Annotated in this window: 223 protein-coding genes, 4 tRNA genes, 17 pseudogenes and 4 other annotated features (2 of these 248 cut by a window edge); of the genes and pseudogenes, 128 read left to right on the top strand and 116 right to left on the bottom strand. The window is 48.1% G+C overall.

The annotated features are described in order from the left end of the window. Positions 1-722: the 5' portion of an IS5 family transposase gene (locus IPG31_12420; protein MBK6619115.1), read on the bottom strand. It extends 259 nt beyond the left edge of the window; 722 of the gene's 981 nt are visible here — the first part of the coding sequence; its start codon is at positions 720-722; its stop codon lies beyond the left edge, outside the window. Between the two features lie 90 nt (positions 723-812). On the opposite strand from IPG31_12420, the gene IPG31_12415 reads away from it, so the two are divergent. From IPG31_12415 to uvrC, 6 genes are all read left to right on the top strand, one after another. Beyond that, positions 813-1,046 carry a type II toxin-antitoxin system ParD family antitoxin gene (locus IPG31_12415; protein ID MBK6619114.1) on the top strand — a complete coding sequence of 78 codons (234 nt, stop codon included), beginning with the start codon at positions 813-815 and terminating at the stop codon, positions 1,044-1,046. Further along, positions 1,030-1,329 carry a type II toxin-antitoxin system RelE/ParE family toxin gene (locus tag IPG31_12410; protein ID MBK6619113.1) on the top strand — a complete coding sequence of 100 codons (300 nt, stop codon included), beginning with the start codon at positions 1,030-1,032 and terminating at the stop codon, positions 1,327-1,329. The genes IPG31_12415 and IPG31_12410 overlap by 17 nt, the downstream gene beginning before the upstream one ends. Positions 1,330-1,825: 496 nt before the next feature. Further along, the gene (locus IPG31_12405; GenBank protein ID MBK6619112.1) at positions 1,826-2,080 is read left to right on the top strand and encodes a type II toxin-antitoxin system ParD family antitoxin; all 255 of its coding nucleotides are present in this window, start codon (positions 1,826-1,828) and stop codon (positions 2,078-2,080) included. Further along, positions 2,064-2,363 carry a type II toxin-antitoxin system RelE/ParE family toxin gene (locus IPG31_12400; GenBank protein ID MBK6619111.1) on the top strand — a complete coding sequence of 100 codons (300 nt, stop codon included), beginning with the start codon at positions 2,064-2,066 and terminating at the stop codon, positions 2,361-2,363. Before IPG31_12405 ends, IPG31_12400 begins: the two co-directional genes overlap by 17 nt. A gap of 490 nt (positions 2,364-2,853) precedes the next feature. Beyond that, a complete protein-coding gene (locus IPG31_12395) occupies positions 2,854-3,042 on the top strand; it encodes a 4-oxalocrotonate tautomerase family protein (protein ID MBK6619110.1) in 189 nt (62 codons plus the stop codon). A gap of 15 nt (positions 3,043-3,057) precedes the next feature. Then, positions 3,058-4,872, top strand: coding sequence for an excinuclease ABC subunit UvrC (gene uvrC / locus IPG31_12390; GenBank protein MBK6619109.1), 1,815 nt, complete (start codon positions 3,058-3,060; stop codon positions 4,870-4,872). A gap of 87 nt (positions 4,873-4,959) precedes the next feature. Here the strand turns inward: uvrC and IPG31_12385 are convergent, their stop codons facing one another. The 6 genes and pseudogenes from IPG31_12385 to IPG31_12360 form a co-directional block, all read right to left on the bottom strand. Next, a complete protein-coding gene (locus tag IPG31_12385; GenBank protein MBK6619108.1) occupies positions 4,960-5,556 on the bottom strand; it encodes a hypothetical protein in 597 nt (198 codons plus the stop codon). Positions 5,557-5,838: 282 nt separating this feature from the next. After that, positions 5,839-5,967, bottom strand: a pseudogene (locus IPG31_12380) (IS3 family transposase). Positions 5,968-6,184: 217 nt separating this feature from the next. Beyond that, positions 6,185-7,384, bottom strand: a complete 1,200-nt coding sequence (locus tag IPG31_12375; protein MBK6619107.1) for a tyrosine-type recombinase/integrase — start codon at positions 7,382-7,384, stop codon at positions 6,185-6,187. Between the two features lie 165 nt (positions 7,385-7,549). Further along, positions 7,550-7,641: transfer RNA gene (locus tag IPG31_12370), tRNA-Ser, on the bottom strand. A 68-nt stretch (positions 7,642-7,709) separates the two neighbouring features. After that, positions 7,710-8,939, bottom strand: a complete 1,230-nt coding sequence (locus IPG31_12365; protein MBK6619106.1) for an aspartate kinase — start codon at positions 8,937-8,939, stop codon at positions 7,710-7,712. 74 nt (positions 8,940-9,013) lie between these two features. Then, positions 9,014-9,640 (bottom strand): peptidoglycan-binding protein, encoded by a 627-nt coding sequence (locus IPG31_12360; protein ID MBK6619105.1) that lies wholly within the window; start codon positions 9,638-9,640, stop codon positions 9,014-9,016. Between the two features lie 261 nt (positions 9,641-9,901). Between IPG31_12360 and IPG31_12355 the strand changes: the two genes are divergently transcribed. The 24 genes from IPG31_12355 (at position 9,902) to IPG31_12240 (ending at position 35,940) form a co-directional block, all read left to right on the top strand. After that, positions 9,902-10,414, top strand: a complete 513-nt coding sequence (locus IPG31_12355; protein ID MBK6619104.1) for a Na+/H+ antiporter subunit E — start codon at positions 9,902-9,904, stop codon at positions 10,412-10,414. After that, positions 10,411-10,695, top strand: coding sequence for a pH regulation protein F (locus IPG31_12350; GenBank protein MBK6619103.1), 285 nt, complete (start codon positions 10,411-10,413; stop codon positions 10,693-10,695). The genes IPG31_12355 and IPG31_12350 overlap by 4 nt, the downstream gene beginning before the upstream one ends. Next, on the top strand, positions 10,679-10,981 hold the full coding sequence (locus tag IPG31_12345) for a monovalent cation/H(+) antiporter subunit G (protein MBK6619102.1): 303 nt from the start codon (positions 10,679-10,681) through the stop codon (positions 10,979-10,981). The genes IPG31_12350 and IPG31_12345 overlap by 17 nt, the downstream gene beginning before the upstream one ends. Next, positions 10,966-11,244 (top strand): DUF4040 domain-containing protein, encoded by a 279-nt coding sequence (locus IPG31_12340; GenBank protein ID MBK6619101.1) that lies wholly within the window; start codon positions 10,966-10,968, stop codon positions 11,242-11,244. The genes IPG31_12345 and IPG31_12340 overlap by 16 nt, the downstream gene beginning before the upstream one ends. Beyond that, positions 11,226-11,930 carry a sodium:proton antiporter gene (locus tag IPG31_12335; protein MBK6619100.1) on the top strand — a complete coding sequence of 235 codons (705 nt, stop codon included), beginning with the start codon at positions 11,226-11,228 and terminating at the stop codon, positions 11,928-11,930. Before IPG31_12340 ends, IPG31_12335 begins: the two co-directional genes overlap by 19 nt. Further along, on the top strand, positions 11,927-12,244 hold the full coding sequence (locus IPG31_12330) for an NADH-quinone oxidoreductase subunit K (GenBank protein MBK6619099.1): 318 nt from the start codon (positions 11,927-11,929) through the stop codon (positions 12,242-12,244). The genes IPG31_12335 and IPG31_12330 overlap by 4 nt, the downstream gene beginning before the upstream one ends. Positions 12,245-12,250: 6 nt before the next feature. After that, positions 12,251-13,738, top strand: a complete 1,488-nt coding sequence (locus tag IPG31_12325) for an oxidoreductase (protein MBK6619098.1) — start codon at positions 12,251-12,253, stop codon at positions 13,736-13,738. After that, positions 13,735-15,219 carry a monovalent cation/H+ antiporter subunit D family protein gene (locus IPG31_12320; protein ID MBK6619097.1) on the top strand — a complete coding sequence of 495 codons (1,485 nt, stop codon included), beginning with the start codon at positions 13,735-13,737 and terminating at the stop codon, positions 15,217-15,219. The genes IPG31_12325 and IPG31_12320 overlap by 4 nt, the downstream gene beginning before the upstream one ends. Next, the gene (locus IPG31_12315) at positions 15,216-16,955 is read left to right on the top strand and encodes an NADH-ubiquinone oxidoreductase (protein MBK6619096.1); all 1,740 of its coding nucleotides are present in this window, start codon (positions 15,216-15,218) and stop codon (positions 16,953-16,955) included. Before IPG31_12320 ends, IPG31_12315 begins: the two co-directional genes overlap by 4 nt. Before the next feature lie 249 nt (positions 16,956-17,204). Then, a complete protein-coding gene (locus IPG31_12310) occupies positions 17,205-18,359 on the top strand; it encodes an FAD-dependent oxidoreductase (protein ID MBK6619095.1) in 1,155 nt (384 codons plus the stop codon). 47 nt (positions 18,360-18,406) lie between these two features. Then, on the top strand, positions 18,407-18,904 hold the full coding sequence (locus IPG31_12305) for an SRPBCC family protein (protein ID MBK6619094.1): 498 nt from the start codon (positions 18,407-18,409) through the stop codon (positions 18,902-18,904). A gap of 56 nt (positions 18,905-18,960) precedes the next feature. Continuing rightward, positions 18,961-19,422, top strand: coding sequence for a PAS domain-containing protein (locus IPG31_12300; protein ID MBK6619093.1), 462 nt, complete (start codon positions 18,961-18,963; stop codon positions 19,420-19,422). Positions 19,423-19,449: 27 nt separating this feature from the next. Beyond that, positions 19,450-19,956: a DUF1499 domain-containing protein gene (locus tag IPG31_12295; GenBank protein ID MBK6619092.1), complete on the top strand. Its 507-nt coding sequence runs from the start codon at positions 19,450-19,452 to the stop codon at positions 19,954-19,956. 23 nt (positions 19,957-19,979) lie between these two features. Continuing rightward, positions 19,980-22,343 carry a penicillin acylase family protein gene (locus IPG31_12290; protein ID MBK6619091.1) on the top strand — a complete coding sequence of 788 codons (2,364 nt, stop codon included), beginning with the start codon at positions 19,980-19,982 and terminating at the stop codon, positions 22,341-22,343. Positions 22,344-22,358: 15 nt separating this feature from the next. Then, positions 22,359-22,844 (top strand): hypothetical protein, encoded by a 486-nt coding sequence (locus IPG31_12285; GenBank protein MBK6619090.1) that lies wholly within the window; start codon positions 22,359-22,361, stop codon positions 22,842-22,844. A 107-nt stretch (positions 22,845-22,951) separates the two neighbouring features. After that, complete coding sequence (gene prsR / locus IPG31_12280; GenBank protein ID MBK6619089.1) at positions 22,952-24,334, top strand: PEP-CTERM-box response regulator transcription factor; 1,383 nt, start codon at positions 22,952-22,954, stop codon at positions 24,332-24,334. A gap of 95 nt (positions 24,335-24,429) precedes the next feature. Next, complete coding sequence (locus IPG31_12275; GenBank protein MBK6619088.1) at positions 24,430-26,019, top strand: acyl-CoA ligase (AMP-forming), exosortase A system-associated; 1,590 nt, start codon at positions 24,430-24,432, stop codon at positions 26,017-26,019. Then, a complete protein-coding gene (locus IPG31_12270; protein ID MBK6619087.1) occupies positions 26,016-27,254 on the top strand; it encodes a pyridoxal-dependent decarboxylase, exosortase A system-associated in 1,239 nt (412 codons plus the stop codon). The genes IPG31_12275 and IPG31_12270 overlap by 4 nt, the downstream gene beginning before the upstream one ends. Before the next feature lie 109 nt (positions 27,255-27,363). Next, positions 27,364-29,220, top strand: coding sequence for an asparagine synthase (locus IPG31_12265; GenBank protein MBK6619086.1), 1,857 nt, complete (start codon positions 27,364-27,366; stop codon positions 29,218-29,220). 366 nt (positions 29,221-29,586) lie between these two features. After that, positions 29,587-30,390: a PEP-CTERM/exosortase system-associated acyltransferase gene (locus tag IPG31_12260; protein MBK6619085.1), complete on the top strand. Its 804-nt coding sequence runs from the start codon at positions 29,587-29,589 to the stop codon at positions 30,388-30,390. Between the two features lie 87 nt (positions 30,391-30,477). Beyond that, positions 30,478-30,861: a hypothetical protein gene (locus IPG31_12255; GenBank protein MBK6619084.1), complete on the top strand. Its 384-nt coding sequence runs from the start codon at positions 30,478-30,480 to the stop codon at positions 30,859-30,861. Between the two features lie 58 nt (positions 30,862-30,919). Beyond that, positions 30,920-32,086: a hypothetical protein gene (locus IPG31_12250; protein ID MBK6619083.1), complete on the top strand. Its 1,167-nt coding sequence runs from the start codon at positions 30,920-30,922 to the stop codon at positions 32,084-32,086. Between the two features lie 11 nt (positions 32,087-32,097). After that, positions 32,098-35,034: an EAL domain-containing protein gene (locus IPG31_12245; protein MBK6619082.1), complete on the top strand. Its 2,937-nt coding sequence runs from the start codon at positions 32,098-32,100 to the stop codon at positions 35,032-35,034. Positions 35,035-35,055: 21 nt separating this feature from the next. After that, positions 35,056-35,940 (top strand): phosphoribosylaminoimidazolesuccinocarboxamide synthase, encoded by an 885-nt coding sequence (locus tag IPG31_12240; GenBank protein MBK6619081.1) that lies wholly within the window; start codon positions 35,056-35,058, stop codon positions 35,938-35,940. A gap of 43 nt (positions 35,941-35,983) precedes the next feature. On the opposite strand, the gene IPG31_12235 is transcribed toward IPG31_12240, so the two are convergent. Both IPG31_12235 and IPG31_12230 read right to left on the bottom strand, forming a co-directional pair. Next, a complete protein-coding gene (locus tag IPG31_12235) occupies positions 35,984-37,495 on the bottom strand; it encodes an EAL domain-containing protein (protein MBK6619080.1) in 1,512 nt (503 codons plus the stop codon). A gap of 49 nt (positions 37,496-37,544) precedes the next feature. After that, positions 37,545-38,576, bottom strand: a complete 1,032-nt coding sequence (locus IPG31_12230; GenBank protein ID MBK6619079.1) for a hypothetical protein — start codon at positions 38,574-38,576, stop codon at positions 37,545-37,547. A 232-nt stretch (positions 38,577-38,808) separates the two neighbouring features. Between IPG31_12230 and IPG31_12225 the strand changes: the two genes are divergently transcribed. The 3 genes from IPG31_12225 to IPG31_12215 all read left to right on the top strand — a co-directional run bounded on the left by IPG31_12225 (position 38,809) and on the right by IPG31_12215 (position 40,645). Then, complete coding sequence (locus IPG31_12225; protein ID MBK6619078.1) at positions 38,809-39,006, top strand: (2Fe-2S)-binding protein; 198 nt, start codon at positions 38,809-38,811, stop codon at positions 39,004-39,006. Positions 39,007-39,060: 54 nt separating this feature from the next. Continuing rightward, the gene (gene bfr, locus IPG31_12220) at positions 39,061-39,525 is read left to right on the top strand and encodes a bacterioferritin (protein MBK6619077.1); all 465 of its coding nucleotides are present in this window, start codon (positions 39,061-39,063) and stop codon (positions 39,523-39,525) included. Between the two features lie 340 nt (positions 39,526-39,865). Then, positions 39,866-40,645 (top strand): SEL1-like repeat protein, encoded by a 780-nt coding sequence (locus IPG31_12215; protein ID MBK6619076.1) that lies wholly within the window; start codon positions 39,866-39,868, stop codon positions 40,643-40,645. 69 nt (positions 40,646-40,714) lie between these two features. Here the strand turns inward: IPG31_12215 and IPG31_12210 are convergent, their stop codons facing one another. Next, positions 40,715-41,617: an E3 ubiquitin--protein ligase gene (locus IPG31_12210; protein MBK6619075.1), complete on the bottom strand. Its 903-nt coding sequence runs from the start codon at positions 41,615-41,617 to the stop codon at positions 40,715-40,717. 29 nt (positions 41,618-41,646) lie between these two features. Further along, positions 41,647-42,225 carry a LemA family protein gene (locus IPG31_12205; protein MBK6619074.1) on the bottom strand — a complete coding sequence of 193 codons (579 nt, stop codon included), beginning with the start codon at positions 42,223-42,225 and terminating at the stop codon, positions 41,647-41,649. A gap of 537 nt (positions 42,226-42,762) precedes the next feature. On the opposite strand from IPG31_12205, the gene IPG31_12200 reads away from it, so the two are divergent. Continuing rightward, positions 42,763-43,044: a ComEA family DNA-binding protein gene (locus IPG31_12200; protein ID MBK6619073.1), complete on the top strand. Its 282-nt coding sequence runs from the start codon at positions 42,763-42,765 to the stop codon at positions 43,042-43,044. Positions 43,045-43,198: 154 nt separating this feature from the next. Then, a complete protein-coding gene (locus IPG31_12195; protein MBK6619072.1) occupies positions 43,199-44,344 on the top strand; it encodes a TIGR03088 family PEP-CTERM/XrtA system glycosyltransferase in 1,146 nt (381 codons plus the stop codon). An 8-nt stretch (positions 44,345-44,352) separates the two neighbouring features. Here the strand turns inward: IPG31_12195 and IPG31_12190 are convergent, their stop codons facing one another. Next, positions 44,353-45,042, bottom strand: a complete 690-nt coding sequence (locus IPG31_12190; protein ID MBK6619071.1) for an arginine N-succinyltransferase — start codon at positions 45,040-45,042, stop codon at positions 44,353-44,355. 119 nt (positions 45,043-45,161) lie between these two features. Further along, positions 45,162-45,905, bottom strand: a complete 744-nt coding sequence (locus IPG31_12185; GenBank protein ID MBK6619070.1) for a CADD family putative folate metabolism protein — start codon at positions 45,903-45,905, stop codon at positions 45,162-45,164. Between the two features lie 263 nt (positions 45,906-46,168). Between IPG31_12185 and IPG31_12180 the strand changes: the two genes are divergently transcribed. The 7 genes from IPG31_12180 to dnaB all read left to right on the top strand — a co-directional run bounded on the left by IPG31_12180 (position 46,169) and on the right by dnaB (position 51,240). After that, positions 46,169-47,419 carry a serine hydroxymethyltransferase gene (locus IPG31_12180; GenBank protein ID MBK6619069.1) on the top strand — a complete coding sequence of 417 codons (1,251 nt, stop codon included), beginning with the start codon at positions 46,169-46,171 and terminating at the stop codon, positions 47,417-47,419. Positions 47,420-47,468: 49 nt separating this feature from the next. Next, positions 47,469-47,933, top strand: a complete 465-nt coding sequence (nrdR, locus tag IPG31_12175) for a transcriptional repressor NrdR (GenBank protein MBK6619068.1) — start codon at positions 47,469-47,471, stop codon at positions 47,931-47,933. A 272-nt stretch (positions 47,934-48,205) separates the two neighbouring features. Beyond that, entirely contained in the window at positions 48,206-48,652 is a 447-nt protein-coding gene (gene rpsF / locus IPG31_12170) for a 30S ribosomal protein S6 (GenBank protein ID MBK6619067.1), read from the top strand. 6 nt (positions 48,653-48,658) lie between these two features. Further along, on the top strand, positions 48,659-48,982 hold the full coding sequence (priB, locus tag IPG31_12165; GenBank protein ID MBK6619066.1) for a primosomal replication protein N: 324 nt from the start codon (positions 48,659-48,661) through the stop codon (positions 48,980-48,982). Positions 48,983-49,014: 32 nt separating this feature from the next. Continuing rightward, positions 49,015-49,293, top strand: coding sequence for a 30S ribosomal protein S18 (locus tag IPG31_12160; protein MBK6619065.1), 279 nt, complete (start codon positions 49,015-49,017; stop codon positions 49,291-49,293). 17 nt (positions 49,294-49,310) lie between these two features. Continuing rightward, positions 49,311-49,766 (top strand): 50S ribosomal protein L9, encoded by a 456-nt coding sequence (locus tag IPG31_12155; GenBank protein MBK6619064.1) that lies wholly within the window; start codon positions 49,311-49,313, stop codon positions 49,764-49,766. Between the two features lie 91 nt (positions 49,767-49,857). Then, positions 49,858-51,240 carry a replicative DNA helicase gene (gene dnaB / locus IPG31_12150; GenBank protein MBK6619063.1) on the top strand — a complete coding sequence of 461 codons (1,383 nt, stop codon included), beginning with the start codon at positions 49,858-49,860 and terminating at the stop codon, positions 51,238-51,240. A gap of 44 nt (positions 51,241-51,284) precedes the next feature. Here the strand turns inward: dnaB and IPG31_12145 are convergent, their stop codons facing one another. Genes IPG31_12145 through IPG31_12120 form a run of 6 tightly spaced genes read right to left on the bottom strand, consistent with a single transcriptional unit; the run spans position 51,285 to position 57,265 of the window. After that, a complete protein-coding gene (locus IPG31_12145; GenBank protein ID MBK6619062.1) occupies positions 51,285-52,961 on the bottom strand; it encodes a hypothetical protein in 1,677 nt (558 codons plus the stop codon). A 26-nt stretch (positions 52,962-52,987) separates the two neighbouring features. Then, positions 52,988-53,353 carry a GtrA family protein gene (locus tag IPG31_12140; protein MBK6619061.1) on the bottom strand — a complete coding sequence of 122 codons (366 nt, stop codon included), beginning with the start codon at positions 53,351-53,353 and terminating at the stop codon, positions 52,988-52,990. Positions 53,354-53,391: 38 nt separating this feature from the next. After that, on the bottom strand, positions 53,392-54,309 hold the full coding sequence (locus IPG31_12135) for a glycosyltransferase family 2 protein (protein MBK6619060.1): 918 nt from the start codon (positions 54,307-54,309) through the stop codon (positions 53,392-53,394). Between the two features lie 13 nt (positions 54,310-54,322). Then, entirely contained in the window at positions 54,323-55,216 is an 894-nt protein-coding gene (locus IPG31_12130; GenBank protein MBK6619059.1) for a class I SAM-dependent methyltransferase, read from the bottom strand. Next, positions 55,203-56,042, bottom strand: coding sequence for an SDR family oxidoreductase (locus tag IPG31_12125; protein ID MBK6619058.1), 840 nt, complete (start codon positions 56,040-56,042; stop codon positions 55,203-55,205). Before IPG31_12125 ends, IPG31_12130 begins: the two co-directional genes overlap by 14 nt. Beyond that, the gene (locus IPG31_12120) at positions 56,039-57,265 is read right to left on the bottom strand and encodes an OsmC family protein (protein MBK6619057.1); all 1,227 of its coding nucleotides are present in this window, start codon (positions 57,263-57,265) and stop codon (positions 56,039-56,041) included. Before IPG31_12120 ends, IPG31_12125 begins: the two co-directional genes overlap by 4 nt. Before the next feature lie 92 nt (positions 57,266-57,357). Here IPG31_12120 and IPG31_12115 point away from each other — a divergent pair, with 92 nt between their 5' ends. The 5 genes from IPG31_12115 to IPG31_12095 all read left to right on the top strand — a co-directional run bounded on the left by IPG31_12115 (position 57,358) and on the right by IPG31_12095 (position 65,246). Continuing rightward, complete coding sequence (locus IPG31_12115) at positions 57,358-58,437, top strand: AI-2E family transporter (protein MBK6619056.1); 1,080 nt, start codon at positions 57,358-57,360, stop codon at positions 58,435-58,437. A gap of 207 nt (positions 58,438-58,644) precedes the next feature. Beyond that, complete coding sequence (locus IPG31_12110) at positions 58,645-60,987, top strand: acyl-CoA dehydrogenase (protein MBK6619055.1); 2,343 nt, start codon at positions 58,645-58,647, stop codon at positions 60,985-60,987. Continuing rightward, the gene (locus IPG31_12105) at positions 60,984-62,822 is read left to right on the top strand and encodes a long-chain fatty acid--CoA ligase (GenBank protein MBK6619054.1); all 1,839 of its coding nucleotides are present in this window, start codon (positions 60,984-60,986) and stop codon (positions 62,820-62,822) included. The genes IPG31_12110 and IPG31_12105 overlap by 4 nt, the downstream gene beginning before the upstream one ends. Positions 62,823-63,118: 296 nt before the next feature. After that, entirely contained in the window at positions 63,119-64,588 is a 1,470-nt protein-coding gene (locus IPG31_12100; GenBank protein MBK6619053.1) for a histidine kinase, read from the top strand. 1 nt (position 64,589) lies between these two features. Continuing rightward, a complete protein-coding gene (locus IPG31_12095) occupies positions 64,590-65,246 on the top strand; it encodes a response regulator transcription factor (protein ID MBK6619052.1) in 657 nt (218 codons plus the stop codon). Positions 65,247-65,490: 244 nt separating this feature from the next. On the opposite strand, the gene IPG31_12090 is transcribed toward IPG31_12095, so the two are convergent. After that, positions 65,491-65,676 (bottom strand): hypothetical protein, encoded by a 186-nt coding sequence (locus IPG31_12090; GenBank protein MBK6619051.1) that lies wholly within the window; start codon positions 65,674-65,676, stop codon positions 65,491-65,493. Positions 65,677-65,762: 86 nt separating this feature from the next. Here IPG31_12090 and IPG31_12085 point away from each other — a divergent pair, with 86 nt between their 5' ends. Next, positions 65,763-68,000 carry an IS21 family transposase gene (locus tag IPG31_12085; protein MBK6619050.1) on the top strand — a complete coding sequence of 746 codons (2,238 nt, stop codon included), beginning with the start codon at positions 65,763-65,765 and terminating at the stop codon, positions 67,998-68,000. Here IPG31_12085 and IPG31_12080 read toward each other — a convergent pair. The 12 genes from IPG31_12080 to IPG31_12025 all read right to left on the bottom strand — a co-directional run bounded on the left by IPG31_12080 (position 67,995) and on the right by IPG31_12025 (position 81,090). Continuing rightward, entirely contained in the window at positions 67,995-68,210 is a 216-nt protein-coding gene (locus IPG31_12080; GenBank protein ID MBK6619049.1) for a hypothetical protein, read from the bottom strand. The two genes, IPG31_12085 and IPG31_12080, sit on opposite strands and share 6 nt — an antisense overlap. A gap of 183 nt (positions 68,211-68,393) precedes the next feature. After that, positions 68,394-69,613 (bottom strand): IS3 family transposase gene (locus IPG31_12075; protein MBK6619048.1). Its coding sequence is split into 2 segments (ribosomal slippage): positions 68,394-69,328 and positions 69,328-69,613, totalling 1,221 coding nucleotides; the frame shifts between segments, so codons are not numbered across the junction. Then, positions 69,219-69,335: a sequence feature (AL1L pseudoknot), on the bottom strand. (Overlaps the previous gene by 117 nt.) 109 nt (positions 69,614-69,722) lie before the next feature. After that, entirely contained in the window at positions 69,723-70,727 is a 1,005-nt protein-coding gene (locus tag IPG31_12070; GenBank protein ID MBK6619047.1) for a hypothetical protein, read from the bottom strand. Between the two features lie 46 nt (positions 70,728-70,773). Continuing rightward, complete coding sequence (locus IPG31_12065) at positions 70,774-72,978, bottom strand: TonB-dependent receptor (GenBank protein ID MBK6619046.1); 2,205 nt, start codon at positions 72,976-72,978, stop codon at positions 70,774-70,776. Between the two features lie 8 nt (positions 72,979-72,986). Then, positions 72,987-73,874: a hypothetical protein gene (locus IPG31_12060; GenBank protein ID MBK6619045.1), complete on the bottom strand. Its 888-nt coding sequence runs from the start codon at positions 73,872-73,874 to the stop codon at positions 72,987-72,989. Between the two features lie 128 nt (positions 73,875-74,002). Then, positions 74,003-74,674: a tRNA (guanosine(46)-N7)-methyltransferase TrmB gene (trmB, locus tag IPG31_12055; GenBank protein MBK6619044.1), complete on the bottom strand. Its 672-nt coding sequence runs from the start codon at positions 74,672-74,674 to the stop codon at positions 74,003-74,005. A gap of 29 nt (positions 74,675-74,703) precedes the next feature. Next, entirely contained in the window at positions 74,704-75,237 is a 534-nt protein-coding gene (locus IPG31_12050; GenBank protein ID MBK6619043.1) for a CNP1-like family protein, read from the bottom strand. After that, a complete protein-coding gene (locus IPG31_12045) occupies positions 75,234-77,216 on the bottom strand; it encodes a DUF3501 family protein (protein ID MBK6619042.1) in 1,983 nt (660 codons plus the stop codon). The genes IPG31_12050 and IPG31_12045 overlap by 4 nt, the downstream gene beginning before the upstream one ends. A 127-nt stretch (positions 77,217-77,343) precedes the next feature. Continuing rightward, positions 77,344-77,763, bottom strand: a complete 420-nt coding sequence (locus IPG31_12040; GenBank protein ID MBK6619041.1) for a rubrerythrin — start codon at positions 77,761-77,763, stop codon at positions 77,344-77,346. Positions 77,764-78,054: 291 nt separating this feature from the next. Beyond that, positions 78,055-79,038: a c-type cytochrome gene (locus tag IPG31_12035; GenBank protein ID MBK6619040.1), complete on the bottom strand. Its 984-nt coding sequence runs from the start codon at positions 79,036-79,038 to the stop codon at positions 78,055-78,057. A gap of 347 nt (positions 79,039-79,385) precedes the next feature. After that, entirely contained in the window at positions 79,386-79,976 is a 591-nt protein-coding gene (locus IPG31_12030; protein ID MBK6619039.1) for a Spy/CpxP family protein refolding chaperone, read from the bottom strand. A gap of 226 nt (positions 79,977-80,202) precedes the next feature. Beyond that, the gene (locus IPG31_12025) at positions 80,203-81,090 is read right to left on the bottom strand and encodes a DMT family transporter (GenBank protein MBK6619038.1); all 888 of its coding nucleotides are present in this window, start codon (positions 81,088-81,090) and stop codon (positions 80,203-80,205) included. A gap of 91 nt (positions 81,091-81,181) precedes the next feature. Between IPG31_12025 and IPG31_12020 the strand changes: the two genes are divergently transcribed. From IPG31_12020 to IPG31_12000, 5 genes are all read left to right on the top strand, one after another. Next, positions 81,182-82,372, top strand: coding sequence for a succinyldiaminopimelate transaminase (locus tag IPG31_12020; protein ID MBK6619037.1), 1,191 nt, complete (start codon positions 81,182-81,184; stop codon positions 82,370-82,372). Between the two features lie 31 nt (positions 82,373-82,403). Further along, positions 82,404-83,225, top strand: a complete 822-nt coding sequence (gene dapD, locus IPG31_12015; protein MBK6619036.1) for a 2,3,4,5-tetrahydropyridine-2,6-dicarboxylate N-succinyltransferase — start codon at positions 82,404-82,406, stop codon at positions 83,223-83,225. Between the two features lie 201 nt (positions 83,226-83,426). Beyond that, complete coding sequence (locus tag IPG31_12010; GenBank protein ID MBK6619035.1) at positions 83,427-83,771, top strand: metal-binding protein SmbP; 345 nt, start codon at positions 83,427-83,429, stop codon at positions 83,769-83,771. A 236-nt stretch (positions 83,772-84,007) separates the two neighbouring features. Beyond that, complete coding sequence (locus IPG31_12005) at positions 84,008-84,625, top strand: cytochrome P460 family protein (protein ID MBK6619034.1); 618 nt, start codon at positions 84,008-84,010, stop codon at positions 84,623-84,625. Positions 84,626-84,795: 170 nt separating this feature from the next. Next, positions 84,796-85,359 carry a TlpA family protein disulfide reductase gene (locus IPG31_12000; protein ID MBK6619033.1) on the top strand — a complete coding sequence of 188 codons (564 nt, stop codon included), beginning with the start codon at positions 84,796-84,798 and terminating at the stop codon, positions 85,357-85,359. Here IPG31_12000 and gloB read toward each other — a convergent pair. After that, positions 85,356-86,120, bottom strand: coding sequence for a hydroxyacylglutathione hydrolase (gene gloB, locus IPG31_11995; protein ID MBK6619032.1), 765 nt, complete (start codon positions 86,118-86,120; stop codon positions 85,356-85,358). The genes IPG31_12000 and gloB overlap by 4 nt on opposite strands. A 43-nt stretch (positions 86,121-86,163) precedes the next feature. Between gloB and IPG31_11990 the strand changes: the two genes are divergently transcribed. The 3 genes from IPG31_11990 to dnaQ are packed head-to-tail and all read left to right on the top strand — an operon-like array spanning position 86,164 to position 88,178. Next, the gene (locus IPG31_11990) at positions 86,164-86,937 is read left to right on the top strand and encodes a class I SAM-dependent methyltransferase (GenBank protein ID MBK6619031.1); all 774 of its coding nucleotides are present in this window, start codon (positions 86,164-86,166) and stop codon (positions 86,935-86,937) included. A gap of 35 nt (positions 86,938-86,972) precedes the next feature. Continuing rightward, complete coding sequence (gene rnhA / locus IPG31_11985; GenBank protein ID MBK6619030.1) at positions 86,973-87,464, top strand: ribonuclease HI; 492 nt, start codon at positions 86,973-86,975, stop codon at positions 87,462-87,464. Positions 87,465-87,491: 27 nt separating this feature from the next. Continuing rightward, positions 87,492-88,178, top strand: a complete 687-nt coding sequence (dnaQ, locus tag IPG31_11980) for a DNA polymerase III subunit epsilon (protein MBK6619029.1) — start codon at positions 87,492-87,494, stop codon at positions 88,176-88,178. Between the two features lie 471 nt (positions 88,179-88,649). Here the strand turns inward: dnaQ and IPG31_11975 are convergent, their stop codons facing one another. The 4 genes from IPG31_11975 to IPG31_11960 all read right to left on the bottom strand — a co-directional run bounded on the left by IPG31_11975 (position 88,650) and on the right by IPG31_11960 (position 93,321). Beyond that, positions 88,650-88,991, bottom strand: a complete 342-nt coding sequence (locus tag IPG31_11975; protein ID MBK6619028.1) for a hypothetical protein — start codon at positions 88,989-88,991, stop codon at positions 88,650-88,652. Positions 88,992-89,448: 457 nt separating this feature from the next. Beyond that, positions 89,449-90,111 (bottom strand): hypothetical protein, encoded by a 663-nt coding sequence (locus IPG31_11970; GenBank protein ID MBK6619027.1) that lies wholly within the window; start codon positions 90,109-90,111, stop codon positions 89,449-89,451. A 267-nt stretch (positions 90,112-90,378) separates the two neighbouring features. Continuing rightward, the gene (locus tag IPG31_11965; protein ID MBK6619026.1) at positions 90,379-91,071 is read right to left on the bottom strand and encodes a hypothetical protein; all 693 of its coding nucleotides are present in this window, start codon (positions 91,069-91,071) and stop codon (positions 90,379-90,381) included. A gap of 21 nt (positions 91,072-91,092) precedes the next feature. Then, entirely contained in the window at positions 91,093-93,321 is a 2,229-nt protein-coding gene (locus IPG31_11960; GenBank protein ID MBK6619025.1) for a S8 family serine peptidase, read from the bottom strand. A gap of 128 nt (positions 93,322-93,449) precedes the next feature. On the opposite strand from IPG31_11960, the gene IPG31_11955 reads away from it, so the two are divergent. The 5 genes and pseudogenes from IPG31_11955 to IPG31_11935 all read left to right on the top strand — a co-directional run bounded on the left by IPG31_11955 (position 93,450) and on the right by IPG31_11935 (position 97,051). Continuing rightward, complete coding sequence (locus IPG31_11955; GenBank protein MBK6619024.1) at positions 93,450-93,746, top strand: IS66 family insertion sequence element accessory protein TnpB; 297 nt, start codon at positions 93,450-93,452, stop codon at positions 93,744-93,746. After that, a complete protein-coding gene (gene tnpB / locus IPG31_11950) occupies positions 93,734-94,084 on the top strand; it encodes an IS66 family insertion sequence element accessory protein TnpB (GenBank protein ID MBK6619023.1) in 351 nt (116 codons plus the stop codon). The genes IPG31_11955 and tnpB (IPG31_11950) overlap by 13 nt, the downstream gene beginning before the upstream one ends. Positions 94,085-94,147: 63 nt before the next feature. Next, on the top strand, positions 94,148-95,749 hold the full coding sequence (locus tag IPG31_11945; protein ID MBK6619022.1) for an IS66 family transposase: 1,602 nt from the start codon (positions 94,148-94,150) through the stop codon (positions 95,747-95,749). Positions 95,750-96,133: 384 nt separating this feature from the next. Further along, a pseudogene (locus IPG31_11940) lies at positions 96,134-96,559 on the top strand (transposase). 162 nt (positions 96,560-96,721) lie between these two features. After that, a pseudogene (locus IPG31_11935) lies at positions 96,722-97,051 on the top strand (transposase). A gap of 17 nt (positions 97,052-97,068) precedes the next feature. Here IPG31_11935 and IPG31_11930 read toward each other — a convergent pair. The 5 genes from IPG31_11930 to IPG31_11910 form a co-directional block, all read right to left on the bottom strand. Continuing rightward, entirely contained in the window at positions 97,069-100,170 is a 3,102-nt protein-coding gene (locus IPG31_11930) for an efflux RND transporter permease subunit (GenBank protein ID MBK6619021.1), read from the bottom strand. Continuing rightward, complete coding sequence (locus tag IPG31_11925; GenBank protein ID MBK6619020.1) at positions 100,167-101,261, bottom strand: efflux RND transporter periplasmic adaptor subunit; 1,095 nt, start codon at positions 101,259-101,261, stop codon at positions 100,167-100,169. Before IPG31_11925 ends, IPG31_11930 begins: the two co-directional genes overlap by 4 nt. A gap of 106 nt (positions 101,262-101,367) precedes the next feature. Further along, complete coding sequence (locus IPG31_11920; GenBank protein MBK6619019.1) at positions 101,368-101,694, bottom strand: cytochrome c; 327 nt, start codon at positions 101,692-101,694, stop codon at positions 101,368-101,370. 24 nt (positions 101,695-101,718) lie between these two features. Beyond that, positions 101,719-102,003, bottom strand: coding sequence for a cytochrome c (locus IPG31_11915; protein MBK6619018.1), 285 nt, complete (start codon positions 102,001-102,003; stop codon positions 101,719-101,721). A 154-nt stretch (positions 102,004-102,157) separates the two neighbouring features. Continuing rightward, positions 102,158-104,092, bottom strand: coding sequence for an ATP-binding cassette domain-containing protein (locus tag IPG31_11910; protein ID MBK6619017.1), 1,935 nt, complete (start codon positions 104,090-104,092; stop codon positions 102,158-102,160). 207 nt (positions 104,093-104,299) lie between these two features. Between IPG31_11910 and IPG31_11905 the strand changes: the two genes are divergently transcribed. After that, positions 104,300-105,547, top strand: coding sequence for a 50S ribosome-binding GTPase (locus IPG31_11905; GenBank protein ID MBK6619016.1), 1,248 nt, complete (start codon positions 104,300-104,302; stop codon positions 105,545-105,547). Then, positions 105,544-107,109 (top strand): GTPase domain-containing protein, encoded by a 1,566-nt coding sequence (locus IPG31_11900; GenBank protein ID MBK6619015.1) that lies wholly within the window; start codon positions 105,544-105,546, stop codon positions 107,107-107,109. The genes IPG31_11905 and IPG31_11900 overlap by 4 nt, the downstream gene beginning before the upstream one ends. Before the next feature lie 47 nt (positions 107,110-107,156). Here IPG31_11900 and IPG31_11895 read toward each other — a convergent pair whose 3' ends face one another. The 5 genes from IPG31_11895 to IPG31_11875 form a co-directional block, all read right to left on the bottom strand. Further along, entirely contained in the window at positions 107,157-107,621 is a 465-nt protein-coding gene (locus IPG31_11895; GenBank protein ID MBK6619014.1) for a VCBS repeat-containing protein, read from the bottom strand. A 214-nt stretch (positions 107,622-107,835) separates the two neighbouring features. Continuing rightward, positions 107,836-108,762 carry a glycosyltransferase family 2 protein gene (locus IPG31_11890; GenBank protein MBK6619013.1) on the bottom strand — a complete coding sequence of 309 codons (927 nt, stop codon included), beginning with the start codon at positions 108,760-108,762 and terminating at the stop codon, positions 107,836-107,838. Positions 108,763-108,973: 211 nt separating this feature from the next. Beyond that, positions 108,974-109,648, bottom strand: coding sequence for an STAS domain-containing protein (locus tag IPG31_11885; GenBank protein MBK6619012.1), 675 nt, complete (start codon positions 109,646-109,648; stop codon positions 108,974-108,976). Between the two features lie 24 nt (positions 109,649-109,672). Next, positions 109,673-111,814 carry a bifunctional (p)ppGpp synthetase/guanosine-3',5'-bis(diphosphate) 3'-pyrophosphohydrolase gene (locus tag IPG31_11880; GenBank protein ID MBK6619011.1) on the bottom strand — a complete coding sequence of 714 codons (2,142 nt, stop codon included), beginning with the start codon at positions 111,812-111,814 and terminating at the stop codon, positions 109,673-109,675. A 121-nt stretch (positions 111,815-111,935) separates the two neighbouring features. Then, on the bottom strand, positions 111,936-113,612 hold the full coding sequence (locus IPG31_11875) for a glutamine--tRNA ligase/YqeY domain fusion protein (GenBank protein MBK6619010.1): 1,677 nt from the start codon (positions 113,610-113,612) through the stop codon (positions 111,936-111,938). Between the two features lie 138 nt (positions 113,613-113,750). Here IPG31_11875 and lysS point away from each other — a divergent pair, with 138 nt between their 5' ends. Continuing rightward, complete coding sequence (gene lysS / locus IPG31_11870) at positions 113,751-115,265, top strand: lysine--tRNA ligase (GenBank protein MBK6619009.1); 1,515 nt, start codon at positions 113,751-113,753, stop codon at positions 115,263-115,265. A 63-nt stretch (positions 115,266-115,328) separates the two neighbouring features. On the opposite strand, the gene mpl is transcribed toward lysS, so the two are convergent. After that, entirely contained in the window at positions 115,329-116,711 is a 1,383-nt protein-coding gene (gene mpl / locus IPG31_11865) for a UDP-N-acetylmuramate:L-alanyl-gamma-D-glutamyl-meso-diaminopimelate ligase (GenBank protein ID MBK6619008.1), read from the bottom strand. Positions 116,712-116,879: 168 nt separating this feature from the next. Here mpl and gpmA point away from each other — a divergent pair, with 168 nt between their 5' ends. The 10 genes and pseudogenes from gpmA (at position 116,880) to IPG31_11815 (ending at position 126,328) form a co-directional block, all read left to right on the top strand. Then, a complete protein-coding gene (gene gpmA / locus IPG31_11860) occupies positions 116,880-117,623 on the top strand; it encodes a 2,3-diphosphoglycerate-dependent phosphoglycerate mutase (GenBank protein ID MBK6619007.1) in 744 nt (247 codons plus the stop codon). 60 nt (positions 117,624-117,683) lie between these two features. Beyond that, positions 117,684-118,913, top strand: a complete 1,230-nt coding sequence (locus tag IPG31_11855) for a peptidoglycan DD-metalloendopeptidase family protein (GenBank protein MBK6619006.1) — start codon at positions 117,684-117,686, stop codon at positions 118,911-118,913. A 59-nt stretch (positions 118,914-118,972) separates the two neighbouring features. After that, the gene (locus IPG31_11850) at positions 118,973-120,391 is read left to right on the top strand and encodes a S41 family peptidase (GenBank protein MBK6619005.1); all 1,419 of its coding nucleotides are present in this window, start codon (positions 118,973-118,975) and stop codon (positions 120,389-120,391) included. Positions 120,392-120,425: 34 nt separating this feature from the next. Continuing rightward, positions 120,426-121,184, top strand: a complete 759-nt coding sequence (locus tag IPG31_11845) for a HesA/MoeB/ThiF family protein (GenBank protein ID MBK6619004.1) — start codon at positions 120,426-120,428, stop codon at positions 121,182-121,184. 329 nt (positions 121,185-121,513) lie between these two features. Continuing rightward, positions 121,514-122,857, top strand: a pseudogene (locus tag IPG31_11840) (IS21 family transposase). Between the two features lie 88 nt (positions 122,858-122,945). Further along, complete coding sequence (locus tag IPG31_11835) at positions 122,946-123,926, top strand: IS5 family transposase (GenBank protein MBK6619003.1); 981 nt, start codon at positions 122,946-122,948, stop codon at positions 123,924-123,926. A gap of 107 nt (positions 123,927-124,033) precedes the next feature. Then, entirely contained in the window at positions 124,034-124,207 is a 174-nt protein-coding gene (locus IPG31_11830; protein MBK6619002.1) for a hypothetical protein, read from the top strand. After that, positions 124,200-124,430, top strand: coding sequence for a hypothetical protein (locus IPG31_11825; GenBank protein ID MBK6619001.1), 231 nt, complete (start codon positions 124,200-124,202; stop codon positions 124,428-124,430). Before IPG31_11830 ends, IPG31_11825 begins: the two co-directional genes overlap by 8 nt. 47 nt (positions 124,431-124,477) lie before the next feature. Next, positions 124,478-125,706 (top strand): annotated as a pseudogene (locus IPG31_11820) (IS3 family transposase). After that, positions 124,756-124,872 (top strand) — a sequence feature (AL1L pseudoknot). (Overlaps the previous pseudogene by 117 nt.) 31 nt (positions 125,707-125,737) lie before the next feature. After that, positions 125,738-126,328: pseudogene (locus tag IPG31_11815) on the top strand (ATP-binding protein). A 153-nt stretch (positions 126,329-126,481) separates the two neighbouring features. Here IPG31_11815 and IPG31_11810 read toward each other — a convergent pair. Next, positions 126,482-127,060: pseudogene (locus IPG31_11810) on the bottom strand (DEAD/DEAH box helicase family protein). Positions 127,061-127,141: 81 nt separating this feature from the next. Then, positions 127,142-127,342, bottom strand: a complete 201-nt coding sequence (locus tag IPG31_11805; protein ID MBK6619000.1) for a helix-turn-helix domain-containing protein — start codon at positions 127,340-127,342, stop codon at positions 127,142-127,144. A gap of 105 nt (positions 127,343-127,447) precedes the next feature. On the opposite strand from IPG31_11805, the pseudogene IPG31_11800 reads away from it, so the two are divergent. Then, positions 127,448-128,445, top strand: a pseudogene (locus IPG31_11800) (IS5 family transposase). Positions 128,446-128,667: 222 nt separating this feature from the next. Further along, a pseudogene (locus tag IPG31_11795) lies at positions 128,668-129,198 on the top strand (IS5 family transposase). 131 nt (positions 129,199-129,329) lie between these two features. Here IPG31_11795 and IPG31_11790 read toward each other — a convergent pair. Next, positions 129,330-130,328 carry an IS5 family transposase gene (locus IPG31_11790; protein ID MBK6618999.1) on the bottom strand — a complete coding sequence of 333 codons (999 nt, stop codon included), beginning with the start codon at positions 130,326-130,328 and terminating at the stop codon, positions 129,330-129,332. An 89-nt stretch (positions 130,329-130,417) separates the two neighbouring features. On the opposite strand from IPG31_11790, the pseudogene IPG31_11785 reads away from it, so the two are divergent. Next, positions 130,418-130,615: pseudogene (locus tag IPG31_11785) on the top strand (transposase). A 524-nt stretch (positions 130,616-131,139) separates the two neighbouring features. On the opposite strand, the gene IPG31_11780 reads toward IPG31_11785, so the two are convergent. The 5 genes from IPG31_11780 to IPG31_11760 form a co-directional block, all read right to left on the bottom strand. Next, complete coding sequence (locus IPG31_11780) at positions 131,140-132,516, bottom strand: GHKL domain-containing protein (protein MBK6618998.1); 1,377 nt, start codon at positions 132,514-132,516, stop codon at positions 131,140-131,142. Positions 132,517-132,549: 33 nt separating this feature from the next. Next, positions 132,550-133,230, bottom strand: a complete 681-nt coding sequence (locus IPG31_11775; protein ID MBK6618997.1) for a response regulator transcription factor — start codon at positions 133,228-133,230, stop codon at positions 132,550-132,552. Between the two features lie 47 nt (positions 133,231-133,277). Further along, entirely contained in the window at positions 133,278-133,481 is a 204-nt protein-coding gene (locus IPG31_11770) for a hypothetical protein (protein MBK6618996.1), read from the bottom strand. A 182-nt stretch (positions 133,482-133,663) separates the two neighbouring features. Next, positions 133,664-134,020 (bottom strand): hypothetical protein, encoded by a 357-nt coding sequence (locus IPG31_11765; GenBank protein MBK6618995.1) that lies wholly within the window; start codon positions 134,018-134,020, stop codon positions 133,664-133,666. 15 nt (positions 134,021-134,035) lie between these two features. Continuing rightward, positions 134,036-134,257 carry a hypothetical protein gene (locus IPG31_11760; protein ID MBK6618994.1) on the bottom strand — a complete coding sequence of 74 codons (222 nt, stop codon included), beginning with the start codon at positions 134,255-134,257 and terminating at the stop codon, positions 134,036-134,038. Between IPG31_11760 and IPG31_11755 the strand changes: the two genes are divergently transcribed. Then, entirely contained in the window at positions 134,204-134,422 is a 219-nt protein-coding gene (locus IPG31_11755; protein MBK6618993.1) for an IS3 family transposase, read from the top strand. The genes IPG31_11760 and IPG31_11755 overlap by 54 nt on opposite strands. A 55-nt stretch (positions 134,423-134,477) precedes the next feature. Here the strand turns inward: IPG31_11755 and IPG31_11750 are convergent, their stop codons facing one another. Further along, positions 134,478-135,749 carry a hypothetical protein gene (locus IPG31_11750; GenBank protein MBK6618992.1) on the bottom strand — a complete coding sequence of 424 codons (1,272 nt, stop codon included), beginning with the start codon at positions 135,747-135,749 and terminating at the stop codon, positions 134,478-134,480. 488 nt (positions 135,750-136,237) lie between these two features. Here IPG31_11750 and IPG31_11745 point away from each other — a divergent pair, with 488 nt between their 5' ends. The 3 genes from IPG31_11745 to IPG31_11735 all read left to right on the top strand — a co-directional run bounded on the left by IPG31_11745 (position 136,238) and on the right by IPG31_11735 (position 137,519). Beyond that, entirely contained in the window at positions 136,238-136,474 is a 237-nt protein-coding gene (locus IPG31_11745; protein ID MBK6618991.1) for an antitoxin, read from the top strand. Position 136,475: 1 nt separating this feature from the next. Beyond that, entirely contained in the window at positions 136,476-136,889 is a 414-nt protein-coding gene (locus IPG31_11740; protein ID MBK6618990.1) for a type II toxin-antitoxin system VapC family toxin, read from the top strand. 417 nt (positions 136,890-137,306) lie between these two features. Continuing rightward, positions 137,307-137,519: a type II toxin-antitoxin system HicB family antitoxin gene (locus IPG31_11735; protein MBK6618989.1), complete on the top strand. Its 213-nt coding sequence runs from the start codon at positions 137,307-137,309 to the stop codon at positions 137,517-137,519. A gap of 147 nt (positions 137,520-137,666) precedes the next feature. Here IPG31_11735 and IPG31_11730 read toward each other — a convergent pair whose 3' ends face one another. Together IPG31_11730 and IPG31_11725 are read right to left on the bottom strand one after the other, a co-directional pair. After that, on the bottom strand, positions 137,667-137,930 hold the full coding sequence (locus IPG31_11730) for a type II toxin-antitoxin system RelE/ParE family toxin (protein ID MBK6618988.1): 264 nt from the start codon (positions 137,928-137,930) through the stop codon (positions 137,667-137,669). Beyond that, the gene (locus IPG31_11725) at positions 137,917-138,150 is read right to left on the bottom strand and encodes a CopG family transcriptional regulator (GenBank protein ID MBK6618987.1); all 234 of its coding nucleotides are present in this window, start codon (positions 138,148-138,150) and stop codon (positions 137,917-137,919) included. The genes IPG31_11730 and IPG31_11725 overlap by 14 nt, the downstream gene beginning before the upstream one ends. A gap of 531 nt (positions 138,151-138,681) precedes the next feature. On the opposite strand from IPG31_11725, the gene IPG31_11720 reads away from it, so the two are divergent. Beyond that, on the top strand, positions 138,682-139,590 hold the full coding sequence (locus IPG31_11720; GenBank protein MBK6618986.1) for a PEP-CTERM sorting domain-containing protein: 909 nt from the start codon (positions 138,682-138,684) through the stop codon (positions 139,588-139,590). Positions 139,591-139,664: 74 nt separating this feature from the next. Here IPG31_11720 and IPG31_11715 read toward each other — a convergent pair whose 3' ends face one another. Beyond that, the gene (locus IPG31_11715; GenBank protein MBK6618985.1) at positions 139,665-141,359 is read right to left on the bottom strand and encodes an FAD-binding oxidoreductase; all 1,695 of its coding nucleotides are present in this window, start codon (positions 141,357-141,359) and stop codon (positions 139,665-139,667) included. A 54-nt stretch (positions 141,360-141,413) separates the two neighbouring features. On the opposite strand from IPG31_11715, the gene IPG31_11710 reads away from it, so the two are divergent. The 7 genes from IPG31_11710 (at position 141,414) to IPG31_11680 (ending at position 145,896) form a co-directional block, all read left to right on the top strand. Then, the gene (locus tag IPG31_11710; protein ID MBK6618984.1) at positions 141,414-141,611 is read left to right on the top strand and encodes a hypothetical protein; all 198 of its coding nucleotides are present in this window, start codon (positions 141,414-141,416) and stop codon (positions 141,609-141,611) included. Positions 141,612-142,041: 430 nt separating this feature from the next. After that, on the top strand, positions 142,042-142,290 hold the full coding sequence (locus tag IPG31_11705; GenBank protein ID MBK6618983.1) for an AbrB/MazE/SpoVT family DNA-binding domain-containing protein: 249 nt from the start codon (positions 142,042-142,044) through the stop codon (positions 142,288-142,290). Continuing rightward, positions 142,287-142,694 carry a PIN domain-containing protein gene (locus tag IPG31_11700; GenBank protein MBK6618982.1) on the top strand — a complete coding sequence of 136 codons (408 nt, stop codon included), beginning with the start codon at positions 142,287-142,289 and terminating at the stop codon, positions 142,692-142,694. The genes IPG31_11705 and IPG31_11700 overlap by 4 nt, the downstream gene beginning before the upstream one ends. Positions 142,695-142,852: 158 nt before the next feature. Further along, positions 142,853-143,437, top strand: a complete 585-nt coding sequence (locus IPG31_11695; protein ID MBK6618981.1) for a hypothetical protein — start codon at positions 142,853-142,855, stop codon at positions 143,435-143,437. Between the two features lie 168 nt (positions 143,438-143,605). Then, positions 143,606-144,124, top strand: coding sequence for a hypothetical protein (locus tag IPG31_11690; GenBank protein ID MBK6618980.1), 519 nt, complete (start codon positions 143,606-143,608; stop codon positions 144,122-144,124). A gap of 169 nt (positions 144,125-144,293) precedes the next feature. Next, a complete protein-coding gene (locus IPG31_11685) occupies positions 144,294-144,758 on the top strand; it encodes a hypothetical protein (GenBank protein ID MBK6618979.1) in 465 nt (154 codons plus the stop codon). 481 nt (positions 144,759-145,239) lie between these two features. Continuing rightward, positions 145,240-145,896, top strand: a complete 657-nt coding sequence (locus tag IPG31_11680; protein MBK6618978.1) for a hypothetical protein — start codon at positions 145,240-145,242, stop codon at positions 145,894-145,896. A 102-nt stretch (positions 145,897-145,998) separates the two neighbouring features. On the opposite strand, the gene IPG31_11675 is transcribed toward IPG31_11680, so the two are convergent. Continuing rightward, on the bottom strand, positions 145,999-146,979 hold the full coding sequence (locus IPG31_11675; protein ID MBK6618977.1) for an IS5 family transposase: 981 nt from the start codon (positions 146,977-146,979) through the stop codon (positions 145,999-146,001). Between the two features lie 102 nt (positions 146,980-147,081). Between IPG31_11675 and IPG31_11670 the strand changes: the two genes are divergently transcribed. The 10 genes from IPG31_11670 to der all read left to right on the top strand — a co-directional run bounded on the left by IPG31_11670 (position 147,082) and on the right by der (position 157,141). Beyond that, positions 147,082-147,252: a PEP-CTERM sorting domain-containing protein gene (locus tag IPG31_11670; GenBank protein ID MBK6618976.1), complete on the top strand. Its 171-nt coding sequence runs from the start codon at positions 147,082-147,084 to the stop codon at positions 147,250-147,252. 416 nt (positions 147,253-147,668) lie between these two features. Beyond that, the gene (gene ndk, locus IPG31_11665) at positions 147,669-148,094 is read left to right on the top strand and encodes a nucleoside-diphosphate kinase (protein ID MBK6618975.1); all 426 of its coding nucleotides are present in this window, start codon (positions 147,669-147,671) and stop codon (positions 148,092-148,094) included. Positions 148,095-148,139: 45 nt separating this feature from the next. Beyond that, a complete protein-coding gene (gene rlmN / locus IPG31_11660) occupies positions 148,140-149,225 on the top strand; it encodes a 23S rRNA (adenine(2503)-C(2))-methyltransferase RlmN (protein ID MBK6618974.1) in 1,086 nt (361 codons plus the stop codon). Between the two features lie 34 nt (positions 149,226-149,259). Beyond that, positions 149,260-150,051 (top strand): type IV pilus biogenesis/stability protein PilW, encoded by a 792-nt coding sequence (gene pilW / locus IPG31_11655; GenBank protein MBK6618973.1) that lies wholly within the window; start codon positions 149,260-149,262, stop codon positions 150,049-150,051. Then, a complete protein-coding gene (locus IPG31_11650) occupies positions 150,044-151,156 on the top strand; it encodes a DUF4115 domain-containing protein (GenBank protein ID MBK6618972.1) in 1,113 nt (370 codons plus the stop codon). The genes pilW and IPG31_11650 overlap by 8 nt, the downstream gene beginning before the upstream one ends. Before the next feature lie 58 nt (positions 151,157-151,214). After that, on the top strand, positions 151,215-152,459 hold the full coding sequence (ispG, locus tag IPG31_11645; protein ID MBK6618971.1) for a flavodoxin-dependent (E)-4-hydroxy-3-methylbut-2-enyl-diphosphate synthase: 1,245 nt from the start codon (positions 151,215-151,217) through the stop codon (positions 152,457-152,459). Further along, complete coding sequence (gene hisS, locus IPG31_11640) at positions 152,452-153,714, top strand: histidine--tRNA ligase (protein MBK6618970.1); 1,263 nt, start codon at positions 152,452-152,454, stop codon at positions 153,712-153,714. Before ispG ends, hisS begins: the two co-directional genes overlap by 8 nt. A gap of 35 nt (positions 153,715-153,749) precedes the next feature. After that, positions 153,750-154,385, top strand: a complete 636-nt coding sequence (locus tag IPG31_11635) for a tetratricopeptide repeat protein (GenBank protein ID MBK6618969.1) — start codon at positions 153,750-153,752, stop codon at positions 154,383-154,385. Positions 154,386-154,388: 3 nt separating this feature from the next. Beyond that, positions 154,389-155,612 carry an outer membrane protein assembly factor BamB gene (bamB, locus tag IPG31_11630; GenBank protein MBK6618968.1) on the top strand — a complete coding sequence of 408 codons (1,224 nt, stop codon included), beginning with the start codon at positions 154,389-154,391 and terminating at the stop codon, positions 155,610-155,612. A gap of 131 nt (positions 155,613-155,743) precedes the next feature. Next, positions 155,744-157,141, top strand: coding sequence for a ribosome biogenesis GTPase Der (gene der, locus IPG31_11625; GenBank protein ID MBK6618967.1), 1,398 nt, complete (start codon positions 155,744-155,746; stop codon positions 157,139-157,141). 47 nt (positions 157,142-157,188) lie between these two features. Here der and IPG31_11620 read toward each other — a convergent pair. The 3 genes and pseudogenes from IPG31_11620 to ccsA all read right to left on the bottom strand — a co-directional run bounded on the left by IPG31_11620 (position 157,189) and on the right by ccsA (position 159,034). Next, positions 157,189-157,470 (bottom strand): annotated as a pseudogene (locus IPG31_11620) (transposase domain-containing protein). A gap of 199 nt (positions 157,471-157,669) precedes the next feature. Continuing rightward, positions 157,670-158,191, bottom strand: a complete 522-nt coding sequence (locus IPG31_11615) for a methylated-DNA--[protein]-cysteine S-methyltransferase (GenBank protein ID MBK6618966.1) — start codon at positions 158,189-158,191, stop codon at positions 157,670-157,672. Positions 158,192-158,200: 9 nt separating this feature from the next. Beyond that, complete coding sequence (ccsA, locus tag IPG31_11610; protein ID MBK6618965.1) at positions 158,201-159,034, bottom strand: cytochrome c biogenesis protein CcsA; 834 nt, start codon at positions 159,032-159,034, stop codon at positions 158,201-158,203. A gap of 172 nt (positions 159,035-159,206) precedes the next feature. Between ccsA and ffh the strand changes: the two genes are divergently transcribed. Next, positions 159,207-160,556, top strand: a complete 1,350-nt coding sequence (gene ffh / locus IPG31_11605) for a signal recognition particle protein (GenBank protein ID MBK6618964.1) — start codon at positions 159,207-159,209, stop codon at positions 160,554-160,556. 5 nt (positions 160,557-160,561) lie between these two features. Here the strand turns inward: ffh and IPG31_11600 are convergent, their stop codons facing one another. From IPG31_11600 to coaBC, 3 genes are read right to left on the bottom strand one after another with little or no spacing between them, the layout of a single operon-like run. Further along, positions 160,562-161,017, bottom strand: coding sequence for a DUF192 domain-containing protein (locus IPG31_11600; protein MBK6618963.1), 456 nt, complete (start codon positions 161,015-161,017; stop codon positions 160,562-160,564). After that, on the bottom strand, positions 161,011-161,460 hold the full coding sequence (gene dut, locus IPG31_11595; GenBank protein MBK6618962.1) for a dUTP diphosphatase: 450 nt from the start codon (positions 161,458-161,460) through the stop codon (positions 161,011-161,013). The genes IPG31_11600 and dut overlap by 7 nt, the downstream gene beginning before the upstream one ends. Further along, on the bottom strand, positions 161,447-162,697 hold the full coding sequence (gene coaBC / locus IPG31_11590) for a bifunctional phosphopantothenoylcysteine decarboxylase/phosphopantothenate--cysteine ligase CoaBC (protein ID MBK6618961.1): 1,251 nt from the start codon (positions 162,695-162,697) through the stop codon (positions 161,447-161,449). The genes dut and coaBC overlap by 14 nt, the downstream gene beginning before the upstream one ends. Before the next feature lie 85 nt (positions 162,698-162,782). On the opposite strand from coaBC, the gene radC reads away from it, so the two are divergent. After that, positions 162,783-163,457 carry a DNA repair protein RadC gene (gene radC, locus IPG31_11585; protein ID MBK6618960.1) on the top strand — a complete coding sequence of 225 codons (675 nt, stop codon included), beginning with the start codon at positions 162,783-162,785 and terminating at the stop codon, positions 163,455-163,457. A gap of 85 nt (positions 163,458-163,542) precedes the next feature. On the opposite strand, the gene IPG31_11580 is transcribed toward radC, so the two are convergent. Beyond that, positions 163,543-164,019, bottom strand: a complete 477-nt coding sequence (locus IPG31_11580) for a hypothetical protein (protein ID MBK6618959.1) — start codon at positions 164,017-164,019, stop codon at positions 163,543-163,545. 601 nt (positions 164,020-164,620) lie between these two features. On the opposite strand from IPG31_11580, the gene IPG31_11575 reads away from it, so the two are divergent. The 4 genes from IPG31_11575 to IPG31_11560 all read left to right on the top strand — a co-directional run bounded on the left by IPG31_11575 (position 164,621) and on the right by IPG31_11560 (position 166,384). After that, positions 164,621-164,696: transfer RNA gene (locus IPG31_11575), tRNA-Ala, on the top strand. A gap of 26 nt (positions 164,697-164,722) precedes the next feature. Further along, positions 164,723-164,798: transfer RNA gene (locus IPG31_11570), tRNA-Glu, on the top strand. 526 nt (positions 164,799-165,324) lie between these two features. Continuing rightward, positions 165,325-165,498 carry a hypothetical protein gene (locus IPG31_11565; GenBank protein MBK6618958.1) on the top strand — a complete coding sequence of 58 codons (174 nt, stop codon included), beginning with the start codon at positions 165,325-165,327 and terminating at the stop codon, positions 165,496-165,498. Between the two features lie 79 nt (positions 165,499-165,577). Continuing rightward, positions 165,578-166,384 (top strand): RNA methyltransferase, encoded by an 807-nt coding sequence (locus tag IPG31_11560; protein MBK6618957.1) that lies wholly within the window; start codon positions 165,578-165,580, stop codon positions 166,382-166,384. On the opposite strand, the gene tatC is transcribed toward IPG31_11560, so the two are convergent. From tatC to IPG31_11480, 16 genes are all read right to left on the bottom strand, one after another. Continuing rightward, entirely contained in the window at positions 166,381-167,151 is a 771-nt protein-coding gene (tatC, locus tag IPG31_11555; GenBank protein MBK6618956.1) for a twin-arginine translocase subunit TatC, read from the bottom strand. The two genes, IPG31_11560 and tatC, sit on opposite strands and share 4 nt — an antisense overlap. A gap of 64 nt (positions 167,152-167,215) precedes the next feature. Then, on the bottom strand, positions 167,216-167,635 hold the full coding sequence (tatB, locus tag IPG31_11550; protein MBK6618955.1) for a twin-arginine translocase subunit TatB: 420 nt from the start codon (positions 167,633-167,635) through the stop codon (positions 167,216-167,218). 34 nt (positions 167,636-167,669) lie between these two features. Further along, positions 167,670-167,900, bottom strand: coding sequence for a Sec-independent protein translocase subunit TatA (gene tatA, locus IPG31_11545; GenBank protein ID MBK6618954.1), 231 nt, complete (start codon positions 167,898-167,900; stop codon positions 167,670-167,672). Between the two features lie 22 nt (positions 167,901-167,922). Beyond that, positions 167,923-168,273: a histidine triad nucleotide-binding protein gene (locus tag IPG31_11540; GenBank protein ID MBK6618953.1), complete on the bottom strand. Its 351-nt coding sequence runs from the start codon at positions 168,271-168,273 to the stop codon at positions 167,923-167,925. 28 nt (positions 168,274-168,301) lie between these two features. Continuing rightward, the gene (locus IPG31_11535; GenBank protein ID MBK6618952.1) at positions 168,302-168,631 is read right to left on the bottom strand and encodes a phosphoribosyl-ATP diphosphatase; all 330 of its coding nucleotides are present in this window, start codon (positions 168,629-168,631) and stop codon (positions 168,302-168,304) included. Further along, complete coding sequence (gene hisI / locus IPG31_11530) at positions 168,628-169,017, bottom strand: phosphoribosyl-AMP cyclohydrolase (protein MBK6618951.1); 390 nt, start codon at positions 169,015-169,017, stop codon at positions 168,628-168,630. Before hisI ends, IPG31_11535 begins: the two co-directional genes overlap by 4 nt. Before the next feature lie 52 nt (positions 169,018-169,069). Continuing rightward, positions 169,070-169,846, bottom strand: coding sequence for an imidazole glycerol phosphate synthase subunit HisF (gene hisF, locus IPG31_11525; protein MBK6618950.1), 777 nt, complete (start codon positions 169,844-169,846; stop codon positions 169,070-169,072). Positions 169,847-169,868: 22 nt separating this feature from the next. Continuing rightward, on the bottom strand, positions 169,869-170,636 hold the full coding sequence (hisA, locus tag IPG31_11520) for a 1-(5-phosphoribosyl)-5-[(5-phosphoribosylamino)methylideneamino]imidazole-4-carboxamide isomerase (GenBank protein ID MBK6618949.1): 768 nt from the start codon (positions 170,634-170,636) through the stop codon (positions 169,869-169,871). Positions 170,637-170,719: 83 nt separating this feature from the next. Next, entirely contained in the window at positions 170,720-171,355 is a 636-nt protein-coding gene (gene hisH / locus IPG31_11515; GenBank protein MBK6618948.1) for an imidazole glycerol phosphate synthase subunit HisH, read from the bottom strand. A gap of 19 nt (positions 171,356-171,374) precedes the next feature. After that, positions 171,375-171,962: an imidazoleglycerol-phosphate dehydratase HisB gene (gene hisB, locus IPG31_11510; GenBank protein MBK6618947.1), complete on the bottom strand. Its 588-nt coding sequence runs from the start codon at positions 171,960-171,962 to the stop codon at positions 171,375-171,377. A gap of 42 nt (positions 171,963-172,004) precedes the next feature. Then, positions 172,005-173,081, bottom strand: a complete 1,077-nt coding sequence (locus IPG31_11505; GenBank protein MBK6618946.1) for a histidinol-phosphate transaminase — start codon at positions 173,079-173,081, stop codon at positions 172,005-172,007. A 41-nt stretch (positions 173,082-173,122) separates the two neighbouring features. Beyond that, positions 173,123-173,419, bottom strand: coding sequence for a hypothetical protein (locus tag IPG31_11500; GenBank protein ID MBK6618945.1), 297 nt, complete (start codon positions 173,417-173,419; stop codon positions 173,123-173,125). A 133-nt stretch (positions 173,420-173,552) separates the two neighbouring features. Continuing rightward, a complete protein-coding gene (locus IPG31_11495; GenBank protein MBK6618944.1) occupies positions 173,553-174,335 on the bottom strand; it encodes a hypothetical protein in 783 nt (260 codons plus the stop codon). Positions 174,336-174,467: 132 nt separating this feature from the next. After that, positions 174,468-175,418, bottom strand: coding sequence for a homoserine kinase (locus IPG31_11490; protein MBK6618943.1), 951 nt, complete (start codon positions 175,416-175,418; stop codon positions 174,468-174,470). A 114-nt stretch (positions 175,419-175,532) separates the two neighbouring features. Continuing rightward, complete coding sequence (locus IPG31_11485; GenBank protein ID MBK6618942.1) at positions 175,533-175,907, bottom strand: DUF2782 domain-containing protein; 375 nt, start codon at positions 175,905-175,907, stop codon at positions 175,533-175,535. Between the two features lie 50 nt (positions 175,908-175,957). Continuing rightward, positions 175,958-176,677, bottom strand: a complete 720-nt coding sequence (locus IPG31_11480; protein MBK6618941.1) for a TIGR00730 family Rossman fold protein — start codon at positions 176,675-176,677, stop codon at positions 175,958-175,960. A gap of 14 nt (positions 176,678-176,691) precedes the next feature. On the opposite strand from IPG31_11480, the gene polA reads away from it, so the two are divergent. Further along, positions 176,692-179,418, top strand: a complete 2,727-nt coding sequence (polA, locus tag IPG31_11475; GenBank protein MBK6618940.1) for a DNA polymerase I — start codon at positions 176,692-176,694, stop codon at positions 179,416-179,418. Positions 179,419-179,555: 137 nt separating this feature from the next. Next, positions 179,556-180,734, top strand: coding sequence for a fatty acid desaturase (locus tag IPG31_11470; GenBank protein MBK6618939.1), 1,179 nt, complete (start codon positions 179,556-179,558; stop codon positions 180,732-180,734). An 88-nt stretch (positions 180,735-180,822) separates the two neighbouring features. On the opposite strand, the gene rpmG is transcribed toward IPG31_11470, so the two are convergent. Both rpmG and rpmB read right to left on the bottom strand, forming a co-directional pair. Beyond that, complete coding sequence (gene rpmG / locus IPG31_11465; GenBank protein ID MBK6618938.1) at positions 180,823-180,978, bottom strand: 50S ribosomal protein L33; 156 nt, start codon at positions 180,976-180,978, stop codon at positions 180,823-180,825. 43 nt (positions 180,979-181,021) lie between these two features. Further along, positions 181,022-181,258, bottom strand: coding sequence for a 50S ribosomal protein L28 (rpmB, locus tag IPG31_11460; GenBank protein ID MBK6618937.1), 237 nt, complete (start codon positions 181,256-181,258; stop codon positions 181,022-181,024). Between the two features lie 159 nt (positions 181,259-181,417). Here rpmB and IPG31_11455 point away from each other — a divergent pair. Beyond that, positions 181,418-181,637, top strand: a pseudogene (locus IPG31_11455) (transposase family protein). Between the two features lie 232 nt (positions 181,638-181,869). Here IPG31_11455 and IPG31_11450 read toward each other — a convergent pair. Both IPG31_11450 and miaA read right to left on the bottom strand, forming a co-directional pair. Further along, positions 181,870-182,163: a BON domain-containing protein gene (locus IPG31_11450; protein MBK6618936.1), complete on the bottom strand. Its 294-nt coding sequence runs from the start codon at positions 182,161-182,163 to the stop codon at positions 181,870-181,872. Positions 182,164-182,305: 142 nt separating this feature from the next. Then, positions 182,306-183,238, bottom strand: a complete 933-nt coding sequence (miaA, locus tag IPG31_11445; GenBank protein MBK6618935.1) for a tRNA (adenosine(37)-N6)-dimethylallyltransferase MiaA — start codon at positions 183,236-183,238, stop codon at positions 182,306-182,308. Positions 183,239-183,361: 123 nt separating this feature from the next. On the opposite strand from miaA, the gene IPG31_11440 reads away from it, so the two are divergent. The 7 genes from IPG31_11440 to IPG31_11410 all read left to right on the top strand — a co-directional run bounded on the left by IPG31_11440 (position 183,362) and on the right by IPG31_11410 (position 189,825). Next, positions 183,362-183,553, top strand: coding sequence for a twin transmembrane helix small protein (locus tag IPG31_11440; GenBank protein MBK6618934.1), 192 nt, complete (start codon positions 183,362-183,364; stop codon positions 183,551-183,553). A gap of 131 nt (positions 183,554-183,684) precedes the next feature. Then, a complete protein-coding gene (locus IPG31_11435; GenBank protein ID MBK6618933.1) occupies positions 183,685-185,409 on the top strand; it encodes a cation:proton antiporter in 1,725 nt (574 codons plus the stop codon). Positions 185,410-186,302: 893 nt separating this feature from the next. Beyond that, positions 186,303-186,926, top strand: coding sequence for a hypothetical protein (locus IPG31_11430; protein ID MBK6618932.1), 624 nt, complete (start codon positions 186,303-186,305; stop codon positions 186,924-186,926). Positions 186,927-187,067: 141 nt separating this feature from the next. Next, positions 187,068-187,550: an IS66 family insertion sequence element accessory protein TnpB gene (tnpB, locus tag IPG31_11425; protein ID MBK6618931.1), complete on the top strand. Its 483-nt coding sequence runs from the start codon at positions 187,068-187,070 to the stop codon at positions 187,548-187,550. Then, complete coding sequence (locus tag IPG31_11420; GenBank protein MBK6618930.1) at positions 187,550-187,654, top strand: hypothetical protein; 105 nt, start codon at positions 187,550-187,552, stop codon at positions 187,652-187,654. The genes tnpB (IPG31_11425) and IPG31_11420 overlap by 1 nt, the downstream gene beginning before the upstream one ends. Before the next feature lie 65 nt (positions 187,655-187,719). Further along, positions 187,720-188,724, top strand: a complete 1,005-nt coding sequence (locus IPG31_11415; protein MBK6618929.1) for a DUF4917 family protein — start codon at positions 187,720-187,722, stop codon at positions 188,722-188,724. 636 nt (positions 188,725-189,360) lie between these two features. After that, a complete protein-coding gene (locus IPG31_11410; protein ID MBK6618928.1) occupies positions 189,361-189,825 on the top strand; it encodes a FecR domain-containing protein in 465 nt (154 codons plus the stop codon). A 91-nt stretch (positions 189,826-189,916) separates the two neighbouring features. Here the strand turns inward: IPG31_11410 and IPG31_11405 are convergent, their stop codons facing one another. The 3 genes and pseudogenes from IPG31_11405 to IPG31_11395 all read right to left on the bottom strand — a co-directional run bounded on the left by IPG31_11405 (position 189,917) and on the right by IPG31_11395 (position 191,047). Further along, positions 189,917-190,183 (bottom strand): type II toxin-antitoxin system RelE/ParE family toxin, encoded by a 267-nt coding sequence (locus IPG31_11405; protein ID MBK6618927.1) that lies wholly within the window; start codon positions 190,181-190,183, stop codon positions 189,917-189,919. After that, positions 190,167-190,394, bottom strand: coding sequence for a CopG family transcriptional regulator (locus IPG31_11400; protein MBK6618926.1), 228 nt, complete (start codon positions 190,392-190,394; stop codon positions 190,167-190,169). The genes IPG31_11405 and IPG31_11400 overlap by 17 nt, the downstream gene beginning before the upstream one ends. A 353-nt stretch (positions 190,395-190,747) precedes the next feature. Beyond that, positions 190,748-191,047 (bottom strand): annotated as a pseudogene (locus IPG31_11395) (IS1595 family transposase). 247 nt (positions 191,048-191,294) lie between these two features. On the opposite strand from IPG31_11395, the pseudogene IPG31_11390 reads away from it, so the two are divergent. The 3 genes and pseudogenes from IPG31_11390 to IPG31_11380 all read left to right on the top strand — a co-directional run bounded on the left by IPG31_11390 (position 191,295) and on the right by IPG31_11380 (position 194,030). Next, a pseudogene (locus IPG31_11390) lies at positions 191,295-192,860 on the top strand (alkaline phosphatase D family protein). 277 nt (positions 192,861-193,137) lie between these two features. Then, the gene (locus tag IPG31_11385; GenBank protein ID MBK6618925.1) at positions 193,138-193,665 is read left to right on the top strand and encodes a transposase; all 528 of its coding nucleotides are present in this window, start codon (positions 193,138-193,140) and stop codon (positions 193,663-193,665) included. A gap of 164 nt (positions 193,666-193,829) precedes the next feature. Then, positions 193,830-194,030 (top strand): annotated as a pseudogene (locus IPG31_11380) (transposase). A gap of 234 nt (positions 194,031-194,264) precedes the next feature. Here the strand turns inward: IPG31_11380 and IPG31_11375 are convergent. The 10 genes from IPG31_11375 to map all read right to left on the bottom strand — a co-directional run bounded on the left by IPG31_11375 (position 194,265) and on the right by map (position 205,729). After that, a complete protein-coding gene (locus IPG31_11375) occupies positions 194,265-195,731 on the bottom strand; it encodes an ISNCY family transposase (protein MBK6618924.1) in 1,467 nt (488 codons plus the stop codon). 209 nt (positions 195,732-195,940) lie between these two features. Beyond that, positions 195,941-197,169, bottom strand: a protein-coding gene (locus tag IPG31_11370) for an IS3 family transposase (GenBank protein MBK6618923.1) whose coding sequence is annotated in 2 segments (ribosomal slippage) — positions 195,941-196,881 and positions 196,881-197,169 — 1,230 coding nt in all. Because the reading frame shifts where the segments join, the coding sequence is not laid out codon by codon here. Beyond that, positions 196,775-196,891: a sequence feature (AL1L pseudoknot), on the bottom strand. Its footprint overlaps the gene before it by 117 nt. A 188-nt stretch (positions 197,170-197,357) precedes the next feature. Continuing rightward, complete coding sequence (gene glcF, locus IPG31_11365) at positions 197,358-198,596, bottom strand: glycolate oxidase subunit GlcF (GenBank protein MBK6618922.1); 1,239 nt, start codon at positions 198,594-198,596, stop codon at positions 197,358-197,360. Position 198,597: 1 nt separating this feature from the next. Then, positions 198,598-199,668, bottom strand: a complete 1,071-nt coding sequence (glcE, locus tag IPG31_11360; protein MBK6618921.1) for a glycolate oxidase subunit GlcE — start codon at positions 199,666-199,668, stop codon at positions 198,598-198,600. A 27-nt stretch (positions 199,669-199,695) separates the two neighbouring features. Continuing rightward, positions 199,696-201,150: an FAD-binding protein gene (locus tag IPG31_11355; GenBank protein ID MBK6618920.1), complete on the bottom strand. Its 1,455-nt coding sequence runs from the start codon at positions 201,148-201,150 to the stop codon at positions 199,696-199,698. After that, entirely contained in the window at positions 201,137-202,024 is an 888-nt protein-coding gene (locus tag IPG31_11350; GenBank protein ID MBK6618919.1) for an NAD-binding protein, read from the bottom strand. Before IPG31_11350 ends, IPG31_11355 begins: the two co-directional genes overlap by 14 nt. A 223-nt stretch (positions 202,025-202,247) precedes the next feature. Continuing rightward, on the bottom strand, positions 202,248-203,495 hold the full coding sequence (locus IPG31_11345) for an oxygen-independent coproporphyrinogen III oxidase-like protein (GenBank protein ID MBK6618918.1): 1,248 nt from the start codon (positions 203,493-203,495) through the stop codon (positions 202,248-202,250). A 43-nt stretch (positions 203,496-203,538) separates the two neighbouring features. After that, positions 203,539-204,144 carry an RdgB/HAM1 family non-canonical purine NTP pyrophosphatase gene (rdgB, locus tag IPG31_11340; GenBank protein ID MBK6618917.1) on the bottom strand — a complete coding sequence of 202 codons (606 nt, stop codon included), beginning with the start codon at positions 204,142-204,144 and terminating at the stop codon, positions 203,539-203,541. 14 nt (positions 204,145-204,158) lie between these two features. Next, a complete protein-coding gene (gene rph / locus IPG31_11335; GenBank protein MBK6618916.1) occupies positions 204,159-204,890 on the bottom strand; it encodes a ribonuclease PH in 732 nt (243 codons plus the stop codon). Between the two features lie 29 nt (positions 204,891-204,919). Then, positions 204,920-205,729 carry a type I methionyl aminopeptidase gene (gene map, locus IPG31_11330; GenBank protein MBK6618915.1) on the bottom strand — a complete coding sequence of 270 codons (810 nt, stop codon included), beginning with the start codon at positions 205,727-205,729 and terminating at the stop codon, positions 204,920-204,922. Positions 205,730-206,048: 319 nt separating this feature from the next. Between map and IPG31_11325 the strand changes: the two genes are divergently transcribed. Further along, entirely contained in the window at positions 206,049-206,693 is a 645-nt protein-coding gene (locus IPG31_11325; GenBank protein ID MBK6618914.1) for a cytochrome c4, read from the top strand. Between the two features lie 264 nt (positions 206,694-206,957). On the opposite strand, the gene IPG31_11320 is transcribed toward IPG31_11325, so the two are convergent. From IPG31_11320 to IPG31_11310, 3 genes are all read right to left on the bottom strand, one after another. Beyond that, complete coding sequence (locus IPG31_11320) at positions 206,958-207,626, bottom strand: transposase (protein MBK6618913.1); 669 nt, start codon at positions 207,624-207,626, stop codon at positions 206,958-206,960. Between the two features lie 27 nt (positions 207,627-207,653). After that, on the bottom strand, positions 207,654-207,995 hold the full coding sequence (locus tag IPG31_11315) for a helix-turn-helix domain-containing protein (protein MBK6618912.1): 342 nt from the start codon (positions 207,993-207,995) through the stop codon (positions 207,654-207,656). A 222-nt stretch (positions 207,996-208,217) separates the two neighbouring features. Next, a complete protein-coding gene (locus IPG31_11310) occupies positions 208,218-208,586 on the bottom strand; it encodes a hypothetical protein (protein MBK6618911.1) in 369 nt (122 codons plus the stop codon). On the opposite strand from IPG31_11310, the pseudogene IPG31_11305 reads away from it, so the two are divergent. The 5 genes and pseudogenes from IPG31_11305 (at position 208,585) to IPG31_11285 (ending at position 214,115) form a co-directional block, all read left to right on the top strand. Next, positions 208,585-209,288: pseudogene (locus IPG31_11305) on the top strand (IS3 family transposase). The gene IPG31_11310 and the pseudogene IPG31_11305 sit on opposite strands and share 2 nt — an antisense overlap. After that, positions 208,863-208,979, top strand: a sequence feature (AL1L pseudoknot). It overlaps the preceding pseudogene by 117 nt. Positions 209,289-209,403: 115 nt before the next feature. Further along, positions 209,404-210,900 carry an IS21 family transposase gene (locus IPG31_11300; GenBank protein ID MBK6618910.1) on the top strand — a complete coding sequence of 499 codons (1,497 nt, stop codon included), beginning with the start codon at positions 209,404-209,406 and terminating at the stop codon, positions 210,898-210,900. Then, positions 210,893-211,705: an ATP-binding protein gene (locus tag IPG31_11295; protein ID MBK6618909.1), complete on the top strand. Its 813-nt coding sequence runs from the start codon at positions 210,893-210,895 to the stop codon at positions 211,703-211,705. Before IPG31_11300 ends, IPG31_11295 begins: the two co-directional genes overlap by 8 nt. Positions 211,706-211,854: 149 nt before the next feature. Next, positions 211,855-212,385: pseudogene (locus IPG31_11290) on the top strand (IS3 family transposase). A 356-nt stretch (positions 212,386-212,741) separates the two neighbouring features. Beyond that, positions 212,742-214,115, top strand: a complete 1,374-nt coding sequence (locus IPG31_11285; protein ID MBK6618908.1) for an alkaline phosphatase family protein — start codon at positions 212,742-212,744, stop codon at positions 214,113-214,115. A 26-nt stretch (positions 214,116-214,141) separates the two neighbouring features. Here the strand turns inward: IPG31_11285 and IPG31_11280 are convergent, their stop codons facing one another. The 11 genes from IPG31_11280 to IPG31_11230 all read right to left on the bottom strand — a co-directional run bounded on the left by IPG31_11280 (position 214,142) and on the right by IPG31_11230 (position 226,360). Then, a complete protein-coding gene (locus IPG31_11280) occupies positions 214,142-215,020 on the bottom strand; it encodes a TatD family hydrolase (protein ID MBK6618907.1) in 879 nt (292 codons plus the stop codon). Positions 215,021-215,131: 111 nt separating this feature from the next. Further along, positions 215,132-215,842 carry an EboA domain-containing protein gene (locus tag IPG31_11275; GenBank protein ID MBK6618906.1) on the bottom strand — a complete coding sequence of 237 codons (711 nt, stop codon included), beginning with the start codon at positions 215,840-215,842 and terminating at the stop codon, positions 215,132-215,134. 3 nt (positions 215,843-215,845) lie between these two features. Then, a complete protein-coding gene (locus IPG31_11270; protein MBK6618905.1) occupies positions 215,846-216,709 on the bottom strand; it encodes a UbiA family prenyltransferase in 864 nt (287 codons plus the stop codon). Further along, the gene (gene eboE / locus IPG31_11265; protein ID MBK6618904.1) at positions 216,706-217,911 is read right to left on the bottom strand and encodes a metabolite traffic protein EboE; all 1,206 of its coding nucleotides are present in this window, start codon (positions 217,909-217,911) and stop codon (positions 216,706-216,708) included. Before eboE ends, IPG31_11270 begins: the two co-directional genes overlap by 4 nt. Before the next feature lies 1 nt (position 217,912). After that, on the bottom strand, positions 217,913-219,139 hold the full coding sequence (locus IPG31_11260; protein MBK6618903.1) for a 3-dehydroquinate synthase: 1,227 nt from the start codon (positions 219,137-219,139) through the stop codon (positions 217,913-217,915). 36 nt (positions 219,140-219,175) lie between these two features. Further along, positions 219,176-221,320, bottom strand: a complete 2,145-nt coding sequence (locus tag IPG31_11255; GenBank protein MBK6618902.1) for a PQQ-dependent sugar dehydrogenase — start codon at positions 221,318-221,320, stop codon at positions 219,176-219,178. 372 nt (positions 221,321-221,692) lie between these two features. Beyond that, on the bottom strand, positions 221,693-222,913 hold the full coding sequence (locus IPG31_11250; protein ID MBK6618901.1) for a class II fructose-bisphosphate aldolase: 1,221 nt from the start codon (positions 222,911-222,913) through the stop codon (positions 221,693-221,695). A 38-nt stretch (positions 222,914-222,951) separates the two neighbouring features. Beyond that, positions 222,952-223,296, bottom strand: coding sequence for a hypothetical protein (locus IPG31_11245; GenBank protein MBK6618900.1), 345 nt, complete (start codon positions 223,294-223,296; stop codon positions 222,952-222,954). A gap of 26 nt (positions 223,297-223,322) precedes the next feature. Next, positions 223,323-224,264: a CbbX protein gene (cbbX, locus tag IPG31_11240; protein MBK6618899.1), complete on the bottom strand. Its 942-nt coding sequence runs from the start codon at positions 224,262-224,264 to the stop codon at positions 223,323-223,325. A 162-nt stretch (positions 224,265-224,426) separates the two neighbouring features. After that, the gene (locus IPG31_11235; protein ID MBK6618898.1) at positions 224,427-224,861 is read right to left on the bottom strand and encodes a ribulose bisphosphate carboxylase small subunit; all 435 of its coding nucleotides are present in this window, start codon (positions 224,859-224,861) and stop codon (positions 224,427-224,429) included. 20 nt (positions 224,862-224,881) lie between these two features. Then, positions 224,882-226,360, bottom strand: a complete 1,479-nt coding sequence (locus IPG31_11230) for a ribulose-bisphosphate carboxylase large subunit (GenBank protein ID MBK6618897.1) — start codon at positions 226,358-226,360, stop codon at positions 224,882-224,884. A gap of 175 nt (positions 226,361-226,535) precedes the next feature. On the opposite strand from IPG31_11230, the gene IPG31_11225 reads away from it, so the two are divergent. From IPG31_11225 to IPG31_11215, 3 genes are all read left to right on the top strand, one after another. Beyond that, on the top strand, positions 226,536-227,495 hold the full coding sequence (locus IPG31_11225) for a LysR family transcriptional regulator (GenBank protein MBK6618896.1): 960 nt from the start codon (positions 226,536-226,538) through the stop codon (positions 227,493-227,495). Positions 227,496-227,761: 266 nt separating this feature from the next. Further along, positions 227,762-229,087: an aminopeptidase P N-terminal domain-containing protein gene (locus tag IPG31_11220; protein MBK6618895.1), complete on the top strand. Its 1,326-nt coding sequence runs from the start codon at positions 227,762-227,764 to the stop codon at positions 229,085-229,087. After that, a complete protein-coding gene (locus tag IPG31_11215) occupies positions 229,063-229,395 on the top strand; it encodes a hypothetical protein (protein MBK6618894.1) in 333 nt (110 codons plus the stop codon). Before IPG31_11220 ends, IPG31_11215 begins: the two co-directional genes overlap by 25 nt. Positions 229,396-229,711: 316 nt before the next feature. On the opposite strand, the gene IPG31_11210 is transcribed toward IPG31_11215, so the two are convergent. Then, a tRNA-Leu gene (locus IPG31_11210) sits at positions 229,712-229,796 on the bottom strand. 90 nt (positions 229,797-229,886) lie between these two features. On the opposite strand from IPG31_11210, the gene rnr reads away from it, so the two are divergent. Continuing rightward, positions 229,887-230,686 carry the start of a ribonuclease R gene (gene rnr, locus IPG31_11205; protein ID MBK6618893.1) on the top strand. It continues 1,393 nt past the right edge of the window, so only the first 800 of its 2,193 coding nucleotides appear in the window; the start codon lies at positions 229,887-229,889; its stop codon lies off the right edge, out of view.

Raw genomic sequence — 230,686 nt, 5'->3', positions numbered from 1 at the left:
CGCATCGCGATCACGCAGGCTGGAGGGCTTTCCGCCGGCATCTCCGGGCGTTTATCCAGCCCCTGATATCCGGCATCGCCATGAACAAACTGTTCCTCGCCATGCAGCAGGGCGGCGGCTTCGGCAACGTCGCTGACATGCCCCGAGGTTACTTTGAGCGTATGCACCAACCCGGTTTCATGATCGACGCCGATATGAAACTTGCTGCCGAAAAACCATTGATTGCCCTTTTTGCTGGAATGCATTTCTGGATCACGCGACCGGCTCTTATTTTTGGTTGAAGTCGGCGCGGCAATCAGGCTGGCATCGACGATGGTGCCGGCTTTCAAGAACAACCCACGCTCACCCAGCGTTTGGTTGATGACCTGGAAGATCTGATCCATTAACCCGTGTTTTTCCAGTAAATGCCGAAATTGCAAAATGGTGCTTTCATCCGGCACGGCTTCCAGACGAATGCCGCAAAAACGGCGCAGTGATTCAATCTCATACAGCGCATCTTCCATGCCCGGATCGGAATAGTTGTAGATAATTTGCGCAACATGCGCGCGCAGCATCAATTCCAAGGCAAATGGTTTGCGGCCACGCCCATTGCCTGGCGCATAGTGTGGTTCAATAACATCAATCATAGCCTGCCAAGGCAATAACCCGTCAAGTTGATCGAGAAACTTCTCGCGGCGCGTGACTTTGCCCTTATTGGCGTATTCGGCATCAGCAAAACTCATCTGTTGGTAAGGTTTCATGAATAGCTTCTCGAAAAAGTTTGATGCAGAATTATATTGCTTGCGGGGAATTAATCAGAGGTTCCTAAAACCATCACTGTTACCGACCAGCAGGACAAGTGGATTAAAGCTCAGATTGAGGGTGGCGACTTCACCAATGACAGTGAATATATCCGAGATCTGATTAGGCGTGATCAAGCTCGCAATTCTGAAATCGATACCATTCGTAGCGAGCTAATCAAAGGCGAACAGAGTGGTGAACCACAGCCATTTGACGGCGTTTTGTTTAAAGAAGGAATGACCGCCAAACATGTCAAAGTCAGCTGAATATCGGTTAACACCGGAAGCTGCTCGCGATATGGAAAACATTTGGCTTTACACACTCAAAGAGTGGGGTTTGGAACAGGCCAATCGTTACACAGACGAATTGACAGAAGCGTTTGGTCAATTGGCGGAGAATCCGGAAATGGCAACACCCTGCGATCGTATCCGTAAAGGGTATCGCCGTAGTCAAGTTGGGCGACACGCTATATATTTCCGGCAAACAAATTACGGAATTGTGGTAGTTCGTGTACTGCATGATCGAATGTTATCTACGCTGCATTTGTAGAGTTACAATTATTAATAATAAAACGTGACAAAAATGACGATTGTCGGCGAGTGTTGACGAGCACTTGCGAGTGTAAAATTAATAAAAACAGTTAGTTAAAACACCTTTTAATCCGTTGGTCGCGAGTTCGAATCTCGCACGGCCTACCAGATAGAAAAAGGAGTCGGTTAACCACCTACTCCTTTTTTCTTTTTGAACGTGACAAGTTAACCATGCCCCCACGTCCGCCCTCGATTCTAGCCGCTGCAACCCTCAAATGCTCGGTTGCATACTTGGCATAGCGATCCACCATAATCCTGGATTTCCAGCCAATATATGATTTCAGATAAAGATCGATGGCATTTGTTATAGGGTTGTTAAATTCAGATCCAGGTTTAGCTTAAGTTAGCAATATTATGTTCTAAAAATAAACTAGGTTTTCTGTCTTTTCATGGATGCAAGAACATGCTATTTTACTGCAATAGTATGATCTTTTCACATGCCTTTGGAGGATAAAATGGGAACAACCCGTAAAACCATCACTGTTACCGATCAGCAAGATAAGTGGATTAAGGCTCAGATTGAGGGCGGTGACTTCACCAATGACAGTGAATATATCCGAGATCTGATTAGGCGTGATCAAGCTCGCAATTCTGAAATCGATACTATTCGCGGCGAGTTAATCAAAGGCGAACAAAGTGGTGAACCACAGCCATTTGACGGCGATTTGTTTAAAGAAGGAATGACCGCAAAACATGTCAAAGTCAGCTGAGTATCGGTTAACACCGGAAGCTGCACGCGATATGGAAACCATTTGGCTTTACACACTCAAAGAGTGGGGATTGGAACAGGCCAATCGTTACACAGATGAATTGACAGAAGCGTTTGGTCAGCTGACGGAGAATCCGAAAATAGCAACACCCTGCGATCGTATCCGTAAAGGGTATCGCCGGAGTCAAGTTGGGCGACACGCTATATATTTCCGGCAAACAAATTACGGAATTGTGGTAGTACGTGTACTGCATGATCGAATGTTATCTACGCTGCATTTGTAGAGTTACAGTTATTAATAATAAAGCGTGAAAAAAATGACGATTATCGGCGAGTGCTGACAAGCACTGACAAGTTTAATATTAATAAAAACATCTAGTTAAAGTATATTTTAATCCGTTGGTCGCGAGTTAGAATCTCGCACGGCCTACCAGATAGAACAAGGAGTCGGTTAACCACCTACTCCTTTTTTCTTTTTAAGAAGATAAAAACACAACAAGTAAGCAATATCCCACCGAAACAACATCCCACCACATCAACCCGCTGCACAAACCAATAGACTCCATTTTTGGCAATACACATCTGGTGTTGCAGAGCCCCCCCTAAAAATTCAGCGTATTAAGCAAGACGAGGCACGAACAAAAAATATTGACGCCGCATAGGATTGATAGACAAGGAAATATGGATTCTAGAAATACGCTGGAATCACGGGTTAACAAGCGCGTGGTAATATTCACCAGGTAAAATTCAGCCCAAACCACCAGGAGTAAAACAATGCCGTATGTCAATATTCGTCTGGCAGGCTCGCTCAGCCAGGAACAGAAACGCCAGATTGCCAAAGAATTCACCGACACACTCGAACGTGTCGCGCACAAACCCAAATCTTATACCTACATTACTTTCGACGAATTGCCTCACGAAAATTGGGCCGTTGGCGGAGAGCTGCTGAGCAGCAACAAATAATGCGGTAAGATGGTTCTGGCGGAAGACCCGTTCGACGGGAAAGCATTTGCACTGAAACTGCCAGCTCAGCCTGGCGTGTATCGCATGCTCAACGCCGCGCAGAAAGTTATTTATGTCGGCAAGGCAATCAATTTACGCAAGCGCGTTGTGTCCTACTTTCGCCAGTCTGGCAGTCTGTCTCCCCGCATTCAATTAATGGTGTCACAAGTAGCCGGGATCGAAACTACCGTCACCCGTTCCGAGGCAGAAGCGCTGATTCTGGAAAACAACCTGATCAAAAGCCTGGCGCCCCGTTACAACATCCTGTTTCGTGACGATAAGTCTTATCCTTACCTGAAGCTCACCCGGCATGATTATCCTCGGCTGGTCTATTATCGGGGCGCGCTGGATAACGAAAATCAGTATTTTGGCCCATTCCCCAATGCGGGCGTAGTCAAATCCAGCATTCAACTGCTGCAAAAAGTGTTTCGCCTGCGCACTTGCCAGAATTCGGTATTCAATCATCGCACTCGCCCCTGTCTGCTCTATCAGATCAAACGTTGCAGCGGGCCCTGCGTCGGGCTGGTGACAGAAGAGGACTATCGTGAAGATGTGCGCAACGCAACCCTGTTCCTGCAAGGCAAGCAGCAAGAGGTACTGAAAGTGATCGAAGCAAAAATGCTGACCGCCGCAGATGAGCTCAATTTCGAGCAGGCTGCACTATTCCGCGACCAGATGCAGTCACTACGCAAAATCCAGGAAAAGCAGTTTGTCGATAGCGGCAGGCTGCTGGATGCCGATGTAATCGCTTGCGTAGCCGGAGAAGACGGCAGCGTCGCCGTCAATCTGGTGATGATCCGTGGTGGTCGGCATCTCGGTGACAAAACCTTTTTTCCGCAAAATGCGCAGGAATACGACCTCAATGCGATATTAGAAACTTTTGTAGCCCAGCATTACCTGCAACGCAGCACACCACCCCTGATCATTTTAGGCGAAAAAATCAATGTGACATTATTGCAGGATTTACTGTCCGAGCAGGCCGGGCACAAGATCACGCTGACAACCCATCCTATCGCCGACCGGCGCAAATGGCTGGATATGGCCGCACAAAATGCGCAATTGGCGTTGCAGCAGCGAATCAACCAGCAAGCCGGTCAGGAAAATCGCCTGCAGGCACTGCAAACAGCACTCGATCTGCCGGGCCTCAAACGTATCGAATGTTTCGATATCAGCCACACCATGGGAGAAGCCACCATGGCATCTTGCGTAGTGTATGACGACATGGCGGAGCGGCATAACGAATACCGCCGTTACAACATTACCGGCAACCAGCCCGGAGACGATTACGCCGCGATGCGCGATGTCTTGCAACGACGTTATGCCCGAATTGCTGCCGGAGAAGGAAAACTGCCTGATCTGATTCTGATCGATGGCGGCAAAGGGCAAGTCAACATCGCTTACGAAGTCATGCTGGAGCTGGGGCTGGGCGATATTCCGCTGCTGGGTGTGGCCAAGGGTGAAGCACGCAAACCCGGACTGGAGCAACTCGTTTATCCACTGCAAACGCCTACCGTGCGCCTGCCGAGCGATCATCCCGGTCTGCACCTGATCCAGCAGATCCGCGATGAAGCCCACCGCTTTGCCATTCAGGGACATCGCGCCAAACGCGCCAAAGCTCGCAACGTTTCCGATCTGGAACAGATCACCGGCATCGGCGCAAAACGCCGCCAAAGCCTGCTGACCCGCTTTGGCGGATTAAAAGGGGTAAAAAATGCCAGTATAGATGAGCTGCAACAAACTGAAGGTATCAGCCGCGCACTGGCAGAAAAGATTTATCGAGAAATACGCTGACGATTCAACAAATTGAGACAAACCGCATGCCCCGGATATAATGAAACAACGGCAACTCAATGACCCAACCGGGCACAGGCCACTTCATCAAGGCAAATATTTGATTGCCGCCACAATCAGACCACTAACCGTCAATGTCGTCGCAAACGACCACACCATAAAATGGTCAATGCGGGCAGTCAACAGTTCAAAGCGTTTATCTATCGTCTCGAAACGTTTGTCTATCGTTTCGAAGCGCTTGTCCATCATTTCGAAGCGTTTGTCTATCATTTCGAAGCGCTCGTCTATCACTTCAAAACGCTTATCCATACTGATCTGCATCATTTCGAAACGCTTATCCATGCTGATCTGCATCATTTCGAAACGCTTATCCATGCTGATCTGTAACGCCTCAAAGCGACGGTCGATCGTCTCAAAACGACGGTCGATCGCCTCAAAGCGGCTATCGATTATCTCAAAGCGGTGATCGATCTCCTCAAAACGCTTATCCATCCGCCTGAATCCTTCCAGCAGCAACTCACGCTGGTGTCTCAGCTCCTCTTCCACGCGAACAATCCGCTCCCGCAGCTCCAGCTCATAACGAACGTTGTTATGGCTAAACTCCGGCTGTGCACGCAGAGTTTCTGCGATCAGATTCTGGATCATGTCCTGTATCTGCGCAATATCTTCCTGTGCCAGTGCCATCGCTATTTTCTCAGTGTATTATCCACACACCAAATATACCACGATCCATCACGACATGACTTATCTCCAGGAGAGCAGGTGATCGCCCTACGCAGGTTGATAAATTTCGGATAACAAAAAACTGCCCCCAGCTGCTGGTGTTGGGGTTCGCAAGCTCACCCTGTCTCGCGTCAATTATCTTGGCCGCTTTGACGATAATTATGATGGCCGGTTGAGTTTATTAGCTACTTCATGATTTTTTCTGGTTTTTCCTCCCATAACTTTCACTGTCGATTTCGATGATAGTTTCCCATTACCCTGGAATGTCTGGCTATTATTATCCGCCTCGCTCTCCTTGATCCATCGCCCAAGCATGTTAGCCCTGATTTCCAGACTCCTGGCAGCTTCTGCTATCGTAAATCTCTGATCCATCTGAACGTCCCCCGGCTGACAGGGGAAAACTGCTTGAACTGTGAAAACCGGCTCTTTCCGGTATATGGTAAAACTGCCGGTTCTAGATTTTTCTGTTTCATGCAACCTCCGAATTAGCAACCAACTAATCTGGAGCACTCAAAACACCACCACACGCCAATATATAAGCCCTGAACGGGCATCAATAAAAGTATTGACTAAACATATTGGTAAACCCTCACCGGAAGATCATATACCCACCCCTAGCAGTATCCAGATAATCCGCCCAGTCCTGCATCATCTTCGCACGTGGTTCCAAATGCAGCGCATGGTTATATGCCGCGCTTACGGCGTTCCTTGGGCTATGCGCCAGTTGTAATTCAATATGATCATGGTTGTATCCGCGTTCATGAAGGATGGTCGAAGCCATATCACGGAACCCGTGCCCTGTCATGCGCGAGTGATAGCCCATGCGATACAGGGCGTAAAGAATAGTATTATTGCTCATAAGCTTCCCGTCACGGCGTTCACTGGGAAACAACAAGGCATCATCCACCCTCAGCGATTTAATGTCTTCTATGGCCTCTATGGCCTGCGTGGACAACGGCACAATGTGTTGTGTCTTCATTCTCATGCGGCTTGCGGGTATGCGCCACTGTTTCAAGTCAAGGTTGAATTCCTCCCACCGTGCGCCAATCAGCTCGCTGGTTCTTACGAATGTTAACGCCATTAACTTCAACGCCAGTCTAGTCAATAGCTGTCCGTCGTATGCGTCAATCTTTTGGAGTAATTCAGGAAGGTCTTTTTCATCAAGCCGTGCGTGGTTCTTCTTTTTGGTGGGCTTTAGTGCGTCCTCCGGTTTAATATCTGCCGCCGGGTTGCGTTCTGCCAATCCATTCACTATGGCGTAGCGGAATACCTGCCCGCAAGTGGTTAATGCGCGTTTGGCGATATCCACCGCGCCGCGTGTCTCAATCTTCTTGACCGCAGATAGCAGGGTATGGATAGATATTTCATTGACTGGCTCGCGACCAAGGGCAGGGAAGATGTCCGCTTCCAATCGCCGTATTGTGTAGTTTGCGTGTCGTTCGGTCTTGTTGTGCTTCCAGTGATTCCACCAAAGACGGGCAACTGTTTCAAAGCTGTTCCCTGCCGCTATTGCCGCAATTTGCTTTTGTTCCTGGCGATGCCTTGAGGGATCAATACCCTGCTTGAGTAAATCGCTGGCAGTTACCCGCAGATCCCGTGCTTTTTTGAGGGTAACCCCCGGATACACGCCAAGAGAGATAGACTTTTCCTTACCGTTGAACCGGTAACGATACCGCCACCATTTGGAGCTGTTTGGCTGAACCAGTAATAGAAGCCCGCCACCATCGGATAACTTGTAGGCTTTCTCTTTGGGCTTTGCTGCCTTGATTGTTGTATCTGTGAGCTTCATATGAGGGCAAGTTTTCAGAGGTACTTGAACCTACCCTCAATATTACCCGCATTTTAATCTTGTTACCCACATTTCCCGTTGTTGCCCAGTGTTGCCTTAAATCTATCGAAACTGTTTATCTATAAGGGTATATTTGGCAACTGTGGGCAACTGCTGGTGCATAGTTGGCGGAGAGAGAGGGATTCGAACCCTCGATAAGCTTTTGAGCCTATACTCCCTTAGCAGGGGAGCGCCTTCGACCACTCGGCCATCTCTCCGATTTCAATATTTTTAGCGTTACGCTGACATGCGGGTTGCCATATTAGCATAGTTTGGCACAAACAGATTACCGCTCCTGATCCAAATCGAAAGCCTTGTGCAATATCCGCACTGCCAGTTCCATATATTTTTCATCCACAATCACCGAAATCTTGATTTCTGAAGTAGCGATCATCTGGATATTAATCCCCTCTTCTGCCAGCACACGAAACATGTTACTTGCAACACCTGCATGTGACCGCATACCCACGCCTATCACGGAAACTTTTGCAATTTGATTGCCGCCAATCACATCACGCGCTCCAATATGCGGCAAAATCTGGTCTTTGAGGATACCCATAGTTTTAGCGTATTCATTGCGGTTAACCGTGAATGAAAAATCGGTCGTACCATCGTGCCCGACATTCTGAATAATCATATCTACGTCAACATTGGCATCGGCAACCGGACCCAATATTTGATAGGCAATGCCAGGATGATCCGGCACACCCACAATCGTAATTTTTGATTCGTCCCGATTAAATGCGATACCAGAAATAATGGGCTGCTCCATTTGCTTGTTTTCCTCAAAGGTAATCAATGTTCCTTCGCCCTGCTCCTCAAAACTGGAAAGAACCCTTAGCTTAACCCGGTATTTTCCGGCAAATTCCACCGAACGGATTTGCAACACCTTTGATCCCAGGCTTGCCATTTCAAGCATTTCTTCAAAAGTGATCGTTTTTAATCGCCGCGCTTCCGCCACCACACGCGGATCCGTAGTATAAATACCATCGACATCTGTATATATTTGACACTCATCCGCCTTAAGTGCTGCCGCAAGCGCCACGGCCGTGGTATCGGATCCCCCCCGCCCCAGCGTAGTGATGTTGCCGGCATCATCTCTGCCCTGAAATCCCGCTACGATGACAACATAGCCTGCGGCGAGATCCGCACGTATAAATTTTTCATCGATCTTCAGAATACGTGCTTTGTTATACGCGCTGTCAGTTGTTATACTGGCCTGCGAGCCAGTATAACTTTTAGCCTTCACACCAAGCGCGTGGAGTGCCATCGCCAGCAAGGCAATCGACACCTGCTCACCTGTTGACAGAATAACGTCTAATTCACGTGCGTCAGGCTCAGATTGAATCTCCCTGGCCAGCGAGATGAGACGGTTAGTTTCACCGCTCATAGCAGAAACCACTACGACAAGGGCATGACCCTTTGCCTGAAAATCAGCAACACGTTGAGCAACCTGCTTGATGCGCTCAGTGCTACCTACCGATGTACCACCGTATTTTTGTACAAGAAACGCCACAAATACTCTTTATCAATAGATTGAGAATCTAAAATGTGCCCGACAAGACGCCCACTCCAAGTAACTCTCAAGAACTAAAATGAAACATCCAATGCCCGCAATGTCTCTTTGGTGAATTTTCCAGCTTCCAGTCCGTTCTGTTGTTGGTAGGTTTTTAGCGCAGTAAGGGTGCGTGGACCCAATTTACCGTCAGCAGTACCAGCATCAAATCCTGCATCATTCAAAGCGTTCTGAATCTTACGAATCAGATCTGGAGTAGCCTTAACGATTTCATGCCCATCGTGAACGGCTTCCTGCACGGCTTCAAGGGATTCATCAACAGCTTCTTCTATTGTTGCAACATAGGATTTCGATCCTTCAGCGATATCTTCCGCCATTTCGCCTAATTCGGTTTTAACAGTATCACCATTAAACTCACCAAGCGTTTCCTCAGTTTTTTTAATCACAGCATCGGCTTCTTGAAGAATGGCATCCAATGATTTCTCAATGGATTCGGTGATCTCCGCAGCATCCGCATGGACTGAGGGTTCCGTAGCTCTAATCACCGCTTCATCACTTTGAGTATATTCTGGAACAACAACTGCATCCCTACCAACTTTAGTGGATTCTTCCGGCTCGTCTCCGCAACCTGCCAAGAATCCAATTACCAGAAATATCAACACACTTTTCACCAGAGTATCCAGGTTTTTTCCAGCTTCCATCTCTCACTCTCCTCGTAAAATCAATATGATGAGTTCCGCTCAAGCCCATTCACCCAAGACATATATCCAAAAACAGCGCATAGCGGAACCAACTAAGCCATTCAAAACTCATTGTATGAAGATTTATTACCTTGTCTATTACCATGACATTCTACTACGTGAGCGCAAAGGATCAATTCAAATCTGTTAATTTTGGGAAACTTGGGGTAAATTATTGCTGTGCGTGGCGATAATTACCGTAATCAGTCAACTAATCCATTCATGCAAAACGTTACTCAGACAACATTCAGTATAATTATCCGTGCCAGCCTGTTTTCTGGGATATGGTGGCTGTTGACTGACGGCAACCTGACTGCGTGGTGGTTAGGCGGCCTGTTTGTTCTGACTTCCACCCTATTAAGCCGGCGGTTGCTTCCGCCATCCTCATGGTCGCTGACTGGCTGGCTACGCTTTCTTCCTTATTTCATATTCCACTCTGTCAGCAGCAGCTTCGATGTCGCCTACCGAGCTTTGCGACCAGGCTTGAATCTGGCTCCGGTTTTAATCAGGTACCCCATGCGCCTGCCGGCAGGCACATCCCATATTTTTATGACCAGCATCACCAGCTTGCTCCCAGGCACATTGGCTGCAGACCTGGATGGGTCCTGTCTAATCGTACACGTACTCGACGGCAGAACGCCTTACTGGCAGTCATTGCAACTACTGGAAAGCCATATTGCACGGTTGACCAATCTCGTCCTGCCAACACCAGATAAGCAAAAAATACCCACATGATCCTATTCTACGAAATTATGCTTGCTTTTCTACTGGGTACCCTGGCAGCAGGATTATGGCGAATCTTTCAAGGGCCCACCCCAGCTGACCGAATGCTGACAGCCCAGCTGTTTGGCACCACAACTGTGGCTATGTTGCTCATCCTGTCACAATTATCTGGCAATCACGCTTTTCGTGACGCCGCCCTGGTACTGGCGCTGCTGGCAGCGGTAATGGCAACAGCCTTCGTGCGCCGCAGCTGGCACACAACAATGGAACCTGACGATGAGCATGATAAATAACCTCACGATCCTGCTGCTTGCAATGGGAGGGTTTTTCTTTCTGGCTGGCACTATTGGCCTGTTGCGTTTTCCAGATGTCTTTACGCGCCTGCATGCCCTCACCAAAGCAGACAACCTTGGCTTGGGTCTGATAGTGGCAGCCCTGAGCATCCAAGCCGAGTCGTGGACGGTGGTTGGCAAACTGGTGCTAATCTGGCTGCTTGTGTTGTTCGCCTCCAGCACCACTTGTCATCTGATTGCACGTGCCGCGTTACAAAATAATCTGCCACCATGGAAACCACGCTGACACCCATTCTACTGGATTACCTGCTTGCTTCGCTTTTGACACTGGTAGCAGCCTTATCCCTATTTAGCCACAACCTCTTTCGTGCAATTATTTTGTATATCATCTTTGGTTTATTACTGGGGCTCACCTGGATAAGGCTGGATGCACCCGATATTGCACTTGCTGAAATCGCAATTGGTGCCGGGCTAACAGGTGCACTGCTGCTCTCTGCCTGGGCAGTTCTGGCCCGAAAAGACAAATCACCATGCAAACCAAAAATGTGACGCGATCAGAAAAATTACACAAACTTACCTTAACTATATTCAGCGCAATATTAGTTATCTGTGTCGCTATTGGGTTGATGATTTCCGTCTTTTTCCTGCCAGTCCGCGATGCCGAATTGATTGAGATCGTTTCCGCACAGCTCCCTGCAAGTGGCGTGAGTCATCCGGTAACAGCGGTACTACTCAATTTTCGTGGCTACGATACACTACTGGAAATGGCAGTATTGCTGCTAGCGCTAATAGGCACATGGTCACTTGCGCCACTTGACGTTCAAGCGGATGACACCAGGCACCCGCCAGGTGAAATGCTCGATAGCCTGACACGTTTTTTAACGCCAATCATCGTTCTGGTAGCAGGTTATCTCTTGTGGGCAGGTGCACACGCGCCCGGAGGCGCTTTTCAAGCAGGCGCATTACTGGCCTCGCTGGGCATCATGATTCAACTCACTGGCTGGAAACTTCCAATTGAACTAACCGGCATCTATCTTAGATTTATTCATGTTTGTGGCTTAGTCGTTTTTTTATTGGTAGCCGCATCAGGTTGGTTCAATAGCGCTCCCTTCTTCTCCCTCCCACCAGATCTGGCAGGTATACTGATACTACTGATCGAGACTTTTGCCATGCTATCGATCGGCCTGACACTCGCCACCCTGTTTTTACTGGGCAGACCGCATTCAACGCCATGACCATTGCCATACTGTATGCTTCGACCGGTATCGGCCTTTTTTCGCTGGGTCTTTATGCGTTAATCGTATTAACCCATTTACTGCGCAAGCTGCTAGCGATCAATGTCATGAGTTGTGGCGTTTTTCTGGTTCTCGCCGGCCTGGCGGCACACACGCCGAACGCTATCGTCGATCCCATCCCGCATGCAATGGTTATTACCGGTATCGTCGTCGCCATTGCTGCTACCGCTCTGGGGCTGTCCATTCTGCTTCGTATTCACGCACTGACAGGCAGAGTACATTTACCAGGTGTAGACGAGCAGTTTGATGACTGATTCGGCATGATCACGCCTGATCTCGGCATAACGCTGGTCGTACTGCCACTGACAGGCGCGCTACTGGCATTTCTAATTCGCAAACATGCTCACTGGATCGGGTTAGGTACCGCTTTGGCAGTAAGCCTTATACTAGCATCGTTACTTACCGATCTGGTTACCTCACCAGGAGACTATTACTACACCTTGGGCGGCTGGGGCGCACCACTTGGAATTGAGCTTCACCTGGACGGGTTGAGTGCATTCATGCTCATGGCGAGTGTCGTCACCGGGCTAGGTGTCAGCTTATATGCCTTTTCCTATTTTCGAATACCGCCTCAGGACAACGGCAAATCCGCTGCTTTCTGGTCGCTATGGCTCTTTTTATGGGCGGGGCTTAATGCGCTATTTCTATCAGCGGATCTTTTTAACTTGTACGTCACACTCGAACTGATTGGCCTCTCCGCCGTTGCACTAACCGCACTTGCCGGCAGCAGAGATGCGCTCATCAGCGCCATTCGCTATCTACTGACCAGCCTGCTTGGCTCGCTGTGTTATCTACTGGGTATCGCCCTGCTATATCACACCTATGCAACGGTCGATCTCACCCTGCTTTCCGGGCGCATTACCGCACAACCCTCAACACAAGCCGCGTTAGCGCTGATAACAGCCGGACTGCTGCTTAAGTCAGCGCTATTCCCATTACATTTTTGGTTGCCACCCGCGCACGGTAGTGCAGCTGCCCCGGTCAGCGCGTTACTCTCGGCTCTGGTGGTCAAGGCTTCGTTCTACTTGCTCGCACGCCTGTGGCTGGAACTCTTTCACCCTATCCATAATTTAATGCCAGATCTTCTGGGATGGTTCGGTGCTGCTGCTATTATCTGGGGTTCACTACTAGCGCTACGCCAGATTCGCCTTAAATTACTCATTGCTTATTCTACCGTTGCCCAGCTCGGTTATTTTTTTCTGGTTTTTCCGCTTGCAGATAACCAATCCGACGAGATGCTCGTCGGCGCCTGGCAGGGCGCGTTCTACATGTTGCTCGCACATGCATTTGCGAAAAGCGCCATGTTTCTTGCAGCTGGCAATATTCAACTATTTAGCGGGCATGATCGCATCCTCGAGTTCGATCATATCGCACAGCGACTGCCACTCACTCTTGCCGCTTTTTCCCTGGCAGGAGTGAGCATCATGGGACTGCCACCAAGTGGCGGATTCACCGGAAAATGGCTGTTACTGGAAGCCGCCATTGCGCAGGAACGATGGGGATATGCAATCATCATTCTTATGGGTGGACTTCTGGCAGCAGGTTATGTTTTCAAAGTGATTGGCCACGCCTTCACCCAAGCGCAGACAGAAAGCTTTATTTCTGAGACCCGCACCATCCCTGCCATGATGCAGTGGGTTGCATTAGCACTTGCCCTCGTCTCAATCCTGCTCGGATGCTATCCTGCACCATTACTTGAGTTGCTCACAATCGGAAACCCCTTCAATTTTTTTCATCCTGGCTCATGATTACGCAAAGCTGGCTGCCACTTCTGGTGTTGCTGACCTCGCTGCTATCTGGGCTCATCATTTTTACCCTTCCGGAAAATAACGTACGAACCCGCACCACTCTGAATCTGCTGGCGGCATTCAGCAAGATTGGGCTGGTCAGCTGGATGATCTGGCATATTTACCAAGGCCAACACTATCAGATCCATATTCAATTTCTACCGAATATCGATTTCATATTACAAATGGATCCGCTCGCTGTGATGTTTGTCAGCCTGTCTGCCGTGTTATGGCTGGTTACCACTTTTTACGCCATCGGCTATCTGGAAGGCTCACCTCATCGCAGCCGTTTTTTTGGTTTTTTCAGCCTGTGTGTTGCAGCAACTTCCGGGGTTGCTATGGCAGGCAATCTGCTCACATTCCTCATCTGTTACGAGCTACTCACACTGGCTGCTTATCCCTTGATCGTGCATCGCGGCACTGAAGCAGCCCGCAAGGCCGGACGAACCTATCTCATCTACACAATTGGTGGAGGGGTATCGCTGCTGACCGGCACAGTCTGGCTGTACACCCTGACCGGCACGCTCGATTTCACTCCACAAGGCTTTGTACAGCAGTTATCTCCCGCATTACATCCCCAATTAACTATCATTTTCATGCTGCTGATTATGGGATTAGGCGTTAAAGCCGCATTGGTGCCCTTGCACGGCTGGTTGCCGCAGGCGATGGTCGCTCCGGCGCCAGTCAGCGCACTGCTACATGCTGTTGCGGTCGTCAAGGCAGGCGCATTCGGGATCGTGCGCGTGCTCTACGATGTTTATGGCATTGATTTCTCTGCAACACTTGGCGTTACAGCACCACTGGTGATGCTAGCAGCAGTCACTATCATTTACGGCTCATTGCGCGCACTCACGCAGGACAACCTCAAACGGCGACTCGCCTTCTCCACAGTCAGCCAGGTATCGTATATCACCCTGGGCGTGGCGCTCGCCGGGCCCATCGGTGCAATCGGAGGACTGGTTCATCTGGTACATCAAGGACTGATGAAAATCACACTATTCTTTTGTGCGGGCAATCTTGCTGAAACACTGGGCATCCACAAGATCAGTGAAATGAAGGGAGTAGGTCGACGCATGCCGCTTACCATGACAGCATTCACACTGGCCGCACTGGGCATGATTGGCGTGCCACCGATCGCAGGTTTTATCAGCAAATGGTATCTGGGCATGGGAGCGTTGCAAAGTGGCCTTACCTGGGTAATTGGTGTGCTGCTCATCAGCACGCTACTCAATGCCGCCTATTTTTTACCTATTTTATACACGGCCTGGTTTGACCGGCCAGACACAGAGCCGATCGCTCACCCGAAAACCTCCCGCTTGCTGCTCTGGCCTCCTCTGATAACCGCACTGCTATCACTTGCTGCCGGCCTGTTTGCCGCCCTGCCCTATACACCGCTGGAATGGGCACGCTTCATTGTGGATTTAGAGTTTTTGCAACCATGACCACCATATTGCTCCCATTCAGCGTCATCTGGCCATTGCTGCTTGCGGGTATGCTACAGATTCCCCGGTTGCACACACTTGCCCTTGGATTATCCCCTTGGGCTGCTTTTCCAGCGCTACCTATCGCACTTTTCGCGGCAGACCATACCATTATTGAATTGCCGTGGTTGCTGCTGGGCAGCGAATGGGGACTGGATTTAACCGGACGTGTTTTTCTAGTGCTGACAGGCGTGTTATGGGGGCTCACCTGCTGGCATAGCCGTTACCACCTTCCCTCCACACAACAAGCACGTTTCTTCAGCTGGTTTCATCTCGCGCTTGCCGGCAATATTGGGCTCATTGTATCCCTCGACATGCTTAGTTTTTATCTGTTCTTCACACTAATGAGCTTCGCCTCTTACGGGCTGATAGCACATACACGCAGTGAGCAAGCCTGGTACGCCGGCAAGTGCTATCTAATCCTTGTCATTCTCGGCGAAGCAGCACTTTTTGCCGCGCTGATATTGACTGCATCCACCTGCAATACACTTTTATTCGAAACAGCACGTCCGCTGCTTGCACAATCCGAATGGCTAAATACCATTCTGCTGCTCACCTGGATCGGGTTCGGCATTAAGGTGGGTACAATTGGCCTGCATGTCTGGCTGCCACTCGCCCACCCGGCCGCACCGCCACCTGCCAGCGCAGTACTCTCCGGCATCATGCTCAAGGCAGGATTACTCGGCTGGCTGCGGCTGCTCCCATTAGGAGAAACTACACTGGAAAACTGGGGAGAATGGTGGATGGTATTAGGTCTGCTGGCAACCTTCTACGGCGCTCTCATCGGACTTACGCAACGTGACGCCAAGACACTGCTCGCCTATTCCAGCATCAGCCAAATGGGACTTTTGACCGCAGCTGTCGGCCTTGGCCTGATTGTACCCCATGCCTGGCCTCAAATCCTGACTACAATCCTGATTTACAGCTTGCATCACGGTTTCGCCAAAGGTGCATTATTTATGGGGGCCGGTATGCTGCTGCACGCTCATCCAGCATCGCGGAAATGGCTGCTAACAGGATTATTATTGCCGGCGTTATCCCTGGTCGGTGCGCCACTGACAAGTGGCTGGCTCGCCAAGTCACTCCTAAAAACACAGGCCACACACGCACCAGGCTACTGGGAAGTACTGTGGCAAAACCTGTTGCCAGCTAGTGCAGTGGCAACTGCATTGCTGATGGCAAGGTTCGTACTCCTGACGACTAGAATAAAAAATCAACCGGACAACACCCTATCTGCCCCTGATCACAAATATTTTGCACCATGGATAATTCTGCTGCTACTTATCACTATCATACCAATGGCTGTCAACTGGCTGGATGATTTTGAAATCTCGCATTCACTGATTATCAACAGCCTCTGGCCGCTGATACTCGCTACCCTGCTTTTTCTCTATCTTCACCGACAAACCACTAGAAATTCGCCTCTAGGGCGGCGCATTGCTCATTTAGTCATTCCACCAGGCGATATGCTCGTATTTTATGAGTACGGCATTCGGAGGATTTTGCTCTGGCTCAATTACCTGTCCAATCACGAGCTGCCCTACTGGTTACTAAAAATTCAGCATATATTTCAGCGTGTTCCAGATTTATCCATATGGTCAACCCGCCTGGATCAATCAGAAAAATTTCTTAGCCACTGGCCCATCGCGCTGTGCGGGCTGATTCTGCTCGGGATAATTCTTGCCAAATTCAATTGAAGCTTGCTGGTGTTTGGCAGCTTTATGGCTTCATACAATCGATCTGCAAAGGACAGCTTTAAAACAAAACACGGATTGTAATTCAGTGTACCCGCTGGAAGCAGGTACACAAGCAGCCTTCATCACCCAAAAAGTCAACCTGAGGTGAAAAATTTCATCAGGAACACCGCCATGAATAAGCAAATTGCAGCATTGCACAACACGTTATGCTACGCTTGTTTCTTCAGAAACCACCAGGGAGGGCAGCAAATGGCTTTCCTGCCATTATATATTCCAGGAAGCAAACAGTTAAAGATCGTGATTGTGGGCGGTGGTTATGCCGGCATTGCCGCCATGGTGACACTCTATCGGTATATGCCCGGGGCGGAGATCACGTTGATTGATCCCAAAGCGGAACACCTCAAGATAACGCATGTACATGAGACCTTCCGTTATCCCCTGACCGATTTCCAGGTTCCTCTATCAGTATTGGTGCAGCGATTTGGCTTTCGCCATATCCAGAATACGCTGAATATCACCGCCGATCGCCTGATATATTGGCAAAAAACAAAATGTATTCAAGTCAACGAGCAGACTCTGCCATTTGATTATTTGCTGATTACAACCGGGGGAAACACCAATCGGAACAATTTTGGAGAACAGGTACTGGAGCTGGATGATTTTTCAGGGATGGCAGGATCAGCGCTGCTTAGCTCATATTTGTCTGCATCAAGTGATGCAGACACGTTCATTTCCATTGTGGGTGGCGGGGCAACCGGTATCCAGTTTCTGTTCGAGATCACTGATTTTCTCCGCCGCATGCGCAGCACCTGCAGGCTGCGATTAATCGATAGCGGCGAGCACGTTCTACGCCAGTTTCCGGCTGGTTTCTCTCAATATGTGCAAACCCGCATGCAGGAAGAAAGCATCGAATTCCATCCATCGTCTCATTTTATTGGTCAGCAGGAAAATCAACTGCTGCTTAAGCATAAAATAACGGGGCAACGTGTTGTTCTACCCTCAATGCTATCGCTGGTATTTTCTGGTAAACAGGCAGGAATCCTCAAAACCAATGCATTCGGGCAAGTTACCGTTAGCCAGGATATATTGGCCAATATTTTTGCGGCGGGTGATTGCGCACATTATCAGTCAGTTGGATCCAACGCTATGACAGCACAATCCGCAGTGCGCAAGGGAAAGCTAGCAGCACGCAATCTACTGCGCCACTCTGGTATCATCAAAGTCATGGAGCCTTATCTGCATCGGGATATCGGCTATGTGGTCAGTCTCGGTGCTACTGATGCGGCTGGCTGGCTAGCGATGGAGAGCAACATTGTGACAGGCATGCCGGCATTGCTGATCAAGGAAGTAGTCGAAGCACAGTATGATTTATTGTTAACCGGCGTTGATACCTATCTGATATAGATGTGCCCTGGGTTCACAATCATGTCGCGCCAGCAGGAGACTGTTTCATGTTCAATTTGTTTAACGATACTTCGGTTGCTGGAAAAGCCAGCACAGAAATTCAATGTTCAAGCGAGAAGCTGTTTGATTTCATCGGCAATCATTTACTGAAGAACTACCCAAGATGGTCGCCTGAAGTCCGGGAACTGGAACAGCTCACTCCTGGCGCTATTGCGCAGGGCACTTTGTGTCGCCAAGTCAGGGTGGATCAGGGAAACCAATCGGAATCAACGTTCAAGGTAGTCATTTTCAACCCCGCATCCAGAATCTGCTTTGAAGGAATATCCAACCCTTTTCGCTGCGATTATGTGCTGGAAACGATCGATCAGAACGCAACGCGCATATCATTTACTTTTGAGCTGCTCAGTCTTGAACTGCACATGCGTCCTTTTGAAAAATTGATACGATTTGCGGTTCAGGATGGCACCGAACGCACCGTGCGCAATATCCGCAAGCTAGTAGAAACAGAACACTCGAGTCAGGAAAAACCTCAGCCTAATTTTTAGAGCACACGCTTGAAATTGTCACACGACGGTTACAGGTGAAATTTTGGAGAAACATAATGGATTTTATTGTTGAGAAAGACCCGGGACTCATTCCACAGGTATTGTCAAAAATCCTGGATTCGTGTGTCAACGGCATTACTCTGGCCGACCCCGACCAGAAAGACTTGCCATTGGTATACGCCAACAAAGCCTTCGAAATCATCACGGGTTACTCGCAGACAGAGGTGCTGGGACGTAATTGCCGTTTTTTACAGGGCACTGATCGCGATCAAGCCGAGCGTCTGCATTTGAAAACAGCAATCGAAACCAGACAACCGGTTGAAATCATACTGCGTAATTACCGCAAAAATGGCGAGTTATTTTACAACCATCTGAATATCACTCCCCTGCTCGATGCTGACGGAAGATTGCTTTATTTTCTGGGGGTTCAATACGATGTAACTGGTCAACGTCATGCCGAAACAGAAATTGCGCAACTGAAGGCACAGGTAGCGGCCTTATCCGGATCCTATCCATAAAAAATCAGGATTCCATATCATCATTCCATGCTACTAATCAAATGGTTGGCCATCATTATCTTTGCAACTGCAGTGCTCATGATTGTGGTCGGCCAGCTAGGCTTTTTCAGGGGGAATCCACCTGATGATCTCGGGGTGCGCGAGGGCAGATTAAAGCCGCCGGCACCGACACCTAATAGCGTATCCAGCCAAACTGGACTCTACCCGGAGCACCCCCAACAGGACTATGCTTCTATTGCTCCCCTCGAAGTTGATCTTGACGGAGAAGCCATGCTGGCGAGGATCAAAACTGTTGTCGCAGCCACGCCAGGGGCACAGATTATCGAAAACACATCAGACTATCTCTACGCTCGATTCACCACACCCACCCTGAAATTTGTCGATGATGTCGAATTCTGGTTTGATCCCGGCATGAATGTGATTCACGTCCGCTCTGCATCCCGTTTGGGCAAAAGTGATCTTGGCGTCAATCGTCGACGCATCGAGGCGATCCGATCGGCGCTTCAGCCGCTTTCAGAAAATAATAGTGATTGAAAGATCAACGCTTTTAGCCCAATATGCTGAGAAAATCAGTTGCAATATTACTTTTTCTGATTGTGGTTATCACCGCTGCCGGGTGGATACTGCTGGCAGGCAGTTTGCCACGTTACGAAGGAGAACAGTCTGTAGCCGGACTGCTGCACACCGTAACTGTAGAGCGGGATAGTGTCGGTAGTGTCACGCTGACGGGTGATAACCGACTGGATCTGACGAAAGCGTTAGGTTACGTTCATGCTCAGGAACGATTCTTCGAGATGGATTTATTGCGTCGCAAAGCTGCCGGCGAGCTGGCAGAACTTTTTGGCAGCCCGGCTTTGTCGGCAGACCGAAGTGCACGCAAACATCGTTTTCGCAGCCGCGCACAAGCAATGTTGATCGCATTGCCGGATAATCAGCGTGAGTTGTTAAATGCTTATACAGCGGGGGTTAATCAGGGTCTGGCAGATCTCACGATCTGGCCATTCTCTTATCTACTGATACAGACTGCTCCTCAAAATTGGTGTAGTGAAGACAGTCTGCTCGTCATTATGGCTATGTACCTGACCCTGCAGGAAGCCAGTATTCATCGCGAGCCAAAACTTTCTGTGATGCACTCCATCCTGCCGGAGGCTGCTTACCGTTTTTTAGCTGCCAGCGGCGGTGAATGGGATGCCCCGTTAGAAGGCAAGCTGCTTGAATGGCCACGATTTCCAGAAGAAAATGAGCTGGATTTGCGTACTCTCGATAAAAGCCTGTTGCAGGATATTGAATTTGAAGAAGTATATTCGGCCGGCAGTAACGGATTTGCTGTCATGGGCCATCTGGCAGATGGCAAGGCATTAATTGCCAATGATATGCACCTCGGTTTACGAGTGCCTAATCTCTGGTTTCGCACCCGCCTGGTTTACCCTGACCCTGAAGACTCTGAACATATGACCGATATTACCGGCGTCAGCCTGCCAGGAGCACCCGCAATCGTGGTAGGTACAAATCGTCACATTGCATGGGGATTTACCAATGCTTATGGTGATTTCGCCGACTGGGTACGGGTTACCCTCCATCCAGAGAATCTCTCCCTTTATTACGATCGAGGCGAATGGAAACCATTGGCAATTTATAGTGAAATGATAAATGTCAAGGGTGCCCCCGCTGAAACGCTAGTTATCGCCGAAACCAGCTGGGGGCCTATTCTAGAAAGCGAACACGATAGTACACCGCTTGCACTGGCATGGGTCGCGCACCGCATTGGCGCCGTCAATCTTGATCTCATCCGGCTTGAATCAGCCCAAACCGTTCATGATGCTGTCAGGATTGCTCCAGATATAGGTATTCCGGCACAGAATTTTATTATTGGGGACGACACTGGTGATATTGCATGGACAATCGCTGGCCGCCTACCCGCGCGTCATGGTAACTTTGACTCTCACCTACCCGGGAACTGGGATAAAGGCGACATCGGTTGGCAAGGCTGGATAGCAGCTGAAAACTACCCGCGCATTATCAACCCCCCCGGTGCACGAATCTGGAATGGCAATTCACGCATGATCGACGGCGACATGCTCACCGGACTCGGAGACGGCGGCTATGAATTGGGTGCCCGCAGCCGGCAAATTCGTGATGGCCTGATGGCAACAGATCGATTCTCACCTGTCGATTTGCTGGAGATACAGCTGGATGACCGTGCCATGTTGCTGGAACGCTGGAAACAATTACTCGATAACGTGTTATTGGATCAAACGGCTGACTGGAGCCAGGCCATGCGGATGGGATTACGTGACTGGGATGGGCGCGCTTCTGACCAGTCGGTATCCTACCGATTGGTCAGAAATTTTCGCCATGAAGTCATGCGAAGTGCATTGAGTGGTTTTGCTGCAAAAATAAAAGCCAGCCAGCCAGGCTTCTCGCTGCCAAGGTTGAATCAGATTGAACATGCCGTCTGGCAGTTGCTCGAGCATCAGCCACCACACTTGCTGTCACCAGGTTATCAAAACTGGCAGAATCTACTTGTGTCATGCGCAGAACGTATTGCCAAAATAGCCCAATCACAGTCAGGGGGAATAGCAGCTTATTCCTGGGGAAAAGAAAATACTGCAGAAATCCGGCACCCACTCAGCCAGGCGCTACCCGAATGGCTTGCCAGATGGCTGGATATGCCAGCTGATCCTTTACCTGGTGATCATCATATGCCCCGTGTCCAGGCGCCCAATTTTGGGGCTTCCATACGGTTTGGAGTTGCACCAGGTGATGAAGTCGCTGGATACTTTCACATGCCGGGGGGGCAAAGCGGCCATCCACTTTCTCCCTACTATGGTACTGGCCATGCTGACTGGGTAGCCGGACTTACCAGCCCGTTTCTGCCTGGCACAAGTAACTACACGTTGTTATTAATTCCCACTAATTAACCAAGGAACTCTGATATGAAAAAATTCTCCCTGATACTGATCAGTGCATGGATCGGTTTATTCTCAACCAGCGCCATCTCCAGCGATCCAGATACTCGTCACGTTATTCCACTCAATAAAATGCAGCGCCATCATCTTTTATCCGAGATGCGTGCCTTGCTTGAAGGTATGCAGGTTATTCTGCAGTCGCTGGCTAAGCAGGACATGACTGCAATTGCAAAACACGCACGCAGCCTGGGCACGGAAATGCCCCGTACCGGTGAGCGACATTTACACGAAATTCTGCCCAAACCCTTCGTTGCGATGGGTATGCAAGTTCATCGGGGGTTTGACCAAATTGCAGCAGAAGCAGAAACATCACAACACCCTCAGACTATGCTGCAACAATTAAGTGATATCACCCGTATTTGTGCAGATTGCCATGCAACTTACCAGGTCCGGTTACGCACAGCATCCGACCACAGCGAATCGGACGAACCCCATCACCATCGCCATCACTAGAAGTTTCTGTTAGCCCGCTACAAGTATTGGTTAGATAACCACATCTCAATATATTTGAAATCGTGTCGATATACTTTACACTTTCAATAAATGACACGGTTCAAGTGATGCCAACCAACACACAAAAAAAGCTGCTGGTAGTAGAAGATGATCCAGGGCTGCAAAAACAACTCCGCTGGAGTTTTGATAATTTCACCGTGGTCACTGCCGCCGACCGGGAAAGTGCGCTGGCTCAAATACGGCGGCATACACCCGCAGTTGTTACCATGGACCTTGGCCTACCGCCAGATATAGATGGCGCGACAGAAGGACTTGCCACCTTGCAACAAATTCTGGAGCTAGCTCCTGACACCAAGGTTATCGTATTAACCGGAAACCAGAATCGCGAGAACGCATTAAAAGCTATTAGCCTGGGAGCGTATGATTTCCATCAAAAGCCTTTTGACGCAAGCGTGCTCAACCTGATTGTCAGCCGGGCATTCTATCTGCATCAACTACAATGCGAAAACCGCGAGCTACTTGAATCCTCCGAAAATACGATCATATCCGGATTCATTTCTAATGACCCAAACATGATCAAGCTTTGCCAGCAGGTGCAGCGTATTGCCTCATCCGATATTTCTGTCGCATTACTGGGAGAAAGTGGCACCGGTAAGGAACTGCTGGCCCGCGCGTTACATGAACTAAGTGGCAGGAAGAAACATAATTTTGTTGCAGTTAACTGTGCAGCCATCCCAGAAAACTTGCTGGAATCCGAGTTATTTGGTTATGAAAAGGGCGCATTTACCGGTGCAACAAAACAGACACCCGGTAAAATCGAGTCAGCCCAGGGAGGCACTTTCTTTCTCGACGAGATCGGAGATCTTCCATTTTCACTACAGTCCAAATTACTGCGTTTTTTGCAGGAGCACAAAATCGAGCGAATTGGGGGGCGCGAAGAAATTCAAGTTGATGTCCGAATCGTATGTGCGACTCACCAGAACCTGAAAGACATGATTGCGGCCAGAACCTTCCGGGAGGATTTGTTTTATCGCTTGAGCGAGACCACGATTCAAATACCGCCATTACGTGATCGCATTGGCGATGCGGTATTACTTGCACATTTTTTCAAAAACCGGTTTTGTGCCAAAGATAAACGTCATGGATTGAGTTTTAGTCAGGAAGCGCTGAATGCGATCGATAACTATCAATGGCCAGGTAATGTACGTGAAGTTGAGAATTGCATCAAACGTGCGGTTGTGATGGCGCAAGGTAATCAAATCTCGGTGGAGGATTTAGGTCTGATGCCTGCCAATAAACCAACTGAGCCGGCTACTCTGCGTGAAATAAGGGAAAAAGTAGAATGCGAAACTCTGGTTAAAGCACTCGCCAGGGTAGACGGTAACGTTGCCAAAGCAGCAGAACTACTGGGCGTGACCCGGCCAACCCTCTATGATTTAATGAACCGATATGGTCTTAATAAAGCCAGTACTAAAAACTTGACACATTGAAAGGTATGAAGTGCTTTCATAGGAAGGGTACGCTTGAATCGGATCAAGCCAGTTTTACCTGCACATTTTATAAATTACGTTTCTGATCCACTGACATGCCCACTCTTTACCATGAATTAATTTTCAGATCGGCTGACCGTTCTGCCCATGCCGTCGCATTGATCGATCGCCAGCAAAAAACCGACTATGCCACACTCGCTAATACTACCCGTTCATTTGCGAATGCTTTAAACATTCATGCCCATGCTCGCGGGGAACGTCTGGCTGTTTACCTCGAAAAGCGTACTGAAGCCGTTATCGCCATGTTTGGGGCCTGTGCCGCTAGTGGAGTATTTGTACCAATCAATCCCTTACTTAAAACCGAGCAGGTTGCCTACATCTTGCAGGACTGCAATGTCAGGATACTGGTTACTTCTCTCGAACGTTACAAGCTGCTGCTATCTGCTCTACCATCCTGTCACGATTTACGTATGGTTATTCTTGTTGAGGATGTCATGCCACCATCCGTCCCTCCCGGTCTGGAAGTAATCAGCTGGCAGTCATTCCTGAAGATGACCCCTGATCAGAATTACTGTCCACGCATGATCGATAGCGATATGGCAGCGATTTTGTATACCTCCGGTAGTACCGGAAAACCGAAGGGAGTCGTACTTTCTCACCGCAATCTGGTCACTGGCGCCAAGAGTGTTGCTCAATACCTCGACAATCATCCGCAGGATCGCATCCTATCCGTGCTCCCGTTAAGTTTCGATTACGGGCTGAATCAGTTGAATACCGCCTTTTATGTCGGCGCGACTGCCGTGCTGATGAATTACCTGCTGCCCAGAGATATTCTGCAATTGATCAGGCAAGAAAACATCACCGGACTTGCAGCCGTGCCACCGTTATGGGTGCAGCTTGCGCAGCTGGACTGGCATGGCATTGATTCGTTACGCTATATTACCAATTCCGGCGGCGCGATGCCGCAAGCGACATTGGCGCGGCTACGTAATATTTTGCCTGCCACACAGATTTATCTGATGTACGGTTTGACTGAAGCCTTCCGCTCGACCTTTCTGCCGCCCAATCAGGTGGATAAGCGCCCTGATTCCATGGGCAAAGCCATCCCCAATGTAGAAGTAATGGTACTGCGTGAAGATGGCTCCCACTGTGCGCCAGGAGAACCTGGCGAGCTGGTGCATCGTGGCCCGCTGGTTTCTATGGGTTACTGGAATGATCCCGACAAGACCGCCGCCTGTTTCAGGCCGATTACTCCCCGCCAATCAGGGTTGACCATTCCAGAGCTGGCGGTATGGTCTGGCGATACCGTGCGCATGGATGAGGAAGGATATTTATATTTCATCGGTCGTCGTGATGACATGATCAAGACTTCGGGTTATCGAGTCAGTCCAACTGAAATAGAAGAAGTGGTTTATGCGACTGAAACGGTTGCTGAAACAGCAGCCTTTGGTGTCGCTCATCCCACACTCGGTCAGGCAATTGTCGTGGTGGCGTTACCCGTGGACGGAGCAGATACAGTCAAGGAAAAGATTCTTGCCGCCTGCAAACAGCACTTGCCTGCTTTTATGCAGCCCGCCCTGGTTGAGCTCAGACAAGCCAGTCTACCGCGCAATCCCAATGGTAAGATTGACCGCAAAACTCTGGCTGCAGAGTTTGCACCTTTTTTTGAGACAGAACAATCATGAAAACTGGCCAACCACTTCACAGTGCCTTGCTACAACCCTTCCCAATAGAAAATCACTGTCTCGTCGTTGGCGGTGTGTCGCTTACCCGTTTGATGCAGCGGGTCGGGCGAACTCCGTTCTATGCGTATGACCGGCAATTGATCCGCGAGCGCGTCGGGTTATTGCGGCAATACCTCCCGCATGGCATTCATCTGCACTATGCAATGAAAGCCAACCCCATGCCTGCCGTCGTACAGCATCTGGCGCAATGGGTGGATGGAATTGATGTGGCGTCAGCAGGTGAGATGAAAGTTGCGCTGGATACCGGAATACCACCAGAAAATATCAGTTTTGCCGGACCGGGGAAAAGCCGCCAGGAACTCGCTTGCGCCATTGCTGCCGGCATTGTTCTGAATATTGAATCCGAGCAAGAGCTGACAACCATCACCGAACTCGCTCAACAAATGTCCCTACGTCCCAAAGTGGCCATCCGTGTCAATCCGGATTTTGAACTCAAGTCATCCGGCATGAAAATGGGGGGGGGTGCGAAGCAGTTTGGTATCGATGCGGAGGCCGTTCCGGCGGTACTCGCGCGCATTGCCAAAATCAATATTGATTTTGAAGGCCTGCATATTTTCAGTGGCTCACAGAACCTGAAAGCGGAAGCAATCCAGGAGTCACACGAAAAAACGCTACAACTTGCTGTTCAGCTCACTGCCGCCTCACCAATTGCTGTGCGTACCATCAATATTGGCGGCGGACTCGGCATTCCTTATTTTCCGGGTGAACAGCCACTAGATCTGGCTGTAATTGGCCGAAATCTTGAAAAACTGTTGGTAGAATTTGCACCCGCATTACCCGGCGTACAGTTTGTGATGGAACTGGGCCGTTATCTCGTGGGTGAGGCCGGAATCTACGTCTGCAAGATTCTGGACAAAAAAGTTTCCAGAGGACAAGTTTTTCTAGTAACCGATGGGGGTTTACACCATCATCTGGCCGCCTCAGGGAACTTTGGCCAGGTAATCCGTAAAAACTATCCTGTTGCCATAGGAAATAAAATGGATAAGGCTGATACCGAGATCGTATCAGTAGTCGGTCCGCTGTGTACCCCGCTTGATTTGCTGGCTGACCGGATGATGCTTGCCAGAGCAGAACCTGGTGATCTTGTCGTCGTCTTTCAGTCCGGCGCTTATGGGCTGACCGCCAGCCCCCTGGCTTTCCTTGGTCATCCTGCTCCGGCTGAAGTGCTGGTTTAGGTGACTGAACACGAATATCCTTTATATTTCCGCGTGTCATTATCTGTAATGCTGGCAATTTGAACAGGGCCAGCGAAAGCATTATTTCTACATCAATTCAGGAGGCAGCATGAGTGGCATTTGTGGCTGGTTGGAGACAAATTGCGCCGCAACCGATAGTCGGCAGATAACAGAACGCATGACGAGACCACTGGCTGGTTTCGACAACAGTCCAATACAAACGATTATTAAAAATGATTGTGCGTTAGCCATTGCTGCAGCGCCTCACCTTGCCCATCTGCATGAAGCTGACGATTTACTGGTTGTTATCTACGGTGATGTTCGATTCAGGCAGACCACACCTCAGGAAAACAGTCCATCGAACGCTGTGGCAGTGGCTCTCGCCCATCAATGGCGGCAGCGAGGAAAATCCGTTCTGGCAGAACTTGCCGGAGAGTTTGTATGTTGCGTACTTGACCGGAAAGCAGGTGAGCTGAATCTGGCTATCGATCCGATGGGCACGCGCGCCTTGTATTATCAACCCATAAGAAACGGGCTGGTATTTGCCACTCGCGCCGACTCCATCCTGGCGCACCCGCAAGCTATTTCCGACATCAACCCTCAAGGCATCTTCAATTATTTTTATTTTCATATGATTCCTGCGCCTGATAGCATTTATCAGGCGCAAAAGAAGCTGCTTCCAGGTGAATTGCTGACATTTTCTCATGGGCAGATTCAGTGTAAGCGTTACACGCAAACGCGATTCAATGAAATTAGCAATCGCCCCTTTCCGGAGCTTAAGCAGGAATTTCTGGCTCTGCTGAAATCCAGTGTCCGCGAGGCGACACAAAACCAGCAGGTTGGCACCTTTCTGAGTGGAGGTACGGATAGCTCCACACTGGCAGGTATATTGACCGAGGTGACAGGTAAGCCGGCAAAAACTTATTCCATTGGCTTCGAGGCTGAAGGATATGATGAGATGTCTTACGCACGTATTGCTGCTCGTCATTTTTCAACCGACCATCACGAATACTATGTCACACCCGATGATGTGGTAGCCGCTATTCCCAGGATTGCCTCGATCTTCGATCAGCCGTTCGGCAATGCCTCCGCCATCCCAGCTTACTACTGCGCGCGCATGGCAAAACAGGACGGACTTGACAGATTACTGGGTGGGGATGGTGGCGATGAGCTCTTTGGTGGCAATACGCGCTATGCCAAGCAGCATGTTTTTTCACTATATGACAGGATTCCGGCCTGGTTACGCAATAGCATTATCACTCCATTGGTTTTGTCATTGCCCTCCGAGTCTGGCCCGACATTGACTAAAAAAGCGCGGAGCTATGTCGCACAGGCAACCGTTCCTATGCCGCATCGAATGGAAACTTATAACTTATTGGTGCGCTATGGTGTCAATACAGTTTTTTCCGATGAATTTCTGGCACAGATTCAGCCAGATTACCCTGCTGTCCTGCTTGAACAGACTTATAACGAATCACAGACAAGCAGCCTGATCAACCGCATGCTGGCACACGACTGGAAATTTACACTGGCAGACAATGATCTACCCAAAGTGGTGCAGGCCTGCCAACTGGCAGAGATGGAAGTTGCCTTTCCGTTTCTCAATCATGCAATGGTTGCTTTTTCTGCGCAGCTTTCACCTCAGCTGAAACTCAAAGGTACCCAGTTACGCTATTTCTTCAAGCAGGCACTGCATGATTTTCTACCCGATGAAATCATTGCCAAACAAAAACAGGGTTTTGGTCTGCCATTTGGTGTGTGGCTACAAAACGACAAAGGACTCAAGGAAATTGCAGCGGACAGTCTGCACGACTTGAAATCACGTCACATCATACGTGATGGGTTTATAAACACCCTACTGGACCAGCATTTACATGAGCACGCAGGCTATCATGGCACCATGGTCTGGCTGTTGATGATGATGGAATATTGGCACAAACAACATACCCCCGCCACAACCACATAGTTGTGTTGATTTTTATCATGGAGTTTGGGTTAATTTATGATAAATTGCTAACATTTTTATGTCTCATCATGACGACAGATTTGTTTTAGCCTGGCCGGAGGTAATGGAGGCACGAACACCCTGAGTTAGCAAAACTTTGACTTTCAGTCTGAGTTTAGAGGTGAATCATTAACTTATTCCTTGATTTAATAGCTGAATAGCGTAATAGAATCCAGTCCAGGGCACCTCTAAAAATCCAGAGTTCTCATTCCAAATCAGGCACACAAGCCCAGGAGAGGATGCTCGCAAGTATGGATTTTTAGAAACACCCTGGATTCAGAGTGAATTACAGATCCTATTCAAACCATGCTTTATTAAGAGAATGCCATGAATGATATTGAAGCTGCTTTTAATGAATATTTTGAAATCGTTAGCGCCGATACTCCAGAACTGCTTAAAGAGGTTTTTGATCTACGTTACCGTATATTGTGCGTACACAATACTTTTCCGGACTTCGATGGATCAAAATTCCCGGACGGATTGGAGCATGATGAATACGATGACCACTCTGTACATATTTTATTACGGCACCGTCCATCCGATATTTTTGTAGGAACAACCCGCCTGATTATGCCGGATAGGCAACATACTGAAAGAAAATTTCCAACCGAACTACATACGCGCTTTTTTCCAGGATTTGCACTTGACACCTCATCTCGCCAACAAACTTGTGAAATATCTCGCTTTGCTATTCTCAGTGAATTTTTCAAGCGCAAAAAAGATCAGGCAGCAACCCCGTCTACCAGCATGGCATCTGCTGAAAAGCATAATCGCCGTCGTTTTCCCCACCCTATGCTTGCGTTGGTGGTAGGCATCATCCGCCTGTGTGCCAAGCACAAAATTTATTATCTGCTCTCGTCTATGGACCCAGCCTTAAACAAGCTGTTGGGATTCTATGGTCTACAGCTCAATCCAATTGGGCCAACCGTCGACTATCATGGCATTCGCTGCCCCTACCATGTTTCCGTACTCGACATGCTGGAAAGAATGTATCGATACCATCGAAATATCTGGGAATTGGTTACCGATCACGGCAAGTTCTGGCCGGCCGATCTTTCATCACTACGAAGCTGCCAGCATCGATCAGCGGACACAATCAAGCTTGATGAGTATGCTCGCCTGCTTGGTTAACCTTTACCAGGCCGGAACGTGACAGGAAATTACTTACCTTGCCGTTTCAAGTCTATTTTGCTGGTTGGCCTTGTTTTTTTTAGTACGCTGACAGCAGCGGGAGAGACAGTTAAAACCGTCAGGCCGGTCATCCATCCAGGTATTAATACGGATCATCTCTCCCGTAATTTATTACGCTCTATTTTTGGGATGCGGCTCCGTACTTGGCAGGATGGTCCTCCTATTCGGGTATTCGTTTTGCCAGATGATGCACCTACTCATGGCATATTTACCAAGCAGCAACTGAATGTCTTTCCCTACCAATTACGTGCCGCATGGGATCGACTGACTTTTACCGGCACCGGGCAGGCTCCCATCATTGTGCAATCCGAAGATGAAATGTACGCGCTGATTACCAGCACACCGGGCGCTATTGGTTATTTGAGTGAAGCCAGAATTGATAAACATGTCAGGGTAATTCATGTCGATTAGCCGTGCCTGTCAGACGGTTTTCACTCGTGTGCGCCAGTATGGCATTGTGCTGGTTGCAATATTATTTCTGCCTACTACCAGTCTTGCCGATCAACCTGTACAAAATGAAAGTCTCAACTCTCTACGTATAAATGGTTTTCTGAGTCAGGGTTACGTCAAAACTGATCAGAATAATTTTTTTGGAAAAAGTGACGGCAAAGGCAGTTTGGATTTCCGCGAGTTAGGTTTGGCAGCATCACTCCGTCCTACTGAAAAACTGCAGCTCTCAGGACAACTGCTGTGGCGCAGGGCTGGAGAAGGTAGCCGACGCGGCATCAGTATTGATTTTGGTTTTCTGGATTACAGCTTCGTTACCAGGCCAGCTGGCGAGCTAGGCATTCGCTTAGGCAGAACCAAAAACCCATTGGGGTTTTACAATGATACGCGCGATGTCCCTTTTACCCGCCCCAGTATCATATTGCCTCAATCAATCTATTTTGACCGCACACGTAATCTGGCGCTGGCTTCTGACGGCGCGCAACTCTATGGTGAATCCCGTACTGACTGGGGCAATCTCACCGCACAGTTTGGCACGGTTTTTCCCCAGGTACATGATCGCGATACAGAAGTATCTATTCTTGGCGCAAACCGGCCGGGGGATCTGAAAACCAGACTCTCCTATGTGGGTAGAGTCGTATATGAACTGCCAAATGGACGTTTCCGGTTTGCGGTAAGCGGTGCACAGGTCAATGCGGGTTATGATCCCGGCGCCGATGATCGACTTGCTTCGGGTTCGCTCAAGTTCACCCCCCTGATTCTATCAGCACAATACAACGCGGAACGCTGGAGTATCACCTCCGAATATGCGCTCCGTATGTTCCAGTTACAAAATTTTGGTATTCGTGCTTTTGAGCAAAAATTTACCGGGGAAAGCATTTATCTGCAGGGCACTTACCGCCTCACCCCCAAATGGGAAGCCATGTTACGCTATGATCTGCTATTTACTGATAGAACCGACCGTAACGGAAAAGAATATGCCGCCACGACTGGACGTCCGGCGCATTTCCGCTTTGCCAGGGATGTGACAATTGGGTTACGCTGGAACGTCACACCGTCCATCATGCTAGCAACCGAGTATCATCACATTAACGGTACTGCCTGGCTCTCCAATCTGGACAATCCTGACATTGCTCATGCCAAGCAACATTGGAACCTGTTCTCATTTCAGGCTTCCTACCGTTTCTGATGCCTCTATAAATGAAACCCGTTACTTCCAGGCATAGTAGCGCATCGCAAAATCATAGCACCAGGCTACCCAGGATTTTTGTTGGACTGAACTGGAAGGTTTCCTTACTGAGCAGTCTGATTTTGCTACTGGTCGTCACCACCTTCAGCTGGCTCAATTACAACAGCCTGATCGATACTATCGAACAACAGCGCGAGATGCAGTATCGACGCCATATTCGAGAAGTAGAGAGTTTGATTGGACGCAGCTCACAAAATCTTCATCAGCTTATCAGAATTATTCCCTATCTTGGGGGTATGGAAGATAGTCTGCTATCCAGAAATGCCGATACCTTATTCGAAAATTTCGACCGCTACTGGAATGTATTCCAAATCCAGAACGATATTGAAGATGTGCGTTTTTATGATGCCGAAAATCTACTGCTAGCGAGCTGGAGTAACCTCGACCCCAGCCTGAAGCGTGACAATCTGGTACTTGATCATATTCGTGAAGTCAATCAGCGGGAGCAGCCAGCAATGTCCATGATTTGCGTGGATAATTGCACGCAATACACAATTGAACCCCTGCTGATCGGCGGTACTCGCGTGGGGGTTATTGCCGTTGGCTCATCCCTGATCGATGTATTCTTGAACTTCCGGCGCGCATCCGGAGCGGATATTGGACTCATTATCAAACATGCGAGTGCCATGCCTGATCTGCCACCTGACAGCGACATGCATATTTCCGAATGGAACAGCCATATCACCGCATTGACCAGTAATCAGAAAAACCTTGCACTAATACAACAGGCTGCGGAGCAACACCCCGATCTGCAAGCGATTGCTGATGGTATACAAATTGAATTTAACAAACGGCATTACCGGATAAAATCATTGCCGCTCAAGAATATTAGCTCGGCTGACCAGGCACAACTGATTATCGTCACTGAGATCTCCGGGACGATTCAAGTGATTCAGGAATCGATCTGGCGTATTGTCGTAATTGGTCTGATAGGCTTGATTTTGTCAGAAGTTGTGTTGTTCGGCCTGCTCTCCAGACCCCTATCCCGTCTTACCCATATCGCATCAACTCTGCCACGACTGGCCGGTGGAAATTTCAGCGATTTTCGCAATGTACTTGCTATTTCCAGGCGAAAACGCTACCTCAATGATGAGATCGACCTCCTCTACGATGCTTCGCTAACTCTGTCTCACCGGCTCGAACAGATGGAGGAAAAAATTGCCTATCGCAGAAAAATGCTGGTCGATCAACGTGACGCACTTAATAAAGAAAAGAATTTTGTTGAGCATCTGCTGGATACGGCACAAGTTATCATTCTGACTCAGGATGCAGATGGCAAAATCGTAACAATGAATGCCTTTGGTGAACGATTGACTCATTACAGCGAAAGTGAGTTACAAGGCGAACATTTTCTGGCTTTACTATCGCCTGACAATGAAAATCAGCATATCAACGCTCATTTGTTGAATATTCAGCAAGGTCAGCGCGATCAATTGCGGCATGAAGCTATTGTAATGTGCAAAGATCACTCGAAACGCCATATTGCCTGGCTGCATTCGCGCCTTAACTGGGATATCAATGATGATTCCTCTCAGGTTTTATCAGTCGGGTTAGATATTACCGAATATAAACGTGTTGAAGGACATCTGGCATGGCTGGCAGATCATGATCCCTTGACAAATCTCTATAACAGACGCCGTTTCAGCGAGGAACTTGAACAGATACTCGAGTGGGCAAAACGGTATCAGCATCCTGGCGCACTTTTATTTTTTGATCTTGATCGTTTTAAATATATCAATGATACCAGTGGCCACCAGACAGGCGATGCGCTGCTGCGTATGGTGGCCAATCTTCTATTACAAACCATTCGCCAGGCAGATATTTCCGGCCGATTGGGTGGAGATGAATTTTCCGTAATCTTGCCGGAAATTACTCCCGATGCAGCTATTGAAGTTGCTAAAAAAATTCTTGCTCGTTTAAACGAGGCGCAATTCAAATTTAATGGCCGGACTTATAATATTGCAGCCAGCATCGGCATTGCAATTTTCCCCGATCATGGTGACAATGTTCATGACCTGCTTGCTGCCGCCGACTTGGCCATGTACCAGGCCAAAGAGACCGGGCGCGGCACCTGGCACCTTTTCTCGGATGATGACAAGTCACGCGAGCGTGTCCATACCTTGGTACATTGGCGCGAGAAGGTTGAATATGCTTTTTTACACAATCAGTACGTGCTTTATCTGCAACCCGTTCTGTCATTGAATGATGGTCAAATTCATCACTACGAAGTACTTCTGCGCATCCATGATGAGAATGGAACCACCCATTCACCGGCCCAATTTATCTCCGCAGCGGAACAAACGGGTCTCATTCACAAAATCGATCATATGGTATTACGCAAAGCAGTCGTATTAGCTGCGCGAATCAATCATCAGAATGAGAGACGAATTGGGTTATCAATCAATCTGTCCGCGCACGCTTTTAATGACCCCGGATTATTACCTGTTATCAACAAAGCCATCGCATCTTGTCAGATTGACCCCTCATTGCTGATGTTTGAGATCACCGAAACAGCAGCACTCGACAACTTACCCGGCACCCGTAATCTGCTGCGTGAACTCAAGACGCTTGGTTGCGGTTTTACTCTGGATGATTTTGGGGTTGGCTTCTCCTCGTTTTATTATTTACGCGAACTACCTGTAGATGCCGTTAAAATCGACGGATCCTTCATTCGTAATCTCGACAATAACCCAGACGATCAAATACTCGTTGCCGCTCTTTGTAGTGTGGCCAAGGGTTTTGGAAAAAAAATTACAGCTGAATTTGTAGAGAATCAGTCAATACAGGATATGCTAAAGAGCTTTGAAATTGATTTTGCACAGGGTTATCACATTGGCAGACCTGCACCAGCAGAAAGTCTTTTTCCTGACCAGGACAATCAAATTTAATCGAGGAAACGTGGAATCATCATGATCACCGGACTTTTTGAAACAGATATCTCCAGCTTAAAACTGCTTCATCGTGGCAAAGTGCGCGACATATACGAAATCGATGAAGACAACTTATTGATTATACAAACCGACCGCATTTCTGCATTCGATGCCGTCTTACCAACACCAGTACCAGGAAAAGGAGCAATCCTGACGAGTATTTCTCAATTCTGGTTCAATAAGCTAGCGCACATCATACCCAATCATCTTACTGGCACTGCACCTGAGTCAGCGGTATCTAGCAAAGAAAGGGATCAGGTCACCAATCGTGCTTTTGTAGTTAAAAGATTGAAGCCACTCCCTGTTGAAGCAATTGTACGTGGCTATCTTTCGGGTTCGGGCTGGAAAGACTATAAACGCACCGGCTCAATTTGCGATATTGCGCTACCTGGTGGATTACGGGAAGCTGAAAAAATCCCTGGTGGAGCAATTTTTACTCCTTCCACTAAAGCAGTATCCGGACTGCATGATGAAAATATCTCACAAAAGAAATGTGAAGAAATTTTAGGTATCACACTGGCAAATAAGATTAGCCAGTATGCGATTTCCATTTACGAAGCAGCTGCGGATCATGCCTATTCACGCGGCATCATCATCGCAGATACCAAGTTTGAATTTGGACTCGACAAAACAAACCGGCTTTATCTGATCGATGAGGTACTGACGCCCGATTCTTCACGATTCTGGCCAATGGAGAGATATCAGCCGGGAAATAATCCCCCAAGTTATGACAAACAATTTATTCGCGACTGGCTAGAAAGAATCAACTGGAACAAGCAACCACCGGCACCCTCTATTCCTGCTGACATACTGAAAAAAACTATTCAGAAATATCAACAGGCATACGAGATGCTGACAAGGTAGTCTTGCTGTGGCAACATGTATATGGCATCTGACTTAAATATTTTTAACTTATCGTGCTGAGTGGATGAGGCCGATCAATACCAAACCCTTGCGCATAGTCCACGCCAATTTCAGCCAGTTTTGCCAATATCTCAGGTGTCTCAACCAGCTCACCGATCGTTCTGATTTTATGTGTATGTGCAAAACGATTGATATCTGCAACTTTGCTAAAATCTGCCGTGTTTCTAAGCATATTGCAAATCAGGCTACCGTCAATCTTGATGAAATCTGCCTTAATATTTCTTAGCAGTTGCAATGAGTTCTGGTCGTAGTCAAAGCTGCACAGGGAAACCTGACATCCCAGGCTCCTGACATTTCTGGCAAAAATTGCACAGGCAGGTAGATTGGCAGCAGCATCTACCGTCTCTATTTCAAAACATAATCTACGTGGCTCAATCTTAGTAGCATTCAATCTTTCTTGAATGAATACAACAAACATCTTATCTTCCAGAGTACTTTTAGCTATATTGAGGCAAAGTGCGATATTTGCTTTACCTGCGTTATTCTTTAGCCACTCGATCGATTTTCTGACTACCCAGCGATCCAGTCTGGGTAGCAAATTAAAACTCTCAACCATGGGCAGAAATGCCCCAGGGGGGATCATACTGGACTCTTCCTCTGCCATTCGAATCAGAATTTCATAATAAATTTCACTAGTCTGATACGCCTGTACCGGAGTAATCTTTTGCGCATGCAAATGAAAAGCCTCCCGCTCTATTGCTTGAAGTATCTGCTCAGAAGAATCTAGTGATGATTTCTTCTGCTTATGCGAAACCGGATGAATCGAGGGACTCCGGATACTTTTTTTTTGATCCTCCACTTCAGTTGCGCTTATTGAAGCGATACTTTCGGTAGCAACAACCTGCTCTCCTTCCTTCAGAAGGCGTGGTGTGTAGAGAATATAAAATCCGATCACTTTGCCATTAGCATCAAAATGCGGCACAAATTGTCCGATAATAAGGCAAGTGGATTGATTGGCTAGCTGCTGGGTATGCTGAATTTGGAGCAGTTCGCCAGCAAGAATCTTTTCAAGAAATTGTTTGACACCCAAGTAGAAAATTTCATTCAGGCATTCATGCAGAAACTTGCCATCTATTTGTTCAGGTTTCAGTCCAAACCACTGACGAAAAGCTCGATTGTGGTAGCAACATTGTAATTCCCGATTGAAGTACGCCAGCATAACTGGAAAATTCTCATCAAGAATTTGTAATTTTGTCTTATTTTCTGCAGAGGTTTTCTCTGCCCAAAGCCGGTATTTTATTTCGTTGGCCAGTCGTTCTCTTTGTGAACCGAACTGAACAAGATATCTGGAGAAGTTTTTCTCTGTTCGCGCAATTTGCAGTATTGTCGTGCAGAGAGTGAAGACCAATATTGCCCACAACCCAATTTCAACTTGCGGCTCTACCGTCAGTTTTAAATATTCCATCAGAATCAGCAGCCCCGCTGCAGCCATCGCAATAAATGCCGATAGAAAAGGTTTGATCGTATTTACCCTGGAATCGATGTATGCACTCATTCTGTCACGTCATCAAAAGTTAAATTCAAACTTGCAAAATGCTTTCATATTAATTGTATTTAGCTATTGGGTAATTAACTGCCCACAGCTTCCAGAGACTCCCGGGAGTCAAGCTGAATACCTGAGTTGATCTCTCGCCCAACGTACTTATTGTTAGTTTTGTAATCCGCCTTTTTTTTAGCAAATCCAGCAAAGGTACAAACCAAGTACTTTCAAGCTTTACAAGCTCATCTCGCCATGTAGTGAAATCCCGGTAACAAACAGAGCTCTGAAAATTATCAAACAGAATCAATTGCTTTCTCTCCTGCAGACTGGATAACCAGTCATATGCATTGGAGGGCAGGGATTGGCACTCCATACCAGCAGCATTAGCCAGGCCTTGCGCAAACTCATGATTACTCCACATTTCACAGGGTAATACCTTCAGGTTCTGTGGCATAACACCACCACCCCATATCCATAAACTATTGATAGCTGGCTCTCCATGCATTTCTCGCTGCAGATTGACAGGATGCTCATGCAGCAACATCTGGATTTCGTTAACCCACTTTATCCATTCGATACTGTCGCCACCCACCGGCAACTGGTTATTGATATTCTTGCCTGCAACTTCACCCAGAAGAGTAGTCCGCATGACTGGTGTCTCATCGCTATGTACATACCAACGATGCGGATGGATCGGTAGCAAGGCCAATCTATTCTTTGCGAGCAACTCGTTAATGCTATCGGCGAGATCACCGGCTTCTTTAGGTGAAATATTCAGCATTCGGCTATCCACCAGAAGAATATGGTTATTTTCGATTCGCAAATGAACCGGATCAGCACGTAACCAGTAACCATCAGCAGTTCTGCCAATATTCCCGCTATCCAGTTTTGCCATGATGGGTGCAATCGGCCAATCTTGCTGCTTCTCTATCTTAAAAAACTGACATAGCCAGGCTTCGATCGAAGTTGCTGCAGATTCACTACATTGACTTTTTGCCAATATTTTCTCAAGGGCAGGTAGTCGCAATTGATGATAAATATCTGGCTGACCAGAATCTGGCCAAAATAAATCGGGTATAACTATATCGACATGCATGAGGCCGTACCCTTTAAAAAATATAAACTATAATAATCTTATATATCAAACTGTTAAGATGTAACCGTGAAACTATTATCGCTTATCCAGCACACTTATTTGAACAATCACTTGCAAATTTTCTAAATACATATAGAATCACGAATCATTCTCATTAACATTGCAAAATACTTAATCACTCGTTAATATATTCTGATTTAATTTAAAACTTACTCATTGAGAATTGCTATTCATGTATATTTGTGTGTGCAAGGGAGTAACCGATCGCGATATTCATGAGGCTGCCTTGAACGGTGCCATAAGAATGCGTGATATACGGATTGGTTTGGGCGTATCTGAGCAATGTGGTGTCTGCGCCTGTCATGCCAAAATGGTACTTGATAGGGCACTGCATCTAACCGACACAACAACCGTTCCCTTCAAAGACTAAGGCAATATTTTACTATTGCCAATTATTTTTAGGCTCGTCGTACAAGGAGATATCATGAAAGGCAATACTGACATCATTCGCTGGCTAAATACCCAGCTCAAGCATGAACTTACCGCTGTTAATCAGTATTTTCTGCATGCCCGTATGTATAAAAACTGGGGATTCAATAAACTTGCGGATCATGAATATCATGAATCTATTGAGGAAATGAAACATGCGGATCAATTAATCGAACGTATCCTGCTATTGGAAGGGCTACCTAACCTGCAGGAGCTGGGCAAACTGCTAATCGGAGAAACCGCCCAGGAATGCGTTACCTGTGATCTTGATCTGGAATGCACTTCTCGCGAAACATTGATTAAAGCCATCGCGGCTTGTGAATCCGCTCAAGATTTTGTCTCGCGCGAAATATTCGAGCACATCCTGGAAGATACCGAAAACCATATTGATTGGTTGGAAACGCAAAGAGATATGACACAGAAGGTTGGTATTCAGAACTGGTTACAAAGCCAAATTTAACTTACCAGCCCAAATCAGCCTACCCTGACCAGGAAATTTAAAACTACCGATCGTTACCGAGTCTGGTAACGCCTGTGCAGGGACCCGCAGCCAATTTTCGAAGAAATTGTGATTTATTTTTGCTGTGCTGGCACAGCGTGATGTATCGCCATCATTATTGGCAATCACACTTTGTTATCCTTCTCTCATCCAAAAACCGCATCGGGTGGACAATATAGTCCGAGCACAATCAGCTGGGTTTGAAACGGCAGTATGCGCTTGCAACCCACGCCTGTCTGCATATATCGGCTGCAGAATGTGCCGTATAATGCCCAGATCATTATTTAAGGCAGAACATCCTATGACTATCCATTGCCCAGAGTGCGGTAGTGAACGTGTGCATCAGTCACGGATAAGACCAGGAGAGCGCACTGCAGCCAACCTTTTTCAACTGCCATACCGCTGCCGCGACTGCAAAGCGCGCTTCTGGGGACGCAATGCAAGTGCGTATCTGGTAGCCTTGGCAAGTGGGGGATTCATACTTTTTATGGGCTCAGTACTCTGGTTTGCTTTTATCCACGACGAACCTGGCTCAATCAAATTATCATCTGGCACCGAACCAACTGCCAGGCCAGAAGCACCTTCTTCAAATTCGTTACTTTCTTCTGCTATTGCGCGTGTTGACGAAATTAATACACAAACCATCAATGAGGAAAAAACACTGATACCAGACGCCAATAATCCACTTTACTATACTACCAGTCTGTTTCTTGACAAGGCGGTCAAAGGCAGCGCTGATGCACAGTATCAACTAGGGTTGCTTTACCTGACAGGTAAAGGTACGCTACAGGATTTTTCGGAAGCTGCAAAATGGCTGATTTTAGCCGCAGAACAGAATCATTCCCTTGCTCAATATGAGCTTGGGTTACTCTATCAGGTCGGCCAGGGTGTAGAACTAAATATGGAAAAAAGCTATATCTGGTTCAATATTGCGGCAGCTGCCGGAGTTGAACAGGCGATTCTGGCACGCGACAAGGCTATGCGCGCTTTGAGTACCGCCCAACTGAAAACCGCACAAAAAGATGCACGGGATTGGCTGGAAAACAAGCTGAGATTAAATCAGAAAGCTATCCAGAAATAGTTGCCCCCCCCGCTCTACCGACTGATGCTCTGGCGTGACCTGACTGCACTTGTGTAATTTGATTGGCAACTACTGCCAATATGCGTACAGTTGCCAAATAAAATAGCCAAACGAACCAAGACAACAGATCAGCATCACAATAGCATTACGGCGAAAATCATTAACAATAGTTATTTGCGGCTGAACAGAAATAATGTAGGGCTGCCGCTTGTCTTCTGGCCGAAAAACATGATTGGTTGTGGGTTCAACCTGTTGCATCTGGTGCAGCACCTCTGCTTCTGATCTGGCAGTACGGCGGGCTTCTTCCCATTCGCTCAGATCGATTTCACCATCATGGTTAGAGTCAAAGCGTAACAACAGTTGCTTACTATCCAGCTTCCAGCTATCGAGCAGATCACGCATAACATCGCGCAGTGAACAGTGGGTGGCCGGTGAATGAGTCGATAACTGTCCAAGCACATAGAGTCGCTGACCTGGCAATACCAGGCTTTCGGTGTAGCGGTATTCACTTTTCAGCGACATGGCGAACGGTGCGCTATCCATGATACCCGTTCGAACCGGCCACTCGGTATCTCCATACCAAACAAGCTTTTCATTGCTAATGATTTCAGCTCCGCGCGGATCAACCAGGCAGATTCCAGTTCCATCATCAAGCAGAAAAGAAGATTCACTCGTATTTTGATAAATGACCCGCCAGGTATGACGTGATTTGAAACTCGATTTGCATTCGATCACACTCTGATACCAGATGCAGCGGTGATTGGATAATGGCGCGTAGATGGCGTGATCCTGCGCAAATATGCCTTTGCCTTCAATTTCGACAAAACCCTGATGCGCAGAACGCAGGCGAGATGTTGGGGTATCCTTAATCAAACGCCAGTATTTCCAGGCTCGCAAGAAAAAGTAAGAACTGACTGCAATAGCCGCAACAGTTGCAAACAGAATCGCTCCGCGATCTTCAATCACAACAATCCAAGCTCAGGTAAAGAAGCACAGAAAAATCAGGCAAAGAGCTTTCCGAGATTAGGGTCAGCCTTGTCTTCGATGGAAAACTCCAGCAAATCACGCGCACCAAATCCAAACCACCTGGCAATGATAATTTCTGGAAACTGATCGATCAAAACATTATTGTTTTTGACGGATTCATTATAAAACTCGCGGCGATCGGCGATGCCATTTTCAAGACTGGAAATTCTTGTCTGCAGATACTGGAATTTTTCACTGGCCTTCAGTTCTGGATAAGCCTCCGCAACTGCATACAAATTTCCAAGTCCCATCCTGAGCATACCTTCTGCTGCACCCAAAGAGGAGACATCCGTTGCTTCACGCGCACTGGCGATACGTGCCCGTGCCTGCATGACCATGTTCAGAGTTGCCTGTTCAAACTGCATGTATTGCTTACAGGTTTCGACCAGCTTGGGCAGCTCATCATGGCGCTGCTTGAGCAGAATATCGATGTTCGACCAGGCTTGCGATACGGCATGCTTGGAATTGACTAAATTATTGTAGATTGTGATGGCAATCATCAACAAAAATACTGACACCGCCAGAAAACCGAAGAAATAGGTTGATAAATCCATCGTTATCTCCAGAAAAACTTTCAGAAAATAACTCTTTAACGGCACAGGATAGAAAATGAGGAGTGAAGATTTAACTCATTCATCCTTGTCTCCCCGGACGCGTACTTCATCCTGACGTTCCCAGACCACAGCCCATTCAACTAAACTGCACGCTGTACATAGAAAGCCCGCCCTTCCACTGGAGAGCAAACTTAATGCAACAAGCGAGCAACGCGCCGCAATCGACCTTTTAAGCCGGCACCCACATCCACCTTACACCAGATATTTTGTTCCAATGCGGCTGTAGCTCAACAGCCCCATTTCCCCGGAAAACCGAGAATGCATCACCCTTGAGATTAAAAGCCTTAAGCAACCCTCTCACTATATTTCGCTGGCACATTACCCACGTAATTTTCATGGAGAGCCCAAAATTGCTATAGCTTTAGAAAGAAAAGTCGTTAACTGTTTTTTACTTTTGGGAGAAATTCTTAACCTGCAAGTAAAAAAATCCCTATTGGGAAAATTTTAAATTTTTATGCTATTTTAATGGAGCAAATGATGAAACAATTTTTTCTGCTTTTTCTGGTCATTTTCTGTTTTAGCAACCCTGTATTTTCTGCTGTAGATATTAATACAGCGACACAATCTGAACTGGAAACACTGAAAGGTATTGGTCCAGCTAAAGCCAAAGCTATTGTCGAATATCGCGATCAATTCGGTCAGTTTAAATCGGTGAATGATTTGACTCAAGTCAAAGGTATTGGTACGAGCACCATCCAGAAACTGGGTGATCAAATTGTCGTTTCAGATCCCATCGAACAGGTTAACGTATTAAAATAGCGACTCTGAGAATTGCCAGGATTTCTAAATATCAGAAATATTATGGATAATCCCCTGCAAATCATCTTGCAGGGGATTATTTTAAAATCAACCGGCCAGAATCCTCTCGATAAGCTGTCGCGAGACTCAATATCCATAACCGGACTTCGGATAAATGCCAGTCACAACTCCGTTAATCCTGCATGTCATTCATCATCTTCGCACGGGCGGACTGGAGAACGGCCTGGTCAATCTTATCAACAAGATGCCGGAATCTGTGTATCGCCATGCCATTATATGTGTAGAGGATTTCTCGGATTTTCGCGACCGCATTCAACATCAAAATGTTGAAGTCATTGCCCTTCATCGCTCCAAAATTGGCGTCAGACAAATGCAGCGTGAAATTTACGCATTGTGCCGTCGTTTACGCCCAGCAATCATTCATACCCGCAACCAATCCGGACTGGATGCACTACTTCCAGCATGGCTGGCACGTGTACCTTGCCGGATCCATGGTGAACATGGCTGGGATATTGACAACATCGATGGCAAGAAACTCAAACCTGCGCTGTTGCGTCGGCTACACACCCCTCTGGTTGATGGCTACATCACAGTTTCCAGGCATCTTGCAAATTATCTGGTAAACGAGGTAGGAATTGATACCCGGCGAATCACCCAGATTTACAATGGGGTAGATACAGAAAAATTTTACCCTGTAGAAAATAAGACTTCTGATCTCCTGCCCCACTGCTTTCAGATACCTGATCGGGTAATCATTGGTACCGTTGGTCGCATCCAAGCTGTCAAGGATCAGGCAACTTTAATTAAAACCTTTGCCACACTGCTCGCAAAATATCCGGATCTGCGTTCCAATTTAAGATTAATCATAGTAGGAGACGGGCCATTACTGACAGATCTGCATCAGCTTGCCAGCAATCTGCTGCTGGCGGACTTGATCTGGTTTGCAGGCGCTCAGGAAAATATTCCGGACTGGTTACGATTGATGGATCTATTTGTATTACCCTCCCTAAACGAAGGTATTTCCAATACGCTGCTCGAGGCGATGGCAAGCGGTATTCCGGTTATTGCCACTCACGTCGGAGGTAACCCTGAACTGGTGGAAGCCGGACGAAACGGAGAATTCTTTTCCTGCGGTGATCAGTCCACTTTACTGACCTTACTGAACCGCTATGTGCGGGATCGAGAATTACGCCTGACACATGGAGGGGCATCACGCGAAATCGCGTTGCAACGATTCAGCATGTCAGCAATGGTCAGGGAATATCAACAGGTATACGATCAGTTCCGCCAAGCAAGCTAGCAGAAGTTTTACTCTTTTAGCTTGATATTGATCTGGCCATCCACAACCTGAATACCTTCAACGCCTGCCGCAAAGGACTGCCAAAATCCGGGATCAACACCGAATTCGCTGACCAGATCCAGATTTTTTAACCCACCCAACCAGGCATTTGGGATGGGTATTCCCATGATACTGACTCCTTTCAGGATTATGACGGGTTTCTGGTTTTGATAGGCCATGCCAATACCAGCATTGACACGCAAAGTTTTACCACCCAAGAAAGGAAAATCCTCCTCTAGTGGAATCAATAGCTTGGCGCTTACCATATTATCAGCCAGGTCGATCGCCAGCTTTTGTGCAAGATCGGCATTTTTGTTAAGCATCGCATTTAACTCACGCTCGGTAAAGCTGATCTCGCGCCGAGCATTTTTTTCAGAATATTGCTCTGGTTTCAGAAAACCATCTTTATCAATTTCATGATCACTTCTATCATTGTCCCGGGAAGCAGGAAAATTGAAGTCAAACCCAAGCGTCTGTAGCTTCGCCCCAAGTAATTTTTCTTCTTTTGCGTCAAGTGTCACCGGTTTAAAAGAAGGACTGAAATAATAAGTCTTCAGAAACCAGTAGGTTCCCCCCATAGTAAACATAATCGTAAGCAATACGATCAGCAGCAGCTGCGACCAATGCATAGTAGTTTTTTTATCGAGATTGCTATTCATGGAATCCATTTACCACGAAATTCCGCTTATTAAAATATTACCACCAGAAAACAAACGCCCGATAATCAGACAGGTCATCCATCCAATTACCGGGCGTAGAAAAGAATGCCGGGAAAGAATCAGTGCAGCGTAACAGCAGCCTCTTCCTCACAGACCAAATCGGCACAGTAAGTTTCATGAATGCCGTCCAGAAATTTCCAGAGTGCATCACAAGCCCTGCGCGTGGCAGCCAGAACCTCGGCTTGTTTTTCTGGCGTATCGGCAAATTTTTCAATGATCGCCCACTCTGCCTGAGAATGATAAATGTCGGCTTTTTGATGAACTGAAAAAAATTCATAGTCCTTAGAATCGGTCATTCCATAAAACTTGGCCAGACCATCAATCTTGACAGCAGCAATATCAGGCACCTGGGATTCAAAGGCATGCAATGCAGCAAGACCCGCATAGAAAGGCTGGTTCAGGCAGATATCGCGAAAGGTTGATACCAGATCTCGCGTTTCTGGCAATGCATCAGCTGCCGCCAAACTTTGATCATTGGCTCCCAGGGCGAATGCGAATGTCTTCCAGAGTGCCGGATGATTTTTCTCGCCATGCTCCTCATCAATCAGATTTTTCAGAACTTCCTGACGAACGCTGATATCACCACTATTGTGGGCATTATGGAAATGGGGTGTATTGAAATGAACTGCGCTGAGATAAGTCGGCTCAGCCAGGACATTATAGAAATACTGCTCCGCATAATGCCGCAATTGTTCGCGTGTAAGCTTCCCTTCCGTCCAGGCAATATAGAATGGATGCTGCAGAAGATGGCGTCCTTGTATAACCGAGTCGACTTGATGCTTAAATAAATTTTTTGCAACCATGATTACTCCTATCAGAGTTAACTAACAAAACTTACGCTACTATCATCGCTAATTCATCAGCTGGAGTCAAATTGATCCCCATTTCTGAATAGCAAACCAAGAATTTTGCGTAATTACCAGCAACGAATCAAATGAAATTTTTTTTCATGCCCATGAAAAATATTCATGGGCATGTAGCAGCAAATACGTTCTCTGTGGCTTTTTCTATGCAATGGTAGAATATACCGCAACAGTATAAACATAAACCTCCAAGAGTAAACATCATGTTCTCAAAACAAGAAACTATCGAGCAGATCGACCCGGAATTATGGCTAGCAATCAAAGGCGAAGTGCTGCGCCAGGAGGATCACATTGAGCTGATCGCATCTGAAAACTATGCCAGCCCCGCAGTTCTACAAGCACAAGGCACCGTCCTAACCAACAAGTATGCTGAAGGCTATCCTGGCAAACGCTACTATGGCGGGTGCAAACATGTTGATATCGTCGAGCAGCTTGCGATCGATCGACTCAAATCTCTTTTCAAAGCCGAATACGTCAACGTACAACCTCATTCAGGTTCTCAAGCCAATGCCGCCGTTTATCTGTCGGCCTTGCGACCTGGAGATACGCTCTTGGGAATGTCGCTGGCACACGGTGGGCATCTGACACACGGCGCATCTGTCAATATGAGTGGCAAGATTTTCAATTCAATTGCCTATGGGTTGGATCCGGAAACCGAGGAAATAGACTATGACGCAGTTGAACGGCTTGCGCACGAACATCGGCCTCGGATGATTGTAGCAGGCGCATCTTCCTACGCGCGCGTTATCGACTGGAAACGGTTTCGCACAATTGCAGATCAAGTCGGCGCTTATTTATTTGTCGACATGGCTCACTATGCCGGCCTGATTGCAGCGGGTTTTTATCCCAATCCAGTAGGCATTGCTGATTTTGTAACGAGTACCACGCATAAAACTCTTCGCGGACCTCGCGGAGGAGTCATTATGGCTAAACCAGAATTCGAGAAAGCGCTCAACTCGGCTGTGTTTCCTCAGACTCAAGGAGGGCCGTTGATGCATGTCATCGCCGCCAAGGCAGTAGCTTTCAAGGAAGCGGCCACCCAGGCATTCAGAAATTATCAGGAGCAAGTGATCGAGAACGCCCGTGTTATGGCTAAAGTTCTACAGCAACGAGGCCTGCGTATTGTTTCTGGACATACGGATTGCCACATGTTTCTGGTTGATTTGTGCCCAAAAAACTTGACCGGAAAAGTTGCGGAAGCCGCACTGGAAATAGCACACATTACCGTCAACAAAAACGCCATTCCCAATGACCCTCAAAAACCCTTTGTCACCAGTGGCATCCGTATTGGCACGCCAGCAATCACAACACGCGGTTTCAGGGAGTTAGAAGCCGAAGCACTGGCAAACCTGGTAGCTGATGTTCTGGATGCGCCTGAAGATGAGCAGGTGCTGGCAAAAGTTGCACAACAAGCACAAGCGTTGTGTGCAAAATTTCCGGTTTATGAAAGATAATGGCTATAGGTAGTTGGATGTTCAAGTTTACTGACATGCAGCTCGGATCATGAAATGCCCATTTTGTGGCGCAGAAGATACCGGCGTAATTGATTCGCGTGAAAACGACGAAGGAACCCGTATTCGGCGTCGGCGACGCTGCCTGGTTTGCGAAAAACGCTTTACCACCTATGAAACTGTCGAATTACGTTTTCCACAAGTCATCAAACAGGATGGTAATCGGGTAGAGTTCGATCGAAACAAGTTGCTGACCAGTTTCCTGCGAGCGCTGCACAAAAGGCCTGTCACGGCAGAGCAAGTCGACGCCGCCATGGAGCGTATCATCCAAAACCTGCTTGGCAGCGGCGCACAGGAAGTACAATCCCGCAGCATAGGTGAATGTGTTATGCAGGAACTCTATGCGCTTGATAAGGTTGCTTATATCCGTTTTGCATCAGTCTACAGAAGCTTTGAAGATATCGGTGATTTCCAAGATGCGATCAGAGAGGTTCAAGCTACACCGCCAATCAGTTGATAAGGTGAAGATATTAGTGCCATAACACACCAACCGGCACATCACAAAAATTTGAAATCATCGAAGCTGAAACCCAGAGAGCATCGAGCCAGATAGTTTTCCTGAAAAGTTACCGAATCTTTTGCTGTTTGATCAGTAATTTAGTAAAATAGCGTAACTTAATTATGACTCCACCCCGTTACATTCCCGAGTGTCAGGTTAAGTATCTTTGTACTTTTTAATACCTTGCCTTACTTTATGTTCTGAAAGAAGGCGCCATCCATAAGGAAACCATGAGACACTACGAAATTGTTTTTATTGTTCATCCGGATCAAAGTGAACAAGTACCTGCAATGATCGAGCGCTACAGCAACACAATCACATCAAAATCCGGAAAAATACACAGGACGGAGGACTGGGGTCGCAGGCAGTTGGCCTACATGATTCAGAAGTTACACAAGGCTCATTATGTATTGATGAATATTGAATGTGATCAAACAACCCTTGATGAACTCATCTACAGTTTTAAATTTAATGATGCTGTTTTACGGCACCTCATTGTTCGCATGAACTCTCCCGTTACCGAACCTTCACCGCTGTTAGTGCGCGAAGACGCCAGCAGCCGATCAACTACCAGATCAGAAGGTACAATCGCCAGTCAGGCTTCGGAGGATGGGACAGCTGAATCCGGTGAAGAAACAATAGCTGTTGCTGTTAATTCAGACGACCCCAATGCCTGACCTGGAATCCACGAAACCTGCTCACCTGTGTCTGACTGTAATCTGGTTACAATTTGCGGCGTAATCACCCAGCTTGAAAAACCACGTTTTACTCCTGCGGGTATCATGATTACCGAATTAAAACTTGATCATCAATCCAGCCAGGTAGAAGCCGGGATACAACGGCAAATTATTTGCAAACTGCACGTAGTTGGTATCGCAGATATAGCGAAGAAGTTGATTTCATTGGGTATGGGTACGCATGTCAAACTTACCGGTTTTCTGGCCTCAAAAAATCGCATGAGTGGCCAACTGGTTTTACATGTGAACACAATTGAAGCTATTTCTTAGTTATTTAATTTTTTCAGTTTGATGGAGACAAAATGAGATTCACGAGAAACAAAAAAACCGATAGCCGCTTTAATAACAAATCGACCATTCGACCCTTATTCAAGCGCAAAAAGTTCTGCCGATTTACTGCTGAAGGCATTCAACACGTAGACTATAAAAATGTAGATTTACTAAAAGATTTTATTGCTGAAAACGGAAAAATCATTCCAGCCAGAATTACTGGAACCAAATCGTTTTATCAACGCCAATTAAATGTAGCAATTGAACGCGCCCGATTTCTGGCCTTGTTACCCTATACTGATCGTCACTAATATCGAGGGAAATTACCATGCAAGTTATATTAATGGAAAAAATTGCCAAATTGGGTGAATTGGGCAGTATCGTTAACGTCAAGCGAGGGTTTGCGCGAAATTATCTTATTCCCCAGGGTAAAGCAAAGTGGGCCACCGAAAATGCAATTGCTGAATTTGAATCTCGGCGTGCAGAACTCGAAAAGAAACAGGCAGAAATTTTATCTGCTGCCGGATCCCTGGCAGCCAAACTGGAAGGGCTGGTTATTCAGATTGCGCAAAAAGCCGGCGTGGATGGCAAGCTGTTTGGATCAGTCACTAATCTGAATATTGCCGAAGCATTATGCAAGCAAAATTTTTCAGTTGAAAAATCCATGATTCGCATGCCAGCAGGACAATTCAAGCAAGTGGGAGATTACCCGGTTGTAATCGCTATACATAGCGACATTTCTGCACAAATCACAGTAACGGTTGTCGGCGAAACAGCAGCCTAAACCAGGCTAATTACCAGCAAAAAAGGACTGGCAACAGTCCTTTTTTGTTTAACCGACTGATCACTCTCACATTCATCCATATACATTCGCCATGTCTACACTTGATCACAGGCAGGATAACCCTGAAGATGGATTCAAACTTCCACCTTACTCAATCGAAGCAGAGCAATCTGTGCTGGGTGGATTAATGCTGGATAACCAGGCATGGGACAAGATAGCCGATATCATTACTGACACGGATTTTTATCGACAGGATCACCAGACAATCTATCAACATACCTGTCGCCTGATCGAACAAAATAAACCCGCTGATGTTGTCACGGTTGCCGAATCTCTTGAGAATTCAGCAAAACTAATAAATGTGGGGGGGCTAGCCTACATCAGCGCAATTACGCAAAACACACCATCAGCTGCTAATATCCGTCGTTATGCTGAAATTGTGCGAGAACGCGCAATTATGCGCAAACTAGCCCAAGTCAGTACTCAGATTGCTGACTCAGTCTATTATCCGTCAGGACGTTCTGCAGAAGATTTACTGGACGAGGCCGAAAGCAAAATTTTCGAGATTGCCGAAAAGAATGCGCATGGTAAACAGGGGTTTGTTGATATCCAGCCATTGCTAAAAGAGGTGGTCGAGCGTATCGAAATGCTCTATAACCGCGATAACCCGGATGACATCACGGGCATCGCCTCTGGTTTTCATGATCTGGACCAGAAAACTTCAGGTTTTCAGCCCGGAGACCTCATTATCGTCGCTGGCAGACCTTCCATGGGGAAAACGGCTTTTGCTCTCAATATCGGTGAACATGTTGCCATGGAAGTTAATAAACCTGTGGCGGTATTCAGCATGGAAATGAGTGGTACACAACTGGCCATGCGGATGTTAGGCTCGATCGGAAGGCTAGACCAGCACAAGGTAAGAACAGGTCGCCTCGAAGACGAGGACTGGCCGAGATTGACATATGCGCTTGGAAAGCTGAATGACGCGCTGATCTTCATTGATGAAACCCCGGCATTAAATTCACTCGAACTACGCGCCCGTGCCCGTCGGCTATACCGGCAGCATGGAGGACTGGGTCTGGTTATCGTTGATTATTTGCAATTAATGTCCTCCGCTTCACGCAACGAAAACCGTACTGCTGAAATATCCGAAATTTCCCGCTCATTAAAAGCCTTGGCAAAGGAACTACATGTGCCAGTCATGGCACTTTCTCAATTGAATCGCAGCCTTGAACAACGTCCCAACAAACGCCCAGTCATGTCCGATCTCCGTGAATCCGGCGCTATCGAACAGGATGCAGACGTCATTCTTTTTATTTATCGTGATGAGGTATACAACCCCGATACACCAGATAAAGGCATTGCAGAAATTATTATTGGCAAGCAGCGTAATGGTCCAATCGGAAAAATTGATCTGACTTTTCTTGGCGAGTTTACCCGTTTCGAGAATTGTGCACGAACGGATTACTACTGAATGATTGTCGTGCCACTATAACGCATGGTAAGCATACCCTACCATTATTCTGCCTGCTCCCAGACGACAGTCTGGCCGCTACGAACCTCCAGCAAAGGTGAGGAAGTCACCCACCCTTGCGGCGACTCATACTGGATATGTAATGGCATTACCGCCCCCCCAAATCTGACGGCACCCACTCGGGATACAGGAAACCGGCCAAGCATAGGCGATGCCGCGTAATATTGCCCATTATCGTATGGCCCAAGCTGCCAGTGTATCCATGCATCCTTTAGCGTCACCAGAACGGATAACGGGTGAGAAATATCAATAGCTGTTGTCCTGGCAATCTCTTGCTGGATTCTGTCGGTTATATCTATCATCTTGTTTTTTTCAAAATCATAAACAGACAACCTGGTAAAACCTTCATTTACCGGCAACCCCTTTATCAGAGCAACCGGACAATCTTGCCCTAACCGGATTTTTATATCACACAGACTGGTCACGTACCAGTAGCTATTCAGGATCGTTTGGGAAGGGATAAAGGCCTGTTCATGATTTGCTTCGAAAAAGAATCGCCCCTGCACATCAAATTCCTTGTAATAAGCCTGTCTGGAAATTTGCATATCTTTTGCGTAAGAAACCATCGGGAGCATAACTGCCAGATACAAACCCGCGCCGGCAATTAATTGCCCGGGCTTGCTGGCCGTGATAGCCAGCGCCACATCCCGCATTGAAAGTATCAATCCCATACTAAAGACATACCAGAACAGAAAAAGATAACGATCATTTCCGGAAATTCCTGGAGAGATGGCCAGGGGTATCAGTGGCCCAAAAACACCCATCACCAGAACCAAGGCAAGTGGAATAATAGCGGGTCTCTTGACTAATGTGAAAAGTACGGCAGTACCCAACAGAATCACCGGCGCTTTCCACTCCGGACCCAAAACAGATTCCGGAATCCGGCCAAATTCATTCGCCGTACGCATCACCGTCTGAAAAGTAAAAATGGAATCTGATTGAGCGTACCCTCCCACCATCACTCCAAGCATATATTGTCGCCAGAACACATATAAAACAGCAACAGCAATAAAAGGTAACGCAAGACGCAATCGCCTTGTCCAAACCTCGCCTGACAGTGACATGGCCAGCACAACCAAAACCAACGGCACATAGACTTCCTTGGCGGCTACTGCCAGGGCATACAACAGTGCACCGACAAAAGCCCATAACATACGCTGCTTGCGTAGCGCATGCATAAAAGCCAGCACGGCAAGCAGCGCAAATAACATTCCTTCCAGATAATGCCGTGTCATCAGAGATTCTGTAACAGACGCGGTTGGCACACCCATTAGAAACAGGCAAACAGCCAGGAATGCCCAGATCGGTGGCACCCATTGGCGACACAATACATAAGCTGCTATCAGCACCATAACCAGCGAACTCAGTTGATGAAGGTAGAAGAATTCGGGTGAAAGCCCTGCCAGCCACAAATCGATCTTGAAGGAAAAGGTGATCCAGGGAGTGAAGTTGCTTGGTGATAGCTTTTGCCATTCAGATGGAATATAAAATTCGCTTAAATCTTTTGAATCAAGTGCATGAAACAGAATGGCGGTATCGTCTCCACGCCAGTAACCCGAAGGCAGGGTATGGAAGCCCATCCAAACCAGCGCTAATAAAAGAGTCAGAGACAAACCATCCCGCCAGCCAGTCAGTGCGACTGTCACAAGCACAGAATTCACGATTGGAATTTTGCTGTTCATCATTTTTATGAATCACTCTGCCCATGTGGGTCGGAATGAGCAGCAAATGCCCAATAACGGTTCAGCAAAAAATTACAGACAGGAACGACCAGAATCACACTCAGCTGCGCGACAAAATACCACCAATTAAAAATGACGACTAACGTATACATCATCCCCACATTGAGGATCAAACCAGCCAACGAGACGATAACATAGCGCCAAAAGCTGCTCAAATGGCGGCGAGGCGACTGGAATGTCCAATAATGATTCAGCACGTATGATATGGACAATGCACTGAGAAAGCCGGCAACCGCTCCGGTAATGGCATCGTAACCAAATATTTCAACGAAAATAACCAGAACAGCAAGATGTGCAATCGTACCCAGCATACCAACAATCACATACCGGAAAACCTGCCGGGACAACACTATTCGCTGCGCTCAGCAACGATAAAACGTGGGCGGGCTTTGACCTCTTCATAAATACGCGCAATATAGGTACCGATGATTCCCAATCCCAGCATTACCACAGCGCCGATCACCAGCAACAATAAAATGACTGTTGTAAAACCATCAATAGCGTTTCCCGAGAATTTAAGATAAAGCGTCTGTATACCCAGGATAATGGCAAAAAATGTAAAAGCGATGCCAGTCAATGTCACGAGATGCAAGGGTACGGAAGAAAACGATGTGACTGCGGTAACTGCCAGTCGCACAAGCTGCATTAACGACCAGTTGGATTGACCATCGACCCGTTCCCGGACATCAAACTCAATCTGCACACGCTTGAATCCCAGCCAGGCACACATTCCTCTGAAAAACAGATTACGCTCTCCCATGCTGCGCCAGGCTTCCAGAACACGGTGATCCATCAGCTTAAAGTCTGAAGCATCATGCAAATCAAAACCAGAAAAATAGGAAAAAAGCGTATTAAAAATTTTCGCCCTGATTCTGCTGGACCAGCTTTCCTCTCCGCGAAATCGTTTCACCGCTTCAACAACATCGGCACCTGCTCTCCAGTGCACCATCATTTCAGCAATCAACCCCGGCGGATGCTGCAAATCACCATCCATTAAAATAACGGCCCGACCTTTAGCATGACCCAATCCGGCTGCAATCGCGGCTTCCTTACCAAAATTGCGACTCAACCGGATACCAAAAACAGTCGAATAGCTTTTGCACAGAGAAAGAATAACCTGCCATGTTTCATCTGGTGAACCATCATCCACCAAAATCACCTCATACTCAATTTCAAGGTCATTCAGTACCCGGATAATTTCCTGCAGCGTGTTGCCTAGATGCCGACTCTCACGATACAAGGGTATCACCACAGACAGACTCTGCATCAATGGCTCTGTTTTAGCCATATGCCTTAATTCCCATAACAGCAGTCGTCGTGGCAGGCAGCCATAAATGATAGCGACACAAAAATCCTGGTATTTTCAAACCAACTTTTGATGCGATCAGCGGCAATGGAAACGCATGGGGATAAGATATTACTTTTAGGCTACCCAGTCCGCATTCCTGCAACAATCTACTCAGGGTAATACGATCAAAATAAAGTACATGCTCAGGCAGTTTGTACGATGGCCAGCGTTTCCCCATCAGTTTTCGCCAGAAACTACCCATATCGGGTGCGGCCACCACCAGACAGCCACCCGGACGAAGATGGGTCAGTAATGACTGGATGAATGCATGCGGGTGATAAACATGCTCAATTACATGCGTAGCGATGATGCAATCAAATATCTCATTTTCTGGCAGCGCATCGATTCCACCCTGGTAAACATGATCTGCGTGATTTCTCGCTATATTGACGGCCTCGGTCGAGAAATCCGTCCCCATTCGGTTCTTAAAAAAAGGACGGGCTTCATCCAGTAGATAGCCATAACCACACCCGACTTCAAGTAGCGTTCCGCCTGTGCATCTACTCTGCTCCAGTGAATGCAGCAATCTGCGAAACGTTGCACGTAACGCGGGTTCCTGCGCCGCATAATCCGTGTAGCCAACCGCCTGTCCAGTGAAATATCGGTCTTTGGCATACAACGCCAGCATGACCTCCTCTTTCAAACGAGGAGCCAGGTAATATAAGCCGCAGTCAGTGCAACATTTTATGCCATAGGGTGCAAATGGTTCATCCGCATACAATGTCACCGCATTTTTACTGTTACATAGCGGACAGGATGGCAATTCCAGATCGGTCATGGTTGACAAGAAAAAATTCAGATGGATAACGGCATCACTGATGATCACTTCCCGCCTTGGCCAGTAGCTTATCCAGCATCCACACCGGTAAAATACGTTTCAGCAGACCAAACAAATGCGTAGGAAACGTGACATAGTAACGAGTGGCTGGCTGACTGGCTTCGAGGGCATGAATCACTTTCTGCAAGACGGCTTCCGGCTGCAAGGTGAACGGAACGGCAGCCCCTTTTTTATTCAGTCGGCTCTGTACAGCCAGATACCGATCTCGATGCACACTCTTTTCGATATCAATATAGCGTACCAGTGCTTGCATGGCGTTGGCACGGAAGTGGGTTGCAATAGGCCCGGGTTCGATGAGGCTGACGAAAATCTGTGTACCGCGCAGTTCCAGACGCAAGGTATCGCTCAATCCTTCCAGCGCAAATTTGGAAGCATTGTATGCCCCGCGAAACGGCATGGCAGCAAATCCCAGTACCGAGCTGTTTTGAATGATGCGCCCATAGCCCTGCTGGCGCATCACTGGCAAAACAAGATTGGTCAGTTCAAGCCAGCCAAAGAAATTGGTTTCAAATTGTGCGCGAATCGCCTCTCGGCTCAAATCTTCCACTGCCCCTGGCAATCCATAAGCACCGTTGTTAAACAAGGCATACAGCTTGCCATCGGTGCGCTGCAGTACTTCGGCAACCGCCTGATGAATAGAAACAGAATCATTGAGATCAAGACGAAGGCTTTCCAGTCCTTCAGACCGCAACATCGCAACACTTTCTTCACGGCGTGCAGTCGCAAACACACGATAGCCGCGCGCATGCAGTCCTTGAGCGACGCAATAGCCGATACCGCTGGAACAGCCCGTAATCAACACCGATTCTTTCATGGCAAATCCAATGTACTGATAACGCGCATTTTACCCGTTAATGTCTGATGAACCGGGCAACGGTTGGCGATCTCCAGCATGCGTTGCCGCTGCTTATCATCCAGATCACCGGCAATGCGTATGGTGCGATCCAGCTGATCGACCATTCCTTCTGTGCTGTCGCAATCCTCGCAGTCCTTGGCATGTATACGATGATGCCTGACATGCGCTTCGATTTCCGTCACAGGCAGTGCCTTATGGCGAGCATACAGATTCAGGGTCATCACAGTGCAACTTGCCAGTGCGGCACACAGATGAGCGTAGGGATCAGGCCCCAGATCCTGTCCTTTCATCGTCTCTGGCTCATCCGCAATCCAATGATGCCTGCCTGCACGTACCCGGCAAGTAAAACCATCTGCCAGGCGACCATTGACGATTGCGCCCTCAATCTCTTCAACACCCTCGTCAGGAACATCTGCAGAATCTGTATCATCCAGATAAAGACCCGCCCAACTCACGATCACCTGTCCGGCATATTGCGCATCACGGGTATTACTGAGGAGATGATCCGCCCGATCAAGACTGATGAAGCTTTTGGGATGCCGGGCAGCAGTAAATATGGTTTGTGCATCGTCGATAGAAACCACGTCATCTATTGGGGTATGCATCACCAGTAATGCCGGTTTCATCGAGGCCAGGTGGGGCAAGATTTGCTGATTGCGAATATCTTCGACAAATTCACGCGTGATTCGAAATGATCGTCCACCCAGATTAACCAGCGCAGAGCCATCCCGTTCAATCATCGTCAATTCTTCCTGCATGTGGTGCAATACATGTTTTGCCTCTGCCGGTGCATTGATCGAAACCACCGCACGACAGCTTTCCAGTTGCATAGCAGCAGCCAGCACAGCCGTTCCTCCTAGCGAGTGTCCCACCAATAGCTCCGGTGCACGATAATTTTTGGCCAGCCAGTCCGCTGCAGATAGCAGGTCATCGATATTGGCCGAAAAACCACTATTGGCAAAATCTCCCTCACTTTCTCCCAGCCCGGTGAAATCAAACCGCAAAACGGCGATTCCCTGCGCAACCATGGCGCGGCTGATATAAAACGCCGCTCGGATGTGCCGGGTGCAGGAAAAACAATGTGCGAACAGCGCGAAGGCACGAGGCGACCCGCTTACGGGCAAATCGAGATTGCCCGCCAGTTCCCATCCTTGACGATTAGTAAATTTTATTATGCTCATGACTCATAATCTCAATAGAATAACTGACCAGGCACGGTTCGGTATGACACCCAACTGACAACAACCTTAATGAATTCAGAATTATTATACGCATGGAACTGATTAAAGACTGGTATTACCGCCACTTCTCCGATCCTCAGATTATGACGCTCGCACTGCTGCTGATCTTTGGTTTCGTATTCGTTCTTCTTTCAAGTGAGATTCTGGCCCCCCTTTATGTCGCCATCATTCTGGCCTACCTGCTGGATGGGCTGGTACGAAAATTGCAACAGCTGACCATACCAAGATTGGCTGCAGTGATTACGGTTTTCACCCTCTTCATGCTATTCCTAATCATTACTCTGTTTCTGCTGATTCCCAATCTATCGCGGCAAATAACCTTATTTCTGCAGGAGTTACCCAGAATGATCACTAGAGGAGAAGGCATGCTGACGGCGTTGCCAGGATATTTTCCGGACATGTTTTCTGAAACACAGGTGATGGAATGGCTGGATCGCATCAAACAGGAAATTATGCTGGCTGGGCAGCATTTACTGACCCGCACGGTATCCTCACTGGTCAGCCTCATCACTTTCACCATTTATGTCATCCTGGTACCATTCCTGGTCTTTTTTATGATGAAGGACAAAGAACGCATCGTAGTCTGGGTCAGCCGTCATCTGCCACGCAACCGCGCACTCGCCAGCGTAATCTGGGCTGATGTGGATCGCCAGATTGGTAATTACATTCGCGGTAAGTTTTTTGAAATTCTGATCATTTGGTTTGCCTGCTACATCGTTTTTTCTATTTTCGGTCTCAATTACGCCACATTATTAAGTTTTCTGGTGGGATTATCGGTCATCATCCCGTATGTTGGCGCGGTTATCGTCACAATACCCATTGCAATTATCGCCTATTTTCAGTGGGGTATTGGTTCCGAGTGGTCATACCTGATGCTGACTTATCTGGTCATTCAGGCACTCGATGCAAACGTACTGGTACCATTACTGTTTTCTGAAGTAGTCGGCCTGCATCCGGTTGCGATCATCATTGCAGTTTTGTTCTTCGGCGGTATCTGGGGAGTAAGCGGTGTATTTTTTGCGATTCCACTCGCCACCTTAGTGCAGGCAATATTAAAAGCCTGGCCGACTCAGCAGGAGGTCGAACAACTTACCGAAAACACCCGGAATTAAATATTATTGCTGCGAGGACACAGCTTATCAGGCAGGCAACCGCTCAATAAGAATGCATACAATCAACACGTTGCCAGGCACCCAGGATGCCTCTCCAGAAAGTCAGTCCACGCCAGATGACGTTCATGACTTGACAGCAACCTATTCTGCGGTAGTGTAGTCAACAGAAAATGAAGAACTAACCTGAAAATTCACGGAGTAACGATCATGCTTGAGTTTGCCCTGTTCCTGATATTGCTGGTTGCGGTTGTTGTGGCACTGTTCATGGTGCCTTTTCTGCGCCGCAATATTATTTCTAATCTAACCCTGCGATTATTTCGTAAATTGCTGCCACAAATCTCGCAAACCGAGCAGGAAGCGCTGGATGCCGGCACGGTCTGGTGGGAAGGTGATCTCTTTAGCGGCAAGCCAGACTGGAACAAACTGGCCGCTTTTCCCAAACCCAGCTTGAGTCCGGAAGAGAAGGCATTTCTCAATGGCCCAGTCGATGAGCTCTGCGCCATGCTCGATGAATGGCACATTACTCACGAACGCCATGATCTACCGCCCCATGTCTGGCAGTTCATCAAGGAAAAGGGATTTTTCGGTCTGATCATTCCCAAAGAATATGGAGGTTACGGATTTTCTGCACTGGCACATTCTGAAGTCGTCATGAAAATCGGCTCACGCAGTAATACTGCAGCGGTTACTGTGATGGTTCCCAACTCGCTGGGCCCGGCGGAGTTGCTGCTCCATTATGGCACCGATGCACAGAAAGACTACTATCTGCCACGTTTGGCCAAAGGGCTTGAAGTCCCCTGTTTTGCCCTGACCGGACCGGATGCAGGTTCGGATGCCGGATCGATTCCGGATGTGGGCATGGTCTGCCGCGAAACATTCGATGACAAATCAGACGTGCTCGGATTGCGAGTGACCTGGGAAAAACGCTATATCACCCTTGGTCCGGTTGCGACATTGCTTGGTCTCGCTTTCCGTGTGCGTGACCCACAAGGGCTGCTTGGCGGGAAGGAAGATCTTGGCATTACGCTTGCCCTTATTCCAACCAGCACACCGGGCGTCAATATCGGTCGCCGGCATTTTCCCCTTAATGGCGCCTTCCAGAATGGCCCCAATTCAGGCCAGGATGTTTTCATTCCGATGGACTGGATCATTGGCGGCCAGGATAAAATTGGCCAGGGTTGGCGCATGCTGATGAACAGCTTATCTGTCGGACGGTCGATTTCACTGCCCGCCACCAGCGTCGGTGCCGCCAAGCTCGCCGCATGGACCAGCGGCGCCTATGGCCGAATACGCACCCAGTTCAATCTGCCGATCGGGTATTTCGAAGGCGTAGAAGAAGCGCTCGCACGGATTGCCGGCAACACCTACATGATGGATGCGGCGCGCGTCATGACGGCGGGCGCAGTTGATCTGGGCGAGAAGCCTTCGGTTATTTCCGCCATCGTCAAATATCATCTGACCGAACGCAGCCGCCAGGCGATCAATGATGCCATGGACATTCATGGCGGCAAGGGGATCTGTCTTGGTCCATCGAATTATCTGGGGCGCACCTATCAGCAGGTCCCCGTTGGCATTACGGTGGAAGGTGCGAATATTCTGACGCGCAACATGATCATCTTCGGCCAGGGCGCTATCCGCGCCCATCCCTTTGTATTGCAGGAAATCAATGCAGCCTGGGATCAGGATAAAAAACGCGGTCTGCAAGTGTTTGATCAGGCGCTGGTCGGTCATCTGATCTTTACCTTGCGTAATACCTGGCGCAGCTTCTTTTGGGGAATCGCCTGGCGGTTCAGCAAGGAAACACCCGTTCAGGTTACCATCGACACCGCGAATTATTATCGTCTCCTGGCACGGTTTTCCGCTGCGTTTGCCCTGCTCACCGATATCGCCATGATCAAGCTTGGCGGATCACTCAAGCGTCGTGAACGGTTATCCGCTCGACTGGGTGATATTCTCAGCATGCTGTATCTCTGCTCGGCCACGCTCAAACGTTATGAAGATGATGATCGTCCCGCAATCGATTTGCCGCTGTTGCACTGGTCGCTACAGGATGCGCTTTACCGCATGCAGCAGGTGTTTGACGAGTTTTTACTGAATTTCCCTAGTAATGTATTGATGCGTGCCTGGTTACGGCTGATGGTCTTTCCGCTGGGGAAGCGTCTTTGCCCGCCATCTGATGAACTCTCGCATCAGCTTGCCCGACTGCTGCTCGCGCCTGGCGAGGGACGCGAGCGCCTGACATCCGGCATCTATCTGCCAACGGCGGATCATGAACCGCTGGCTCAGCTCGAGCAGGCGCTTGCATGCGCGATTGCCTGCGAACCAATTGAAGCCAGGCTGCGTAAAGCTGCCAAGGACGGCTTGCTTGATGCGCCTGAATCCGAGCAGATCAGCGCAGCGCTGGCAAAAAATATCCTGACGACAGAAGAAGCATCCCTGCTGGAAAAAATGAAGATTCTACGCCGCAAAGTCATCATGGTAGACGATTTTTCACCTGATTTTGTGACAAACAATCGCCCTGCTACAACATCTGGGAAGATAATGTCATGAACTCGCCCAAAAATTCAGCGCATAAAGATGTCATCACGGTAGAAATTGCGCAGACCCTCGATGGATTGTTTCGAGAACGGGTCAAACGTACACCAGGAAAAATTGCCTACCGCAGTTATGACGTTCTTGAGGAAACATGGCGGGATTTCACTTGGAAGGAGATGGCAGACGCCGTTGCACGTTGGCAGACTGCATTACAACGAGAAAATCTTGCCCCTGGCGATCGAGTAGCAGTCATGCTGCGTAATTGCCAGGAGTGGGTCATGTTCGAGCAGGCCGCCTTGGCGTCCGGGCTGGTGGTTGTGCCACTCTACACGGAAGACCGCGCCGAGAACGCCGCGTGGTGTCTGGAACATGCGGGCGTCAAATTGTTGCTATTGGAAAACCAAACACAGTGGCAGGCATTGAGTGAAGTAAAAAATCCACCGGCACAACTGGCACGTATCATTATTCTGGAAGCAATGACGGACATCATGTATGCATTCAATGATAATCGCGTCCGCACATTGCCTGAATGGTTACCAGCCGAAACAGCGCAGAATCCAGAACCTGTCAGCCCCGATCCCCATGCCCTGGCAACCCTGATTTACACCTCCGGCACGACTGGCCGCCCCAAGGGGGTCATGCTAAGCCATCACAATATGCTATCTAATGCATTCGGCAGCGCTCAGGTTGTCACCGTCACCTGCGAGGATCTGCTGCTGTCGTTTCTGCCACTGTCACACACCTTCGAACGAACCGCTGGCTATTACGTGCCAATGCTATGTGGCGCCACCGTCGCCTATGCACGCTCCATCCGTCTGCTGCAGGAAGATCTGCCGACAATTCAGCCGACAATTTTAGTTTCTGTTCCGCGCGTCTATGAAAAAATCTACGCTGGCATCCAGACCAAATTGGCGCAAGGCTCTGCGCTGGCTAAATTCCTGTTTAATCTGGCCGTAGCTGTCGGCCACAGTCGCTTCGAATATCAGCAGGGGCGCACCGGCTGGCAACTTTCCCATCTGCTATGGCCATTGCTCGAAAAAGTAATTGCCCGCAAGGTCATGGATAAGCTCGGCGGTCGATTGCAGCAGGTCATGAGTGGCGGCGCCGCACTCTCGCCAGAAATTTCGCGGGTGTTCATCAGTCTGGGGCTGCCGATCCTGCAAGGTTATGGATTGACCGAAACCAGCCCGGTCGTCTGCGCCAACCGACTGGACGACAATCTGCCCAGCAGCGTGGGCAAACCCATTCCCGGGGTCGAAGTCAGACTTGGGGAACAAGATGCCCTTATGATACGCGGACCCAATGTGATGCTCGGCTATTGGCAAAACCCACAAGCTACCCAAGCCATCCTGTCGGAAGACGGCTGGCTCAACTCGGGTGACACCGCACACATTGATAAGCAGGGGCACGTCACGATCACCGGACGCCTCAAAGATATTATCGTTACCTCCACTGGCGAGAAAATTCCGCCCGCCGACATGGAAGCTGCAATTCTGCGCGACCCGGTTTTTGAGCAGGTAATCGTTATCGGTGAAGGCCGTTCCTATCTGAGTGTACTGGTGGTGTTGAGTGAGCAAGGCTGGAAAATGATTGCCGCACAATGCAATACAGATAACGACCCCATAAAGCTCGCACGCAATGATTACGCCGAGGAAATCGTATTGGAAAAAATTTCCCGCCAGATCAGTGGATTCCCCGGGTATGCCAAAATCCATCGTGCCGAGCTAATCACGAAACCCTGGACAGTCGAAAATGAAATGCTTACGCCAACGCTCAAGATAAAGCGCGCCAAAATCTTAGATTTTTACAAGGATGAGATCGAGAGACTTTATGCCGGCCGAGTTTCTTGAAATACTCAGAAATCTGATTTAATCTGGATTTTCCATTAGATAAATTCTAATGAAAGCCATTAGGATAAGTTGCTAACCCTACTTTGTCAGACCACTCCAAGCCGGGCTATGTGGGATTGAGTCTTCACAATAAAATTTGCCTGCAATGGACATCTGCGACAAATGTGTAGCCAAGAGGCTATCAACACCACGCAAAGACCCAGGAATCTTGCCATAGCCGTCATCAATACTTATTGAAATACTGTTGTTAAACTGGGTGAAATGCAAACTAATCAAATTTAAATGGGAAGCGCAGCATGTTAAAGAGAAAAGAAGACCCATCTTCCGTTAAGTTAAATCCGAATGAATTCGTATTGTCCGACAGTTTAAAGGAAATTACCTGTCTTTATGAAATTCGGCGCAACATTGGTTTGGAATTATCTATGGTAAATGTTTGCCAACAGATTTTTAAGCATCTATTGCCAGCAATGAAATATCCAGATCATGCTTCTGCCGTAATTGAAATTGATGGAATACGAATCGCTTCAAAGAACCATGATCATAATTTAACGCATGCATTAAAATCGAGAATAAACGTTAATGGAAAAACATGCGGTCAATTGAGTGTATTTTATTCTGGCAATAACCCATTTCTGCAATTGGAAGAACAGAGACTGATTGACGCTATTGCAAGTGACTTAGCGAGATGGCTTGAACGTAAGCAAGTCGATGAAATATTGCGTGAGCGATTGAAAGAAATCACTTGCCTTTATGAAATTCGCCGTGGCATGGGGCTGGAATTAACAATTGAACAAGTGTGCCACCAAATTTTTAAGCATCTATTGCCAGCAATGCAATTTCCAGAAATTGCTACTGCTGAAGTTGAACTCGAAGGCAGGCGGTTTACCTCAAAAAATTTGAATCAATATCTCGCCAGTGAGACCCATGATAAAGTGTGTTTTGAATGTTACAAAAAAAGCGATTCAGTTGGCCATATATTGCAATCTAAGATTAATGTGAATGGAAAGGTGTGCGGACAGCTAAGTGTTTTCTATCCCGAAGACAAGCCTTATTTGGTGTTTGAGGAACAAAAACTCATTATTGCCATTGCGAGCGATCTGGAGAGCTGGCTTGAGCGTAAACGCTTAGAATTAGCATTGGTTTCTGTTGCTGAAGAGCAGTTACATATGATCGGCCAGGAGCTTCATGACAATCTTGGTCAACAAATTGCCGCAATCGGTTACCAGGCAAGGGCGCTGGAGAAAAAAATATCTGTTTCCGGGGATGAGGGCATAGCTGCTGTTGCTAGCTCCATTGCGACGCAGGCGCAAACAGCAGTTATACAAATCAAGCAACTTGCACAGGGATTGCTGCCATTTAAGCTGGAGGCAAATGGCCTGATAGCAGTACTGCAGGCATTGGCATCCAGAATGGCAAAGACTTATGCAATTACTTGTGATTTTCTATGCGAACATGAGATCATCATCAGTGATAATAATCTGTCACTTAATCTATATCGCATTGCCCAGGAAGCTGCCAATAATGCAATACGGCACGGCGGCACTCAACACCTGATAATATCGCTGGCCTCCGTGGAGGGGGAGCTTCGTTTAACGATATGTGACGATGGCTGTGGTTTTGCTACTGTTGGCGAAAAACAAAAGATGACGCAAGGGATGGGCATTAGAATTATGCAATATCGCGCTAACCAGCTTGGTGCGAAGCTGGAAATCCTCTCGCGTGCTGAAGGCGGTACAGAGGTTCGATTAGAAATGCGATTGGTCTAGTATGTCAACTTCGAAAGCAAAAGTAATGATAGTCGATGACCATGCCATGCTGAGACATGGTATGGCCATGCTTATCAATATGGAACCTGATATGGAGATATTCGCCGAGGCTGACGATGGTGGCGAAGCGCTTGCAATACTCAAGAAAAACGGTCAGGTTGATATTGTTCTGTTGGATATAACACTCAAGACAGTTTCAGGCTTAGAGATAATTAAAAATATGCATGCCTATTTTCCTGAACTACCTGTACTTTTTGTATCCATGCATGACGAAGTGATTTATGCCGAGCGTGCCTTACGAGCCGGTGCACGTGGTTATGTAATGAAACAGGAGCCAGGTGAAGTACTAATTAATGCTATTCGCGAGGTGCTTAAAGGCAATGTTTTTCTGAGTAAGAACATGTATGAAAAGCTACTGAATCGAGTTGCAACTAGAGGTGCAGAACCTAAGCAATTATTAAACACCCTAACGCCCAGCGAGTTTGAAGTACTGCATTTGATTGGATCGGGACATAGTAGCCAAGAAATTGCCAAACTTCTTAGCCGCAGCATTAAGACGATTGAAACACATCGCTTTAATATCCGTTCTAAACTGAATCTGAAAGATAGTGCAGATTTGATACGCTATGCTACTCGTTGTATCTCAGAAGAGCACTAAAAAAAGCTATGTCCCCGTTAAATAGGGCGCATGTATGAAAATACCGATTATAAGAATGATTATCTAATAGCTTAAATTCTTCATGAATAATCGGAATGATTGTAACCGTCCAATTACCAATTATGCAATTACGGTGACAGTTTACCAAATACACTAACTATGCCATGCTGGCAATGTTGCATAATTGGCATATTTAGCAAACTGTCACCGTAGCCATATTCGGATGATCAGCAGCATGTGTGGGTCAGACTTCACGCCCGAATAGCCATCCAAGGAGTCGTCTGTCGATATGCTTGTCAAGATAGGCCGCACCAAACCCATCGTAGAGCTCCTTCTTCGTAACCTCCAGTTCCAATTCTTTGGCCGCCAGTATTTTTTGGGTAGAAGGACGCTCGCACATGGCATCGTAAAACGTCTTATTAGACGACAATTAACCTGTCCGGTCAGGCGACAATTATCTTGACCGGTTGAGTGAAAGTATCAGTATGAGTTCTTTTCTATATAAGGAGAAAGAACTTGCCTGGAAAACATATCACTCATCAACAGGAAGCTATTTATATGAAGAATCGTCAGATAGGGCATGGTCAGGAGACAGCGGCTGCGAAAGCGGGGGTAAGTATCCGCAGTGGCCGCAGGATTGAGAAGGGTGTGCGGGTGGAGAAGTCGCAACGGCAGTGGCGCACGCGCCAGGATCCTTTTGAGCTGGTTTGGGAGACCGAATTGGTTCCATTGCTGTACGGGGAACCTGAACTGACCGGGACTACGCTTTGGGAGTACCTGGATGATCGATATCCCGGCCAATACCCGGAGAAATTGCTCAGAAGCTTGCAGCGCCGTGTAAAACACTGGCGGGCAACGCAAGGTCCCGGTAAGGCGGTCATGTTTTGCCAGTCGGTGCCTGCCGGGCACCAGGGGTTGTCCGATTTTACCCGGCCGCGCACGGCAATTACGATTGCAGGCAAACCATTTGATCACCTGCTGTATCAGTTTCGTCTGGCTTATAGTCATTGGCGCGCGGTTCATATCATCCGGGGCGGGGAAAGTTATAGTGCGTTGGCCGATGGTTTGCAGACCGCCTTGCATAAACTGGGCGGCGTGCCCAGGGAACATCGCACCGACAGCCTGAGTGCCGCATACGTCAATGCGAGCCAAAAACAAGAACTCACGCAATCTTATGCGGCGCTGTGTCAACACTATGGCATGAAGCCTACGGTCAATAACCTGGGCGTCAGCCATGAAAACGGCGCCGTAGAAAATGCCCATGGTTCGCTCAAACACCGGATTGAGCAGGCGATCAAACTGCGGGGATCTGCGGATTTCGAAAGTGTGGGCGCCTACCGCCGTTTTCTTGAGCGGATCGTCGATAAGCTCAATCTGCGCTGCAGGGGGCGATTGGCGGAAGAGCAATCGCATCTCCAGCCACTGCCACGCTACCGCTTCATGGACTTCAGTGAACTGACCGTCAAAGTGACCACCAGTAGCACCATAGCGGTCAAACGGGGACTCTACAGTGTGCCATCCAGACTCATTGGCGAGAACATCCGGGTCCATCTCTATCACGATCGTCTGGAATGCTTTGTCGGCCAAACACCGGTCATTACATTACCGCGCGCGTATCCGAAAACGCCGGAAGGACGCGCCCGGCGCATCGATTACCGTCATGTGATTCATGCATTGGCGGCAAAGCCACAAGCCTTTCGCTTTTCCCGGCTGCGGGATGATCTGTTGCCAACGCCACAGTATCACCAGCTGTGGGCGCGGGTACAACAACAATTTGATCCCGGACTCGCTTGCAAATGGATGGTATCGGTGCTGCGTTTTGCCTACGACTATGATTGCGAGAGCCAGTTGGCCGCTGAATTGTTGCAACAACATCCGCTACCTGAACTGCAAACACTGCAAAAGCGATTTCTGCGGCAGCATGCGCCGCAGCCGGACATCCCAATTAAACAACACACTGCGGATACCTACGATCAACTCCTCAGCGGAAACTGGGCAACACAAGGAGGGCAGCTCATGTCTGAATCGCTCCCACTGATGCTCAAGGAACTCAGACTCCCTGCCTTTGGCCAGCATTACCGGCACTTCCAGGATCAAGCCGCAGAACACGCCTGGAGCTACAGCCAATATCTCGCCGCCCTGTGCGAACAGGAAGTCGCCCAGCGCTTCCAAAGCAGAATCAGCAACTGGGCGCATGAAGCCAGACTGCCGCGCGGCAAAAGCTTTGCCACTCTGGCGCTGACCGAACTGCCTCAAGCCGCTCAGAAAAAAATCATCACGCTGCGCGACAATACCTACTGGGCGAGCCAGGCAGACAATGTGTTGCTGATCGGCCCATCCGGTGTCGGCAAATCACATGTGGCGGCAGCATTGGGGTTGCATTTGATTGAACAAGGCATTCGCGTCAAATGGATATCAGCTACCGCACTCGTTCAACTTCTGCAGCAAGCCAGGAAAGAACTGGACTTGATGTCCGCCATGACGCGGCTGGATAAATACCGTGTACTGATCGTTGATGATATCGGCTATGTCAAAAAGACCGATTCGGAAACACAAGTATTGTTTGACTTCATTGCCCATCGCTATGAAAGCGGAAGTCTCATCATTACTTCAAACCAGCCTTTTAGCCAGTGGGATCAAATCTTCCCCGACACCATGATGACTGTTGCCGCCATCGACCGGATCATCCATCACGCAACTATCATCGAAATCGACAGTGAAAGTTATAGGAGGAAAAACCAGAAAAAATCATGAAGTAGCTAATAAACTCAACCGGCCATCATAATTGTCGTCAAAGCGGCCAAGATAATTGACGCGAGATAACGTCTGCAATGCTGGATCGTCTCGAAACAGATGCATCTCGGGTATTTCGAACAATTCAGAAAACATTTGGCTAAGCTCGAGCGTGTAGAACAACTGAAAATCTGGCAGAAAAGGTTCTTTGCCAAGTAGGAACGGCTCCATTCTTGAGCCATTAACTAGTCGGGATAGCCACATTTTGCTCAGCAAGACAGAAAATAGATTATAAATATGCGCTTCTTTTTCAATCTTGAGTTTCCAAGCTTTTGGAAAATATCCGCTGACAACAAACCAGTTGAAAAACGGACCTGAATCGCCCCGGTTTTTCCGGAGACTATTTACCTTGAGTCAAACCGCAACGGCTGACTCTCTTGGTTGGTGATAATAGGCCATTTCAAATTCTGCCGGCGGAATATTTCCAATCGGTTCCAACAATCGGCGATTATTGAACCAATCTACCCATTCCAAGGTTGCAAACTCAACATCGTCGATATTGCGCCAGGGGCCGCGGTGCCGTATGACCTCGGTCTTGTATAATCCGTTAATTGTTTCGGCGAGTGCATTGTCATAAGAATCACCAACACTGCCAACAGAAGCATCAATATTGGCTTGTATCAAGCGTTCCGTATAGCGGATCGACAAGTATTGGCTACCGTGGTCGCTATGATGGACTAATCCCTTAATTTCGTGCCGTGCACACAATGCCTGTTCCAATGCGTCAAGCACCAGATCGGTATGTAATGACCGGCTGACTCGCCAACCAACAATATACCGGGCAAAAACATCGGTAATAAAAGCTACATAAACAAATCCCATCCACGTTGCAACAAAGGTAATATCCGCTAACCACAATTGATTGGGCCGGGTCGCCACAAATTGTCGGTTAACCTTATCTGTTGGGCAGGCAAGTAAGTTATCTGCAATCGTTGTCCGGCACTTTTTACCACGCCTGGTGCCTTGTATCCCAAGTGTCTTCATCAATCGCTCGACGGTGCAACGCGCAGCGCTAATGCCTTCTCGCAACAATTGCCGCCATACTTTACGAACACCGTAAACCCGGAAGTTACTTTCCCAAACCTGCTGTATTTCGAGTGCCAGCTTCGTGTCCCGCTTGACGCGACCGGGCAATCGATCCGGATCTCTCTCCCGCCTTTTGTGCTCATAATAAGTCGACGGGGCAATCTGTATTTGCTTACAGATCGGCTCGACCCCATATTCCACCTTGTTTCTATCAACAAATAACATCATCATTTCGGTCGGCGGTCGAGCTCCGCCTGGGCAAAATAAGCGGATGCCTTCCGTAATATCTCGTTGGCCCGCTTTAATTCACGATTCTCCCGTTCCAATTCCTTGAGCCGCTCACGATCCGATGTCGACAACCCGCCTCGAATTCCTCGATCCGTCTCCGCTCTTCTTACCCATGCCCGCAATGTTTCCGCTGTGCAGCCAATCTTCGATGCGATCGATTTGATCGATGACCATTGCGATTCATGCTCTTTTTGCTGCTCGAATACCAACCTTACTGCTCGCTCCCGGACTTCCGGTGAATAACTAATTTGATTTTTCATATCCTCCTCCTCTCAAATCATTTTATCTCCGGAAAACCCGGGGCGATTCATAGTTTCATGTCATTAACTATCGTTTTCCGGGTCGGATAATCGAGTACAGGGTTGGTATCTACAATCCGACGTCGTCCAGGAGCGTAGTCAGCCCCCCGATTTCAGCGATTCCGTTACCAAACTCTCCACCTGTTGCGAAAATATGGTCATCCTTTATTCCGACACAGATGCCATTATCGTAGCAGCGCGCATAATAGCCCAGTGCGACGAATGATTTACTCGTATGAGGAAAAATATTGGGGTGATTGGTTTCTGCCCAAGTGAACAATCTGTCTGTTCGGGCGGTGTCGATACTTTCTTGCCGCACGCGTGTGGCAATAGCCTGCTGGAACTGATCTTCAGGTAAGTTATGATTAAACATAACATAGAAAAAATCGGAAAGTACGGGGTGCTGCTCGGAGAAAACACGCATTTCTACCATATAGGCTCCTGCTGGTCCACCGGGAAGGCCTTCGGATTCAAGAAACCAGTCCAGATGAGTATGCAGAGAACCATCTGCTTTAGTATCTCCTATGATCAGGGATTCCGCGCCATCCGTACCGTGACGACTGAAAAGGCTTGAGCCGTCGTCAACGACTTTTGGTGGACATATTACCAATCCGCAGGATGTATCCGGTTGAATATCGAGACCACCAAAAAGGCGAATTTTTGTACCCTCCTGCGCGAGGGTCCAGCGATTCAGCGCAGGATCCCAATAGGCAAGGTGTCCTGAAATCTGATAACGCACAGGTTCCGCTGGTAACAAATCACCTGAGGCTGCAAAAAATCCGGGACTATTTATTCCAATTTTGCCTGATAGGCTTAGAAATTGAGTGACATATATGGGTTTACCGGTCAACCTATCATTAGGTAGCTGACCTGGTGGTAATCCAAGAAAGTCAATTCCGATAATGCTGCACATTTCGCTGCGGTTGCAGAAATCCGTGCGCAGCTGCTGTTCATTGATAATGGCGACTTCGATATCCTGGTGAAAAGTCTGTGCCATCGTAGTGAGCGAAAATGCCAGCCCGACAAGCAGGCCAAGGCAATCAGTAGCGACCGTGATAATTTTTTTTGACATCATTTGGTTTCTCCCTTAAAGAAGTATAGTAATCACACAGTAGGCGTTATCAGAAATTTGCCCGGAACCCCGCTACAAGACTCACTCCTGGCTCGGGTGCGAAATTACGTAGAAAAGAGGTTGAATTGCGGATGATCGAGTTAGACATGTTCGATGCTTTCCCGAATAGCAATAATTTGATGCGATTTGAAACAGCCCAGTCATAAGTTACGTCCAGATCAAGGCGATCATAGCCATCGGTGGCCGTATCCAGCAAGCCTGGGTGGTTTTGTGATAGCGCGTGCGTATAGCGAATCGATCCTTTCCATTTCTCGTAGCTTGTCCCCACTTCAAAGCCAAAACGCAGCGGTGGTAATCTTGGCACATCGCCGAGCTCAGATTTACGGAACCATCCTCGCACATAGTCAGAAAAAAGAGTTAGATATGGATTAAAAGCACCGAGTTTAAATGGTAGATTCATTTCTGCCTCATAACCCCAAAAATCAGCCGCATCCCCTTGATAGCCAAATACTGGCAAGCAAGCCCTCAAATCAGCACAAGCAAGCTGGAAACGAGGGGGTTCTGGTCCTGAGTTAAAGAAAAGTCCTTGATTTTGCAAATATATAAAATTATCAATTCTTTTGAAATAGCCGTTAGCGCGGAAGGAAAAGTGTTTCTGAGAAAGGTTCAGACCCAGCTCAAAATGATCTGTCTGCTCTCGTTTTAGATTCGTGCGACCAATCTCATAATTTCGGGTAGCAAACCGAGGGCCAGATGATAAAAGTTCCTGTACATCAGGAGCGCGCTGTGCCCGTTGCCAGCTCAAATAAAGCATCCCTCCAGAAAAAGGCTCGTAATTCAATGCCGTTGCAACAGAGTAGGTATTGTATTTCAGCTGGTCAGGAAGGGGGATAGGTGCCCGAACACCCGCAATTTTTGTTTCATCGGCCTTCGGATCGGTCGTCTGGTGATCGAAACGCCCGCCGAATTCCAGGTTAAGACGCTCGCCGAACATAACGGTTTCGGTGAGGAAAAAACCGATTGAATTGATCTGAGAAGCAGGAGTGAAAGTATGAATGCCACCCGCAGAGAATTCCCGGTTTTGCCATTGCATTCCCGCTACGCCATTGAGATATTTTCCCCAGTCATGATTGGCTTCCAACCGGGATTCCCAGACTTTGTTATTGAAATTCGCAAGTGGAAGCCCCTGATTTAGCTCATCATGCGCATAATCTACGTAACCCAGCTTTGCTTCTATGGTGGACAGCATTTCCCACGGGGTGATCCACAGCCCCTCCAGATCGAAGCGACGCTGCTGCATCGCAATACGAACGGCTTCTTTTCCGAAATCATTATCGACCCGTCCAGGTACGCCCGGTGGAACGCCATAATTTTTCACCAGCTCATGGTAGCTGCCGCCGATATGTCCCGCTTCCCCGATCAGAGAGATCCCGGCGGACCCTCCTTGGCTACTGGAGCTTGTGTTTTCGATCACCTTGTGGCTATTTTCAGATGGTTGAATCTGAAATTGCTGCAGAATCGCTTTTTCATCGAGAGCAAAACCAGGAATGTGACTGTTGCCTGCCGCCCGATGAAAATAATCGAGATGAATTGCCAGCATATCCCTGCCTATATCGAGGGCAACCATACCCGCCTTTTCAGATGGATTATGATCGAAACGGAACTCGGTTTTCCCCGAAAACCACTCTTTCGGAATTTTGTCTGGAATACGCTGGTGTTTGATGTCCACCATGCCGCCAGCCGCATTGGCGCCGTAGCGCAAGGTTGCCGGGCCACGATGAATGGTAATACGGTCTGCCAGCATGGATTCGGTTGCAATGGCATAGTCAGGACTCATTCCTGAGGCATCATGAACCCCCATCCCATTTTGCATTACCCTGACGCGAGAACCGCTCATTCCTCGAATCACGACCTGCCCCACGCCGGGTCCATAAGACAAGCTGCTGACACCCATTTCACGTTCCAGTGTCTTGCCAAGCGTACCTTCCGCACGCAATCGCAGTTCACGCCCGCCCAGATTCCGAGTTGGTTCCGCAGGCAATGCGGTGGTTTCAATCACCATGGTATCGAGAAGAAGAGTGCTGGCACCGGGATTGTCAGTATTATTCATTGCTGCTTTGGGCTGGAGGGGAGCCGCATCTGGCGTTCCTGAAACGGACTCCCTGGCATGAATTTCAGCGGAGAGGGTAATGAGGAATGCAGATAGGATGACGCGCAGGCAGGCAGATGAAACAAGGCATGAAATCTGTTTCATGGAGAAAATTACAATCCCGCTGCCTCAAAAAAAGACTCGAGCGAACCATGATCGGTCAGTCCGCCGAATGGCCCTCCGGTTGTGAATACTTTGCCGCGTCTACTGCCCACACAGATGGTACTGTTATAGCAGCGTGCGTAAATACCAAAAACAAAGCGGCTCTGTGCAGCATGTGGAAAAAATTCACTGAAGTTGGTTTCGGCCCAATCGTACAACTGATCAAGGCGAGAGTAATCACTCAAGGGCGTACCGGGGAACTGATCAAGAGCTTGATTAAAAGCTGTCTGGCCAAAATTGTTGCTGACATTCAAGTGTAATGCCAGGAGAAATGGTTTGGATGGGGGGTGGGTGATGCTTCCATCTTGTTCATCGGTACCAAATAACGTCATGGCAATCATGTAGGCGCCGTCATCCGGTGCGGAACCATCCGCTGTGGTTAGCTCGAAAAGTGGATGGGTACCTTCAAACGATCCTGTGCTACCCAAGGAGGCAATCATCCCATGAGTGTTTTCACCTTCTGAGGCTGAAACTTCACGTGCGGCGAAAGCCAGTCGAATCGACAGGCGCTCATCAAATCCATCGCGCAACCAGCGATTTTCCACAGCAGACCATTTCATCAATGTGCTTTCAATCTGGTACTGGATGATACTGCCCGGATTGAAACCAAAACCGCTGATGCCTGCGTCAGACATTTGATAAGGTTTCAGCGTGCCATCAAACCGGATGGTAAAAGCAGTGTAGCCACCCAGTGTTCTGCCCTCACGCTGGGTATCGACCACAATTTTGCCGTTACTCCAGGCAAAAGCCATATTGGGCAAACCTGTGTGCGCCACGGCTGTTGTTCCCTGGCAAAGTAAGAGCAACAGAAAAACAGGAATTAGTTTCAAACTATGCATCGCCCCCTCCTTATTCTTGAAGCACGCAATGCTACAGCAAACTTTATATGATTAGAATGCGACAAATTGTCGCACCCAGTCAGGTATTGCCTGGATTAATTTCTAGGGAAAGTGGTGGTTTCGGGTGGTTAACGTTTGATGAAGATAATGTCGCGAATGGTGTGCCCCAGCTTCAAGCCACGTTCCTCAAATTTGGTTAGCGATCGATAGGATGGGCGAGGGGCGTAGTTTTCGACGGTGTTGATCAATTGGTCTTCGCAGCCGAGTACCTGCAGGATATGTTCAGCATAATTTTCCCAATCGGTTGCAATATGCAGATAAGCGCCCGGTTTCATGCGGGTGGACAGGCGGGATATAAAATCTGATTGAATCAGGCGGCGTTTGTGATGGCGTGTCTTTGGCCAGGGATCGGGAAAGAAGATATGCACGCCATCGAGTGATTCACTGGGCAGCATATTTTGCAATATGAGGTGCGCGTCATGGGCAATGATTTTGAGATTCATTATGCCCAGCTGCTGAATACGGTTGAGCAGACTCCCAACACCGGGAGCATGAACTTCTACAGCAATAAAATCTTTTTCGGGTTGTTGTTGCGCAATGGCAACGGTTGTTTCGCCCATTCCCGAGCCAATTTCAAATATTTTAGGCGCTGCTCGGCCAAATACTTCCCCTAGATTAATAGGCGCAGCAGAAAAGGGGATTCCGTAACATGGCATTAATGTTTCATAGGCGCGACGCTGTGCGTCCGAGTAATATCCCTGACGAAGCACATAGCTGCGAATAAACGTTGGTGAAGACAAAATAGTTAGAACTTGTGGAGTCAGTTTAATCAGCGCGTGGATTTGCGGTGTATCCCGGACTTCAATGCATTAATGGCTTCACTGGCAGAATTGACTACCAACCCACGTGGACAGAAGTAGTATTTCGCCAGTTCGCGTTGTGCATGCAGCTGTCGAACTTGTTCGAGGGTTTCCCATTCGCTGTTTCGTACAGGCACCCAGGTTTGCGTTGAGGGATCTCCGATTGCATAGCGTTTACGTTCGCGGGTTTCACAGCGTAGGACTTCGAACATAACGTTATCGCCACCTTGCGGAGAGCGAATGATCATACTGTAACGAATCACACGCATCTTCTTGTCAACACTGATTGAATGGGCGTCGATGAAGAAACTCAGGTTGTTTGCAGGGCCGGCATCAAATGCGAGCAGGTTGGTGTTTTCAGGATAGGGTGGCATGCTGGGGGCAATTTCTTCCCAAGTCTTGCCATGATCGAGCGTATCAATAAACTGCTCCCTGCCGGCACAGCCTGTCAGAAATAGCGTAAAGGCAAAAGCAAGCAACAGATGGCGAGCATCATGGCTCATGCCAAATCCCGCATCAGTGCTTTCTGTATATTGTCTGCTATGGGCTGAATTGTTATCTGATACGCGGAATGGTCTATGCCCATGCCCAGAGCTGCACCCTGCTGCAATGCCTGGACAATTTCTGGTGACAATTCAAAGCGTAGAAAATGAACAGCGGAAGTTTTCTCGGCGTTGGTGCGATCGAGGTCTTCATCAGCCATTCCATAGATACGCGGATGCCCAGCAACATTTACCCATACCTGGTTTTCGATGCCGATCAGTTGAGTCAGTTTTTTTGCCCGTTCCACCGGGTCGCCGTACTCGATCAGCATGGTTGCCTTCCAGTTACTCCCATCAGGAACCAATGGATTATAGACATCCAGCTCCTGCTGAATGTCAGCATCCTCAAATATTTTTTCTGCGCGCAGCATTTCCTGGATCTGATAGCGCATCGTGAGTTCATCTTCAAATAGCAGCGTGACATGTTCGCCGAGTGCAACTGAGCGGTTTTTTTTGTGTGCCATGATCTCAGCGCGGAAAGATTCTCTGTTTTTGGCATAAGCTTCGAGCGTCAAAAGACTGTCACGAGTGATCTTGGGCATGATATTTCCTGGTGAATGACTGATTGAACCTGCTGCAGGCACTGATTGTGCTGATAACGGTTGGTTCTGGGTTTCTCCGTAAGCGATGCGCAGCAGGGATAGCGGGTGGTGTTTTACGGTTTGTCTGGGTTTCATTCCTTGCTGGATGTGGCGTGCGGCAATGGCGCAGTCGGAACTAATGTAATCAGGCTCTGCCTCGCCCATCTGCCGGAATACCGGCTGACCGATTTTCATCGAGTCGTCAAAAAATTCCTGCTTGACACCCCAAGTGCCGTCATGTCCAGAGCAGCGTTCCACTGTCGTGACTTCTGTTCCAGGTATCAGTTGCAGCAGGTCACGGGTCTTCCTACCCAAATTTTGTACTCGTAAGTGACAGGGAATATGATAGGCCACCTTGCCAAGCGCATACTGGAAATCGGTTTTCAGCAGCCCCTCCCGATTGAGCAGCATCAGGTATTCAAATGGATCAAACATGGCATCGGCCACCATGGCGACCGCTTCATCTTCAGGAAACAACAGGGGTAACTCCTGTTTGTACATTAATGTACACGAAGGAACGGCAGTCAAAATTGCATAGCCTTCCCTTGCCAGGTTGGACAAATGGGGGATGTTGCGATCCTTGAGCGCGGCTACGCTATCCAGATCACCAAGTTCCAGCTTCGGCATTCCGCAGCAGGCCTCCTGCGCAACCAGTTTTGCCGGAATTTCGTTATGTGCCAGTATCCAGAGGAGATCATGGCCGATACCAGGTTCGTTGTAGTTGATATAACAGGTGGCATAGATGGCTACCTTCCCGGGTACGTTGCAGCTGGGTATCAGCGCAAAGTGTTCGTCCGGATTAGCATGGGTGCGGAATTTTCGTGAGCTGTAGGTCGGCAATTCCCGCTCGGGGTGAATGCCCAATGCCTTGCTGAATATTTTGCGCGTGGCGGGTGTTTGGGTAATGGCATTGGTTGTCTGCACGATTACCGGTATGGTGGCAAGTTTACCCAGGGTATCGGTGCTCGATAGCAGTCTATCGCGCAAACTCGCGCCTTGTTTTTTATATTTGATTGCCTTGGCACGTAACATCAAGTGTGGAAAATCAATATTCCACGGATGCGGTGGCACATAAGGGCATTTAGTCATAAAGCACATGTCGCACAAGTAGCAGCGATCCACAACTTGCCACAGGTCCTGTTTTTCCACTCCATCAGGCTCACCCGTCTTGCCGTCATCAATGAGATCAAACAGACTGGGAAAGGTAGTACAAAGATTAACGCAACGCCTGCAACCGTGACAAATATCAAATACCCGGAACATTTCCTCAAACAATTGCTGTTCATCGTAAAAATCCGGGTTTTGCCAATCTATCGGATTGCGTTTGGGTGCTTCCAGACTGCCTTCGCGGGATGACATAAGAGGGTAATCAGTTAGTTCAACAAATAAAGCAGGCGCTAAATTAGATTTGCCCGGAAATGCTGTAAACGAGCATCAACCGGGCAAGCATATAATCAAACAGTTTTAACTACTACTGTTCAAATCCCTAGTCGTTCAAATTATCCAGCGCACGTTGAAAGCGATTGGCATGAGAGCGCTCCGCTTTGGCAAGTGTCTCGAACCAGTCGGCGATTTCATTGAAACCTTCATCGCGTGCTGCTTTCGCCATGCCAGGATACATATCGGTATATTCATGTGTTTCACCAGCAATTGCCGTTTTGAGATTGTCACGCGACGAGCCAAATGTCAGGCCCGTTGCAGGATCGCCACATGATTCCAGATATTCCAGGTGTCCGTGGGCGTGCCCGGTTTCACCTTCAGCGGTAGAACGAAAGACTGATGCGACATCGTTTTGACCTTCAACATCAGCTTTAGCTGCAAAATAAAGATAACGACGGTTCGCCTGGGATTCACCAGCAAATGCTGCTTTCAAATTAGCTTCAGTTTGAGATCCTTTCAATTGCATAATTTCTCTCCTTTTAGTTTTACATTTATTCCGGTTTCCACAAACTTCAGTGAGGCGCGGAATTTTATATTGGTGTGACTTTTATGACAAACGTCGGCTGTTAATGTAATTCGTATTCTCATTCCGTGCAAGCGATTAAACCGGCACTACCAGAAGCCACAAAAATCAGAGCATAAAATGAGAAACCACAAGTGCCGTTTAGCGTTCAGCGGTAATTGGCCCGTATTACAGACTAATTATTGTCCTGATGAGTCGTTCATAAATAGTTGCACTTGGATCGTACTGATTTCTTCACGGCTCTTTAGCTTTCAGGGATCCCAGGAAAGCTTTCACATCACGGATAAACCCATGACCCACTTCCCGACCAAGCTGATGTTTCGCCATCAGGCGAATGGCCTCTTCCAGCGTGATAACCGAACCATCATGAAAATACGGCGCAGTTTGTGTGATATTTCGCAAGCTAGGAACCTTGAATACGTACTTGTCATTCTCAATTCTGGTTACTTCGTAACGCCCAAAATCAGGGGTTTCGTAAGGCTCAATCAAACCTATCTTCTTGAAGGAGTTTCCACCGATGGCAACACCGTTGTGACAGGTCGCGCAACCGATCCGAATAAACTTGTGTAACCCTCTTTTTTCAACCTTGGATAAGGCCTCATCATCACCATTCAGATAATCGTCAAAACGCGATGGTGTCAGTAAGGTGCGTTCAAAAGCGCCAATTGCCTCGCCGATATTGTTGTAATTAAATGGGTATTTCTGATCGCTGAAAACTTCAGTAAATAATTTTTGATAACTATCAATTTCTTTAAGTTTCTTGACAACGGTACCTTTGTCGGGCATTCCCATTTCAACTGGATTCAGAATCGGGCCTAATGCCTGTTCTTCCACATCACGAGCGCGGCCATCCCAGAATTGCGCTATATGAAGTGCGGCATTCATGGTAGTGGGTGAATTGCGGTTGCCGCGCTTGCCTTCATGACCCGGAGAAGTGGGTTCGTTATCCACACCGAAATTTCCAAGCCCATGACAGGAATTGCAGGAAATTTTGTTATTAACTGAAAGCCGTGGATCCAGATAGAGCATCTTTCCCAGATTAATCAATGCGGCATTTTTTTGTTCATCGATAATCGATTTTGGTAAGGGTTCAAAGTATTGCTTGAGAGTGTTTCTGTCCAAACCATGACCGTGACCGCCGCCATGCATTCCTCCTTTATGCATTTTGCCGCCGTGGCCAGCACCTTCCTGATGACCCGCATGACCGCCACCATGCATTCCTTCGCAACCGTGGTCATGTTGACCGCAGCCCGTATGCGTATGCTCAGCGGCAGTTTCAGTTGCCGTATCTTCAGTATGGCTATCAGCAGCGCTGCTTGAGTCCAGTATGGTAGTTTCTTGACTGTCCTCATTTTCAATCGCCACATCAGTACTTTCATTTTTAATTTGATGTTGATGTGACGAGCTGGTCTGGGTGCCTTTCTCATGTGCGCCATGTTCTTGAGCATAGGCGTGAAAACTTAAAATGAAAGTAAGCAGTAGAATAAGTTTCATTGGATTCTCCATTGATTAATCTAAACAAATAGAGTTACTTTGCGACCCGGCATTTAAATTACGCATCCGTGCTAATGATGATTATGCCCACCTTTATTGTCTGAGCCATGACTGCCATGATGTATTTTCATGGTTTTGAGTTTTTTGAGTTGTTCTTCGCTCAGAATGTTATGCATGGCTTTACGTTGGCTGATGCGTTTTTCAGCCAGCTCAGTGATGGCATCGGCATGATCCTTGGCATGTTTGCGGAGTAAGTCGTCATTCGCATCAGAGCTGACGCTCGCATTACGAAGTGCTTTCATACTTTTATGAGCCTGTTGCATGATTTCGCGATTTTCCCTGGAGCTCTTTAGATGATGGCGCATAATTTTGCCCAGTTGTTCATCAGAGAGATTAAGCGCTTCGGCGTGCGAAGTGATCATGTCAGCATAGTTTGCCTGCATTTTGTCGTGCTGCCCATGCTCCTTGTGATCTGCATGTCCGTCGTCTGCTTTTTTGTCGTGTTTGCCATTGTGATCCGCGTGTTGTTCATGCGCTTGTGCAAGCAACAAATTTCCAGAGGCTGTGGAATGGCTGGCTATGTTTTCTGCTGCAGCCAGCGGTGTCACTGTGAAGGTAATAACGCAAGCAATGGTCATGATCAAGATTTTTGGGTTATGCATAATTTGTTCTCCGTTGGAATAAAGATCGATAAATCGAATAAGTCGGTGAATTTGTTTCATTAGAAGGTACGAAAATACTATACCCAAACCCGCTTTATTAATCTTGTACGAGCAATGTAGGTGTTACTTGTGACGTGGCCATGACAAGCAGTGGTTGCGAACCGACCCCTATCACCATCAATAGCGTATCACTAAAATTCGAATCTAGGAATAAGTTTGGAGCCAGTCAGCTGCGATTGATTTTTGTGGAAAAAACACTGGCTGAGACAACCATTAATCCACCTGTCCAGTCCTTGAGAGTCATCACTTCTTCTGTTAGAAAATGAGCTGCAAGTGCGGCTATTACCAGCTCAAACAGTAGAATAATAATCGCCTGATTTGCCGGGGTGTGGGTAAGTCCAAATTGCAATAACACACTCAGGAAAAAAATTAATATTCCTACCCCCAGCAATAACAGCCAAATACTTCCTTCAATCGGGTGGGCAGGATAAATTGAGACGTCACCTTTCAGCATCAGGACGGTTACTCCGATCAAGGTGGCGCCAGCCCAGACTGCCAGTGATTTGAGCTGGATACTGTGCTGTTGGTCTTTGCGAATAAGAACATTTGCGAGCGCAAACATAAATCCACCAGTCAGACCCATCCAGTCGCCATAGGACGTCGGCATGGGTATTTTGTTTCCTGGCTGCCAAAGCAAGAGGATGGCGCCCATTAACGATAGCAGGATAATGAAGTAGCCATGGACGCTCAGTCGTTCATTGAGTAGCAGACGCGCAAACAGAATGGTCCAAAGTGGTGCCAGATAAAATAACAGCAGTACTCGCATGACTTCCCCGTGAACAATCCCCAAGGTATATGCCATGCTGGCCCAGCCAGCACATAATCCAATCCATACCAAATAGTGGATGGCGGCACTAAAAATGACTTCACGGTAAAGCTGCCTGTGGAATAACACCAGGCCAATCAGCAAGGCAGTGAAGTAAGTCAATGTAGTTGATAGCTCACCTCCGATGCCATGTTGTTCAAGTATTCGGTAGGGATACCAAACTATGCCCCATATGGTTGCGCCAAGAAGCAGGGAGACGATTGGTAACGTTTTTTTTATGGTCAACATTGCTGCCAGCCTTTATAATCCTGCTCTTAGTGGTACATCAAAAAATCTATCCGGCTACAAACACCGTGCTGATCACAGCATTCTGCCAAATATGAATCCTGTATTAGAAAATCTTCAGCCTTACCCATTTCAGAAACTTGCCGGATTACTGAAAGATTTAGAGCCTAATGCTTCGCTCGCACCTATTTGTCTGCATATTGGCGAGCCCAAGCACGCAACGCCTGAATTTATCAAGCAGGAACTGGCAAATAATCTGCAAGGGCTCGCGCATTATCCTACAACGCAAGGTTCGAACTGGTTGCGAACCAGTATTGCTGCCTGGTTGGCGCAGCGCTACCAGCTTGATAATATCAATCCAGAGACACAGGTTATCCCTATTAATGGCAGTCGAGAGGCATTATTTGCATTTGCGCAGACAGTTGTGGATGCGCATACCTCACTGCGACCGGTTGTTGTCTGCCAGAATCCTTTTTATCAGATATATGAGGGCGCGGCATTACTGGCCAACGCCGAGCTTTTTTTTCTTAATTCCTTGCCGGAAGACCAGTTTGCGCCACAATGGACGCAGTTACCAGACCATATCTGGGCGCGTACCCAGTTAGTCTATATTTGCTCGCCGAATAACCCTACCGGTCGGGTGATGACATTGAACGAGTGGCAGAGTCTATTTGCTTTATCCGATCAGTATGGATTTGTTATTGCGGCGGATGAGTGCTACTCAGAAATTTATTTCGATGAGGCGCATCCCCCGCTTGGTGCATTACAGGCGGCAAAAAAATTGGGTCGAAGTGGTTTTCCTCGACTAGTGGTGTTTGGCAGTCTTTCCAAGCGTTCCAATGTGCCGGGACTCCGTTCCGGTTTTGTTGCGGGTGACGCATCCATTTTAAAAAAATTTTTGCTTTACCGCACCTACCACGGCAGCGCCATGAATCCGGCAGTACAAGCAGCCAGTACCATTGCCTGGAGCGATGAGCAGCATGTGATCGAAAATCGGCGGCTATATAAACAGAAGTTTGCAGACGCCATGGAAATACTTGCAACGGCGTTGCCTGTCAGCATGCCGGAAGCTGCATTTTACCTTTGGCTAAAAACCCCGGTCAGCGATACCGCGTTTTGCAGACGGCTTTATCATGAAAAGAATATTGTAGTTCTGCCTGGTAGTTACTTGGCACGTGAAGCCGGTGGCATTAATCCAGGTGAAAATTTCGTGCGGATAGCATTGGTTTCATCTGTTACGGAGTGCAAAGAAGCATTTGAAAGAATCAGGGAAGTTGCATTTTAATAGAATCGTTGAATCATTCATCAGGAGTAGTATGGAAAAATTACAAACCACGATAGAAGATGCTTTTGAAAATCGTGCTGACATTACCCCACGTAATGTTGCATCCAATCTCAAAGAATCTGTTGCGCATGTTGTCAACCTGCTGGATAGTGGAAAATTGCGGGTTGCTGAAAAAATCAACGGTGAATGGATTGTGCATCAATGGATCAAGAAGGCGGTACTGTTGTCCTTTCGTATTGAAGACAACAGCTTTATCAAAGGTGGCTTCTCCAATTATTTTGACAAAATTCCGTCCAAATTTGCTGATTACAGTTCGCGTGATTTTCGAGATGGTGGTTTTCGAGTGGTTCCACCCGCAGCCGTGCGCAAAGGATCGTTTATTGCTGGCAATGTCGTGCTGATGCCGTCTTATGTGAATATCGGCGCCTATGTTGATGAAGGCACCATGGTAGATACCTGGGCAACGGTTGGCTCCTGCGCGCAGATCGGTAAAAATGTCCATTTATCAGGTGGTGTAGGTATTGGCGGTGTTCTGGAGCCCGTGCAGGCAAGTCCAACTATTATCGAGGATAATTGTTTTATTGGCGCGCGCTCTGAAATTGTGGAAGGCGTCGTCGTTGGTGAGAACGCCGTTATTTCAATGGGTGTGTATATTGGTCAAAGTACCAAAATCTATAATCGTGAGACGGGTGAAATCAGCTATGGGCGGATTCCACCCGGTTCGGTTGTGGTATCTGGAAGTCTGCCAGCCGAAAACGGGCGTTACAGTCTGTATTGTGCGGTTATCGTCAAACAGGTGGACGCAAAAACCCGCGCCAAAACGGGTATTAATGAGCTGTTGCGCGGAATCTGACAGCACGGGAGAAGTCATATTCCTGATCATATTTTTGTGGTATAACAATAGCGAGGTTGATTGATTGGTCGCTGGCTGGTTGTTTCGGCGGTGTTTTCGTAATAGTTCTGATATAAATCAATTGACCTGGGTTCCCCGGTTGGGGAGATTTGGTGCCTTGGCATAAACGGGTACCGAGAAAACTTTATGGAGGATAATAAAATGAAAACACTGACAAGCATGATTGCAATGAGCGCATTGGCAATGTTAATGAGTGCTCATGTTTACGCAGGAGATGCCGGACATACCTCCGAAGCAATGGAGCATGCCGGCAAAGCTCAGGCGCATGGTGAGGATGGTCATGCCAAAGAGCTGGCAAAGCATGCCAAGGAAAGTCTGGAACACGCCAGGCATGCACAAAAAGAACATGCTGACGCCCATAAACACATGGATGAAGCGGTTAGCCATCTCGAAGAAGGTATCAAGCACGGTGAGATGGGGCATGCAGATGTCGCAACCAAACATATCGAAGATGCCATCAAGCATATGCGTAAGTCTGGCCATTGATTGACAGAAGAATCATCCTGGCTTTGCACATAGATAAAGCCAGGCACGCAAAGGGGCGAATGTAAGCGCCCCTTTGCGTATCGAAAATCTTGTTTTTGAAATAGATTGCTCTATCTCCTTCCGAGAATTCTAATCTTGACGTATCTCGAAGTGCTGACTAAGATTAACCGTGAAAACGGTTAGGTCGTGAGAAGGCTGTTTTCATAATTTTTGATTAACTATTTAAGGAATTTATTATGTCGCTATCGAAAAAAACATTTCTGGGTGGTTTTGCGCCTTTGCTGGTATCGGGCTTGCTGGTTGGGCAGATGGTAACTGCTGCCGTTGCTGGTGAGCATGACAAACATAAGGGACATGCTGCGCACCACGGTAAATCTTTTGCACACTTTAATAAAGACGGTGAGTTGCTGACACCAAAAGACTATCGTGAGTGGGTGTTTGTTGGTGCACCCGTTACTCCAAAAGATATGAATGATGGTAATCCTGCTTTCCCTGAATTTCATAATGTCTACATTGATCCTGTTAGTTATGCGCACTGGAAAAAAAATGGTGCTTTCCGTGACGGAACAATCATTGTGAAAGAGTTGGCCAGTGTTGGTACAAAAGAATCTTCAAGCGGTAATGGTTATTTCCAGGGTGAATTCCTGGGAATTGCTGCAACCGTTAAAGATTCAAAACGCTATCCCAACAGTCCAAATCATTGGGCATATTTTGGTTTTGAAAGCTATGAGAGTAAGAGTGCTGCTGCGCAAGCTGACGAATCCTGCAATGCCTGCCACAAAGAAACAGCAGCTTTTGACAATGTGTTTATTCAACACTACCCAGTATTGCGTGCCGCAAAACCTGCTAAATAATTTATACAATTTAAAAGGTTGATGTGTGGTCGTGCATAGGTTTTAAGCTGTGCATGGTTTCTCATCAATTTTGGGGTATTTTGTTTCGCACTGTGTAACTTGATAGTGCCGAGCGAAATGCCCCTTTATTTTGACTGACTAAAGTTCAAGTGACTGAATCCAAAGATACGATGCGTAAAATCAAGGCTCCGGAATTACAAACTGTTGGTTGGTTGAATACGGCCGAAACTATTACACTTGCTTCTCTACGCGGCAAGGTAGTTTTGCTGCACGCTTTTCAGATGTTATGCCCAGGTTGTGTGCAGCAGGGTATTCCACAGGCACAAAAGATCTACAACGAAATCGACTCTGACCAGATTGCGGTTATCGGCCTGCATACCGTCTTTGAGCATCATGCTGTTATGACGCGTGAAGCACTGGAGGTATTTTCCTATGAATATCGATTAAAATTTCCAATCGGAATTGATAAGCCAAATGAGCAGATGGCCATTCCGCACACCATGATGGCTTATCAGATGCAAGGCACCCCGACGACAATACTGATTGACAAGGCCGGCCATCTACGTTTGCATCAGTTTGGGCATGTCAGTGACTTTCTGCTGGGCGTATCTATCGGTACATTGCTTGCTGAGCCATATGAAGAGCAGGCCGCTATACTGTCACCCGTGTCGTCATCCGGTGAGAGGGATACCCCCTTGGATGGTGCTTGTGATACGGAAGGTTGCCATCGCTAAAAATTATTCTTCCAATTGCGTAGTGCCGTAAATACGCTTACTGGGTCATTTGATTGCAGCTGCCCATGCTGACTGGCACAGTCGATAACAGGTTGCTGATCGCAGCGTAAAAAAGGATTAACCGTCTTTTCGATAGCTATGCTGGAAGGAAGTGTGGGCAGGTTGTTCACTTGATTTTGTCTGCAATTTTTCTCCAGCTCGAATAACGCCGGGTTGTTTGGATCAACTACTTTGGCAAATTCAATATTGGCTAGCGTATATTCATGTGCGCAATAAACTTGAGTTTCATCAGGCAATCTGGCCAGTTTCTGCAAGGATTCATATAGCTGTTGTGCGCTTCCTTCAAAAATACGTCCACAACCACAGGAAAAAAGGGTGTCGCCACAGAATAGGGCATGATGTCCATAAAATGCAATATGACCCGCTGTATGTCCTGGAACTTCCATAACAGTAAATTCAATCCCCAGTTCCGGGATGACTAAGGTTTCTGCTTCCTTCATCCCGTGTGTGCATAAGGGTATATTCTCGTTCGCGGGGCCATAGACCGGAATGGAAAATTCCTGTACAAGCACTTTGTTTCCGCCGGTATGATCATGATGATGGTGTGTGCAGAAAATGGCAACGGGCTGCAGTTTGTGTTGTCTTACGAACTGCAGCACGGGAGACGCCTCTCCCGGATCAACAATTACCGCTGCCCATTGGTTGTGAATGATCCAGATATAATTATCCTTGAAAGCCTGAACTGCAGAGACAGTAAACATTATCGTTCCTTAATTAAAGAATAATCAAAATTTTCTTGAAAGCATGCTGAATCCTATATTGCATCAAAGCTTACAGCGATGGCTCGGTACAGCCATTGGGCAATATCTATTAGAGCAGGAGCGGGCCTTTTACGACAATACCGTTTCAGATATTTTTGGCTACAATGCAATTCAGATCAGCTTTTCAGAGTTTAATTTCTTACGCAGTAATCGAATGCCTTTTCGGTTCGTGGTCGGACTAGAGCGGGGTTCCAGTGTGTATGCTAATCCCTATATGCTACCTATTGGCAGTAGAAGTATCGATCTGGTTCTGCTGCCGCATACCCTGGAGTTTTTTCCCAATCCGCATCAGATACTGCGTGAAGTCCACCGTATCCTTATTCCTGAAGGCAAAATAGTCATCAGTGGATTCAATCCTTTTAGTGCATGGGGATTGCATCAACGTGTCACTGCCAGCAAGAATGAATTTCCATGGTGCGGCAATTTTATTGCATTACCAAGAATGAGGGACTGGTTAGAGTTGCTGGGTCTGGAAACCAATACCGGAAAATTAGGCTGCTACATTCCGCCCTGTAACAGCGAAAAATGGATTTCACGGTTACGCTTCATGGAAGCAGCGGGTGATCGCTGGTGGCCAATCGGTGGTGGAGTTTATTTCTTGCAAGCGGCAAAACATGAACGTGGCATGCGTATTATCAAACCCTGCTGGGAAAATTCCCCTAAAACAAGAAGTGCACCTGCTAGCACCCAAACTGATAGTCGAATCAACCCGGATGCTGCCAGGAAACGTTCTGAGCGTAGCGTAAAATTTGAATAACACGTGTTATCAACGATTAAGGGTATAGGAGTGTGATGCCGCAAACCAATCGAGCCGGATTGATCGAAATTTTCACAGATGGTGCGTGCAAGGGCAACCCGGGAGTAGGTGGATGGGGTGTCTATTTGCGCGTTAATGGAGAAATTCGGGAATTATTTGGTGGTGAAATGATGACGACCAATAACCGAATGGAACTGCTTGCCGCCATCCGTGCTTTGCAGTACCTGGAAACCATGCCTGTAGTAAAGCCAGAAGACCTGGTGCAGCTTCATACAGACTCACAGTATGTGCAAAAAGGGATCAGTGAGTGGATTCATAGCTGGAAAAAACGCGGCTGGCTGACTGCAGATAAGAAGCCAGTCAAGAATGAGGCATTGTGGAAGCAACTCGATCAATTGTCGCAGCAGTATCAAGTAGAGTGGTTTTGGGTGCGAGGGCACAGTGGCCACGATGGTAACGAGCAAGCGGATCGATTAGCCAATCTCGGAGCAGAATCCGTTCTGATCCAAGTCAACTCCCCATCCTAGTTTGAAATTACTATGACAGGCAACCGAATGCGACAACTGTTTCTGGATACCGAAACTACCGGGCTTGACCCAGCCAGCGGCCATCGCATTGTCGAAATCGCCGTTGTGGAAGTCAGTAATCGGCATGTCACTGACTGCCATTTTCACTTCTATCTCGACCCGGAACGGGACAGCGATGAAGGCGCGCTAAAAGTTCATGGGTTGAGCAGAGAATTTCTTCGCGGCAAACCAAGATTTCGTGAAATTTGTAACGATTTCCTGGAATTTATTACGGATGCCGATGTTTTTATTCATAACGCACCGTTTGATGTGGGTTTTATTAACCGTGAACTTGAATTGATTAATTGCCAACCCTTGCAACATTACTGCAAGAAAATTAGCGACACGCTGGTCATGGCAAAAGAATTGCATCCAGGTAAACGCAATAATCTGGATGCATTGTGCGAACGATATTACATAGATCACACCAGGCGCACTTTACATGGCGCATTGCTCGATGCTGAATTGCTGGCTGAGGTGTATCTAGCCATGACACGCGGTCAGAAAAGTTTGCTGATTGCGCTCGAACCTTCTGCACAACGCATAGAAGATGAAATGACCTCGATAGCTGATCTGGCCCTTCCCGTGCGGCAGGCTGATGGGAATGAACTGGAATTACACAACCAACTAATGCTGCAGATTAACAAGGCAAGTGGTGGAAACGGTTTGTGGTAGACAACGACTTAGTGTCTGCCCAAAATTTGACTGGTTCAAAGAGCAGGATATCGGTACAGATCGCTTCGTTATGATGCCTAAAAGTTCCTTGCAAGACTGAATCGCCCCGGTGGTTACGGTGGTTACGGTGACAGTTTACCAAATAGACCAAAAAACCATTAACAGTAATGACTTGCCGTGAGCCTAAAGTAAAAAAACGCATGCTCAAAAGAAAGGAAAAGGGTTGAGATGGAATATATTTGGTAAACTGTCACCGTAATTGTAAACTGTCACCGTAATTGGTAATTGGCTACTGTGTTGTTATGGTATGAATAATTCTAGTCAATTCGGTTATAGAAAGACAAATCGTATTGGGAAGACCTAAATCGCCAGCAGTAGCGACTTTCGGATTGCCTATTTCCCAAACCAGATTGAATCGTTCACTGTTTATCATTTCATCAAAAGATTCTTGTGAAGTCCTTGTTTCGGAACTTAAGCCATACCCGACCCATAATTCGCCGTCACCAATATACTCGCTGACATCAATCGGATAGTTGGAAACAAATGTTGGCATGACTGGCTGAAGTTGTCCTTCCGGTGGAGTAGTATGTCCACCCGGTAAAAAAAGGGTCTGAGTGAATCAGCATCACTATGCTTCATCCAGTTTTCGCCATCAAATAACCACAATGTATCTGGCTGACTTTTGAGGCGAAAACCAACAAATACAAGTCCTTCTTTAAAATGATCTTCCTCGGAAATAATCAAATGATGGTCCAGCATGATGTTGTTGAATTTATTGGGTTCTGCGCGTAAGGATGTTTGTGGGAAGCACATTCTTCCTGGTTCTGAGAATCTCGTGGTTTCTGTAAAATCTGCTTGAGCCAGTGATATGCAGAATAGGAAAATGCACAATAATACTGAGAGTTTTCTGAAGTATGACATTTTTATCTCCTTAGCTTATAAATTGGGAATACGTACTCTGCGATAAGTTACCGGCTGGCGCTGGTAAGTTGTAGGTAACTGGAATACTTGCAGTGGAAACGATCCGCGCCGTGGCATCTGCGGTTACGGTCGGTTACGGTGACAGTTTACTAAATATACCATGCCGATTATGTAACACTGCCAGCATGGCAAAGTTAGCATATTTGGTAAACTGTCACCGTAATTGAACCCCAACACACACACCGCAACAAACATTGAACATGTTGGGGTTCATTGCTTTCACCCCAACCTACCCGCTGAGATGGAATATATTTGGTGAACTGTCACCGTAATTCGTAATTGGCTGTATTCACGGTTCACTTGCAATTCCGACAGAATCAATATCCAGAATAACTTCGCCTGGCAAATTATGGTCTGCTGTCATAACTGTAGTTCTCATCTCAATTGCCATCAAACAGATCGTGGGCAAATCACCTCGCAATCCTGAAACTGGTGTCGAACCAGTAATTTCCCATATTTTTTCAAATCGTTGATTACTTATCATATCTTCGTATGATTTCTTGCTGGTCTCACCTTCTGTTTTTAGACCGTAACCCACCCATACCTCACCATCGCCAACGTAAGCACTGACATCAATGGGTTCCATGAGAGTGATTGGCATAACAGGCTGGAGCTTGCCATCACCATTTGGTAGCATAACCGGGTAGGCTATGGGTCTACCCTCATTGTTGTCCGCAGCGTTATGCCATGAAACACCATCAGTTAACCATAGCGTATCAGGCTGACTTTTACGCCGGAAACCAATAAAAATATCCCCTGTTTTAAAATAATCCTGCTCATTTACGATTAGATTATGATCGAGAGTGACCTTATCGAATTTTCCAAACTCGCTTTTAACCGATGTTTGTGGGAAACAATATTCTGCGGGTGCAGAGAATTCAACGATTTCTGCCTGTGAGGACAATGCATTTAGTAACAAAACACTCAAAATACTTGCGAGCAGGAATTTCATGGTAATACCTCCAATATTTTTAAATGAAGCACCCTGCCGCAAACAGCAGGGTATTTAGTACGATCGTCAATCGTCAGTTTCCACTAAAACAGTGGCATGGGAACTCGCTTTAGCTGGATCAAGGAACTCTCACGCGACGGAAAACTTGGTTACGGTGACAGTTTACTAAATATACCATGCCGATTATGTAACACTGCCAGCATGGCAGAGTTAGCATATTTGGTAAACTGTCACCGTAATTTTTCACCCCAACCTACTCGCTACCCTCTATTGCGCAGGGACATCCGTGATTGATTCGATATCCGGGCCGGTTTCCTCGGGTATAGGAAACGTTCCCAGTAAATAATCTATTTCTATTATTTTTGTGATAGTCAGGCAAATATTTGAAGGAGGATATGGAAATTCTTCTCCTTCATTCAGTCTCTTGCCCACCTCCCAAATACGTTTGAATCTATTGCTTCCTATCATTTCAAAAAAAGTTTCGGTCGTACCTGTTGATGAGCTTATTCCATAACCTATCCAGATTTCACCGTCATCCACATAAGCACTGGGGTCAATTGGAGCCACTGAAATCGTTGTTGGCATAATTGGCTGCAGTTGCCCAGTCGGTATGGTTTGTACTTTTGGAATAAAAGGCACAGGGGAGGAATCAATCAGGTCATTTTGATATTTCTCCCAGGTTGTCCCACTAAATAACCATAACTCATCAGGTCTGCTTTTACGCCTGAATCCCACAAAAACTAGCCCTTCTTTAAAATGATGCTCCTTTGAAATAACGACATAATGATCCAGGATGACGTTATCATATCTGTCGGGTTCGGAACGTAGAGAAGTCTGTGTAAAACAAAGCGTTCCAGGAGAGGTCAAAACCGTTTCTGTTTCACCTGCCAGAGCTAATATTGATGTGGCATACAGCAAATAGCTTCCGATCAGCATAATAGAATTTTTTATATACGTCATTTTAGACTCCTTATCAATATACTATGGGACACGAACTCGGCGATAGCTTTGGGTGTTTACTGGGGGTGGCAAAGCATAAGTTGCCGGAATACTACCTCTGGTAACCACCCAAGCCGTCACATCTGCAACAGAAACTCCACTAGGATTGGCTGCTTTAATCGCAGCGTACATACCTGCTACATGAGGCGAGGCCTGAGATGTACCCTTCATTAATTTGGTGGCTGTTATCGATGAGCGGTCTGCAGAGCGGACTGAGGTTGTACTACTGCCACCAGGAGCCAATAAAATTGGGCCCACAAAACTACTGGGATTGCCAATATTTGCGAAACCTGCTAGAGCTGTTCCGCTTGCATCATTTGCAACTGAACTGACCTTGATAACTTGAGAGACACAGGCTGGAAACGATATACCGTTGCGACTGCCACTGTTTCCAGTAGCAGCTATAACTGGTACACCACGAGAAGTTAAATTTGAAATCGCTGTAGTAATAGCTGGGCTAAAGGTATTACAATTTGGAGCTGGTCCTGCAGTTTGAGAGAACACCTGACCGCCAATACTCATATTGACGGTGAAAGGATTATTTATTCCCACAGCTGTATTTGCATGAACAGTTTCAAGTGCTTTCTGAACATCAAGACTAAATGCAGTAGCTCTTGGAGCGCTATCATTGTATGAAAAGACTTGTGCTGAAATGATAGAGGCATCAGGTCCGACACCCTGCAAGTTTGAGGGTGTAATACTTGCACTTTGGCGACCGGCAGCAATTCCGGCAACATGCGTGCCATGGGCACAATCATGGGAATTTGTCGGTAGCGTAGCCAGCGTGCCACAAACTGATAGATTGGAATATGGCTCTCCTGAACCAGGATGATTTAAAGGACTGTCTCCCAAACCGTCAGGATTTGGGCAAATGGATGAATAGACAGTCCCGTCGCTGCCGGGACCATTGGTGCCAAAGCATGCTTCAAAAGTCACCCTGGGTGTTAAAAATGCATGGTTCTTACGCACACCGGAATCCACGATAATGATATTTTGTCCCGCTGCACGAAAACCCGCATTCCAGGCGGATGCTGCGTTGAGCAATACAGTGCTGTTAGTCAGTGTTGTCCAGGCAACGGGTTTGTTCAGCTCGACGCTCAGGATTCTCGCATCGACATCGTCGTATAATTTCGCCAATGCTTCAAAGGGAAGTTTTATGTGCAATACGCTAAGTTCGGAGCTGGTTGACATATCCGTGGCAAGCACTGATGCACCGATTCCGGAGAGAATGTCATTAAAAGCACGTTGACTGGCGTTGGCTTGGGCGTTGATTGCGGTTGGTGACATGTAACCTGTTTTTGCGGAAAAGAAATCACCGCCGCGTAATGTGATCATGATTTCTGCTTCGCCATGTTCTTTGGCGGCTTCCAATACTTCTTCCGGCCATTGCGCTTTTCTGGGATCGGTATAACCGACTGGACGAATGGCTCTTATATCATCTCTTTCAATGAGGGCATAGAACGCATCTCTATCAATCTTTGCCCGGATGACGGGACGATTCTCGTCTATCTCCGTGAGGTTGATCCCTTTTGCGAAATGTTCATTGTTTATATTGGCCAGTATATTCTGCGCTTGTTCTGACATCGCTGGCGAGGGTTTAAATACGGTATTGCCAAGATCGTCTAACGCATAATCAACAGCGTCTGCGTTCAGAAATATGTCAACATTGGCGCTGCCATTGTTCTGGATCGCGGTTTCAATTGCTTCAAGGCTGCCATCATCGTCCACTGCTTTAATACGATATGCGTGTGTCACATCACGTGTAAATGAGATCGCCTTATTACTGCCAGCCAGGACGCGAAGACCAATTTCGTTCACATAGGCACCCATTTGGCCGATGCCGTTGTTCCAGTAGCCCGATTTCAGTGCATGTTGATCCAGTTCGGCGAGAACGCTTTGGGCTTTGTTTTTCATGACGGTTCTTAACGAAGCACGCTTACTGGTCATATCTTCGATTGTTACCGTGTCGTCCAGGGTAATTAATACCCGAGCAAAGCCTTTCGAATGGGCTTCATCAAGGAGACTCTCGTAATCGCTGGCATCATATTGCGCTGCCAGTGACAGAGAAGTTGATACTGCAAATAGAAAAAATACCGAGAAAAGATTCCGTATTATCCTATGCTTGCTTGCTTGCTTGCTTGCTTGCTTGCTTGCTTGAAAACAGGTTATCCATGTTAGCTCCTTATTTTTGGAGAATGAAATATCGCTCAACCTTGCAGATCAACTCATTCTGCATGTCGGCATCAGTAAGCTAACAGGTAACCGTCCAACGCTCCCATCTACGCAATCACAATTTTCTGGATTATTCTCCTCTGCATTACCTTACAGGAGGATAAGCCATGGCATTACAGGATGATAAGCAAAAGCATATCAGCAACTGGCAAACGAGCGGTTTGTCGCAGGCAGCCTATTGCCGGGCGCTCGGGTTGAATGCGAAGACGTTTGGGAATTGGTTGCGCGCTCACCGGCGTGGGCGCGATGATATCAAGCTGCCAGCCTTGATTCCGGTTACGATCAAGCCGACAGCGGCGTCAGTGGAAGTATTGCAGCTTCGCTGTCGCGGTACGCATGTGCTGGAATTACCACTGAGCGTTTCCCCGCGATGGCTGGGAGAATTGCTGTCATGTCTGGGTTGATTGCGCACGCGGGTAAGATCTGGCTGGCGGTCGATCCGGTGGATATGCGTCGCGGCATGGATGGCTTATCGATGATTGTGCAGCAGGTATTGGGTCACCCGCCCTGCGCGGGTTCGGCGTTCATATTCTGCAATCGCGCGGGCAATCGCATCAAGGTCTTGCTGTGGGATGGCACGGGGGTGTGGTTATGTCAGCGCCGCCTGCATCAGGGGCGGTTTGTCTGGCCGAGGCAGGATGCGGCGTGTGTCGAGTTAGCGCTATCGCAGTGGGAATGGTTGATTGCCGGCGTAGACTGGCGGCGTTTATCGGCGCGGCCACAATGGCATTTTCAGGTGTAGAAAATATGTAATAGTTGTTTATTAACAGGCGGTTGATTGCGATTTCGTGGTATAATTCATCTCATGAATTCACTGGCGCAACTGGATCAACTCAACCTCGATACGGCCACCAAACAACAGGTGGTCAATCTGGTTCAGGCATTTCAGCTTGATCTGACCCAGCAAACACAGCAGACAGTTTATGCGCTGGAACTCAAGATTCAGGCGCTCACCCTGGAATTGGCGCATCTGCGCCGTATCCGATTTGGCAGGAAAAATGAAGCGTTGTCTGCCTTGTCACCCAGGCAGCTTTCTTTGTTTGAAGAATCGGCGCTGACCGATATCACGGCCATTGAGGCTGAAATCGAACAGATCAACAGCACACCAACCCCCAATGCCACCAAAGTGCCGCGTACCCGCGCCGGTCGTCAGCCGCTGCCAGATCACCTGCCGCGCATCGAACACCGGCATGAACCCGCATCCTGCCAATGTGACCGATGCGGTTGCGATCTGACTAATATCAGAGAAGACATCACCGAGCAGCTTGACGTGGAACCCGCCAGATTCTTCGTTCATCGCCACATTCGCCCACAGTACGCCTGCAAATCCTGTGAAACCATCACGGCAGAACCCGTGCCACCGGCAGTCATCGATGGCGGCATGGCCGCCCCGGGCCTGCTTGCCTGGGTGATGACAAACAAATACCTGAATCACCTGCCACTTTATCGCCTGGAGCAGATTGCTGCCCGTGACCAGGTCACGCTGCCCCGTTCCACCCTGGCCGAATGGGTAGGCCGTACCGGCGTAGCCCTGCAACCATTGGTCGATCGCCTAACCTGGCATCTACTGCAGGGCAACACGCTGCATGCCGATGAAACACCAGTTGCACAATTGGAACCCGGTCGCGGCAAAACCCGTAAAGCCTACCTGTGGGCCTACCGCAGCAATGATCTTGAACCCGGGCCGCGTATCATCGTCTTCGACTATCAAGCTGGCCGTAGCGGTCAGCATGCGCGGCACTTTCTGCAAAATTGGCAAGGACACCTGATGGTCGATGACTATGCTGGGTATAAAGCACTTTTTTCCACAGCCACATCGCCTTGCGTCGAATTGGCGTGCTGGGCGCATGCGCGACGCAAATTCTTTGACCTGTACCAGGCCAATGCCAGCACGATGGCATTGGCAGCGATACAGCGCATCAGCGTCTTATACGCAATCGAAGCAGAAGGCAAAGACCTGAGCATCGAAGATCGTCTGCAACTGCGGGCAGACAGAAGCCTGCCCGCACTGCATGCATTGCATGACTGGCTGATGCAAACCCGTAGCCAGACCGCAAATGGCGGCGGCTCCGCCAAAGCACTCGACTATACCCTCAGACGCTGGCCAGGTCTCATCCGCTACGCACAAACCGGCTCTCTTCCGATCGACAACAACCCGGTGGAGAACACCATCCGCCCGATCGCAATCGGCAAAAAGAATTGGCTATTCACCGGATCGGAACGTGCCGGTCAACGCGCCGCTGCCATTCAAACCTTGTTCGGTACCGCGCAACTCAACAAACTCGATCCCGCCGCATGGCTTGCAGACACCCTCGCCAGACTACCGACCTGGCCCAATAACCGCATCGATGAATTGCTGCCACTTACACCAGCGTTCATTCAATCACTTAAACAGCAGGAAAGATAGATGGGAGCGTTGGACGGTTACGCTAACAGCACCAAACTATAAAGTCAATGCGGCATAATGTCGCAGCTCGGCAGGATGTGCCGACCGCAAGGAGGCGCATCGGTTGTATCATTCAAGCCCCCTTGGGAGTTGCGCGCAATCAGGTTGAAAATGGCGCGGAGGGCGTTGCAAACAACGTCCGTACGGCGGATGAATTGTAGGGTGGTTCCGCTTTAGCGAACCACCATGAACGAAGCCTGTCATGCTGGTTTTCATGACGGCATTTCCAAACATGGGATTTTTGTCTGGTTGTTTGCTTTGTTTGGCATGGCGGTTTGCTGGCGCGAAACCGCCATACGCCTATGCTATTATTTCCGTTGATTTTTTTTGATGCGGAAGCTTTCTATACCAAATTACCGACGTAATTTTGTGGCGGGTGGGTGTTATTTTTTTACGGTCAATTTATTGGAACGGCAACAGACTTTACTCACGGATCACATTGATCTGTTGCGGGATTCGGTTCGCCGGGTGAAACGCTTATACCCATTCCATATTGATGCCTGGGTGGTGCTGCCGGATCACATGCACTGTATATGGACTCTTCCACCTGATACCGATAATTTCCCGGTACGTTGGAGGTTAATCAAGCTGCTGTTTTCAAAAGGTTTGCCCCGCAAGGAACGCTTGTCGGCGACGCGGCGAAAACGGTCTGAACGGGGTATTTGGCAACGCCGCTATTGGGAACATACGATTACCACAGAATTGGATTATGCCAAGCATATTGATTATATCCATGTTAATCCCTTGAAACATGGCTATGTCAACCGGGTTCAAGGGCCGCAGGTTGGGGTGAGGCAACGAACCCCAACATTTTTAACCGGTTTGGCCTTTGCGGGTTGCTGATGGTTTTATTGGCCGCGATGTCTCGTTTTCAGGGTTGGCTGGTGGCGATGCGGTTGTCGTGTTGGGGTTCCTGTCGTCACCCCAACCTACGCGCTCGACTATACCCTCAGACGCTGGCCAAGCCTCATCCGCTACGCACAAACCGGCTTTCTTCCGATCGATAACAATCCGGTGGAGAACACCATCCGCCCGATCGCAATCGGTAAAAAGAATTGGCTATTCACCGGATCGGAACGTGCCGGTCAACGCGCCGCTGCCATTCAAACCTTGTTCGGTACCGCGCAACTCAACAAACTCGATCCCGCCGCATGGCTTGCAGACACCCTCGCCAGACTACCCACCTGGCCCAATAACCGTATCGATGAATTGCTGCCGCTTACGCCAGCATTCATTCAGTCACTTAAACAGCAGGAAAGATAGATGGGAGCGCTGGACGGTTACACTGGTATTTGCTGCGGCTGACGTTGTGTGAGTGTTATTCGCAGCAATAACGGGGTAGCAAGCAAAGTCAGTACGGTGGAGAATCCCAGTCCCCAGACTATACTGGATGCAACCGGCCCCCAGAGCAAAGACTTGCCGCCCAATCCGACAGCGAGTGAAAACAGTCCGGCAATGGTGGTGCTTGAGGTAATCAAAATAGGCACCAGCCGACGACGTGAGGCATAGAGCGTGGCGTGCAGAGCGCTCATGCCAGTTGCAATGCGATCATTGGCAGCGGCTACGAGCACAATGGCGGAGTTGACGGCGATGCCGGTCAGCGCAATCACACCGTAGAGGGTATAAAGCGATAATGGCAGGCCTGACAGGAATAAACCGAAAATCACGCCAGAGAGCGCCAGTGGCATGGTGATCAACACAATGAGCGGTTGCAAGTAACTGCGGAATTGCGTGGCGAGAATGAGATAAATGAGGGCGATGCCTAGCGCAAAAATACGTTTCATCGCATCGAGACTTTCGCGGATATCATCCAGTTCACCCGTGAAATCGAGCTTCACTGCTGGATAATTCGCCGCTATCTGTCGCCAGCCTGCCAACAGCTGAGCATTGGCCTGCATGGTTTCAGTAAGCGTGTTGTCGATTTCTGCTTCCACTGTTACAGCGCGCACGAACTGATAGCGACGAATGAATCCCTGCGATGGCGCAAACTCTGCGTGGACGAGTTCTCCAAGTGTAATGGTGCGTCCATCAGGCATCACCATGGGCAATCGCAGCCACTCGGCGGGATCGGTCATGGACGTGGGCTGCGCTCGTATAATGATATCGAGCGCCTCTCCTTCCCGACGTGTCTTGCCCACCCGCTCACCCTCGCCCAGCAGCCGGATGGTGCGTAGCACCTGTGCTGCATCCATGCCGGCACGGGCAATGGCATCGCGGTCAAGGCGGAAGGTTACGGTCGGCCGCCCTTCGCTACGATCATCCGTGATATCGCGTATTCCCGGCATGGCTGAGAGTAAACCACGAACCGCACTTACCGCCGCATCCAGCTGCGCCTGATCTTCCGATTTCACTTTGACATTGATCGGCCGTTGTGCTGGCGGACCGCCCTTGATAGCCAGAAATGCCGGTTTTGCTGGCCCAGTCAGTGACATAATTTCCGCGCGCAGGCTGTCAATAATGGCTTCCACATCGCGGCCATTTGCGGCACGCGGATGCAGCGAAATACTCACCTGTCCATAATGATCACCATAGAGCGGTTCGGTATCGGTAAATTTGATACCCGCTGTCGCAACGGCTGATCGAAGTTCTTCCGATGGGAGCAGACGTTCGACGATAGCCGTGGCACGCTCGGCTTCGTGTAAAGTGTGTTTCAATGACGAACCAACCGGCATGTCTAAGTGAATATAGAAAAGCCGAATGCTGTCAAACGCGAAAAACTGCGTGCGTACCGCGCCCGAGAAAACCAGTGCCCCTGCGAGTATAAAAGTAGTGACTACCAGCAAAGCCCAGCGCCACGGTCGACGCAACACGCGCACCAGCAGTCGGCCATATTTATTGCGTAGCCGCATGGTCATGCGCTCTCGCCAGTGCGCCAGGCGGGAGCGTGGCGTGTCGAAAGTATGACGCAGCGCAAAAATATGAGCAGGTAATAGCCAGTAGGCTTCCAGCAGACTGACTGCCAGTGCGGCAGTGACTACCATAGGCACAATCTTAAGAAACTCCCCCAGTATGCCGGGCAGAAGCATGAGGGGTAGAAATGCCGCCACCGTCGTCAACACTGCCGTGAATACCGGCGCACCGACTTCAAGCACACCGGCAAAAACAGCTTCCCGGGTCGATAACCCTTGCACAATCTTATCGTGTATCGCTTCAACAATGACCACGGCGTCATCGACCAGCATTCCCAGCGCGATCACCACACCGAGCAATACCGTCAGATTAAGCGTCGACTCCCCCGCCGTTATGACCGCAAATGCGCCTGAGAGCGCAAAAGGTAATCCTAGCGCCACCAGTATTCCTAATCGCCAGCCAAGAAACAGTCCCACCAGCACTAAAACCATCGCAAAACCAAGCAATGCGTTCATTTCCATCACGCTGATTGTTTGGCGGGTTTCGTGTGTCTGGTCATCCGTCAGCACAAGCTGCAGCCCCAAAGGAGCGAGTATTGCGTTACGTTCATCAGCGAACGCCTGTAGCTGTGCCATCAAATCCAGCGTATTGGCATCCGCTTTTTTGGTGATTGACAGCAGCACCGCCGGCTGGCCACGATAGCGAACCAAATGATCAGGCCGCTCGGCGCTGAGCGATATCGTGGCCAGTTCCTGCAGGGTAATTGCACGCCCCTCGATCACTACGGGCAAATGCGCTACTGCTTCCGGATCCTCCGTGCGGCCACGCGCACGCGCCAACCATTCCCGTTCGTTTACCATGAATCGTCCTGCTACGACATCGCGAAACCAGGCCCCAATTTGGTCCGCCAGCGAACTTGCTGCGATTCCGCGTGTTGCCAGGGTGAATGGATCGAAATCGATATGAATCTCCGGCTCCTGAAAACCGAATGTCAGCAGACGATCGATGCCACGCACCCGTTCCATATCACGTTTGATAGCGAATGCCTGCGCTCGCATGACTTCACCCGCAACGGGTCCATAGAGCGCAATCATTCCTGTCGGAAAACCGTTTGAAGTCGTAATTTCCGTGAATCTGGGGGTCAATGCTTCGGCAGGTAATTCGGCAGCCGCCTTGTTGAGTACTTCACGGCGCACATCCGTCACGCGCTTGTCAAAGGTACGGTTATCGATCCTTTCAAAGCGGATCAAAATCGAAGATGTCCCTTCGCGTGAGCTCGACGTCACAAAACGAATATCGGAAACGGTACGCAGCGCATCTTCCAGTGGTGCAGTAATTTCACGCTCAACATCCTCAGCGGTGGCGCCAGGATAAGCTGTCAGGATATTGACCCAGTTGAAGTTGATTTCAGGATCGCGCGCACGCGGCATGGACAGATACGCCACGATGCCCACGACAATGACAATCAGAAAAAACAGATTGGCAAGCGGGGTATTTGCAATCAGCCGACCATACCAGGAGTCCGGGGTCATTGTGCTTCCTGCATAGCCCGCCACGCCAGCGTACCTTGCCCACGGATGGCAATCGTGGTATCAGGCGGAAATGACACCACTACATCGCGTCCCGTTAGGGCTTGGGGCAGCGGAACAAAACGCGGTGCAACCGCTGCGTTATCCTTTATCCACGCACCAGGTATGCCACGCACTGTCGCCAGGATACCAGCTGATAGATGTGGTCTTGGATCACGCCATAGCAACACACCGGCAGTACCGATGGGTGGCGGCGTATCTGTCGTAAACGTCAGACGGACACGCACATCCTGTGCGCGATCATCGCGTCGCGGGGAAACTGCAGCAATGTCAAGAAGATGCTGCTGACCACCCAGTGTCTCAAAAATAATTTCAGTCACTTGTTGTAATGCGGCAATGTCTTCGTGCGCAACAAAGGCATGCACTTCGCGCGTGGTGGCGGTGATCACGGCGATGGCCTGCCCAGGCGTTACCCAGTCACCCACACTCACTTGGCGCTCGGTCATGATTCCGTCAAAAGGGGCAGTGATCATGCGCTGCTCCCAATACCAACTGGCCTCGGCGAGTGCGGCACGCTGCGCGTCACGCTCCCGGCGTGCGACCTCCAACGCATCACGGGCGGCGGCTTCCGCTTCTTCTGAGACAAATCCGCGTGTTCGCAGCCCTTGCTGCTGAGTCAGCTGACGCTGTGCCTGACCCACCTTCGCGTTGGCTGCCGCTAGCGTGGCTTGTGCGCGTTCATGCGTCAGACGCAGCGGAGGATCATTGAGCTGTGCAACGGGTTGCCCACTTTTGACTGCGTCCCCTTCACGCACAAACACCTGTTTGATCTGTCCGGAAACCTGCGCGGCCACAGTAGCTTCATCTATCGCAACCACGCGTGCGGTTGCGCGTCGCTGCGGATACTGGGCAAGCTCAGTGAATGTACGCCAGATAACGGTTTCATTTTTATCTACGGATGTATCAGCGTGACTCTCTGATGTAGCTGGTTGCGTCTCCGCAGAAACGTTTGTCTCGCTCCCATCCGAACAGGCGACTACCAGAATAGGTACGGCTAGTAGCGACAGGTAAAGGCGGAACTTCAGTTTATACATTTTTTGAGTATGCCGTTTTGGGCGCCAAGAAAAAAGCGGAACGTACCAGAGACACCGGTACGTTCCGCTTCGTTCACGAGCTAGTTGCCAGCATTGCTGGCGTGATCTATCTCTTGATGGTTAAACCCGTTTGACCCGAATAATAGAAGGCCAGATTTTCAATATCTTCCTTGCTTAGATTTGCCGCCATTCCAGCCATGATCGGATCTTTGCGCTCACCAGATTTATAGTCATTCAATACTTTCTCAAGATACGTTCTGGGCTGGCCACCAATTTTGGGGAAATTAGGAGCAGGACTGTTGCCATCCAAACCATGGCAGGATGAACACACTTCCTGCGCTTTTTTCTTACCAGATTCGATATCAGCGGCGATCACCTGACTCGACAGAAGAAATATCAAGCCGCTTGCAGCAGCAATCATCAAATTTTTCATATTAGTTATCCTCGCGTTAGAAAATTATTTGCCAGCGTAATAAGCAGCTAATGCCTTGATATCTTCATCAGATAAAAGGCCTGCTATACCAACCATGGTAGGGTGGTTACGTGCACCGGTTTTATAATCATTCAACGCTTTTGCAAGATATTGCTCATGCTGGCCACCAAGTTTGGGCACATGATAGACCACCGGGTAGGCGGTACGATAATCCTCAATACCGTGACATCCCTGACACATCACCAATTTACTTTTAAATGAATCGGTTTCTCCCGCAGCAGCAGCTATGCCAGAAAATGACATAATCATGCCAGACGCGACGAGTAGTTTAACGACCGCTGATTTTTTCACTTACGTATCCTCCTCTCAAAAATTTGAACTTTAAACGAAGGATAGGGTTTAGTCAATGAATCCTGAAGAAAGCCTCATCGCTATCTCCCTGTTGTTTATAGGGAAATTACCTCTATTTTACCTTGATCAGCTTGCTTTCAAGAGCTTCCCAACGGGAAAAAAGTGCTGAGAGCTCCTTTTCCAGCATAGCGGTGCGTACTTGCAATACCTTGACTTCTTCAGGGTTAGTTTGATAGAGAATCGGGTCACTCAAACGAGCGCTGATACTTTCGTGCTCCCGCTCCAGGTTATCAATTTTCTCTGGCAGTTTCTCCAGTTCCTGTCTTTCCTGATAGCTGAGTTTAGCCGGATCAGCAGATACATTTTTAGAGTTGCCGGGCGAAGTCCCCCCCGGAACAGGCGGAATGCTGATTTGCTTTTGGATGTCTTTTTCTGCCGATTTGACCGCATTTACAGTGCGCAACCAGTCCTCAAAGCCACCTGCGTATTCGCGTAACCGGCCATTACCCTCAAATGCAATCACTTGGGTGACCACGTTATCCAGAAAAGCACGATCGTGACTGACCAGAAACAAAGTACCGCTGTAGTCCTGCAGGAGAGATTCGAGTAATTCGAGTGTCTCGATATCGAGATCATTGGTCGGTTCATCCAATACCAGTACGTTGGCAGGCTGGGTAAATAGCCGCGCCAGCAGCAACCGGTTGCGTTCACCACCAGAGAGTGTTTTGACCGGTGAGCGTGCTCGCAGTGGGGAAAACAAAAAATCTTCCAGATAGCTGATGACATGCTTACGCACTCCGCCGATTTCAATAAAATCTGATCCCTGGCTGATAGATTCAACCAACGTCAAATTTTCATTCAACTGCTGGCGCATCTGGTCAAAGTAAGCCACGGACAGCTTGGTACCCAGTCGTACTGTGCCGGCATCGGGTTGCACCTCTCCGAGAATCAGTTTCAGCAATGTCGATTTACCGGCACCGTTTGGTCCCAACAGGCCGATGCGGTCACCACGCATGATCCGGCAGGAAAAATTGTCGATAATGACTTTTTCATCGTACTGCTTGACTACATTTTCCAGCTCGGCAACCAGTTGGCCCGAACGTTCTCCAAGCTCCACCTTGAAGTTAACTTTACCCATACGATCACGCCGTGTGGCGCGCTCACGCCGCAGCGATTCCAGTCGTCTGACCCTGCCCTCGTTGCGAGTGCGCCGCGCCTGAATACCTTTGCGGATCCAGATTTCTTCCTGCGTCAGCACCTTGTCAAATTTTTTATTGTGTATTGCCTCGGTTTCGAGTATTTCCACTTTTTTACTCTGATAAGCGGAGAAATTACCCGGAAAACTGACAAGTTCCCCCCGATCCAGCTCAATGATGCGTGTGGCAACATTATCAAGAAAACGCCGGTCATGAGTAATAAAAATGATACTGGCATTAATCTCCCGCAGGGTTTCCTCAAGCCATTCAATAGACGCGAAATCCAGGTGATTGGTCGGCTCATCCAGAAGCAATACATCCGGCGACACCACCATGGCGCGCGCAAGCGCCACCCGCTTTCTGGCACCACCAGACAACGTGCCGACAAGGGCATCTTCATTCAATTTCAGCCTATCGATAGCTGTTTGCACCTTATTATGTATCCGCCAGCCATCCTGGGACTCCAGAATGCCCTGCAATTGCTGCATGCGTTCCAGCAAAGCATCCGTATCGGCGTCCGCTTCCCCCAGATCATGTGAAACCTGGTGATAGTCCAGCAAGACCTGGGATAACTCACCCAAACCTCGCGCGACTTCACTGAAAACCGATCGGGTTTCATCCAGCTCCGGTTCCTGCGGAACATAAGCCACGCTGATGCCCGGCTCAGTGCGCAGCACGCCATCATCAAGCTTGATTTCGCCGGCAAGGGCGCGCAATAGACTGGACTTACCGGTACCATTACGTCCAATCAACCCGACCCGCTCTCCGGGATCGAGCTGGAGCGCAGTATGATCCAGCAGCGCATGATGACCAAAAGCAAGACAGGCATTTTCAAGGGTAATATGTGGCATGACAGGTAGTAATAAATCTGGTTGGGAATAAACAGGTTAGCGGGCAAGCATTTTACCCGTCATTTTAATGACCGCTCTCAGCAATTTTCGTTTAGTACCCAATTTTTCTGGCTGGGATTGATCGAGTGGTGTTCTCCACCGTATTGCTGTCGATCGGTAAGCGACCAGGTTGTGTAGCAAACCAATATATTTTTTGGAGGATCACGGTTGGGTTTTTCGGATTACTTCAGAAACTGGCCAGACCAGTGGAAAAAATTGCAGTCACTGCTGTTGCAGCCTGCGGTGGACGAGGATGCGCTGGAAGCATCGCTGCAAGCGGCACGGCAGCAGTTGCCGCCACCGGTGTTATGGCTACTGGGCAAGACACAATCGGGAAAAACTTCGATTGTCCGGGTATTAACGGGTAGTGACACTGCGCAGATTGGCAATGGTTTTCAGCCTTGCACCCGCCATTCCCGATTTTATGATTTTCCGGAGACAGCTCCCATCGTGCGATTTCTCGATACTCGTGGAATTGGCGAGGTGGGCTATGATCCCGCTGAAGATATCGGATATTGTGATCAGCAGGCACATTTACTGCTGGTGGTGATGAAAGCCGCCGACATTGAGCAGCAAGAGATAGTGTCTGTCGTGACAAATATCCGTCGTCAGCACCCACAATGGCCGTTACTCATGGTACAGACGAGTCTGCACGAGCTTTATTTTGAAGTAACTGGACATATCCTGCCCTGGCCCTACGCGCGGGAGTCCTGGCCAGAATCAATTCCCTCCGAATTGAAACGCGCATTGCTTGCGCAACGGGCGGCAACAGCCAATATTCCCGGTGATGCGCCAATATATTGGGTCCCTGTTGATTTCACCTTGCCGGAAGATGGGCTGGCGCCATCGGACTATGGTTTGGAAGCATTATGGCAAGCCATTGAAGCGTTGCTCCCATTAGGTTTGCAACAGCAACTCGGCGAAGAACAGACGGTACGTGATCTGTATGCACGCGCTGCCCATCAGCAGACCGTCGGCTATGCGCTGGCAGCTGCCGGGCTGGGCGCATTGCCAGTGGTCGATCTGGTAGCCGTTACCGCACTACAGGCAAAATTGCTGCACAGCCTCGCCGTATTGTACCGACAACGCTGGGATAGTCGTGCTGTCAGCGAATTCATTGGCTTGCTCGGCGTCGGCGTGACAACGGCCTACTTAAGCAGAATGGTCAGTCGCTCCCTCACAAAACTGATTCCATTTGTCGGGCAAACAGCGGGGGCGGCCTGGGGAGCCGGTGCCAGTGGCGCGACAACCTATGCGCTCGGCAAGGCTTCGATCTATTTCTTTGCGCAGCGCAAGCAGGGTCTGAACGTGGATCCGGCCATACTGCGACGCATTTATGCCGACTCTCTGCAAACCGGCCGTACCATTCTGTCCGAACGGCTGCGCGCCACCGTCAACAGGAACACCAAAGAATGAGTTTCTGGCGCAAATGGATCAACCCCGTACAGTTAGCTGCTCTCGCGTTATTTTTTCTGCCAACACTGGCGGTATTTGGCTTGGGCATCTGGTGGCTTTGGCAGAGTGGCTATTTACTGATCTGGCTCGCAATTCTGGCACTTTGTGGTGCGATAGCCTATGGCTTGCAGTACTGGGCGGCACGTCACCATCGTGCTGCCTTGAATATACTGCTGACTGAAGCCAACCCCGACTGGTCGCCACGTGCCGAAGAAGTCTGGCAACAGGTTGAACAGCTCGCGGACCACTGCAACCCGGAGGATTGGCCGCTGGATAATCTCGACTGGATCATGGCGCTGGGTAAACGCACTCTGGATACAGTAGCGCGCTGCTATTTCCCGCAGGCTGCGCAACCAACACTGGAATTGACCGTGCCGCACACTCTACTGATCATCGAGCGGGCCAGCCATGATCTACGCCAGGATGTGATTAACCACATTCCCTTCAGCCACCGCTTGACCATAGGAGACTGCCTGCAGGCAAATCGCTGGAAAACACGAGCAGAAAAAATCTACAATTTCTACCGTGCAGGCAGAGTGATGGTCAATCCCATTAATGCCCTGTTTGGTGAATTCTGGCGCTATTTTCGTGAGCGCAGTTTCGGTCTTGCTCGCGGTGAATTTCACCGCTGGTTTTTGCGCGCATATATCCGCAAGGTGGGCTACTACGCTATCGATCTCTACAGTGGCCATCAGCCGATTGTCACAACAGAGACCGAACCTGTCGATCAGTCACCGACTGCGGCGTCCCATGATAACTTGACACAGGTAGAGCAGACACAGGCAGTCGCAGAAGATAAGCCACTACGCATTCTACTGCTTGGAAAAAGTAACACGGGAAAATCCAGCCTGATCAACGCACTCTACGGAAAGCTGTTTGCCGCTACCGATGTACTGCCTGGAACCACCTCGCTGTATACACCGGCCTTGCTGATGCGTGAAGGGCTGACGCAAGCGCTGATATTCGACAGCCCCGGCATCGACAGCATTCATTTCGATGAGCAAAAAATGCTGCAAACCTCACTGGAGGCCGATCTCATTATTTGGGTCACTGCCGCCAACCGCCCTGATCGACGAGGTGAGCGCAACTTGCTGGACGCATTGCGTATTCATCAAACCACCCATCTGCATCGCCGCCCACCGCCTCTGCTGGTTGCCGTCAGCCATATCGATCTGCTACGGCCTTTCAACGAGTGGCACCCACCTTATGACCTGAACGATAGGGCTAATATCAAGGCCAGCAACATTCGTGCAGTCGTTAAGGCAGCGGCCAACGATCTGGCCGTGCCCGTTCAATACGTTGTTCCGATTTGCCTCAGGGAAAACAAGCGCTACAACGTTGAGGATACGCTCTGGGCAGCCATTCTTGCGCAACAGGACACCGCCCTGCGCGTGCGTCTACTGCGCTGTCAAACAGACAAAAAGAAAGTGCAGGACTGGGAATTGTTGCGCAAGCAATTACTCAACTCCGGACGCTTTTTGTGGAATCTGCCCGATGCCATCAAAGACCGAAAGCTCCCCTGAAGCAGAACCGGATTCGCCGTAATACGGCTGCACAGCAACCATCCAGGCTAAGGTTTACAGCGTTTACCTTGGTACTCAAAACGGTGGAAAGCGTACTCTTTGCCATTCCAACGCTCTACCGGAAAACAAAAGCCTGGGCCACCGACTAGAATATCCGGCCAGCCATCAACGCCACGGGTCTTAAGAAACTCGGGGATCCCGGTTCGCTTGGCCATGAGTCGCCAACGACCATCGGCTTGATTGCTAACTAAAGCAAACCCCACGCCAGCATGACCGTAACAATATGTGCCACCCTCGGTCACAACCGCCTCCGGGCGACCATCACCATTAAGGTCGCGCACTTCCTGAATAATACCGGGATCGTAGGGTGCGCCGGAATCGCCAGTGTCGCAGGCGCGCCACTCCTTACCCTTAAGCGCAAAACCGGCGGCTTTGAATACTGCCGATTGCTCTGCGTCAGTCAGGGAAATGGCCGTAAGGGGTTCCGCCAGGACAGGGGAAGCCCAAACCATTGCTACGCTCAAAATAGCTATTCCAACGATTTGCTTGAAGTTATTCGTCATATCTATTCTCCCGTGTTAAACCTTGTAACATCCTGGAAACCGGCAATGATTCTTGGCGTTTCAACTACTGAAAGCAATGTATAAAACCCGATTAGCCAACCAGGAGACTATCGGACTTAAACGATTGTAGCAAAACAAGCCACTAAAAATCCGGATCTACCAGTCAAAGTTTACCAGAACGATTATTAAGGCCATCCCATAAACCATGGATCATCATGTGGAAATTTTTTATGCGGTTTGACGAAAGTAATGTAAAGAACAGCAAAAAACACAGAATACGCAGCATATCGGCTCGTTTCCAGGCATTAGGCATGTAAGCTCGTCGCCAGAGCAGTACGCTATTCCTGAAAATATAGTAGTAGCGGAAAGGTTGATGAAACGGAATATTTCGCCAACGTCCCCACCAGAAACGACTTTGCTTATCGCCCAAGGTATGCTGCATAAGAGCATCGCATACTCCATATACAGAACAACCTTTGGATTGCGCCCGATAACACCATTCGGTATCGATATGATCGATAAACAGGGTTGTATCCATATCACCCACCTTGTCTAGTGTTTGAATGGAAATGAACATTCCGGAAGAAATCAGAAAATCCGCGCGTGGATAGTCATTTCCGTCTTCGTGGCATAATACCTGTGTCAGTCTATATTGATTGGCACGCACAAAATTTGAGAGTTGTCCTGATATCGGATTTTGGTAGCGCGGTCCGACAGCAGCAACCAAGATGCCTTGGTTTTGCAGATAAACGTAGGCATCATGTAATTTCTTCACCATGTTTGATTGCGGAATACTATCCTGATCCATTAACAGCACAAAATCGGCGCTTAATTCGCGCGCCCGGGCTATGCCAATATTAAAGGCATGACCTAAGCCACTGTTGTACTGCAGCTTAATCAGGTTGACCCTGTTGTATTGCGCTTGATCAAGACGTTTGATAATGTCAGCTACATCACAAACTGAATCATTATCCACAACAACAACCTGCTGAACCTGGGAGAGCAATGCAGCAAGGCTGGCAATCAGCGTAGATCCAGCGGGGTTATATGTGACGACTATCGGTACAATTTCAGGCAATAAAGAGTGCAAGCTCATCTAAAAATAAATTGGATCCGCAGACTGACCTGACGTCAATTCAGGTGATTTTTCTCTAGTTTATGCCTGGCTTCTAAGGAAGAACCGGCGAATCCTCCACCCAGGCTTCCCTGATGACAAGATTTCATCGCACCCAGTTTACACGGTTGGTACGATATTCCAAGGTACATACTACGTGCCTGGCTGCTAACTCAAGCAGATAAGACTACTCCCAGGAAGGAGGAGAAATGCCAAAATGGATTGCAAAACGGATTGCCCGATCTTCAAATGTTTCTTTGTTATTGTAAAAACGATCATATGCAAATAAAACTTCCCACGTTACCTGTGTGCTTTGGCTGCTGGCCGCGCTTTTCTCCAAACTCGCGATAAAACGTGCTGCTCCCTTGATATCAAGGGAAATACCTTCAGAGAATAATGCAGCAAAAAACTGCGCCAAGGCTGACAGCCCATCGCTATCGATTTCTCTCACTCTGGAAAAATCCAATTCTGCACCAGTTGATAATTGGCAGGCCTCTTGGATAGTAGTAATGTTTGGCAGAGATTGTGCGGTAATTTTCTCCGGCATTTCCAGACAAAGCGGATTCTTGATGCTGCACCATTGCGGTATCTTTTGCCAAAAATCCAGGAATAACGAAGAACCGAATATTTTTTGATACTGTCCATCAATTTTATTCAGGTCGTCGTTGCGATCATTTACCACATAAAACATCGCCAGTAATTTCCAGCTGGCCGGATCTTGTACTGACTCTTTTTCAATAAGTGTTTCAAGGATTTGCATGGTTGCCGTTGTTTCCCCCATGATCCGCTTAATCACATCGGACGGATCCGGCGGAATCGCACCAGGCGACGTAAAATCCAGTATTTGACCATTTACATTCATTTGCAACACTTCCTGAGTAATCGGTTACGAATTTCTACTGCGACCAACCTTGACCACTTCATCGATATGCTTCAATTCTCGAAAAATATGGGCAAGATGCTTACGGTCTCTGGTTTGGATAACAAAATGCATCACGGTATAGTCATCATCATTCTCTAAACGGATATCGTCAATATTGGATCCGGCTTTAGCAATTTCAGCGGCAACCCGCGCCAGTACCCCACTACGATTGACCACCGCCATAAAAATACCAACTGGAAATACCCGTTCAATTTCCGGACCCCACTCGACATCAAGCTGATTGTCCTGCTTGATGTTTTGCGCAGCGGCAGGGCAATCCTGTGTGTGAATAATCAACCCTCTATCTTTTTTGATGAGCCCCACAATACCATCCCCAGGGATGGGGAAACAGCACTTGGCAAACTTGACGGCCATGCCTTCGGTTCCAAGAATGGTGATAGAGGATTTATTTTGCACTTTTGCAGCTGATTCGTCAGGCATTAATAACCGCTTGGCAATTACTGCACCCAATTGCTTACCTAGCGCGATATCCGCCAGCAGATCCTGTTTCGACTTTACGCCGCTTTCTCGCAGCAGTTTCTCCCAATGCGCCTCACTGACTGTCTCGGGATTCACTCCAAAGCTACCCAATGCCTGATTCAACAACCGTTCTCCCAGCCTGACGGATTCATCAAACTGAATGGTACGCAAGAAATGGCGGATGCTGGAGCGCGCCCGGCCGGTGGTAACATAAGATAGCCAGGAAGGATTAGGTTTGGCCGTGTTGGCCGTTACAATCTCGACACGGTCACCACTTTTTAGATGCGTTCGAAGCGGCACACTCTCGCCATTGATTTTAGCGGCTACACAGCAATTACCCACATCGGTATGCACTGCATAGGCAAAATCGACAACTGTCGCCCCTCTGGGCAAAGCAAGAATTTTGCTCTGTGGAGTAAATACATAAATCTCACTTGGAAATAAGTCTACTTTCAGGTGTTCGAGGAACTCCAGCGAATCAGAAGATTCACTCAGGGTCTCTAACAAGCTTTTCATCCACTGATTTGCCTTCAGATACAGATCATTAACGCCGCTTTCACTCGCCTTGTAAAGCCAATGCGAAGCAACGCCAATTTCCGCAATATGATGCATTTCATGTGTGCGGATCTGTATTTCTATCGGCAGGCCATAAGGACCAAGTAGCGTGCTATGCAGCGACTGATATCCATTTGCCTTCGGGATCGCAATGTAATCCTTGAATTTTCCAGGGATGGGTTTATACAATCCATGCAGTACGCCCAGCGCAACATAGCAGTCTGAAACACGTCTGACGAGCACACGGAAACCATAGATATCGAGTACGTCAGAAAAGCTAAGCTGCTTTTCCACCATTTTCTTATAAATGCTGTACAAATGCTTTTCCCGGCCGCTGACCACTGCTTCCACCCCTTCTTCCTCAAGGCGCTGCTTGATCGCATCCAGAATCTTGCTGACCACTTCACGACGATTGCCGCGCGCAGCCTTGGTTGCTTTTTCTAACACTTTGTAGCGATTGGGATAGGAAAAACGAAAACTCAGTTCTTGTAATTCCTGATAAATATTCTCCAGACCCAACCGATGTGCAATAGGCGCATAGATTTCCAGGGTTTCCTGCGCAATGCGCTGTTGTTTCTCCGGGCGCATCACTTCCAGCGTACGCATATTGTGCAGACGATCTGCCAGTTTGATCAGGATTACACGAACATCCTGCGCCATCGCCAATAGCATCTTGCGAAAATTTTCTGCCTGCATGTCAGCCTGGGTTCCAAACTCAATTTTTTCAAGCTTGGAAACCCCATCTACCAACTCGGCTACGGGCGCGCCGAAACGCTCACTTATTTCTTCCTTGGCTATGCCAGTATCTTCAACGACATCGTGCAGCAGAGCAGCAGACAAGGTCACAGCGTCAAGACGCAACTCACTCAGTATGCGAGCTACCGCGACTGGATGTGAAATATAAGGTTCGCCGGATTTTCTGAATTGGCCAGAATGTGCACTTTGGCTGAAAAGATACGCATTACGCAGCAGCGCCATATCATCTGACTTGAAGTATTTAGATGATTCATAAAAAAAAATTTCTGCTTCTGGCGCCGTATATTCGCTGTCTATCAAAGAAAACCTCGACATGTCATTCGTCCTTTCATTATTCCTCTGTATGCGCATTCAGGTCTGTCGTGCAGTTAATAACAGGAGATGCCAGGATACACATTCTTAATTAAGAATTTGATCTTAAACATTATTATCCTGGTTAACAATTTTTTACCCAGGTATTTCGCAGTGAGACCGCCCGATTGAAAATAGGTTTTCCCGGAGTAGATTCAACACGATCAGCGACGAAATAACCATTACGCTCAAACTGGAAACATTGTTCTGGCAGCGCATTCAGCAAGGCGGGTTCAACAAAACCAGTAACGATCTGTTTTGAATTAGGATTAAGCGCTTTTTTATAATCCTTCTGCTCGGTGTCGGGATACGGATCGCTGAATAACCGGTCGTACAATCTGATCTGTACTGGATTCGCGTGTTTGATCGACAGCCAGTGAATGTTTCCCTTGACCTTTCTACTATCGGCTCCTGTTGTACCACTTTTGGTATCGGGATCATAGGTACAGTGAATGGATTCGATTTCGCCTCGCTCATTGCGGGCGACATCGGTGCATTTGATAATGTACCCATAGCGTAGCCGAACCTCCCTGCCAGGGGTAAGCCGGAAAAAGCCTTTACTCGGAGTTTCCATGAAATCTTCGCGCTCAATATAAAGGTCTTTTGTCAAAAAGAGCGTACGTTCGCCGAGTTCCGGTTTCTGGGGATGATGGGGTGCGCTGCAGCTTTCTTCTGAATTTTCTGGAAAATTGTCAATGATAAGCCGTATCGGATCAAGAACTGCTACGCGACGCAGCGCATATTCATTAAGATCTTCACGCAGACAATCTTCCAGCAATATCATGTCAATCCAGGTATCAGCCTTGCTGATCCCGATGCGCTCGGTAAAAAGACGGATGGCTGAAGGGGTATAGCCGCGACGGCGCAATCCGGCGAGTGTGTTCATGCGCGGGTCATCCCAGCCATCAACCAGCCCACTCTCGACCAGATCGATCATTTTGCGTTTACTCATGACACTGTATGTCAAATTGAGACGAGCAAATTCGATCTGCTGCGGATGGCAGGGCACCTTGTTCACCAGCTGATCCAGCACCCAATCATATAACGGTCGATGATCCTCGAACTCCAGCGTGCAGAGCGAATGCGTAATCCGCTCCAGCGCATCCGAAATACAGTGCGCGTAGTCGTACATCGGATAGATGCACCATTTATCACCAGTACGCTGATGATGAATATGGCGGATACGATAAATGACGGGATCGCGAAGATTAATGTTAGGAGAAGTCATATCAATTTTCGCACGCAGCACATGTGCTCCATCCTCAAACTCACCCGCACGCATGCGCCTGAATAAATCGAGATTTTCTGCTGTCGGACGCTCCCGGAATGGGCTATTGATACCCGGCTCGGTCAATGTGCCACGCAGACGGCGGATTTCTTCTGGTGGCAGGCTTTCAATGTATGCCCTACCCTGCAAAATCAGATATTCGGCAAATTCATAGAGTTTGTCGAAGTAATCGGAAGCGTAATAATGGTGCGCCCCCCAATCGAATCCCAGCCAGCTGATGGAATCTATAATTGCATCGACATACTCCTGCGCTTCCTTTTCCGGGTTGGTATCATCAAAACGCAAGTGACAGACGCCGCCATACTCGATGGCAAGTCCGAAATTCAGGCAAATACTTTTCGCATGACCGATGTGTAAATAACCATTTGGCTCTGGTGGAAAACGCGTTTCGACACGTCCATTCCATTTACCATTATGGTTATCCTCATCAATGATATTTTTGATGAAATGAGTAGGAGTTGAACTGGTATTCACTATGTATTCTCTCGACTGATTATTAGATGGACAATCCAACTATAATACACGCTGCCGCCACGTCTGGTAACAAGGCTCCGGAGTACGCGCTCTGTACATTTATTCAAATTTATTACATCAATAACAACCTCGATTGACATGACATCAGAAAATCAAACCAGCGTTATCCCTAGTGAAAATCACCTCATCCAGGAAAGACGCGCCAAGCTTGCCACCTTGCGTGCACAGGGTAATGCCTATCCGAATGATTACCGGCGAGATAGCCTTGCAAGCGCACTTCATGAAAAATATGGCCATACCTCCAAAGAAACACTGGAAGAGACTCCGGTTAAGATCAAGGTTGCCGGCAGGATGCTGTTCAAGCGAGTGATGGGTAAGGCCAGTTTTGCCACCATTCAGGATATGAGCGGACAGATTCAGCTTTATGTCTCGAATGACCATACCGGCGAGGCGGTGCATGAAGCATTCAAGCATTTTGACCTCGGCGATATTCTCGGTGCCGAGGGCACATTATTCAAAACCAAAACCAACGAATTATCCATACGGGTGAACATTCTGCGCCTGTTGTCCAAATCACTGCGTCCGCTCCCAGAGAAATTTCATGGATTGACCAATCAAGAAAGCAAATACCGGCAGCGCTATCTTGATCTGATCAGCAGCGAAGAAACACGCAAGGTATTTATCGTTCGCTCAAAGATTATCCAGGCCATCCGCCAGTTCTTTGTTGAACGCGATTATCTGGAAGTGGAAACGCCCATGATGCACCCCATTCCCGGAGGCGCCAGCGCCCGACCATTTATCACACATCACAACGCCCTGGATATGACGCTCTATCTGCGTATCGCTCCCGAGCTTTATCTGAAACGCCTGGTAGTGGGGGGGATGGAGAAGGTGTTCGAGATCAACCGCAATTTCCGTAATGAGGGCATCTCAACCCGGCATAACCCGGAATTCACGATGCTGGAATTTTACGAGGCTTATCAGGACCATAATTATCTGATGAGCTTCACGGAACAGCTGCTGCGCGAGATCACGCAAAAAGTACTGGGAACCTCTCAGGTTATCTACCAAGGAAAGACCATTGACCTGGCCGTGCCATTTGATCGTCTGACCATCACCCAGGCCATTCTGAAGCACCATCCACAATTTTCCGAAGCACAACTAAATGATCGGGGCTTTCTAATCAAAACGCTGCAGGCAGCGAGCATCAGCACTCGTGCCGAAGATAGTATGGGTGAATTACAGTTATCCCTGTTTGACGAGACTACCGAGCATTTATTGTTTGCGCCAACCTTCATTGTTGACTACCCCGCCGAGGTTTCACCGCTAGCGCGCCGCAACGATACCAATCCCGCCATCACTGACCGATTTGAGCTTTATATTGCCGGACGTGAAATTGCTAATGGATTTTCCGAACTGAATGACCCGGAAGATCAGGCAGCACGCTTTCAGGAACAGGTAAATGCAAAGGAAGCCGGTGATGTTGAAGCGATGCATTATGATAGCGATTACATCCAGGCACTTGAATACGGTCTGCCACCGACTGCGGGAGAAGGTATCGGTATCGACCGGCTGGTGATGCTACTCACCGACGCCCCCAGTATTCGCGATGTTATATTGTTTCCACAGTTGCGAGTAGAGGAGCAACAGTAAATTGACCAGACAGTCCCAATCGGGATAAAGGTACATCGCTAACTATCCGAAGGATACTTCCGGCTACGCTCGTGTTATAGGGTATTGCTCGAGACTGACAAGTAATTTGTCATGCAATCCGCCAAAACTACCGTTACTCATGATAAGAATGTGATCTCCCGCCCGCGCAGCAGTAGTGATTGAATCGACCATCTGCTGGAGGTCTTCATGCGTACTGACCTTGTCACCGAGAGCTGACAGCGCACCTTGTACATCCCATTCAAGCTGGTTGATATAACAGAAAACTTGGTCGGCCTGTGTCAGACTTGTTGCAAGACTATTCTGCCAGACACCTGATTTCATGGTATTGGAGCGCGGTTCCAGCACGGCGATAATACGCGATGTTCCAATCTTTTCACGCAAACCCGCCAGAGTGGTCTGAATAGCAGTGGGATGATGCGCGAAATCATCATAAACCTGAATACCGTTGATAGTGCCACGATGCTCCATGCGGCGTTTGACATTCCTGAAGCTTGCCAGTGCCTCAATTCCAACGGCCGCAGGCACACCGGCGTGACGCGCAGCAGCAAGTGCAGCAAGTGCATTCAAGCGGTTATGCTCACCCAATAAATCCCAGTTTAGCGTACCTTGCAGTTGATCCTGAAAAATAATCTGCGTAGATTGCTCTGTGGCTGTGAATACTTGCCAGCCCCCGGGAGAGTCGAATAACTCCACCGGAGTCCAGCAACCCTGGGCCAGTACGCGCTGCAAAGCGATATCCCGCCCATTAGCAACAACCAAACCATTTGCCGGTATGGTACGCACGAAATGATGAAACTGACGTTCGATCGCAGACAAATCTGGAAAAATATCCGCATGATCATATTCAAGATTATTCAGAATTGCCGTTCTGGGCTGATAGTGAATAAATTTAGAGCGTTTATCAAAAAAAGCAGTATCGTATTCATCTGCTTCGATAACGAAAAATGGGGAGTCTTGTAACACGCCCCGAGCATTACCAAGTCGCGCGGATAACCCAAAGTTTTCTGGAACCCCTCCAATCAAATATCCTGGTGCAAGTCCCGCATATTCAAGTATCCACGCCAACATAGAGCTGGTCGTGGTTTTGCCGTGCGTTCCTGCCACGGCCAACACCCATTTTTCCCTTAAAATATATTGCGCAAGCCATTGTGGTCCAGAAATATAAGCCAAATTCTCATTCAGAATAGCCTCCATCAAGGGATTGCCACGTGTGACAACATTGCCGATCACAAACAAATCTGGCTCCAATTTAGTTTGTGCTGCGTCGTAGCCTTCAATCAGGCGGATACCCTGATCGGCAAGCTGAGTACTCATGGGTGGATACACGTTAGCGTCACAACCGCTGACGGTGTGGCCAGTCGCGCGTGCCAGTAATGCCAGCCCTCCCATGAAAGTGCCGCAAATTCCCAAAATATGGATATGCATGAATTATCGGGTACACATGAAGATTAAGAATCGATGAGGAACATTATATGCTTAGACCATGTAACCGTTAATTATTGAATACTGTTACGCTGTTTTAGGCGCCAAATTATTATAAAATAGCAACTTGGTTGATTTATCTTTTAAGCGCATCGCTTTTTTAAGGTTGACATGAAAAAACTCGTTCTCCTGCGTCATGGAGAAAGTATCTGGAATCAGGAAAATCGTTTCACGGGATGGACTGACGTTGATTTGACAGCGAGAGGTATTGATGAAGCCAGAGCAGCTGGTCAGTTACTACGGAGCAACGGCTTTAATTTTGATCTGGCCTATACATCCGTTCTAAAACGTGCCATTCGCACGTTGTGGCTCACTTTAGATGAAATGGATAGGATGTGGATACCCATTAAACTTAACTGGCGGCTCAATGAACGTCATTATGGGGCCCTGCAAGGATTAAACAAGGCAGAGACGGCCAGACAGTACGGTGATGAACAGGTGCTGATCTGGCGACGGAGCTACGATACCCGACCGCCGGAAATCACTATGGAAGACGAACGCTATCCCGGATTTGATTCCCGGTATAGCAAAATAATTAAAAATGAAATTCCACTGGCCGAAAGCCTCAAAGATACGGTTAATCGTTTTTTGCCCTACTGGAATGACATCATTGCCCCACAGGTCAGAGGAGGCGCCAATGTGATCATTGTTGCACACGGGAATTCCTTGCGTGCCTTGATCAAGCATCTGGATCAGGTATCGGATCAGGCCATTTTAAATTACAACATCCCCACAGGGATTCCACTTGTTTATGAGTTTGAGGAAAACCTTAAGCCAATCAGAAGTTATTATCTTGGCAATGCCGAGCAAATAGAGGAAGCCATGCATGCAGTAGCCAGCCAGGCGAAGACCTGAGGTCGGTCAAAAAATTTATCCATTTTGGGGCGTGGTAAAAAATTTTTGATACCCGATCAGATGGCATTGATATCACGAAAATTACTCAAGGTCATCTCGCTGCAATTAGTCATCTGGCTTCCTGTCCATTCTGGGCTGCATGCCGAAAGCAAAACTGCTCAGGGCAATCAGAAGCAATTGCAAGATGTACAAACACGCATAAAAAGTCTGCAGAAGGAGTTGACTGACAAAGAGGCCGCCAAAAGCAAAACTGCGGATACCCTGAGTGATATTGAGCGATTAGTCAGCAGTCTGCAACAGAAACTTCTACAGCTGAAACAGCAACAATCCGGGATCAGCAATGAGCTTGCTCGATTGCAACGCTCCTCCAAGCAGGTTCGTAGCGAAATGCTGACCAAGCAAATGCAATTGGGGGAATTACTCTATTTCCAGAACTTAATCAACAAATCGGATTACCTGTCATTATTTCTCAAGCAGAAAAATCCTAATGAAATTACACGCAAGCTTTACTATTATCGTTATCTAGTGCAGTCTCGTTCCGCGCATATCGACGAATTACGTAACTTACACGAACAACTGTCAAACTTAACCCAGAATCAAGCCAATCAACACGAAAAATTCAAGCAAGCACAGCAGGAATATTTTGAACAAATGCAATTACTGACAGCAGAAAAAGCAAAGCATACGGATTTGTTGGCGCAACTGTCACGTGAAGCCAGCAAGAAAAACAAAACATTATCTGAGCTTAAGCAGGATGAGCAGCACTTATCAAATCTTGTCAATAGACTTAACCGTCAGCTTGCTCAAAAAAAACCATTGATTCCTGAAAAATTTTCTGGAACAGCCATACTGCGTAACGATCAGCTTCCGACGGCTAACGCTCAGAACAATTCGTTTGTTTCTATGAAAGGGAAATTACGCCTACCCGTGCGAGGGGAACTTGTCAACCGTTTTGGCAGTCCACGTGAACGTAAAGGAATTAAGTGGAACGGGTTATTTATTCGAGCAGCCGATGGTAATGAGGTCAAGGCCATTGCCAGTGGACAGGTTATCTTCGCAGAATGGATACGCGGTTTTGGAAATTTCATTATTCTGGATCATGGCAACGACTATATGAGTCTCTACGGACACAATAATGCGCTGGTCAAACACGTAGGAGAAAAAGTCAGGGGTGGTGACACAATTGCCGTAGTTGGTAATAGCGGCGGAAACACTCAATCAGGTTTATACTTTGAACTCAGATACAAGGGTAAACCGTTTGATCCACTAACCTGGATGAGCATCAAGTAATAGAACAAGTCTAACCTTCTGGTATCTTTACCAAATAAACAAGCGTGGAGCTTAATATAATGCGCAATTTTGCAACGAAAACCGGTTTGATTCTTATTGGAATAATTACCGGTATTTTGGTTAGTCTCAATTTTTCAGCCATCGCCGACAAACGAACTGATAATGCACTGCAGTCTCTTCCTGTTGAAGAATTAAGAGCTTTTTCCCAGGTTTTTGGTCGCATCAAAAGTGACTATGTCGAGCCTGTCGAAGACAAAAAACTTATTACTGAAGCAATCAATGGCATGTTGGTTGGGCTGGATCCGCATTCAGCTTTTCTGGATGCAGAAGATTACAAAGAACTGCAAATTGGTACGCAGGGTGAATTTGGCGGGCTGGGTATTCAAGTCACCATGGAAGATGGACTAGTCAAAGTTATTTCTCCTATTGAGGATACACCTGCTTTTTTTGCTGGTGTCAAAACGGGAGATTTGATTATCAAAATTGATGATACCGCTGTCAAGGGTATGACGCTCAACGATGCCATCAAAAAAATGAGAGGCAAACCCAATAGCAGTGTTGTGCTGACAATCGCCCGCGAGGGTGAAACTGAGCCTCTGACTTTCAGCCTGGTACGGGCCATTATCAAAATCGAGAGTGTCAAATCTAAACTGATTGAACCGGGATATGCCTATATCCGGATCACCCAGTTTCAGGAACGTACCGGAGAAAATCTAGCGGAAGCAATTAATAAACTGTACAGCGAAAGTAAAATACCTATGAAGGGGCTGGTGTTGGATTTACGCAATGACCCCGGGGGGTTGTTAAATAGTGCCGTTGCGGTATCGGCAGCGTTTCTGCCGCGTAACGCTCTGGTCGTTTATACCGATGGCCGCACCGAAGATGCAAAAATGAAATTACATGCCAGTCCAGAATTTTACCTGCGCAAATCAGGTAAAGATTTTCTCGCCACTCTCCCAGAAAATATCAAGACTTTGCCGATGATTACACTGGTGAATGGTGGCTCCGCTTCAGCTTCAGAAATTGTGGCAGGTGCACTGCAGGATCACAAGCGATCCGTTGTAATGGGATCCCAAACCTTTGGCAAAGGTTCGGTACAGACTATTTTGCCATTAAGTAACAGTACCGCGATCAAACTTACAACCGCTCGTTACTACACCCCTAATGGCCAATCAATTCAGGCAAAAGGTATTACACCAGATATTCTCGACGATGAAGCTGGCGACAATCCACGCTTACTCCGCGAGGCTGATCTTAATCGCCACTTAAGTAATGGTATCGATGCCAAAATTAGCGATATAGCAAGCAGCAAGAAAAATAATACATCGTCCAACAAAGCAAAAAATAATAAAAACAAGGGCAAGGATAAAAATACACCAGCTGAATTTGGATCCAGCGACGATACGTTATTAACTAAAGCAGTTACACATTTGAAATCTATGTCGCGCCCAATAAAACAGAAAACTTCCAAATTATAAGAATACTCATTCTCTTCTTTACGTCGGCTATAACGTGAATGATCAGCAGCTATTACGTTATAGTCGACATCTGCTATTACCCGAAATAGATATTGCTGGACAAGAAAGACTGGCACAATCCAAGGTTTTAATTGTTGGAGCGGGTGGTTTGGGCTCGCCAACTGCGCTCTATCTTGCAGCCAGCGGAATTGGTAAGCTATTGATTTGTGACCACGACAAAGTAGATCTGACCAATCTGCAGCGACAGATTCTCCACGATACTGCTGCGATCGGCAAACTAAAAGCAGAATCTGCAAAGAAATTCTTACGGCGCATCAATCCAGAAATTCAAATTACCCCACTCACCGAATATGCGACTGAAGTACTGCTCGATCAACATCTGGAAACAGTTGATGCAGTAGTTGACGCCAGCGATAACTTCACAACACGCCACATCATTAACCAGGCCTGTCTCAAATATCAGAAACCATTAATATCCGGAGCAGTGATGCGGTTTGATGGACAAATCACACTGTTTGATCTACGTGATGCGGCAAGTCCTTGCTATCACTGCCTGTTTCCAATAGCAGGCGATAGCGATGACCCCAATTGTGCGATCATGGGCGTATTTTCTCCACTGGCCGGCATAGTCGGCTGCATACAGGCGGCTGAAACGATCAAAGTATTACTAGGGATTGGCGAAACACTCAATGGTCGATTGCTACTTATTAATGGGCTAACCATGCGGTTAGACTCACTTAATTTAAGAAAGGATCCTCTTTGTCCTGCCTGCAGCAAACAAGCAGCTAGGTAACGCCTGCCCGAAAACCCCATTTTCACCCTCAATCCGCCTGACCCCTGATCACCCTGAGTAAAACATAGCCAATTGATACCGCCAGCAACACATCCATTTGTGATTTCTTATGATTTTTAGGAAATATTGCCCGAAAAAGACGGTTTTTGGTAACCGTCCAACGCTCCCATCTACGCAATCACAATTTTCTGGATTATTCTCCTCTGCATTACCTTACAGGAGGATAAGCCATGGCATTACAGGATGATTGTTGACACCGGTCGAAAATTGACCAGGTAATTCACGTATTCTGCTTAAGTTTTAGGCAGGAGAAACTAGAGGTGATTACCATGGTTATGTATGCAAAGATCCGTCGGATGTTTTACCGTGAACATTTGTCGATAAATGAAATTCAACGACGTACAAGTCTGTCCCGAAACACGATAAAGAAGTGGTTGCGAGCGCCAGATGGTAGTGCCGTCCAATACCGAAGGGCAAAGAGGCCTGGCAAACTGACGCCGTTTGAACCCCGGTTATTAATGGCGCTGGAAGCAGATGTGCGCCGTCCAAAGAAGGATCGGCGCACGGCATTAATGTTGTTCAAAGCGATATCGAACGAGGGCTATACTGGTGGCTATACGATTGTTTGCGACTTTATTCAGAACTGGCGCAATCAGGGCAATAAAGGCACTGCGTATGTGCCGCTCAAGTTTGCATTTGGTGAAGCATTTCAGTTTGACTGGAGTGAAGAGTGGCTAGTGATTGGCGGTATTCATCGTAAAGTGTTAGCTGCACACACCAAACTATGCGCCAGCCGTGCATTCATGCTGTCAGGTTACCCATCACAAAGCCACGAAATGTTGTTTGATGCGCATACCCGTGCGTTCACAGCTTTTGACGGCATCCCGAAACGCGGCATTTACGATAACATGAAGACCGCCGTGGATAAGGTCTCCAAAGGCAATGGGCGCGTGGTGAACACGCGTTTCTTTGCCATGACCGCACATTACCTGTTTGATCCAGATTTCTGCAATGTGGCTTCCGGCTGGGAGAAAGGCGTTGTCGAGAAGAATGTTCAGGATATGCGCCGCCATATCTGGCATGAAGCCAAACAGCAGCAGTTCAGTTCATTCGAAGAACTTAACGGTTGGCTTGAAGCGCGTTGCCGCACCTTGTGGTTAGAAATACAGCATCCAGACTATACCGGCATTACGCTTGCCGATGCGTTGGAACAAGAACAGCTTTATTTGATGCCAATGTCGGCGCCCTTCGATGGTTATGTTGAGGTACTAGCGCGTGTTTCCAGCACTTGTCTGGTCACACTGCAACGTAACCGTTATTCTGTTCCTTGTCTTCTGGCCAATCAGATGGCGGCGGTTCACTTATACGCGAACCGCATAGAGATCGTTTGTGACAATGCTGTGGTCGCTAATCATTCCCGCTTGCTGGATTGTGACCAAGTCAGCTATAGCTGGCAGCATTATATTCCGGTCATCGAGAAGAAACCGGGGGCCCTGCGCAACGGCGCACCATTTGCCGAACTACCGGCACCCTTGATACAACTACAAACAGCATTGCGGCGCAGAGAGCGCCAACAAGCTGACCGAATCATGGCCAAGGTATTAAGTTTAGTGCCGACACATGGACTGGAAGCTGTACTGGTTGCTGTTGAATTGGTGTTGGAATCAGGTGTTCTTAAGGAACCTCTGATTAATTCCCCGCAAGTAATATAATTCTGCATCAAACTTTTTCGAGAAGCTCTTCATGAAACCTTACCAACAGATGAGTTTTGCTGATGCCGAATACGCCAATAAGGGCAAAGTCACGCGCCGCGAGAAGTTTCTCGATCAACTTGATGGATTATTGCCTTGGCAGGCTATGATTGATGTTATTGAACCACACTATGCGCCAGGCAATGGGCGTGGCCGCAAACCATTTGCCTTGGAATTGATGCTGCGCGCGCATGTTGCGCAAATTATCTACAACTATTCCGATCCGGGCATGGAAGATGCGCTGTATGAGATTGAATCACTGCGCCGTTTTTGCGGCATTCGTCTGGAAGCCGTGCCGGATGAAAGCACCATTTTGCAATTTCGGCATTTACTGGAAAAACACGGGTTAATGGATCAGATCTTCCAGGTCATCAACCAAACGCTGGGTGAGCGTGGGTTGTTCTTGAAAGCCGGCACCATCGTCGATGCCAGCCTGATTGCCGCGCCGACTTCAACCAAAAATAAGAGCCGGTCGCGTGATCCAGAAATGCATTCCAGCAAAAAGGGCAATCAATGGTTTTTCGGCAGCAAGTTTCATATCGGCGTCGATCATGAAACCGGGTTGGTGCATACGCTCAAAGTAACCTCGGGGCATGTCAGCGACGTTGCCGAAGCCGCCGCCCTGCTGCATGGCGAGGAACAGTTTGTTCATGGCGATGCCGGATATCAGGGGCTGGATAAACGCCCGGAGATGCCGGCGGAAAGCCCTCCAGCCTGCGTGATCGCGATGCGTCCGGGCAAACTGGCCAGGCTCACGAAAGACGATTCCGGGGCGGCTCAACTACTGCGCGGTGCCGCCCGTGAGCTGGCGAAACGCCGCGCCAAAGTCGAACACGTGTTTCGGGATATCAAAATCCGCTTTGGGTATGCTAAAAATCGCTATCGCGGCCTGGCCAAAAATGCGGCCCGTTTGACCTTCCTGACAGCCATTGCCAACGTCATCCGTGGTGATGCTTATGAACGTCGATGTCTTGTTGCGTCTGAAATTTGAAAACAAGCCAGTAAATGAGCTTGTTTCCAGAGAGGAACGGCTGTTTTCATAAAAATCAGCGTCACTATTTGAAGTAGTGGTCAGTTTTTGAGTGACTGCCGTTCAGAATGTTTGTTTTTCAGAGGTTCCTTAATGCCGAGCATGTCACCAATGTGCTCGCACGCTTGAAACAAACTGATTCACCGGCGCAAGTGGAAACGACGCTTAAACTCAAAGAAGAACCGCAGGCCGATACTGCACGCTATGACCGCCTGAATAAGCTGGAGGTGCCGCATGTCTGACATTCTCGCACAACAATTCAAGGCACTTAAGTTATACGGTATGGCTGACTGCTATACCGGGCTGAAACAGCAGAATGTGCCAGATATGATTGCTAGTCTTGATGCATCGGACAAGATTCTGCACCAACTACTCCAAGCCGAATCAACTGAGCGCAGCATCCGCTCTATCCGTTATCAAACCAATGCCGCTAGATTTCCTGTGCTGCGTCATTTACAGGGGTGAATCGCCCCGGGTTTTGAGGAGGCTCCAAATCTTGAGAGAATGGAGCCATGAACAAATTAAACAAATATTCCCCTGAAGTAAAAGCACGCGCAGTCCGTCTGGTGCAAGAGCATCGCAGTGAGTACCCTTCGCTGTGGGCGACGATAGAATCGATAGCGCCAAAGATTGGCTGCGCACCACCGACATTGCATGATTGGGTGAAGAAGCACGAGATCGACACAGGCTTGCGAGATGGCGTCACCAGTGAAGAACGCGAGCGCATCAAAGCACTGGAGCGTGAAGTCAAGGAATTACGTCGCGCCAATGAGATACTGAAACTGGCCAGTGCTTTTTTTGCCCAGGCGGAGCTCGACCGCAAACTCAAATCCTAAGATCGTTCATTGACCGGCATCGCGACACTCACGGAGTCGAGCCGATCTGCAAGGTATTGCAGGTCGCTCCGTCGGGATATCGACATCACGTTGTCGAACTGCGTAATCCGGCATTGCGCTGTGCCCGAGCTATTCGCGATGACGATCTGATGCCGCAGATACAACGAATCTGACAGGCCAATCTGCAGGTTTATGGTGCCGACAAGGTATGGCGACAACTTAAGCGCGAAGGAATACAGGTAGCTCGTTGCACTGTTGAGCGGCTGATGAAACGGTTGGGGCTGGAAGGTGTACGGCGCGGCAAGATTGTCCGCACGACGGTTTCAGACAAGGCGCTGCCGTGCCCACTGGACAGGGTCAACCGGCAATTCAAGGCAGATCGCCCAAACCAGTTGTGGGTGTCGGATTTCACCTATGTTTCCACCTGGCAGGGCTGGCTGTATGTCGCGTTCGTCATCGACGTGTTTGCCCGGTGCATCGTGGGTTGGCGGGTCAGTTCCAGCATGCACACAGACTTCGTGCTGGATGCGCTGGAGCAGGCGTTATACGCCCGGCAACCGGAGCTGGGTGCTTTGATTCACCACAGCGACAAGGGCTCCCAGTATGTCTCTATCCGTTATACGGAGCGACTTGCCGAGGCTGGAATAGAGCCGTCGGTTGGCAGTAAAGGAGATAGCTACGACAACGCACTGGCCGAAACGATCAACGGGCTTTACAAGACTGAATTGATTCATAAGCAAGGGCCTTGGAAAAACAGGGAATCCGTTGAATTGGCGACGTTGAACTGGGTGTTCTGGTTCAATCATCAGCGTTTGCTGGGACCTATCGGCTATATACCTCCAGCAGAAGCTGAGGCACAATACTATCGGCAGTTAGCCAACTCGGATTCTGCCAGTGTTACTTAAACCAAATAGCCTCCACAGAACCCGGGGCGGTTCAGGGTTTGACTTCAGTCAGTCCAAAGTAGATCAGCAACTGATTAACCAGTTGGCAACCATGCAATTTACTGAAGCAATACAGAATCTGGTGTTGGTTGGTGGTACCGGAACTGGTAAAACGCATCTGGCCATCGCAATTGGTGTTTCAGGCATACAGCACCACCATAAGAAAGTGCGTTTCTACAGTGCCATTGATCTGGCCAATAGGTTGGAGCAAGAGAAGATTGCTGGCAAACAGGGAAGAATGGCGATGAATCTGTTACAAGTAAACCTGGTTATTCTAGATGAACTGGGTTACCTGCCATTCTCACAAACAGGCGGTGCCTTGCTGTTTCATTTGCTGTCCAGGCTTTATGAACGTACCAGCGTCATCATCACCACCAATCTAACGTTTGCTGAATGGAGCAATGTATTTATCGACGCCAAAATGACAACCGCGCTACTGGATCGACTGACGCATCACTGCCACATTATCGAAACCGGCAATGAGTCTTTCCGTTACAAACAAAGCGCTGCCAGTGCAAAAACCAGAATACAGGAAAGAGAAAAAGAAAGATCTTCTTCAGAAGAAAATCTTACAGATTTGTAACGAATCCAATTATTTCAAACCATTAACAGGAGGCAAAAACCAAACTCAGTCTGGTCGACTTATCCACAGATGCGTAGTACCCTACGCACTGATTTCCCCTGGTCAAATTTCAACCGGCACAGGTGGTCAATTTTATACCGGTATCAACAGTGCAAGGGCTTCCTTGATCGTTTTGGCGATAACGTTGCTTGTCTTGTAAACGTTGCGCAGCCGGTGCGCCTCGTCGAGCACGACCAGATCCCAGTTGACATCCTTAATGTCGGCAGCCTTGGCCTTTGCGAACTGGTACGAGCAGATGACCGGCCCCGTTCGTGAAAAACCGGGCATCAAGAAGGGGTTCTGGTTTTCCTGCTTACGGATCGTGTTGTAGTTTTTAGCCTCAAGAATCAGGCTCTGCAGATTGAATTTGTCCTGCAGTTCTTGGTGCCATTGCTTGCGCAAATTCGCTGGAACGATGATCAGTAGGCGACGACGGCGCTCGGCCCAACGCTGCGAAATGACAAGACCCGCTTCAATTGTCTTTCCGAGTCCAACCTCATCGGCCAGGATCACACCGCGAGAAAGTGGGTTCGTGCAAGCGAACAATGCGGCTTCGACCTGGTGGGGATTGAGATCGACCTGCGAGTCTACAAGGGTGGACGCCAACGATTCTACCGTATCGCTGGCCGCACGGCGCGTCAGCAGCCACGCATAATACTGGCTTTGATAGGGCGTGAGTAGCTGCTGTGTCACTAATGGATTTCCCCTTGTTCTTGTTCCGGCATGTGATTGCCGTCGCTTGCCCGGTGCGGCTTGGTTTTATATGAACCAGGGTCACTTTGCCTCGTCCGTCTTTTGACGGATGCTCTCGGCAATCCATGCGTCTAACTCCGAGCGTCGGAAACGCCACGTGCCACCCAGCTTAAACGCCGGTATCTCGCCTTTCTGAGCAAGCCGATAAACAGTTCGCTTACCAGCTTTTAGGTACGCAGCGACTTCGCCGAGCGTCAGAATCTCGCCATCAGTGTCGGTCATCATCCTTTCTACCAAGTTGGCCTGCGGTGCATTCCGTTAGGGAACCTCTGATTAATTCCCCGCAAGTAATATAATTCTGCATCAAACTTTTTCGAGAAGCTATTCATGAAACCTTACCAACAGATGAGTTTTGCTGATGCCGAATACGCCAATAAGGGCAAAGTCACGCGCCGCGAGAAGTTTCTCGATCAACTTGACGGGTTATTGCCTTGGCAGGCTATGATTGATGTTATTGAGCCACACTATGCGCCAGGCAATGGGCGTGGCCGCAAACCATTTGCCCTGGAATTGATGCTGCGCGCGCATGTTGCGCAAATTATCTACAACTATTCCGATCCGGGCATGGAAGATGCGCTGTATGAGATTGAATCACTGCGCCGTTTTGCGGCATTCGTCTGGAAGCCGTACCGGATGAAAGCACTATTTTGCAATTTCGGCATTTACTGGAAAAACACGGGTTAATGGATCAGATCTTCCAAGTCATCAACCAAACACTGAGTGAGCGTGGGCTGTTCTTGAAAGCCGGCACCATCGTCGATGCCAGCCTGATTGCCGCGCCGACTTCAACCAAAAATAAAAGCCGGTCGCGTGATCCAGAAATGCATTCCAGCAAAAAGGGCAATCAATGGTTTTTCGGCAGCAAGTTTCATATCGGCGTCGATCATGAAACCGGGTTGGTGCATACGCTCAAAGTAACCTCGGGGCATGTCAGCGACGTTGCCGAAGCCGCCGCCCTGCTGCATGGCGAGGAACAGTTTGTCCATGGCGATGCCGGATATCAGGGGCTGGATAAACGCCCGGAGATGCCGGTGGAAAACCCTCCGGCCTGCGTGATCGCGATGCGTCCGGGCAAACTGGCCAGGCTCACGAAAGACGATTCCGGGGCGGCTCAACTACTGCGCGGTGCCGCCCGTGAGCTGGCGAAACGCCGCGCCAAAGTCGAACACGTGTTTCGGGATATCAAAATCCGCTTTGGGTATGCTAAAAATCGCTATCGCGGCCTGGCCAAAAATGCGGCCCGTTTGACCTTCCTGACAGCCATTGCCAACGTCATCCGTGGTGATGCTTATGAACGTCGATGTCTTGTTGCGTCTGAAATTTGAAAACAAGCCAGTAAATGAGCTTGTTTCCAGAGAGGAACGGCTGTTTTCATAAAAATCAGCGTCACTATTTGAAGTAGTGGTCAGTTTTTGAGTGACTGCCGTTCAGAATGTTTGTTTTTCAGAGGTTCCTTAGGGTCTGTTGACGTTTTGAGATAAGGATTTCATAGATAGAAACAAACTCGTAATATTGGGGTTCCTACACACCAACAAAACGAGTTTGCGATGCCCCGATTAATGCTCAGTAATGAGCTCTGGTCGAAGCTGGAGACGATTCTGCTTCAAGAAGCGATTTATAACAAGCGCAATCTGCGCATGACAGTAGAAGGTATGTTGTATCGAATGCGGGTTGGTTGCCCGTGGCGAGACTTACCCAAGGCGTTCGGATGCTGGAATTCCATCTACAAAAGATTCAATGCGTGGTCATTAAGCAGCAAATGGTTAAGGATTTTCAAGGCGTTGGCTATTGATCCGGATTGGGAATGGGAATTTATTGATGGCAGCTATGTTAAAGCGCATCAGCATAGTGCGGGAGCAGCAGATCAAGAAACGCAGGCCATTGGTAAAAGTCGTGCAGGCAATACCACAAAGATCCATTTGGCTGTTGATGGTTATGGCTTGCCAGTTGAGTTTGAAATCACCGGCGGAGAGGTCAATGATTGTTCTGCAGCACCTGATTTGATTGCCAGACTGCCTGATGCGAAAGCGATTATTGCGGACAAGGGCTATGATAGCGAATGTATACGGAAACAGATAAGGAACCTCTGAAAAACAAACATTCTGAACGGCAGTCACTCAAAAGCTAGCCACTATTTTCAAATAGTGACGCTGATTTTTATGAAAACAGCTATTTCTCTCTGGAAACAAGTCCATTTACTGGCTTGTTTTCAAATTTCAGACGCAACAAGGCGTCGACGTTCATAGGCGTCACCACGGATGACGTTGGCAATGGCTGTCAGGAAGGTCAAACGGGCCGCATTTTTGGCCAGGCCGCGATAGCGATTTTTAGCATACCCAAAGCGGATTTTGATATCCCGAAACACGTGTTCGACTTTGGCGCGGCGTTTCGCCAGTTCGCGGGCGGCCCCGCGCAGTAGTTGAGCCGCGCCGGAATCGTCTTTCGTGAGTCTGGCCAGTTTGCCCGGACGCATCGCGATCACGCAGGCCGGAGGGTTTTCCACCGGCATCTCCGGGCGTTTATCCAGCCCCTGATATCCGGCATCGCCATGGACAAACTGTTCCTCGCCATGCAGCAGGGCGGCGGCTTCGGCAACGTCGCTGACATGCCCAGAGGTTACTTTGAGCGTATGCACCAACCCGGTTTCATGATCGACGCCGATATGAAACTTGCTGCCGAAAAACCATTGATTGCCCTTTTTGCTGGAATGCATTTCTGGATCACGCGACCGGCTTTTATTTTTGGTTGAAGTCGGCGCGGCAATCAGGCTGGCATCGACGATGGTGCCGGCTTTCAAGAACAGCCCACGCTCACTCAGTGTTTGGTTGATGACCTGGAAGATCTGATCCATCAACCCGTGTTTTTCCAGTAAATGCCGAAATTGCAAAATAGTGCTTTCATCCGGTACGGCTTCCAGACGAATGCCGCAAAAGCGGCGCAGTGATTCAATCTCATACAGCGCATCTTCCATGCCCGGATCGGAATAGTTGTAGATAATTTGCGCAACATGCGCGCGCAGCATCAATTCCAGGGCAAATGGTTTGCGGCCACGCCCATTGCCTGGCGCATAGTGTGGCTCAATAACATCAATCATAGCCTGCCAAGGCAATAACCCGTCAAGTTGATCGAGAAACTTCTCGCGGCGCGTGACTTTGCCCTTATTGGCGTATTCGGCATCAGCAAAACTCATCTGTTGGTAAGGTTTCATGAATAGCTTCTCGAAAAAGTTTGATGCAGAATTATATCGGTGATCGGTTATTGATCAGAGGTTCCATAACGCAGAAGGGGGCTCAGGCCGTGATACCGAGAAAGCGCAACTCGTTGAAGGGTAACGCGGATATGGACTGGGGTTTGTATAGATACCGGCATTTGGTGGAAAATGCTTTTGCCCGGCTAAAGCAGTATCGGGCAATTGCGACACGATACGACAAATTGAAGAGAAATTACGAAAGTATGGTAGCCATGGCATGTGGATATCTGTGGTTGCCTATGTGAAATGTCAACAGACCCTAGCAAAGTTTCCCACATTACAGCGTAATTGACTAGTACCTTGTGCGCCTCCCGGCACAGCCGGGCCGCACTGTCGTGCATGGCATCGAGCCGCCTGCGCCGTCTCGCCCCTTGCGGGCTTTCATCGCTGACGCCTCCGCCCTCATAGGCCTGCGCACTGCGTTTGCCCTCCAGGGTGTCGGCTGCGTCAGTCCATCCCCGCTGCACTTCGTTTGGCCCCCTGCAATGCCGCCGAACAGGTTGCACCTGATCGGCCAACGGCCATCCAGCTAGGCGTGCTGCTGGCACGCAGGGGCGCTCGCCGCGCGGCGTTGGTTTCAGCGCACCCCCTGACCCGTCGGCCGCTATTCGCCTTTCCCCAAGTTCATCGCTTTTTCCCGCGACCGTAGCCCGCAGTGCCCGGCCGTCAAGGTGCGCAGGGCCGTGTCCTCGCTGCGCTGCGGGCCGCACCAACCAAAGCCACAACAGGCTCCGAATCCTGGAATCCGGTCAGCTCCTCTCAAATCATTTTATCCCCGGAAAACCCGGGGTGATTCAGGTGTCTTGAAAGATTGATTAAAGCTGATGACAAAACTTTTGCCAGCCGCGCCCTCCGGTACGATAGTTAACTGCCCGTCGTTGGCCTGCAAAATATCCTGAACGATCGCCAGCCCGATACCATGCCCAGGGACAGAAGAATCCGCTCTCACACCCCGCTGCAGAATTTTACTGGCTTCGGTTTCGGAAATATGAGGTCCATCATCACTAATTTTGATCACAATTCTGTCCAGTTCACGACAGGCCGTGATAGTTACCTTCTCTCGGCACCATTTGAATGCGTTATCAACCAGATTACCCAGTAATTCCAGCAAATCACCCTCATCGATTTGCAGACTAATGGCAGAATCGAGCCTGATATCGATTCGGGGCTGTTTGCTGTAATGTGCGCGACTGACAGCATTCACGATTTTCTCAATTATAGGTTGTAGCCTGATTAATCTTGCACCCGGCAGCTTGGCAATAGTGGCTGCGCGTCGCAGTTGATATTGAACGATATTATCCATGCGCTCTATCTGCTGAGTGGCCAGCAATTTCAGTTTATGGGGATCGGTCTCTGTCTTGATCGCACCCTGCAGAATCGCAAGTGGTGTTTTGAGGCTGTGAGCCAGATCGGCCAGTGCATTTCGGTAACGTTGCTGATGCTTGCGTTCGTGCTGAATCAATGAATTGATGTTGTCAGTCAACTTGCTGAGTTCGACCGGATACCGGCCCCCCAGATTTTCCTGCTGGCCGGTTTCGATCAAATTCAGCTCCTCCGCCACCTTGCGCATGGGTCGCAGCCCCCAATGCAGCGCAATAGCCTGCGCGATGAATAATAACAAGGCGATGACAGCCAACCAGCTCCACAAGGTGTTTTCATATTGGTCTATCTGGTTGTCAAACAGTGCGCTGTCCATTAATAAGTGAAAGACAAACGGATAGTCTTTCACCTCGGTTTCCCACTGAACAGGATAATGGTAAAGAAAATAGGGAATGTCGTTCAGCATCACACGCTTGAACTGCTGCCGGTCTGCCAATGACATATTGATTAGTGACACAGAAAGAGGGGATGCGGAAAGTGACTGCCATACTATCTGTTGAGTACCATTCGTAATAAAAGCAGCGGTGCCGGAATGCAGTTGACCCATTTGCGGGAATCCCGGAAACTCCTCCGGCATGGCCAAATTACCGTCCGAATCAACTTCCGCGTCACCCATCAGCAAATAAAGTTTTCCCAGCATCCGGTCCTGCAATGCGGCAAGAGCGCTGTCCTGAAAGGCACGATCCAGGGTAATAGCGGTTCCGACCACAAAGAGAATCAACACAAAGAATGCGCTGGATAAAATGCGCTGATTGAGGGACATCATACTGGCGTTAATCAACGATGCAAAAAGAACGGGTTACCGGGACAACTGCACGGAGCAGCGATACCCTCGTCCACGCACCGTCTGGATTGGATTGAGCACTCCATCGGGATCGAGTTTACGGCGTAAGCGGCTAATGAGCACTTCGAGCACATTGCTGTCATGGTCATCGCCATGAGAATAAAGATAATCCGTAATAGTTTGTTTGTTAATGATGTTTCCCTGGTTACGGATCAAAAGCTCCAGCAAGCGATACTCGAAGGAAGTGAGATTAACGGTCTCGTTATTGATACTGACTACCTGGGTAGCGGTATCCAGGCAAATCGGCCCCATCGTCAATACCGAGTCCGCAATGCTTGCCGCGCGACGCAGCAGCGCCTTGATTCTGGCAAGCAACTCCTCAAATTGAAATGGCTTGGCGAGGTAGTCATCGGCACCGGCTTCCAACCCGACAACCTTGTCCTGCCAGCTACTCTGTGCGGTCAGTAACAGAATGGGAAGTAATTTTCCCTGCTTGCGTAACGTGGCGACGATTTCCAGTCCAGATAAGCCAGGCAGCCCTATATCCACGATAGCGGCATCGAGCGGATATTCACTTGCAATGTAAAGACCTTCCCTGCCATTGCTACACTGATCAACCATAAATCCGGCCTTAGCCAATTGGCTGGAAATCTGGCTTAACAACTGGGGTTCATCTTCTATAACCAGAATGCGCATGTCAATTTCAACAATAAACCAAATTGCTGCCAGCCGAACACTGCAGATTACCGGGTGGACAGAATGGCGCCACTAAGAACATCGACCGTTACAATCTGAATATGTCCTTTATTGTTCAGAATTTTTACCCGATAACCGGATGAGTCCATATTGACTGATAGTACTCGACCACCAATTGATTGCTGCACAATCACTGCAGCTTCCTGCGGGGAAATCCTGGTGCGGTTATCGGCCGTTTTCAAGTAGACCATGCCCTGCGGCTGCGAAAATGAATATCCTGCAATCTGCATGGCTATCAGGAAAAAACTGAAAAACAAAAATAACTTGCACCAAGCGTATAAGTTCATTTATAAAATGACTCAGATAAGGCAACAGAAGCGGATAACGCAGCGCCTGGTACCTCTTCAACCGCTCGATGCCAGGCGCCGCATTTCTAATAGCCTATCATAATACTGGCGTTGCCAGAACGTAACCCCATGAAGAAATCATTGCGTCCGCCATAGTAAATCTCACGATAACCACCATAAGGTGGTTGATAGTACTGAGGAGCGTAGTAGGCATCTCTCCTTACCTGAGGGTAGTAATTATTGTGGTGATTATGGCGATGATGTTTTGCGTGTTTGTGGTGATGTCGGCGATGCCCACGATTATGGTCATCATAATAATGATTATATTGATTGCCATAAACGTGATGACGGTCACGAGCCTGTACATTGGCAGAGAATAAAAATGTGGCTGCCAACAGAAAAACCAAAGTGACCCCAATGAATAGAGAATGATTAGTTTTCATGGTGTTTCTCCTTTTTCAAGTTAGACGACAGAAAAAAGTTTCTGTCTTGGCAACCAATATAGCGAAAGCAAACTGAATAGAAGCTGAACGAATAGAAAAAGTAACTACGTATCTTTTCTGTCCGGCAATCGGAATTAAATTTTGCGTGTTATTGGGGTAAAGCGGAACGGCATCCAACAAAGCATGAGCCGGAAGGGCAATTGCTGGGACAACGCCGTGTCGGAAAGCTTCTTCCATACCTTAAAAACCGAATTAATCCATCATGAAACGTTTCGTTCCCGGGAAGAAGCCAAACAGACTGTGTTTGAATATATCGAAGTGTTTTACAACCGGGAGCGATTGCATTCAGCTAATGGATATATATCACCCGTTGACTTCGAGTTACAGCAAAATTCTGCTTAACTTTGTGTCCAGGAAAGTGTTGACACACCAGCGTTGGACGGTTACGATCCACCAATCAGAATGGCGCGCCGCAATCTCCATCACAGCGCAGGTTGCGCAATTTTTTGTCATCCTTGAGCAGCCGTTTCACCCAGTCAGTCAGAAACACGCCTTGCGCGCTGTGCTCATCAAAAAAATAGTTAGGTCTGAATACATCAATCAAGGCCGCGTGATCGGTCCCCGCGCCGAGATAGAAACCCACATTCTTTTTCCGTGCCGTTACTTCCAGCGTGTTACGCATTCTCGTATGCCAGCTCAGCCAGGTTTGGGGAGGAATATTCGCCCAATCCAGTGGATTGACCGATCCGGCATCAGTCTGCAGCATGACATTCAGGAATAACACCTGCACCCCATCCCAGGCAGCGGTGTATTGACCAATGCGGGTTTTGGGGAAAAAGCCTGCCACTCCTGCCATAATTTGCTGATACAACGTTGTGGCATCGTAGGTCCCCGCCTGATCGAACCCCGGAATCCACGTCGCGAGATTATCCTGAGCCCCCCAGCGCCCCCCATCCGTTTGATTGAAAATTTGATCGACAAAGGGCTGCGTGAACACCCCCATCCCTGCATCCACCAATAAAGTGACCTGTGTGTGTTTTGAATATAAATTGCGTAGCCGGGGAAAATTGAGCAGTGCGCCGTAATCTCCGGCGCTGGAGCCAGCTACCAGCACATGTTCGGTTTTCTTGCGGCTGGTATTGTGTTTGATCCACTCCCGCACCGCCATGAAATTATCAAACCCACGATGCTGCACGATCAGCGGATTACCTCCATTGATCAGCCCCAGCGGATCGCGGTAAACGGTATCTTTTGAGCCAATATGCGCATCTCCCGTGCAATACGGAATGAACACCATATTCCAGTCCCGTACCGGATTGTCCTTTTTATACTGCTTCAGAATGCCGCCCACACTGCCCGGTATATTTTCCGGATGGTCGATTGCTGGATTATAAACAGGCCGTTCACCCAGTGCCAGCGAGGTCATGCAGGTTGCATCATTCCAGCAGGCGCCGCCGCCATTGAAATAGATCAGGGTGTTACCTCTTTCTTTACCCTTTCGATAATAAAAATGAAAGGGTTGGTTCGGCAGACCCGCCGTATCGGGAAGATGACTGAATGCGCAACCGGGCCGGATATCGCGATAGTCGCCATTCTCATCCACCACCGTCATAACCGCATCCGGTATGCTGATTTTCTCCCATTGCCCGGCATGCGTATGCCCCTGCGCAACAGAAAAAATCAAATATGAAACGATACCCAAAAGAACAGCTGCCCTGACTGGTTGCATACCACTTCCTCGGTTATTTATTATTTATAGTGCGCTTGCTGAGCATACTCGGAAAATCTGCCAGGTACATGTGAGCTTTGTCACAGACGGAGGAGCCGCATTCCACGTAGGGGTTTGATACTGCGGAGGAGCCTGACTGGCTGGGTTTTCCGATCCTTTTCGTTAAATAGAACAACTATTCGCCTCAAATGATCAGAAAAATCCAGTGCAACCATCACCGAAATCGACAGTGAAAGTTATAGGAGGAAAAACCAGAAAAAATCATGAAGTAGCTAATAAACTCAACCGGCCATCATAATTGTCGTCAAAGCGGCCAAGATAATTGACGCGAGATACTCCAAGCAGAACGCAGCATAAAGCAAAGGAAATAAGCGTGCATATGCCTGTAATCTATAGGGTCTGACCCATATCTTGTATCTTGGGGAATGCTTGACGCGTGGGCAACCCTGGCATATGCTTTTTCATATACCAATGATCTGGAGATTGTCATGCACAACGAACGACACGTTAGCCTGTTTAGAAACGGCCGCAGTCAGGCGATACGAATTCCGCGCGATTTTGAACTGGAAGGTACCGAAGCGATAATCCGCAAAGAAGGCGATAAACTGATTATTGAACCGGTCAGAAAAAAAAGCTTGAAGGAACTGCTGGCGATCTTGCCCATGCTGGACGAGGATTTTCCCGAAATTGTTGATCCGATTGTCGAGCCTGAAGATATTTTCTAAGATGGGCGACTTTCGTTATTTGCTGGATACCAATATAGTCTCGGAGCTTGTGAAAAATCCTCAGGGCAGGCTGGCCGAAAAAATGCTGGTTTCAGGATGGGAAAAATACAGCTGCACCAGCATTATTGTCGCTTGCGAATTACGTTACGGCGCGGCTAAAAGGCGATCACCAAAACTAACTTTTAATGTCGAACAAGTTCTCGCAAGCTTGCCCACGTTGCCTTTTCAAGGTTCTGCGGATGCGACTTATGCAATCATCCTAGCCAATCTGGAGCAAAGAGGTTTGCCAATTGGCTGCCATGATTTATTGATTGCCGCTCATGCTTTTTCGTTAGACTTAATCGTGGTGACTGCGAATGAGCGAGAATTTTCTCGAATACCCGATTTAAAAGTTGAAAACTGGTTCAATGAGTGATAGAGAGGAATCCTTTGGGATGAGGTGAATTTTCCATGACATCTTTTAAGGTGCATCCCTGTTTGGTTGCTTGTAATTTGACATGCATAAACAACTGATCGTCGACATTAATGATGGTCTGCATCGCTTAATCCTCCAAAAAGGAATTATAGTAAAAAGTAAAGGAAATAAGCACGGATACGCCTATTATCTATAGGGTCTGACCCTATTTTTGACCCCTATTTTTGACCCTATTTTTCTGACCCTATTTTTCTCTATTTTTCTAGGGTCTGACCCTATTTTTAATTTTCTATTTTTCTTTTTTCCATTTTTGCCCCACCCTCACACGCCACATTCTGCGTGCTATAGTCTGTCTCGATAATTTTAAAAATCGATCGAATCTGATCCCTTTGATTCCTGAGCAAGGAGGTAATAATCATGCAAAACGAATATACGGCAATTGTAAAACAGGAAGACGGCTGGTGGGTGGGGTGGGTCGAAGAAATCCCGGGTGTAAATTGCCAGGAAAAAACTTGCGACGAATTAAAGAAAACCTTGGCGATCACGCTAAGAGAGGCTTTGGAATTCAACCGCCAGGATGCGCTGACTGCCGCTGACAGCGGTTATAAGGAAGAAAAAATCGCAATATGAAGAGAAATGAACTTCTCAAGTATCTGCGTAGCCAGGGATGTGATCTTTTATGAGAAGGTGGTATAAATCTATAGGGTCTGACCCCATTAATTCGGACCCCATTAATTACGCCATTAATTAGACCCATTAATTCATGCGGCTACCCAATTAGCTGCGCTTGTAGGTATGCTTTCGGTGGCCAACCTTCACAACTGTCACGACAAGAAGCTCATCTGCCACCTCATAAATAATTCGGTATACACCTTGTCGGATTCGGTAACGTTCTTGTCCTGAAAGCTTTTCGCTGCCCACAGGACGCGGATTTTCCTGCAGTGCCTGCATGCACTGAAGAAGGCGGGTAACATCTTTGTTCGGGATCGACCGCAGATCCTTTGCGACCGATTCTTTGAAAACAAATTTATAATTTGCCATGAGCCTTCAAATCGTCTAGCAAGGCCTCGTAGCTCATCGTCGGTTCAGAAATGCGTTCCTCGAATGCCGCCAAATCTTCCTGATCCTCCGCCAACGCCGCACGCACAGCATCGTTGACTATATCTGATAGGGAACGATGCGTATGGGCCGCCTTCAGCCGAAGTGCAGCGTGCAATTGCGGGTCGAAATAAACTGTGGAACGCTTTGATGTCTCGCCCATGGCATGCTCCAGATATTAGTTCATTGCGCATTGTAGCGTTATGACATCAAAGCGTCAAACAGCCTCCTGGCGTAAAGGTAACCGGCGTGGAGCCGGTTTTATCGGCGGAGTGTCCGTGTTGACCACCCTGTGTACGCCCAGCATGGGCATGAACTAATGAGGTGAGGTCCTCTGTTGGAAAATCACCGCCAGAACCCCATGTCGGTATCATGGCGTTAACAACTGGCAGTTCGTTTCATCAAAGAGGTTACAAAATGAAATTGATGGATTTTTCTATCTGTAGGGTCTGATTCCATTGATTGTGTTGATTCGACTCGTCGATGTCTTCACTGATATCTTTCGCTGTCGATTTTTTTTACACTTGCTACATATTATCTCAAAAATTTTTTGTATTTCAATAACTTTACATTAACAAACAACAGGTTAAATAAACTGGCACAAATAATGCTTATATATGATTGCAGGAGAAATTTTTGTTAATCTTGATTTACTGCTAACCTGATTTTGTAAACCAAACAACAAGGAGTTTTAATGATGAACAAAATGAAAAAAACGCTGATCGCTGTAGCGGTCGCTGCAACGGCAGGCATGTCTTCCCAAGCAATGGCAGGTGCTATTGCCTACTCTTACCTCGAGTTATTTGATGTCAAGATTATTAATAATACGGCTGGAAGGCAAGCAGATAGATCTGACTTCTCGAGTTTAAGCCCAGCTTCTACTTCCCAGGCAAGTGCGGCAGCGACTATTCCCGGCGCACCAATAACAGGAACTCAAAACCCTGTTGGCGTTGGCGGGTTGAATAGTCACGATGCTGAGCTTGCTTGTATCGGTAATTGCTCGGGTATTACTTTAAATACTTCGGCCCCTTTCTATCCGACTCAAGATAATTTCGGTCGATCAGATACCTTTGGCAATAATCAAAATCTTTTCACGGAAACGATCGGCGGAAGTTCTGCAGGTAACGTATGGGTCGTTTCTGAAGGTACTCAGAATATGACTGGCTCAACAGGTGCTCAGTCAAATGCAGCCAGTAATACAACATTTGACTTTGGAGTAGGTGGCGTCGGCATTGACTTTGGATTGGAGTTTGATGCGCAAGCGAGAATTTATACAGAGCTTCATCAAGATCAGGTTCTTGCTAATGCCGCTATTGCTTGGAGCGCAACAATCACCCAAAATGGCGCTGAGTTTTTTAGATGGTCGCCGGGCGAATTGAATACCAGCAGAGGCGTAACAACTGCTGGTACCGACGAGTATACGTTAGCTCTCACGAGTTTTTCTAACAGTGTTTTTCTTAACCCAGGTACATACAGATTCACTATTAACCACTCTTCAAATGCGGAAACTGAGGCTGCCAAAGTACCTGAACCTGCCACATTAGCTTTACTGGCTGCTGGCTTGGGCATGCTGGGCTTCGCAAGAAGAAGAAAACAGGCATAAAGTAGTAAACGCTCCAAACAAGAAAGCCGGAATTCTTCCGGCTTTCTTGTTTTCAGCCTGGCAAGGCCTCACTGCTAATCGATGCCATACCGCCCGGGTGATAATGTACCTTCCGGATCGAGCGCGGCCTTGATTTTTTGATTCAGCGCCTTCAGTTCCGGGCAACGCTGGTACAGTTTTTCCCAGCCATTGATGCCTGCGCGGAAGTGCTGGTATCCCATGCGGTGCGAGAGGTCTAGGATGGCGCCATAAAGCGCTGCGGCGCGCTGGCTCTCGGTTTCATCCAGCCGGTCGTACAGAATCACCATCAGCGGGCAAACGCTGCGCGCGTTGAAAATCATGGTGGTCATGTAAAAATCGAAATTGTATTCGTTAAACAGTCGCTCGCATTGATGCGTGAACGCCACGACCTCGCTGCCTTTGAACGGCAATACCGGTACCGACCATAAAATACCCAGATCGTCCCGCCCGACATGAATATCTTTGGCGGGACGTTTTTTCTGGTAGCGGAAATAGCCACGGCGCACCACGGTTTCCACCGGTTTGCCTTCGTGCAGATCGATCAGCCCGGGAAAAAGCCGCAGCAGGGCAAGTGATGAGCCAAAAAGCCTGCGCGAGAAGAAATCGATTAATTTGAGCAGCAGGCGGGACTCGATCTTTTCGATGGATTCTATTTTTTCGCGTATGAATTGCGCGCGTTTTTTGGTGAAGACATTAACCCGCGCGCAACCCTGGGACGCCAGCAGCGTTTTTTTGGCAACCTGGCGTGATGCCTTGACCACAGGAGCCTTGCCATAGATGCCGAACGAGCCGGTCCAGCCGGGAACATGATATTTACGCTTGAGCGCCTCGACCTGCTCGCGGGTGACGGCCTTTCCGGGTTCCACGCCTTCGTCGATGGCCTGGGTCAGCAGGGTCAGGATGGCGACGCTGTTGGAAAAACGCCCGGTTTCGGGAATGACGCCGGAGAGCATCAGTTCCCGGACGGTATCCATGCACTTGGCCAGCGCAGCATCATCCGGAATATTCAGGCTGAAGACGGCGTAATCTTCCGGTTTGCGCATCAGCCAGATACCGGCTTGGGTAACGATGCCATAGTTCGACTGGCTGAATAGCCCTTCAACATAAGGCCCCACTCCCCATTTGTACAGGTGCGCTGTGCCTTTGTTGCCCTCCTGGCTAGCCACGCCGGTATGAATCACGCTGCCATCGGCCAGCACCACTTCATAGCCGCACAAATGTGCAAAGTGGTCGCCATATTTGGTGACGCCCACGCCGCGATCCAGCGCATTGCCGATGACGCTCCCGGTGGGCGGCCCACCGGGAGAATCCGTCCACAGATTGAAATTATTCTCGATCAGATGGCGGCTCAGCGCTTCATAAGTCACCCCTGGCTCGATGATGGCATAAGCTAATTCTTCATCGACGAACACAATCTTGTTCATGCGGTTAAGAATCACAACAATGCCGCTATCACTGCCGCTGGTGTTCAGATAACCCCAGTTTTTTCCGGTACTGTACACCCAGAGCCGGGCATGGTGCAAAGCGGCCAGCTTGACCAGCGTCTGAACCTGCTCACGGGATTCCGGAAAAATAAAGGCTTCCGGTTTACGGGCATTGACCGCCGGGTCTTTGGCATAAAGATCGTATTCGCTGCCCGATAGTAAGATTTGATCTTCGCGGAAAGCGCCGCCCAGCGCGGTGATAAAAGCATCCAGCGGTTGCGCCGGTTGGTTTGCCGTAACATCGGTTGGCTCGATTAAGCTCATTTCATCCCTCTCATGTTAAAAAGAAAATAATTTTGTCTGCACCCTGACAATGCCTTGCTGCCAGAAACCCGGTATGATAAAAATCCGGCGAAGGCCGGATTGACCGAGACCTGCGAACTATATGGTTATGATAAACAATTACGGCAACTATTCTTTTTTATTAAAACGGTTATGCGGGACGCATCGCTGGATCATGCGCCATGCGGACGTATCGACCAGCAGTTTGTCGGATTTTTTTACACTTGGTGCTGATAAAGATCAAATCCAGGCGAAGGTTGTGGCATTGGGTTGAGTTTCGGCAGATTAATTCATCCCGCGATAAAAAGTGTAAAGAAATCCGACATTCGATGGGATGCTATTCACGTCACGTCTACCCAGCAAACCACCGATGCATACTGCCATTCTGCTCTGATACGTCAGCGGTGATAAGAAGATGTCGATTTTTTTACACTTTAATATTCTCACGCATTTGACGCGCGGTTTATGTGGCGCCCGAGGGCATAAAAGATTTGTGGCCTCCCCTCCCGTTTTTTATGAAATCATATCGATAAATTGTAAAGCCATTGATTAAGATGGTGTTTGTCTTGGTATCAGAGGTTATCCGCCTTTGCAATAATATTGACCGGCAACACCTTAAGCCTTACCATGAAGTATTACCGTATCCAATAAGTAAGGAATTGATATGCAGCAAACAACGCTGACCAGTAAAGGCCAGGTGACTATCCCCAAGAGCGTTCGTGATTCTTTAGGTCTTCATGTGGGCGACAAAGTAGAATTTATTTTGACTGAAAACAATGAGGTTTTACTGCGTCCGATTACTAAAAAAGTGGACGATGTTTTTGGCCTGTTGCATCAGCCGGGCCAACAGCCGGTGTCGATTGAGGAAATGGATGCGGCAATCAAACAAAAAATACGGGAACGCTTCGTATGATGGCCTTGGACACAAATGTGTTAATCCGGTTTCTGGTTAAAGATGATGCTCAACAGGCGCAGGTGGTTTATCAGCGGTTTAAGCAGGCGGAGATGAATCAGGTAGTTTTATTTGTGCCCTTGCTGGTGGTTTTGGAAAGCATTTGGGTGTTGCAATCCGTCTATGCGATTGCTGATGAAGCCATTGTATCTGCACTGAATGAGTTGATGCAGATGCCAGTCTTGTCATTTGAAGCGCCTGCCGTTATTCAGGGCTTTATTACGTCTGGCAAAGAGACCAAATTCGATCTGTCAGATATTTTAATTGCCCACTCTGCAAGATTTTCCAATTGTAACGGTGTGTATACGTTTGATAAAAAAGCGGCTTGCTTTAAATATTTTGAGTATTTAACGGTTAGCCCATAAAACAGATAAATTGCATACTTTTGAATAGCTTGATGTGCATCTATGCAAACTAACGCCCAATTAGAAGTCAGGTTACAGGGCCATGAGTAATACGACCCATCAACCGTCTTTTAATGTGGCATCATGTTACTGAATTAACCGGTAATCTGGATAAAAAGATGAGAACAATAATCCTTCTGCTCAGCATCATGCTTGCCCTGCCTGTGGCTGCGGTCGACGTTGCGCCGCGTATTTCTGACCGGGAAATCATTGAATCTCTGGCTGAAATCAAGGCCGGGCAGAAAGCGCTGGAAGACAAGATGGATGTGCGTTTTACTGCCATGCAGGAGCAGATGGAGACACGTTTTACTGCCATGCAGGAGCAGATGGACACACGTTTTACTGCCATGCAGGAGCAGATGGACACACGTTTCACCGCCATGCAGAAGCAGATGGACCATCGCTTTGCTTCAATTGATCAGCGCTTTGCTTCGATTGATCAACGCTTTGAATTTCTGCAACAGCTCATGCTGGTGATGATTGCCAGTGTGTTTGGCCTGATTGGATTCATCGTATGGGATCGGTATACCACGCTGCGGCCAATGAACGAGCGTTTGCGCCGCATTGAGGAAGACCTGGAAAATGACCTCGAATTGAGCGCGCCCGATGGCTCGCGGTTGATTCGCATGATGCACGCCCTGCGCGAGCTGGCCAAGGAAGATAAAAAGCTTGAATCAGTCTTGCGCAGCTTTTCATTGTTATAGCCAGGCCATTTTCCCGCCGACGCGCGCGCTGGGAAAAACCTGATCAGTAAGCCTGGTCAGTGCCAATAGAAGCAGAGGTCAGGTTACAGGGCCATGAGTATGCGACCCATCAACCGTTTTTTGATGTAGCATCATGTTGATGAATCAATAGGTAATCCGGATAAAAAGATGAGAACAATAATCCTTTTGCTCAGTATTATGCTTGCCCTGCCTGCGGCTGCGGTCGACGTTGCACCGCGTATTTCGGACCGGGAAATCATTGAATCTCTGGCTGAAATCAAGGCCGGGCAGAAAGCGCTGGAAGACAAGATGGATGTGCGTTTTTCTGCCATGCAGGAGCAGATGGACACACGTTTCACCGCCATGCAGAAGCAGATGGACCATCGCTTTGCTTCAATTGATCAGCGCTTTGCTTCGATTGACCAGCGCTTTGAATTTCTGCAGCAACTCATGCTGGTGATGATTGCCGGTGTGTTTGGCCTGATTGGATTCATCGTATGGGATCGGTATACCACGCTGCGGCCAATGAACGAGCGTTTGCGCCGCATTGAGGAAGACCTGGAAAATGACCTCGAATTGAGCGCGCCCGATGGCTCGCGGTTGATTCGCATGATGCATACCCTGCGCGAGCTGGCCAAGGAAGATAAAAAGCTTGAATCAGTCTTACGCAGCTTTTCATTGCTATAGCCCGGCCATTTTCCCGCCGACACACGCGCTGGGAAAAACCTGATCAGTAAGCCTGGTCAGCGCCAATAGAAGCAGGGGGCCAGGTTACAGGGCCATGAGTATGCGGCCCATCAACCGTTTTTTGATGTAGCATCATGTTGATAAATCAATAGGTAATCCGGATAAAAAGATGAGAACAATAATCCTTTTGCTCAGTATTATGCTTGCCCTGCCTGCGGCTGCGGTCGACGTTGCACCGCGTATTTCTGACCGGGAAATCATCGAGTCTCTGGCTGAAATCAAGGCCGGGCAGAAAGCGCTGGAAGACAAAATGAATATACGTTTTACCGCCATGCAGGAGCAGATGGACCATCGCTTTGCTTCAATTGATCAGCGCTTTGAATTTCTGCAACAGCTCATGCTGGTGATGATTGCCGGTGTGTTTGGCCTGATTGGATTCATCGTATGGGATCGGTATACCACGCTGCGGCCAATGAACGAGCGTTTGCGCCGCATTGAGGAAGACCTGGAAAATGACCTCGAATTGAGCGCGCCCGATGGCTCGCGATTGATTCGCATGATGCACGCCCTGCGCGAGCTGGCCAAGGAAGATAAAAAGCTTGAATCAGTCTTGCGCAGCTTTTCATTGCTATAGCCAGGTTATTTCTTCACCAGCATGCATTCGCTGAAAAAAAGCCTGATCAACAATCCCGGTCAAGGCGCTTCTGAACATTCAGAGCTTTAAACAAGACGAAGCGAAAACGAAAAATACTGATGCATCATGGGGTTGGCAGATAAGGCGGATTTCTTAAAAGTGTAAAGAAATCCGACATTCAGTAGTTCAATAGGATACGGTTTGCGTCTACCTGTTCAGCCGGAAATATCGGGTGGTACGCGCTGGTAGCATCCTCCATCGTGGCAATTACATTCTGTTCCTGCCCGGTAACTTGTTTTGTTATTTCTGGTCAGCCGCAGCATGTGATCCGGTGTCGATCAGCTTTACATTTTCATGTTAGGCATATTGTTCTCCGGGCAAACCACAATATAATCATATGGTTTAAATATTGGCATGAATCGTGCTTGTATAGATATAGTAGTAAAAAATTTAATGATTAATTTGAATGGGGGGCGATGAAATGAAACCGAATAAACTGACTTCAATATTATCGATTACGGCGACCACGCTGGCGTTGAGTATGTCAATGGCACATGAAATCAACGCGGCACCAACAGTAGATTTAACTACCGCCAACAGCGGCACCATAACCAGTGGCAGCCATGCACTGGAGTTTATCTTTGATCAAACCCAGCCGAGCGGAACCGGTGTGCTGAATTCCTTCCTCAGGATTCAAAAAAATGGTAACGAACAGGGGTACAACACAGATATAAATAACATCCTTGATAACAAAAATGGAAATTTCACGCATGACGTGAAATTTGGCGACTTGCAGAGTATCAATGGTTTTTACAATTTTGTGCTAGATATCGGTGAACCCGTGGCGCAAGGCGGCAGTTTGCTATCCCTGGATGGTCTGAAATTCTTTTCCTCAACGACCGGCGGTCAATCCAGCCAATCAGTTGATTCAAACGGTAATGCAAGTGGTATTGCTGGAACATTACTTTGGGATATGGATGCAACCGTTGATAATTATGTTCTGCTCGATGCGAACAGAAACGGTAAGCCTGGTAATGGGGTGAGTGACATGTTGCTGAAAGTGCCGGAAGCTGTTTTTGCTGGACAGAACTCAAGCAACTTTTTCACTTTAGGAACCTCTGAAAAACAAACATTCTGAACGGCAGTCACTCAAAAACTGACCACTACTTCAAATAGTGACGCTGATTTTTATGAAAACAGCCGTTCCTCTCTGGAAACAAGCTCATTTACTGGCTTGTTTTCAAATTTCAGACGCAACAAGACATCGACGTTCATAAGCATCACCACGGATGACGTTGGCAATGGCTGTCAGGAAGGTCAAACGGGCCGCATTTTTGGCCAGGCCGCGATAGCGATTTTTAGCATACCCAAAGCGGATTTTGATATCCCGAAACACGTGTTCGACTTTGGCGCGGCGTTTCGCCAGTTCGCGGGCGGCCCCGCGCAGTAGTTGAGCCGCGCCGGAATCGTCTTTCGTGAGCCTGGCCAGTTTGCCCGGACGCATCGTGATTACGCAGACTGGAGGGTTTTCTGCCGGCATCTCCGGGCGTTTATCCAGCCCCTGATATCCGGCATCGCCATGGACAAACTGTTCCTCGCCATGCAGCAGGGCGGCGGCTTCGGCAACGTCGCTGACATGCCCCGAGGTTACTTTGAGCGTATGCACCAACCCGGTTTCATGATCGACGCCGATATGAAACTTGCTGCCGAAAAACCATTGATTGCCCTTTTTGCTGGAATGCATTTCTGGATCACGCGACCGGCTCTTATTTTTGGTTGAAGTCGGCGCGGCAATCAGGCTGGCATCGACGATGGTGCCGGCTTTCAAGAACAACCCACGCTCACCCAGCGTTTGGTTGATGACCTGGAAGATCTGATCCATTAACCCGTGTTTTTCCAGTAAATGCCGAAATTGCAAAATGGTGCTTTCATCCGGCACGGCTTCCAGACGAATGCCGCAAAAACGGCGCAGTGATTCAATCTCATACAGCGCATCTTCCATGCCCGGATCGGAATAGTTGTAGATAATTTGCGCAACATGCGCGCGCAGCATCAATTCCAAGGCAAATGGTTTGCGGCCACGCCCATTGCCTGGCGCATAGTGTGGTTCAATAACATCAATCATAGCCTGCCAAGGCAATAACCCGTCAAGTTGATCGAGAAACTTCTCGCGGCGCGTGACTTTGCCCTTATTGGCGTATTCGGCATCAGCAAAACTCATCTGTTGGTAAGGTTTCATGAATAGCTTCTCGAAAAAGTTTGATGCAGAATTATATTACTTGCGGGGAATTAATCAGAGGTTCCTTTATGGTCGCGCTTTGGTTTGCAGGCAGGCGCAACCTCTGGATCGGGCTCTGCTGGTACGTTTGAAGAATGGGCGTATTTGGGAACCGGGACCGGTAATCCAAATGAAATTCCTGAACCCGTGAGTCTGCTGCTGATCGGTACTGGCCTGCTTGGTTTTGCTGCCATCCGTCGTCGCAGACTGGCCTGATTTTTGAGAGCGATAAGACGACTACGGATAACAACGACAAACTTGCAATCACTCAAACGCCGGGCAACCGGCGTTTTTTTATATGCGCAGGAAAACTCGATGCCGGCATCAGCAATGGAGTGCAAAGTTTTCCGACAAGCCTGCGCCGCATAGGTCCGCTTGGCTCCAGATAATAACCATGGCGGAACTTTTGATCCGCCTCATCCCGTTCCGGCAGGTTCCCGGTGTGGGGGAATCTTGTCTTTGTAAATAACCGCTTTAACCATCATCAACCATCATCGAATCCGTTACCTCCTGGTATGTTCTCGCTGCCGGCCCGCTAGCGGCTTGTCATTCATTTTGTATAGATGGCCAAATCCGGCGAGGAATTTTGTTAGAATAGCCTTTTCCAACAAACTAATTTTATGGGGAATTTGATGGCTGTCGAAAGGACTTTATCCATAATCAAACCGGATGCCGTGGCAAAAAACGTAATAGGTCAGATTTATGCCAGATTCGAAGCGGCCGGATTGAAAATTATCGCGGCACGCATGGCGCATCTGTCGAAAGTGGAGGCGGAGCAGTTTTATGCGATTCACAAGGATCGGCCTTTTTTCAGGGATCTGGTAGATTTTATGGTTTCCGGGCCAGTTATGATCCAGGTGCTGGAAGGGGAAAACGCCATTGCGAAGAATCGTGAGCTGATGGGCGCAACTGATCCCAAAAAAGCGGAGAGAGGAACCATTCGGGCCGACTTTGCCGATAGTATTGATGCCAACGCTGTGCATGGCTCGGATGCAGCTGAAACTGCTGCAATTGAGATGGCCTGTTTTTTTCCTTCGTTGAATATCTATTCCCGTTGACTGCATATTGGCCAGGTTTGACGGGTTGGCAAGAGAGTTCATTCAATGCTTAATTTGCTGGATTTTAATGAAGCGGGGCTTGTCGATTTTTGCCGGGGAATAGGGGAAAAACCTTATCGTGCCCGGCAGTTGCTGCGCTGGATTCATCAATCCGGCAAGACGGAGTTTGCGGACATGAGCGATCTGGCCAAGCAGTTGCGACAAAAACTGACGGGGGTGGTGACGATCGAGCCCCCGGGGTTTGTCAGTGATCATACCGCTGCTGACGGAACGCGCAAATGGCTGATTTCAACTGGCGCGGGCAATGCGGTTGAAACGGTGTTCATTCCTGAACCCAATCGCGGTACGCTTTGCGTTTCAAGCCAGGTGGGGTGTGCGCTGGCTTGCAGCTTTTGCGCAACGGGCCGGCAGGGTTTCAACCGTAATCTGACTGTTGCGGAGATCATTGGTCAATTGTGGCTGGCCAACCAGTTGTTGGGTGCCAGCCAGTCAAACTATTCGCAGCGGCCAGTGACGAATGTTGTGATGATGGGAATGGGTGAACCACTGGCCAATTTTGAAAATCTGGTGCAGGCGCTGGATTTGATGCTGAGCGATTACGCTTATGGGTTGTCGCGTCGGCGGGTTACCGTGAGCACCTCCGGATTGGTTCCTGCTATGGACCGGTTGCGTGAGCGTTGCCCGGTTGCGCTTGCGGTTTCGCTGCATGCGCCTAACGATGCCTTGCGGGATCAGCTGGTGCCCATCAACAAAAAATATCCGATCAGGGAGTTGTTGGCTGCCTGCGAACGCTATCTTCCGGCGGCGCCACGGGATTTCGTGACGTTTGAGTACATCATGCTCGATGGGGTCAACGACCGCGTTGAGCAGGCACGTGAGCTGGTGCAGCTGGTCAGGGCCATTCCGTGTAAACTGAATCTGATTCCGTTTAACGCCTTTGCCAATTCTGGCTATCAACGTTCGAGTGCTGTGGCTATTGACCATTTTCGTGAAGTGCTGTCAGAGGCCGGTATTGTCAATACGGTACGTAAAACTCGTGGCGATGATATTGCGGCGGCATGTGGTCAGCTTGCCGGGCAGGTGCAGGATAAAACCCGTCGAACGGCTGCGGGTTCCGTTGTTACCGGGTAAATTAGGTATCCAAAAAATGAAACCTCTTGATTGTGTGACAAGATTATTGGCTGGGGGAGGGTTGCTTTTCTGTCTGATTTACCTTTCCGGCTGTGCGCATGCACCAGCTGTGGATAAATCCACGCCCGAGGAGCTTAAACAGAAGGCATTGCAAAGCGCGGTTGTACATACTGAACTGGCCGGGCAGTATTATCAGCGGGGTCAGTATCGGGTGGCGATCGAAGAAGCGAATATAGCACTCAAATCCAAGTCGGATTATGCTTCCGCTTACAACATGCTGGGCCTGATCTACATGGATTTGCAGGAAGATGCGCACGCGGAGGATAATTTTGAGCGTGCCCTTAAGATTGCAGGAAGTGATCCTGATATTCACAATAATTATGGCTGGTTTTTGTGTCAACGGAGAGAAGGCCGGATTGAACAGTCAGTCAGTCATTTTATGAAGGCAATCAGCGATCCCTTGTACGATACCCCTGAAAAAAGTTACGCAAATGCGGGTTTGTGCTTGTTGAAATTGCCAGATTACGAGCGCGCGCGCGCATTTTTTCGTGAAGCATTGATTATCCGCCCTGGTTATGCGCTGGCCAGGCTTGGGTTGATCGAGCTCGATCTGAAAAAAGGTAACCTGGAAACCGCCGAGTCTGAAATCGCCCGGCATTTACAGGTTTATTCTGCCACGGCTGAGAGTTTGTGGCTGGCCGTTCGAATCGCGCAGGCAGGCAATGATATGAATGCGCGGGAAAATTATGCTTTTCAATTACAGAGACGCTTTCCCGATTCGAGGGAAGCAAGAGCACTGCGTGCAGGCAAGGTGAATCATGAGTGAGAATCAGCGAGACAGTGAATCACATATTCCATCGGATGCGGAGATTGTTCAGGCATTGCCTGATGAATCATCCGGGAACCCATCGGTATCAGATAATGAAACCGTGCTGGATATTTGCGAGAATGACGAGGAGTCATCCGGTTCTGCCGGTTTTGCGTCCAACGATCAGCCAATGAGCAATCCAGCGGAAACGAATTTGACGACTTCGCTTGGAGAGCAATTGCGCGATGAAAGAGTTCGGCAGGGATTGAAACCTGGTGAAGTGGCGCGACGTTTGTGTTTGTCAGAACAGCAGGTCCTGGCAATCGAGTCGCAGGACTATGCTTCCTTACCTTCGCCTGCCTCCACATTTCTGAGGGGGTATGTCCGTAATTACGCGCGGATACTGCGTCTTGCCAATGTGGATCAGCTGTTGCAGATGTTGCCACGTAATTTGGCGGCACACACGCATGGAGAGGGTAGTCTGGCGCGAGGTATGCAGCCAGTCAAACTGCTTTCGAGCCATGAGCGTGATAGTGGCGGTGGAAAATGGCTTTATTTTCTACTGGCAATCGGCGTTGCGCTGGGGGGGTATATGCTTTTTCAGTCGGAGAAGCTTGATCAACAGTCGTCTGCATTACTGGGTGACCTGGATCTGCCTTCTCTGTCCGAAAGTGCTTCTACGGATGGACAGACCGCAATTGAATTGCCTTTGCCGGCAATAACCTCGCCCTCTTTTTCGTTTTCTGCGGGAGCGCCGTCTGTTCCACCGCCTCTGCCACCTGTTACTCAGCCCGGTCAGGTGAAAGAAGCTTTGTCCGGAACCCGGCTGCCTGCTGGCCAGGCAATTGAATCTACTGCAACAGCAGAGGAGGATGGTTCTGGCAAATCATTGCATTTTATTTTTTCACGCGACTCCTGGGTCAAAGTGAAGGATAGCGAAGGCAATGTTATTCTGGAAAAAATTCATGCGCGCGGTTCTGAACAAACAGTCAGTGGAAAACCGCCGTTATATCTGGTGATTGGTAATGCGGCGGGAGTAACGCTGACTTATGGCGGGCGTGCAGTGGATCTTGCTCCCTATACTCGTGGCAATGATGATGTCGCGCGTTTCTCGCTGGAATAATTTGTGGCGATAAACTGGCTGACAAATAACTTTATTATTCAATAATATACGCAAACTCATGTTAACAAATGTAATTGTCAGTCCACGTAGAAAATGTGTCGGGGTTAAAGTGGGGTCGGTCATGATTGGTGGTGATGCGCCAGTCGTGGTGCAGTCCATGACCAATACGGATACCGCTGATGAAATTGCCACTACGCAGCAAGTAGCGCAACTGGCGCGCGCTGGTTCGGAATTGGTCAGAATTACCGTCAATAATGCGGAATCCGCCGCTGCCGTTGCGGGAATCCGCGCGAGACTGGATGCAATGGGTTGTAATGTGCCACTGATAGGAGATTTCCATTTCAATGGGCACAAACTGTTAGGTGCGTATCCCGAATGTGCGCAGGCACTGGCCAAGTACCGTATCAATCCTGGAAATGTCGGGCATGGTAAGAAACGTGATGAGCAGTTCTCAACCTTGATCGAGATCGCGTGTAAATATGACAAACCAATCCGGATAGGTGTCAATTGGGGTAGTCTCGATCCGGAAATGCTGGTACGCATCATGGATGAGAATGCCCGCTTGCCACAACCGCTGGATGCGGGGCAGGTCATGCGCAAGGCGCTGATTACTTCCGCGCTGGAAAGTGCGGCCAAGGCTGAAGAGCTCGGACTGCCGCGTGATCATATCGTGCTGTCGTGCAAGGTGAGCGGTGTGCAGGATCTGATCGCCGTTTATAGTGAGCTTGCCGGGCAATGTGATTATGCGTTGCATCTGGGATTGACCGAGGCTGGCATGGGTTCCAAAGGGATTGTTGCTTCAACGGCGGCTCTGTCCGTCCTGTTGTTTTCCGGTATGGGCGATACGATTCGCATTTCGCTGACTCCGGAACCGGGGGGAGATCGTACTCGTGAGGTTATCGTCGCGCAGGAAATACTGCAAACCATGGGTTTGCGCGCCTTCGTGCCGCTGGTAGCGGCTTGCCCGGGTTGTGGCCGTACCACCAGTACCTATTTTCAGGAATTGGCGGAAAGTATCCAGGCTTACGTTCGCGAGAAAATGCTTGACTGGCGGGATCAGTATGACGGCGTTGAAAATATGACACTGGCGGTGATGGGTTGTGTTGTCAATGGACCGGGTGAAAGCAAGCATGCCAATATTGGCATCAGCTTGCCTGGGTCAGGCGAGAATCCGGTTGCGCCCGTGTTTGTCGATGGGCAAAAAACCGTTACGCTCAAGGGTGATAACATTGCCGGAGAGTTCCGTTCCATTGTTGACGAATACGTGCGTACCCACTACCAGAAAAAACGCGTCAATGTCTAGTGTAATACGTGCCATTCGCGGGATGAATGATATCCTGCCGGATGAGAGTGACAAGTGGGGTTACTTCGAAGAAATCATTCGCACCTGGCTGGCTGCCTACGGTTATCGTAATTTGCGCACGCCGGTGGTGGAACAGACTGACTTGTTTGTACGCTCGATTGGCGCCATTACGGATATCGTTGAAAAAGAGATGTATACGTTTGTCGATCATCTCAATGGTGAGCAGCTGACGTTGCGCCCGGAAGGAACCGCTTCTTGTGTGCGCGCGGTTATTGAGCACAATTTGCTGTATACCGGCCCACAGCGGCTTTATTACAGCGGCCCGATGTTCCGGCATGAACGGCCGCAAAAAGGACGCTATCGCCAGTTTCACCAGGTCGGTGTTGAGGCACTCGGCTTTTCGGGTCCCGATATCGATGCCGAACATATCATCATGTGTGCCAGATTGTGGCGTCTGTTAGGTGTTACGCCTGTTCGCCTGGAGATTGGCACGCTCGGCAGCCCGGATTCGCGCGCCATTTATCGTGCCAGGTTGGTTAGTTATCTTGAAAGATTTGCTGATCAGCTTGATGAAGATGCTCGCCGGCGCCTGCACAGCAATCCGCTGCGTATCCTTGACAGCAAGAATCCCGCTATGCAGGAGCTATTGAAAGATGCTCCCAGACTGTTTGATGATCTGGATGAGGAATCGCTGGCTCATTTCGAATCCCTGCAAACTATTCTGCGAAATCGTGGGGTGGATTTCACCATCAATCCGCGTCTTGTGAGGGGGCTGGATTACTATAATCGCACGGTATTCGAGTGGGTGAGCGATCATCTCGGTGCGCAGGGTACGATTTGCGCGGGTGGACGTTACGATGGGCTGATTGCGCAAGTGGGAGGAAAACCGGCGCCTGCCTGCGGTTTCGCCATGGGGATTGAGCGAATCCTGGCGCTCATGGTGGGTCTGGATGAGACATACACGGCGAATCGTCCCGATATTTATGTGGTTCATCAGGGTGAAATGGCGGCTGATTTTGCGTGGGAAGTTGCCGAATACTTGCGCGATCAGGGCGTCAAGGTGGTATTGCATAACGGCGGGGGAGCTTTCAAATCACAAATGAAAAAAGCTGATGTCAGTGGCGCTCAATTTGCGGCGGTTATCGGAGATGATGAGGCAAAGGCCAGGAGAATCAGTCTCAAACCGTTACGTGAAGCTGCCGAGCAGGTGAGTGTCGACCTGGCTGAAATCTGTGCCCTACTGGGTAAAAATTAACCTATTAAAGCAGTTTATTAGAAAGGAATAACGCGATGTCATCACTTGATTTTGAAGAGCAGGAGAAAATTGATCGTTTAAAAGCCTGGTGGGCTGCCAACGGCAACATAATTTTGCTGAGTGTGGCGATTTTGGTGGCCAGTGTTGCGGGTAACCGATTGTGGGGTCATTATAAGAGTCAGCAGGCAGAGCAAGCAGCTGACTTGTATGCCGTTCTTCAACAACAGCTCGATAAAACGGGTGATGCCGGAAAGATCCGGGATGCGGCATTGTTATTGACAGAAGGTTTTTCCAGTAGCGGTTATGCGTCGCGTGCGGCTTTGATTTCGGCTCAAGCAAGTTTCAAGACTGGTGATATTCTCACAGCTAAAACGATGCTGCAGTGGGTTCTGGATAAATCCGAAGAAATGGAGCTGAAGGATCTGGCGCGTTTACGCCTGGCGGGAATCTTGCTGGATGAGCAACAGTTTGAACAGGCGCTTTCCCTGTTGAATACGAAACATGGAACATCTTTTGCTGGACTTTATGCGGATCTACGTGGAGATGTGCTCGTTGCTTCCGGTAAAACAAAAGAAGCGCGCACCGCTTATCATCAAGCACTTGATCGTTTGAGCGGGCAAAGTTCCTACCAGAATATCGTGCAAATGAAGATGGATGCACTAAGAGATTAAGCAATGACTCTCAGCACACGCCCATCCAGTTTTTTCTCGGTTTCGTTGTTACGGGGCATGGGTATGGGTCTGATGCTGCTGATGTTGACTGGCTGTGAAAGCCTGGGTCTGGGTAACTTGGGCGGAGGACATTTCACTGATCTTTTCAGTAAAGATACCGATGAAGTCGAGATAGATGAAGATGACATGGCTGCACTTGCTGCCTTACCCAGTATAGAAAGTTTATGGAAGGTAAAGCTCGCGGAGAGCAAGACAGCGGTATTTTATCCGGTCTATGATGGCGGCGGGCTGTACGTTGCCGATGAAAATGGCCTTTTGGCCAGGCTGGATGCGGGTTCAGGTGAAAAAGCCTGGCAGATTGATACCGACAAACGCCTGTCTGGTGGTGTCGGTATAGGCGAAGGTTTGATTCTGCTGGGAACTTACAAAGGCGAGGTGTTGGCTTTTGATGAATCCGGCAATCTGTTATGGCAGGCGCAGGTTAGCAGCGAAATTCTCAGCCCTCCCCATGTGGATAGCGGGATAGTTGTGGTGCGAACGGGAGACGGCAGGCTTTTCGGGCTCAATGCCGATGATGGTTCACGTATCTGGGTTTATCAGGGTGCTACGCCACCCTTGACGGTACGGAGTTATGCTGGGGTAGCGCTATTTCCTGGTGCAATTTTTGCCGGTTTTCCCGGGGGAAAGCTGATCGCGATTAATCTGCAGGATGGCAATGTGGGCTGGGAGGCAACGGTCGCCTTGCCTCGTGGGGTGACAGAACTTGAACGTATGACCGATATCAGCGGTCTGCCAGCTATCGATCAGAACAGTGTCTGTGCAGTTGCCTACCGTGGTCGGGTTGCCTGTTTTGAGCTTGCCAGCGGCAACCAGATCTGGAGCAAGGATGCGTCAAGCAACGCGGGGCTGATTATGGACAATCAGCGAGTCTATGTCAGTGAAGAACAGGGTGCATTGGCAGCCTATGACAGGAGCAGCGGTGTCACTGACTGGAAACAAGGCAAGCTTGGTAGTCGCAAGATCACCTTGTCGTTGATTGCGCGTGGTGCACGCCTGGTCATTGGTGATGATAAAGGGTACGTCACGATACTTAGCCGTAATGATGGCACGTTACTGGCGCGCGCCCCTACCGATGGCAGTCCGATTTTGTCTGCGCCCGAATATCTCCCGGATGGATTTGTGGTACAAACCCAGAAGGGAGGGGTATTTGCATTTTCTTTGCCATAACCTGCCCGATATTGGGTGTTTTTTTTCGGTGCTGCGTTTTGTCAAATCGTCGTTAATCGTATTAGAAGTCTTCATTTCACCTGGTCATTCGCGGCAAATTTTCCCTTCCAATTGACCATTAACTTATCATCATGAAACCTACACTCGTCCTGGTTGGACGTCCGAATGTCGGAAAATCTACATTATTTAATCGCCTCACCCGTAGTCGTGATGCTTTGGTGGCGGATATTCCGGGATTAACGCGTGATCGTCATTATGGACATGGAAAATTAGGAGATAAACCCTATCTGGTGGTGGACACCGGCGGGTTTGAACCTGTGGTGAAGACCGGGATTTTGCATGCGATGGCCAAGCAAACCTTGCTGGCAGTGGATGAAGGCGATGTCATCCTGTTTGTGGTAGATGGCCGGCAGGGATTATCGCCACAGGATAAGATTGTCGCTGAGCAGTTACGCAAGCGAGCAGATAAGATCATATTGATAGTCAACAAGACTGAGGGCATGCGTTTATCGATCATGACTGCAGAGTTTCACGAGCTGGGTCTGGGCGAACCCTGCGCCGTTTCGGCGCTTCATGGTGACAATATCGGTGAATTGATCGATTTGGCGCTGGCGGATTTTCCGTTAGAAGAAGCGGATCTGCCCGCAGAGCAGTATCCTAAAATTGCCATCGTCGGTCGCCCTAACGTAGGTAAATCCACGCTGGTCAATACTTTGCTTGGCGAAGAACGTGTGATTGCTTTTGACCAGCCTGGTACCACTCGTGACAGTATTTACATTGATTTTGAATGTAATCAGCGCCAATATACCCTAATTGATACTGCTGGCCTGCGTCGTCGTGGCAAGGTGCTGGAGACGCTGGAAAAATTCTCGGTGATCAAAACGCTACAGTCGATTGAGGCCGCCAATCTCGTCATTTTGGTACTGGATGCGCATAATCACATTTCTGAGCAGGACGCCCACATTGCCAGTTTTATCTATGAAACAGGCCGTGCGTTGGTTGTGGCAGTGAATAAATGGGATGGACTGGATGAATACGCGCGCGAAACAATTAAGCGCGAACTGGAACGCAAACTGGCATTTCTCGATTTTGCCAGTTTGCACTATATTTCCGCATTGCATGGGCATGGGCTCAAGCGATTGATGCCATCGGTTGATGAAGCCTATGCAGCGGCAATGGCGCATATTCCGACGCCTCGTCTGACGCGGGCCATGCTTGCTGCTGTAGCTAAACAACCTCCACCGCGCGGGGGGGTGTCCCGGCCAAAATTACGTTATGCGCACCAGGGAGGGTCCAACCCTCCATTAATCATTATCCATGGCTCAATGCTGGAACATGTGCCAGCAACCTATCGGCGTTATCTTGAACATACACTCAGGAAAACCTTTGACTTGAAAGGTACGCCTTTACGGGTAGAGTTTAGATCAGGAAAAAATCCTTATGCGGATAAAAAAGCACCTCCTCCAACTGAAAAAGAGCTGCAGCAGGCCCACAGCCGCCGGCGTCGCAATCGTAAAAAATATGGCTAAGGGCGTTTCTAAAAATTCAGAGTTTTGTAACCGTCCAGCGCTCCCATCTATCTTTCCTGCTGTTTAAGTGATTGAATGAATGCTGGTGTAAGTGGCAGCAATTCATCGATGTGGTTATTGGGCCAGGTGGGTAGTCTGGCGAGTGTGTCTGCAAGCCATGCGGCGGGATCGAGTTTGTTGAGTTGCGCGGTACCGAACAAGGTTTGAATGGCAGCGGCGCGTTGACCGGCACGTTCCGATCCGGTGAATAGCCAATTCTTTTTGCCGATTGCGATCGGGCGGATGGTGTTCTCCACCGGGTTGTTGTCGATCGGAAGAAAGCCGGTTTGATCGTAACCGGAATCAAGGCTGGCAGCTTGATATCATCGCGCCCACGCCGGTGAGCGCGCAACCAGTTCCCAAACGTCTTCGCATTCAACCCGCGCGCCCGGCAATAGACTGCCTGCGACAAACCGCTCGCTTGCCAGTTGCTGATATGCTTTTGCTTATCATCCTGTAAGGTAATGCAGAGGAGAATAATCCAGAAAATTATGATTGCGTAGATGGGAGCGTTGGACGGTTACGTTCATGTGACAGCAGCCACTGTTTGATCATGAGTGGCATACCATCACTGGCATGCATGAACCCTCCCAGGCTACCGTTCTTGGCGATGACGCGATGGCAGGGAATAACAATCGGTAATCGGTTTGCGCCGCATGCCTGTCCAACCGCACGTGGGCTGCTGTGCAACAAGTTGGCAAATTCGGCATAGCTACGAGTTGTACCGGGTGGAATTGCCTGAATCTGCTGCCAGACTCTTTGCTGATGCTGTGTGCCGCTGATGTGCAGCGGTAGATCAAAAATTACGCGCGGATTTTGCAGATAAGCTTGCAGCTGGCTACAAGCCTCGGCAGCTACCACATTGATGGGAGGTAACAAAGGCGTATCTAGCGGTAGATAATCGATATCCGTTAGCCACTCGGCATCGGTTTTGATACCCAATACTGCGAATGAGGTCAGTATCTTGGCTTGATATATCGAGCAATTATTTGTTGGTTTGGCTTTTCTCACCTGGGAATATTACCGACTCAGAATAACTTCCAGCACAAATTTACTGCCGATATAGGCTAATACGAGAATGACGAATCCGGTCAACGTCCAGCGGATGGCGGTGCGACCACGCCATCCGTAGAAATGTCTACCCGCCAGCAGCGCTGCGAAAATAATCCAGGAAATGATACCAAACAGGGTTTTGTGGGTGAAAGTCAGCGATTGGCCGAATATTTCCTGTGAGAAAAAAATACCACTGAATAGTGTCAGGCTTAACAGGATGAAACCGGTCCAGACCAGCCGAAACAGCATTTTCTCCATAACCAGCAATGGTGGCAGGCGGCTGAGTAGCGATAATCCGGCAGATTGATGCAAGTGGCGCTCCAGCGCTGTCATCAGCAATGCGTGCAGTGCGGCAATCGTGAAAAAACCATAGGCGAGCATTGCCGCCAGCAAGTGTGCCTTAAATACAGCGAGTTCGGTATGCGCTAACGGATGCGTAACAGGGAACAGTAGCGGCACCAGAACTGCCACTGCGGCAATGAATGAGAGGGGTGCCATTAGATTCTGCAAACCCTGCAGCGCGGATAAAAACCCGGACAGCCAATAGATGAGTGCCGCAATCCAGACAATCGCAGAAACCGCATTTCCCACACCAAAGCTGAGCAACCCATCCACAAAGATCGACTGATAAAGAACCGAACCATGCAATACCAGCGGCACCAACAAAATGAGTTGCACTGATTTGACATCCGCCTTTTGAGTTCGCGTTTCAGGGGTTCGCCTGTTCGTTACGCGCCAAAAATACCATCCAGCCAATCCATAAAGCGTTGCGACAAGAAGATAAGTTAAAATACTGAACATGTGTCGACAAATAGATAGATAAACCGCAAGATAAACACGCTGATGCCTTCGAGACATCCTTCGATAAAGGATGATGTGTTATTGCTCGAGCATAAATTAAAGTGTTTAGTTTATCAGCTATTAAAGCGGGACTTATCATTACCTCACAGCAAAATTCTAACCAGGAGCTACTATGTTTGACAATTTAACCGAACGCCTGTCGGGCGTAATGAAGACCTTGCGCGGCGAGGCACGTCTGACTGAAAACAACATGCAGGATGCGCTGCGTGAGGTTCGGATGGCATTATTGGAAGCCGATGTGGCGTTACCGGTTATCAAGGTGTTCATTGAGCAAATCAAACAACGGGCAATTGGCCAGGAAGTGCTGGATAGTCTATCCCCTGGGCAAGCATTGATCGGTATTGTGCACCAGGAACTGATCACCATCATGGGCGGCGAAAAAGCCGAACTCAATCTTAATGTAACCCCACCAGCCGTTATTTTAATGGCAGGATTACAGGGCGCAGGTAAAACCACCAGCAGCGGCAAGCTTGCCAAATGGCTGATGACACAGAAAAAGAAAAAAGTGATGCTGGTGTCCTGTGATATTTACCGCCCCGCCGCAATTGAGCAGCTGGAGCTCCTTTCCAAGCAGGTTGGAGCAGAATTTTTTCCGGTACAGACTGGACAACTGCCTGCAGAAATCTGCAGCGCAGCGATGGATTACGCGCGCAGACACCATATGGATGTGGTAATCGTCGATACCGCTGGACGATTGGGTATCGATGAAGCCATGATGCAGGAAATAAGCGAGCTGGAACGCCTGCTAAAACCGATTGAAACCTTGTTCGTCGTGGATGCAATGCAGGGGCAGGATGCGGTCAATACCGCAAAAGCATTTGCTGATACGTTGCCACTAACCGGCGTCATTCTTACCAAACTCGATGGCGATGCACGCGGCGGTGCAGCACTTTCGGTCAGGCACGTCACCGGAAAACCAGTCAAGTTTGCCGGTGTTGCTGAAAAACTGGATGGACTGGAGCCATTTTACCCAGAACGGATGGCCTCCCGTATTCTAGGAATGGGTGATGTGCTAGGCCTGATCGAGGATGCACAACGTACCTCAGATCAGAAAGAAGCTGAACGCCTGATGAAGAAAATGAAATCTGGCAAGAGTTTTGATCTGAATGATTTCGCACAGCAATTCCAGCAAATGAAAAAAATGGGTGGCATGAATGCCATGCTCGAAAAAATGCCGCACCAGCTTGCGCAGGCAGCGCGAAACATGAATGTTGATGAAAAAATCATCCATCGCAGTGAGGGCATTATCAACTCCATGACGCCACAGGAACGGGTTAAACCGGAGCTTCTGAAAGCATCACGTAAACGCCGTATTGCTGCAGGTTCTGGCGTCTCGATACAGGAGATCAATCGACTGCTTGCCCAGTTTGAACAAACGCGCAAGATGATGAAAATGATTAACAAGGGCGGTATGTCAAAAATGATGCGTGCGGTTAAAGGAATGTTTCCGCAAATGCGATAGAACGACTAAGGCTGGACGCTGTTTTTTATGTCATCGAATCCCTGTATCTGATCGCCTGCCTGGATATCATGTTTAGCAAACCAGCCCTGTTTCATTTCCAGTGCAAAGCTGGTTTCTTTTGCCGAATAATGTAATTTGAGAGTATTCGGCTCCATGTCTGCCATGTTGATAATGATACCCTCGGCATCAATGAACGCGACACTGAGAGGAATCTGCGTGTTTTTCATCCACATCGCGTGGATGCCCGCTTTGGGGAAAATGAACAACATGCCACCATTTTCAATCAGGTGCTGGCGGTACATCAATCCAGCGGCAAGAGCGGCAGGTGTGGCAGCGACTTCTGCTGAAATAGTTTGACCTGCTATATTCAGATCAACGACGGGTAGCCATGTGTTATCAGCCAGGGCGACTTCCCCCAATCCTGCCACCAGTAGCACAAACAAAATTATTTGTTTTAGCATGTACCCGTACTGCCAAAGCCACCTGAACCACGTTCGCTTGGACTAAATATTTCAACAAGGCGGAAATTCGCCTGGATGACCGGTACGATGACAAGCTGCGCAATTCGTTCCAGCGGGTTGAGTTCGAATGTGTGATGCCCGCGATTCCAGCACGAAACCAGAATTTCACCTTGATAGTCTGAATCAATTAATCCAACAAGATTGCCGAGTACAATGCCATGCTTATGCCCAAGTCCAGAGCGTGGCAGAATCATGGCTGCCAGGCCGGGATCAGCAAGGTGAATCGCAATACCTGTCGGAATGAGGCTGGTTTCGCCGGGGTGAAGCAACATTTTTTCTTCAAGGCACGCGCGCAGATCGATTCCCGCCGATCCCGGCGTGGCATATGTCGGCGGGAAATCGTTGAGGCGTGCGTCCAGTATTTTAAAATCAATGGGGTTCATTTTTGGATTGGCTGGATAGATCGTGTTTGGGATATTGGGCATATAGTTTGGCGATATGCGCCATAACATGTGCGGCTTGCACATTTTTTGCTGCGGTTGGCAATGGATGAACTCCATCGTCATCAATTAGAATCAGGGCGCTATCATCCGAACCGATAGCCGAACGCGCATCGTTGGCGACGATTAATGGCAGCTTCTTGTCGCGTCTTTTTGACTCGGCATGCTGCTCGATCTGTTCTGTCTCGGCGGCGAATCCCACACAAAACGGAGCATGAGGCAAACTTGCCACATAACGCAGAATATCCGGATTGGGAACCAGTGACAGCGTCAGTATATCTTTCTGTTTTTTTAGTTTGTGCGGATACGTTTCGACTGGACGGTAATCCGCCACTGCTGCGACGCTGATAAAAATATCCTTATTTTCAATTCCATTTTTGACGGCAGTAAACATTTCTTCGGCACTGCTTACGTTAATTTGTTTATTCACTGCAGGGCAAGGCAAGCAAATTGGCCCACAAATTAACGTCACCTGCGCCCCGGCATCGAGTGCAGCCTGTGCCATGGCGAGCCCCATTTTTCCTGAGCTTCGATTGGTAAGCCCCCGAACTGTATCGATGGCTTCAAAAGTCGGCCCGGCAGTGATCAATACGCGCTTACCATTCAGGCTGCTCAGAGATTTTGTCAGGAATTTTGCTCGAATTGCACTCAGCAGAGCGGCAGGCTCCGACATGCGACCCGCACCAGTCTCGCCACAGGCCTGCGAACCGCTCTCCGGTCCAAATACAGCAATGCCATCCTGGCGCAAGGTTTGCAGATTTCGCACCGTGGTCGGATTTTCCCACATTTGTAGATTCATCGCCGGCGCAACCCATAGTGGGCAATTTCTGGCCAAGCAAAGTGTTGACAATAAATCGTCAGCCAGACCATGTGCTAATTTGGCAATAAAATCTGCGCTTGCGGGCGCAACCAGAATGGCATCTACGCTGCGAGAGAGCTCGATGTGCGCCATACTGTTTGAAATTCCGGTATCCCAAAGATCTGTGAAGACCTTTTTTCCCGACAACCCTTGCAGGGTTATCGGGCCAATAAAATGACAGGCGGATTCGGTCATGACAACTTGCACGGCGAATCCTTCTTGAACCAGCAGGCGCACCAACTCTGCTGACTTGTACGCTGCAATCCCACCCGTTATTCCCAGCAGCACTCGCCTCCCCTTAAATTGGGTATGAATATCCATCATGCTCTGTCGTTACCCATACATTTCCGAAAGAAACTGCCGTTTCTCATAGTCAGTAAATTCATTTCCAAAGGATTCATTTTATATGGCAATTACCGATTGGCCGGAAGCAGAGCGGCCACGTGAAAAATTAATTCATAAAGGGGCAGCGCATCTCTCTGATGCAGAGTTGCTCGCCATATTTCTGCGCACAGGGATTGCCGGTAAAAATGCTGTCGAGTTGGCGCGGGAATTATTGACCCATTTCGGCAGTTTAACAAAATTGTGCATGGCGGACCTGGTGACCTTCAGTCAGCAACCAGGCATGGGTCCAGCCAAGTATGCCCAACTTCAGGCTGTTATGGAAATGGCTCGCCGTGCGCTTGCCGAGCAGATCAAGCAGGGTGCAATCATGGACTCTCCCCAGTCTGTCAAAGATTACCTGCGATTAAGCATGCGATCGAAGCCACACGAAATATTTACTGTTATTTTTCTTGATGGGCAGCATCGCACGATAGTAACCGAGGAATTATTCCGTGGCACTTTGACCCAGGCAAGCGTTTATCCTAGAGAAGTCGTCAAGCGCGCGCTATTCCACAATGCTGCTGCCGTCATTCTTGCACATAACCATCCTTCCGGTTTGGCAGAACCCAGTAAGGCTGACGAGATGCTGACACAATCCCTCAAACAAGCTCTGGCATTGGTGGATGTTCGTGTGCTGGATCATTTTGTTATTGGCAGTGAAGAAGTGGTGTCTTTTGCTGAGCGCGGGCTGATCTGAACCATCACGAAGAGCAATGCCGCGAATACTGGTCGAGTTACATTCCGTGGATTGAATTGCGACCAGCCCATCCAGTGAATCCAGATTATATTTTTTGCTTATATCCGAAAACCTTAACTATTTCCCATTTAAAATTATGTATATGCGCATCTTCCTCATGCAGCACCATTGATAGAGCTCCTCGGGTCAAGGGAGCAAGACTCAGGTCGATCTGATGGATTTTTATCCCATGTGACATATCTCCGACCATTTCCATGTGATGCCCATCGTGAATGGGTTCCATGCTGACGACTAATCGCGTAATCACATATTCGCTATTTCCGTTATAGATATTGCCATTAAAAATTCCCCACCCGAAGCCGGCATCTATTTTGAGCTGATCTTTTATTTTTTCAGGTAACTCAATTGCTAGCGGAGAATTACCAGAATGAACTTTCGGACTACAGAGATGTTCGGGCTGTTGTTCCGTGCTGCTCTCTGCGTGCTCTGCCGTAATTGAGTCCGAACAGTGAATATGACTCACCACAGGCCCATCCGCCAGCACGCAGGAGAACCCTATCATTAGAATAATTGAAAAGCCGACTATCCGTGATGGATTGCCCAGTTTGCAACAAAACATTAAGTCCCTCCGTTAAAAAACTCTGGCAAGCAATGCCAGAGTAATCGAGCTTAACCTCATCAATAATCTGGCATAAATAGTCATTATCCCATCCGGATTTTAACCGTTTGATCTTGATGCCAACTGTGGATATTTTTTGGCCTTGACCAGATTCAGGGCGACATGCCAAATAACAGCCAGATTCGCAGCAATATGCCCCTTGCGAGCCAGATTACTATCTTCATCAAAGTATACAAGAGCCCAGTACAAATTGTTCTCTATAGCCCAATGCGCCTGCACCAAAAATCGTAGCGCAGATGCTGATAAAGAAAATATCTTGTAGCTGGCGCTTCTTTTGTCTGTTTACACAGGGGGCCTGAATGCTCGAAAAGTGATGGATAATTGAAGATTTTACTTTTACTATCATTTAAAATCAAAATGATAAAGTCATTACCTTATCTATATTCTATTTTCAAGCACTTTTAAGCACGATTGCCCTGGAACATAGACCCATGTTACTTTACATTCGAAGGTCAGATCGGTATAATCGCCCTTCTGTTTAGCCGGGGGTATAGCTCAGCTGGGAGAGCGCTTGCATGGCATGCAAGAGGTCAGCGGTTCGATCCCGCTTATCTCCACCAGTGATCGGCATATTCTTTTTATCTTGGTCCCCATCGTCTAGAGGCCTAGGACATCGCCCTTTCACGGCGGTAACAGGGGTTCGAATCCCCTTGGGGACGCCAACGCATTTCATTTTTGAGTGACTGTATTATTCTTGACCTGCTGCCATAAACCTGTCAATTAGAGCAGTCATACTTAAAAGAACTTGAAAATAGAGTTTATAATCAAAGCCATGTTATGGGCCTGATTATAGCTGACGATAAAGTCAGCTCATTTAATCATCTACCGCCCTTCGAGCATTAAAGCCCCCTCCCCCCACACACACGGAAGCACCTGGTGCGAATTTATCGCCATTTTTATCATTTTTCAACCTGGGTTAATATTAAAAGGCTATGTCATCGTTAATTGTTGGTCACTGCAAATAAACACTATTTATCATTTATAAACAAGCCATTAGCCAAAAAACCAATAATTGATATTTTTATTTAAATTCATTTGGTTACATAACAACCACTAACTAACGATGACATAGCCTATTAAAAGCTAGAAATTTGACCCTAATCAATACCGTTCATGCCCGTTTCATTCATATTGCGCACTGCAGCAAATAAATTGAGTTTGATAACTTAAATATGAAGAGAGATAACCATGAATATTAAATTAATTATCGGGGTAGCCATGGCGTTAGCGCTAGTCGCATGTAAACCTTCCGCACCAGAAGGACCAGATCCTGAAGCTTATGGCAAGACGATACAGCCATTCCATCAAATTCCAGATAGTGCTCAAGAGGGTGGCGGCAAACCTAGAGCGCTAGAGAACTAAGGTATGAGTTAATAATCTTTGTCTAGTCAACATCTCCACCGCTATACTGTCATAATTCGACTTTTGATATTATGACAGTATGCGTTGCATTTCATCGCGCGAGCATCCTCTTTATAAAAAAATACTGAAACTGCAAACGTCCTCGATTTATCGCCAATCAGAAAAGTTGACGATACTGGATGGTGTGCATTTAGTTGAATCCTGCCTTACAAGTGGAGGCGAGTTACTTCACTTAATTGTTAGCGAGTCCGGCAGTCAAAACCAAGAAATCAGCCATACAATCAGGCAGGTAGAGGCGACACTATCTCCAAATTGCTGGATGTTTAGCAATACTTTATTTAAGAAAATTTCTTCTGTACAAACACCGGCTGGCATTTTGGCATTAATACGGATGCCGTCACCCCCACTGATTACTGGGATCAGGAATTGCTCATTTGGAGTCATGCTGGAAACTATCCAAGATCCTGGAAATCTAGGTTCAATATTACGATCTGCTGCTGCTGCAAGCGTAAGTGATGTGTTTTTATCGACCGATTGCGCAGATTGCTGGTCTCCCAAAACCTTACGCGCAGGCATGGGGGCGCATTTTCATTTACGGCTGCATGAAGACACTGACCTGATAAAACTGGCGGAAGATTATGATGGTGCAATTGTAGCGACAACTTTACATGATGCCATCTCCGTCTATGAAGCCAATTTGCAGGAGCCGATCATTTTTGCTTTTGGAAATGAGGGAAACGGTCTATCAGAAGAGCTGCTAAAGCAAATTCGCAAACGCATTAAGATCGTTATGCCAGGAAAGACGGAATCGTTAAATGTTGCAGCTGCAGCGGCAATCTGTTTATTCGAACATGTCAGACAGAGACAACAGCAAACACAATCCTAACCACTTTCATCTTTTTTCTGGCTGTCCGGATTTATTGGAGTTGTTGCCTTGGCTGGCTGCCTGGCTGTCAAAGCAGCTAGTATAATTCCCAGTTCATAAAGTAAATACAGTGGCACAGCCAGCAAAAATTGCGAAATCACATCTGGCGGGGTAACGATTGCAGCAATAACAAATGCACCTACCAGCACATAGTGACGGATTGCCTTCATCTTTTCGATTGGAACAATGCCCGCTCTAACCAGAACCAGAACGAATACAGGCACTTCAAAAGTAATACCAAAAGCCAGGAACATCGATAATACGAAACTGAGATATTCCCCGATATCCGTCATTACCGCAACACCTTCCGGCGCAAAATAAATGATAAATTCAAATACCAATGGCAATACCGCAAAATAGGCAAAAGACATTCCCAGAAAAAACAAGATGCTGCTGGTGATAACCAGTGGCAGAAACAAACGTTTTTCATGAGCGTAAAGTCCAGGGGCAACAAATGCCCAGACTTGATACATTGTGTGAGGCAGAGTAAGCAGGAACGCTGTCATCAACGCAACCTTCATTGGAATGAAAAAGGGCGTGGCAACCGCAGTTGCAATCATTTGTCCGCCTTGAGGCAGCTTCTCCAGCAAGGGATGCGCCAATATGCTATACAACTCCCGCGCAAAAACGCCACATGGCAGAAACGCTGCCAACAAAACCAGAAAAATCCGGATCAATCGGGTGCGCAACTCTATCAGATGCGCAATAAAGGTATTTCCATCATCCATGGATTGTTATTCACTGAAATTTATCATGAAATAATACGCCAGATGCTTTTACGTATCGTATCGATTATTTTTTGGTGGCGCGACTGGCTGAAGTGGTGTCGGAATTTGCCATAAGGGGTTCTGGTTGGGAAGCAGCGGGGTCAGGTGTTGCAATGCGGGTTGTTTCCTGCTCTACGTTGGTGTCTACGGTGCTTTTGCTTGCTGTATCCGGGGAAATATCGGCAGATTTCCGGATTTCAGATATTTCTTTGGTTAACGAATTCTCAAATGTGCTGATATTGTCGTGCACGGCATCCTGCAGTTTTCTGAGATTATCCAGCTCTATTTCGGCACGAAGATCGCGCTTGATGCTATCCACGTAACGCTGCGCACGCCCCAGCAAGTGGCCGATGGTGCGCGCAACAATTGGTAATCGCTCCGGACCCAGAACGATCAGACCAACGATCATAATAATCATCAATTCAGCAAAGCTGATATCAAACATCAGTTAACCCAGAGAATATTCTGTGCGCAGCTTGTCAGACTCTGGTCTGATCTTTTTCCTTGATTTCATGCTCAACGGGCTGATTATCTATTTGCTGTGAGGGCGGTGGAGAAGTTGTATCGTCATTAGCGCTTTTCATACCTTCCTTGAACCCTTTAACCGCTCCACCCAGATCACTACCCAGATTACGCAGCTTTTTAGTCCCGAATACCAATACTACAATTGCCAGAACGACCAGCCAATGCCAGATACTGAATGCTCCCATTATTTACTCCCGTGAAAATGATTCAATCATTTTTGATCATAGCTGGCAGACGATTATTTCCAGAAATGACATGGATGTGAAGATGCGCAACCTCCTGTCCTCCGATATAACCCGTATTGATAATTGTGCGGAACCCGTCCTTGCATCCCTGGGCGGTTGCCAGGTTTGGGACCAGGCACATCATTTTGCCCATCAACTGCTGGTGACTGGCATCAATGTTACTTAAAGCACCAATATGCAGTTTTGGAATCAGCAAAAAATGTATGGGGGCAACGGGATGAATATCCAGAAAAGCCAGCGTATCTTCATCCTCATGAATAATGCTGGCGGAAAGTTCTTTCCGTACTATTTTGCAGAAAATACAATCTTCCATAATTTCCTGATCTTTAACCTGGTCTAGTTTACTGGTTAGTCAATCGTGACTGTTTCTCATCAATACCGGACATCCCTTCCCTGCGTGCCAGTTCCTGCAAAACAGCATCAGGTGAAATGTCATGATGCGCAAGCATCACCAGACAATGAAACCATAAATCGGCTGTTTCATAAATGATCTGCTCGGCATCACCGTCCTTGGACGCCATAATCGTTTCAGCCGCCTCCTCCGCAATTTTTTTTAAAATCTTGTCCTGACCACTTGTCAACAGTTTTGCGACATAAGAGCTGGCAGGGTCAGCATGCCTGCGTGTTTCTATGGTTTGTGAAAGTCGCTGGAGGATTGTGGATGATGTCATTTGGTATAGATCAGTGAAGGATCCTTGATAACAGGAGCTGCCTCGATCCACTCGTTTGCTTCCAGTTTATTAAAAAAACAGCTTTCCCGTCCAGTGTGACAAGCAATACCACCGGATTGCACCACGGAAAGCAGCAATACGTCTTCATCGCAATCAAGATAAATTGCCTTGATTTTTTGTTTATGGCCAGATTCCTCACCTTTATGCCACAGCTTCTTTCTGGAACGCGACCAGTAAACTGCCTCGCCTTGAGCAACAGTCAATGTGAGCGCTTCACGATTCATCCAGGCAAACATCAATACCTTGCCGCTACCTTCTTCCTGGACGATCACCGGAATCAATCCATCCGCTGACCAGTTGATCTTGTCGAGCCAATTATTGGGCATAAATACTCTCACGATATCCTGTAAATACTACCTGCCTCAGTTTACCCTAATATCACAGGCGTATTTCTACGCCATGAGTAGAAAGATACTGTTTGGCTTGTGTAATCGTGTATTGACCATAATGAAAAATACTGGCCGCCAGCACGGCATCCGCTCGCCCTTGCAGAATACCATCGACCAGATGATCGAGGTTGCCCACGCCACCGCTGGCAATAATGGGCAGATCTATGGCATCTGATATGGCACGGGTCAAGTCAAGATCAAACCCAGAACACGTTCCATCTCGATCCATACTGGTAAGCAGGATCTCCCCCGCACCCAGCGACTGCATCTTTTTCGCCCAATCAATGGCATCAATACCAGTTGGTTTGCGACCACCGTGCGTAAAAACTTCCCAGCTTTTTGAGCCGTCAATTAAATTGCTTCCTTGCCTGGCATCAATCGCGATTACGATACATTGAGAGCCATAATATTCAGCTGATTCTGCCACCAGCAACGGATTCAGAACGGCAGAAGTGTTGATACTGACTTTGTCAGCACCGGCATTCAGGAGTCGGCGGACATCTTCCACCTTACGCACCCCACCACCGACTGTCAGCGGAATAAAAACCTGGGATGCAACTTCCTCTATGATATGCAGTATCAGATCCCGCCCATCCGAACTGGCAGTAATATCAAGAAAAACCAGTTCATCCGCTCCCTGTTCATCATAGCGTCTGGCAATCTCAACCGGATCGCCAGCATCCTTGAGCGAAACAAAATTTACCCCTTTTACCACGCGTCCATTACTGACATCCAGGCAAGGAATGATGCGTTTGGCTAACCCCATGACAGAAAGTGCAGGAAATTGATCATGCTGGAGAAGTGATTTTGCTATTTAGCAAACTCAATTCATCAGCCAACGCTTGCGCCTCACCGAAATCCAGTGATCCCTGATAAATAGCACGACCAGTTATGGCGCCCATAATCCCACGCGACTCGACTTCGCACAGTTTTTTGATATCCTCTAAATTTGTAATGCCGCCACTGGCTATGACCGGAATAGTCAGTGTATCGGCCAATGCAACGGTAGCTTGGACGTTCATACCATTCATCATGCCATCCCGGCCAATGTCAGTATGAATGATAGCTTCCACGCCATAGTCCTGAAATTTTTTAGCGAGATCGACCACATCATGTCCCGTCACTTTGGACCAGCCATCGACTGCGACCTTGCCATCTCTGGCATCCAGCCCAACCATAATCTGTCCAGGAAAGGCATAACAGGCATCGTGCAGAAAACCCGGTATTTTGACGGCGGCGGTACCAATAATAACGTAACTGATACCATTATCAAGATAGTGTTCGATCGTATCCAAATCCCGAATACCCCCACCTAACTGAATTGGTATCTTCCCACCTACGGCTTCTACTATCAGGCGAATGGCTCCGCTATTTTTAGGCTTGCCAGCAAAGGCACCATTCAAATCAACCAAATGCAATTGCCGCGCACCTTGGTCAAGCCATTGCCGGGCAATGATCGCGGGATCCTCGGAAAAAATAGTGGCATCTTCCATCATGCCCTGTTTCAGGCGAACACAGTTTCCATCCTTCAGATCTATAGCAGGAATAATTAGCATAGCGATGTCTGATTAGTTAATTTTTTTGGATAAAGAAAGCGATTGGAGATAAAGAGATCAGGAACGAGCAAGGGTAACAACAACTACGGCATCCATTTCAAAAAATTGCTTAATAACCGCAGTCCAGCCAACTGGCTCTTTTCTGGGTGAAACTGCACGGCAAAGATATTATTTTTAGCAACTGCGCTGGTAAAGGGTGTCGGATAATTAGTATTGGCCGCAATGATATCGGGCGCTTTGACAACCACGTAATAGCTATGTACAAAATAGAACCGGGCACCCTCTGGAATATTTTCCCATAAAGGATGCGCAATATTATGCCGAACCTGATTCCAGCCCATATGAGGTATTTTAAGTTTTTGATCATCAGCATTTACGGGCTGGGATATGAATTTTTTGACATAGCCAGAAAAGATGCCCAGTGCCTCGCTGTTTCCTTCTTCACTATACTCAAAAAGCATTTGCAACCCAAGACAGATGCCGAGAAAAGGCTTGTTCTCCGCAGCATCAAGCACCACTTCGCGTAATTTGTGATCCGATAATGCCCGCATGCATTGCGGCATCGCACCCTGCCCGGGAACGATCACACGCGATGCCGCCCGTATGATTGCAGGATCACTCGTCACAACAACATTTTCGCCTGAACTGACATGCTCGACCGCTTTGGAAACCGACCGCAAGTTTCCCATACCATAATCTACAATTGCGATTGTACTCATACTAACCAAAAATCCGTTTTTACAGTGATCCCTTGGTGGATGGTACGCTGTCAGTGCAACGCGAATCAGTAGCAATGGCCATTCGCAAGGCACGACCAAATGCTTTGAAAATCGTCTCAGCCTGATGATGCGCATTACTTCCAGCCAGATTGTCGATATGCAGCGTTATCATCGCGTGATTGACCAGACCCTGAAAAAATTCATGGATTAAATCCACATCAAATGACCCGATCATGGCGCGTGAGAAAGTCGCGTTAAACTCTAAGCCCGGTCGCCCTGATAGGTCAATGACCACTCTGGATAGCGCCTCATCCAGCGGCACATAGGCATGCCCATAGCGCATGATTCCTTTCTTGTCACCAATAGCCTGGAACAATGCCTGCCCAATGGTGATGCCGATATCTTCGACCGTATGATGCGCATCAATATGCAGATCTCCCTGAGCGGCCACGCTTAGATCCACCAGGCCATGGCGAACGATCTGATCGAGCATGTGATCGAGAAAGGGGATGCCACTGTCCAGCCTGGCCTTCCCCTGACCGTCCAGATTGATGGCAACTACGATCTGAGTTTCCTGCGTGTTACGTGTTACGTGTGCTGTACGCATGAGATTATTCACACCAAGGCGAGTAGGTACTTGGTTAGCAAATCAGTCTGAATTTATTAAACTGCTGATTGTTGTAAGAAACTGAGTATTTTCATCCACTGTGCCAATAGTGACACGAAGACAATTCTTTAACAAGGGATGAGTATTGTCAAGATTCTTTATTAGAATCCCCTGCTGAATGAGTGCCTGAAAAATTTTGCTGGCATGATTTACCCGAAATAAAATGAAATTTGCATCCGACCGAAAGACTTCAACACCGTCGAGCGCAGCAAGCTTTGACATCAGTATCGCGCGATTTTGCTTGATTTCACAGGCTTGTTGCCGCAGCACTTCAAAATGCCGCATAACTTTTGCAGCGATCAACTGCGTGACAACCCCAATATTATAGGGTAAGCGAATTTTTTCAAAATGCATTAGCCATTCCGGCCTGCCAATCAACAACCCCAGCCGCAAACCAGCCAACCCCAATTTAGAAAGCGTTCGCATCACCAGCAGATTCGGGTAGTCAGGCAATTTATCAAGAAAAGTTTTATCCGCAAAGGGATGATAGGCTTCATCAATAACCACCAACGCCGAAGAAGCCTCGGTAATTCGGCACAGCGCCTCGACATCAAACAGATTGCCGCTGGGATTGTTGGGATAAGCCAGGAAAATGACCGCTGGTTGATGTTGGGAGATAGCATCCAGCATGCGATCGACATCCAGCGAAAAATCCGGCAATAGTGGAATGCCAAGGTACGGCATGTTGGCAAAAGCAGCAATCATGCGAAACATGGCGAAACCAGGTTCGACTGTCAGCAGTTTGGCTCCAGGGCGGGCAGTTGCCAGCGCAATAATCTGGATAATCTCGTCCGAGCCGTTGCCAAGCAGTATATCCATGCCGTCAGGAATCGACAACGCCACACGCAGGGTTTGCTTCAGGTGAGCGGCATGTGGATCGGGATAACGGTTGATTTCGGCATTAGCGACAATCTGGGATATTTCTTCACGCAGAAATGGTGGTAGCGGATAGGGATTTTCCATCGCATCCAGCTTGATCAGGCCCTTGGCCGGAGGCACGTGATATGCAGAAAGCGCCAGAATTTCCGGGCGAATGATTTTATTAACTAATGAAGACATGAAGGTTGCAAATGGGCTGTGAATATTGGTGCAATCTGATTCTAGTGACTATTACTGCGGTCATCCTGATCTCGCCACCGCAAATACAGCAATGCAACCACAATGACGCTGACCGGCAAGATAACGTAATAACCCAATGCCTGCATGATCTCATCTGCATGACCGTTGGGCGGCTCGGTGTTCAATATTTTATATCCATGCAAGGCGGCCATCATCAGCACACACACCAATCCTGTCCAGCGGCGGTTCAAAAAATCACGCTTGGTTAAAAGGGTAAATCCATGCGCGAAAAAAAAACCAATAAAAAAAACAAAAGTATAAAAAATCAGTGCGCCCACAAATGATCAATAAGCCATATGGTGAAGTGATGAAATACAAAAAATATTACGATTACAAATTTCAGGCGAGTATATAACAGCTTGATGAAGGGCGGCAGAACTTCCCTTCATAATCGGAAATGTTTGCTCCGCCTCAGCTGTTTTCATTACCATCATTTTGCGCAGGCGGGGTAGCAGACCCCGATTCAGGTGTAGATACGACTTCGTCTTCATAATGAAAAATATCCTTGTAGCTGATGTAAACAGAGGCAAATGCAACAGGAAACCATAGAATAAAACCCAGTCCATAGGGTATGGCTGCCAGTACAGCCAGTATAATCAACGCCACAAAATAAAGCTGAAAAGCAAAAAGATTTTTCAGACACGCAAAAAAGCTAATGCGCATAGCAAGAACAGGAGGTATTTTTTCGAACATAACCAGCATGGGAGCAAACCAGACTGCCATCATCAATGGAATCGCCAGCAACAAGGAAAACAGAATGGCAGACAAAGCGTCATCCATAATGGCAGCCAGCTCATTTTCCTGAAAGCGCTTGCCATATAACCACATATCAACTAGTGCATCGCCACCCAGCAACATAAAAATACCGATGATCAGAACATCGCCAATCAGGTAAATGCCTCCAACGGTAATCAGCGCAACAGTATTTTTCCTGAATCCAATAAACAGATATTCGAGCTCCAATTTATTATTAAGATCCAGCTGTCTCAATGCAACCATAATCCCAGCGATAAAAACGGGTAATGTCAGCGTGCCAACAAATCCACCGAGTAACGGAACCAGTCCCAATGTTGCGCCAATCAGCAGATAAGTGAAGCACAGCAATATCAGATTAAGGGGAGCCTCTCGAAAAAAATAAAGACCGCTCACGATCCATTGCAGTCCCCGCATAGTACGGACATGTCGAGCTTCCATTTAGTTTGATTCTCCTTGAGTTGGTGGCAAACCGATTTGCCAGTATTCACGTAACCAGCATGCAAATAAAAAAATTGATAGTGTTGTTCTATTTTGTTGCCATATGGCCTGGAGTGACTTTTATGCTAGCGTTCAGTGGCCGGGAATTACCAATTCTTCTGGATGGGCTATGTGATACATCAGAATTTTTTTGAAATGTTCCGGATCTTTCTGGTGTGTCAATTCACCCGGACGCGGCAGATGAAAATCATAAAGTCGTGACAGCCAAAAGCGCAACGCCCCTGCGCGCAACATTCCTGACCAGGCCAGCTGCTCATCAGCGTTCAGGGGACGCACGCTGTGATAAGCCAGAATAAATGCTCTGGCACATACTTTATCGAAAAGATATCCTTCACGAAAACACCAATCATTAGTCGTTATGGCAAGATCATACAAGAGCGCATCATTGCAAGCAAAGTAGAAATCGATTATGCCCCCGATACCCCCTTCACCAAACAGAACGTTATCACGAAACAGATCCGCGTGGATTACCCCTTGAGGCAGTCTTTCGGTTTGTTGTTGCTCCTGAAAATGAATCTCGTCAATCAGCAGTTTCTGATCTGCAGGACTGACAAAAGGCAAGACTGCTTCAGCGGCAACGCATCGCCAGTGAGAACCACGTGGATTCAGGTTTTGTGGTGGATAAGATAACCCCGCCAGATGCATTCTGGCCAACATTTCTCCGATTTGCATGCAATGTGTTTCCGTCACATCCACGACCGACCTGCCGGGAAGAAAAGTAACGATGCTGGCAGGTTTGCCATTCAACAACCTTATTATTTCGTTATTGCGCATTTTGACAGGTCTTGGACAGGGAATGCCCTCACCGGAAAGATGTGCCATCAGATTGAGATAATACGGCAACTCAGTTGCAGCAATTTTTTCAAACAACGTCAGAATATATTTTCCTTGTGACGTTGTGACGAAGTAATTCGTATTTTCGATACCCGAGGTAATTCCCTGCAATTCAACCAGTTTTCCGAGTGTGTAATTTTGTAACAAAACTTCCAATTGAACTTTGGAAACCGGCGTAAAAACAGACATGAATGAAAAATCTATAAAAATTGATTTTAAGCTGGCGACTAGCGCTGGTTGCAGTTTCTAACTGACCAGGCAGTTCTATCAAAAACGCCAGAAACTAAGGGCAACACAACTGCATCAGAAGCGATAAATTTCCCACATAGGCACACTGACTCCGGATTCCATATTGCCACGGTGAGGGGATTCGCCTGCCCTGTTCCGGTTGAGCAGAAAATAAGGCTTACCAATTTTTGGAGTGATTTTGATCATATAAAGCTGTCCATTGACACGATATTCTTCGACGGTTTCATCTTTTCCTTCAGTGATGGTAACTTCTGGCTCCAGTGATGGATCCAATCCCGAATCGGGACCAGGCATTCCATCCTGGGCAATCGGTTCAGTGTACTCTGGCAAGGGCACCAGTCCTTCAGGTTGTCGGCTGGATTGAGCCACTACTCCGAAAGCTATCCAAGAAAGACTAATGACAGCAATCGCAACAGTTAACCATTTCATGCTAATCACTCCTCAAAAAAATGGCTGGAAATCAGCGCGCCGGGTGAAATTTAGAGGTTAAGCTGAATTTCACGTTCTGTAGCCGATGGTTCAAAGCCCGAAGTCTCATAATAACGGAATATGGCATCTACGACCTGTGCAGGCTCATCAATGAGCTGAATGAGATTCATGTCTTCTGCTGAAATGAGATTCTCCTTGACCAGCGTCTGCTGAAACCAATCCATTATGCCCCGCCAAAAATCCGTGCAAACCAGAATAATGGGCATTTTTCGGGTTTTACCTGTTTGCACCAGGGTTAATGCCTCCATCAACTCATCTAGTGTGCCAAACCCTCCCGGCATCACTACATACGCAGTCGCGAATTTAACAAACATATACTTGCGTGCAAAAAAATGGCGAAAAGTCTGACTGATATCCTGATAGGTATTACGATGTTGTTCATGCGGCAGTTGAATATTGAGTCCCACACTGGGTGATTTCCCAAAATAGGCGCCTTTATTGGCCGCTTCCATAATGCCTGGGCCACCACCCGAAATGACTGAAAACCCCGCATCCGACAATTGCCTCGCTATCGCCTCGGTTAATTTATAATAAGGATGCTCGGGGGTAGTTCTTGCGCTGCCGAAGATGCTGACGGCAGGCTGGATGCACTCCAGTCTTTCGGTTCCTTCAACAAATTCCGCCATAATTCCAAATACACGCCATGATTCCCTGGATGACCAGGGTTTTTCCAGTATCAGAGCGCTGGCAAGTTTGGTTTGCAAGCTCATAGAGGTCCTTTCTAATGAAAACACTTTTGATGGTTGATGGTTCTTCTTACCTGTATCGGGCCTTTCACGCATTACCGGATTTACGCAATCGCTTGAACGAACCCACTGGTGCGATTTATGGTGTGCTGAACATGCTGCATCGCTTGCACAAACAATATCAGGCCGATTATAGCGCGTGCGTGTTTGATGCAAAAGGCAAAACCTTTCGCGACGCGATTTATCCGGAATATAAAGCACATCGCCCAGCCATGCCCGCAGATCTTGCCAGTCAGATTCCGTTTCTGCATGCGTGTATCCGGGCAATGGGCTGGCCATTACTTATGGAAGAAGGTGTTGAAGCCGACGATGTCATTGGCACACTGGCGCGATATGCCAGTGATAACCAGGTTCAGTGTGTCATCTCCACTGGTGATAAGGATATCGCCCAACTGGTCAGCCCCAGCATTCAGTTGATCAACACCATGAACAATGAATTGCTGGATGAAACTGGCGTCATGCAGAAGTTTGGTGTTACTCCGGCACAGATCATTGATTTTCTGGCATTGGTAGGAGATAGCGCAGACAACATTCCTGGCGTGGAAAAAGTGGGACCCAAAACGGCTGCCAAGTGGCTGCAGAAATATGACAATCTGGAAAATCTGATTATCCATGCTCATGAAATCAGTGGTCAAGTAGGCGAAAATCTGCGTCGAAGCCTGGACTGGCTGGAAACAGCCAAAACACTGCTGACCATCAAATGTGATGTCCCGCTGGGACTCAACTGGCAGGATTTGGTTGCCCGACCACCCGACACCAGCGAACTGGCCATACTTTATGAACGGCTCGAATTCAAAAGCTGGTTACGCGAGTTGACGCAAGAAACCGGCGATACGATATCAGCACAGAGCGCGTTACTGATTGAATGCGCACCAACTGATTTAATCAGTAATAACGACTCACCCAATTATGAAACCATCCTGACTGAATCACAATTCAATGACTGGTTACTACGTTGCGAACGTGCCGAATTGGTCTCACTGGATACGGAAACGACCAGTCTTGATCAAATGCAGGCACAGTTAGTTGGCCTGTCATTTTGCATGGAAGCCGGGAACGCAGCCTATCTGCCATTGGCGCACACTTACTCGGGTGCGCCACAGCAACTGGATACCAATTGGGTACTGGCACGCTTACAGCCCTGGCTGGAGAATTCAGACAAATTTAAAATCGGACAGAATCTAAAGTACGACAAGCATGTACTTGCCAATTACGGCATTACCCTCAAGGGCATCATGCACGATACCCTGCTTCAGTCTTATGTGCTCGAATCCCATCTGTCGCATGATCTGGACAGCCTGGCAAAGCGTCATTTAAATTACACCACTATTTCCTATGAAGAGTTGACTGGAAAGGGCGCGAAGCAGATTGGCTTTGCACAGGTCGCCATCGATCAGGCAGCCCATTACGCGGCTGAAGATGCTGATATTGCCCTGCGCCTGCATCAATTCTTGTTTCCGCAATTAGGCAAGACAGCACATCTCACTGACATTTACCAGCAAATTGAACTGCCGCTGGTTGATATCTTGTTCCAGATTGAACGTAACGGCGTATTGCTGGATGTTGATCAATTACATGCCTACGGCAAAGAAGTGATGCAGCAACTGGAGATTCTGGAACAACAGGCACATACTACTGCTGGACAGACATTCAATTTAAACTCAACCCAACAAATTCAGGAAATTTTGTTTGGGCAACTGAAATTACCCATCATCAAAAAGACACCCAAGGGCGCGCCATCTACAGATGAGAGCGTACTTCAGCAGTTGGCGCTGGACTACCCATTACCCAGGGTTTTGCTGGAATATCGCATGCTGGCCAAACTCAAATCGACTTATATCGATAAGCTACCCAGAATGATCAACCACAATACAGGACGAGTGCATACCCATTATGCGCAGGCGGTCGCCGTCACTGGTCGACTGGCCAGCAACGAACCCAATTTACAGAATATTCCGATTAAGACGCCAGCAGGACGCCGTATTCGTGAAGCATTTATCGCACCCGAGGGCTGGCATATTGTCTCTGCAGATTACTCGCAGATCGAACTTAGAATAATGGCACATATTTCTCAAGACAAAGGATTACTAAAAGCCTTTACTGAGGGACAGGATGTACATCGCGCCACTGCCGCAGAAATATTTGGCATATCAGCTGAAAAAGTGAATCAGGAGCAGCGTCGCTACGCTAAGGTGATCAATTTTGGCCTGATTTATGGTATGTCAGAATTCGGCCTTGCAGCGCAGCTAGGTATAGATCGCATCGCAGCGCGGAATTTCATCGAACGCTACTTTATTCGCTATCCGGGAGTGTCTGATTATATGCAGCGCACACGTGCGATGGCGAAACAGAACGGATATGTCGAAACAGTGCTGGGACGCAGATTACAACTACCGGATATTCACAGTCATCAACATAACCGCCGCATGGGCGCAGAACGCGCTGCTATCAACGCACCGATGCAGGGCACTGCGGCTGACATCATTAAGCTTGCAATGATCGCAGTGAATAACTGGCTGACACAAACTCATGCACAGAGCAAGCTTATCATGCAGGTTCACGATGAATTGGTACTGGAAGTTCCAGAGAATGAATCAGCAACCATGATGCGGCAACTTCCCGCCTTGATGGAAAACGTTATCAAGCTGGATGTGCCGCTGGTCGTGCAGACAGGTCAAGGCAGGAACTGGGAGCAGGCACATTGATTGCTACCATCTTGAGGACTGCAGTATCTTTTTTACCGTATTCATAAATTTATCATCATAACCCTTGATTTATGCTCGGCATGTCTATACATTAAGGGTGTTATTGTGCTGTTTTTTTGAGGAGGATTTTTGACAGAATGGATATTTTATTATTTGGCTTGATTGATCTACCGTGGTGGGGCTACATTGTCGTCACTTTGGTGCTGACACATATCACTATCGCCAGCATTACCATTTTTTTACATCGCCACCAAGCGCATCGGGCACTGGAACTGCATCCTATTCCAAGCCATTTTTTCCGTTTCTGGCTATGGCTAACATCGGGCATGGTTACCAAAGAATGGGCAGCAATTCATCGCAAACACCACGCAAAATGTGAGACTGTAGACGATCCACACAGTCCCGTAATCTATGGCATCAAAAAGGTACTGACTGAGGGGGCGGAACTTTACAGGATAGAATCCAAAAATAAGGAGACCTTAGAACGTTACGGCCACGGCACGCCTGATGACTGGGTGGAGCGGAATGTTTACACCGGACACAGCGCTGCCGGGATTGCTTTAATGCTTATTATTAATGTCGTGCTATTCGGGCCTATCGGTTTGACCATATGGGCGGTACAGATGATGTGGACACCAGTGATGGCCGCAGGCGTTATCAATGGGATTGGGCACTTCTGGGGTTATCGCAATTTCCGGTCAGGAGATGCCAGTCGCAATGTGTCGCCATGGGGGATTTTGATTGGTGGTGAGGAATTACACAACAACCATCATGCCTACCCAACCTCGGCCAAATTATCCAACAAGTGGTTTGAGTTCGATATTGGCTGGATGTACATTCGATTAATGGAAATGATTGGTTGGGCTAAAGTCAAAAAAATAGCCCCCAAGCTGCAACTGGACAAAACCAAAACCGAGTGTGATTTTGAAACATTGCAGGCGGTTATTTCGCATCGATACGAAGTGCTGGCAAACTATAGCAAATCGCTTAAAATTGCCTTTAAAAAGGAAATTGTACATATACAAAATGCTGCTGTAGCGCACGGCATTGATGGCGCAACTCTGAAGAACTGGGTAATGGCTGATGCGAAAACACTACAAGCAGAAGAACGCGATAAGTTATCCCAGGTATTGAGTCAAACTCAAATGGTGGAGCAACTTTATCGTATGCGGGAAGAACTTTCCATGATTTGGGAACGATCTGCCGCCACCAAGGATGAACTGCTCAAACAGCTGGAAGATTGGTGTCATCGGGCTGAAGCAAGTGGTAATGAGTTTCTTGAGCAATTCTCACGACGCTTGCGTTGCTATGCCTGATATTTAATTTCATAACAAAAGTAACAACAAAAAACCCGCTAAAGCGGGTTTTTTGTTGTTACTACAGGAACAAAATTAATTTATCTCATTATTTTAATTTTGTTTCTTTATACGCCACGTGCTTTCTTATCACCGGATCATATTTTTTGAGTTCCAGTTTTTCTGGATTAGCCCGTTTGTTTTTGGTCGTGGTGTAAAAATGACCTGTTCCAGCCGACGATTCCAACTTTATTTTCTCACGCATAAAATGCTCCGCCTCTATTTCTAACTATAAAATCAATCGATAATTATATGCGCTCTCCGCGAGAGCGCATATCAGCCAGAACTGAATCCAGACCATTCTTATCAATAGTGCGTAATGCGGCATTGGTGAGACGAATTCGAACCCAACGGCTTTCGCTTTCCAGCCAGAAACGACGCGACTGCAGATTAGGCAAAAAACGACGTTTCGATTTATTATTGGCATGAGAAACGTTGTGACCAGACATAGGTCGCTTACCTGTAACTTGACAAACTCGCGCCATTATTTTCCCCTTCAATCTAAAAATACTAAAGTCCGTGATTATAGCCCGAAAGCGCGTTGCTTTTCAATGAAAAGCGGTATTGCTTACAAGGTGATTGCGTTTAAGAGCACTTGAAAATAGAATTCAGATGAGGCATCATGACAATCACTTTGATTTTAAATTATAAATTTTCAAAAACCTTTAATTATTCATCACTTCCTGAGCATTAAATATCCCAAGTAAACAGACAAAAGAAACATCAGCCACCAGATATTTTCTTTATCAGCATCTGTGCGCTACGATTTGTGGTGCAGATAATTGGATTGCCATTGAACAATCTGGCTTGGCAAAAGAGGCGTGGTTCACCGAATTACTGAGCTTGGAGCATGGCATACCTTCACGATGATGTGAAAACATTTTTTTAAGCCATCTTTATCGCCGGTAGCGGCCTCGGGTAATCATAAAGGTGCACATGGCCGGAAAAACATCCAAAGCTGGCGTCAAGATTAAGCGTTTAAAAGCTGGACGGGATAATTTAAGCGTGACCACCCCACCATCTAACGAAAGATGCAGCAATCAGCGCAACATTTTCTTTATCTTTGTTTTTCGCCGATTGCCCGCAGAATCAATTTCTACTGTGAACCGCCCAAGACGATTTCATTCTCTACTTTTTTCACCCCTTCTACCAGCCATGCCTGCATCACTGCATGGTCCATTTGTGCCTGATTTTTTGCCATTCCGCTCAGAAAAACTTCGCCATTTTCAACTCGAACCTTTAAACCGAGTGATGCAAGCTCTGGTGTTGTTGAAAATTTTGTTTTAATAGCAGCAGAAAGCGACGTATCATCAAAATAACCGCCGCCGCCACCCGCACCACTCCAGGGATTATTGCTGTTTTCGGAATCACCGCAGCCGGAAACAGTCATTACAGCTATGCAAATTGCAGCAAAACACGACCTTTTTAGATTCCTCAGTTGATACATGACTTCCCTCCTTTTGTAAATTTAAAGATGACGACAACAATACTGGTTCGGCCTTAACCATCTTTGCATATCGGTATTACCATTTCTAGCACAGTGCTTTATCTGATAAGTTTTTCGCTAAGTGATCAATAACCCAGCTAGACAAATTGGATGCCAAACAGTCAAACGATTGCATGTCATGCATGGATCGCAGCCATGTTAATTGCCGTTTAGCCAGTTGCCTGGTTGCAATCACACCCGTTTCCCGCATTTTAGCTAAATTAATCTGATTGTCCAGATAGCGCCATGCCTGCCGATAGCCCACACATCTCATTGAAGGCATGTCTGCCGTTACTGGAAATCGCTCGCGAATTCCAGATAATTCCTCTACCAGCCCCATTGCCAGCATTTTATCAAAGCGCTGTGCAATGCGGTTATGCAAGATTGCCCGATCACTTGGCAACAAGGCGATATTGACAACCCGATAGGGGAAATAGTTGCGTGATTCTTTTTCTTGGGCTTGGGCCTGCAATACAGACATCGGCCTTCCTGTCAAATAGCAGACTTCCAATGCACGTTGAACTCGCTGACTATCACCTGGTTGAATTTTTGCGGCAGTAACAGGATCCAGCAGTTTCAGCCGAGAATGCATTGCTGGCCATCCTTCAGAGCGTGCAGCCTGCTCCAATTCATCCCGTAGATGCGCATGGGCCGAAGGCAATTCAGTGATGCCTTCGCGCAGTATCTTGAAATACATCATGGTTCCCCCCGCAAGCAATGGAATTTTGCCGCGAGCAACAATTGCTTGCATCGCCACCAATGCATCACTTCTAAATTTAGCTGCCGAATAGCGCTCATGAGGATCAATCAGGTCAAGCAAATGGTGCGGCACAGACTTTTGCGTTACTTGATCAGGTTTGGCGCTTCCAATATCCATATAGCGATAAATTTGTGCCGAATCGACACTGACAATTTCTACCGGAAAATATTGAGCAATATTCATTGCTACTGCAGATTTACCACTAGCCGTTGGGCCCATCAAAAAAATTGCCGACGGTTTCGAATTATAGGAAGGATTCACGAATAGTCGTTATCAGTTAGAATGAAAGCGTGCCTGCATTTCGGCGTAGTGATCATGATTTGCTTATACCAAGGAGAAAATTTGAAAATAATTGCCATTTTATTCATGCTACTGATTGTATACAGTCTAGGTTCAGCTCTTTACTACATGGTCAGGGATAAAGGAAATAGTACCCGCATGGCCAGATCGCTGACCATGCGCATCGGGTTATCATTGGTTCTGTTTGTCGTCATGATGGCCTGGACCTATATCAGTTACATTCATGAAAGTTAGCAAGTGACCGTGTTAGTTAGTCATTATTAGCTGCCCAGCTAACCACCTGCTTTCAACCCCTCCCCCCGCATTTATGCGGTCGAATAAACTGTGCAGCCACCAGTAGATTGTTATCGCCTCTATAAATGTAAATGCCACATAACACTATTTTAATCACCACCATTGCCATCAGTCTGGGATTGGCATTATTGCTCGGCATGGTTGCTCACCGCCTGAAATTACCCGTACTGGTTGGTTATCTGGCTGCGGGGATTATTATTGGTCCGGCTACACCAGGATTTGTCATCGATCTCGAATTATCGAGTCAACTTGCTGAAATTGGCGTGATTCTGCTTATGTTTGGTGTCGGTTTACATTTCTCACTCAATGATCTTCTGGCAGTGAGAAAAATTGCCATTCCGGGTGCCATTCTACAAATACTGGTTGCCACCATATTGGGCGCCATAGTCGCGACTTCCTGGGAGTGGAGTCTGGGGGGCGGGATCGTATTTGGACTTGCCTTGTCGGTTGCCAGTACAGTAGTGCTGTTACGAGCTCTCGAACACCGTGGTCTGCTCAAGTCGATCAATGGAAAAATTGCAATTGGCTGGTTAATCGTCGAAGACTTGGTCGTGGTACTGGCACTGGTACTGTTGCCGGTTTTATCCGCCTGGTTTGCAACAGACGCAGATTCAGCTTCGATCACTGGCAGTGGTGGTCTGGATTTATTCATAGCGCTTTTCATTATTTTAGGCAAGGTCTCGATCTTTATTGGTTTTATGCTGGTTATTGGTAAGCGTATCTTTCCAAAGCTGCTCTGGTATGTCGCCAGCACAAAATCCCAGGAACTCTTTATTCTCTGCGTGGTTTCAGTAGCAGTCGGCATCGCCTATGGCGCTACTATTCTATTTGACGTATCACTCGCTCTAGGCGCTTTTTTCTCGGGCATGGTCATGCGTGAATCCCCATTGAGCCATCGAGCCGCTCGGGAATCCCTGCCTCTGCGAGATGCTTTCTCTGTATTGTTTTTTGTGTCGATTGGCATGCTGTTTGATCCCAATATACTTATGAATGAACCACTGAAGCTGGTAATTGTGGTCATGATCATCATTTTTGGCAAATCCATGATTGCTCTGTTGCTCATTCTTGCCTTGCGTTATCCACTTAACACGGCGCTGACAGTTTCAGTCAGTCTCGCGCAAATTGGCGAGCTCTCTTTTATACTCGCGTCTCTGGGTCATTCACTGGGTCTCCTGCCAAGTGATGGTTATAGCCTCATCCTGGCGGGCGCGCTGGTGACTATCACTCTCAACCCACTGGTATTTCGGACAGCAGAGCCCATTCAGAACTGGATTCGTTCCCGTTCCAGGTTGGCGCGTTTTGTCGAGCGGCCAAATGATCCTCTGGCGGAACTGCCGGTCGCGGTCAGCTCCAAAGTGGTCACCAACCATGTCATCGTCGTCGGTTTTGGTTCGACAGGTGAACGAATAAGTGCTTTACTGACAAATCAGGCTATCCCCTTCGTCGTTATTGACCCAAACCGAGAGTTGATAGAACAACTGCGCGGAGAGGGGATCCACGCAGTAGCAGGTAATGCAAGCGAGCCCACAGTATTAATCCAGGCGCATATTGCCCGATCGGCTGTGTTGGTGATTACGGTATCAGATCCTATTGCCGTCAGGCAAATGGTTGAAGTATCACGCATCCTGAACCCCCACAATGAAATTCTAATCAGTACATTTAACAAGGAAGAGGCGGCTATTCTTCAACAGGAACAAACCGGAACGATTTTTCTGGGAGAACGGGTCCTGGCAGAAAACGTGGTGGCACAAGTAACGCGTAGCCTGCAAGAGCATAAAAATACGAATAATGCGTGAAACGCATACTTGGCAAGTTGGTACTCTTCCTCTTCAGAATATAAAGAAAAATTCCCAAACAAAAATCCCACGTTTAGAAATGTCACCATGAAAATCAGCATAGCAGGATTCGTTCATGATGGCTCACTAAAGCAGAACCACTCTACAATTCATACGCCCTACAGACGTGGGCATGATTGTTTTCACCCATTCTTATTTTATCGTACTCGATTATTTATTTGAACCTCTGTTTGTGTTTGGCAAAAACCTGATGGGAATACAGGTTATCGCCCTACGCGGACTTTGACTGGCACCCAATTCAACCGACACAGCAGTTTTACCTTTTCTGGTCCATTCAGTGTGCGGTTCAAAAATAGAAAATACTTTTTCTTCGTGCGGGATGGGTTTGCCCTGAATGACCCGGTGTTCGGTAGCGGTTGTCGCAGGGTTCGATGCTGGTTGACCAATTCATGAAGGTGATCAGTCATCTGGGCATTTCGGAGGACCCGCATGAGGATTCCTTCGAATAAAATTCGTTTTTGAAGGTGCATATTTTTTCAGACCATGATCGAAATTTGAAGATTTTATCTTCTGATAACAGGCTATTAATGTTGATTTGGTTCAAAATATCCGCAATCTTTCTTACTGAAACCAGATGCAACTTGTTATTTTTAAATTTTAGAAATGGTTTTCTGACAGACACTATATATCCAGTTGTGATCAGCCAGATAGCCGATCAGGAGCCATAACAAAAGATTTGAACCTTTCTTTGTTTTGCAGGAATGAACGGTGTGCAAGAAAAAAATTGTTAAGTAATATGCAAAAAGTGTTGCCACATATCAGATGCTTGCATCATTATTTATCTTGGCATGTTGTAATCTAAATGGGTTTAAATAATTAATCAGGAGAAAAAAATGAGTTCAGGAAGCGATGATTTTAATGATGATTCCCCTCAATCAGGGAGCCACAAACAATTCAAATTTACTATCAGTAATGGCGTAGTTACTCATGTTCTCGAATTTAAAGAGGGTTCGTACCGATCGAAATCAATTGATGCAGACGATATATACACAGTTGGCGCGAATGGTGTAGTGGAACATCGTGAATTGAAGCCATTGGGAACAGAAATTATACGTTATGCTGATGCCGATAATGACGGGGTGTATAACCGAATTTCCGAACAATGGATTGGTAGTCGCTTCGTATTAAAAGATGATCTCAAGTACTTACCAACCGATGGCAATGATCTCATCGCCGTTCGTGGCGGTGAAGATTCCCATGGCGGAAAAGGATCTGATGATTTTGTAATTCGTGAGGCAAATCATCTGCGAATTGGGGATTTTATCTCCAGTGATGATGATCTGGTATTCGATACAGGACTGGGCTTAACTTCAAGAGATCATCTGGCTAGGCTTATTCATGAAATTCGCCAGGAAGATAGCAATTTTGTTGTGGATTTTGGCTCTGGCGCCTCTATCACCTTGGTTGGCGTGCATTTCCATCAGATTTCCTGGGATGATGTCAGTGTACTGAGTTAATCTTGGAGTGATAGAAACCAAGGGGTCGTTAATAATAAGCGCAACTATTAGACGACAATTGTAACCGTCCAACGCTCCCATCTACGCAATCACAATTTTCTGGATTATTCTCCTCTGCATTACCTTACAGGAGGATAAGCCATGGCATTACAGGATGACAAGCAAAAGCATATCAGCAACTGGCAGGCGAGCGGTTTGTCGCAGGCGGCCTATTGCCGGGCGCGGGGGTTGATTGCGCACGCGGGTAAGATCTGGCTGGCGGTCGATTCGGTGGATATGCGTCGCGACATGGATGGCTTATCGATGATTGTGCAGCAGGTATTGAGTCACCCGCCCTGCGCGGGTTCGGCGTTCATATTCTGCAATCGCGCGGGCAATCGCATCAAGGTCTTGCTGTGGGATGGCACGGGGGTGTGGTTATGTCAGCGCCGCCTGCATCAGGGGCGGTTTGTCTGGCTGAGGCAGGATGCGGCGTGTGTCGAATTACGAATTAGAATTACGGAATTACGAATTACGAATTACGAATTACGAATTACGAATTACGGTGACAGTTTACCAAATACACTAACTATGCCATGCTGGCAATGTTGCATAATCGGTATATTTAGTAAACTGTCACCGTAATCTTAGATTTTTACCAGAAGCCTGGTGGGTGGTTTGAGGTGGGGGCCAACGACTTGACCCTGCGCAAGTGCCTTGAAACCAAGGTGGACATCTTTCGCGCGTAGTTCGCACAACGTTGGACGATCCATCAGCGCCAGGTGAATCTCGTAGATTTGGCATGTAGGCATTCATGGAAAAGATCAAGATCGACGTATGGGCAAGTCTTCGTGATGCCAATTGGCAAACCTTGCTGCTAGGCAATGGGGCAAGCATCGCCATACACAATGAGTTTGCATACCCAACACTCCACAGCGTTGCGGACGCAAAAGGGTTGCTCGCAACCACCGCGCCGATTTTCGCGAAGCTCGGAACAACGGACTTCGAGCATGTGCTGCTCGCGTGCTGGTATGCCGAACACGTCAACGTGGCCTTGGGAACTCCGTCGGCCGACATTTCTGCAGCCTACGCGGAAGTGCGCACAGCATTGATCCAAGCTGTGCACAGCGTACATCCGGTTCATGCCGATGTCGCAGCGGACCTGCAAAGGGCGGGTACCTTCGCAAGCTCGTTCCCTACCGTCGTCAGTTTGAACTACGACCTTACTCTCTACTGGGCCATGCTGCTGTTCAATGCAGCAAACGGCAGCTGGTTCAAAGATGCCTTCCATCACAGTGAGTTTCAGACGGATTGGGGGTATCTGCGCAGGCCGCTTCCCCCCGCTACGGGCGCCACTTTGGTGTTTTATCCTCACGGCAGCTTGTCGGTGGCGCGCGACTACATTGGCGATGAAACAAAGATTGCTGTCGCTGCAGGTGACTTACTTGAGACGATTACGCACCGATGGTCGTCCGGACACTATGTGCCGGTTTTTGTTAGCGAGGGCACGAGTAAGGAGAAGGTCGCCTCCATTCGTCGGAGTCACTACCTGACGAACGTGTATGAGGAGGTGCTACCTGAGCTCGGCGAGAACCTGGTCGTGTATGGCTGGAGTTTCGACGAACGGGACCAGCATGTGCTCAATGCCATCTCGGCGAATCCGCCGAAGCGAATGGCAGTTTCGGTGTTTACTGGACAACCAGACGGAGATCAGCAGGCGTTCTGCCATCAGGTGCTCAAAGCCGCTGGCCAGTCCTTGCCAGATACCGTTCTGACATTTTTTGATTCTCGGAGCCCTGGTTGCTGGAACAATCCATGAATCTCCTGTGGGTTTGCTTCTGGAACTAGACGTTGACCTATCTGGCGATCAGGAGGGCGGCCTCAACTTCTCGCCTCGCTACGAGTCCAGGCAGCACTTTCCCGCCTCCATAGACCCATCTGCGAAGCTCTGTCGCGGCTGCGGGGATTACGGTGACAGTTTACTAAATATACTTAACTCCCGCCCTTTACTTTTTTTGGGGTCGCGTTTCTTCGCCTTAAGTTCACGACCAGCCATTGCCGTTAACTTTTCGATCTAATCCTCTGAACTAAATAGCCGGGCATCGCAATACGAGGTAAGCGAGTCATATTGTCGATATGGCACAATTAGTTTATTCAGTAAACTGTCACCGTAATTACCCGTAATTGCATTAAAATATTTTATGATCTATATATAGATCATAATTTTGACATGAATTACGGTGGAATTACGGTGACAGTTTATCAAATTCACTGGTTATACCATATTGTCAGCATGACTATTTGGTCTGAAAAATTAGATCGAAAAGCTAACGGCCAGTCATTGCTGTTAACTTTTCGCTCTAATCCTCCAAACCGAATAACTGGGCATTACAATACGAGGTAAGCGAGCTATGCTGACAATATGATATATTTATTTAGTAAACTGTCACCGTAATTGAAACGGCCATTTATCGTCGATACCTTGCAAGGCAGCGTTCAGGCTCTCGGCACGCGCTTCAGTGTTAGCCAGCACAAAAACCGGACACAGGTTGCCGTGTTTCAAGATGCCGTTGAAATCCACCCCGTCGATACCACTTTCGCCAAACAAACCCTACTTGCCGGCCAACAAGTTCAGTTTACCTCAAATCACATTGAGCCTATCCACCGACACAGCCAGGATAAACCAGCCTGGACCGAAGGCTTTATCGTTGCCGACGATTTGCCGCTCAGCGAGTTTTTGCTGCAACTCAGCCGTTACCGACCAGGCTACATTACCTGTGACCCTGAGATTGCCGATTTACGGATCATCGGTTCCTACCCGCTGAAAGACACCGATAAAATTCTCGCCTTTCTCGAAGCCAACCTGCCCGTCAAACTCACACACCCGCTACCTTTCTGGGTTAAAGTCCTGCCGCGCTGATCATCCCTGCACATGATCAAGCAACATCAACTGTCGCTTGGACAAGATAGGCAATACTTACCCAAACGTATAATTACCCTTGCTGCCGATATCACTTGTAAACTTCTCGACGATTACCGATCTTCAATACCAAAACGCACAGCACGCCGTCCTGAATGTCACAAATCAATCGATAGTCACCCACTCGATAACGCCACAAACCACCAAGCGGACCGGATAAAGCCTTGCCTACAGTGCGTGGATTGTCGGTAACAGCCAAACGCTCTCGCAGAAATTTCGTAATACGCCTCGCTTCCGTCTTATCGAGTTTTGCCAGTTGCTTATTCGCCGTCTCTGACAGTTCAATCAGCCACGCCAAGCGCGTTCTCCACCTCATCTAATGAATATACGCGTTCTTCACCTTTGCGAACGCGTTCCAACACGCCGGCGGCCAAGTAATAATCTTCCATATCAGTCAATCCTTTTTCGATGATTTCTCGTAAATAAAATGCCTTCGTACGCCCGGTTTGGCCGGCCAAATAATCAAGCCGTTGTTCAATTTCCGGAGAAAGTCTTATTGAGGTGGCCATATCTAATCCCCTTTACGTCAACTATTGAATACGTGTAATCAATGTATCACAAAAACTCGAAAGCATCTCGGCATCGCCGGTCAAGCGGATGGAAAAATTGTGAGCAGTGCTCGACACTGGATCGCCAAGGGCATTGTTACTTAAAAAACCGGATTATTTATCATTTAAAAACAAACAGTTAGAAAATTTATTAATTTTTCTTCTATGTGCGGTTCCGGTTTTTGCCCGCTCGATTGTATTACTAATATAAAAACACAAAATGGAGAAAAATCGATGTCAAACACACACCGCCGCAATCCCGGCTCTCACCCCTCCCGACTGAGCCAGGCGATACGGGGCATTCTATTGGCTTCCGCGCTGTAATTCAACCATTGCTCCTTATGCCGCAGACGGGCCAAAGGCGTTCCCGATACCGCTGTGAACGTGTGCTTGCACCCGCAACAGCAAAAACGTTGCAGCCCCGCCTGGCATCCCCAACGATAGGATCGATCCGCTTGGCGGACCGGGCAAATCGGTTCAAAAGAATCCTCAAGCCACTTCACCGCCGCAGCTTTTGGCGTCACTTTGCTCAGGCAATGCCTGACATGTTCTTTTTGTCCACGGCTAAGCTGCGATATTTTTTCCAACCACTCCCGAAAATCAGAGGTTTTCATGACTATGCTCTCCGGTTTTAATGTTTCAGCCTATTTGACATTGGACAAAAAAGTATTTTCAACGTTTAACGCAAACATAGCCTTAAAATACATACTTTCGCTAAGACTGCCAGTCTGAATATAACGCCGTTTCGTCAATTCGTAAAAAACTATCATCTTACCGACATCAGATTTTCACATACTTCTTTTAGTGTTCTCTCCGAGCGTGATTTGCTCATCAACAGCAATACATTCCAGGAGGAGCAAGATGAAATCAAGTACTGTAAAACGGTTATTTGCATCGAGTATTTTTGTGGTTACGTCGATTCTGCCGACCCACTTAATTGCTTCAGATGATAGTGTCTATATTCAATCAGGCGACGTCACGCATGACAGCGCCGTACTTTGGGGGCGCTGCAATTTTGAACAGGATGCACTTTTGACATTTACGCTGGCCACGGACAAAAATCTAATTGACGCAGCCAAGCATAACGGTATAGTCAGAAAAAAATCGCTTCGCGTAACTGAGCGGAAAGACTATACAGGCTCGCTCGTATTTAAAGGCTTGAAATCTGGATCGCACTATTACTATCAGGCAGAATGCAAATCGCTGAAAAAAAATCCACGTTCGATGGTTTCTGCAAGCACGTCTGTGTTTAAAACAGCAAGCAACAGGGATAGCGCCGATCCCGTACGGTTTGTCTGGGTCGCGGATCTGGCCGGCCAGGGCTGGGGACGCAATCCCGATCTTGAAGTGATCCACGCCGACGGGGATCTGATCAAAGGCGGTTATGTCATTTTTGATTCCATGTCCAAACTGAATCCTGATTTTGCGCTGTTTCAGGGTGATATGATTTATGCGGATGCACCGATCCCGCCAAGCAAGGAAATTCCCGCTGACGTTGGTGGCGGCGCCTGGAAAAATGAGCCAGCAAAGGATTTTGTCGCTGTCTCCCTGGACGATTTCCGCGCAAATTGAAAATACAATCTGGGGGACGAAAAAATGACGCGCTTTCTTGCTAAAACCCCCGTCTACGTTCAATGGGACGATCATGAAGTAACCAATAATTGGTATCCGGGTGAAATCATGCCCGCAGGCGCGCCTTATTTTGGTATCAGCGCGGATGTGCTGGCAGTCAATGCGCGCCAGGCTTTATATGAATATAATCCTATCGAACGCGGAAAATTATATAAAAGCGTGCAACATGGCAAACATATGGAATTGTTTTTACTGGATGAACGCAGCTTCCGCGACGCGAATCCAGACAATTCCAATCCTGACGGAATCGAAATGCTGGGGCGGAAACAGTTGGCCTGGCTGAAAAAAGCTTTAAAAACATCCTGCGCAACCTGGAAAATCATTTCCACGCATGATCCGCTCAGTATTGTAACCGGTGGCATCGATGATCGCGATGCCTGGGGGCAGGATGATCCGGCCGTGCTGGGCCGTGAAGTTCAACTCGCTGAAATCCTGGAGTTTATCAAGGATCATCAGATCAAAAATGTTGTTTTTCTGACCAGCGATGTGCATTTTACCGCCGCCATCTCGTATGACCCTGCATTGGCAACATTCAAGAATTTCACTCCGTTCTGGGAATTTGTCATCGGCCCGATTCATGCCGGCGCTTTTGGGGCGGGTAATCTCGATGCAAGCTTCGGTCCGCAGTATGAATATTTGCGCGCTCCGAGCACCGAAGGCATTGGGCAAAATTCTCCGCCACCGCATTTGCAATCATTCGGTCTGGTTGAAATTTCCTAGGATGCCGCGCTGACCGTCAAGCTAATTGATGTCAGTGGAACAATTCTTTTTGAAAAAACAATGCTGCCCTTATAACCCCCCGCAGCAAATTATCTGACACGCCCATTTTAAAAGCCTCGTTCACGCAACGAGGCTTTTTTACACGTCCGTACGGCGGATGAATTGTAGGGTGGTTCCGCTTTAGCGAACCACCATGAACGAAGCCTGTCATGCTGGTTTTCATGACGGCATTTCCAAACATGGGATTTTTGTCTGGTTGTTTGCTTTGTTTGGCATGGCGGTTTGCTGGCGCGAAACCGCCATACGCCTATGCCATTATTTCCGTTGATTTTTTTTGATGCGGAAGCTTTTTATACCAAATTACCGACGTAATTTTGTGGCGGGTGGGTGTTATTTTTTTACGGTCAATTTATTGGAACGGCAACAGACTATACTCACGGATCACATTGATCTGTTGCGGGATTCGGTTCGCCGGGTGAAACGCTTATACCCATTCCATATTGATGCCTGGGTGGTGCTGCCGGATCACATGCACTGTATATGGACTCTTCCACCTGATACCGATAATTTCCCGGTACGTTGGAGGTTAATCAAGCTGCTGTTTTCAAAAGGTTTTTCCCGCAAGGAACGCTTGTCGGCGACGCGGCGAAAACGGTCTGAACGGGGTATTTGGCAACGCCGCTATTGGGAACATACGATTACCACAGAATTGGATTATGCCAAGCATATTGATTATATCCATGTTAATCCCTTGAAACATGGCTATGTCAACCGGGTTCAAGATTGGCCGTATTCGACATTTCATCGTTATGTGCGTAATGGCGTTCTGGCGGCGGATTGGTGTGGCGATGTAGGGAATTTACTTTCGGTGTCGGATTAAAGGACCGTAGGTTGGGGTGAGGTAACGAACCCCAACATTTTTAACCGGTTTGGCCTTTGCGGGTTGCTGATGGTTTTATTGATCGCGATGTCTCGCTTTCAGGGTTGGCTGGTGGCGATGCGGTTGTCGTGTTGGGGTTCCTGTCGTCACCTCAACCTACGCGCTATACCCTCAGACGCTGGCCAGGTCTCATCCGCTACGCACAAACCGGCTTTCTTCCGATCGACAACAACCCGGTGGAGAACACCATCCGCCCGATCGCAATCGGCAAAAAGAATTGGCTATTCACCGGATCGGAACGTGCCGGTCAACGCGCCGCTGCCATTCAAACCTTGTTCGGTACCGCGCAACTCAACAAACTCGATCTTGAATCGCCCCGGGTTCTGTGGAGGCTATTTAGTACCCGTCAGAAAACCCTGTTTTTCACGAGAAGACTGCCTGCTTTTTAAGCAGCACAAATAAAACACTGCACAGCGATAAGCGTAAAAAGGCTTTTGGTTGTATTTTTTCAGCAAGCATCACAAAAAACCTGTTTTTTGCCCGACACCAGGCGCTATTTGGCCGAAATCCGGGGTTTTTACGTCAAGAATGAAGGTTTTTCAGGCCGTCTGTCGGCGCTTCGAATGTTGCGCGTTGGCCTTGCGTTCACGTTTCACATCCTGCTGCCACAGAATGTCACCAATGCGGTGGATATTGCGGGTGACGATGGCGAGCGCAACGTAGCGTTTAAAACCATCGATGCCATGATCCGGGCATTTGTCCAGACCGTGCACTTCCAAGGCATTAATAGCCGACTCCACTGCCGAGTGTGCGCGGCGAGCCTGGGTAAACGCTTCAGTGTGTTCCACAGCTTTACGTTCCTGGGATAATTTACCTTTTTTGGGTAGCGTGACCTGATCAAGCTGTTGGGCTAATCCATCCTGGTTATCGGGGGAGTGGAAGCCTTTGTCGAAACTGCAGGCGTTGAGAGAAGGAAAGTGTTTTCTGGTCTCGGAGATCATGACAAGCGCAACTTGATCATCGGTTTGTTGCTCCATTACATGATGATGCAGGATAAACTGGTACTGGTCTTCCAGAATGCATGTCTTGAGACCCAGCTCAACCGGCACACCCGCTTTGCCTTTACTGATCCATTCGGTGTGGGGTTCAAAAATGGAGAATACTTTTTCCTGATGGGGAATCATTCCCCCTTTGAGCACGCGGCGCGCGATCTGATCGATCTGGCGGGCAGCATGCTGGCAATAACCTTCGATTTCAAGCTTCAGGAGTCGCTCGGTGGGGGTTTTGGCGATCAGCCCGGACAAGGTAGCCCGAATCTTGTCCAGGTGTTGTTGTGCCTGCTCGATATAGGTTCGGTGGGCTTGAATGGTTTGCCCCTGGGTTTTCGGCGTCTTGCACCGTTTTTTATTTTGTACTTCGCGCAGTAGTCGCTTCAGTTGACGCAGATTGTAGCGATACTGTCGCCAGTGGCTCGATTGCTGACTTTCGCACCATTGCCCGGTCAGAATGATTGCTTTGCGCATCGCATCCCACAAAAGACCAATGTCACTTGGAAAATGCACATTGGTTTCAACCACAAAGGAGTCGCACCGCCCACGCAGGGCGGCGTCGCCCTTTTTTAGCAGGACATGCCCTCCGGCAACAATGATCTGGTTCAATTTGTCCAGTAGTTCCGGCGTGAGCAGTTCAACGTTGTCCACCAGGGTCTGGCGGTTATATTGCAGCTCGGCATCAAACAGTCCATGCCCCAGCATTTGACGCAAGGTCTTGTGCTCGTTGACGAGCTCGAGCAGGCGGTCATAGTCAATATTCAAATCCAGGCGCAGCACACCACAAACCAGAATGCGCCACAGGTCCATACCCGGGCGGCCGTTGTGCTTGTCTACCCCAGGCGCCATCTCGTTCTCCAGCAGCGTGAACACCTGTTCGCGCAACGCCTCGTTCATGTACAGGTGCTGCAAACCCCGCAGCACCTTCGGGATGTCGTCCCGCGAACGTAAGTTGAACCGGATTTGAGCAATGCCAATCTCGCCTAATTGCATCTGTCTGTCCCGGACGACTCGCATGATATTCTCGCTTGAAGGAAGTTTGTTTTTGAGAATGATATTTTCGTAAAATTCTAACGAAGTTTAGAGGGATTGTTCTTGATAATTGCCTAAAATCGTCTGATAACGCCAGTCTGGCTCGATTTATCAAAAATCTTCACTACGCCTAATCGGATACCGGCTGTTGGTTTTATTGGGAATTTTTGGTTTTCGGGCAGGCACTATTTAGTTTAAGTAACACTGGCAGAATCCGAGTTGGCTAACTGCCGATAGTATTGTGCCTCAGCTTCTGCTGGAGGTATATAGCCGATAGGTCCGAGCAAACGCTGATGATTGAACCAGAACACCCAGTTCAACGTCGCCAATTCAACGGATTCCCTGTTTTTCCAAGGCCCTTGCTTATGAATCAATTCAGTCTTGTAAAGCCCGTTGATCGTTTCGGCCAGTGCGTTGTCGTAGCTATCTCCTTTACTGCCAACCGACGGCTCTATCCCGGCCTCGGCAAGTCGCTCCGTATAACGGATAGAGACATACTGGGAGCCCTTGTCGCTGTGGTGAATCAAAGCACCCAGCTCCGGTTGCCGGGTGTATAACGCCTGCTCCAGCGCATCCAGCACGAAGTCTGTGTGCATGCTGGAACTGACCCGCCAACCCACGATGCACCGGGCAAACACGTCGATGACGAACGCGACATACAGCCAGCCCTGCCAGGTGGAAACATAGGTGAAATCCGACACCCACAACTGGTTTGGGCGATCTGCCTTGAATTGCCGGTTGACCCTATCCAGTGGGCACGGCAGTGCCTTGTCCGGAACCGTCGTGCGGACAACCTTGCCGCGCCGTACACCTTCCAGCCCCAACCGTTTCATCAGCCGCTCAACAGTGCAACGAGCTACCTGTATTCCTTCGCGCTTAAGTTGTCGCCATACCTTGTCGGCACCATAAACCTGCAGATTGGCCTGCCAGATTCGTTGTATCTGCGGCATCAGATCGTCATCGCGAATAGCTCGGGCACAGCGCAATGCCGGATTACGCAGTTCGACAACGTGACGTCGATATCCCGACGGAGCGACCTGCAATACCTTGCAGATAGGCTCGACTCCGTGGGTGTCGCGATGCCGGTCAATGAATGATCTCAGGATTTGAGTTTGCGGTCGAGCTCCGCCTGGGCAAAAAAAGCACTGGCCAGTTTCAGTATCTCATTGGCGCGACGTAATTCCTTGACTTCACGCTCCAGTGCTTTGATGCGCTCGCGTTCTTCACTGGTGACACCATCTCGCAAGCCTGTGTCGATCTCGTGCTTCTTTACCCAATCATGCAGTGTCGGTGGTGCGCAGCCAATCTTTGGCGCTATCGATTCTATCGTCGCCCACAGCGAAGGGTACTCACTGCGATGCTCTTGCACCAGACGGACTGCGCGTGCTTTTACTTCAGGCGAATATTTGTTTAATTTGTTCATGGCTCCATTCTCTCAAGATTTGGAGCCTCCTCAAAACCCGGGGCGGTTCAATCCCGCCGCATGGCTTGCAGACACCCTCGCCAAACTACCCACCTGGCCCAATAACCGCATCGATGAATTGCTACCGCTTACACCAGCGTTTATTCAATCACTAAACAGCAGGAAAGATAGGTGGGAGCGCTGGACGGTTACGGCAATGCTTCATCCAGCAGTTCTATCCAGTGCTTCACTGGTTTATCTGTACCCGCCTGTAAATGCATCAGACAGCCGATATTGGCAGTTGCCAGCAGCGCTGATTTTTCCTGACATAATGCAGCCAGTTTATTATCACGCAGCTGCCGCGATAGCTGTGGTTGCAGCAGAGAATAGGTGCCAGCGGAACCACAGCAAAGGTGAGCATCGGCAATTCTCGCCAGTTTAAAACCCAAGGCCTGAAGCAGCTCTTCAACTACACCGTTGAGGCGCATGCCATGCTGCAAGGTGCAGGGTGAATGAAAAGCAATATGCGGTAAATACGTATTGTTTCTCATCAAAGTAGCAAGATGGTTTTTTTCAGCAGCCATTACCTCGCCAATATCCTTCGCCAGCGCTGAAATACGGGCTGCTTTCTCTGCATACCGGTCATCATGGCGTAGCAGGTGTCCATACTCCTTGATGGTCACGCCACAACCGCTTGCGGTTATAACGATCGCCTCCGCTGGTTTGTTCGGGTGCACGACATAAGGCCACCATGCGTCAATATTCCGTCGCATCGCATCCAATCCTTCATCCTGTGCATTGAGGTGATAGGCAAGCGCGCCGCAACAACCGGCCTGTGATGCACTAACGAGATCAATGCCCACTCTTTTAAGTACCCGGCTGGTGGCCAGATTAATCGCTGGTTTAAGAACCGGTTGAACACAGCCGTCCAGCACCAGCATGACACGCTGGCCGTTTCCCTCCACAGGCAGATTGATTTCTTTGGATACAGGCGGAATACTTTTTTTTAGCTTTGCCGGCATAAGCGGTCTGGCGATACGCGCAGCTGTCATGAGTGCCACAAAAATCCGGCGATTTGGCAAGATCTTTCTCAAAGCGTACCGAATCAGTCTTACGTGGAGCCTGCGTTCAACCTGCTGCTCCACCTGGTGACGGCCAATATCGAGTAGCCGACCGTACTGAACCCCGGAAGGACATGTCGTCTCGCAGGCACGGCAGGTCAGGCAGCGATCAAGGTGTCGCTGCGTTTTCTGTGTTGCCTCTGCGCCCTCCAGAAGCTGCTTAATCAGATAAATCCTGCCACGCGGACTGTCGAGCTCATCCCCCAATAGCTGGTAGGTCGGACAGGTAGCAAGACAAAAACCACAATGAACGCAGCTGCGCAGAATGGCATCCGCTTCTTTCCCTGCAGGTGTGTTTCTGATGCCATCTTCAAGCTGTGTCTGCATGTCAGAATTCCGGGAACATACGGCGCGGGTTCAGGATGCCCGCCGGGTCAAATTGCTGTTTTAAACGCTGATGCATTCTCTGCAACACTGGTGATAAAGGTTGAAATACCGACGTACCCGCTCTGTCGCCGTAAAATAACGTGGCATGCCCACCCGCAGCAGCAGCCAGTCTGCGCACTTCATCCGCTGCGATAGCTTCCGCAGGTGCAAACCAGCGTAATGCCCCACCCCACTCAATCAGCTGCTCACCAGGCAGTGACAACGGTGCCGTCGTCGCTTTGACCGATAGTCGCCACAGGACGGGTCGGCTATGAAAAAAGGGATGAGTATGATGTCTAATCGACTCCAGAAATGTTTCTCCATCCTCGTCCACCTCACCTCTCAGCTGCTCCTGCGCGGCGGCAACGGCGGTTTCCATTCCAGATAAACGGACGTACAATCGCCCATCGATATAGCATGTGGCAGAAACAGGTAAGGGTCGGGTTGCATAGTAACGCATTAGCTCCAGTGCCTGCGCCATGGTTGTTACCAAACAAAGTGTACGTTCCGTGGCTGGTTTTGGCAGAACCTTGAGTGACACTTCCAGGAGGATGCCCAACGTTCCCATTGATCCCGCCATGAGACGGGAAACATCGTAACCAGCAACGTTTTTCATGACCCGACCACCAAAGGACATTACCCTGCCTTGCCCATCCAGGATCCGAACACCAAGAACGAAATCACGCACGGCGCCCGCATAGGCGCGTCGTGGTCCGGAAAGTCCAGTAGCGACACATCCCCCAAGTGTGGCCGACTGCCCGAAATGGGGTGGCTCGAAGGCCAGCATCTGTCCATGCTGCGCTAATGTATTCTCTATTTCGTGCAGAGGCGTACCGGCACGTGCGGTGATGATGAGCTCGCTGGGCTCATAATCGACAATTCCCAGATTACCCGTGACATCAAGCGGCAACGTATCTTCCAAAGGTGGAATACCATAAAAATATTTGCTGCTGCCCCCTTTGATGTAAAGTGTCTGCCGCTTCTCTGCGGCCTGTTTGACCGCGTCAGTAAATGATTCCAGGATCGAGGACATGATAGAAAATTAATAATCTGTCAAGATTCAGAATCTCGGCAGATCAGGGAAGCGGGTTTGTCCGTGATGCACGTGCATGGCGCCCAACTCAGCGCAGCGATGCAGACTGGGAATCGCTTTACCTGGGTTAAGAAGCGCCTGTGGATCGAAAGCAGTCTTGATGGCTAAAAACAACTCACGCTCGGCATCGCTGAACTGCAGGCACATCTGGTCAAGTTTTTCTATTCCAACCCCGTGCTCACCCGTGATAGTACCGCCTGACGCGATACAGATCTCGAGGATACGCGCGCCAAATGCTTCTGCTTTGCACAGCTCACCGGGCTGATTGGCGTCATAAAGAATCAACGGATGCAGGTTGCCGTCTCCTGCATGAAACACATTCATGCAACGCAAGCTGAATTCTGCTGAAAGCCGCTCAATCTGCGCCAGCACCCGTGCCAGATGTTTACGTGGGATGGTGCCATCCATACAATAGTAGTCTGGAGAAATTCTGCCGGCTGCCGGAAATGCTGCCTTTCGCCCTGCCCACAAACGCTGACGCTGCACCTCATCCTGAGCAATTTCTACCTTGATTGCCCCACTTGCACGCAGAATTTGCCCGATTTTCTCAGTTTCAGCAGCAACCTCTGCCGCCATACCATCCGATTCGCACAGCAGGATTGCGGCAGCTTGCCTGTCGTAGCCGGCTTGAATAAAATCTTCAACGGCACCAATGGTCAAATTGTCCATCAGTTCCATCCCGGCAGGAATGATCCCTGACTGAATGACGCTGGCAACCGCTTCGCCAGCTTCAGCCAGATCGGAGAATGTTGCCATCACCAGCTGGGCTGCCTCGGGTTTGGGCAGCAGCCTAACGGTGATTTCCGTGATAATACCCAGCATGCCTTCACTACCTGTCAACAAGGCCAGTAAATCATACCCTGGGCTATCATATGCTTCGGCACCGATTTCAATCTCGTCCCCCTCGATGGTCAGCACACGCAGCTTTAGAATATTGTGCACGGTCAGACCATATTTCAGGCAATGTACGCCCCCAGAATTTTCAGCCACATTGCCGCCGATCGTGCAGGCAATCTGCGATGACGGATCGGGCGCATAGTAGAGCCCATGGATACTGGCCGCCTGGCTGATGGCAAGATTGCGCACGCCCGGCTGTACTCTGGCAGTACAGGCCATGGGATCGATTTCAATGATTTGATTGAGCTTTGCCAGAGAGAGCAATATTCCCTGTGCATGCGGCAGCGCACCGCCTGATAACCCCGTTCCTGCCCCGCGCGCCACCACCGGCACCCGTTCGCGGTAACAGAGTTGCAGAATTTTAACAATTTCCGCTTCGGTGCGTGGTAATACAACAGCCAGCGGTAACTGGCGGTAAATAGAAAGCGCATCGCATTCATAAGGCCCCAGATCCTCTGCCTCATACAGAACCGAATCCGAGGGCAGAATGGCCAGTAACTGCCTGATCAGTTCACGGGATAGCATGTGTGGTCTGTGGCGTGATTTCGTGATTGGAAATCTTTTCTAAAATACGCACAATCGCGGAATTATCGAGCAGCTGGTCACCCTGCGCGATACAGGCCTGATAAAGTGATTGCGTCAACGCAGTATTAGGCAGGCTGATGCCCAGTTCCGCTGCGCACGCCAAGACAATATCAAGATCTTTGACCTGCAGATCAATGCGAAACCCAGGCTGAAAATTACGATTGATCATCCGCTCTCCATGCACATCAAGTATCCGGGACGCCGCAAATCCACCCATTAACGCCTGACGGATATTTTTTACACAGGTACCGGCCACCACAATCTGGTTAGCCATTTTGCAGATCTGCCCGCTTCCAGGTTGACCGATGTGAGTGATGTGCTGCCCCATCCGTGCCAGTATAGGCTGTATTTTTTCAAATACTGCCAAGGTGGCGCCCACCATGATCGTCAATGTGCCTTGCTGCGCACCAGTCTGACCGCCAGAAACCGGTGCATCAGCATAATCATGCCCCAGTTCGGCTATACAGCTGGCAAAACGACGGGTCTCGCCCGGAGAGATGGAACTCATATCAATAACGATTTTACGATTTGATAATTCGGGCAGCCTGGCGGCGGTCAGGCCAACGGCCACACCGTTATCAGCAAACAGAACTTCTTCTACATCTACCGTATTCGGCAACATCAGAATAACCATATCTGCTTTCTCGGCAACTTCGACCGCAGAACAACAAGCATAGCCTCCTGAGGAGATCAGCTCATCAGGCACGCCACTACGGGAGTAGAGAAAAACCGGATAACCATACTGAAGCAAGCGGCTTGCCATGGGTTTTCCCATAATACCCAGGCCAATAAAGCCAATGTTCTGAACATGCATAGAATATTTCTATATATCAGTTAACTAAAAACCATACGCAATAGTTCCAGTCTCTTCAAGGCGCTGTGGAATTGACGATCCACAAAGCGGATGAGCGAAGTATAACAGCGCATCAAAAAAAGCGGTCAGAAGCGACTGGCAAGCGTAGCTACCCGAAATCAAAAATACCACCATTGAGAGGTGTACGTACCCATAAAAAGCCCCCCACGCCAAATCATGCTGATCAGATCAGATCAATAGTTGCCTTATCGAGTGAGAGCGCATCATTCTGGAAAAATATTCCCAGCAAATCATTCAGATAACGTCTACCACGAAGAGTGGGGCGAATTCGGTCATGTGTCCAGATGATCAGATTCTGCTGTTCTGCGACTTCAAGCTGTTTTTGTAATGCAGAAAGTGCCAGACCGGTATGACTCTGAAATAGTGCCGGTGCAAACCCTTCTGTCAGACGCAGCGCATTCATCATGAACTCGAATACCCGATCGCGCGAAGCCACTTCATGTTCCCGCACGATGAATGCTGCTGCCTCCTTCGGGATATTCGCCGATTGTTCAAGATATTGCCGTGGATGCTTATGGCGCATTTGACGCACGATCTTCTCACGAGAACTGATCTTGGTATGCGCACCGGCACCAACACCCAGATAATCACCATATTGCCAGTAATTGAGGTTATGCCGGCACTCCCACCCTGATTTCGCAAAAGCAGAAATTTCGTAATTACCATAGCCTTGTTCAGCCAGAAACTGTTCTATCATTTCCTGCATGTCGGCACTCAGATCGTCGTCCGGCAGGTCAGGAGGATGCTGATAGAACCAGGTATTGGGTTCAAGCGTCAGGTGGTAAGCCGACAGGTGCCGCACATCGCAGGTGCGGGCCTGTTCGATATCCTTTTGCGCTTCTGCCAGAGTTTGCTCAGGCAAGGCATACATCAGATCCAGATTGACGTTATCAAAATAGCGACAGGCCATTTCCACTGCCCGCCACGCTTCGAGATCATCGTGTACTCTCCCCAATGCCTTCAAATGTTTTCGATTGAAACTCTGGATACCAATCGATAAGCGGTTGATACCTGCTGCACGAAAATCCGCAAACTTCGGTGCCTCAAACGTACCGGGGTTGGCTTCCAGCGTAATTTCAGCAGATGGTACGAACGGTAACAACATTCTGGCATGAGACAAAATTGCATCAATGGCTTGGGCACTAAACAGGCTGGGTGTGCCCCCCCCAAAAAACACACTGATGACGGGTCGTCCCCAGATAGCAGGTAACGCCATTTCAAGATCCCGTTTCAGCGCAGCAACATAGGCTTCTTCAGGTAAATCAGTTTGTCTGTCCATAGCATGCGAGTTGAAATCACAATACGGACATTTTTTGATACACCAAGGCAGATGGATATAGAGACTCAACGGAGGTAACTCTATCAATCTGGGGGAAAGAGGCGATGGAGAAAGGGGATTAATACTCATCATTTACCGGCCTGATACTGTGATAGCAGGGATAACCAGACAGCCATCAATTTCGATGTTCTGCCAGTATATCTACCAGCTTGCGCAAAGCCCGGCCACGATGGCTCAGTTGATTTTTTTGCTCAGAGCTCAATTCGGCTGATGTCCTTCCCAGGTCTGGCAAAAAGAAATACGGATCATAACCAAACCCATTCATGCCACGAGGCTGCGAAATAATTTGTCCCTGCCAGCAGCCATCCGCAATAATAGGCTGGGGGTCGGCGGCATGTCTTACCAAGACAAGCACACAATAAAAACAGGCGCTACGGTCGGAGTGATTTTCCAGTGCCTGCACCAACATCTGGTTGTTGCGCTCATCCGACTTCGGCTCTCCCCCATAACGTGCCGAACGCACGCCAGGCTCACCATGCAAGACATTGACACAGATACCGGAATCATCCGCAAGCGCAGGCAGACCACTCAGCCGACTGGCGTGACGCGCCTTAAGCAAGGCGTTCTCCAGAAACGTATCGAATGGTTCATCGATTTCAGGCACCGTAAAAACTGACTGCGCGATAGCTTCAATTCCAAGTGGCCCAAGAATTTGCTGAATCTCGGTTAATTTACCGGCATTACCACTGGCTAGAATAATTTTTTCAAAATAAGGTTGCATAGTAAAGTTGCTCATTACCCGGAAGCAAGCGCCTGTTTTTGCAGATTAATCAGCTCCGCAATCCCTTGCTGAGCGAGATCAAGCATTGCATCCAGTTCCTGACGAGTAAAGGTCTGGCCTTCGGCCGTACCCTGAATTTCGATCAAACCGCCCTTGCCGGTCATCACGACATTCATGTCTGTATCACAGCTAGAATCCTCGGCGTAGTCCAGATCCAGCAGCGGACAGCCCTTCACCAAACCAACTGAAGTCGCGGCAACGTGATCTAAAACAGGGCTGAACTGAATGGCTTCCTGCGTCAACAGCACCCGTACCGCGTCACACAATGCGACAAATGCGCCGGTAATACTTGCGGTACGCGTACCGCCATCGGCCTGAATAACATCACAATCGATCTGCACAGTACGCTCACCAAGTTTGCTCAAATCCACCACCGCGCGGAGTGCGCGACCGATCAAGCGCTGGATTTCCATAGTGCGCCCAGACTGACTGCCTTTTACGGCCTCGCGTTGCATGCGTTCCCCTGTTGAGCAGGGCAACATGCCATACTCCGCCGTCAGCCACCCCTGACCTTTACCTTTAAGAAAAGGGGGTATTTTTTCAATAACACTCGCCTGACACAATACCTTGGTTTCACCATATTCGACCAGCACCGAACCCGCTGCATAACGCGTATAGCCACGGGTCAGTTTAACGGGACGAAGCTGGGTTGGAGAACGATCATTACAGCGCGATATAGTCTTCATTATGTTTAGTGATCTCTGGAAAAGGGAAGTTATCTGGTCGCATAACAATAGACCGGTTTGGCTGGCGTACCGGCAGAAACTGTCAGCACCTCATATCCGTTCTCCGTGACCAGTACAGTATGTTCCCACTGCGCCGACAGACTTCTATCCTTGGTAATGATTGTCCAGCCATCCGGCAGCGACTTGATTGCCGCCTTTCCCGCATTAATCATGGGTTCAACCGTAATTACCATACCTGGCTTCAATTCCATTCCGGTACCGGGACGTCCATAGTGCAACACCTGTGGATCCTCATGAAACTGCGCACCCACCCCATGTCCACAAAACTCTTTTACGATGCTATAACCTGCATGTTCCGCCAGCTGTTGAATAGCATGCCCAATATCACCCAGCCGACTTCCGGCATGAATAGTTTCGATTCCACGCCACATAGCCTCAAAAGTTAACTCACAAAGTCTTTTTGCCTGAATAGACGGCTGACCGATAAAAAACATGCGACTCGTATCCCCATGATAACCTTCGTAAATTACCGTCACATCGATATTGACAATATCCCCGTCCTTGAGTCGTTTCTCCCCCGGCACACCATGGCATATCTGATGATTCACCGAAGTACAGATCGATTTTGGAAATGGACTATAACCCGGTGGCGCATAATTCAGTGGTGCCGGAATAGTTTTCTGGACATCCACCATATAGTGGTGACACAGTTCGTCGAGTTTGCCGGTAGTGACTCCAGGCTGAACAAATGGCTCAATATAATCAAGAACCTCTGCTGCCAGCCTACCTGCCACCCGCATAGTTTCGATTTCTTCTTTCGTTTTTATTTTGACCGCCACACCAACTCCCGTTAAGACCCCAAATTATTCATGGATAATACAATCCAGCTGTTTTATCAGCTACTATGTTTTCTATTGTTTGAATGGCAATAGGATAATTTTCTCTGGATGAAGCAGCGACACAGCCGCCCCTTCACGTTCATGTTTAAAAAAATAAAAATAACAAGCCGTACTGATATTGGCAATTATCAGAAATATGAGCAAGGTTTTCATGGCACATATTATGCACAGAGTTGCTGACTCATTTACCAGATTCTGCAAATCTTGCTAAAATGACGGGCAGTCTCCCTCTCTTAATTACAACCTTAATAAGACAATCATGAAAAAATCTGAAATTGTTGTCGCAGCGTTGACGCTCATTGTCTCCGGTTTTGCGTTTGCCAACCCTGCCATCCCTGGTGGTGATGCCGAAAAAGGCAAGGAAATCGCTACCGGGATTTGCGCAGGTTGCCATAATTCGGACGGCAACAGCATTATCCCCAACAATCCGATCCTGGCTGGTCAATATGCTGAATATACTGCCAAACAGCTCAATGATTTTAGAACAGGGGATAAAAAATCAGCACAAAGGGATAACCCCATCATGGCCTCGATGGTTGCCAGCCTTAGTGATGACGACATGGAAAATCTTGCCGCCTATTACGCACACCAGCAACCCCAGGCGGGCGTCAATAATACCGATAATGAATCTATACTGGAATTAGGCAAGAAAATCTATCTCAGTGGCAATCTGGAAAACTCAGTTCCGGCTTGCTCCAGCTGCCATTCGGTTACCGGACAGGGCATTCCGCCACATTATCCAAGAGTGGGTGGTCAGCATGCCACTTATACTTTTTCACAGTTGCAGGCATTTCGTCACGGAACACGAAATAACGACATGAACAACTCCATGCAAACAGTTGTCTCGCGCATGAGTGTCAAGGAAATGAAAGCCGTATCGGAGTTTATCTCCACATTAAAATAGCAATAATCTCACAAGAATAGTTGTCTATTCTGCAACCGTGCTTATTGAGTAGCCATACTTTTGATATAAAGGCCAGGAGTTTTATCGACCACGGAGATGCACCGGCGCTAATGTTTACCGACAATCTGAGACCCAAAACTGCCGTCACGGCTGTTGCCGGATACTGACTGAACTTACGACGACTTACGGTGGACTTACGGTGACAGTTTACTGGACTTACGGTGACAGTTTACTGGACTTACGGTGACAGTTTACTAAATATATTTAACTCCCACCCCTTATTCTTTTGGGGCCACGTTTTTTCGCTTTAAGTTCACGGCCGGTCATTGCCGCTAACTTTTCGATCCAATCCTCCGAACCCAAAGGTCGCCCCGTTGTTTCTGACTGACGAAGCCTTTTGAATGCTCCAGCAACCTCTTCCTGAGCAAGAAAGGTAGCGAAATCACCATAACGATCCAGCACAGGCGCAACTTTGACCAACTCGTTGTCCTGTGCTGAAAGATGACTGGCAACACTTGACCAGCGCCACGCTTCTGCCCGTTCAACCAACCCGGCACGAACCGGGTTCATCGAGACGTATCGCACGGCATGAGCCAGGTGTTCCTCATCCATCACAACCGAGCCAAACCGCCCTTGCCATAAATGCCCTGTCACTCGCAGGCGGGCATTTATATATCCGGTATAACGCCGATGGGCATCGGCAAAAGTACGGCGCAATCCATCCTCATCCGAGGGAACAACAATGATATGCACATGATTGGGCATCAGGCAGTAACACCAGATCTCTGTTCTGGCCTTTCGGGCTGCTTCTCCCAGCAATGCCACATAAAGCTCGTAGTCACCATCTTCAAAGAATGTTGGAGCGCGGCGATTACCACGTTGTGTCACGTGATGCGGATAGCCGGGAATGACAATACGAGGTAAGCGAGCCATGCTGGAAGCATAGCATAATTAGCATATTCAGTAAACTGTCACCGTAATTCGCCGGGTGCTTTCGACGGACAAATGCATACTGTGCAGCTCGACCAGCTTCTCGCAAGCTAGCGTCGGGCCGAAGTCGCAGTAATGTGCGCCAATCAGCTGGATGACTGTGGCACGGAGAGTTCCATCGAGCCGGTGATTCGAAGCGCAGCCGCGTTTCTTGCTGATCAACCTGGCCAGACCTTCCCGCTGATAACGCTTGGCCAGCCGTCGCGCCTGACGGGTGCTGATGTCCATTTGCTGCGCTGCCTCCTGCTGGCTGATTTTTCCCTCTCTCAATCTATCTAGTATTTGTAACCGTTTTACTTCTTTTTGACTCATGAGCTTGTCCATTTTCCAAATAATCCGCCGCTGTTTTTTAACAGGGGTGAGTTTAACCACCAGCGGACATTACTACTTGGGGCTAACATTCTTGATTCGCGACCAGCCCCCCATTTATTTGTTACCCCTTTACAATTGAATTTTTTCTTTTACTCAAAGAAAGACACGAAATCAAAGTAATAAAAATGTATTTTTGTATGATTTTCTGATTATAAATTAGCTTTATTTATCGCAAACGATGTTAAAAAGCGTTTTTTCTTGTTTAAAAGAGTGCCATGGTCTATCAGGCATCTTTCTTTTTAATGATACCCATTCCCTCTCATCAAATGGCGAGAGAGGACGAAGCGTAAGGCGATCGGGTCTGTGTAAAGCAGAAGGTGCAGTTTCATAAATTAGAATTTTTACTCTTTCCTTTTGGCAGTCGAATTCAAAAAGCGCCCGCACATCGTAATCGTAATTATCTCCTGATTCTAGTGACCATACTTTTCTAAAATGATCGTTCTTCTGAATTGTAGTTGGATCGTAATAAAATACTGGTTTGAACCGCCCCGGGTTTTGAGGAGGCTCCAAATCTTGAGAGAATGGAGCCATGAACAAATTAAACAAATATTCGCCTGAAGTAAAAGCACGCGCAGTCCGTCTGGTGCAAGAGCATCGCAGTGAGTACCCTTCGCTGTGGGCGACGATAGAATCGATAGCGCCAAAGATTGGCTGCGCACCACCGACACTGCATGATTGGGTAAAGAAGCACGAGATCGACACAGGCTTGCGAGATGGTGTCACCAGTGAAGAACGCGAGCGCATCAAAGCACTGGAGCGTGAAGTCAAGGAATTACGTCGCGCCAATGAGATACTGAAACTGGCCAGTGCTTTTTTTGCCCAGGCGGAGCTCGACCGCAAACTCAAATCCTGAGATCATTCATTGACCGGCATCGCGACACCCACGGAGTCGAGCCTATCTGCAAGGTATTGCAGGTCGCTCCGTCGGGATATCGACGTCACGTTGTCGAACTGCGTAATCCGGCATTGCGCTGTGCCCGAGCTATTCGCGATGACGATCTGATGCCGCAGATACAACGAATCTGGCAGGCCAATCTGCAGGTTTATGGTGCCGACAAGGTATGGCGACAACTTAAGCGCGAAGGAATACAGGTAGCTCGTTGCACTGTTGAGCGGCTGATGAAACGGTTGGGGCTGGAAGGTGTACGGCGCGGCAAGGTTGTCCGCACGACGGTTCCGGACAAGGCACTGCCGTGCCCACTGGATAGGGTCAACCGGCAATTCAAGGCAGATTGTTGACACCGGTCGAAAATTGACCAGAAAAGGGCACTAATACCGGTTGAAAATTGACCAGGTAATTCACGTATTCTGCTTAAGTTTTAGGCAGGAGAAACTAGAGGTGCTTACCATGGTTATGTATGCAAAGATCCGTCGGATGTTTTACCGTGAACATTTGTCGATAAATGAAATTCAACGACGTACAAGTCTGTCCCGAAACACGATAAAGAAGTGGTTGCGAGCGCCAGATGATAGTGCCGTCCAATACCGAAGGGCAAAGAGGCCTGGCAAACTGACGCCGTTTGAACCCCGGTTATTAATGACGCTGGAAGCAGATGTGCGCCGTCCAAAGAAGGATCGGCGCACGGCATTAATGTTGTTCAAAGCGATATCGAACGAGGGCTATACTGGTGGCTATACGATTGTTTGCGACTTTATTCGGAACTGGCGCAATCAAGGCAGCAAAGGCACTGCGTATGTGCCGCTCAAGTTTGCATTTGGTGAAGCATTTCAGTTTGACTGGAGTAAAGAGTGGCTAGTGATTGGCGGTATTCATCGTAAAGTGTTAGCTGCACACACCAAACTATGCGCCAGCCGTGCATTCATGCTGTCAGGTTACCCATCACAAAGCCACGAAATGTTGTTTGATGCGCATACCCGTGCGTTCACAGCTTTTGACGGCATCCCGAAACGCGGCATTTACGATAACATGAAGACCGCCGTGGATAAGGTCTCCAAAGGCAATGGGCGCGTGGTGAACACGCGTTTCTTTGCCATGACCGCACATTACCTGTTTGATCCAGATTTCTGCAATGTGGTTTCCGGCTGGGAGAAAGGCGTTGTCGAGAAGAATGTTCAGGATATGCGCCGCCATATCTGGCATGAAGCCAAACAGCAGCAGTTCAGTTCATTCGAAGAACTTAACGGTTGGCTTGAAGCGCGTTGCCGCACCTTGTGGTTAGAAATACAGCATCCAGACTATACCGGCATTACGCTTGCCGATGCGTTGGAACAAGAACAGCTTTATTTGATGCCAATGTCGGCGCCCTTCGATGGTTATGTTGAGGTACTAGCGCGTGTTTCCAGCACTTGTCTGGTCACACTGCAACGTAACCGTTATTCTGTTCCTTGTCTTCTGGCCAATCAGATGGCGGCGGTTCACTTATACGCGAACCGCATAGAGATCGTTTGTGACAATGCTGTGGTCGCTAATCATTCCCGCTTGCTGGATTGTGACCAAGTCAGCTATAGCTGGCAGCATTATATCCCGGTCATCGAGAAGAAACCGGGGGCCCTGCGCAACGGCGCACCATTTGCCGAACTACCGACACCCTTGATACAACTACAAACAGCATTGCGGCGCAGAGAGCGCCAACAAGCTGACCGAATCATGGCCAAGGTATTAAGTTTAGTGCCGACACATGGACTGGAAGCTGTACTGGTTGCTGTTGAATTGGTGTTGGAATCAGGTGTTCTTAATGCCGAGCATGTCACCAATGTGCTCGTACGCTTGAAACAAACTGATTCACCGGCGCAAGTGGAAACGACGCTTAAACTCAAAGAAGAACCGCAGGCCGATACTGCACGCTATGACCGCCTGAATAAGCTGGAGGTGCCGCATGTCTGACATTCTCGCACAACAATTCAAGGCACTTAAGTTATACGGTATGGCTGACTGCTATACCGGGCTGAAACAGCAGAATGTGCCAGATATGATTGCTAGTCTTGATGCATCGGACAAGATTCTGCACCAACTACTCCAAGCCGAATCAACTGAGCGCAGCATCCGCTCTATCCGCTATCAAACCAATGCCGCCAGATTTCCTGTGCTGCGTCATTTACAGGGATTTGACTTCAGTCAGTCCAAAGTAGATCAACAACTGATTAACCAGTTGGCAACCATGCAATTTACTGAAGCAATACAGAATCTGGTGTTGGTTGGTGGTACCGGAACTGGTAAAACGCATCTGGCCATCGCAATTGGTGTTTCAGGCATACAGCACCACCATAAGAAAGTGCGTTTCTACAGTGCCATTGATCTGGCCAATAGGTTGGAGCAAGAGAAGATTGCTGGCAAACAGGGAAGAATAGCGATGAATCTATTACAAGTAAACCTGGTTATTCTAGATGAACTGGGTTACCTGCCATTCTCACAAACAGGCGGTGCCTTGCTGTTTCATTTGCTGTCCAGGCTTTATGAACGTACCAGCGTCATCATCACCACCAATCTAACGTTTGCTGAATGGAGCAATGTATTTATCGACGCCAAAATGACAACCGCGCTACTGGATCGACTGACGCATCACTGCCACATTATCGAAACCGGCAATGAGTCTTTCCGTTACAAACAAAGCGCTGCCAGTGCAAAAACCAGAATACAGGAAAGAGAAAAAGAAAGATCTTCTTCAGAAGAAAATCTTACAGATTTGTAACGAATCCAATTATTTCAAACCATTAACAGGAGGCAAAAACCAAACTCAGTCTGGTCGACTTATCCACAGATGCGTAGTACCCTACGCACTGATTTCCCCTGGTCAAATTTCAACCGGCACAGGTGGTCAATTTTATACCGGTATCAACAGCAGATCGCCCAAACCAGTTGTGGGTGTCGGATTTCACCTATGTTTCCACCTGGCAGGGCTGGCTGTATGTCGCGTTCGTCATCGACGTGTTTGCCCGGTGCATCGTGGGTTGGCGGGTCAGTTCCAGCATGCACACAGACTTCGTGCTGGATGCGCTGGAGCAGGCGTTATACACCCGGCAACCGGAGCTGGGTGCTTTGATTCACCACAGCGACAAGGGCTCCCAGTATGTCTCTATCCGTTATACGGAGCGACTTGCCGAGGCCGGGATAGAGCCGTCGGTTGGCAGTAAAGGAGATAGCTACGACAACGCACTGGCCGAAACAATCAACGGGCTTTACAAGACTGAATTGATTCACAAGCAAGGGCCTTGGAAAAACAGGGAATCCGTTGAATTGGCGACGTTGAACTGGGTGTTCTGGTTCAATCATCAGCGTTTGCTCGGACCTATCGGCTATATACCTCCAGCAGAAGCTGAGGCACAATACTATCGGCAGTTAGCCAACTCGGATTCTGCCAGTGTTACTTAAACCAAATAGCCTCCACAGAACCCGGGGCGATTCACAACACCCAATCAGGATTACAACCCGTTACATGGACTTGCCAGCCACCAGTACCGTCATCCGGATCACCGTTTCGAATGAAGTCGAAAAAAATTTCGTGAATGGTCACGAGGGATTGCCGTCCGTAATGGCTACCGGGTAACATTCAATGATATTGGGCCATACGATACGGTCTATGGCAGCTCGACGCAGATGGCGCGATTTGAGCGGGATTGTCCTTGCGCGCCTGTCGATACCGGCATATAGGATGATCCGGTTTTTCAGGAATAGGGGGAGACATGGGTAACTTATTTTTTAAAGAGGCAAGCCATGGTTGAGTCAGAATGAAGAGAACTGTCATTATTAATGCCGTGGGTCTGACCTCATCCATGATCGGAGAACATACTCCAAACCTTAAGAGGCTGATAAATAAAGGTGGTTCTGGCAAAATTCAGGCAACCCTGCCTGGCTTGACCTGCCCGGTGCAGGCAACATATTTAACGGGTAAGGCTCCTGATGCTCATGGAATCATTGCAAATGGCTGGTATGACCGTGAATATAATGAGATATGGTTCTGGAGGCAATCTAACAGGCTTATTCAGGCAGAAAAAATCTGGGAAACGGCAAAACGAATCGATCATCAATTTACTTGTGCAAACATGTTCTGGTGGTACAACATGGCGACAACAGCCGACTATGCTGTAACGCCCAGGCCGATGTATCCAGCGGATGGTAGAAAAATTCCGGATTGCTATACCAGGCCAGCAGAGTTGCGTGATACGCTGAATAAGAATTTAGGGCACTTCCCGCTTTTTGATTTTTGGGGACCAGCGACTTCCATTGAGTCAAGCAGGTGGATTACACACGCATCAAAACTGGTCTGGCGTTTGTATGGCCCGACGCTCCTGCTTGCGTACCTGCCTCATCTCGATTATAACCTGCAGCGTTTAGGGCCTTGCCATCCTGAAATATCAAAAGATATTCAGATGATTGATCAGTTATGTGGTGAATTGATCGATATGGCATTTGAAGATCAGGCCAGGGTATTGGTAGTATCAGAATATTCCATTACTTCAGTTAATAAACCGGTTTATATCAATCAGGCTCTCCGGAGGGCTGGCCTGCTGAATGTCAGGCTGGAACTTGGATTGGAGCAGCTGGATCTGGCTAATTCGAAAGCATTTGCAGTGTGTGATCACCAGGTTGCAAATATCTATATTAATGATATGAAGGTTGCTCCGGTCGTTAAAGAACTGGTTGCCTCCCTGGATGGTGTCGACCGGGTTTTCGACAGGGAAGAAAGCGCTGATATCGGATTGAATCACTCGCGGTCAGGCGATTTGATCGCCATGGCGGAATCAGATGCCTGGTTTGCTTACTATTTCTGGCTGGAAGATGACAAGGCGCCAGATTATGCAAGAACAGTAGACATACACCGCAAACCAGGGTTTGATCCAGTTGAATTATTTTTCGACCCGGAAATAAAAATAATACCGGTATCCGTAGGGTGGAGATTACTCCGGAAAAAACTGGGATTCCGGCAACTGATGGACGTCATTCCATTAACACCAAAGCTTGTCAAGGGATCGCACGGTCGCATTCATGATTCCGCTGAGCCTTGTCCAATCATCATATCTTCGGAAAAAGGCTGCTTGCATCAATCTGTCATTCAGCCAACCCAGGTAAGGGACATCATGCTGGACCATCTTTTTAGTTAAATATTTTTGGTTTTTAGAAACGCTGACTACTCAATTCTGGGTGATTGCCCTCGTAACACCGAGCTGTCCTCATACAGCTTGGTTTGATCAACAGACAGTAATGGATGAACGCGGATCTCATCCAGAAGTGGCGCCAGACGATAGGCAGTCAGCGCATTTTCAGCACACGCTAAACTTATATCCTTCGAACGAATACCTGACCTGGCCATGATTGCTGCCGTCTTCGGAACAGCCAGTGGATCCGAATATCCCCAGTCCGCAGAGGAATCAACAATTATTCTCTCCGACCCGTATTGTTGAATGATTTTGCTCATTCTTTCGCTGTCCATTTTGGTGTGCGGGTAAATTGTAAAAGCAGCCCAGTAACCTCGATCAAGAACTTCCTCGACTGTTTGTTCGTTGTTGTGATCAATAATCGTGTTGTTTGGGTCGATGCCATGTTCTTTAATAATGTCCATGGTCAGCAGTGTTCCCTTGTGCTTATCTCGATGAGGTGTATGGATCATAACCGGTAAATCAAATGCTTTTGCAAGCTCTAACTGCTTGCGAAGGTATTTTTCTTCAAGTGACGTCTGTTCATCAAAGCCAATTTCGCCAACGGCAACCACCCCCTCTTTAATCAAGAAGGCCGGTAATATTTCGAGTACCTCCTCGGCCAGACTTTCATTGTTGGCTTCTTTGCTATTAAGACCAATGGCACAGTAATGCCGGATACCGTATTGCGAAGCTCGAAATCTTTCCCAGCCCAGCAAGGAAGAAAAGTAATCTATAAAAGTACCGGCACTGGTTCTGGGTTGACCTAACCAGAAAGCAGGTTCAATGATGAGCGCAATGCCTGCCTGAGCCATTGCCACATAATCATCTGTTGTTCTTGATGTCATATGAATGTGTGGGTCTACAAAAATTCTGTTATCAGTCATCATTCCCGGTTTTCGTAAATTTATCGATTAATCGGCTGAAGTGGCTATTAATAAAATGATTCCAGTTGATCGTTAACAATCATTTTTTGAATAAGTCTATTGTTCAGGCAATAAGACATCATGATCAGTAAGCGGGTCGACGCATTGCCATAAATCCGGCGGAATATCCCGGTTTGCGCTTCTTAGCTCCCTGATGTATTCACAAATGGCTGTTGATAATGCGGCATTCTTACGACTATCAAACCCATAAATATGATCCAATGCAAAATTCCAGGTCAACGCTTTCAGAATCATGTTGTTCCATTCCCCCTCCATAAAATTCTCTGCCGGGTAAGGATTAAACAGGCAAACAGCAGCAAACAAAGATCGAGTATTGGAACGAATAGCCTCCAGGGCCTGTACCTGATGATAGCTTGACCGGGTATAGAGAAACAGGCCTTTTAGATAGGCGATTTTCTCTGATAATTCGGTTATTCTATGAATTTTGGCAAAAATATTTTCGGAATCGTGATGCCTCTGTGCTATGGATAGGTTAAATAATATTCTGACGGATTCCGTTAACAGCCATTTTTCAGGCTGCCATCCTGGATATAATTTACTGAATTTGGGCAGCAAAGTCTTTTCTGGTTCCAAAAAATAATCTTTCCCGATTTTTTTGGAAACTATTGCGATACTGTGACTCAATCCGCCGGTATCAACCTGTTTATCCGGCATGGAAAGGACTTGCTCGATCCAGTCGGCAATCTCATTGGTTGTTCTAGCGAGAATAGTCGCTTTTAATAGAGAAAATGCTTCCTGATTGTTCATTCTTCACGTTCCGGCAATGGATTTTTGAAGTTGTAGCGTGGCAAGGGTCATCAGACCAGCCAGCATCGCTGCTGATTCAAATCCGCCTGCTGCCAGTAACAATCCATCCACTAGAGAAAAGGAAGCAATAAGCAGTGATACCATCTGAATTTTTTGTTTGGATTGGCGAGAACGACAGAGAAACATCGTATATATGATCACCAGAATCAACAGTCCCAAAAATAACCAGCTGATGGGTTTTAATGTAACGGCGATTGCCACATAAAACAACGGGGCTGACAAAAAGAGCAGTGGCCATTTAGGTGTTTGATTATCAATATGTTCCTGCTTTGCTAATAATGTCAATCCAAATGTCCATGCGAAAAGGGACAAGGCACCCGCAGCCAATTGAAAATTGATGGTGTCCGAGTAGACAAGGCCAGCGGTAAGCAGCAACATTCCCCGGCACATTCCCATGATACCTGGCGCCAGGGGATTATTTTTGTGTTTCCAGTCATAAATGATGATCAATATACTCAAACACAGAGCAGCAAAAAGCCCGTTTGATTCAGGCTGCGCGGTTGAAGCAAAAAGAATGGCGGACAAACCTGATAGCATCATCAGAAAGCTCCAGGCAAAAACAGTTGGAACCGGGATTTTGCCACTTGCAGCTGGTCTGGATGGTCTGTATTTTTTGTCAAACCCGAAATCAAAAGCGTCATTCATGAACATCCCGGAAATATATAGCAGGCTTGTTCCGATAAGTAACAAAAAGAGACGATAATCCAGGATAAAGCTATTTGATAACAGTGCGCCTGTCAGACAATTTGTCCAAACAGTTGGAATATTTGATATGCGGCCAAGTTGTAAGAAAATACGAATATTCACGGTAAAAGTATGTTGTTTACCCAGGAATATTCCTTCCTAATCAGCTCCACGACATTTTCTGGCCGATATTGTTCTGGCAAAACACACCATGTATAGGTTTCAATTTCGAGATGCCGGGTTAGCCTGGTCCGGACATGCCCGGCAAGTGCTGCTTCGGTGAATGATTGTGTCGTATCAAAAATGGATAGCATATTCAGGAATACAGGAATATGAAAGTGGACTCTCCATTCAATATCACCATGAATGGGGTTTGAATAAAACCGGGAGATTGCCTGAGGGATATCGGCATACCGATGCAATCCCTGCTCTGTTTTTTCCACAACCTGATGGAGATATATCTCATCCGCAAAAGCGGAAAGCTGCTCGATTTTTTGATTGTTTACCGAAGGAATTCTCAGGCAATTGGTTATCTGTATCTTGGCTATATTGATATTTGCCGATTGGATCTGCTCAATGACATCATGCGGATCTTCAAATTCCACGGCAGCATGGCATAAATCCAGGCAAATGCCTATATGCTTTCGAATTTCTAATCGCGCTTGTTGGGCGCTGAGATTAAAGGCGTTTCCGATTTTTTCAGATGCAGAGGCGGACAGCAAATAGTCATTAAAAAAACGAACCGTTTCCCTGATTGTTTCCAGATAGCAGCATGGTTCTGGTTCCAGTCCGAGAATAATGCGCTTGCCGGATTTGTTTTCTAACTCAATTAGTTGGCATGCAACCAGTAGAAGGTTTTCAGCAGCTTGCGCGGCATTCTCCGATTCAGAAAAAGACGCCTTAAAACCAAGCGGAACAGTAGAAATGCTTCCATACCCGGCATATCCTTCAGGAAGGAGCGTAACAAGCAATTCAGCCAGATTCAGCGTGTAGTCTACGCGCTCGCGGCTTCTCCAATCTGGCAGATAAACATTTTGCTTGACGCTTTCCCCATGGAAATTGCCATAAGGGAAGCCATTGATGGTAAATACATAGCAATTGTTTAGTGTGAGCCATAATTTGAATTCTTCCAGCGTGCCTGCTACCGAGAGTTCCGCCGCCGCAGAGGCCGATAATCGCAGTCCGATCCCGAAGGGGGCGCGACCTGCAACACTTGCCTTAACTTTCAGCGTATATGAATTCAGGCTTTGCTGAACCTCATGCCAACTTTCTCCGGGATGAATGTTGGTGCAATAGGTTAATTCCGTACCGTCAGGTAGTCGCAAATCACTTTTCCATTAAAGACAGGGATAGAATGGCTTTTTCCATTGTTTGCCTGCAGATAAAATTGACTTCCAGGCCAGATCCGATCATGTTTGGCATGGTTACGGACAAATCTCCCCCGAGATGCTCGCGGAATTCATCGATTCCATCCAGTAACTCCAATTTGCCGTGTACGTTCCTTTGCTGCATCGTGTGGTGAGAAACTGCAAACCCGAACGCCCTGATTAATTTAATGATTCTGATGAAGTCGGTGTGCGTGATTCTGTGCGTGTCCAAAGCGTATCTGGCATCGATTGCCATGCCAATTGCAACAGCTTCTCCGTGCCGTAACTCATAATTGGACATGGATTCCAGCTTATGCGCCGCCCAGTGCCCAAAATCGAGCGGACGGCTTGACCCGGTTTCAAACGGATCACCGCCTTGCGTAATCTGCTGTAAATGTAGTTCCGCACAGCGCCTGATCATATATTTGATCGTGTTTATCGAAAAACTGGCAAGGGCACTGGAATTGGATTCCAACCATTCAAAGAAAACCGCATCGCGGATCAGCGCAACTTTAATCGCTTCGGCCATGCCTCCTTTTTTTTCTCTTGCTGGCAGTGTTTCCAGAAAAGCATAATCATTGATAACAGCGACTGGCACAGCAAAAGCACCGAGAAAATTTTTCTTGTCAAAACGATTTACACCTGTTTTGACCCCAATTCCAGCATCATTTTGCCCCAGCACCGTGGTAGGCATTCTTATGAGCCTTATACCTCTATGAGTGGTAGCCGCAGCATAACCAACGGCATCCAATACAGCGCCACCGCCGATAACCAGGACAAATGCATGTCGATCTACTTTTTCATGGTGAAGCTTGCAATAGACAGCTTCCAGAATTTCCGGATCTGTTTTACAGATTTCACCCCCGGGGATCAGCATGGGAGTGCCGAGTTGCTTTAATCTTGAGCGGTAACTATTAAAATAGTTATCAATCTGACTTAATAAATCCGAGTTCTTGTCTACGATGCCTTGATCTAGAAAAACACAAACCGGGCTTTTCTCGGTGGCATGAGCAGAAAATACATTAACTAACTGTAAGTTAACTGGATTAAAAATATCTTCTGTAAAATATACAGGGTAGGAAAACTCAAGTTTTATGTTATTTAGTAACTTATCAGGCGTGGAGGCGACCGTAATAGATGGATAATCGAGGTCATTAATGGTTTCCGGTTGCAGTTTAGTGAGCATTTTCGACGCTTGCAATGGCTAAAAAGTGGTAGAAATTCATTTGGATTCCATTGTGTCGATTTTCCCCAGTTTGCGCATGTATAGGGTTAGATGATCAATTTCATTAGTGCTTAAGAATTCTCCCCAAGGGGGCATCATGGGACTCATTTGCACAGCGGCACCACCTTTTTCTATGACATTGCGAATGTCGGAATCCGACCGGGTTGATTGAAATTCCCTGGTAGTGAAATCTGGCAATCCGATTCCAAGAGAATCAGAATCCGGACCATCACCACGGCCTTCACGTCCATGGCACCTGGAGCAGTTTATTCCGTATAACTCCCGCGTCTGTTTCTCGTCATATTCACCAGACTCCGCATCAATTTCTTTTAGAACGGCAGATTCCTCGTTAACAGTCAATTCGCTTTTGGGTTGCAGGGATAATATTTCACCAGTTTTACTTGAAGCAGCGCCCAACAAGGTGACCAGTATGTCTCCTGTTGTCAGCTGGACAACAGAGCTGATGCCACGTTGCGCGTACTGTCCTCCCTGTGCGATCAGTTGGGCTTCTGCAGCCGAATCTTGATCAGCACTTAATAAAAAAATTTTTGCAGAATAATTATCTGCAAAAAGATACTTCCCAAATAAATCAGGAAATTTTTTGCCTCGATATACTGTCCCGCCTATAACAGCACGGTCATAGGCGGTATGCTCATAGGTATAAAAAGGGCCTTGTTCCTCAATACCGGTTAGTTCTTCGGGTTTTTCCTTTCCGGTCGGATGTCTGCCTTCAACAAACGGAAACTGGTAATGTTTTCCTTTTTCTACGACATTAACTTCTTCCCAGACTGTTGATCCAACGTCGCCCACCCATAGTTTTCCTGTTTCTGGATCAAAAGTGAAACGAAAAGGATTCCGCAGTCCAAGCGCCCAGTATTCGTCCATTACGTTAGCGTTTCCGATAAAAGGATTATCTTTGGGTATGAGGTAATTCTGACGCAGGCCATAGTTAAATGCTCCTTCCGGCAAACCGCTGCGGGTAGTATTGTTTAAATCAACATCAATACGCAGGATGCCTGATCTCAGGACTTCGGCATAGCGGGATGCTTCTTTGGGATGCGTGCCTTCACCCAGGCCGATATATAAGTATCCATCCGGGCCAAATTCCACAGATCCGCCATTATGAAACCCATCAGGGTTTCGAGGCAGGGAAAGGATAGTAACTTCGGAGTTTAATCTTGATTCTGGATCGGGTCGGGTGACGTCAAATCGTGAGAGTCTGTTTACTTGTGTTTCCTCACGATGATTTGTGTAATAAAGGTATATATGGCCAGAATTGATGCTTTCTGCTTGACCAAATTCTGGATGAAAATCAAAACCAAGCGCACCGTTTTCAATTTCCACCTCTCCCAGAAGGCTCTCGCTGTCGAATATTAATTCGACAGCATTTGATTCGGGATAAGATAATTTCAGAAGTCGTCCATTGCGTTCAAGGACATATAGCTGACCAGGGTTTCCGGGTGGTTGCCTTACCAGCATCGGTTGTGAAAATTCGATGTTTGGATATAGCCTGACGAGACTCCAGCCGGATTCCTGGGGTGGGTTAAACCAGATTCTGATTTGTGTGATCAAGTTAGCGGTATCTCTATCTGATACAAAGGCTTTTCCTAAAAATAACGGGCACAGGAAATAAATGATTACGATTATCCCCTTGATTGAAATAAAGTGTTTTACCAGTTCGAATGGTGCGAGATATAAGCCGGAAAATGCTGTTCCACGGGTTTTGAGTAAATACCAGGCTATAAAAGCCAGCGCATAAAGAATTGTTGAGAATAAACCAATTGCTGCGATGAGCTGTGGATCGTAATTGATTGTAGTTACAAAAAATATGTATAGCGAAGCTGTTGTATAAGCGCAGAGATAAACAAGATATTCCTGAGCAAATCTTTTCGGCTGATAAAAAACGCCGCCCCCTTTTATGAGTTGATAAGGTATTAATAAGAGGCTATAAATTGATACGAATATTATTGCAATATGCAGAATACTGCTTTCGCTGACATAAACATCCGGGAGCCGGATAACCGCTTTTGGAATAATGTCGTGCGTCAGCGTGTATTTGTATGCAGAATAAACGCTTATAAAAATAACAAGAAGCTGTAACGCCACCTCCATCAATGAGGCTTTCTCTTTTTCGATATGCATAAAGATTAATAGTAATTAGATTTTTAAATCAATTCGTTGATTATATTGAAAACAGTATTATCTTTGAAAAACAGTCTGGCGAAGATTTTTTATGTTTAATGAGCGGAGGTTTTATGCATCATTTTTGAATTCCTTCTAGTTTTGTGAGAGCTTAACAAAACCTGTGCGGTTTTGGGCGTCACATTCAAAATGCACCATTCCCTTCTCAGTAGTACTGCCGGATACGGTCTGGGAACTGACCTGGCCCCGGAGAGCAGACAAGGTTGAAGTCCATTCCCGGCGACCAGTCAGGGCAAAAACCTGCTTGACTGTCCGCAGATTCGCCTGTCAACCCCCGCTGTTCGCACCTGACGCTGTGGAGTTTAGGATAGATCATGCAGTTACAGATTCCTTTAATTGGTGGTTTACACTGGATAGCGTTGCGACAAAAGTAGTGTTGATCTTTTTAGGATCAGTCGAGTGGGATATTTGATTGTAGAAAGCATTATAGTGCGGATGAGATTGGTAACTGTTGATAACATCTGCGTGTGCCAGTTGGATTCTCCAACAAAGGCGGTATTGCCCCGGTTCTGATAATGCCCAACCTGAGAAGACTTGGCGCACACCAGGAATTGTCGTTAAAGTTTTACGTGCCTGTTTAGCCAGCATATCAAATTGCTGAAGATAACGGCTCTCAACATTGCAAACGATGATTTGCTCTACAGACTGCCAGGGATGGCACTGAATCAAAACTTCTGCTGCGCGGCCCGCTGATCCCCAGAGATGCATATACAATTTGATTTGCTCTTGAAGGCTTTCTTTAACACCGTGCAATGATTCAATATAGCCCTTTTTGTTGTTTTTTTGGCTATTGGAACGAATTACCGCAGCCGCGATATCGGAAAGTTCCGTGTAACAGTTAATTTTAGCAACGCCATTTAAAATCAGCTTATGGTACTGCTCTTCAACTAATCCACTTCCGCCATGCAGCACCAATGGAATGCCGAGTCCATCGTTAATGCGTTTCAGGCGTTTGAAGTCTAATTTGCTGCTGCGACTGGGCTGGCGGCCATGGATGGTGCCAACGGAAACAGCAAGGAAATCAATTTTGGTGCGTTCAACATACACTCTAGCTTCTTCTGAAGAGGTATAGACGACTTCTCCCAGGTTATTGATCGCATTTTCTCCCTCCACACCGCCTATAAAACCGAGTATTCCTTCAACTGCTGCGCCACAGGCATGAGCTACTTCTGTAACATGGCTGGTTTGAGTGATATTGACAGGGAATGTTTCCGAAGAAACATCCAGCATGACGCTGTTGCAACCCAGATTAATCGCCTGAACGATGGAATCATGTTTCTTTGCATGATCAAAGTGAATAGCAACCGGCACTTCGGCGTGATGCGCAGCTCGTTCGACAGTCGGCATGATCAGGCTAAAATCATGTTGATGGAAGAGCGGTTCAGAAAGATTGAGAATAACAGGTGAACGGCAGGACTCGGCCGTGGTGACAATAGCTTCCAGGAAATCCAGGCTTACCAGTCCAAAACCACCAATTGCATAGTTATTTTGATAAGCATGATTCAACATATCGCGCATATCTACAAGTGGCATTTTTATCCTCTAAAATTTAGGGGTGTAAAAAAATCAGTTCAATGCATAATTTTTTCAAGTACCTGATCCAAATCATCCAGAGCCGATCCCATAATAAGACCTGCGTAGCTATGGTATAGCCACAATTCGCAAGAAACGGGCAGGTGTAAGCTATGTCGCCCGCGAATCTGGAACTCGCGCCATGCCAATATGGGCTGATCCTCCGTGTTGCTGTCAACACAGAGCCACATGGTGCTATCTAGAATGACTTCTAATCCGCGATGCTGCTGTAATGTAACTCGCAGTGGATAGCCTAAGCGCAGCAGCGCAAGCCGCCCGCGGTTATAACAAGTCGCTTCGATCGTTTTAGGGAAAATTCGCCAGGGAAGAGTCAGCGTTTCCATCGCCAATAAAAATATGTCTTAAATTTTTATTTTTTGACTTTTAAATTGGGCTCATTATCCGATGCGCTTTCAAGGAAAACACGACTTGCTAGAATATCTTCCGCTTCTAATGTGGTGAGATCGGTTTTGGATAATGATTTCTTTGTTCCGGAGAATAATCGATTTGCCTGCCGTAGCCGAGCACGATCAAGTGCGTTACGAACTGAGCGCGCATTAGCAAAATGTTCCGACTTCATGCGCAGACGAATATATTTCCCAAATGCCTCTTCTCCATCTGTGCTGAAACAGTAATTCTGACTTTCCAGCATTAATTTGGCGATTGCAACTAATTCATCAGGACCATAATCCGGGAAGTCGATATGGTGCGCTATGCGCGAGCGCATGCCGGGATTGCTATGGAAGAATTTATCCATGCGATCTTTATAGCCTGCCAGAATAACAACCAGGTCTTCGCGGTTATTTTCCATCGTTTGCAGCAAAATTTCTATCGATTCTGCGCCATAATCACGTTCGTTCTCTGGTTTATAAAGGTAATAGGCCTCGTCGATGAAAAGAACTCCTCCCATTGCTTTTTTAATGACTTCTTTTGTTTTTGGTGCGGTATGTCCAATATATTGACCGACCAAGTCATCTCGGGTTACCGAAACCAGATGTCCTTCACGTACATAGCCCAGGCGGTGTAAGATTTCTGCCATACGCAGGGCTACTGTCGTTTTTCCCGTGCCAGGATTTCCAGTAAAACACATATGTAAACTGGGTGCGCCCGCAGATAATCCTAATTGTTTGCGAACGCGATCGACCAGCAACAAAGCTGCGGTTTCACGAATGCGAGTTTTCACAGGGATTAAACCAATCAACTCCCGATCTAGTTTATCCAGCACTTCCTGGATATTAGATTCTTGGAACTCTGCATCCAAATCAATTGATGTATCTTGAGTTGATGTTAAGTTTTTAGCTTGCTTAGACATGTTTGATCATCTCTATAGGATAGATACATGCTGGAAGCATGTATCTATTGTATTAATTTAATAATTAGAACCCTTTGTTAAATGCAAAGAAACTTATTAAGCGGCTGCGTTTGTGTTGTGAACAATCTCTCTCTTCTTGGGGAAGAGAGAGATTGCTTGTTGCTAGTAGCGTTCAGATTCTGGTTTGTCGGTTGCATAGGAGTGAATGGTGTAACTAATACTCCGCCCCGCACCTTCTTGACGTACTAAACCAAAACCTGGTTCTTTCTCCGGCCGGTTGACAATATATGACATGGTTGGACTCTCCACGCCGCGTGTCGAGTTAAACGCAGTCACACGGATATAGTGATTTGGAAAAGTTTTACGGCAGTTATTAATTTCCAGCAAAATTCCTGCCGGATCCTTCAAGTCAAACATTGGGTTGCCAAACATTTCCCAATACGTGTTACGTGGATGAGGATCATCCGTGTATTCAATTCCGATTGCCCAGCCATTTTTTAACGCATATTTGAGTTGCGTTGAAATTTGCTTGTCGGTCAATGGGGGCAGGAAAGAAAATTGCCCCTGTGTGAGTACATTACCTGGATTGGTCATCATTATTGTTTCTCCTAAAATGACTAAACGTTCGCAGTTGTGGAGGGCACAAAGTCAGCGGTATCCGTAGAATCATAGTTAAAGGTAATATCTTTCCACGTATCCAGCGCTTGTTTGAGCGGCGTGCACCATTTAGCAGCATCGGCAAGAATTTGTGGGCCTTCTTTGACGTAATCCCGGCCTTCATTACGCGCCATAACCATCGCTTCGAGTGCGACACGGTTTGCCGTTGCGCCTGCCTGAATGCCTTGAGGATGCCCAATGGTTCCGCCACCGAACTGCAATATCACATCTTCGCCGAGATAATCGAGCAACTGATGCATCTGGCCTGCATGAATACCGCCTGAAGCGACAGGCATTACTTTATTAAGTGACGCCCAGTCTTGATCAAAGAACAGTCCGTGCTCTAGATTCTTCTCGGTATGTGTATCGCGCAAGGTGTCGTAAAAGCCCTTGATCATCAGTGGATCGCCTTCGAGTTTGCCCACAACGGTGCCTGCATGAATATGATCGACACCCGCCATGCGCATCCACTTACAGATCACACGGAAATTCATGCCATGATTTTTTTGGCGTGAATAGGTCGAATTGCCCGCACGATGCAGATGCAATATCATGTCGTTCCTACGCGCCCACTTTGCCATCGACTGAATCGCGGTGTAGCCGATCACCAGATCAATCATGACAATGACTGAACCCAGAGATTTTGCAAATTCCGCTCTTTCATACATGTCTTCCATCGTGCCGGCCGTCACATTCAAATAGTGCCCCTTGACTTCACCGGTTGCCGCAGATGCCTTATTCACCGCTTCCATGCAATACAGGAAACGATCACGCCAGTGCATAAAAGGTTGTGAGTTAATATTCTCATCGTCTTTCATGAAATCCAGGCCACCTTTCAGGCCTTCGTATACAACGCGACCGTAGTTACGTCCAGAAAGTCCCAGTTTTGGTTTGGTCGTGGCGCCAAGCAGTGGGCGACCAAATTTGTCTAAACGTTCACGCTCTACCACGATGCCGGTTGCAGGACCTTGGAAGGTCTTGAGGTAAGCAACGGGAATGCGCATGTCTTCCAGACGCAAAGCCTTGACTGCTTTGAAACCAAATACATTACCGATAATAGAAGCGGTTAAGTTTGCAATCGAGCCTTCTTCAAATAGATCAATATCGTAGGCGATATATGCAAAGTATTGCGCTTCGTTTTGAGTGCCTGGACCTGTATTGGGAACAAGCTCAGACTTGTATGCTTTGGCACGGTAGAGTTCACACGCAGTTAGCCGATCAGTCCATACCACGGTCCATGTCGCTGTAGAAGACTCACCTGCAACCGCTGCCGCTGCTTCTTCATGATCTACCCCGGGTTGAGGTGTGATGCGAAACAGCGCGATGACATCCGTGTCTTTGGGCACATAGCCAGGTTCCCAGTAACCCATTTTTTTGTACGGAATGACGCCGGATTTGTAACGTTCTTTACCTTCTTTCATGGTTTCTGAAGCCATAATTTTCTCCAAGTTATTGAAAAACCCACGCTATAAACTTTAATTAGGATGTAGACGTCAGCGGGTAAAAATATAGTAGAATTTTTAAACCATAAATAACAATCAAATATTTCTATTGTTAAGATAGATTTATATCTATGATATATTTCTTATTGGTAGATAATAAAAGGAGAGACTCATGCGTCACAGCACGTTGCGGCAACTTGAAGTTTTTGAAGCGATTGCTCGCTTGAAAAACTTTACTCGTGCAGCCGAAGAGTTATTCTTGACGCAGCCGACGGTATCGATGCAAATCAAGAAACTGACGGATGAGATTGGACTGCCTTTGTTTGAGCAAATCGGTAAAAAAATCTATCTGACCGATGCAGGAAAGGAGCTGTATCAAACCTGTCTGGGTATTTTTGAACATTTTTCCCGTTTTGAAATGATCGTATCGGATATGAAAGGTCTGAAATCAGGGAAATTGCGGCTTGTAGTGGTTACTACCGCGAAATATTTTACGCCACGTTTATTGGGCATGTTTTGCCAGGAGTACCCTGGCATAGATGTCGCACTGATAGTGACGAATCGCGAGCGTGTTCTGGAAAGATTAAGCAGTAATCAAGACGATCTATATATTCTGGGGCAAGTTCCGGATGCTGTTGATGCCGTAGCGGAAGTGTTTTTGGACAACCCGCTGGTTGTTCTGGCATCCGCTGATCATCCATTGTCTCGCGAAAAAAAGATCAGCATTGAGCGCATCTGCAATGAACCCTTTATCATGCGTGAACCGGGCTCTGGAACGAGAATGGCGGCAGAACGCTTTTTTTTAGAACATGGGCATAAATTGAAAGTCCGCATGGAATTAGGCAGCAATGAGGCGATTAAGCAGGCTATTGTCGGTAGATTGGGTATCGCTGTATTGTCTCGGCATACTCTGGCACTTGATGCGCCGATGGGGCAGCTTGCGATACTGGATGTTGAAGGATTTCCAATTGAACGACATTGGTACTTTGCGTACCCATCCGGCAAGCAATTGTCGATTGTAGCGCAGACGTTCCTGGAGTATTTGCGGCAGGCATCCGGTTACCTGGATGATTTATCATGCCGCCATGCAATTTCCGGACATTGTCCGTTATTAAAAAACAACCCGCATTAAATTTACTGAGTACATTTAACTCCTACCCTTTACTTTTTCAGGGATGTGTCTCCCCACCTTAAGTCCACGGCCAGTCATTGCTGTTAACTTTTCGATCTAATCCTCCGAACCCAATAGCCGGGTATTACAATATGATATGGCGTATTTAGTAAGCCGCCACCGCAATTACCGTTTTCTCATTATTTATTTTGGCAAACAACACGTCGAAGGTTTGCCTGCTATCATGACAAAATCGATTTTTTGATTTGTTTCTGAAGAGCCGCAATATGCAAATAGAAGTATGCGCTGACCGCCGCCGTCGGTTATTGCTGGAAATGGGGCAGGGTGTTGCTATTATTGCCACTGCACCGGAAAAAATTCGTAACCGGGATGCAGGCTATCCTTATCGCTTTGATAGCTATTTTTATTATCTGACGGCATTTCGTGAACCTGAGGCTGTGCTGGTGCTGATCAATGACGGCGCTGATACGACTACACGCCAGATTCTCTTTTGCCGGGATAAAGATGCGGAGCACGAACTGTGGGAAGGTGCCCGATGTGGTTTGGCAGTTGCTCGCGAGCAATATCAGTTTGATGAATCGTATGCTATCCATCGCCTTGATGAATTGATGCCGGATTTGCTGGCCAATCAGCCGGTAGTATTTTATGCATTTGGTCATGAAACCGCGTGGGATCAACGTGTGGCTGGCTGGATCAATCAGGTGCGTGCGCAAGCAAGAAAAGGCATTGCTGCTCCGTCCGCAGTTCGCGACATACGTGCTTTATTGGATGAAATGCGTCTGATCAAGGATGAAAGCGAGCTGATATTGATGCGTGCAGCAGCAAAGATTTCCACGGACGCACACAAACGGGCCATGCAAGCGACAATGCCCGGTAAATATGAATATGAGATTGAAGCAGAACTACTGTACGATTTTCGTCGACAAGGTGCGCAATCGGTTGCTTACTCGTCCATTGTAGCCGGGGGGGCTAACGCTTGCGTGTTGCACTATATTGATAACAGCGCTTGCCTGCAATCAGGGGATTTACTGCTGATCGATGCCGGTTGCGAACTGGATGGTTATGCGGCCGACATCACTCGTACATTTCCGGTTAATGGTAAATTTACGGCTGTACAGCGCGATGTTTACGGACTGGTACTGGCCGCCCAGGCTGCGGCGATTGATCAGGTCAAACCTGGTCAAGACTGGGATGCGCCGCACCAGGCTGCCTTGCGCGTGTTATGTCAAGGCTTTATTGATCTGGGGTTATGCCAGGGCAGCGTGGATAGCGCGATTGAAACGGAAGACTACAAACGCTTCTATATGCACCGAACCGGGCATTGGCTGGGATTGGATGTGCATGACGCCGGTGAATACAAGCAGGCTGGTCGGTGGCGGGCGCTGCTTCCTGGCATGACTCTGACGGTTGAGCCAGGCTGTTATATCCGTCCGGAGAAAGATATACCCGAACATTTCTGGCATATCGGGATCAGAATTGAAGATGACGTAGCCGTTACTGTCGGCGGCTGCGAAATTCTTACCCAGGCGGCACCGAAAAGTGTGGCCGCAATAGAGGAGCTCATGCGATGCGAGACGATTACCGAAAAATAATTATCAGGCGAGTCATTAACGATCAACAACATGGTGTAAATGGAGATGATCCATTTAAAACCCCTGCGGTCAATCGCTGGGTGTTTTATTTGACGCTGATTCCGGTTGTGATTGTGGTCATGGTGCTGGGCGCATTCTTTTTCTCGGTAGTCCTGGCGTTGTTCGCGGCTGTCGCAACCGCTATCGGCGCAAGAATATGGTGGCTACGGCGTAAATTACGCCGCACGATGCGTGAAACTGCGAAAACTACTCATGGCGAAACCATCGAGGATGCGCAGATTATCGATGAGGTCAAACGAAACGATTAGAGCCGTTATCGGGATTGATCGCCTCGTCAGACCAGATTAACCTGGCGGAACCGGGTATTGCTTCCAGAAGTCTGCCGGACCCAGGCAATCGTAGCGAGTCAAGTGAGAAAGTGAAGATATGGATTGCTGACGGAGAAGGCGCTCATGGGAATAAATTGGGGCAGCAACAGCCCGAATAACGGCGAGATAGGCTCTTAAAAACAACAGGGTGTAAAAACAACACAATGACGTATAATCAGGACAAGGTGTGCGCAATATCAGACTGAGTCTGCGAAAGATTAAGTTGATACGTGCGATGTGTAGCTTGACAGTTTTTTGGTGCCCAGAAGAGGACTCGAACCTCCACACCCGAAGGCACATGGACCTGAACCATGCGCGTCTACCAATTCCGCCATCTGGGCAATTTTGTGATTATCATTTGATTCAATTTTTAGGCTGAATTAATGAAGTAATCGCAGGAAAGCCCGTCGATTTTATAGGAAACCTTTAATTTGTCAATCAAACGTAAAACGCAAGCAAGCAAAACGCTGCGTGAGCTTGATCCTTTTCTGATTCGAGAAAGGGAGCGTTATGGCCAGGCCATTCCAAGCCGGGAGTTTATCCTGCAGGTTCTCGAGCAGCAGGGTGTGCCGGTAGATGAGAATAGCCTGCTGAAATTATTGGATATTACCGTAGACGAATCTGATTTTTTTCGACGTCGACTATCCGCAATGATGCGGGAAGGTCAGGTTATTCGTAACCGCAAAGGCGATATTTGCGTCACTGAGAAGCTGGAGCTGATTAAAGGTACCGTACAAGGTCATAGTGACGGGTTTGGTTTTTTAATTCCTGATGATGGTGAAAGTGATCTATTTTTGAGTCCCAGGGAAATGCAAAAAGTTATGCACGGTGATCGCGTGATCGTGCGAGTGATCGGGATTGATCGCCGGGGACGCAGAGAATGCAAGATTGTTGAAGTGCTGGAACATGTCAATAACCGTCTGGTAGGGCGTCTCTACGCAGAACATGGCATCTTTTTTGTTGCGGCTGAAGACAAGCGTATCAGGCAGGAAATCCTGATCCCCAGAGAAGGGTTATTGAAAGCGCTTACCGGACAGATCGTTATGGTCGAAATTGTTCAACAGCCCGATCAGCGGGCCAGACCAGTGGGTCGCATCGTTGAAATTTTGGGCAATTATGCCGCGCCTGGCATGGAAATTGAAATTGCGTTACGTAAATTTGATTTGCCCAATATGTTCACGCCAGAAGCTGAAAAAACTGCCAGCAAACTACCGAGCAAGGTCCTGAAAAA

The organism is Nitrosomonas sp. (assembly GCA_016703745.1).
Lineage (GTDB): Bacteria > Pseudomonadota > Gammaproteobacteria > Burkholderiales > Nitrosomonadaceae > Nitrosomonas.
The sequence above is the reverse complement of the archived record's forward strand: the minus strand, read 5'-3'. Positions and strand labels throughout refer to the sequence as shown.

What these genes read in the sequence shown, in the direction of transcription:
- IPG31_12240 (MBK6619081.1), top strand. Translation starts at nt 35,056, where the DNA reads ATGATCACCGGACTTTTTGAAACAGATATCTCCAGCTTAAAACTGCTT.
- IPG31_12405 (MBK6619112.1), top strand. Translation starts at nt 1,826, where the DNA reads ATGGGAACAACCCGTAAAACCATCACTGTTACCGATCAGCAAGATAAG.
- IPG31_11760 (MBK6618994.1), bottom strand. Translation starts at nt 134,257, where the DNA reads ATGGAAGAAGCTTTCCGACACGGCGTTGTCCCAGCAATTGCCCTTCCG.
- IPG31_12190 (MBK6619071.1), bottom strand. Translation starts at nt 45,042, where the DNA reads ATGAATAGCAATCTCGATAAAAAAACTACTATGCATTGGTCGCAGCTG.
- IPG31_11695 (MBK6618981.1), top strand. Translation starts at nt 142,853, where the DNA reads ATGAGAACAATAATCCTTCTGCTCAGCATCATGCTTGCCCTGCCTGTG.
- IPG31_12310 (MBK6619095.1), top strand. Translation starts at nt 17,205, where the DNA reads ATGGCTTTCCTGCCATTATATATTCCAGGAAGCAAACAGTTAAAGATC.
- lysS (MBK6619009.1), top strand. Translation starts at nt 113,751, where the DNA reads ATGACATCAGAAAATCAAACCAGCGTTATCCCTAGTGAAAATCACCTC.
- ispG (MBK6618971.1), top strand. Translation starts at nt 151,215, where the DNA reads ATGTTAACAAATGTAATTGTCAGTCCACGTAGAAAATGTGTCGGGGTT.
- IPG31_12230 (MBK6619079.1), bottom strand. Translation starts at nt 38,576, where the DNA reads ATGCATGTCGATATAGTTATACCCGATTTATTTTGGCCAGATTCTGGT.
- IPG31_12300 (MBK6619093.1), top strand. Translation starts at nt 18,961, where the DNA reads ATGGATTTTATTGTTGAGAAAGACCCGGGACTCATTCCACAGGTATTG.
- nrdR (MBK6619068.1), top strand. Translation starts at nt 47,469, where the DNA reads ATGAAATGCCCATTTTGTGGCGCAGAAGATACCGGCGTAATTGATTCG.
- ccsA (MBK6618965.1), bottom strand. Translation starts at nt 159,034, where the DNA reads ATGTTCAGTATTTTAACTTATCTTCTTGTCGCAACGCTTTATGGATTG.
- radC (MBK6618960.1), top strand. Translation starts at nt 162,783, where the DNA reads ATGGCAATTACCGATTGGCCGGAAGCAGAGCGGCCACGTGAAAAATTA.
- IPG31_11825 (MBK6619001.1), top strand. Translation starts at nt 124,200, where the DNA reads ATGTCTGACATTCTCGCACAACAATTCAAGGCACTTAAGTTATACGGT.
- IPG31_11540 (MBK6618953.1), bottom strand. Translation starts at nt 168,273, where the DNA reads ATGGAAGATTGTATTTTCTGCAAAATAGTACGGAAAGAACTTTCCGCC.
- IPG31_11325 (MBK6618914.1), top strand. Translation starts at nt 206,049, where the DNA reads ATGAAAAAATCTGAAATTGTTGTCGCAGCGTTGACGCTCATTGTCTCC.
- IPG31_12345 (MBK6619102.1), top strand. Translation starts at nt 10,679, where the DNA reads ATGAGCATGATAAATAACCTCACGATCCTGCTGCTTGCAATGGGAGGG.
- IPG31_11975 (MBK6619028.1), bottom strand. Translation starts at nt 88,991, where the DNA reads ATGTGCTTCCCACAAACATCCTTACGCGCAGAACCCAATAAATTCAAC.
- IPG31_12125 (MBK6619058.1), bottom strand. Translation starts at nt 56,042, where the DNA reads ATGAAAGAATCGGTGTTGATTACGGGCTGTTCCAGCGGTATCGGCTAT.
- IPG31_11680 (MBK6618978.1), top strand. Translation starts at nt 145,240, where the DNA reads ATGAAACCGAATAAACTGACTTCAATATTATCGATTACGGCGACCACG.
- IPG31_11300 (MBK6618910.1), top strand. Translation starts at nt 209,404, where the DNA reads ATGGTTATGTATGCAAAGATCCGTCGGATGTTTTACCGTGAACATTTG.
- IPG31_11745 (MBK6618991.1), top strand. Translation starts at nt 136,238, where the DNA reads ATGCACAACGAACGACACGTTAGCCTGTTTAGAAACGGCCGCAGTCAG.
- IPG31_11945 (MBK6619022.1), top strand. Translation starts at nt 94,148, where the DNA reads ATGAATTCACTGGCGCAACTGGATCAACTCAACCTCGATACGGCCACC.
- rpmB (MBK6618937.1), bottom strand. Translation starts at nt 181,258, where the DNA reads ATGGCGCGAGTTTGTCAAGTTACAGGTAAGCGACCTATGTCTGGTCAC.
- IPG31_11480 (MBK6618941.1), bottom strand. Translation starts at nt 176,677, where the DNA reads ATGAGCTTGCAAACCAAACTTGCCAGCGCTCTGATACTGGAAAAACCC.
- IPG31_12105 (MBK6619054.1), top strand. Translation starts at nt 60,984, where the DNA reads ATGAACTCGCCCAAAAATTCAGCGCATAAAGATGTCATCACGGTAGAA.
- IPG31_12060 (MBK6619045.1), bottom strand. Translation starts at nt 73,874, where the DNA reads ATGCATAGTTTGAAACTAATTCCTGTTTTTCTGTTGCTCTTACTTTGC.
- IPG31_12110 (MBK6619055.1), top strand. Translation starts at nt 58,645, where the DNA reads ATGCTTGAGTTTGCCCTGTTCCTGATATTGCTGGTTGCGGTTGTTGTG.
- IPG31_11260 (MBK6618903.1), bottom strand. Translation starts at nt 219,139, where the DNA reads ATGCTCACTAAACTGCAACCGGAAACCATTAATGACCTCGATTATCCA.
- IPG31_12395 (MBK6619110.1), top strand. Translation starts at nt 2,854, where the DNA reads ATGCCGTATGTCAATATTCGTCTGGCAGGCTCGCTCAGCCAGGAACAG.
- IPG31_11805 (MBK6619000.1), bottom strand. Translation starts at nt 127,342, where the DNA reads ATGACCGACACTGATGGCGAGATTCTGACGCTCGGCGAAGTCGCTGCG.
- IPG31_11855 (MBK6619006.1), top strand. Translation starts at nt 117,684, where the DNA reads ATGGCATTGATATCACGAAAATTACTCAAGGTCATCTCGCTGCAATTA.
- IPG31_11220 (MBK6618895.1), top strand. Translation starts at nt 227,762, where the DNA reads ATGCAAATAGAAGTATGCGCTGACCGCCGCCGTCGGTTATTGCTGGAA.
- IPG31_12065 (MBK6619046.1), bottom strand. Translation starts at nt 72,978, where the DNA reads ATGAAACAGATTTCATGCCTTGTTTCATCTGCCTGCCTGCGCGTCATC.
- IPG31_11470 (MBK6618939.1), top strand. Translation starts at nt 179,556, where the DNA reads ATGGATATTTTATTATTTGGCTTGATTGATCTACCGTGGTGGGGCTAC.
- IPG31_12100 (MBK6619053.1), top strand. Translation starts at nt 63,119, where the DNA reads ATGTTAAAGAGAAAAGAAGACCCATCTTCCGTTAAGTTAAATCCGAAT.
- der (MBK6618967.1), top strand. Translation starts at nt 155,744, where the DNA reads ATGAAACCTACACTCGTCCTGGTTGGACGTCCGAATGTCGGAAAATCT.
- tatB (MBK6618955.1), bottom strand. Translation starts at nt 167,635, where the DNA reads ATGTTTGATATCAGCTTTGCTGAATTGATGATTATTATGATCGTTGGT.
- IPG31_12035 (MBK6619040.1), bottom strand. Translation starts at nt 79,038, where the DNA reads ATGCATGGTGGCGGTCATGCGGGTCATCAGGAAGGTGCTGGCCACGGC.
- rpmG (MBK6618938.1), bottom strand. Translation starts at nt 180,978, where the DNA reads ATGCGTGAGAAAATAAAGTTGGAATCGTCGGCTGGAACAGGTCATTTT.
- IPG31_12200 (MBK6619073.1), top strand. Translation starts at nt 42,763, where the DNA reads ATGAAACAATTTTTTCTGCTTTTTCTGGTCATTTTCTGTTTTAGCAAC.
- IPG31_11850 (MBK6619005.1), top strand. Translation starts at nt 118,973, where the DNA reads ATGCGCAATTTTGCAACGAAAACCGGTTTGATTCTTATTGGAATAATT.
- ndk (MBK6618975.1), top strand. Translation starts at nt 147,669, where the DNA reads ATGGCTGTCGAAAGGACTTTATCCATAATCAAACCGGATGCCGTGGCA.
- IPG31_11295 (MBK6618909.1), top strand. Translation starts at nt 210,893, where the DNA reads ATGTCTGACATTCTCGCACAACAATTCAAGGCACTTAAGTTATACGGT.
- IPG31_11450 (MBK6618936.1), bottom strand. Translation starts at nt 182,163, where the DNA reads ATGACTGTTTCCGGCTGCGGTGATTCCGAAAACAGCAATAATCCCTGG.
- IPG31_11505 (MBK6618946.1), bottom strand. Translation starts at nt 173,081, where the DNA reads ATGTCTTCATTAGTTAATAAAATCATTCGCCCGGAAATTCTGGCGCTT.
- bamB (MBK6618968.1), top strand. Translation starts at nt 154,389, where the DNA reads ATGACTCTCAGCACACGCCCATCCAGTTTTTTCTCGGTTTCGTTGTTA.
- rdgB (MBK6618917.1), bottom strand. Translation starts at nt 204,144, where the DNA reads ATGCAACCTTATTTTGAAAAAATTATTCTAGCCAGTGGTAATGCCGGT.
- IPG31_11755 (MBK6618993.1), top strand. Translation starts at nt 134,204, where the DNA reads ATGAGCCGGAAGGGCAATTGCTGGGACAACGCCGTGTCGGAAAGCTTC.
- IPG31_11400 (MBK6618926.1), bottom strand. Translation starts at nt 190,394, where the DNA reads ATGGCCACCTCAATAAGACTTTCTCCGGAAATTGAACAACGGCTTGAT.
- IPG31_12330 (MBK6619099.1), top strand. Translation starts at nt 11,927, where the DNA reads ATGACCATTGCCATACTGTATGCTTCGACCGGTATCGGCCTTTTTTCG.
- hisA (MBK6618949.1), bottom strand. Translation starts at nt 170,636, where the DNA reads ATGCTAATTATTCCTGCTATAGATCTGAAGGATGGAAACTGTGTTCGC.
- IPG31_12275 (MBK6619088.1), top strand. Translation starts at nt 24,430, where the DNA reads ATGCCCACTCTTTACCATGAATTAATTTTCAGATCGGCTGACCGTTCT.
- IPG31_12095 (MBK6619052.1), top strand. Translation starts at nt 64,590, where the DNA reads ATGTCAACTTCGAAAGCAAAAGTAATGATAGTCGATGACCATGCCATG.
- gpmA (MBK6619007.1), top strand. Translation starts at nt 116,880, where the DNA reads ATGAAAAAACTCGTTCTCCTGCGTCATGGAGAAAGTATCTGGAATCAG.
- IPG31_12410 (MBK6619113.1), top strand. Translation starts at nt 1,030, where the DNA reads ATGTCAAAGTCAGCTGAATATCGGTTAACACCGGAAGCTGCTCGCGAT.
- dut (MBK6618962.1), bottom strand. Translation starts at nt 161,460, where the DNA reads ATGAACCCCATTGATTTTAAAATACTGGACGCACGCCTCAACGATTTC.
- IPG31_12000 (MBK6619033.1), top strand. Translation starts at nt 84,796, where the DNA reads ATGCGTAAAATCAAGGCTCCGGAATTACAAACTGTTGGTTGGTTGAAT.
- tnpB (MBK6619023.1), top strand. Translation starts at nt 93,734, where the DNA reads ATGTCTGGGTTGATTGCGCACGCGGGTAAGATCTGGCTGGCGGTCGAT.
- IPG31_12225 (MBK6619078.1), top strand. Translation starts at nt 38,809, where the DNA reads ATGTATATTTGTGTGTGCAAGGGAGTAACCGATCGCGATATTCATGAG.
- IPG31_12010 (MBK6619035.1), top strand. Translation starts at nt 83,427, where the DNA reads ATGAAAACACTGACAAGCATGATTGCAATGAGCGCATTGGCAATGTTA.
- hisB (MBK6618947.1), bottom strand. Translation starts at nt 171,962, where the DNA reads ATGCGTACAGCACACGTAACACGTAACACGCAGGAAACTCAGATCGTA.
- hisS (MBK6618970.1), top strand. Translation starts at nt 152,452, where the DNA reads ATGTCTAGTGTAATACGTGCCATTCGCGGGATGAATGATATCCTGCCG.
- IPG31_11700 (MBK6618982.1), top strand. Translation starts at nt 142,287, where the DNA reads ATGATGGCCTTGGACACAAATGTGTTAATCCGGTTTCTGGTTAAAGAT.
- IPG31_11310 (MBK6618911.1), bottom strand. Translation starts at nt 208,586, where the DNA reads ATGGCTCCATTCTCTCAAGATTTGGAGCCTCCTCAAAACCCGGGGCGG.
- IPG31_11770 (MBK6618996.1), bottom strand. Translation starts at nt 133,481, where the DNA reads ATGGTCTACTTGAAAACGGCCGATAACCGCACCAGGATTTCCCCGCAG.
- IPG31_11215 (MBK6618894.1), top strand. Translation starts at nt 229,063, where the DNA reads ATGCGAGACGATTACCGAAAAATAATTATCAGGCGAGTCATTAACGAT.
- IPG31_12205 (MBK6619074.1), bottom strand. Translation starts at nt 42,225, where the DNA reads ATGGATTTATCAACCTATTTCTTCGGTTTTCTGGCGGTGTCAGTATTT.
- IPG31_12050 (MBK6619043.1), bottom strand. Translation starts at nt 75,237, where the DNA reads ATGAGCCATGATGCTCGCCATCTGTTGCTTGCTTTTGCCTTTACGCTA.
- IPG31_11970 (MBK6619027.1), bottom strand. Translation starts at nt 90,111, where the DNA reads ATGAAATTCCTGCTCGCAAGTATTTTGAGTGTTTTGTTACTAAATGCA.
- IPG31_11435 (MBK6618933.1), top strand. Translation starts at nt 183,685, where the DNA reads ATGCCACATAACACTATTTTAATCACCACCATTGCCATCAGTCTGGGA.
- IPG31_12375 (MBK6619107.1), bottom strand. Translation starts at nt 7,384, where the DNA reads ATGAAGCTCACAGATACAACAATCAAGGCAGCAAAGCCCAAAGAGAAA.
- IPG31_11730 (MBK6618988.1), bottom strand. Translation starts at nt 137,930, where the DNA reads ATGGCAAATTATAAATTTGTTTTCAAAGAATCGGTCGCAAAGGATCTG.
- IPG31_11635 (MBK6618969.1), top strand. Translation starts at nt 153,750, where the DNA reads ATGTCATCACTTGATTTTGAAGAGCAGGAGAAAATTGATCGTTTAAAA.
- IPG31_11490 (MBK6618943.1), bottom strand. Translation starts at nt 175,418, where the DNA reads ATGTCTGTTTTTACGCCGGTTTCCAAAGTTCAATTGGAAGTTTTGTTA.
- IPG31_12070 (MBK6619047.1), bottom strand. Translation starts at nt 70,727, where the DNA reads ATGATGTCAAAAAAAATTATCACGGTCGCTACTGATTGCCTTGGCCTG.
- IPG31_12020 (MBK6619037.1), top strand. Translation starts at nt 81,182, where the DNA reads ATGAATCCTGTATTAGAAAATCTTCAGCCTTACCCATTTCAGAAACTT.
- IPG31_11915 (MBK6619018.1), bottom strand. Translation starts at nt 102,003, where the DNA reads ATGATTATGTCATTTTCTGGCATAGCTGCTGCTGCGGGAGAAACCGAT.
- IPG31_11415 (MBK6618929.1), top strand. Translation starts at nt 187,720, where the DNA reads ATGGAAAAGATCAAGATCGACGTATGGGCAAGTCTTCGTGATGCCAAT.
- IPG31_12005 (MBK6619034.1), top strand. Translation starts at nt 84,008, where the DNA reads ATGTCGCTATCGAAAAAAACATTTCTGGGTGGTTTTGCGCCTTTGCTG.
- IPG31_12360 (MBK6619105.1), bottom strand. Translation starts at nt 9,640, where the DNA reads ATGGAAGCTGGAAAAAACCTGGATACTCTGGTGAAAAGTGTGTTGATA.
- IPG31_11245 (MBK6618900.1), bottom strand. Translation starts at nt 223,296, where the DNA reads ATGGAAACGCTGACTCTTCCCTGGCGAATTTTCCCTAAAACGATCGAA.
- IPG31_12265 (MBK6619086.1), top strand. Translation starts at nt 27,364, where the DNA reads ATGAGTGGCATTTGTGGCTGGTTGGAGACAAATTGCGCCGCAACCGAT.
- rnhA (MBK6619030.1), top strand. Translation starts at nt 86,973, where the DNA reads ATGCCGCAAACCAATCGAGCCGGATTGATCGAAATTTTCACAGATGGT.
- hisH (MBK6618948.1), bottom strand. Translation starts at nt 171,355, where the DNA reads ATGAGTACAATCGCAATTGTAGATTATGGTATGGGAAACTTGCGGTCG.
- cbbX (MBK6618899.1), bottom strand. Translation starts at nt 224,264, where the DNA reads ATGTCTAAGCAAGCTAAAAACTTAACATCAACTCAAGATACATCAATT.
- IPG31_11285 (MBK6618908.1), top strand. Translation starts at nt 212,742, where the DNA reads ATGAAGAGAACTGTCATTATTAATGCCGTGGGTCTGACCTCATCCATG.
- IPG31_12160 (MBK6619065.1), top strand. Translation starts at nt 49,015, where the DNA reads ATGAGATTCACGAGAAACAAAAAAACCGATAGCCGCTTTAATAACAAA.
- IPG31_12270 (MBK6619087.1), top strand. Translation starts at nt 26,016, where the DNA reads ATGAAAACTGGCCAACCACTTCACAGTGCCTTGCTACAACCCTTCCCA.
- IPG31_11600 (MBK6618963.1), bottom strand. Translation starts at nt 161,017, where the DNA reads ATGCTAAAACAAATAATTTTGTTTGTGCTACTGGTGGCAGGATTGGGG.
- IPG31_11790 (MBK6618999.1), bottom strand. Translation starts at nt 130,328, where the DNA reads ATGAAACCTTACCAACAGATGAGTTTTGCTGATGCCGAATACGCCAAT.
- IPG31_12135 (MBK6619060.1), bottom strand. Translation starts at nt 54,309, where the DNA reads ATGCAGAGTCTGTCTGTGGTGATACCCTTGTATCGTGAGAGTCGGCAT.
- IPG31_11780 (MBK6618998.1), bottom strand. Translation starts at nt 132,516, where the DNA reads ATGATGTCCCTCAATCAGCGCATTTTATCCAGCGCATTCTTTGTGTTG.
- IPG31_12235 (MBK6619080.1), bottom strand. Translation starts at nt 37,495, where the DNA reads ATGAGTGCATACATCGATTCCAGGGTAAATACGATCAAACCTTTTCTA.
- IPG31_12285 (MBK6619090.1), top strand. Translation starts at nt 22,359, where the DNA reads ATGAAAAAATTCTCCCTGATACTGATCAGTGCATGGATCGGTTTATTC.
- IPG31_11580 (MBK6618959.1), bottom strand. Translation starts at nt 164,019, where the DNA reads ATGATAGGGTTCTCCTGCGTGCTGGCGGATGGGCCTGTGGTGAGTCAT.
- IPG31_12315 (MBK6619096.1), top strand. Translation starts at nt 15,216, where the DNA reads ATGACCACCATATTGCTCCCATTCAGCGTCATCTGGCCATTGCTGCTT.
- IPG31_11430 (MBK6618932.1), top strand. Translation starts at nt 186,303, where the DNA reads ATGAGTTCAGGAAGCGATGATTTTAATGATGATTCCCCTCAATCAGGG.
- IPG31_11375 (MBK6618924.1), bottom strand. Translation starts at nt 195,731, where the DNA reads ATGCGAGTCGTCCGGGACAGACAGATGCAATTAGGCGAGATTGGCATT.
- IPG31_11565 (MBK6618958.1), top strand. Translation starts at nt 165,325, where the DNA reads ATGAATATTAAATTAATTATCGGGGTAGCCATGGCGTTAGCGCTAGTC.
- rph (MBK6618916.1), bottom strand. Translation starts at nt 204,890, where the DNA reads ATGAAGACTATATCGCGCTGTAATGATCGTTCTCCAACCCAGCTTCGT.
- IPG31_12115 (MBK6619056.1), top strand. Translation starts at nt 57,358, where the DNA reads ATGGAACTGATTAAAGACTGGTATTACCGCCACTTCTCCGATCCTCAG.
- hisF (MBK6618950.1), bottom strand. Translation starts at nt 169,846, where the DNA reads ATGGGGTTAGCCAAACGCATCATTCCTTGCCTGGATGTCAGTAATGGA.
- IPG31_11920 (MBK6619019.1), bottom strand. Translation starts at nt 101,694, where the DNA reads ATGAAAAATTTGATGATTGCTGCTGCAAGCGGCTTGATATTTCTTCTG.
- rpsF (MBK6619067.1), top strand. Translation starts at nt 48,206, where the DNA reads ATGAGACACTACGAAATTGTTTTTATTGTTCATCCGGATCAAAGTGAA.
- IPG31_12320 (MBK6619097.1), top strand. Translation starts at nt 13,735, where the DNA reads ATGATTACGCAAAGCTGGCTGCCACTTCTGGTGTTGCTGACCTCGCTG.
- polA (MBK6618940.1), top strand. Translation starts at nt 176,692, where the DNA reads ATGAAAACACTTTTGATGGTTGATGGTTCTTCTTACCTGTATCGGGCC.
- IPG31_11750 (MBK6618992.1), bottom strand. Translation starts at nt 135,749, where the DNA reads ATGCAACCAGTCAGGGCAGCTGTTCTTTTGGGTATCGTTTCATATTTG.
- tnpB (MBK6618931.1), top strand. Translation starts at nt 187,068, where the DNA reads ATGGCATTACAGGATGACAAGCAAAAGCATATCAGCAACTGGCAGGCG.
- IPG31_11740 (MBK6618990.1), top strand. Translation starts at nt 136,476, where the DNA reads ATGGGCGACTTTCGTTATTTGCTGGATACCAATATAGTCTCGGAGCTT.
- IPG31_12335 (MBK6619100.1), top strand. Translation starts at nt 11,226, where the DNA reads ATGCAAACCAAAAATGTGACGCGATCAGAAAAATTACACAAACTTACC.
- hisI (MBK6618951.1), bottom strand. Translation starts at nt 169,017, where the DNA reads ATGCCCAATAATTGGCTCGACAAGATCAACTGGTCAGCGGATGGATTG.
- IPG31_12040 (MBK6619041.1), bottom strand. Translation starts at nt 77,763, where the DNA reads ATGCAATTGAAAGGATCTCAAACTGAAGCTAATTTGAAAGCAGCATTT.
- IPG31_11235 (MBK6618898.1), bottom strand. Translation starts at nt 224,861, where the DNA reads ATGATGACCAATCCAGGTAATGTACTCACACAGGGGCAATTTTCTTTC.
- IPG31_11690 (MBK6618980.1), top strand. Translation starts at nt 143,606, where the DNA reads ATGAGAACAATAATCCTTTTGCTCAGTATTATGCTTGCCCTGCCTGCG.
- ffh (MBK6618964.1), top strand. Translation starts at nt 159,207, where the DNA reads ATGTTTGACAATTTAACCGAACGCCTGTCGGGCGTAATGAAGACCTTG.
- IPG31_12325 (MBK6619098.1), top strand. Translation starts at nt 12,251, where the DNA reads ATGATCACGCCTGATCTCGGCATAACGCTGGTCGTACTGCCACTGACA.
- IPG31_11895 (MBK6619014.1), bottom strand. Translation starts at nt 107,621, where the DNA reads ATGGTTTGGGCTTCCCCTGTCCTGGCGGAACCCCTTACGGCCATTTCC.
- IPG31_11250 (MBK6618901.1), bottom strand. Translation starts at nt 222,913, where the DNA reads ATGCCACTTGTAGATATGCGCGATATGTTGAATCATGCTTATCAAAAT.
- IPG31_12185 (MBK6619070.1), bottom strand. Translation starts at nt 45,905, where the DNA reads ATGGTTGCAAAAAATTTATTTAAGCATCAAGTCGACTCGGTTATACAA.
- IPG31_12180 (MBK6619069.1), top strand. Translation starts at nt 46,169, where the DNA reads ATGTTCTCAAAACAAGAAACTATCGAGCAGATCGACCCGGAATTATGG.
- dapD (MBK6619036.1), top strand. Translation starts at nt 82,404, where the DNA reads ATGGAAAAATTACAAACCACGATAGAAGATGCTTTTGAAAATCGTGCT.
- IPG31_11275 (MBK6618906.1), bottom strand. Translation starts at nt 215,842, where the DNA reads ATGAACAATCAGGAAGCATTTTCTCTATTAAAAGCGACTATTCTCGCT.
- IPG31_11900 (MBK6619015.1), top strand. Translation starts at nt 105,544, where the DNA reads ATGAGTTTCTGGCGCAAATGGATCAACCCCGTACAGTTAGCTGCTCTC.
- IPG31_11930 (MBK6619021.1), bottom strand. Translation starts at nt 100,170, where the DNA reads ATGACCCCGGACTCCTGGTATGGTCGGCTGATTGCAAATACCCCGCTT.
- bfr (MBK6619077.1), top strand. Translation starts at nt 39,061, where the DNA reads ATGAAAGGCAATACTGACATCATTCGCTGGCTAAATACCCAGCTCAAG.
- IPG31_11955 (MBK6619024.1), top strand. Translation starts at nt 93,450, where the DNA reads ATGGCATTACAGGATGATAAGCAAAAGCATATCAGCAACTGGCAAACG.
- IPG31_12355 (MBK6619104.1), top strand. Translation starts at nt 9,902, where the DNA reads ATGCAAAACGTTACTCAGACAACATTCAGTATAATTATCCGTGCCAGC.
- IPG31_11720 (MBK6618986.1), top strand. Translation starts at nt 138,682, where the DNA reads ATGATGAACAAAATGAAAAAAACGCTGATCGCTGTAGCGGTCGCTGCA.
- IPG31_11345 (MBK6618918.1), bottom strand. Translation starts at nt 203,495, where the DNA reads ATGATGAGTATTAATCCCCTTTCTCCATCGCCTCTTTCCCCCAGATTG.
- IPG31_12215 (MBK6619076.1), top strand. Translation starts at nt 39,866, where the DNA reads ATGACTATCCATTGCCCAGAGTGCGGTAGTGAACGTGTGCATCAGTCA.
- IPG31_11225 (MBK6618896.1), top strand. Translation starts at nt 226,536, where the DNA reads ATGCGTCACAGCACGTTGCGGCAACTTGAAGTTTTTGAAGCGATTGCT.
- IPG31_11910 (MBK6619017.1), bottom strand. Translation starts at nt 104,092, where the DNA reads ATGCCACATATTACCCTTGAAAATGCCTGTCTTGCTTTTGGTCATCAT.
- IPG31_12120 (MBK6619057.1), bottom strand. Translation starts at nt 57,265, where the DNA reads ATGAGCATAATAAAATTTACTAATCGTCAAGGATGGGAACTGGCGGGC.
- glcF (MBK6618922.1), bottom strand. Translation starts at nt 198,596, where the DNA reads ATGCAGACACAGCTTGAAGATGGCATCAGAAACACACCTGCAGGGAAA.
- IPG31_11320 (MBK6618913.1), bottom strand. Translation starts at nt 207,626, where the DNA reads ATGGCTCGCTTACCTCGTATTGTCATTCCCGGCTATCCGCATCACGTG.
- IPG31_12140 (MBK6619061.1), bottom strand. Translation starts at nt 53,353, where the DNA reads ATGCTGGGTACGATTGCACATCTTGCTGTTCTGGTTATTTTCGTTGAA.
- IPG31_11705 (MBK6618983.1), top strand. Translation starts at nt 142,042, where the DNA reads ATGCAGCAAACAACGCTGACCAGTAAAGGCCAGGTGACTATCCCCAAG.
- rlmN (MBK6618974.1), top strand. Translation starts at nt 148,140, where the DNA reads ATGCTTAATTTGCTGGATTTTAATGAAGCGGGGCTTGTCGATTTTTGC.
- IPG31_11835 (MBK6619003.1), top strand. Translation starts at nt 122,946, where the DNA reads ATGAGTTTTGCTGATGCCGAATACGCCAATAAGGGCAAAGTCACGCGC.
- IPG31_12260 (MBK6619085.1), top strand. Translation starts at nt 29,587, where the DNA reads ATGAATGATATTGAAGCTGCTTTTAATGAATATTTTGAAATCGTTAGC.
- IPG31_11560 (MBK6618957.1), top strand. Translation starts at nt 165,578, where the DNA reads ATGCGTTGCATTTCATCGCGCGAGCATCCTCTTTATAAAAAAATACTG.
- IPG31_12195 (MBK6619072.1), top strand. Translation starts at nt 43,199, where the DNA reads ATGCCAGTCACAACTCCGTTAATCCTGCATGTCATTCATCATCTTCGC.
- IPG31_11990 (MBK6619031.1), top strand. Translation starts at nt 86,164, where the DNA reads ATGCTGAATCCTATATTGCATCAAAGCTTACAGCGATGGCTCGGTACA.
- IPG31_12080 (MBK6619049.1), bottom strand. Translation starts at nt 68,210, where the DNA reads ATGGAGCCGTTCCTACTTGGCAAAGAACCTTTTCTGCCAGATTTTCAG.
- IPG31_12340 (MBK6619101.1), top strand. Translation starts at nt 10,966, where the DNA reads ATGGAAACCACGCTGACACCCATTCTACTGGATTACCTGCTTGCTTCG.
- IPG31_11725 (MBK6618987.1), bottom strand. Translation starts at nt 138,150, where the DNA reads ATGGGCGAGACATCAAAGCGTTCCACAGTTTATTTCGACCCGCAATTG.
- IPG31_11965 (MBK6619026.1), bottom strand. Translation starts at nt 91,071, where the DNA reads ATGACGTATATAAAAAATTCTATTATGCTGATCGGAAGCTATTTGCTG.
- IPG31_11485 (MBK6618942.1), bottom strand. Translation starts at nt 175,907, where the DNA reads ATGAAATGGTTAACTGTTGCGATTGCTGTCATTAGTCTTTCTTGGATA.
- IPG31_11315 (MBK6618912.1), bottom strand. Translation starts at nt 207,995, where the DNA reads ATGAGTCAAAAAGAAGTAAAACGGTTACAAATACTAGATAGATTGAGA.
- tatC (MBK6618956.1), bottom strand. Translation starts at nt 167,151, where the DNA reads ATGGATGATGGAAATACCTTTATTGCGCATCTGATAGAGTTGCGCACC.
- IPG31_11535 (MBK6618952.1), bottom strand. Translation starts at nt 168,631, where the DNA reads ATGACATCATCCACAATCCTCCAGCGACTTTCACAAACCATAGAAACA.
- IPG31_11765 (MBK6618995.1), bottom strand. Translation starts at nt 134,020, where the DNA reads ATGAAAACTAATCATTCTCTATTCATTGGGGTCACTTTGGTTTTTCTG.
- IPG31_11735 (MBK6618989.1), top strand. Translation starts at nt 137,307, where the DNA reads ATGCAAAACGAATATACGGCAATTGTAAAACAGGAAGACGGCTGGTGG.
- gloB (MBK6619032.1), bottom strand. Translation starts at nt 86,120, where the DNA reads ATGTTTACTGTCTCTGCAGTTCAGGCTTTCAAGGATAATTATATCTGG.
- IPG31_12305 (MBK6619094.1), top strand. Translation starts at nt 18,407, where the DNA reads ATGTTCAATTTGTTTAACGATACTTCGGTTGCTGGAAAAGCCAGCACA.
- IPG31_11885 (MBK6619012.1), bottom strand. Translation starts at nt 109,648, where the DNA reads ATGAATGTAAATGGTCAAATACTGGATTTTACGTCGCCTGGTGCGATT.
- IPG31_12030 (MBK6619039.1), bottom strand. Translation starts at nt 79,976, where the DNA reads ATGCATAACCCAAAAATCTTGATCATGACCATTGCTTGCGTTATTACC.
- prsR (MBK6619089.1), top strand. Translation starts at nt 22,952, where the DNA reads ATGCCAACCAACACACAAAAAAAGCTGCTGGTAGTAGAAGATGATCCA.
- IPG31_11925 (MBK6619020.1), bottom strand. Translation starts at nt 101,261, where the DNA reads ATGTATAAACTGAAGTTCCGCCTTTACCTGTCGCTACTAGCCGTACCT.
- IPG31_12400 (MBK6619111.1), top strand. Translation starts at nt 2,064, where the DNA reads ATGTCAAAGTCAGCTGAGTATCGGTTAACACCGGAAGCTGCACGCGAT.
- IPG31_11880 (MBK6619011.1), bottom strand. Translation starts at nt 111,814, where the DNA reads ATGTCGAGGTTTTCTTTGATAGACAGCGAATATACGGCGCCAGAAGCA.
- IPG31_12025 (MBK6619038.1), bottom strand. Translation starts at nt 81,090, where the DNA reads ATGTTGACCATAAAAAAAACGTTACCAATCGTCTCCCTGCTTCTTGGC.
- IPG31_11650 (MBK6618972.1), top strand. Translation starts at nt 150,044, where the DNA reads ATGAGTGAGAATCAGCGAGACAGTGAATCACATATTCCATCGGATGCG.
- IPG31_11495 (MBK6618944.1), bottom strand. Translation starts at nt 174,335, where the DNA reads ATGGAAGCTCGACATGTCCGTACTATGCGGGGACTGCAATGGATCGTG.
- miaA (MBK6618935.1), bottom strand. Translation starts at nt 183,238, where the DNA reads ATGGGCCCAACGGCTAGTGGTAAATCTGCAGTAGCAATGAATATTGCT.
- IPG31_12245 (MBK6619082.1), top strand. Translation starts at nt 32,098, where the DNA reads ATGAAACCCGTTACTTCCAGGCATAGTAGCGCATCGCAAAATCATAGC.
- dnaQ (MBK6619029.1), top strand. Translation starts at nt 87,492, where the DNA reads ATGCGACAACTGTTTCTGGATACCGAAACTACCGGGCTTGACCCAGCC.
- coaBC (MBK6618961.1), bottom strand. Translation starts at nt 162,697, where the DNA reads ATGGATATTCATACCCAATTTAAGGGGAGGCGAGTGCTGCTGGGAATA.
- IPG31_12385 (MBK6619108.1), bottom strand. Translation starts at nt 5,556, where the DNA reads ATGGCACTGGCACAGGAAGATATTGCGCAGATACAGGACATGATCCAG.
- dnaB (MBK6619063.1), top strand. Translation starts at nt 49,858, where the DNA reads ATGTCTACACTTGATCACAGGCAGGATAACCCTGAAGATGGATTCAAA.
- IPG31_11255 (MBK6618902.1), bottom strand. Translation starts at nt 221,320, where the DNA reads ATGCATATCGAAAAAGAGAAAGCCTCATTGATGGAGGTGGCGTTACAG.
- IPG31_11350 (MBK6618919.1), bottom strand. Translation starts at nt 202,024, where the DNA reads ATGCATGTTCAGAACATTGGCTTTATTGGCCTGGGTATTATGGGAAAA.
- mpl (MBK6619008.1), bottom strand. Translation starts at nt 116,711, where the DNA reads ATGCATATCCATATTTTGGGAATTTGCGGCACTTTCATGGGAGGGCTG.
- IPG31_11685 (MBK6618979.1), top strand. Translation starts at nt 144,294, where the DNA reads ATGAGAACAATAATCCTTTTGCTCAGTATTATGCTTGCCCTGCCTGCG.
- IPG31_12155 (MBK6619064.1), top strand. Translation starts at nt 49,311, where the DNA reads ATGCAAGTTATATTAATGGAAAAAATTGCCAAATTGGGTGAATTGGGC.
- IPG31_11715 (MBK6618985.1), bottom strand. Translation starts at nt 141,359, where the DNA reads ATGAGCTTAATCGAGCCAACCGATGTTACGGCAAACCAACCGGCGCAA.
- IPG31_12045 (MBK6619042.1), bottom strand. Translation starts at nt 77,216, where the DNA reads ATGTCATCCCGCGAAGGCAGTCTGGAAGCACCCAAACGCAATCCGATA.
- IPG31_12290 (MBK6619091.1), top strand. Translation starts at nt 19,980, where the DNA reads ATGCTGAGAAAATCAGTTGCAATATTACTTTTTCTGATTGTGGTTATC.
- IPG31_11775 (MBK6618997.1), bottom strand. Translation starts at nt 133,230, where the DNA reads ATGCGCATTCTGGTTATAGAAGATGAACCCCAGTTGTTAAGCCAGATT.
- IPG31_12295 (MBK6619092.1), top strand. Translation starts at nt 19,450, where the DNA reads ATGCTACTAATCAAATGGTTGGCCATCATTATCTTTGCAACTGCAGTG.
- IPG31_11830 (MBK6619002.1), top strand. Translation starts at nt 124,034, where the DNA reads ATGTTTGTTTTTCAGAGGTTCCTTAATGCCGAGCATGTCACCAATGTG.
- IPG31_12350 (MBK6619103.1), top strand. Translation starts at nt 10,411, where the DNA reads ATGATCCTATTCTACGAAATTATGCTTGCTTTTCTACTGGGTACCCTG.
- tatA (MBK6618954.1), bottom strand. Translation starts at nt 167,900, where the DNA reads ATGGGAGCATTCAGTATCTGGCATTGGCTGGTCGTTCTGGCAATTGTA.
- glcE (MBK6618921.1), bottom strand. Translation starts at nt 199,668, where the DNA reads ATGTCCTCGATCCTGGAATCATTTACTGACGCGGTCAAACAGGCCGCA.
- IPG31_11355 (MBK6618920.1), bottom strand. Translation starts at nt 201,150, where the DNA reads ATGCTATCCCGTGAACTGATCAGGCAGTTACTGGCCATTCTGCCCTCG.
- IPG31_11675 (MBK6618977.1), bottom strand. Translation starts at nt 146,979, where the DNA reads ATGAGTTTTGCTGATGCCGAATACGCCAATAAGGGCAAAGTCACGCGC.